This is a genomic window from Hydrogenophaga pseudoflava NBRC 102511, assembly GCF_001592285.1.
In the GTDB taxonomy this organism is placed as follows: domain Bacteria; phylum Pseudomonadota; class Gammaproteobacteria; order Burkholderiales; family Burkholderiaceae_C; genus Hydrogenophaga; species Hydrogenophaga pseudoflava.
In genome coordinates, this window is record NZ_BCWQ01000013.1 from 1 (window position 1) to 171,339 (window position 171,339).

Here is a 171,339-nt window from a genome sequence, read left to right on the forward strand (position 1 = left end):
CATCGCGTGCGCTACGGAAGTAGGAGGCGTAAAAGTCATCTGCGTCTTCCCAGTCGTCTTCGAATGCTTCCAGATAGTGCCGATATACGGGCTCTGTGCGCCAGTCATTGCGCTCCACTGCAGAGCGACACCTACGCTCGTATTCTGCTTTGATCGTCTCCCAGCGCAGGGCGTGCATGCAAACTTCTACGAACTCGGTAGGAGCGTAGGCTGGCATCTCAAGAAAGGCTTGCTCAAACTCAGCTCGTAGTTCTGGGTGTGAACCAATTGTCTCCAGGGCTTCCGTGGCGAATGGCAAAACATCGGGCGCATCGAAGGAGACGCTGAGCTTTGCTTCGGCCGCTTTGGCAAGTTGAATGACGCGCTCGACGGGACTCATACGATGCCTAACTTAGATATATCCCGCAAAACGGCGGATAACATTGGACGCAGTCGTTAAACAAAGTCGCATGACACCTCCAAAAGTTCTTTGAAATCAATTCAGTACAGCACAAATCTGTATGCATGAACAGGTATAACAGAATCGGCAACTCCGGCACTCCACGGTCGCCATCGCGAGGCAGTCTAGCGGCGTATCGCCAACTTGTGCCACGGGACCTGCCGGCTACAGACGATGAAAGGGCCGCCAGCCTTTCGCCCTGTTGCGAATGACGCCTCCGGGTCGAAACCCACCTCCCACACCTCACCCCAATCCCTCCGCCAACGCCTCAAACACCACCCGGATCCGTCTCGAAGTCCGCAACTCCCGGTGCGTCACCAGCCAGACCGGGAAGCGGATCGGCGGCACATCGTCGAGCACGCGGACCACGCCCGGTGTGTCGCGGGCGATCTCTTCCATCATCGCGCCGATGCCCAGGCCTTTTTGCACCAGCGCCCAGTGCGCCACGGTGTGGTCGACGTAGCAGCTGAAGTTGCTTTCGTTCACCGGCAGGCCGTGCATGCGCAGGTAGCCCAGGTAACGGCCCTGGCGGTCGGAGCCCACGAAGGGCAGGTGGGCGGCGTCTTCGGCGCTGCGCGGGTGGCCGTGGGTCTTCACCCAGTCTTCCGACGCATAGAAATGCGCCGTGGCCTCGCGGATGAAGCGGGCGATCAGTTCGGGCTGCTCGGGCTTGACGTGGCGGATGGCGATGTCGGCCTCGCGGCGCAGCAGGTCGCTCAGCGCGTTGGACGGAATCAACTCGATGGCGATGCCCGGTTCCTGTTCGCGCAGTTGCTTCACCAGCGGCGGCAGCAGGTAGGCGGCGACCGCGTCGCTGGCCGTGACCGAGACCACGCCGCCCACCGCCTGCGAGCGGCCGGTGGCGGCCAGGCCCAGCGCCTCGGCGGCCGCGCCCATGGCGCGTGCGTGCTCCAGCAGGTCCATGCCGGTGGTGGTGAGCACCATGCTTTTGCCCACCCGCTCGAACAGGGTCACGCCCATGCGCTGCTCGATCGCGGCCACCTGGCGGCTGAGCGTGGGCTGGGTCAGGCCCAGCTTGCGCGCGGCGGCCGACAGCGAGCCGGTTTCGGCGGTTTCCAGAAAGGCCTTGAGCTGGTTCCAGTCGAGGTTGTTCATGCGTTTATGTATATGTCCGCTGCAATTTACCGCAGTTCCTCTGCGGCTTGTGCATGGATAGGATGCCACCCATGCCGCTGTCCACCACCCCCTCTCTCGACACCCCAAGCCCGCCGCAGAGCAGCGACGTGGTGTCCCGCAAGGCCCGTTTCTGGGACCGCATCGCGCGCAAGTACGCGGCCGACCCGATTGCCGACATGCCGGGTTACGAGGCCACGCTGCGGCGGGTGCAGGGCCTGCTGACGGCCGAGATGAACGTGCTGGAGATCGGCTGCGGCACCGGCAGCACCGCGCTGCGGCTGGCGCCGTTCACGCGGCGGCTGCTGGCCACCGACGTGTCGGCCGGCATGATCGGCATCGCCCGCGAGAAGCTGGCGGCCGAGCCGCTGCCGCAGCTGGCGTTCGCGCTGGCCGACGCCGACGCCCCCGCGGCCGGCCCCGGCGACTACCACGCGGTGCTGGCCTTCAACCTGCTGCACCTGGTGAGCGACCTCGACGGCGCGCTGGCCTCGGCGGTGCAGGCGCTGCGGCCGGGCGGCCTGCTGATTTCCAAGACCGCCTGTGTGGCCGAGATGAACCCGCTGATCCGCTGGCTGGCGATTCCGGTGATGCAGGCCATCGGCAAGGCGCCCCACGTGCTGCTGTTCGATGCAGACACGCTGCAGGCCGCTATGGTCCGCCAGGGCCTGGTGATCGAGGCGGTCGAGCGCCACGGCACCAAGGGCAAAGACATCCGCGTCTTCATCGTGGCCCGCAAGCCGGGCTGAGTTTTTTCCCCTTCACCAGCGACCCGGGTTTCAGCCCAGGCGGGGCGTCGTTCGCCCGGCCGGGGCGCGTTCGTCCTTTTTTTCAAGCGACTCAGGAGTTTCTTCATGCCACGCATCCGTCCGCTGTCCGGCTTCGCACGCCGTCCTGCCACCACCGTGGCGCTGCTTTTCGCCCTGGCCCTGTCGGCCTGCGGCGGCGGTGGGGGCGACGACACGCCGGACGGTGGCAGCGGCGGGGCCACGCCGTCGGCGTCGCTCGAAGCCCTGGCCGGCGACTGGGTGCAGAAGGGCTGCGCGAAGGCCGGCGGCCAGTCGTACAGGAAGATGCTGCGCGCCCGCGTCACCGGGGCCAACACGCTGGATTACTACGAAGGCGTGTTCACCTTCGGCGGCAACGACTGCGCCGGTGGCGGGCGCCTGACCGGCCCGTCCAAGCTGGGCACGCTGAGCTTTGACCGCTCCGAGGCGGGTGGCGGCCTGGCCGCGCACTGGGGCCTGTACCGCACCGTCATCGGCACGCGCCACGGCGCCATCTGGGCGCTGCGTTCGCCGCCGCTGCTGTGCCTGCTGGGCGACGAGATCCCGAGCATCCAGCCCACACTGTCGGCGGTGTCCGCCAGCCTGGCCGCCGTGCCTGCCGACAACTGTTTTGTCCGATGAACCTTGCCAACCCTCTGGAGCCTCTGATGGAACCTGTGACCCGCCGCGCCCTGCTGCCGCTGGCTGCGGCCTTGCTGTTCCTGGCCAGCACGTCCGCCGTGTCGGCAGAGCCCGACGCCGCCGAGCGCAAGTTCATCCGCCAGGGCATGGGCGAGGGCGAGGTGGTGCTGAAGATCGGCCCGCCCGACCACGAGGCCGTGCACCGCGCCGTGCGGGGCCAGCCCGAAGAGAAGTCCTGGACCTACTTCCCCCATCCCCGCGACCCGCAGACCCTGACCGTCATCCGCTTCCACGCGGGCCGGGTGGCCGAGGTGGAGCGCAAGATTTCGCGCTGAGGCGGCGCTCTCAGCGCGCCCGCACGCCCAGCACGCCGCACACCGCGATCAGCGCGATGCCCAGCACCGTCCACACATCGGGCGCGTAGCCGAACACCACCCAGCCGGCCAGCGTGGCGAAGGCGATCTGCGTGTACATGTAGGGCGTGATGCGCGAGGCCGGCGCCTTCTGGTAGCCCTTGATCATGAAGTAGTGGCCCAGCGAGCCGAACACGCCGATCAGGCCCACCAGCAGCCAGAGCATCGGGTCCTGCATCGGCGCCCAGGTCCAGGGCAGGGCCACCGTGCCGAACACCAGGCCGGTGAGCCCGGTGTAGAAATGCATGGTGCCGGGGTCTTCGGTCTTCACCATCTTGCTGGTGACGATCTGGTAGAGCGCATTGATGACCACCAGCAGCAGCGGCAGGAACATGCCGATGTTCAGGTCCGAGCCCTTGGGGCGCACGACGATGAGCGCGCCCGTCAGCCCACCGGCCACCAGCAGCCAGGTCAGTGCGCTGACATGTTCGCGCAGCAGCACCGCAGCCAGCAGGGTGATGACCAGGGGCACCAGCATGAGGATGGCGGTGAACTCGCCCACCGGCACGTGCTGCAGGCTGATGTAGGCCACGGTGCCCGAGGTGACCATGAGCGCGCCGCGCAGCAGCTGCCACCACGGCGCCCGGGTGACGAAGAGCGAGCGGCCCTGGCTCGGGTAGAGCATGGCGGCGGTCATGCCGGCCTGCACCACGAAGCGCAGCCAGACGGCCATCATCACCGGCACCACGCCGCCCACGTACTGGCTGGTGGTGTCGAGCAGGGCGAAGCAGGCGGTGGCGAGGACGGCCAGGGCAATGCCGCGGCCGGGGTGGGGGTAGTGGGGGTCTGGCAAGGAGGGGCTGCGGGTCAGTAGCTCAGGCGGGCCACGGTGCGCAGTTCTTCGGCGGTCGTGGTGGCGAAGCCGAAGTATTCCAGATAGGCCGGGATCATCTCGAACAGCATGTCGGAACCCACTTGCACCTTGCAGCCTCTGGCCGCGGCGGCGGTGAGGAAGGCGGTCATCTCGGTGCGCATCACCACCTCGCCGACGAAGGTGCTGGCATCCAGGCGCGAGACATCCAGCGGCAGCGGGTCGCCCTCGTTCATGCCCATGGGCGTGGCGTTGACGACCAGGTCGAAGCCGGCCGGGTCGTTGCTGCCGGTCTTGACGTCGATGGCGGGGTAGTTGTCCCGGATGCGCTGGCCCAGGGCCTCGGCCGAGGCGGTGTTCACGTCGTAGAGGCTGATGTGGGCGATGCCCGCGCCGGCCAGCGAGGCGGCGATGGCGCAGCCCACGCCGCCACTGCCCACCACCAGCACGCGCGCACCGGCGAGCTTGAGGCCCTTGCGCAGCACGCCGCGCACGAAACCGGCGCCGTCGAACTGGTCGCCCACCAGGCGGCCGTCGGGCAGGCGCTTGACGGCGTTGCAGGCGCCGGCCACCTTCACGGTGGGGGTGACCTCGTCCAGCAGGCCGACGGTGACCACCTTGTGCGGCATGGTGATGAGCGCGCCGCGGATGTTGGTGAGCGTGAACACGCTCTTGAGGAAGGCCGGGTAGTCCTCGGGCTTGCAGCCGAAGGGCACCACCACCGCGTTGATCCCGTGCTTCTCGAAGAACGGGTTGTAGATCATCGGCGACTTGAACGTGTGCGTCGGGTAGCCGATGTGGGCGATGAGTTCGGTGCGGCCGTTGATCATGGTTTCTTCGTGGCGGCCGAGTTCACGAACTTGCGCACCAGGCCGTCCATGGCGATCAGGTAGCCGTCCACGCCGAAGCCGATCACGATGCCGGCGGCGGCGGGCGAGACCCAGGAGTGGTGGCGGAATTCCTCGCGCGCATGCACGTTGGAGATGTGGCACTCGATCACCGGCATCGGCTCCACGCCCTTGATGGCGTCGTGCAGGGCGATCGAGGTGTGGGTGAGGGCGCCGGGGTTGATGACCACGCCCAGCACCTCGCCGGCCTTGTACAGCCGGCCGTACTCGTGGATCTTGTCCAGCAGCGCGCCTTCCCAGTTGCTCTGGAAGCACTCCACCTCGTAGCCGATCTGCGCGCCATGGGCCTTGCAGAAGGCCTCCACATCGGCCAGTGTGGTGTAGCCGTACTGGGCGGGCTCGCGCGTGCCCAGCAGGTTGAGGTTGGGGCCGTTGAGGATGAGGATTTTTTTCATGGCGTTCCTTGAGGGGGCGACGCGCCCGAAGGCGCGGCGCAGGGGGCTTACTTGCGTGCTTTTGCGAGTTCGGCCAGCAGTTCCGACACGGTGGCTTCGCCCACGGCGCCGGCGTGCTTGGTGATCACGGGCTTCATCTTCTCCACCAGCTTGACCTGTTCACCGGGGGCCAGTTCGGAGACCGTCATGCCGGCCTTCTTCAGGTTCTCCAGCGTGCTGGCCACCGAGGCGCGGGCCTGCTGGCGCTGGAATTTGGCGGACTCGGTCACGGCGTCGCCGATGATCTTCTTCTCGTCGGCCGACAGGGTGTCCCAGAACTTCTTGCTGATCACCACCGACTGCGGGTTGTACTGGTGGTTGGTCAGGGTCATGTACTTCTGCACCTCATACAGCTTGGCACCGTAGATGGTGGCGACCGGGTTCTCCTGGCCGTCCACGGCCTTCTGCTCCAGCGCGGCGTACACCTCGGGCCACGGCAGGGGCGTGGGGTTGGCGTCCAGGGCCTTGACCCAGTCCACGTTGATCGGGTTGGGGATCACGCGCAGCTTCAGGCCGGCGATGTCTTCCACCTTGGTGATGGCGCGCTTGCTGTTGGTGATGTTGCGGAAGCCCAGCTCGTAGTAGCCCAGACCGACCAGGCCCTTCTCTTCCAGCTTGGCGTGCATCTTCTGGCCGAAGGGGCCGTCCACCACGGCGTCGGCTTCCTTGCCGTTGGCGAACATGAAGGGCAGGTCGAAGGCCGCGAATTCCTTGACCTGGCTGGCGAAGATGCCCGAGTTCATCGAGGCCATCTCCAGGGTGCCGCCCTGCAGGGCCGAGACGTTGGCCTGGTCGCTGCCCAGCTGGCCGCCGGGGAACACGTTGACCTTGATCTTGCCGCCGGATTTGGCTGCCACGATCTCGGCGAACTTCTCCATGCCCTGGACGATGGGGTGGCCCGCGGCGTTCTGGTTGGCGAACTTGATCACCTTGTCCTGGGCGGCGGCGATGCCGACGGTGGCCAGGGCGGCGGTGGCGACGAGGGTCTTGATGAACAGGCGTTTCATGTGTTGTCTCCAGCGATCAGGGATGGGACGCAGACGAAAAAGCCCCTTGCCTTGGCGTGCCCGTTCCGGGCAAGGGTGTGGAAAACAGAAGCGGTCAGCCGTAGAACCAGCCCAGCGGCACCAGCACGATCTGGGGGAACAGCACCATCAGGAACATCAGCGCGAACTGGGCGATCATGAAAGGCCAGACGCCGCGGGTCACATCGTCCATGCTGATCTTGCCCACGCCGGCCACGGTGTTGAGCACCGTGCCCACGGGCGGGGTGATCAGGCCGATGGCGTTGTTCATCACGAACAGCACGCCGAAGTAGACCGGGTCGATGCCGGCGGCCTTGACGATGGGCATCAGCACCGGGGTGAGGATCAGGATGGTGGGCGTCATGTCCATGGCCGTGCCGACGATGATCACCAGAATCATGATCGCGAACATCAGCAGGGTGGGGCTGTCCAGCAGGGGCTGCAGCAGGTCCACCAGCTGGGCCGGCAGCTGGGCCACGGTGATCAGCCAGGCCGAGACCATGGCACCGGCCACCAGGAACATGATGACTGCGGTGGTCTTGGCGGCGGCCAGGAACAGGCCGTAGAGCTGGCTGATCCTGAGTTCACGGTAGACCAGCAGCGAGATCGCCAGCGCGTACACGGCGGCCACCACGGCGGCTTCGGTCGGCGTGAACACGCCGAACTTCAGGCCCACCACCACGATGACCGGCAGGCCCAGCGCCCAGAGCGCGTCGCGCAGGGACCTGAAGACCTCGGCGCGGGTCTTGCGGGCCGGCGGCTTGACGTTCTCCTTGCGCGCCACCCACCACCAGGTCAGGCACAGCGCCGCGCCCAGCAGCACCCCCGGCACGATGCCGGCCATGAACAGCTTGGAGATGGACACGTTGGCGGCCACGCCGAAGATCACGAAGCCGATCGAGGGCGGGATGACGGGCGCGATGATCGAGGCTGCGGACAGCAGGCCGGCCGAACGGGCCTTGTCGTGGCCGGCGGTGTGCATCATGGGCAGGAGCAGGGCGGCCAGCGCCGCGGCGTCGGCCACGGCCGAGCCCGAGAGCGAGGCCATGATGACCGCGGCCATGATGGCCACGTAGCCCAGGCCACCGCGCACATGGCCCACCAGCGCCATGGCGAAGGCCACGATGCGCTTGGACAGGCCCCCGGCGTTCATGATCTCGCCGGCCAGCATGAAGAAAGGCACGGCCAGCAGGGGAAAGCTGTTGGAGCCTTCGATCAGGTTCTGCGCCAGGATCTGCGCGTCGAACATGTTCAGGTGCCACATCAGCGCGGCGCCGCACAGCAGCAGCGAGAACGAGATCGGCACGCCGATCATCATGGCGGCGATGAGGGAGCTCAGGAAGATCGCAATGGTCATGGGAAGGTCTCCTGGCGCTGATCAGGGGTGCGGGTCGCCGTGCGGCATGTCGTCGGACTCGCGGATGCCGATCAGCTCGCTGTCCGCCATCTGGCCGGTGAGCAGGCGCACCAGGTTCAGCAGCAGGATGGGGGCGGCCAGCACGGCGAAGACCACGCCGCTGGCGTAGAAGTAGCCCATGGAGGTTTCCATGACGGCGCTGGTGGACTCCCAGTTGATCTTGGTCTGCTCCAGCGAGCCCTTGAAGACCAGCCAGCAGATGAACAGCATCAGCAGCAGCGACAGGCCCAGGCAGAACTTCTGCCCGGCCACCGGCAGGCGCGAGATCAGCGAGTCGGTGCCCAGGTGGCCGCGCTCGTTGATGGCGACCACGGCACCCAGGAAGGTCATCCACACGAACAGCCAGCGCGAAAGCTCTTCCGAGAGGGTGATGCCGGAGTTGAAGCCGTAGCGCATGACCACGTTGCCGAACACCATGACCACCATCGCCGCGAGCGACAGGACCATGAGCACGGCCAGCAGCCGGCAGTAGCCGTTGATGAGTTTCTGGACCAAGGGGTGTCTCCGAATCGTTGAGGTTCGTAATGTACGAACTGGTTAGTTTTTCAGATATCAGGAGTTTCCCTAAACCCCCGACCGCAGTGGCTTACTTTTTGACGAAGCGCGTGACCATCTCGACGATCGACGCGCGGCGGTGCGTGGCGATCGTGGGCGAGGTGAAGTCGCGCTTGAAGATCAGGCCGAAGGTGTGGCGGTTGGAGACGTTGAAGAACGACAGCGCGGAGATCGAGGCGTGGATGTCGACCGGGTCCAGTCCGGGGCGGAAGATGCCCTGCTCGACGCCGCGGGCGTAGAGCTTCTCGATGGCCGAGATGGCCTTGAGGTTGAGCGCCTGGATGCTCTTGCTCTGGGCCAGGAACTGGCCGCGGTTGATGTTTTCCGACATGACCATGCGGATGTAGGGCTCGTTGCCCGCGTGGTGGTCGAAGGTGAACTCGACCAGCCGGCGCAGCGCGGATTCGGGGTCGAGGTCGTCGAGATTGAGCTCGCTCTCGGTGGTGCGCACCCGCCGGTAGGCCTCTTCCAGGGCGGCCAGGTACAGGCCTTCCTTGCTCTGGAAGTAGTAATAGATCATGCGCTTGGAGGTGTGCGTCTCGTCGGCGATCTGATCGATGCGCGCGCCCGCCAGTCCCTTCTCGGCGAACTCGTTCATGGCCACCTCCAGGATGTTGGCCATGGTGCGTTCGGGGTCGTTGGTGCGGGTGGTGGCCTTGGCCTCGTGGGCCTTGCCGCGAACCACCTGCCTCCGGGAATGTACTGGTTCGTTCATTCCGGCAGTATAGGGTCAGGTGGCTCATCTGGTGACTTCGGTGTGTGTTCCGGTCAGACCAGCGGCACGGTCAGCAGGTCGATGACGGCGCGCGTGTCGGGGCGCACGCCACGCCACCAGGCGAAGGCCTCGGCGGCCTGCTCCACCAGCATGCCGACGCCGTCGGCCAGCTGCTTCGTGCCGGCCTGCTGTGCCAGGCGCAGGAAGGGCGTGAGACCTTTGCCATAGGCGAGGTCGTAGGCCAGCGCGCCCGGTGCGAACACCGTGGCCGGCACCGGCGGCAGCTCGCCGCGCAGGCTGGCCGAGGTGGCGTTGAACACCAGGTCGAATTCCAGGCCTTCGAGGTCGCTGTAGCCACAGGCCACCACCCGGCCGTGTGCGCTCGCCGCCTCTGCCAGCGCTTCGGCTGTGGACACGGTGCGGTTGGCGATCACCAGTCCGGCTGGCCCTTCGGCCAGAAAAGGCAGCAGGGCCCCACGGGCCGCACCGCCCGCGCCCAGCACCAGCACGCGTTTGCCTTTCAGCGGGTGGCCCAGGTTGTGCACGACGTCGCGCGCAAGGCCCACGCCATCGAAGTTCTCGGCGATCACCCGCTCGCCGTCGAACCTGAGCGCATTCACCGCGCCGGCCATCTGCGCGCGCGGCGAGTGTTCGGTGGCGCAGGCAAAGGCGTCGAGCTTGAATGGGGCGGTGACGTTCATGCCCCGTCCGCCGGTAGAACGGAAGGCGTCCATGTCGGCCGCGAACTGGCCGATGCGCCCTTCGATGGCGGTGTAGACCATGTCCTGCCCGGTGGCCTCGGCGAACAGGCCGTGGATCAGCGGCGACTTGGTGTGGCCGATGGGGTTGCCGATGACGGCGTAGGCGTCTGACATGGGGTCTCCTTATTTAGAGAAGAGCACGCCGTCTGTCTGCAGCGTGGCGATGTCGGCATCGCTGTAGCCCAGCGAGCGGGCCACCTCGGCGTTGTGCTGGCCCAGGTCGGGCGCCACGCGCTGCATGGGGGCGCTGGTGTCGCAGTCCGAGAAGCGGAACGGCAGGTTGGGCAGGCGCAGCGTGCCGTAGCGCGGGTGCTGCTGCTCCAGCACCATGCCGCGCGCCTGGATCTGCGGATCGGCCAGCACCTCGTCGATGCGCTGCACCTTGGCCGAAGGCACGTCGATGCCGTCGAGCAGGGCCAGCACCTCGGCCACGGTGCGCGCCGCCACCCAGGGTTTGACCACGGTCAGGATCTCCAGGCGGTGCGCGTTGCGTCCGCTGGCGTCGTGAAAGCGCGCATCGGCGCCGAAGCCGGCCGGCCCGCCGTGCTGTTCCACCAGCGCAGCGAAACGTTTCCAGGCATCGTCCACCTGCGCCGCGATCACGAGGTCGCCGTCCTGCGCGCGGAACACGCCATACAGCGTGGAGGTCGGCATGTCGTGCCCGGTCTGCTGCGGCAGCACCGTGCCGCCCGAGAGCGTGTAGCACTGCACCGCGTACTCGTGCATGGACACCAGCGTGTCGTAGAGCGCCATGTCGATGTGCTGGCCCTTGCCGCTGCTCACGCGGCCGAGCAGGGCGGCGTTGATGGCGGCCACCGCGTGGATGCCGGTGTACATGTCGCCCAGCGAGATGCGCAGCAGCGGCGGCGCCTCGCCCGGGGTGCCCACCATCTGCATGATGCCGCTCTTGGCCTCGGCGATCAGGCCGAAGCCGGCGCGGTGCGCATCGGGCCCGGTGTGGCCGTAGGCCGAGATCGAGCAATACACCAGCTTCGGGTTGCGGGCCGAGAGTTCGGCATAACCCAGGCCGAGCTTGTCCAGCGCGCCGGGGCGGTAGTTCTCTATGAACACGTCGGCGCTGTCGCACAGCTGCTGCATGAAGGCCTTGCCGCGCGGGTCCTTCATGTTCACGCTCACCCCCTGCTTGCCCATGTTGAGCTGCAGGAAGTAGCCGCTTTGCTGGTCGTCGATGATGTGGGCGTGCTGGCGGCCGGCGTCGCCGCTGCCGGGTCGTTCGACCTTGATCACCTCGGCACCCAGGGCCGCCAGGCAGCGGCCCACGTAGGGGCCCGCCAGGAAGTGGCTGTAGTCGATGACGCGGATGCCGGTGAGGGGCAGGGCTTGCATCAGAAGGCTCCCAGGCGGCGCGGAATCATCAGGCGGTGTTCGCCCTTCTGGACCACCTGGCCGTGCTGGTTGATGAGTTCGCTGGGCAGCACCACGATGCCCCAGCCCGGACGGCTCTTGCTGGCGCGCAGGCCGCTGACGCGGAACTTCACGTGCAGCACGTCGTTGACCTTGATCGGCAGCAGGAAGTCCCAGGTCCAGCCCAGCGACATGCCGGGCAGGAAGCGGTACTCGCTCTGCGTCTTCAGGCCGTCGGCGATGGACAGGCCGAACAGGCCGTGCGCGACGATGCAGCCGAAGTGGCTGGCGTTGGCGTAGGCCTCGTCCACGTGCACCGGCGTGTGGTCGCCGGTGAGGTCGGCATAGGCCAGGATGCGTTCCTTGGTGACGGTGTAGGTCGGGCTGATGCACTCGTCGCCTTCGCGGGCATCGTCCCAGTACTTTTCGGGTGTGGTGGGTGTGGTCATGGTTCAGCCCCGGGGTTGGACAGCCAGGGCCGCGGCCACGCTGCCGGGCGCGGCCTGGATCAGCTCGACCGCCAGGCCATCGGGCAGCTGCAGCCAGTTGCGCCCTTGCGGCAGGGCCTTCACACCCCAGGGTTCGGCGGCCTTCAGAGCCGCCTCCAGGTCGTCCACCATCACGCCCAGATGGGCCAGCCAGCCGGCGTCGTTGCTCGGTGGTGCTTCGAAATCGGGCGTGGCCATCAGCTGCAGGCCGCCCAGCGTCCAGTACTGGCGCGGGTCGTCGGTCGGGCCGTCGATCTCGCGCACGTCCATGCCCAGCACCTCGTAGAAGAAGCGGATGTGCCAGTGGATGTCCCGGACGCGCACGGCCACGTGTTCGACGTAGGCGCGGGTCGGCGGAGAGAAGGGGGTGCTCATGCCAATGTCCTTTCGATGCCCTTGATGCAGGCGACCAGGGTCTGGTTGACGGGGGTGGGCACGCCGCAGCGCTGGCCCCAGCGCACCACGGCGCCGTTGATGAAGTCGATCTCGGTGACCGAGCCTTTTTCCAGGCTCTGCAGCATCGAGGTCTTGAAGTCGGCCGGCAGTCCGGCGCTGGCTTTGCGCCAGGCCTCGCGCGGGTCGGTGAAGCTGAGCGTCACGCCGCTGGCGGCGGCCACGTCCATGGCTTCCTGCACCGCGGCCACGGCGGTGGCCTCGATCTCGGGGATCGCGTAGAGCGGGCCGTAGGGCAGGCGCGTGATGCCGCTGACCGCGCCGGTGGACACGTTGATCAGCAGCTTGTCCCACATGGTGCCGACGATGTTGTCGCTCACCGTGGTGGTCAGGCCGGCGGCGTTGAAGGTGGCCGCGATGCGCTGCGCGCGTTCGCTGACCGTGCCGTCGAGCTCGCCGATCAGGGTCTCCTTGCCAGCGGTGCCGCTGATGATGTGGCCCGGCGCCAGCATTACGCCGCCCACGTAGGTCTTGCCGGCCAGCACGTGCTCGCGACCCACGATGGCCGCCAGCACGTCTTCATGGCCCAGGCCGTTCTGCAGCGAGAGCACCGTGGTCTGTGGACCGACCAGAGCGGTGGCAGCCGACATGGCGGCCTCGGTGTGGAAGGACTTGACGAGCACGATCACCAGATCCACCGGGGCCAGTCCCGCGGCGCTGGTGGCGGCGGTGACGGTGCGGACCACCTGCTCGCCATCGGGCGTGCGCATGAGCAGACCGCGGGTGTTGATGGCGTCCACCTGGGCCGGATGGCGGTTGATCAGCACCACGCTGTTGCCGGCCTGTGCCAGCGTGCCGCCGATGGCACAACCCAGGGCGCCTGCGCCCAGAACCGCGATCTTCACTGTCCGTCTCCGTTGTGGAATGGGGCGGATTCTGGGTGTCTGCTTCTATGTCGTCTATCGAATGGATTCAATACACTTCATTGCATTCATCAATACGCAAGAGGCCTCATGAACCCGGACATTCCGCTGATCGACCTGCGGCTGCTGCGCCTGCTGGACACGCTGCACAGCACCCGCAGCGTGACCCGCACCGCCGAGTTGCTGGGCCAGAGCCAGCCCACCATCAGCATCGGGCTGGGCCGCCTGCGCGAGCAGCTGGGCGACCCGCTGTTTGTGCGCACGCCGCAGGGCATGCAGCCCACGCCGCGCACCGAGGCGCTGATCGGCACCGTGCGCGAGGTGCTCGACGGGCTGCGCCGCCTGTCCGAGGCGCAGGCGAGCTTCGACCCCGCGACGGCCCGGCGCGCTTTTCGCATCTTCATGACGGACGCGAGCCATATCACCCTGCTGCCGCGCCTGTTCAGCCATGTGCGTGCGCTTGCGCCGCAGGTGCAGCTGGAGGCGGCCGCCATCCACCCGGGCATCGCGCAGGCGCTGGAGTCGGGCGAGGCCGATCTGGCGCTGGGGCTCATCCCCCGGCTGGACGCGGGCTTCTTCCAGCAGGCGCTCTTCATCCAGGACTGGGTGTGCCTGGTCAACGCCCGGCACCCGCGCCTCCAGGGGCGCCTCACGCTGGCGCAGTACCGGCGCGAGGCCCATGTGGGCATCGTCTCCGGCACCGGTCAGCTGCTGCTGGAAAAAGCCATGGCCGAGCGGGGCGTGGAGCGGCAGGTCAGCCTGAAGCTGCCGGGTTTTCTGGGCCTGTCGGCCATCCTGTCCACCACCGACCTGCTGGCGACGCTGCCCCGCCACATCGGCGAAACCCTGGCCCGGTCGGCGGGGCTGCAGGTGCTGCCTTGTCCGGTGCCGATCCCCACCTTTGTGGTCAAGCAGCACTGGCACGCCCGCTTTCAGCACGACCCGGCCAACCGCTGGTTGCGCGGGGTGTGTGCCGAGCTGTTCATGGACACCACCCGGGTGATGTCGGCCCACGACACGGAGGTGCCACGGTGAGGCAGGCCCTTCGGTGCGCCGATCCCGTGGGGCCGCTCAGGGGGCCGGGTCGGTGACGCCGAAGATGCGGCGCAGCGGGTTGAACCCGGTCACCAGCGCCGAGGCCACCAGCACCAGCGCACCGCCGGCAAAGATGCCCGGCGACAGCGCCTCGCCCAAAAACAGGTGGCCCCACGCAACGCCGAACACCGGGATCATGAACACCGGGCTCATGGCCGCCACCGGCGTCACGTTGCGGATGATGCGCAGGTGCGCCCAGTAGGCCAGGCCCGAGGTGACGATGCCCAGCACCGCGGTGGCCGCCAGCGTGGCGCCGGTGAAGCGGGCCTCCGGCCACTGCCAGGCCGCGCCCGGCAGCACCAGCAGCAGGGCCATCACGTGGATGCCCGCCGCGATGGACAGCGGCTGCATGCGCGCGGTGGCGCGCTTCATCACCGGCGTGGCCAGGCCGTAGCAGGCGGCGGCGCAGACGCAGGCCAGGGCCGCGACCAGGGTGGTGCCGTCCAGCGGCACCGGGCCCAGCCGCACGATCAGGCCGACCCCGATGAAGCCGATCAGGCAGCCCAGCAGCTTGCGGGCGGTCAGCGTGTCTTCCTTGAACCAGGCCGAGGACAGCGTGCCGAACAGCACGGCCGTGGTGTTGAGCAGCGCGCTGTAGCCCGCCGGCAGGTACAGGCCGGCCCAGGCGTAGAGCATGAACGGCGCCGCGACGGACAGCAGCGCCATCACTGCCAGCATGCGCCACTCCTTCCAGGGCCAGGCGTGGCGCAGCACCGACATCAGCAGCACCAGGGTGAGGGCAGCCAGGCCGACCCGGCCGGCGGCCAGCACCCAGGGCCCCATGACCGGCGCGGCCATGCGGATGAACATGAAGGAGGCGCCCCAGAGGGCCGAGAGTGCGACGAGCTGCGCGAAGTGGCGTGTTTTCACCGCGCCGATTGTGGGGCTGAACACTTCGCCGGGCTGTCCTGTGACCGACAGGGTGAACAGGTGTGCGTCGCGCCCGCTCCGCTACAGTGGCGGCGCAGGCCAGTCCACCGACGGTCGTCCTTCGCAGGTCACACCATGCCGCTCGTCCTCTACGGTCACCCCTTCTCTTCGTACACACAGAAAGCGCTCGTCGCCCTGTACGAGAACGGCACAGCGTTTGAATTTCGCTGCATCGGGCCCGACACACCTGAGCACACGGTCGACTGGTTGCGGCGCTGGCCGATCGCCCGGTTCCCGCTGCTGCTGGACGGAGAACGCCAGATCGTCGAGACCAGCCTGATCATCGAATACCTGCAGCTGGTCCACCCCGGCCCCGTGCGCCTGCTGCCCGCCGACCCGATGGCCGCGCTGGACGTGCGCTTTCTCGACCGGTATTTCGATCTGTACGTGATGAGCGCGGTGCAGCTGGCGGTGGACACCGCGCTGCAGCGCTACCCGATGACGGTTGAAGAGGGGCGGGCCATCGCCAGCGAACGGCTGGAGCGGGCCTATGCCTGGCTCGAAGGGCACCTGGCCGGCAAGACCTGGGCCGCGGGGGATGCGTTCACGCTGGCCGACTGCGCCGCCGCACCGTCGCTGTTCTACGCCGACTGGGTGCACCCGATCGCCGAGGCGCACCCGTTGCTGCGCGCCTACCGCGCGCGCCTGCTGGCACGCCCGTCGTTCGCCCGCGCGGTGGACGAAGCGCGGCCTTACAGGTCGCTCTTTCCGCTGGGCGCGCCGGACAGGGACTGAGCCTCAGCCGCGGCGCGCATGGTGCTGGCGGATCAGGAAGGGGTTCCTGCCTCGCGCATGGCCTTCGCGGCCTCCACGTTCCCCAGGCCCTCCAGGCCCGCCGCGGCGCCGAGGCGGTCGCGCTCCTCTCGGTTCTGGCCGAGCTTGTACTTGCCCACCAGCCGGGTGACTTCTATCTCCAGGCCGACGATGGCCTTGAGCAGGCCGTCGATGTAGTCGGTGGGCGCGTCACCCATCTTCCAGGGCTTCTGCTGCTGCGAGCGCGCCTCGTGCTCTCGCGTCAGCCGCGCCACCAGCCCGCGCAGGAAGCGCTCGTCGTCGCGCACGCGCAGCACGCCGTGCGCGTGCACCACCGCGTAGTTCCAGGTCGGCACATGCCTGTGGTGCTCGGGCTTGCTCGGGTACCAGTTGGGCGAGATGTACCCGTCGGCGGCCCGGAAGACCACCAGCACCTCGGTGTCGGCCGCCTGCTGCCACACCGGGTTGGCGCGCGCCACGTGGGCACGCAGCAGCCCGTGTGGTCCGACGGCGGTGTCGAGTTCGAAGGGAATGTGGTTCGCGTCCAGCCCGTCGGGGCCGTGCGTGACCAGGGTGCCCAGCGGGTGCGCCTGCATGAGTGCGTGCAGGGCTTCCGGGCGTTGTTCTTCAAATGCGGTGGGCAGGTACATGGTGGTCAGTGGGGCGATGTGTTCAGTGCGTGCTGCACCAGTGCAGCCATTGTGCGTGCGGCCTCGGAGCCCGAGGCGGTGAGGCCCACGACGGTGCCTTCGCGGTCGGCGCGCGCTTCGTCCTGGCTGGCCTTGAGCTTGCCTTCCAGGCGCTGGATGGCGATCTCGATGCCCGCACCATCGGCGGTCCACCGCACGGCGCCATGGGCATGGACCACCACGTAGTTCCAGGTGGGCACCACGCGGCCGTGTTCCGCCTTGCCGGGGTACCAGCCGGGGGAGATGTAGGCCTGCGGTCCATGAAACACGACCAGCGAGGGGGCACCGGCCTGCACCGCGCGCCCCCCGGCGTCGTCCGGATCGATCCGGACGCTCAGTGTGCCGTGGTTGCCGCGCGTGCGGTCCAGCACGAAGGGCCGGTGGCTGGCGGTCAGGCCGTCCGCGCCCAGGCAGACCCAGGTGCCCAGCGGGTGCGCGTCGATGAGGTCGAGCTGCGCGGCGCGGTCGTCGAAGCGGTGGTGCGGGGGGACGTACATATATAGATAGAGGGCGGTGCCGGCCGGGCTCAGCTGCCCTGCAGCGCGTGCCGCAGCAGCAGCACCGACAGCGCCCACATGGTCAGGCCGATCAGGCCGTCCAGCACCTGCCAGGCGCGGGGTTTTGCAAACAGCGGCGCCAGCCAGCGCGCGCCGAAGCCCAGGCCGCAGAACCAGACCAGGCTGGCGAGGCTGGAGCCGGCGATGAACCAGCCGCGCAGGCCGGCCGGCTGCTGGGCGCCGATGCTGCCCATCAGCATCACCGTGTCCAGGTAGACATGCGGGTTGAGCAGGGTGAACGCCGCCACCTGGGCCATCGCGGCGCCACGACTCAGGCCCGGGCCGCCGTCGGTCGCCTGCAGCTGGCTGGCGTGCCGGGCCCGCTGCAGCGCCTGCCAGCCGTACCAGGCCAGAAAGAGGGCGCCCGCCAGCGCCATGGCCTGCGCAAACGCCGGGTGCCGTCCCAACGCCTGGGCCATGCCCAGCACACCGGCGCTGATCAGCACCGCGTCGGCCAGGGCGCAGAACAGCACCACCGGCACCACATGCTCGCGCCGCAGCCCCTGGCGCAGGACGAAGGCGTTCTGCGCGCCGATGGCGACGATGAGACTGAAGCAGAGCAGCAGGCCCTGCACGAACACGGGCAGCGCCTGGGCGAAAGACGTGGACAACATGGGCCGAGCTTGCCAGTGCTGGTGGATGAAGACAAACTGTCTTTCCTTCATCTGCTTTAGAGAAACTGAATCCATGCTCGATTACGCCGCCCTCAACGCCCTGGCCGCTGTGGTGCGCGAGGGCAGCTTCGATCGCGCGGCGCGCGCGCTGCACGTCACGCCCTCGGCGATCTCGCAGCGCATCCGCCTGCTGGAGGAGCGGGTGGGCTGCGCCCTGGTGGTGCGCGGCCAGCCCTGCCGGCCCACCGACACCGGCCGCCGCATGTGCCAGCACATGGACCGCGTGCGCCTGCTGGAGGCGGAGCTGACCGACGCGCTGCCCGCCATCGCGCCCGAGGGTGGGGCGCGGGTCCATCTGCCGGTGGCCGTCAACGCCGACAGCCTGGCCACCTGGTTCGCGCCCGCGCTGGCCGCCTTCGCCGCCGAGGCGCCGGTGCTGATGGAGCTGAGCGTGGACGACCAGGACCACACGGCCGAATGGCTGCGCACGGGCGCCGTGGTGGCCGCCGTCACCGGCACCGCGCGGCCGGCCACCGGCTGCAACAGCCAGCCGCTGGGCGTGATGCGCTACCTGGCCGCCGCCAGCCCGGCGTTCGTGGCACAGCACTTTGCGCAGGGGGTGGGCGCAGGCAGCCTGGCCCAGGCGCCCAGCCTGCTGTTCAACACCAAGGACGAACTGCAGGCCAGCTGGGTGCGGCGCCTGTGCCACCGCCATGTGGAACTGCCGCGCCACACGTTGCCCTCGTCGCACGCCTTCGTCACCGCCGCGCTGGCCGGTATGGGCTGGGGCATGTTCCCGCAGGGCATGGTTGCACCGCAGCTGGCCGAGGGCTCGCTGGTGGAACTGGTGCCAGGCACGCCGCTGGATGTGCCGCTGTACTGGCAGACGGCGCGGGCGGCATCCGGCCTGCTCGACGGGCTGACCCGGCGGATGGTGGCCGCCGCGCGGGAGGCCCTGCGGCCCGGGTGAGCCGGCGTCCTTTGTTAGGATGCTGCGCCCCCTGTTGTTCCCTGACCCTGTTACATGTCCCACCTGCCACACGCAGACAACTACCGCTCCGACATCGATGGCCTGCGTGCCATCGCCGTTTCTGCCGTCGTGATCCACCACGCGTTTCCCGAGCTGTTCCCGGGCGGCTTCGTCGGTGTGGACATCTTCTTCGTGATCTCGGGCTACCTCATCAGCTCGATCATCCTGGACAACCTGGCCCGCAACCGCTTCAGCTTCGCGGACTTCTACGCGCGGCGCGTCAAGCGCATCTTCCCGGCCCTGTTCCTGGTGCTGGCGTCCACGCTGGCCTACGGCTGGTTCGTGCTCTCGCCGCTGGAATACAAGGCGGTGGGCAAGCACGCGCTGGCGGGCAGCTTCTTCGTGTCCAACTTTGCGTTCTGGCAGGAGGCCGGCTACTTCGACGCCTCGGCGGTCGAAAAGCCGCTGCTGCACCTGTGGTCGCTGGCCATCGAGGAGCAGTTCTACATGTTCTGGCCGCTGGTGCTGGTGGTGCTGCACCGCGTGGGCCAACCCAAGCGGATCTGGATCGCAGCCCTGCTGCTGGCCTCGCTGGCGTTCAACCTCTGGCTGGTGCGCCTCGACGATCCGAACCCGGCCTTCTACAACCCGCTGGGGCGCTTCTGGGAAATGATGATGGGCGCCTTCCTGGCCGCCAGCCGCCCCGCACCGGGCACCAAGGTGCAGCATGCCGGGGCCCGGGTGCAATGGCTCTCCACCGCCGGTGTGGTGCTGATGGCCGCCGTCATGGTCAAGCTCGACCCCGAACGCCGCTTCCCCGGCGGCTGGGCCTTTGCCGCCACCCTGGCCACCTGCCTGATGATCGCCGCCGGCCCGCGCGGCTGGTTCAACCGCTACGTGCTGTCGAGCAAGCCCATGGTCTGGATCGGTCTGATCAGCTACCCGCTCTACCTCTGGCACTGGCCGCTGCTGGCTTACCCGCACATCGAAAACGGCGGCGTGCCTCCGGCGCTGCACCAGGTCGGCTGGGTGCTGCTGGCTGTGCTGCTGGCCTGGCTGACCTACCGGCTGGTGGAAACGCCGATCCGCTTCGGCCACTGGCGCCAGTGGCGCTTCACCACCGTGGCGCTGAGTGCCGGGGTGGCGATGACGGGCCTGACCGGCTTCACCATCTACAAGCAGGACGGCCAGCCCGAGCGGCTGCAGCGCCTGGCGGCCAACCAGCCGGGGCAGGACGGCACGCCCGAACAGATCCAGGCCCTGCTCAAGACGCTCTCGTCCAAGGGCGGCCGGCCCGCCATCATCGAAGGCTGGCGCGACGGCGACTGCATGCTCGACTACAAGCTGCCGGCGAGCCACTACAAACCCTTCTGCGTCGAGCAGAAGCGCCCGCTGGTCTTCCTCTGGGGCGACTCGCACGCCGGCTCGCTCTACCCGGGCTTCAAGGCCCTGCAGGACAGCGGCAGGTACAGCTTCGGCCTGGGCGAGCGCACCGCGGCCATCTGCCCGCCCATCCTGGGCATCGACCCGCGCCCGCTGTGCAAGAGCCTGAACGACGACACCATCCGCGTCATCCGCGAGACCAAGCCGGACATCGTGGTGCTCTATGCGTGGTGGCACGAGGGCAAGGTCAAGGGGCGCTACAAGGACACCTCGGGCCTGGAGCCCACCGTGGCCGAACTCAAGAAGGCCGGCGTCAAGCGCATCGTGCTGCTCGGCGCCGTGCCCTACTGGCGCGAAGACCTGCCCAAGCTGCTGCTGAAGGTGTGGCGCGAGCAGCAGCGCATCCCGCTGCGCCTGGGCGACGAGTACCTGGACCCGCACGTCAAGGCCGCCACGGCCGAGATGCGCCAGCGCGCCAAGGCCATGGGCATCGAGTTCATCTCCGGCATGGACTACTTCTGCAACCGCCAGGGCTGCCTCACGCGCATGGAGCCCGGCTCCGCCGAACCCCTGAGCTACGACTACGGGCACCTGACGCTGCCCGCGGTGAAGTACTACGTCGAGCAGATCGCGCCGCTGATCCTCAAGCCCTGAGCGCGCTCAGAACTGCCTGAACAGGGCCGCCGCCACAATCCCGGCCGCAATCGCCGGCAGCGGCTTCTTGAGCACCAGCATCACCACCGCGGTGGTGGCCAGTGCCGCGCGGGCGCCCAGGTCGCCCTGCGCGGCCAGCGGCGCCAGCACGGCCACCAGCACCGAACCCGACATGGCCGCGATGAACCGGCGCACGCGCGGGCCGATGGGCACCAGGGACATGACGAACACACCGCCCCAGCGGGTGGCCAGGGTCACCAGCGCCATCACGGCGACGATCAGCAGCGGGCCCCAGCCCGTGGATTCAACGCTCATCACTCTCTTCCTTCCACAGCAGACCCAGCAGGCCGCCGGCCAGCGTGCCCGTCACCACATGGCTGTTCTCCGGCAGCCAGCGCCAGGCCGCGAGCGAGGCACCGGCCGCCATCACCCAGATCAGCAGCATGCGCAGGTTCTTCTCGCCACCCACCACCATGGCGAGCAGGAAGCAGCCCATCACCATGTCCAGGCCCCAGCGCCGCGCGTCGGCGATCAGGCTGCCCACCTGCGTGCCCAGCACGGTGCCGACGATCCAGAACACCCACAGCGCCAGGCCACCGCCCAGCAGCAGCCCCAGGCCCGGCTGTCCGCGCCCCAGGGCCTGCATGGCGAGCGCCCAGTTGGAATCCGACGCCAGCGCCATCACGCCATAGCGCCGCGCGGGCGGCAGCTGACGCAGCCAGGGGTAGAGCGTGGCGCCCATCAGCAGGTGGCGCGCATTGATGGCGAACACGGTCAGCGCCAGGGGCAGCAACGGAACTTGTGGTCCCCACAGGTCCAGCACCGCGAACTGCGCCGCGCCGGCGAACACGGCCGAACTCATCAGCACCGCCCATGGGGTGTCCAGTCCTTGCTGCAGGGACGCGAGGCCGAAGGCCGCGCCAAACACCAGCACGAACAGGGCGATCGGCAGCATCTCGCGAAAGCCTGCCCACACCAGCCGGCGGGTGAGGGCACTTTGTGAGCGGAGGTCATCGGTTGTGGTCATGGGGCGAGACTGTGCCGGGTTTCATGAATCCCGAAAAGCGCAAAATTCACATCGTTTCCATTCGATAACCGCATGCAAGGACGCCGCCCATGACCCCGCAGGATCTGCAGATCGACTGGCTCAGATGCTTTGTGGCGGTGGTCGACGCCGGCTCGCTGTCGGCCGCGGCCGGCGAGGTGCACCGCTCGCAGTCGGCCGTGAGCATGCAGCTCAAGAAGCTGGAGGACGCGGCGGGCCGGCGCCTGCTGGAGCGCGGGCCGCGCAAGCTGCAGCTCACACCCGACGGCCAGACCCTGCTGGGCTACGCCCGGCGCATGCTCGACCTGCAGGCCGAGGCGCAGGCCGCGCTGCACGGCGACGAGCTGACCGGCCGCGTGCGCCTGGGCGTGCCCGACGACTACGCCGCGAAATACCTCACGCCGGTGCTCAAGCGCTTCGCGCCCAAGCACAGCGGGGTCGAGATCGAGCTGCACTGCGAGCAGTCGCCATCGCTGATCCCGCGCGTGGCGCGTGGCGAGCTGGACCTGGCGCTGGTCTCGCGCGACCACGCGCGGCGCGGCACCCTGCTGTTCCACGAGCCCATGGTCTGGGTCGGCTCGGCGCAGTTCGAGCTGTGGCGGCGCGACCCGCTGCCGATCGCGGTGTACGAGGAAGCCAGTCTGGCAAGGCGCGGTGCCATCCAGTCGCTGGCGCAGCAGGGGCGGCGCTACAAGGTGGTCTACAACAGCTCCAGCCTGGCGGGCCAGATCGCGGCGGTGGACAGCGGCCTGGCCGTGGCCGTGCTCACGCAGTGCAGCGCGCCGCCGCACCTCCAGGTGCTGGGCGCCGAGCAGGGCCTGGGCCCGCTGATCCCGATGGAGGTGGGCGTCTACCGCAGCCGCGAGTCGCGCGGCAACAAGGCGGTGGACAGCCTGCACGACCTGCTGGTGAAGACGCTGCGGCTGGCCGGGGCGCATTGAACGCCTGTGCCCGGTTTTGACGCATGTCAGGCGCCTTTGGCCAGGTTGCGCGAACATAGGGGGATGGCTGTCACCACTTCCGGGAAAAACTCCGTCTTCACCGCCCGAGCCCTGACCAAGACCTATGGCGAGGGCGACACGGCGGTGCACGCGCTGCGCGGCGTCGATCTGGACATCGTGCGCGGCGAGTTCGTGGTGCTGCTCGGTGCCTCGGGCAGCGGCAAGTCCACGCTGCTCAACATCCTGGGCGGGCTGGACACGGCCACCAGCGGCTCGGCCAGCTGGACGCACGAGGGCCAGGTGCACGAGCTCATCGGCGCGGGCGATGCCGAGCTGACGCGCTACCGGCGCGAGCATGTGGGCTTCGTGTTCCAGTTCTACAACCTCATCCCCAGCCTGACGGCCGAGGAGAACGTGGCCCTGGTGACCGACCTGGCCGAGGACCCGATGGACCCGGCCGAGGCGCTGGCCCTGGTGGGGCTGGCCGAGCGGCGCCACCACTTCGTCTCGCAGCTCTCCGGCGGCGAGCAGCAGCGGGTGGCCATTGCGCGGGCCATCGCCAAGCGCCCGGCCGTGCTGCTGTGCGACGAGCCCACCGGCGCGCTGGACTGCGCCACCGGCGTCATGGTGCTGCAGGCCATCGAGCGCGTGAACCGCGAGCTGGGCACGACCACGGTGGTCATCACCCACAACGCGCCGATCGCCGACATGGCCGACCGCGTGCTGCGCCTGGCCGACGGCCGCATCGTCGAAACCCATGTGAACCCGCACAAGGTGGCCGCGTCCACGCTGCGGTGGTGAGCGCTCCGAGATGAGCACGCTGCACACCAAACTCTGGCGCGACCTCAGGCGCCTGCGTGCGCAGGTGCTCACCATCGCGGTGGTGGTGGCCATCGGCGTGGCGGGCTTCGTCGGCATGTTCGCGGTGCACGACTCGCTCAAGACCTCGCGCGATGCCTTCTACGCGGACAACCGCCTGGCCGACCTGTTCGCCGGCATCAAGCGCGCGCCGGTGTCGCTGGGCGAACGCATCCGCGCCATCCCCGGCGTGGCCGAGGTCAAGCTCGCCGTGGTGTTCGACGCCCAGGTGGACCTGCCCGAAGTGGTGCAGCCGGTCACCGGCCGCTTCATCGGGCTGGACCTGTCGGCCGCGCAGGCCGGGCGCCAGGGGCTGAATGCGCTCAGCCTCAAGCAGGGGCGCTGGCCCGAGCGCGGGGCCCAGCTCGAAGCCCTGGTCAGCGACCGCTTCGCCGCCGCCCGCAGCCTCAAGCCCGGCGACGTGGTGCACGCCATCCTCAACGGCCGGCGCGAGCGCATCCACCTGGTGGGCACGGCCGCCACGCCCGAATACGTGTTCGCCTCGCAGGGCGGGGCGCCCGACGACACGGGATTTGGCATCTGGTGGATCGACGGCGCCCGCATGACCGAGCTGTTCGACATGCAGGGCGCGTTCAACCAGGCCTCGCTGCGGCTCGAAGCCGGCGTGCCCGAACGCGCCGTGCTCACGCCGCTGGACCGCCTGCTCGAACCCTACGGCAGCATCGGCGCCGTGGGGCGCGACCGGCAGCTCTCCACCAAGATCGTCAGCGACGAACTGGCGCAGCTCAAGGTCATGGGCACGGTGCTGCCGGCCATCTTCCTGGCCGTGGCCATGTTCATCCTCAACGTGGTGCTCAGCCGCCAGGTGGCCACGCAGCGCAGCCAGATCGCCGCGCTCAAGGCCCTGGGCTACGCCGACGGCGCTATCGCGTGGCACTACATCCAGCTCGCGCTGGTCATCGCCGGGCTGGGCGTCGTGGTGGGCCTGGGCCTGAGCCAGCTGATCGGCCGAGGCATGCTCAGCCTGTACGACGAGGTGTTCCGCTTCAACCGCTTGGCCTACGCCACCGACACCACACTGGTCCTGCTCTCGGCCGCCATCGCCGGGCTGGCCGCCGCCGCCGGCACCTGGACCGCCATCCACGCCGTGGTGCGGCTGCGGCCGGCGCAGGCCATGCTGCCGCCCGCGCCGCCGGCCTACACCGCCACGCTGGTCGAGCGCCTGGGCCTGGGGCGCTTCCTGTCCACCAGCGCGCGCATGGTGGTGCGCAACCTCGAACGCCGGCCGCTGCGCGCCGCCTTCACCGTCACCGGCATCGCGCTGGCCGTCGCGCTGCAGATCTCGGGCGCGTTCTGGCTGGACGCCATCGCCCACATCGTGGACGTGCAGTTCCGTCAGGTGCAGCAGGGCGACGTGCTGGTCAACTTCCACCGGCCGGTGCCCGTGACCGTGGTGCGCGACCTGCAGCGCCTGCCCGGCGTGCTCGACGCCGAGGTCTACCGCACCGAGCCGGTGAAGGTGACGCTGCGCGGGCGCAGCCACGACACCGCGGTGATGGCCCTGCGCGGCAACGCCAGGCTGATGCGCCTGGTGGACGAAGACCGCGGCGCGCTGGCCCTGCCGGCGCACGGCGTGGTGCTCTCGGGCCTGCTGGCGCGCGAGCTCGGCGCCCAGGTGGGCGACCGCATCACGCTGCAGTTCCGCCTGTGGAGCCGGCGCAGCGTGGAGGTGGAGGTGGTTGACATCGCGCGCACCATGTTCGGCCAGCTGCTCTACATGAACCTGGACACCCTCAACCGCCTGGCCGGCGATGGCGACGGCGTGGCCGACGCGGCGCTGCAGGTGGACCCGGCCGCCATGCCCGCCTTCTGGGCCGCGGTGAAGGCGGCGCCCGGCATCAACTCGGTGTTCGACAAGGCCAGCTCCATGGCCGAGTTCAACCACCGCACCGAACGCAACATGGGCGTGTTCAGCGGCATCCTCACGCTGTTTGCGGTGGCCATGGCGGTGGGCATCATCTACAACGCCGCGCGCATCTCGCTCTCGGAACGCGCGTGGGAACTGGCCAGCCTGCGCGTGCTGGGCATGACGCGGGCCGAAGTGTCGGTGCTGCTGCTGGCCGAGCTGGCGGCCGAGCTGCTGGTGGCGCTGCCGCTGGGGGCGCTGGCCGGCTGGGGCCTGGCCACGCTGATGATGCAGCTCATGGCCAGCGACGCGATTGATTTTCCGGTGGTCATCGAACCGTCCACCTACGCCTCGGCCGCCCTCATCGTGCTGGCCGCCGGTGTGGCCAGCGCGCTGCTGGTGCGCCGCCACATCGACCGCCTGGATCTGGTTTCTGTCTTGAAGGTACGCGAATGAACAAGTCGAACAACGGTGCGGCCAAAAAACGCCGCTGGCTCATCGGCGGACTGGCCGTGGTCGCCCTGGCCGCCATCCTCTGGGCCTCCTACCGCCCACGCCCGCTGGACGTGGAAACCGCCACCGTGGCCGAAGGCCGCTTCGAGCAGGTGATCGAGGAAGACGGCCAGCTGCGCCTGCAGCAGCGCTACCTGGTCGCTGCGCCCACCGCCTCGCAGCTGCAGCGGCCCACGCTCAAGGTGGGCGACGCGGTGAAAGCGGGCGACGTGGTGGCCGTGCTCGCGCCCAATGCGCCCGGCATGATCGACGCGCGCACCCGCAGCGTGCTGCAGCAGCGCGTGGGCAGCGCCGACGCCGCCGTGGCCGCCGCCCGTGCCAACGTGCAGCGCGCCCAGGCCGCACTGGCCCAGGCCACGCTCGAAGCTGAACGCTCTGCGCAGCTCGCCAAGGACAACTTCATCGCCCCGTCCGCCCGCGACCAGAGCCGCCTGGCGCGTGAGGCCGCGGCCCAGGCCCTGAAAGCCGCGCAGGCCGAACAGGCCGCCGCCGGCCACGCCGCCAGCGAAGCCCGTGCCGCGCTGGGCCGCGCCGAACCGTCCGGTGCCGCGCAAGGCAGCACTCCCGGTCTCTGGTCCCTCAAGAGCCCGGTCGACGGCCGCGTGCTCAAGCTGCACAAGGACAGCAGCGAACCGGTTCAGGCCGGCGCGCCGCTGCTGGAGATCGGCGACACCGGCGCCATGGAAGCCGTGATCGACGTGCTCTCCGGCGACGCGCCGCGCGTCGCCGCGGGCGCCGCCGTGCAACTGTCCACCGGCCGCAACCAGCCGCCGTTGGCCGGGCAGGTGGCGCGCGTGGACCCGGTCGCGTTCACCAAGACCTCGGCCCTGGGCATCGAGGAACAGCGCGTCAACGTGACCGTCGCGCTCAAGGCGCCGCCCCAAGAACTGCAGAAACTCGGCGACGGCTTCCGCGTCGACGCGCGCATCACCGTGTCCGCGCAAGACGGCGCGCTGCTCGTGCCCTCGGCCGCGCTGGTGCGCCAGGGGGAGGGCTGGCAGGTGTTCGTGGTGGAGGGTGGCAAGGCCCGCGCGAGGACCGTGACGTTCAGCGACCGCAACGCCGACAGCGCCTGGGTGAAGGACGGACTGAAGGCGGGGGAGAGGGTGATTCTTTATCCGGGGAGCGGGATGAGGGATGGGCAGCCGGTGAGGGGAAGATAGAAGTTGTTGAAACGTTTTCGAACTTAACGAAATTGACAAAGCTATCTAATTAACTGAAAATTGTCCGGTCACAGAAGCTTGAGACCTAACCATGTCCAGCCATTCCCTGCCAATCGATATCTCGCCTCACCTTGATGATCTCTACATCAGAGTAGCGCGGGCGCTTCGCAGCATCGAGCCAAGTGCCAAGGGGCAAGATCTTTTCGAAGATCTCTATCGAGCTCTCCTCCGTGCAAGTGATAGTGGCACTAGACGCGATTGCAGGCAGTGGATCTGTGAGGGCTTGCTCCCTTTTTTTGATCCAGCACCATGGAAGACGCAGTTGAACTCGCTGTCAGCTCTCGTCACGTCAATACGTATCGCGCTCCTCACGCAGTTGCTTGCTGGGCGACGAGTCGCTGGATTTAAAGCAGTAGCGCAGGCGATGCCTTTGCAGGGGTTTTTTGAGACCAGGGTCAACAAGCGCAACGCGCCATAACAGCGGGCATCAGTGAACGCACATGAACACTTTGACTTTTCCTCTCTCTGTTGCCCTTGAAGCCCCAACCCGCCGTACCGTATCCGCCGACCCCTACGCCAGCGGAGCGCAGACCGATGCGCTGCTGCGCTCGGGTGCGGCCTACCGGCGCGAGCGAATGCAGGCGGCCGACATGATCACCACCGAAGAAGCCGCTGAACTGGCGGGCACCTCACGCGTGACCATCAACGCGTGGATCAAGTCCGGTCGGTGCCTCGGTGTGTCGCATCTGCGGCGTGGCTTCAAGCTGCCGCGCTGGCAGTTCGAGCCGTTTGTGTTCCCGTACCTCCAACCCATGTCGAAGGCGTTGGGCACCACCGACGGCTGGCCACTGCTGGCCTTCCTGGAAAGCCCTCACCCTGCACTGGATGGCCAGACGCCCCGCGTGGCGCTGGAGCAGGGCGTGGATGCGAAACGGGTACTGGGTCTGGCAACAGCAGAGGGACATTGATGCCCCCTGCCGCCCATGAACCTCAAAGAACTCAAACCTCCTCTGATTGAACTGCCTGCCGGGCAGACGTTTTTCCGGGTCCAGGTGCTGCGTGCTCGGCCCGGTGCAGTCAAAACGAACGGGCTCTTGTTGCCACCAGCCGGCGTGTTGTCCGGAAGGTTCTGTTTGACTGATCAGGTCACTGCCTACTTGGCAGACAGCGCAGATACCGCACTGTTCGAAGCGCAGTTCCGCCGCGACACGAAGAGCCGAAGCTTGGGCGAGTTGCGCAAGCGAGCACTGCTTCAATTCACTACCGTGCGACCTCTTAGGCTGGTGGACCTGCGCCCGCTGGCGGAGCCCTACCCACTACTGTTGAGCTTGCGCATCGAACAGACTCAGGCGCTGGCGCGAGACTGCTTCAAGGCTGGCCATCAGGGATTGATCTACGCCTCGGCGCAGCACATGCAGCACGCGTGCGTCTGCTTGTTTCCGGACGGGATCGCGGCATTGAAGCGACAACAGCAGTGGCCCTTGGTGAAGCCAGGTACGCGGCAATTGCTGCATGCCGTGGTAGACGCGGCGCGTCGCTCGGGCGTGCCGCTGCTGGAAGAAGGCGCGAGTTGACGGCGGCGGTCTGGGTCACCCCCGCCAAGCCTTCTCAATCCCCGCGATATCAATCTTCGTCATCCCCATCATCGCGTCGAACGCCCGCTGGGCCGCGGCGCGGTCCGGGTCGTTGACGGCGGCCGTCAGCACGCGCGGGGTGATCTGCCACGACAGCCCCCACTTGTCCTTGCACCAGCCGCAGGCGCTTTCCTGGCCGCCGTTGCCGACGATGGCGTTCCACAGGCGGTCGGTCTCGGCCTGGTCGTCGGTGGCCACCTGGAACGAGAAGGCTTCGGTCTGCGGGAAGGCCGGGCCGCCGTTGAGCCCGAGGCAGGGGATGCCCATGACGGTGAATTCGACGGTCAGCACATCGCCCTGCTGGCCGGAGGGGTAGTCGCCGGGCGCGCGCATGACCGCGCCCACCGAGCTGTCGGGGAAGGTGGCGGCGTAGAAGCGCGCGGCTTCTTCGGCATGGCCGTTGAACCAGAGGCAGATGGTGTTCTTGGCGGGCATGGGCGTCTCCTGAAAACGGGGTGACCACGATAGCCGCAATGCGCGGCAGGCGTCGAGGGGCAGGCGGCCGGTGCCCCGGGCGTTTCTTTCGTGTCTTTCTGTAAGTCGTCTTGTGGCCGCTGAGGTGCCAGGAGTACGCTGCCCCTCCCCACGCGGTCGGTACGGGCCGGGGTGCCAGTTGTTCGACGGCGGCGGGATCCGAAGCATCAACAACACACACAGGAGACAGACATGGAGAAGACCGGTTTGAAGGGTCGGCGTCTGACCCGGGGGCGATGGGGCGCGGCGTTCGCGGCGACTTTGCTCGTGGCGGCCTGCGGCGGAGGCAGCGACTCGTCCGGCGACAGCGGGGGCGACCTCGCCACCGCGCGGATGCTGACGACAGAGGTGGCTGCAGCGGGAGGGGCGGCGGCCGCTGGATCGTCATCTCCCAGTTGCCTCAACCGGGTCAACAACACGTTCAACAAACTGCTGGAGTGCGTGACCCTGGCCGGTGTCCGGCGCCATCAGCAGGCCCTGCAGACCATCGCCGACGAGAACAACGGCATCCGCACCTCGGGCACGCCGGGTTACGACGCGTCGGTGGACTACGCGGCCCAGGTGCTGCGCGACGCGGGCTACCTTGTCACCGTCACCGACTTCCAGTTCCAGACCTTCATCACGCTCTCGCCCACGGTGCTGGAGCAGGTGTCGCCCGGCCCGGCCGGTCCGCTGGACAACACCATCATGGAGTACTCGGGCAGCGGTGACGTGACCGCCTCCGTGACGGCGCTGATGCCGCCGCCGGGCGACGGCACGCCGGGCTGCGAGGCGGCGGACTTCGCCGGTTTTCCCGCGGGCAACATCGCCCTCATCAGCCGGGGTGGCTGCCCCTTCGCCCTCAAAGCCACCAATGCCCTCGCGGCCGGCGCGAGCGGCGTGGTCATCTACAACAACACCACCGGCGACCTCAACGGCACGCTGGGCGAGGCCTTCACGGAGGACATCGGCGTGACCGGTATCACCCAGGCCCTGGGGCAGCAGCTGGCGGCGACGCCGGGGCTGGTGCTGCGCCTGAAGACCGACACCTTCCGCGGCGAGGCGACCACCAGCAACGTGATCGCGGAGTCGCGCTCGGGCGACCCGAACAACGTGGTGATGGTGGGCGCGCACCTGGACTCGGTGAACGAAGGCCCGGGCATCAACGACAACGGTTCGGGTGTGGCGGCCATCCTGGAGACCGCGGTGCAGATGGCCAAGGTCAAGCCGCGCAACAAGCTGCGCTTCGCCCTGTGGGGTGCGGAAGAGTCGGGGCTGGTGGGCTCCACGAACTATGTGGAAGGGCTGTCCCAGGCCGAGAAGGACCGCATCGCGCTGTACCTGAACTTCGACATGATCGGCTCGCCCAACCACGTCTTCTTCGTCTACGACGGCGACGATTCGGACGGCACGGGCGAAGGCCCCGGCCCGGGCGGGTCGGACCAGATCGAGAAGGCGTTCGAGTCGTTCTACATGCAGCGCGGCGTGCCGTTCAAGGGCACGGACTTTGACGGTCGTTCCGACTACCGGGCCTTCATCCAGAACCTGATCCCGGCCGGCGGCCTGTTCACCGGCGCCGAAGGCATCAAGACGGCGGAGGAAGCGGCGCTGTGGGGCGGCACGGCGGGCACGGCCTACGACCCGTGCTACCACCAGGCCTGCGACACCTTCGCCAACAACAGCGACACGGCGCTGGACATCAACGCCGACGCGGTGGCCTACACCACGCTGCTGTTCTCGATGAACACCTCGAGCGTGAACGACCAGCGCGGCAAGGGCAACTTCCGCATGCCGGCCCTCAAGCCGCTGCACCCGGAGCGCACGGGGAACTGAAGGCGCTTGACCGATTTACCCCCATGCCGGCCCCCGGGCGGGCGTGGGGGATCAGGCGGGGTCGAGCAGCCAGCGCAGGTCCTCTTCCAGCCGTTGCCACTCCACACCCGACGCCATGTGGCCGTAGGGGCTGTCCAGCTCGCGGTAGCGCAGCGGGCCGGGGACGGCACCGAGCAGGGTGCGGACCGCGGGATCGGGCGGGAAGATCGCGTCGGTGGTGCAGACCATGAACAGCAGGCGCGCGCGGATCTCGCCCACCCGCTCACGCACGTCGAAGCGCTCGGCCGCGGCGGCCAGGGTGACCATGCTGTTGGGGTCGAAACGCTCGGCCCACTGGCGGCAGGCCTTGTCCATGGCGGCCTGGCGTTGTGCGGGGTCGGGCATGCGGGCTTCGAACAGGGTCTCCAGTCCGTAGCTGCGCAGGGTCTGGCGGCGCAGCTCGGTCAGCATGTCCGTCATGCGCGCATCGCCGTAGTGCCAGCCGCCGTTCCAGGCCGGGTGGTCGGCAAAGCGCTGGCGCGTGGCCTCGGCGCTCAGGCCTTTGGGGTGGGTGAGGCCGGACACCAGCGATCCCACGGCGTCGACCATGTCCGGGAACGACAGCGCCCATTGCAGGGCCTGCCAGCCGCCGTAGGAGGGGCCCACGACTGCACGCAGGTGGCGCACGCCCAGCTGCTGCAGCAGGCGGTGCTGCACGGCCACGATGTCTTCCAGCGTGATGGCGGGAAAGTCCGGCCCCCAGGGCCGTCCGGTGGCCGGGTTGGTGGTGTTCGGGCCGGTGGTGCCGAACGAGGAACCCAGCATGTTGCTGCAGACGATGAAGAAGCGGTCGGTGTCCAGCGGCCGGCCGGGGCCGAGCAGCGGCGCCCACGAGCTCTCGGCCACATGGTGGCCGGGCACGAGCATCGAGGGGCCGCTGGTGTAGCCGTGGGTCACCAGCACGGCGTTGCGGCCGTCGGGTGCGAGCTGGCCGAAGGTGGCGTAGGCCACGTCCAGCGCGGGCAGCTCGGTGCCGCTGGACAGCCGGTGGGCGCCCAGTGAAAGGGTGTTCAGCATGTCAGTCGACCTTGATGCCGGCGGTCTTGATGACCTGGGTCCAGGTCTCGGTTTCGCGCTGGACGAATGGGGTGAATCTGTCCTTGCCGGCGGCGACCACGGTGGCGCCGGTGGCTTCGATGCGGGCTTTGAGCGGCCCGTTCAGCGCCTTGATGGCGGCGGCCTCGATGGCCGCGACCACCGGTGCGGGAATGCCCTGCGGACCCGAGATGCCGGCCCAGGCGGTGGCCTCGAAGCCGGGGTAGCCCGATTCCGCCACCGTGGGCACCAGGGGCAGCAGCGGGTTGCGCTGCGCGCTGCTGATGGCAAGCGGCACGACCTTGCCGGCCGCGCTGGGCGCGATGACCGCGTCCTGGTTGAGGAACATCAGCTGCACCTGGCCGGCCATGAGGTCGGTGAGGGCAGGTGCGCCACCGCGGTAGGGGATGTGCAGCATGGAGATGCCGGCGCGCTGTTTGAACATTTCCATGGCCAGGTGGCCCGAGGTGCCGTTGCCCGAGCTGGCGTAGCTCAGGCGGCCGGGGTGGGCCTTGGCGTGCTTCACCAGATCGGCCAGGGTCTTGAAGCCGGTGGAGGGGTGCACGATCAGCGCGTTCGCGCCGGCCAGTGCGAATGCGATGTGCACGAAGTCGCGGTTGATGTCGAACGGCAGCTTGGCCACCAGGCCCGGGCTGGTGGCGTTGCCGATCCAGGACAGCATCAGCGTGTGGCCGTCGGGTGCCGCGCGGGCCGTGGCCTCGGCGGCGATCACGCCGGCGCTGCCGGGCTTGTTCACCACCACCATGGGCTGGCCCAGCAGCTTGCCCATCTCGTCGGCGATCATGCGCGCCGCGTTGTCGGACGGCCCGCCGGCCGGCGCCGCGACGATGAACTGGATGGGGCGGTTGGGGAAGGTCGCCTGCGCGCGGACCGCGGTCGGCGCGAGCGCCTGCAGGCCGCCGAGACCGCCCAGGACCAGGGCCTGGCGACGGCTCAGCCGGTGGGTTGAATGCATGTCTGTCTCCTGTGGTTGTGACTGCATGGTCCGCGCAAAAGCCATCGGCAACAAGACAGAAATCAGGGCAAGACATTAGACTCTTCAATACCATGTCCGTCGCCTCCACCGTGCTGCTCAACCGCCTCCTGGCCCGGGGCAAGTTCCGCCATGCGCAGGTGCTGCTGCACCTGGCCGAGCTGGGCAGCGTGCAACGCGCGGCCGACGCCATGGGCATGACGCAATCGTCGGTGACGCAGTCGCTGGCCTACCTCGAACAGCTGCTGGAGTCGCAGCTGTTCCACCGCCACGCGCGCGGCGTGCGACCCACCGAGGTGTGCCAGGACCTGCTGCCGGTGGTGCGGCAGATCGTCTCGGGCCTGGGCGCGGGCGCCGAGGCGGTGGCCGCGCGCCAGCAGCAGGGGCAGGGCATGGTGCGGCTGGCGGCGTCCGGCGCCGCGATCAATGGCCTGCTGCTGCCGGCCCTGGCCGCGTTCGGCGAGCGGCACCCGCGCATCAGCGTGCAGCTGCGCGAGCTGGAGCGCGACGAACTGCTGCTGCTGGTCACGTCCGGGCAGGCCGATCTGGCGGTGTGCCGCCGGCCCACCGTGGTGCCCAGCGGCTGGCGCTTCGACCGCCTGGTGGACGACCACCTGGTGGTGGTGTGCGGGCCGGCGCATCCGCTGGCGGGCAAGCGGGTGCGGTCCTGGTCGCCGCTGTTCAAGGTCACCTGGCTGCTGCCGCCGGTGGACAGCATCGCGCGGGCGAGCTTCGACGAGGTGGTGCGGGGCGCGGGCGCGGCGCCCGCCACCCACCCGGTGGTGACGCGATCACTGTCGGCGCTGGTCTGGCTGCTGCGGCAGCGGCCGCTGCTGGCCCTGCTGCCCTACCGCTCGGTGCGCGCCTGGCTGGACGACGGGTTGTTGGCCACGGTGCCGCTGGACACCGGGGCGGTGCTGGAGCCCATCGGCGTGCTGCGGCCGGAGCAGGGCGCGCGCGCCGCGCAGGACCGGCTGGCGGAATTCCTGCTGGCCCAGTCCGGGGATGGGGTGGCGGTCAGGGCCTGATCACTGCACGATTTCGTCCGCCGGCCCGCGGTGGGCGTCGGGTTTGGCCGTGGCGGCGCTGCCGGCGGCGGCGCTCATCACCAGCCCGATGGCCAGCCACTGCAGGCCGCTCAGGTGCTCGTCGAGCACCAGCACGCCCATCAGTGCGGCCACGGCCGGCTCCATGCTGGCCATGACGCCGAAGGCGGCCGGCGTGAGACGCTTGAGCGCCACCATCTCCAGCGAGATCGGGATGGCGCTGGAGATGGCCGCCACGCCCAGGCCGAACAGCAGGATGCCGGGCTGGAGCAGCGCGCTGCCGGCGTGCCAGACGCCGAAGGGCACGACGGTGATGGCGGCCATGGTCAGGCCCAGCGCTACCGAATGGCCGGCGTGCAGATGGCCGACCTTTTTGCCGAACAGGATGTAGGCGGCCCAGAACACGGCGGCGCCCAGGCCGAACATCACGCCCACGGGGTCGAGGCTGGCCACGTCGTGGCCCAGCGGCAGCAGCAGGCCCAGGCCCACGATGGCGAAGGCGATCCAGAGGTAGTCGATGGCCCGGCGTGAGGTGAAGAAGGCCACGGCCAGCGGGCCGCTGAACTCGATGGCCACCGCCACGCCAAACGGAATCGTCTGGATCGACTGGTAGAACATCAGGTTCATGCAGCCCAGTGCCATGCCGTATCGCACCAGGCTTTTCGCGTCGGCGCGCGTGGTGGTCCAGCGCCAGGGGCGCCAGATCAGCAGCAGGATCAAAGCGGAGAAGCCCACGCGCAGCGCGGTGGTGCCCAGCGCGCCAACCTGCGGGAACAGTTGTTTGCCAAACGAGGTGCCGATGCCCAGTGCCACGACCGAGCCGAGCACGGCCAGCAGGGGCACGACCTGTGCCCAACGGTTCGAACTCACGTTGCGATCAGACCAGGGGAATGGTGAAGCGCTCGATCACCGGCTTCGTGTCCGGCCGCACACCGCGCCACCACTCGAAGGCCTCGGCCGCCTGCTCGACCAGCATGCCGACGCCGTCGGCCAGCTGGGTCACGCCGGCCGCCTGCGCCTGCTTCAGGAAGGGGGTGAGGCCCTTGCCGTAGACCAGGTCGTAGGCGAGGGCGCCGGGCGCGAACACGCCCGCGGGCAGCGGCAGTTCGTCCTTGGAGAGACCGGTGGAGGTGGCATTGAGGACGACGTCGAAGGTCTCGCCCGCGAGTTCGTCGTAGCCGCCGGTTTGCAGGGCCGTGTGGGCTGCGAAGTCCGCCTTGAGGCCGTGGGCCCTGGCGGCGGTGCGGTTGGCGATCGCGATCACGGCGGGCTTCTGCGCCGCGATCGGCAGGATGGCGCCGCGCGTGGCACCGCCCGCGCCGCAGATCAGCACCCGCTTCCCCGCCAGCGACACACCCAGGTTGCGCTGGATGTCGTTGACCAGGCCGAGGCCGTCGAAGTTCTGCGCCCAGATGCGGCCGCCCTCGAACTTGAGCGCGTTGACGGCGCCGGCCAGGCGGGCCGACTCCATCGGGTCGGTGGCGATCTCGAAGGCCTGCAACTTGAAGGGGATGGTGACGTTCATGCCCCGGCCACCCGCGGCGATGAAGGCCTCGACCGTGGCCTTGAAGCCGTCGAGCGGGCCTTCGATGGCGGTGTATTCGATGTCCTGGCCGGTGGCCTGCGCGAAGGCGCCGTGGATCAGGGGGGACTTGCTGTGGCCAATGGGGTTGCCGATGACGGCGTAGCGGTCGGTCATGGTGCGGGGCGCGGGAGGAAACAGGGGCTTTGGAAAGGCAGCCTGCGATTGTCGCGCATGGGGGCTACCATGCCCCGATGACCAAGACCCTCAAGATCGATTTCGTCTCCGATGTGTCCTGCCCCTGGTGTGCGATCGGCCTGGCCGGCCTGGAGCGTGCGCTGGAGCGGGTGCAGCCGGACATCGCGGCCGAGCTGCACTTCCAGCCCTTCGAACTCAACCCGCAGATGGGCCCCGAAGGCGAGGACGTGGGCGAGCACCTGACCAGGAAGTACGGCAGCACGCCCGAGCAGCAGGCGCAGATCCGCGAGACCATCCGCCAGCGTGGCGCGGAAGCCGGTTTCAGCTTCAACAAGGACGGTCGCGGCCGCATCTGGAACACCTTCGACGCGCACCGCCTGCTGACCTGGGCCGAGGCGGAAGGTGAACCGGGCCAGCAGCTGGCCCTCAAGCGCGCGCTGATGGAGGCGCACCACGGCCGCGCCGAAAGCCCGGCCGACCCGGCGGTGCTGCTGGCGGCGGTGCAGCAGGCCGGGCTGGACGTGGACCGCGCGCAGCGGGTGCTGACCAGCGACGAGTTCGCCGACGAGGTGCGCGAGCGCGAGCAGTTCTACACCGGCCACGGCATCCACTCGGTGCCGGCGGTGATCGTCAACGACCGGCACCTGATCTCGGGCGGGCAACCGGCCGAGGCCTACGAACAGGCACTGCGGCAGATCGCCCAGGAGGCCTGATCAGCCGGTCTGCGCCGAGCGGTGGGTCCGGGCCTGCTCGGTGATGGCCGACCGGACCTCGGGCGCAAGCCGGTCCAGGTTCTTCATCTGCATGGCCATGCGCGGGTTCTGCCGCAGCATCGGCTCGTGCCGCATCAGGAAGTCCCAGTACAGCGTGGTGAAGGGGCAGGCCTTGGGCCCGGTGCTTTGCGCGGGGTCGTAGCGGCAGCCGCTGCAGTGGTTGCTCATGCGCTGGATGTACCTGCCCGTGGCCACATAGGGCTTGCTGCCCAGCAGGCCGCCGTCGCCGTACTGGCTCATGCCCAGGGTGTTGGGCAGCTCCACCCACTCCACCGCGTCCACATGGACGCTCAGGTACCACGCATGGACGGCCTGCGGCCGCACGCCCAGCAGCAGCGCGTAGAGCCCCGTGACCATGAGGCGCTGGATGTGGTGGGCGTAGCCGTGCGCCAGGGTCTGCGTGATCGCTTCGCGCAGGCAGGCCATCTCGGTCTCGCCGGTCCAGTACCAGGCGGGCAGCGGCGCCTGCGCCTCCAGCGCGTTGCGTTCCAGGTAGCCGGGCATCTGCGTCCAGTAGATGCCGCGCACGTACTCGCGCCAGCCCAGTATCTGGCGGACGAAGCCTTCCACCGCGGCCAGCGGTGCGTGGCCGTTGCGGTACGCCGCTTCGGCCGCGGCCACAACCTCGCGCGGGTTCAGCAGTTTGAGGTTGAGCGCGGCGCTCAGCTGCGAATGCCAGAGCCAGACCTCGCCGACCCACATCGCGTCTTCAAACTGTCCGAACAGCGGCAGGCGCTGCTCTATGAAGTTGTCCAGCGCGCGCAGGGCGTCGGCGCGGGTGACGGGCCAGGCAAAGCTGTCCAGTGATCCCGGGTGGTCGGCGAAGCGCAGGTTGACCAGTTCGATCACCTCGCGCGTGATCGCATCGGGCTCAACAAAGAACGGCGCCGGCACATTCTGCGGGCCGGTCTTGCCGAAGCTCTCCCGGTTGTCGGCGTCGAAGTTCCACTGGCCGCCCGCCGGCTGTTTGCCGTCCATCAGCACGCCGTGTTTCTGCCGCAGCGCGCGGTACCAGTATTCGAGGCGCAGCTGCTGGCGGCCCTTGGCGTGCGCGGCGAACTCGCGCACGGTGGAAAAGAAGTGCGTGTCGTCGCGGAGCTGAAGCGGCAGGCCGGCCTGCAAAGCCACGCCGCGCAGCGCCTGCAGCACGCGCCAGTCGCCGGGGGCGGTGAGGATCAATGCTTGCGGCTGCAGGTCGGTGATGGCCCGTTGCAGTTCACCCGCCAGCGTGCCGCTGTTGTCCGCATCCTGAAGCTGGGTGTAGCGCAGCGGCAGGCCGCGCTCGCGCAGCCCGGCCGCGAAGTGCCGCATGGCGCTCAGGAAGATCGCGGTGCGCGGTTTGGCCGACCAGACGTGGGTGGACTCTTGCACCACCTCGGCCATCCACACCAGGTCTTGCGCGGGGTCGAAACCGTCGAAGGCGGTGCTGCCGTGCTCCAGCTGGTCGCCCAGCACGATGACCAGGTGGCGAATGGGCGCAGCGGGCATCTCAGGCATTCGGCGGCGCAGTGTTCTTGCGCGCCCGGCAGGCGTCGGAACAGTACTTCACCGCGTCCCAGTTCTTCGCCCAGGCCTTGCGCCAGCTCATGGGCCGGCCGCAGACCACGCAGGGTTTGCTGGGCAGGTGGGCCTTGTTGCCTTTGAAGTCGTTTCGCACCCGGCGGTTCTACCGCAGCCAACCTACTCCGCGCCGTGCGCGGGCTTTTGTGCCTTCAGGGCTGGGCGTCCAGAAACCGGCGAACCTCACGCATCGCCGCCTCAGGCTGGTCGTTGAACAGGGCGTGACCGGCATCGGGCAGGTTCACCAGCCGGGCGTTCCGGAAATGCCGCATGTGGCGCCGCTGCTGCGCCTCGCCCATGCGCGGGCTGCAGCCGCCGGTCATGAACAGCACCGGTCCGGCGAAGGCCTCGGCGCCCCGGTGGAAGCTCAGGCGGGCGGCGAAGGCGGGGTCGTCGCCCATGCGGCCGATCATGGCGTCGTAGACCGCACTGCCCGCGCGCCAGCCTTCCAGCGCCGGGACGCGGCCGTCGCAGGTGGCGCCGGCCTGGAACAGGGTCATCATCTGCCCGATCAGCCAGTCGCGCCGGGCATGCGGGTCGCCGCCGCTGTCGACCCGCCATTGCGAGAGCCAGGCCCGGGCCATGCCACCCACCACCGCCCAGCCGGGCCAGCCGCCGCCCATGGCGGCCTCCATCGTGTCCTTGTCCAGGAAACCCGGCTCGGCCAGCACCAAACGGCGCACCTTGTCGGGGTGGCGACCGGTGTAGGCCGAGGCCAGCATCGCGCCCCAGGAATGGCCCAGCAGGTCGATGGGACGGCCGGGGCTGACCTGGCGCACGATGGCATCGAGGTCGTCCAGGTAGCCCTCGACGCTGATGCTTTCGGACGGCACGCGCGGCGACAGGCCGCTGCCGCGCTGGTCGTAGAACACCACGCGACGCACGTCGGACAACGCCTGCAGGCCCAGCAGGTAGCGGTAGTCGCCGCCCGGTCCGCCGTGCAGCACGATGAGCACCGGCTTGCCGGTGTCGCCAAACGACTCGGCGTGGAAGCGGTAACCGTTGGCGGTGAGCGAGGGCAGGGCCGGGTCCTGGTCGGTGGTGGCCGGCACGGTGGGCGCGGCGGCGCGGGCGGCCAGGGCCAGGAGCACCAGGCTGACAAACGTGGCGAGGGATCGGAGCATGGTGGTGGGCGGTTGGACGGGATGCCAGAATCGTCGCCCACACCACCTGCCGGCGCGACAACAAATGTTATCGAGCACCACCGACGCTGACCGCCGCGCCGTCCTCGGGATCGCGGCCGGGTTTGCACCCGTCTCCGACGCGGACTTCGCACCGCTGCTGCAGGCGCTGGAGGGCCGCGACCTGGCGGCCGGCGAGGCGCTGCTGCACGCCGGGCAGGCCGATGCGCGCGAGTTCTTCGTGCTCTCGGGCCTGGTGCGGCTGAGCGTGGGCGACGCCCAGGGCCGCGAGGTGACGCTGGGCTTCTGCGCCGGGCCGTGCGTGCTGCCGCCTTCCATCACGCGCACCCGCGACGGCCACTCGCGCATCGACGCGACCGCGCTGGAGCCGTCGCGCGTGGCGGGCTTCGACGCGGCGCTGCTGACGGCCACGATGCTGCGCCACCCGGCGGTGCAGCGCTGGGGCGATGCGGTGCTGCGTGGCGAACTGCTGCGCAAGGCCGACCGCGAATGGCAGCTGGCCGCGCTGCCAGCGGCCGAACGGCTGGCCCTGTTGCGCGAGGCGATGCCGGGGCTGGAGCAACGCGTGGCGCACCGCCTGATCGCCAGCTACCTGGGTGTGACGCCGGTGACGCTCAGCCGCCTGCGGCGGCAGCTCGGGACCTGAGGCGGGGCACAGGCTCAGGCCAGTGCCCGCGCGATCTTCCCTCGCTTGACGGTGGGCCTGGGCACCGGGCAGGGCAGGTGCTCGAACCAGCGGCGCACGTCGTCCTCCACGCACAGGCCGTGCATGTAGTTGTAGATGGCCTTGCGCAGGCCCTGGCCCAGCACGTCGTGGTCCACGCCGGGCGGCATGGGCGTGGGGTCGGTGAAGCCGATGTCGTTCTTGGCGAAGCGCACCTCGGGCAGTGGGATCAGTTCGACGCCGTAGGCCGCCGGGTCCATGCCGACGGGGGAGTGCACCGTGCAGGAAAAGCGGTGGAAGAAGCCGCTCTGGATGCAGCCGTTCTCGAACAGCTGGCGCACGTATTCGAGCGCGTCCACCGTGTCCTGCAGCGTCTGCGTCGGGAAGCCGTACATCAGGTAGGCGTGCACCAGGATGCCGGCGTCGGTGAAGCCCTTGGTCACGCGCGCCACCTGCTCCACGCTCACGCCCTTCTTCATCAGGGCCAGCAGCCGATCGCTCGCCACCTCCAGACCGCCGCTCATGGCGATGCAGCCGCTTTGCGCCAGCAGCTCGCTCAGCTCGGGCGTGAAGGTTTTTTCAAAGCGGATGTTGCCCCACCAGCTGATCTGCAGGTCGCGCCGGATCAGCTCCTCGGCCAGGGCCTTGAGCGCCTTGGGCGGCGCCGCCTCGTCGACGAAATGAAAGCCCGTCTGGCCGGTCTCGTGGACGATCTTCTCGATGCGGTCGGCCAGGGTGGCCGCAGTCGCTGTTTCGTAGCGGCCGATGTAGTCCAGGCTCACGTCGCAGAAGCTGCACTTCTTCCAGTAGCAGCCGTGCGCCACGGTCAGCTTGTTCCAGCGCCCGTCGCTCCAGAGCCGGTGCATGGGGTTGAGCATGTCCAGCAGGCTGAGGTAGCGGTCGATGGGCAGGCCGTCCCAGGTGGGGGTGCCCACGTCCTCGAACGGCACGTCGGGCTCGGCCAGGTTCACATACTTCACCTCGCCGTTCTCGCGCAGGAAGGTGCGCTGCAGCCGCTGCTTGCCACGCTCGCCGCGCAGGTGCTCGATCAGCGACAGCACGGGCCGCTCGCCCGCGTCCAGCGTCACGTAGTCGACGAAGTCGAACACGCGCGGGTCTTTCAGCTCGCGCAGTTCGGTGTTGACGAAGCCGCCGCCCAGGCCGATGCGGATGTGCGGGTTCTGCGCCTTGATGGTCTGCGCGATGCGCAGTGCCGCGTACATGGCGCCGGGGAAGGGCACCGAGAGCAGCACCAGCGTGGGCTGGTGGCGGTGAGTGGCCGCCAGGGTCAGGTCGTGCAGCAACTCGTCCACCAGGGTGTGCGGCGCCGCCAGCGCGTTGGCCAGCGGGTCGAAGCTGGGCTGGCTGCTGGCCAGTGATTCGGCGTAGCGCACGAACTCGAAGCGCTCGTCGGCCGCGTCGCGGATCACGTCCGACAGGTCGTTGAGGTAGAGCGTGCACAGGTGGCGCGCCTTGTCCTGCACGCCCAGGGCGCCAAACGCCCAGCCCAGCGGGTCGCCGCTGTCCTCATGAACATAGTTGTCCAGTGCGGAAAAGCGCGGCCCCTCGGGCAGCAGGCCGCGCGCGGCGATGCGGTAGGCCAGGGTCGAATCACGGCACTGCAGGTAGGCGATCACCGGGCCGATGGTGGCGCGGTAGGCTTCGAACTGATCGACGAAGCTGTGCACGGCTGCGCTGCGGTGGGCTTCGGCCAGAGACAGGGCCCGGCCGCGCAGCGCCTCCAGCCCTGCGGGCGTGAACAGTTTGAGCACCAGCGCCAGCGCCAGGTCTTCCTGCACCGCATCGATGCCGCGCGAGCGCAGGAAGCCCGTGAGGTAGGCGGTGGAGGGATAGGGCGTGTTGAGCTGGGTCATCGGAGGGATGACGCTCAGCACGCGGAACGAAGCGCTCATGAGCTGGAGATGGTGGTCAGCGCGGTTCAGTGGCGCCCTTCATCGGGCCTTCCTTGGCCGAGGCCAGGTCGATGCCGACCTTGCCCTTGGCGTCTGCCCGCAGGGGACCTGGGCAGGCCATTCGCACCGCGTTGGCGTCACGGCAGGCGTAGCTGCGCACCACCAGTTGCAGGTCCGAACAGGCGGCTGTGTAGCCGTTCATGCTCAGGTCCTTCTTTCGGCCCGCGGCGAAGGGCTCAATGATGCTGCCCAGTGCGGCTGCAGGTTCGAGCACCTTTCCTGCGCGTGTGCGCCACTCGAGCTGCACGAGCAGCGCACCCACGTTCTTGCCGGTGTCGTTCGAGATGGACCACTGCGGCATACAGAACCCAGGGTTCTTGCCGCCTTCCATTGCACTGATGACGATCGCACCAGTCTGACCCGCGGCCAGTGTGGGTGCGAGCAGGACTGTACCGAGTGCAGCGGTACCCAGGGATGCGGTCAGAAACGAGCGAACGGACATGGCGTGTGGCACCTTTCATGGGTTGGGTGAAGGGAAGGAGCGTTCGCGCACGCTCCGCGGGGACCCATTGTCGTGGAATGTGCCGTGCCAAGACGTGTTCAACACTCCACGATGTTGACCGCGAGGCCCCCTCGCGCGGTTTCCTTGTATTTGGTCTTCATGTCCGCCCCTGTCTCGCGCATGGTCTTGATGACCTTGTCCAGGCTGACGTGGTGCGTGCCGTCGCCGCGCAGCGCCATGCGCGCGGCGTTGATGGCCTTGACCGAGGCGATGGCGTTGCGTTCGATGCAGGGGATCTGCACCAGGCCACCCACCGGGTCGCAGGTCAGGCCCAGGTGGTGTTCCATGCCGATCTCGGCCGCGTTCTCCACCTGCTCGGGCGTGCCGCCGAGCACGGCGCACAGCGCACCGGCGGCCATGGAGCAGGCGACACCGACCTCGCCCTGGCAACCGACCTCGGCGCCGCTGATGCTGGCGTTCTCCTTGTAGAGGATGCCGATGGCCGCAGCCGTCAGCAGGAAGTCCACCACGCCCTCGTCGTCTGCTCCCGGTACGAAGCGCCGGTAGTAGTGCAGCACGGCGGGCACGATGCCGGCCGCGCCGTTGGTGGGCGCGGTGACCACACGGCCACCGGCGGCGTTTTCTTCGTTGACCGCGAGCGCATAGAGGTTGACCCAGTCGAGCACGGCCAGCGGGTCGGTCAGTGCTTTCTCGGGGTGGCCGGTCAGGTCGCGAAACAGCGCGGGCGCGCGGCGGCGCACCTTGAAGCCGCCGGGCAGCACGCCGTCGGTGGCGCAGCCGCGCTGCACGCAGGCCTGCATCACGTCCCAGATGCGCAGCAGGCCGGCGCGGACCTCGTCGTCGCTGCGCCAGTGGCGCTCGTTGGCGCGCATCACGCCGGCGATGGACAGGCCGTGCTCGCGGCAGCGCTGCAGCAGCTCGTCGCCGGTGCGGAAAGGGATCGGCAGTTGCGTGACGTCGGGTGCGATCACCTTCTGCCGCTGGCCGTCGGCCATGACCTCCTCGCTCACCACGAAGCCGCCGCCCACCGAATAGAACGTGCGCTCGGACAGCACCGCGCCCGCCGCGTCCCAGGCGCACAGGCGCATGCCGTTGGCGTGCAGCGGCAGGGCCTGGCGGTGCAGGGTCAGGTCCTCGCGGTCGTTCCAACTGATGGTGTGTGTGCCCATCATCGGGATGCAGCCCTGCTCGCGGATGGCGCGCACGGTGGGCTCGACCGATTCGATGGGCACCGACTCCGGCTCGTGCCCGCACAGCCCGAGCAGCACCGCCTTGTCGCTGCCGTGGCCGCGGCCGGTGGCCCCCAGCGAGCCGTACAGCCCCACCTGCACCCGCGCCACCGCGGGCAGCAGGCCAGCGGTCTCCAACCCGTGCGCGAACAGGCGCGCGGCGCGCATGGGGCCGACGGTGTGCGAGCTGCTGGGCCCGATGCCGATCTTGAACAGGTCGAACGCGGAGACGGCCATGGCGGTTCCTTGGTGGTCAGACGGCGGGTGCGGGCATCACCACGCGGGTGTGGCGCCGCTGTTCCTGCCACTGTGCCACGTGGCCGGCCAGCTGGTGTGCGGTGATGGCCGAGAGCGTCCAGCCCAGGTGGCCGTGGCCGGTGTTGTAGAACACGTTGGGCCGGCGGCCGGGGCCGACGCGGGGCAGCATGTCCGGCATCATGGGCCGCAGGCCGGCCCAGGGCTCGACGCGGCGCGTGCTCACGCCCGGGAAGCACTGGTTGACCCAGTCCACCAGCGGCTTGATGCGGTCGGCGCGGATGTCGCGGTTGAAACCGTTGAACTCGGCCGTGCCGGCGACGCGGAAGCGGTCCACGCCCAGGCGGCTGGTGACCAGCTTGGTCTCATCGTCCAGCAGGCTCACGTTGGGTGCCGCGGCCTGGCTCTGTTCGTCGTTCAGCATCACGGTGATGGAGTAGCCCTTGACCGGGTAGACGTTGAGGCGATCGCCCAGTTGGGCGCCGATGGCGCGGCTGTGCACGCCGGCGCAGACCACCACCGCATCCGCGCTCACCACCTCGCCGTCCGCCAGCGTGACGTGGGCGGTCTGGCCCGTGCTCTGCACGCGGGCCACCGCGCGGCCCGTCAGCAGGCGAACGCCACGGCGTTCGCAGGCCAGGCTCATGCCGTGGGTGTACTTGTGGATGTCGCCGGTGCTGTCGCTCTCGGTGTAGTAGCCGCCGTAGTAGTCGCCGGCCAGGGTGGGCTCGATGGCGCGCATCTCGTCGAGGGTGACGGCGCGGCGCGGCAGGCCGCCTTCGGCCAGCAGCTTGCTCACTTCGCCCGCGTGGTCGAAGCCGGCCTTGTCGCGGTAGATGTGCAGGATGCCCTGCTGCTTCAGGTCGAAGTCGATGCCCTCGGCCTGCGCCCAGCCGAACAGGTGCTCGCGCGCGGCAATTGCCAGCCGGGCGGTGGCAATCGTGTTCTCGCGGTACTTCGGAATGGCGGCCGCGAACTCGGCGAACCAGGACAGCTTGTGCCAGCTCGGCTTGGGGTTGACCAGCAGCGGCGCATCGGCCTTGAGCATCCACTTGATGCCCTTGAGCAGGGTGGACGGGTGGGTCCAGGTTTCGGCGTTGGAGGCCGACAGCTGCCCGCCGTTGGCGTGGCTGGTTTCCATGCCCGCGTAGCGGTGCTGTTCGATCAGGGTGACGTCGTGACCTTCGCGGGACAGGGCGTAGGCGCTGGTGACGCCGGTGATGCCGCCGCCGATGACGATGAGCTGTGCCATGGGGTTTCTCTCGATAGCCGTCAAACAGGGATGGGCACGACCCGCACACCGTGTGCGGGCCATGACCCCCTCTGTTTGTGACCTGAGAGATTCACCCGCCATTCCGGTGGGCTTGCTCCTGCGGTGGGCCGGGGGACGAATCCCGGCCGCTCTTCAGAGTGTTGCGCTGAGCGCGCGCTGAACACTGATCGGTCCTTTTGCCTGAGAGTTTCCGGGGCGGTTGCTCCTTCGGCGCCGGTTCCCCTGTGGGGCCGGTCTCTCCCGATCAGCGGAAGAAGGCGCTTATTGTGCCTGCAGGCCGATGGATTTGACGATGGCCCTGAACTGTTGGGTGCCATCGGCATACGCCTTGTCGGCCTCGGCCAGGGTCTGCGGCTTGGGCAGCAGCTGGCTGTTGGCTTCCAGCGCGGCGTGCACGGCCGGGTCGCCCAGCGTGCCGGTGATGGCCTTGTGCAGTGCGGCCACCACAGGTTCGGGCGTGTCCCGCTTGACGAAGTAGCCGGTCCAGATCCTGAACGTGAAGTCCTTGAGCTGCTTGCTCTCGCTGATCGCCGGGTACTGCTTCACGCTCTCCAGCCGCTCGCCATTCAGCATGGCCAGCACCTTCACGCGGCCCTGCTTCTGCATCTCGTCGTACTTCTTGCCGTAGGGCGCAAGGAAGAAGTCCACCTGGCCGGCCATCAGGTCCTGCTCGGCCGGCGCGGCGCCCTTGTAGGGCACGTGGACCATAGGGATGCCGGTGACCTTGGACAGGTGCTCGCCCAGCAGGTGGTAGAACGAACCGGGGCCGACGCTGGCGAAGGTCAGCGGCTTGCCGTCCTTGGCGGCCTTGCGGGCGTGCTCCACGAACTCGTCCACGCTGTTCACCGGCAGGTCTTTCTTGGCGAGGAAGGCGATCTGGGCGGTGGCGATCATCTGCACCAGGCGGAAGTCTTCGCTCTTGAACTTGATCGACGAAATCGCCAGCGGCGCCAGGATCAGCTCGTTGGGCGAGCCCTGGAAGATGGTGTAGCCGTCGCTCGGTCCGTTGAGCACCTTGGCCGCGGCGATGGAGCCGCTGGCCCCGCCGAGGTTTTCCACGATCACCGGCTGGCCCAGCTGCTTGCCCAGGGTGTTGTTGACCGAGCGCGCGATCACGTCCGACAGGCCGCCGGCGGGGTAGGGCACCATCAGCGTGACCGGCTTGGACGGGAAGGTCTGGGCGGCGGCGGTGCCGGCCAAGCCGAGGGTGGCCAGCGCGGCGGCGGCCAGAGCCAAGTGGATGCGGATGCGGGCGTTCATGGTGTTGTCTCCTGTTGTGGTTCTCAAGGGGTGGGGGAAAGCAGCTCCTGTACCAGCGCGATCCAGTAGGCCGCGCCGGGGGCGATGTTCAGGTCGTTGAAGTCGTAAGCCGGGTTGTGCACCATGCACGCGCCGGGCTCGCCATCGGCGCCGTTGCCGATGAAGAGGTAGCTGCCCGGCACGCGTTCGAGCATGAAAGCGAAGTCCTCGCTGCCGCTGACCATCGGGCCCTGCGGGTTGATCTGTTCCGCGGGGAAGTGCTTGCGCGCCACTGCCAGCGCGCGGGCGGTCTGCTCTGCGTCGTTGACCAGTACCGCATAGCCGGGCCGCCAGGCGATCTCGGCACGCACGCCGAAGCTCTGCGCCTGCAGCTGCACCAGTTCGCGGATGCGCTGCTCCACACTGCGCCGCACCTGCGGGTCCAGCGTGCGCACGCTGATCTCCAGCCGCGCCTCGGCCGGGATCACATTGTTGGCCTCGCCCGCATGGATCGCGCCCACGGTGACCACGGCCGGCTGCAGCGGGTCGACGTGGCGCGAGACCACGGTCTGCAGCGCCATCACCAGCGAGGCCGCGGCCACCACCACGTCGGTCGCCTTGTGCGGCATGGCGCCGTGGCCGCCGTGGCCGTGCAGGGTGACGGTCGCGTAGTCGGACGAGGCCATGGCCGGGCCGCTGCGGAACACCAGCTGGCCCTGCGGGATGCCCGGCATGTTGTGCATGGCGAAGATGGCGTCGCAGGGGAAGCGCTGGAACAGGCCGTCCTCCATCATCTTCAGCGCGCCGCCGCCGCCTTCTTCGGCCGGCTGGAAGATCAGGTTCAGCGTGCCGTCGAAGCGGCCGTGCTGCGCCAGGTGGTGCGCGGCGGCCAGCAGCATGGCGGTGTGGCCGTCGTGGCCGCAGGCGTGCATCACGCCGTGCTCGCAGCTGGCCCAGGCCGCGCCGGTGGCCTCGGCGATCGGCAGGGCGTCCATGTCGGCGCGCAGGCCGAGGGTTCGGTTCGATGTTCCGCGCTTCAGTTGCCCGACCACGCCGGTGCCGCCCAGGCCAGTGGTGACCTCGTAGCCCCAGGCGCCCAGCTGGGCCGCCACCAGCGCGGCGGTGCGGCGCTCGCTGAAGGCCAGCTCGGGGTGGCGGTGGATGTCGCGGCGGACGGCGATGAACTGTTCGACGGCGGCGTCACTGAGGCGATCCATGCAAAGCACTCCTGAAACATGAACTTTGTTGCATGTTAGGAAGCGCCTGAATTAAAGTCCAATGCATTGATGTGCAACGATCCATGACTTTTGATGGAGATTGGGGATGACCCTTGTGCAGCTGAAGCACTTTGTGGTGCTGGCGGAGGCAGGATCGTTCGTGCAGGCGTCCAAGGTGCTCTACCTGACGCAGCCCGCGCTGACGCGCAGCATCCAGGGGCTGGAGGACGAGCTGGGCGGCCGCCTGTTCGACCGGCTGGGCCGGCGCATCGCGCTCACCCCGTTCGGCCAGGAGGCGCTGCAGCGCGCGCGCCGGCTGGTGGCCGACGCCGAAGCGCTCAGGCAGACCGGCAAGGGCCTGCATGCGGGTCTGATCGGCACATTGCGCATTGGCCTGAGTTCGGGGCCGGGTGCGCTGCTGTCGGTGCCGCTGATGCTGCACATGGGTGAGCACCACCCCAGGCTGCAGCTGCAGATCTCGCGCGGCAACACCAGCGTGCTGGTCGACGCGCTGCGCGAGCAGCAGCTGGACGCCGCCGTGCTGGACGTGCGCTCGGTGCGGCCTGCGGCCGACCTGGCCGTCGCGCAGGTGTTCGAACTGGCGGCGGGCTTCCTGGTGCGGCCGGACCACCCGCTGGTGCAGCTCGGGCGGCCGGCCACCATCGGGGACGTGCTGGCCTATCCCATCGCCTCCACGCCGCTGAGCGACGAGGTGGCGCGCATCCTGATCGGGCGCTACGGCCCGCAGGCCAACCCGGACGACATGGTGACCCTGCGCAGCGACGAAACGCTGACCATCGTCGAGGTGGCGCGCCAGAGCCAGGCCATCGTGCTGACCGCCCACGCCGCCGCCCGGGGCCTGGTGCCGCTGCGCCTGTCGCCCGCGCTGGACGCCACCGCGCGCTTCGGCCTGGTCACGCTCAGTCAGCGGCAGGAGGCGCCCGCGCTGCGCATCCTGCGCGAGTGGCTGGGCCGCTGGGTGGTCCAGAATGGGGCCGCATGAAACTCACGGCTTTGCTGATCGCGATCGAGGTGGGCGGCACGGTGGCCTTCGCCATGTCCGGGCTGATCGAGGCCATGCGCAAGCGCATGGACGTGGTGGGTGTGTTCTCGGTCGCCTTCGTGGCCGCCTTCGGCGGCGGCACGGTGCGCGACCTGCTGCTGGACCGCCGGCCGCTGTTCTGGGTCGAGCACGAGGCCTACCTCTGGCTGGTGTTCGCCATGGTCATCACTGCGCCCTGGTGGCTCAAGGCCGTGCTCAAGGACGCGGGCGTGCGGCTGATGGAGTGGGCCGACGCCTTCGGCCTCGGGCTGTTCGCGATCTCGGGCACCAGCATCGCCGTGGCGGCGGGCATGTCGCCGGGCGTGAGCGTGCTGATGGGCACCACCACCGCCATCGTGGGTGGCGTGGCGCGCGACGTGCTGTGCAACGAGGTGCCCAAGGTGTACCAGGACCACCGGCCCTATGCGCTGTGTGCGGTGGCGGGCAGCCTGGCCTACATCGGGCTGGTTGTTGTGCTGGGCCTGGGTTCCGAGCTGGCGAGCCTGGCGGGCATCGCCGTGGCCACCGGCAGCCGCCTGCTGGCCGTCGCCTTCGACTGGCAGCTGCCCGGCTGGCGCCTGCCGCAGAAATGACAACGCCGGTGAGGGCGAACCCCACCGGCGTTGACATTGATGGAGCCCGACGTTCAGGCCAGTTCGCTGACGGGCACGCAGCTGCAGAACAGGTTGCGGTCGCCGTAGACGTTGTCCACCCGGCCCACCGACGGCCAATACTTGGTGTTGAGCGCGGCGCCCTGGGCGGCCACCGCCACTTCGCGGGAGTAGGGGTGTGGCCACTCGCCCTTGAGCACGCTGGCCGCGGTGTGCGGCGCGTTCTTCAGCGGGTTGTCGTCCTGCGGCCACTCGCCCTTTTCCACGCGGCGGATTTCCTCGCGGATCGCGATCATCGCGTCGATGAAGCGGTCCAGTTCCTCGCGCGTCTCGCTCTCGGTGGGCTCGACCATCAGCGTGTTGGCCACCGGGAAGCTCAGCGTGGGCGCGTGGAAGCCGTAGTCCATCAGCCGCTTGGCCACGTCCTCTGCCATCACGCCGCAGGTCTCCTTGAAGCCGCGCAGGTCCAGGATGCACTCGTGCGCCACATGGCCGTTGGCCGACGCGTAGAGCGTGGGGTAGTGGTCGGCCAGGCGCTTGCTGATGTAGTTCGCGCTCAGGATGGCGGCCTCGGTCGCGTGCTTCAGACCATCGGCGCCCATCATGCGGATGTACATCCAGCTGATCGGAAGCACGGCCGCGTTGCCCAGCGGTGCTGCGCTGACCGCGCCCACGGCGTGGGCCGATGCAGGCGCGCCACAGACACCGCCCGGTTCCGCGCCACGGCCGTGACCCGGCAGGAAGGGCACGAGGTCTTGCACCACGCAGACCGGACCGACGCCCGGGCCGCCACCGCCGTGCGGGATGCAGAAGGTCTTGTGCAGGTTCAGGTGGCTCACGTCGCCGCCGAACTCGCCCGGCGCCGCCACGCCGACCAGCGCGTTCATATTGGCGCCGTCCACGTACACGCGGCCACCGTGCTGGTGCACCAGGGCGCAGAGTTCCTTGACCGTGGTCTCGAACACGCCGTGGGTCGAGGGGTAGGTGATCATCACCGCCGCTAGATTCGCGCTGTGCTGTTCGCACTTGGCCTTCAGGTCGGCCATGTCCACGTTGCCGTTCTCGTCGCACTTGGTCACCACCACCTGCAGGCCCACCATCTGGGCGCTGGCCGGGTTGGTGCCGTGGGCCGACGAGGGGATCAGGCAGATGTTGCGGTGGCTTTCGCCGCGCGAGGCGTGGAAGGCCTGGATGGCCAGCAGGCCGGCGTATTCGCCCTGCGAACCGGCGTTGGGTTGTAGGCTGATGCCGGCGTAGCCCGTGGCCTGGCAGAGCCAGGCGCGCAGCTGCTCGTCCAGCTCCTGGTAGCCCTGCAGCTGGTCGGCGGGGGCGAAGGGGTGCACGCCTGCGAATTCCGGCCAGGTGATGGGGATCATCTCGCTGGTGGCGTTGAGCTTCATGGTGCAGGAGCCCAGCGGGATCATGCTGCGGTCCAGCGCCAGGTCCTTGTCGGACAGCGCGCGGATGTAGCGCAGCATGCCGGTTTCGCTGTGGTGGCTGTCGAACACCGGGTGCGTCAGGTAGGCGCTGGTGCGGCGCAGCTCGGCCGGAATCAGCGGCTCCACGCCCTTCTCGAAGGCGTCGAAAGAGGGCAAGGCCTGGCCGTCGGCGGCGAAGGTCGACCACAGCAGGGCGATGTCGTCGCGCGTGGTGGTTTCGTCCAGCGACATGCTGACGTACTGGCCCCAGGACAGGCGCAGGTTGGCGCCTTTGGACAGGGCCTTGGCGACGATGGCTTTCGCCTGTGCAGCGTCGGCGGCCTTGACGGTCAGCGTGTCGAAGGCCGATTCGCTGGTCAGCGTGTGGCCCAGCTGCTGCAGGCCGGCGGCCAGCACGGCGGTGTAGGCGGCCACGCGCTGGGCGATGCGCTTGAGCCCCTGCGGACCGTGGTAGACCGCGTACATGCTGGCGACGACGGCCGGCAGCACCTGCGCCGTGCAGATGTTGGAGGTGGCCTTCTCGCGGCGGATGTGCTGCTCGCGCGTCTGCAGCGCCAGGCGGTAGGCCGGGTTGCCGTGGGTGTCCACGCTCACGCCGACCAGGCGGCCGGGCAGCGAGCGCTTGTACTCGTCGCGGCAGGCCATGTAGGCGGCGTGCGGGCCACCGGCGCCCATGGGCATGCCGAAGCGCTGCGTGGTGCCCACCACGATGTCGGCGTCGAACTCGCCCGGGGGCACCAGCAGGGTCAGGGCCAGCAGGTCGGCCGCGACGATGAAGGCGGCCTGCTTGCCGTGCACGGTCTGCACGTCGGCGCGCAGGTCGTCGATGCGGCCGCTGGTCGACGGGTACTGCGCCAGCACGGCGAAGTAGTCGTCGCCCTTGAGTGCTTCGGCCCACTCGGGCGCCGAGTTCGCCAGCTTCACCGTCAGGCCCAGCGGCCTGGCGCGGGTCTGGATCACCTCGATGGTCTGCGGATGCGCATCGCCCGCCACCACGATGGTGTGGCCCTTGGCCTTGACCGAGCGCTTGGCCAGGGTCATGGCTTCGGCGGCGGCGGTGGCCTCGTCCAGCATGGACGCGTTGGCGATCGCCATGCCGGTCAGGTCGGTCACCATGGTCTGGAAGTTGACCAGGGCCTCCATGCGGCCTTGCGAAATCTCGGCCTGGTAGGGCGTGTAGGCGGTGTACCAGGCGGGGTTTTCGAGCACGTTGCGCAGGATGACACCCGGCGTGTGCGTGCCGTAGTAGCCCTGGCCGATGAAGCTCTTGAAGACCTTGTTCTTGGCCGCGATGGCCTTGAGTTCGGCCAGCGCTGCGGCCTCGGTGGCGGCGGGCGGCAGGTCCATGCCGGTGCTGCGCGCAATGCTGCGCGGCACGATGGAGTCGATCAGCGCGCGGCGCGAGGCCTCGCCGATGACCGACAGCATGTGGGCTTCATCGGCTTCGCTGATGCCGATGTGGCGGGCGATGAACTCGCTGGCGTTTTCGAGTTCACCCAGGGGTTTGACGGACGGCATCAGCATGGCGGCAGGCTCCGGGCAGCAGGGAATCAGGCGTTGGCCGAGAAGGCGGTGTAGGCGGTCTCGTCCAGCAGGGCGTCCAGCTGCGACGCGTCCGAGAGCTTGACCTTGAAGAACCAGCCGGCGCCCAGCGGGTCGCTGTTGGCCAGGGACGGGTCGGCGCGCAGGGCCTCGTTCACCTCGGTGACTTCGCCGCTGACGGGCATGTAGACGTCGGCGGCGGCCTTGACGGACTCGACCACGCCGGCCACGTCCTTCTGGGCAAAGGTCTTGCCCACTTCGGGCAGGTCCACGAACACCACGTCGCCCAGCGCGTCCTGCGCGTGGTGGGTGATGCCGACGGTGGCGATGCCGCCGTCAACGGTGATCCATTCGTGGTCTTCGGTGTACTTGGTGGTCATGGTGGGCTCCGGTGAAAAGATGAAACAGGTGGAAGGGATCAGCCGCGGTAGTAGCGGTTGGGCACGAAAGGCATGGGCGCGACCTCCATCGGCACGGCCTTGCCGCGCACGATGGCGTTCACGCGTGTTCCGACGGCGGCGCATTCAGGGCTGACATAGCCCATGGCGACCGGCTTGTCGGCGCTGGGGCCCAGCAGACCGCTGGTGACCTCGCCGATCTTCGCGCCGTCCAGGCTCTGCAGCTCGACGTGTTCGCGCACCGGCACGCGCTCCAGCGCGACCAGGCCCACGCGCTTGCGCGTCAGGGGCTGGGTGCCGTCCAGCTGGGCCAGCACCACGTCGGCGCCGGGGAATCCGCCGGCGCGCTCGCCACCTGTGCGGCGCACCTTCTGCATGGCCCAGTTCAGCGCGGCCTCGACCGGCGTGGTCGTGGTGTCGATGTCGTTGCCGTAGAGGCACAGGCCGGCTTCCAGGCGCAGCGAATTGCGCGCGCCCAGGCCGATGGGTTTGACTTCGGGCTGCGCGAGCAGGGCGCGGGCGAAGGCGTCGGCGCTGGCGGCGGGCACCGAGATCTCGAAGCCGTCTTCGCCGGTGTAGCCGCTGCGGGTCACATAGAGGTCGGCACCGTTCCAGGTGAACCCGTGGCCGGTCATGAACACCAGGTTCTCCACGCCGGGCAGCAGGCGCTGCAGCGCGCTGACCGCCACCGGCCCCTGCAGGGCCAGCAGGGCGCGGTCGAACTGCGGGGTGACGGTGCAGCGGCTGCCGATGCGGGCCTGGATGTGGGCCAGATCGCCGTGCTTGCAGGCGCCATTGACGATCACGTAGAGGTGGTCGCCGCGGTTGACGAACATCAGGTCGTCGATGATGCCGCCCTGGTCGTTGAGCAGCAGACCGTAGCGCTGCTTGTTCAGGCCCAGGCCGATCACGTCGACCGGCATCAGGCTCTCGAATGCGGCCGCCGCATCGGGGCCGGACAGCAGCAGCTGGCCCATGTGGGACACGTCGAACAGGCCGGCCGAGCGGCGCGTGTGGTGGTGTTCGGCCATCAGGCCTTCGGGGTACTGCACCGGCATGGAATAGCCGGCGAAGGGCACCATGCGCGCACCGAGTTCGAGGTGCAGGGCGTTCAGCGGGGTCTGGAGCAGGGCGGTGGATTCGGCAGGAGCGGACACGGGCGGACCTCGGTGGTGGGGGCAGATGCCATGGCACGGGGCCACGGCGACGACACGGTGCATCCGTGAGCTGCCCCCTCTGTCCGCTTTACCTGAGAGATTCGCGCGGGCGATGCCGCACTTGCTCCTTCGGTGGATGGCCGCCAGGGCCACCTCTCTCCAGTGGGGGACACCGGCCTTGCGGCTGGTGGTCATCAGTCCTTTTGCCTGAGCGTTCAGGGCCGTTGCAACGACCGCCTGCGCCTTCGGCGGCTCCACGGGGGAGCGCTCTCCTGATCGCGTGAGTTTACCGGAATCGACCGCCCGGGCGGTCATCGTCCGGGCTCAGATGCTGTTTTCCAGCAGGCCGGCCGGCAGCAGTTTGGCCAGCCGCTCGCTGATGCCGTCCGCGCGTTCGCTGCCCGCCAGGGTCTCCACGTCGGCGATCAGGGCACGGCCCACGGCCAGCATGGCCTCGGGGTCGCGCGCCTCGCGCAGGGCGTCCCGGTAGCGGTTGGCCAGTGCCTTGTCGCGTGGCGCGAACAGTCGCTCGCTCAGGTCGAACAGGAACATGCGCGCGGAGGCCAGCGAGCGGGTGCCAGCGAACTGCTCGCCGTGCGACGCGGGTGTCTGGGGCTGCGGTGGCGACTCCGGCGCGGGCGACAGGCCGGCGCCGGACGCCTGCCGCACCAGATAGCCCTGGGCCAGCAGCAGGTCGATCAGGCGGCGGCCATCGCCCTGGAACAGCCCGGCCATCTTTGATTCGCTCTGCTGGCCATCGGCCACCAGGAGCAGGGCGCGCTCCCGCTGTCCCAGGCTGCGGTGGCCCGGGCGCAGTTCAAGGCGACCTTTTTCGGTCTTGATCAGCATGGTTCACTCCAACGACAAGCGGGCACTGTGCCGCTGTTTCATGTCGTTGTCGTGAAACGCCTGCAGGATGAGGGGGGTCAGCCGACCATCCGCTCGGGGCCGGGGGGATGCTGCCGGCGCCGCCAGCGCAGCCACAGCGTGCGCACCACCAGCACCAGCGCCAGCAGCATCATCGGATGGGCCGGTGACGAGTAGCGCGGGATGTTGTGGCTGAGGAAGGCGTAGAACACCAGCAGGCCCACGGGCAGCACGGTCACCGCGACCCACTGCGCGTGCCGCCGGAACAGGCCGTAGCAGAACACGCCGAACAGGGCCACGCCAGCGAACAGGTTGAGCAGCTCGCCGATGGCGTCCTGCGTCGCGATGGACACCAGCGGCACCTCGACCTTCTTGAAGCTCCAGAACCCGTGCCACAGGAAGGGCACCGTCATCGCCACATGGCGCCAGGGCCGCGCCTTGAGCATGGCCATGGCCTCGCCCTTCATCTCGTCGCCCACGGCCTGGTCGGGGTAGGGGTGGCCCGCTTCGCGCTTGCGGAACACCCGCTGGTTGTATTGCGCGGCCAGGTTGTAGTGGAAGCTGATGGCCTTCTCGGGGTGGCCTTCGTAGGCGGCGCGCCGGTCGGATTCCCAGAAGGTGGAGAGGTGGCGGTTGATGCGCTGCCAGCGGCCGCCGCGTTCGAAGTCGCCGGGGCCTGCCGCCAGGCGGGTGCCGGCCACGGCGCGCCGGTACAGCGTGGGGCTCTGGTCGTAGACCAGGCCGAGCACTTCCTCGTTGCTCATGTTGTTCATGTGGGCGCGACCCCAGAGGATCAGGCCACCGCGCTCGGTGATGCGGAAGTTGTCGAAGTGCACATAGTTGCGCACCAGCCAGGGCGAGAGCGTGAGCAGGAACGCGGAACCCATCACCAGGCCCCACACGATGACCTGCGAGACGGCGAACCGGTCGGGGCGACGGGCGATCAGCAGGGCCGCCATCAGCAGGGGCACGGCCACGACGCCGATGTAGGCGAACGAGGCCTTGCCCAGCGCCAGCAGGCCCATCAGCATGCCCGAGCCGAAGAACCAGCCCAGCGACTGCTGCTGCACCGCCCGCAGCAGTCCGTAGGTGCCCCAGATCATGAGCGTGGCGGTGGACAGCTCGGTGTACAGGGTGTCGATGTAGGTGCCGCCGTGGAAGAAGATCTGGAAGCTCAGGCCGGTGGCGACGGCGCCCGTCAGGTTGCTGCCGCCCAGTCGCCGCGCCAGCGCCCAGATGCCCAGCAGCCCGGTGAACACCCACAGCAGGTTGCTCAGCTTGACGGTGCGGGTGAGGTCGCCGGAGCGGAAGTCGGCCATGGGCCGGTCCACGGCTTCCGGCACGGCCAGCTTCAGGTGCAGCGCCACCAGCAGCGGGTCCAGCGGCTCGCGGAAGTTGGTGGGCCGGGGGTGGGGGCTGCTGTTGTTGTCCAGCGAGAAGGTGCCGTGCTTGAACAGGTTCACCGCCATCAGCATGTTCTGGATGCCGTCGCCGACGATCGGGTCGCTGGAGATGCGGTCCGAGGCCTTCCAGGTCAGGCCCAGGCAGACCACCAGCGGGAGCAGCCAGCCGCGGGCCACGGTTTGCCACAGGCCCTGGTGCCACCGCGGGCGCTCGCGGCGCATCCAGCCCAGGGCCAGTTCTGCGGCCAGCCACACCAGGCCGGCGACCAGGGCCGTACCCAGCGCCACCGGCCAGATCTGGCGCGTGGGCGGGCTGATCACCTGCCTGGGCAGCCGGTACACGAAGTGGGGGTCGGCGCCGGTGACCTGGAAGCGGATCATCTCGGGCTCCACCGCCAACACGGAAAGGTCGCTCATGCCCTGGATGGCCTCGCGCAGGGCCGGACCCTGCAGGGTGAGCAGGCCCCAGCGGCTTCTGAGTTCCAGCGCGCCGAAGTCCACCCGGCCGGGCATGGTGGTCGGGTCCATGCGGACCTGGGTCACCTTGCGCAGCGTGTTCACATTGATCGTGTGCCGCTGCCATTCGCCCGCCCGGGTCGAGCGGGTGTAGTTCAGCCGCTCGCTGAAGTTGCCCTGGTCGTCGGCCAGGTACAGCTGGTAAGGGCCGGGGCGCTCGACCCGCAGGTCAAAAACAATCTGCAGATCGCGGCTGAGCCGGGCCTGCAGGAAGACCAGGAGGATGGCAAGAAAGGCGACGGCCAGCGACCGGAGGGCCACTTTGCGCGGGGATTGACCTGTTGGCTCGCTGGTGAGCGCCTGATGCATGCAAGACCACCCGTTTTGTTTGTTGTGTCCCCTGGCGGTGCCTGCCGGCCCGGTCCGGGATCTGCTCTGGCGCCCTTCGGAGCGTGGGGTCTGCCGAGGAGATACAAAACTTAAGGATGATAAGTTGGGTCACTTAAGCGACGTTTACGAACCCTGGGGCCTGGGCACCCCGGAAGGGGGAGATGTTGCGCTGCAGAAACAGGCGATGCGCCGGGCGCAGTGCACGCGCCCGGCGGTCACACAAACTGGCTGCTGGGCTCGTCCCAGGTCACCCGGCGCCGTGCGCGGTGGGCCGAGGCTTCGATGCGGCGGGCGTTGGGTTCGTCGGTCTGTGCAATCCAGGCCAGCGCCTGCTCGCGCGTGCGGCCGAACCGCATGTGGCGCGCGGCAAGCCGCTCCAGCCGCAGATCCGCAGGTACGTCGAGGTACCAGGCCTCGTCGAGCAGGTCTGCGACGGGTGCCCAGGCCGGGTCGTCGTCCAGCAGCAGGTAGTTGCCTTCGGTGATGACCAGTGGCGTGGCGGCGAACACGGGCAGGGCGCCGGCCACGGGTTCTTCGATCTCGCGCCGGAAGTCGGGCGCGTAGACCGTCTCGTCGGCGCCCTGCTGGCGCAGGCGGCGCAGCAGGGCGGCGTAACCGGCGGCGTCGAAGGTGTCCGGCGCGCCCTTGCGGTGCGCACGGCCCAGCCGTTCCAGTTCGACCTGTGCGAGGTGGTAGCCGTCCATGGGCACGGCCTGGGCGCGCTCGCCCAGCGCCTGCGCCATCAGCGCCGCCAGGGTGGACTTGCCTGCGCCGGGCGGGCCGACGACGCCGAGCAGCCGGCGCGGGCCGGCGGCCAGGGCATGAAGTTGCTCGATCAGGTCGGGGTGCAGTCGGGGGGCGGTCATGGCGCGCCAATGTAGCGCAGCCCGGCTCAGGTCTGCGGGATGGTCTGAGGGGCGGTCTGCGGAGAGGTCAGCACCCGGGTCCGCGCCTGATGCAGGTGTTCGCGCAGCGTGTACCAGCGGTCGGCATAGCGGTCGGGCAGTTCCATCTTGTCGACTTGCTGCTCCAGCAACACGAGGCGGCGCGCCGCAGCGCGCAGCCGGGCCGGGTCGGGGTGCCTGGAGAGGTCTTCCTCCAGGAACTTGAGTTCGCCGTAGAAATGCAGGATGGCGGCATCGACGCGCCAGTCGATGTAGCGGGGTGCCCGCAGCAGCAGCATGGTGCCCGCCAGGCCCACGGGCAGCAGCGCGTAGAGCACCAGCTCGGCCCATTGCGCGATGCCGTAGGGCAGGATGGTTTCCATCCAGGGGCGCCCACCGCGCAGCGCCTTTCGGGCCACCGGGGACACCGGGTAGTTGCTGCCGATGGCGGTGGGGTAGATTCCCTGGCCTTCCAGGAAACCGGACATCACGTGCAGCTCGCCGGCCACGTCCACCAGCGCGCGCTGCAGCGCGGGGTGCAGGTCCTCGCGCACCATCAGATGGGTCTGCGTGACCATGGTGGGTAGGTCGGCCGCCGGCAGGTTGGCGCGCAGTTCGATCGAGCCCTGGGGCATGACCAGGGCGCGCAGCCGGGGCTCGCGCGAGGCCAGCTGCCCGGCACGTTCCACGCCCAGCAGGCGCACGCCGTCCAGCCGCGCCAGGGTGGCCGCGGTCTGCGAGTCGCCGGTCGCCACGTGCACCACGGCGTCCACCCGACCGGTGGTGATGGCGTCGATCGCGCTGTCGCCGACGTCGTCCGTGAACGCCACCTCGTCCTGGGCCAGCCCGGCGTGGCGCAGCAGCAGGTCGGCCGCGATGCGGTTGGACGAGCCTTCGACCGAGGCCGCCACGCGCCCGCCCCGCAGCTGGTCCAGGTGGTCGATGCCCTCGCGCGCAAACACCCACACGATTTCGTGACCCACCACGGCCAGAGCCTGTACCGCGGCGCCCTTGGGCGCGTACAGGCCCTGGGCGAAGGTGACATCGATGCGGCCCCCGCCCGCAGCCATGCGGTCCAGCGCTTCCTGGGGCCGGTCGTGGGCGACGATGTCGGCCTGGATGCCGAGGTTCTCCAGCCGAGCTGCGTAGTTGCGGGCCAACTCGAGGTAGCTGCTCTGACCGGGACCGGTGCCGATGACCACGCGCTGGGGCGGCAGCGGTTTCCAGACCCACAGGATGGTCACGACCGCCGCGCACAGCAGGAGCAGCAGTGGCAGGTAGATCAGGAACCAGCGGCGCTGGTAGAGCAGCAGGATCTTCATCGGCCGCGGTACTCCCGGATCCGGTGCCGCACGAAGTTCACGTGCTGGCGCAGGGTGTAGCAGCGCTGCGCCAGTTCCGGCGGCAACCCTTCGCCGACGATGGCGGTTTCCATGCCATTGAGCCGCCCGTGGATGCGGCTGAGGTCCATGCCGCCCAGGTTGACGGCGTTGTTGGCGAGATCGTTCTCGATGAACCGCAGCTCGCCGTACCAGCGGGTGACCCGGTTCTCCAGCCGCCAGCGCACCCAGGCCGGCACCAGCCGCGCGAGCACCACGGCCAGCAGCAGCATGGGCACGCCGATCACCAGCAGGCGCTGCAGCACCTGCGCCCACCAGAAGGGCAGCAGTGCCTCCAGGCCACCCAGGCCCTGGGACAGCACCCGGCGCGCTTCGGGTGCCGAGGGGAAGTCGCTGAAGCGCAGGGCCGGGAACTCACCCGCGCGATGGAACGCATCCGCGCCGCCGTGCACCTCCATCGCCACTGCGGCCGCGAGCCGCTTGAGGGCGGGATCGAGGTCCTGGCGCACCAGCAGGTGCGTCGGTGTGGTCAGCACCGGGGTGTCGGCCGGTGGCTGTCCGGGGCCGAGCGTGTCTTCGGGCAGCAGCCGGTTTTCCAGGTAGTTGTTGCGCTCCGAGATGGCCGCTGTGCGGCGAAGCGACGCCAGGTGAACACCCCGCGCGGACAGCAGGGCGCCGATGCCGGGCGCACTCGGTGCCGCCACCATGAACACCGCATCCACCTCGTGCCGCAGCAAGGCATCGCGCGCGGCCACACCGCTGTGAGCCGTCATCGCCACCTGGCCCAGGTCGACTTGCATCTGTTTCAGCAGGCGCTGAAGCATGGCCCGGTGTCCGCTGCCATCGGGGCCGGCGGCCACCCGTTTGCCCACCAGGTCAAGCAGGGAGGTCATCGGCTGTTCGCGACTGAACAGCCACAGCACCTCGATGTCCACACTGCCCAGGGTCTGGACATCGGCCGCGCTGCGGGCCGCGCCAGCGGCCGACGACCAGCCAAATCCGCCTTGCACCAGGGCCAGGTCGGTCTGGGGGGGCTGCGCCTGCAGGCGCTGCAGGTTGGTGGCAGAACCCTCGGACGAGTGGATTTCCAGCGAAATGCCGTGGCGGGAAAAGGCCTCGGCGTAGCGCATGGCATGGCGCTGGTAGGCACCGTCCGCCTGGCCGCTGCTGATCGTCAGCTGGGTGGGCGGCATCGGGTACAGCCATCGCCAGGCCGCCGCAGCCATGACCACCACGGCCAGCACGATCGGCAGGCGGATCAGCAGCCAGCGGTGGCGGTAGAGGTGGGCGTAGGTCATGGTGGACAAAAGCCAAGGCGAGGATACGGGTTTTGTATCCTTTTGCAACCAAGCGCAGGCACAAAAAAGCCGCCCGGGAGGGCGGCTGGTGTCAGGAAGCCACAGGGCTCACATGCCGGCGTAGTTCGGACCGCCCCCGCCTTCGGGCGTGACCCAGACGATGTTCTGTGTGGGGTCCTTGATGTCGCAGGTTTTGCAGTGCACGCAGTTCTGCGCGTTGATGACCAGCTGGTCCTGCCCGTCCTTTTCGACGAACTCGTACACGCCGGCCGGGCAGTAGCGGCTCTCGGGGCCGGCGTACTTCGCCAGGTTGATCTTCACCGGCACGCTGGCGTCCTTGAGCGTCAGGTGCGCCGGCTGCTGCTCCTCGTGGTTGGTGTTGCTGACGAACACGCTGGAGAGGCGGTCGAAGGTGATCACGCCATCGGGCTTCGGATACGCGATCTTGGGCATCTCGGCCGCCGGGCGCAGCTTGGTGTGGTCCTTGACGGTGTTGTGCAGCGTCCAGGGCGGCGCGCTCACGCCCACCTTGGGGAGGAACCAGTGCTCGACCCCGGTCATGAGCTTGCCCATGAGCGGGCTCTTCTTGAACCAGTTCTTGAAGTTGCGGTAGGTCCAGAGCTCGTCGTGCAGCCAGCTGGCCTTGAAGCCGGTCTCGAACGCGGTCAGCTCGTCCGACTGGCGGCCGGCGGCCACGGCCTCGAACGCGGCCTCGGCGCACAGCATGCCGCTCTTGATGGCCGCGTGGCTGCCCTTGATGCGGGCGGCATTCAGGAAGCCGGCGTCGCAGCCGACCAGCGCACCGCCCGGGAACACGGTCTTGGGCAGGGCCTGCGGCGTGCCGTTGTTCAGCGCACGCGCGCCGTAGCCCAGGCGCTTGCCGCCTTCGATGTGCGCCTTGATGCTGGGGTGGGTCTTCCAGCGCTGCATCTCCTCGAACGGAGAGAGCCAGGGGTTCTGGTAGTCCAGGCCGATCACATAGCCGAGCGTGACCTTGTTGCCTTCGAGGTGATAGAGGAAACCGCCGCCGAAGGCGTCGTCGTTCAGCGGCCAGCCAGCGGTGTGCACCACCAGGCCGGGCTTGGCCTTGTCGGCCGGCACTTCCCACAGTTCCTTGATGCCGATGGCAAACGTTTGAGCGTCCTTGCCTTCGTCCAGTTTGTATTTGGCGATCAGCTGCTTGCCCAGGTGGCCACGCGCGCCTTCGGCGAACACGGTGTACTTCGCGTGCAGCTCCATGCCGATCTGGAAGCTGTCCATGGGCTCGCCGTCCTTGCCCACACCGAGGTTGCCGGTGGCCACGCCCTTGACCGAACCGTCGTCGTTGTAGAGCACCTCGGCGGCCGCGAAGCCGGGGAAGATTTCCACGCCCAGGGCCTCGGCCTGCTCACCCAGCCACTTGGTGACCGCGCCCAGGCTGATCACGTAGCAGCCCTCGTTGTGGAAGTTGCGGGGCATCAGCCAGTCGGGCGTGCGCTGCGCGCCGGTTTCGGACAGCACCAGCAGGTCGTCGCCGGTGACGGGCTGGTTCAGCGGCGCGCCCAGTTCCTTCCAGTTCGGGAACAGTTCGGTGATGGCCCTGGGGTCCATCACGGCGCCCGAGAGGATGTGGGCGCCGGGCTCCGAGCCTTTCTCGAGCACGCAGACGTTGACCTCGCTGCCTTTTTCGGTGGCCAGCTGCTTGAGGCGGATGGCGGTGGCCAGGCCAGCGGGCCCTCCGCCGACGATCACCACGTCGTATTCCATGGCTTCGCGCGGGCCGAACTGGGCAAGGATTTCTTCAGAGGTCATGGGGGGTCTCGCGGATAATGGTTTTGTACTTTTGCCGCCACCTGGCGCGGCGTCTGTCGTCGGGCGGACAGCATTCTATTGCTGCGGCGCCAGAAAATCGAACGATCGTGCTAATTTGCACCTGCCCGGAGATTATCCCGTGACCTACCAGATCGACCTTTCGGGCCGCGTGGCCCTCATCACCGGCGCTTCCGGCGGCCTGGGCGAGCAGTTCGCCAAGACCCTCGCCAAGGCCGGTGCCGCCGTCGTGCTGGCCAGCCGCCGCACCGACCGCCTCATGGCGCTGCGCGCGCACATCGAGGCCGAGGGAGGCGATGCGCACGTGGTGGCGCTGGACGTGACCGACACCGCCTCGATCAGGGCGGCTGTGGCCCACGCCGAGACCGAGGTCGGCCCGATCGACATCCTGGTGAACAACTCGGGCGTGAGCACCACGCAGCGCCTGCAGGATGTGGCCGAAGAGGACTACGACTACGTCTTCAACACCAACACCAAGGGCGCCTTCTTCGTCGCCCAGGAAGTGGCCAAACGCATGCTGGCGCGCGCCAAGGGCGCGGCGCCCGGCACCTTCGTCGGTGGCCGCATCATCAACATCGCGTCGATGGCGGGGCTCAAGGTGCTGCCGCAGATCGGCGTGTACTGCATGAGCAAGGCCGCCGTGGTGCAGATGACCAAGGCCATGGCCGTGGAGTGGGGCAAGTTCGGCATCAACGTGAACGCCATCTGCCCGGGTTACATCGACACCGAGATCAACCACCACCACTGGCAGACCGAACAGGGCCAGAAGCTGATCGGCATGCTGCCGCGCAAGCGCGTGGGTCAGCCGGCCGATCTGGATGCGGTGCTGGTCATGCTGGCGTCTAACGAGAGCCACTTTGTGAACGGTGCAGTGATTGCGGCAGATGACGGCTTCGGTGTCTGATCGTGCGCCGGCGGGCCTGCCGCCCGGCATGGCGGCGGGCATCGCCGCCGGGCTGGGAGCAGGGGCGTTCTGGGGCACGACCTTTGTGGCGCCGCTGGTGGCGCCCGGGTTTTCTTCTGTGGACTACACGGCGGGACGCTTCATCGCCTGCGGCCTGTTCTCGCTGGCCTGGATGTTGTGGCAGACGCTGCGCATGCCATCAGGACAGCGCGCCGGGCAGTGGCCCGATGCGGCCCAGGCCGGCGCAGCGCTGTGGCTCAGCGTGCTGGGCTACACCGGCTACTACCTGCTGCTGGTCTACGGCATTGCCGACGCCGGCGCGGCGCTGCCGGCACTGATCATCGGCACGCTGCCGGTCTGGATGATGCTGCTGGGCAAACCCGCGCACCTGCGCTGGGCGGCGCTGCTGCCAGGGCTGCTGCTCACGGCGGCCGGCATGGTGCTGATGATGGACGCCACCTCGGAAGAAGTGAACGCCTCCGGCGCTGGCAACTTCTGGCGCGGCGTGCTGCTGGCCGCAGGCGCCATGCTCAGCTGGCTGGCCTTCGGCATGCTCAATGCCCGCTGGATCCGCCGCCACCCCGGGGTGAAGTCCACCGCCTGGGCCAACTGGCTGGGTCTGGCCGCCGGGCTCGGCGGGCTGTTGCTGTGGCTGGGCTGGGGCACCGGCTGGGCCGAAGTGACCGGCCGGCCTGGCTTCGGCCGGTTCGTGTTCGTGTGCGCCTTCACCGGCATCGGTTCGGCCTGGATCGCTTCGGTGATGTGGAACGTCGCCAGCCGCCGGCTGAGCACCAGCCTGGCCGGCCAGCTGGTGGTGAGCGAGACCGTGTTTGCGCTGATCTACGCCTTCGCCTGGAGCGGCGACTGGCCGGCCACCGCGCAGCTGCTGGCCTGCGTGCTGTTCGTGGCCGGCATCCTGGCCTCCATCCGCGCCCACCGCTGAACATGACAAGGACAACCCATGAAACTCGAACTGCCTGCCGAGAAACGCCTGGTGCATGAAATCGTGGTGCCTATCCGCTGGGGCGACATGGACGCCATGGGGCACGTCAACAACACGATCTATTTCCGCTACATGGAGATTGCGCGGCTGGACTGGTTCTTTGGCCTGGGCCTGCCGGCCGACCCGCAGGGCGAGGGGCCGGTGATCGTCAACGCCTTCTGCAACTTCATCCGGCAGTTCGAGTTCCCGGGCGACGTGCTGGTGCGCACCTATGTCGGCACGATGGGCAGAACCTCGTTCGACACTTTCCACGAGATGCTGCGCACCGACGACCCGGCCACGGTCTGCGCCAATGGCGGTGCGACGGTGGTGTGGGTGGACTTCCCCAGGCAGAAGTCGGTGCCCATGTCCGACCAAGCCCGCGCCCTGATCGAAGGCGCCGGCCACCCGCCGCTGCTGGGGCGCTGAAGACGGCGGTCCGGCGCCGGGCCGCCCCAAGCCGGATCAGCCCCCGTGGGGGGCAGCGACCCGCGCAGCGGCGGAGCGTGGGGGCACTATTTCTGCTTTGGCGTGCGCCCCATCAGATAGAACTCGGGGTTGGGCATCATGCCGCTGAAGCTGGCCATGCGGTTGGACAGGCCGAAGAAGGCGGTGATGGCGGCGATGTCCCAGGCGTCCTCATCACTGAAACCGTGGGCGGCCAGAGCCTTGAAATCAGCGTCGTCGATCTCGTGCGAGGCCAGGCAGACCTTCATCGCGAAGTCGAGCATGGCGCGCTGGCGCGGCGGAATGTCGGCCTTGCGATGGTTCACCGCCACCTGGTCGGCCACCAGGGGCCTTTTCTCGTAGATGCGTAGGATGGCGCCGTGCGCCACCACGCAGTACAGACAATGGTTGGCGGCGCTGGTGGCAGTGACGATCATCTCCCGGTCGCCCTTGGTGAGCCCGGAGCTGCGTCCCACCGACTCGGGCACCATCAGTGCGTCGTGGTAGGCGAAGAAGGCGCGCCACTCGGCCGGACGGCGGGCCAGGGCCAGGAACACGTTGGGCACGAAGCCTGCTTTCTCCTGCACCTCCAGTATCTTGGCTTTGAGGTCGTCGGGCAGGCTGTTCAGGTCGGGCAGGGGGTAGCGGTCGCTCATGTTTGTCTCCGGTCAGGTTCTGGGCAAAAGGCCAGCTTATCCTCGCGCCTTGAACCGACTCTGACACCTGGGGAACAAATCATGCAAGACGAGCAGTACCACCGAGGCCTCCAGACCCGCCGCGAGGTGATGGGCGACGACTTCGTCGACCGCGCGCTGGCGGGCGCCACGCCCTTCACCCAGCCGATCCAGGACCACATCTCGCGCGCCGCCTGGGGCGATGTCTGGCAGCGGCCCGGCCTAGACCGCAAGACCCGCAGCCTGATCACCGTGGCCATGCTGACCGCACTGGGCAAGCAGCACGAGCTCAAGGGCCATGTGCGCGGCGCGCTGAACAACGGGGCCACGCCGGCAGAGATCCAGGAGGTCCTGCTGCACGCCGCCGTCTACTGCGGCATTCCCACGGCGGTGGAGGCCTTCCGCACAGCGGCCGAGGTGGTCCCGGTGGACGGTCTGTGATGCCTGGGCGGCTCAAAAAATCAAACAAATGTCAATTCTTTAAACGTCGTTCAATCAAAAGGAGTTTGTCATGACCTCAAGTCGCCGTTCATGGATGCTGCGCACGTTCGCTGCAATTGCCACTTCATCGGCCCTGCTGTCGCCGTTCACGGCACACGCACAGGCGCCAACCACCCGAATCCTGGTCGGTTTTCCGGCGGGTGGTGGCACCGACGCCATCGCCCGCATCCTGGCCGAGCGCCTGCAGGCCGAGCTGGGCAGCAGCGTGGTGGTGGACAACAAGGCCGGCGCGGGCGGCCAGCTGGCGGCGCAGGCGCTCAAGGCGGCCGCGCCCGATGGCCACACCCTGTTCCTGAGCCACGACCACAGCGTGTCCATCCTGCCGCTGACGATGAAGAATCCGGGCTTCGACCCGGCCAAGGACTTCGTGCCGGTGGCCGGTTTCGCCACCTTCGTGAACGCGGTGGCGCTGTCGGGCGGCACGCCGGCGCGCGACTTCAAGGCCTGGATCGACGGCGTGAAGGCGGCCGGTGGCAAGGCGACCATGGGCATCCCGGCGCCCGCGTCCACGCCGCAGTTCGCGGTGCAGGTGATTGGCAAGCAGTTCGGGCTGGACCTGGTGGCGGCACCCTACCGTGGCAGCGCGCCCATGATGGCCGACATGCTGGGCAACACCATCCCGGCCGGCGTGGGCTCGGTGCCCGACTTCATCGAGAACCACAAGGCCGGCAAGCTGCGCGTGGCCGCCGTCATGGGCACCCAGCGCCAGGCCGCGCTGCCCGAGGTGCCGACCTTCACCGAGCTGGGCATCAAAGGCTTCGAGGAAGTGCCGTACTACGGTCTGTTCGCGCCCGTTGGCACGCCCAAGGCCGAACTTGACAAGCTGGCTGCCGCGCTGCAGAAGGTGATCGCGCAGGCCGACGTGAAGGACCGGCTGACCGCCATGGGCCTGACCGTGGGCTACATGAGCGGTGCCGAGCTCGGCAAGCGCGAGACGGCCTACCGCGAGGTGTGGGCGAGGATCATCAAGGACTCGGGCTACCAGCCCCAGTGAACTGTTGCGGGCTTCAGCTTCCCGCGATCAGTCGATGGACAAGATCGGGCGTGCTGTGCGCCTGGTACTTGCGCATCAGCCGCGCGCGGTGGATTTCCACCGTGCGGTGGCTGATGCCCAGCTGCTTGCCGATCTCCTTGCTGGTCAGGCCGTCCATCAGGCAGGCGGCCACCTCGCGCTCGCGCGGGGTCAGCGCAGCGCCCACCGGCCGGCGCGCGCTCAGGTCTTCAAAGGTCCAGATGCCCGCGGCGTGCGGGTCGGCCGGGTCCAGCGCGCGGCCGGTCACGTGGCACCAGAAGGTTTCTCCCTTGAAGCGGCCGTCCACCCGCTGCATGATGCGTTCGTCTGCGTAGGTGCCGCCACGGCCCAGGATGGGAACGATGCGCGCGCCGGTGCGCTCGTACTCGTCGGCGCTGGGGTAGAGGATGAGGAAGCTCTGCCCCACGAGCTGTTCGCGCGTGGCGCCGAACATCTCGCACAGGGCCCGGTTGCAGTCCACCATGGTGCGCTGGCGGGAGAGCGCCAGGCCCACCGGGGCCAGGTCGAAGGCGAGGCGGTAGTCGATCTGGTCCATGGGTGTGTGCGGGTTGGTCCTTAGGTCAAACTACGTATGTTGATACGTAGTATCGTTCCGCCACCCGATTTTTTCGATCCCTGTTTGTTCAACCACTGGAGTCTTTTCACGTGAACAAGATCTACCCCAGCGCGGCCGAAGCCCTCAAGGGCGTGGTGGCCGATGGCCAGCTGATAGCAGTCGGCGGCTTCGGCCTCTGCGGCATTCCCGAGGCCCTCATCGACGCCCTGCGCGATTCGGGCGTGAAGAACCTGACGGCGATCTCCAACAACGCCGGCGTGGACGACTTCGGTCTGGGCAAGCTGCTGCAAACGCGCCAGATCAAGAAGATGATCTCGTCCTACGTGGGCGAGAACAAGGAGTTCGAGCGCCAGTACCTGGCCGGCGAACTCGAACTGGAATTCACGCCCCAGGGCACGCTGGCCGAGAAGCTGCGCGCCGGCGGTGCCGGCATCCCGGCTTTCTTCACCAAGACCGGCGTCGGCACCATCGTGGCCGAGGGCAAGGAGCTGCGCGAGTTCAACGGCGAGACCTACGTGATGGAACACGCGCTGTTCCCCGAGGTGGCGCTGGTCAAGGCCGACGTGGCCGACCGCTCGGGCAACCTGCGCTTCAACCTGACGGCGCGCAACTTCAACCCGGCCGCGGCCATGGCCGGCAAGGTCTGCATCGTCGAGGTCGAGCGCATCGTCGCCACCGGCGAGATCGCTCCGGACGACGTGCACCTGCCCGGCATCTACGTGCACCGCATCGTGCACAACCCGACGCCCGAGAAGCGCATCGAGAAGCGCACCACCCGCGACCGCAAGTAAGGAGCACGAACATGGCTTGGACCCAAGACCAGATGGCCGCACGTGCGGCCCAGGAACTGCAGGACGGTTTCTATGTGAACCTCGGCATCGGCATCCCGACGCTGGTGGCCAACCACGTGCCCGACCACGTCGAGGTGTGGCTGCAGAGCGAGAACGGCATGCTGGGCATCGGCCCCTTCCCCTATGAGGACGAGGTGGACGCCGACCTGATCAACGCCGGCAAGCAGACGGTGACCACCATCAAGGGTTCGTCGATCTTCGGCAGCCACGAGAGCTTCGCCATGATCCGCGGCGGCAAGATCAACCTGTCCATCCTGGGCGCCATGCAGGTCACCGCCACGGGTGACCTGGCCAACTGGATGATCCCCGGCAAGATGGTCAAGGGCATGGGCGGCGCCATGGACCTGGTGGCCGGCGTGCCGCGCGTGATCGTGCTGATGGAGCACGTGGCCAGGAAGAAGGACGGCAGCACCGACCTGAAGATCCTGCCCGAGTGCTCGCTGCCGCTGACCGGCAAGGGCGTGGTCGACCGCATCATCACCGACCTGGGCGTGATGGACGTGACGCCCGAGGGTCTGAAGCTGGTGGAGCTGGCCGACGGCGTGACGCGCGAGGAGATCCAGAGCAAGACCGGCGTGCCGCTGATCTGATCCCCTGCTCGGCCCACAAAGCCAAAGGCCCCGCTGCTTGCGCAGCGGGGCCTTCGTCATTCTGGAGCGGGTGAAGGGAATCGAACCCTCGTATGAAGCTTGGGAAGCTGCCGTTCTACCATTGAACTACACCCGCAATGGGTGGCGATTGTAGCGGGGCCAGCCCGGGCCTCGATGGCCGACCGGGCATTTTGCCCGCCGCCGCCCGGGCGGCGTGCCCTGTGTGCCTCCGACCGCCCACAATCCCTGCGTTCCTTCCTAGCATCGCGCCACTCCCAAGCCCGGGAGCCCATGACACGAAGGAGCCCACCATGCGCAGGTTTGTGACCACCGCCCTGTTTCTCACCGCTTTCGCGGCACCTTCGGCCTGGGCCGCCGACGGCACCTCCGGTGAACAACTGCTGCCCATGCCGCCGGAGCGGGTCTGGCGGGCAGTGCAGCAGGCGCTGGCCGACCGCGGCGCGGACCACGCCGAGGTGCTGGTGCTGGACGGCGCGCGCTACGAAGCCCGCCTGCGGCCGGAAGCCTTGGCCGGTGCCGACCTCCGGCTGGATGTGGACTGGGACACCCGCACCGGCGGCACGCGCCTGCGCTGGTCCGCCACGGCGCCCGAGGCGCAGGCCCACGCCGCCGCGTGGGTGCAGCGGCTCGCAGAGCGTGCGGGCCGGCTGCGCGCGAGCAACCAGCTCTGTCGCGGCCCCCACCCGACGGCCGAGGAGATCGAGGCGGCGCAGATCGAGATCCCTGCCAGCTGCGAGTACAGCACCGGGCACTTCTCGACCGCGCTGTTCGAACTGGAGAAGTGCGGCGACTTCGACACCGCGCTGCAGATCATGGCCGACTGCGTGAAGCGGCGGCATGCGGGCGGGCTGATCCGCCTCTCGCAGTACTTCGACCTCGGCTACGGCGTGCCCAAGCGCCCCGAGCGGGTGGTGGAGTTCCTGCGCCTGGCCATGGACAGCGACAACGAGGGCTATGCCCGGCTGGCCCGGCTGCACTACGCGACGGCCTTGCACTTCGGCCTGGGCGTGGCGCCCGACCGCGCGGCCGCGCGCCGCCTGTTCGAAGACCTGGCCCGCGAAGGGCAGGCCGATGCGCAGGAGTTCCTGCGCCTGGGGCACCACGGCGCCTGGCTGCGACCCGACGGCCAGCGCTTCCGGGACACGCCCGCGGCCTCGTCGGCCGCCGCGGTGTCGCGCGACGACTCGGGCAACGACATGAGCTACGGCGCGTTCGTGAACAGCGACAAGCGCATCAAGTGCCTCTATGGCTACGCGGCCGACAAGACCGGCGACCACGCAGCAGCCGTGCGCATCTTCGAGGACTGCATCAGCCGCTGGAACGACCCGTACTCGATCATCTGGCTGTCCCACCTGCTGGAGAACGGTCACGGGGTGCCCAGGGACCTGCCGCGCGCGGTGCAGCTGCTGCGCCGGGGTGCCGAGCACCCGGACACCTCCGGCTACGCGACGCTGGCGCGTTACCACTACGGCATGGCGCTGGCGCAGGGCCAGGGCGTGCCGGCCGACCCGGAGCAGGCGCGCCACTGGCTGCGGCGAGCAGCACAGGAAGGGCTGGGCGAGGCGCGCGAGGCCCTCGCCCGGCTTGATGCCGGCCCCGACAATCGGGCCCATGCCCGCTGAACCCGCTTTCGTTGTTCCCGCCGTTCCCGGCTACCGCCTGCAGCGCCGCCTGGGCGCCTGGCTGCTGGCGGGGGCGGTGCTGCTGCTGCTGGCCTCGGGGGGCTGGAGCCTGTGGCGTGTGGCCTCGGCGGTCGACCCGCAGCTGCAGCGCCTGGCGCGGACCATAGAGCGCCTGCGGCTCAACGAGCTGGGGGCCGAGCCCGGCGTGTTCCAGGCCACGCTCTCGGGTGAGGAACTGCAGAACCTGGTCGGGCTGGGGGAGCTGGTGCCGTTCTGTCTGACCGTGCGCAACATCCACGGTCTGGCGGTGGACCAGCGCTGTCTGGGTGCGGCCGGGGCACATCCCGGTGGGGTCGAGCCGCTGCTGCGGGCCACGGCAGGCGGGGAGGCCGCCGTGCTGCTGCCCCTGGTCCGTTACCCCGGCACCCGCGTCGGCGAGCTGGCCCTGGCGCCCCACTGGCCGGCCCAGTCGGCCCTGCTGTGGCAGCACTGGTGGCAGACCCTGGTGAGTGCGGCGGGTGTGCTGGCGGTGGCGGCGCTGGCCTACCTGGCGGCGCGGCGCGCGCTCAAACCCACCGGCGCCATGATGGCCACGCTGCAGCGGCTGGAGGCGGGCGACCTGTCGGCCCGCATGCCGCCCGCAGGCCCCCGCGAGCTGCAGCGCATCGGCGCCCAGTTCAACCGCATGGCCGACCGGCTGCAGGACACGGTGGGCGCGCAGCGGCAGCTGGCCGACCGGCTGCTGTCTGTGCGCGAGGAGGAGCGGCGCCACCTCGCGCGCGAGCTGCACGACGAGCTGGGCCAGTCGCTGACCTCGATGCGGGCCGAGGTCGCAATCGTGGACGAGGTGGCGCGCGAGTCGGTGCCTGCGCTGCTGCCCAGCGCCGATGCGCTCACGCGCACCTGCGAGGGCATGGTGACCGCGGTGCGCCACATCGTGCAGCAGCTGCGGCCGCCGGGGCTGGAGACCTTCGGGCTCAAGGCCAGCCTGGAGCAGCTGGTGGACAGCTGGCGTCGACGCGACACCGGGCGCTGCGGGTACAGCCTGCAGATCGACGGCGATGTCGATCGCTGGGACGACACGCTCTCGGTCAGCGTGTTCCGGCTGGTGCAGGAAGGCCTGACCAATGCCGTGCGCCACGGCCAGGCCACGCGCATCGCGGTGGTGTTGAGCGAACGCGCCGACGGCCTGCACCTGCAGGTGCAGGACAATGGCCCGCTGGCTCAGCCGCCTTCGCTGCCGGACAGCGGCGGCCAGGGTCTGCTGGGCATGCGCGAACGGGTGCAGGCGCTCGGCGGCACGCTGTCGCTGGAAGTGGCCGATCCGCACGGCCTGCGCTTGCGCATCCACCTGCCGGTTCATGAGGGACACCATGCTGCGCCTGCTGATCATTGACGACCACGCCATCGTGCGCGAGGGCTACCGCCGCCTGCTGGAGCGGCGCCAGGACCTGCGCATCGTGGCCGAGGCCGGCACGGCCGACGAGGGATACGAGCAGTTCAAGACCCACGAGCCCGAGGTGACCCTGCTGGACCTGAGCCTGGGATCGGGCAGTGGCCTGCGGCTGCTGTCCCAGATGCTGCGCCACAGCCCGGAGGCGGCGGTGCTGGTGTTCTCCATGCATGCCGAGCCGCTGTACGCGGTGCAGGCGCTCAAGGCCGGCGCGCGGGGCTACGTGACCAAAGGCAGTGCGCCGCAGGTGCTGGTGGATGCGGTCTACCAGGTGGCGCGCGGCCAGCGCGCGCTCAGCCCCGACATCGCGGGTGAGGTGGCGGGCATGCTGCTGGACGGCGAGGGCGAACACGCCGGACTGACGCCTCGCGAGTTCGACATCCTGCGGCTGCTGATGCAGGGGCTGGACGTGGATGCCATCGGCCTGGCGCTGCACATCAGTCCCAAGACCGTGCGCAACGGCCACTACCAGCTCAAGGCCAAGCTGGGCGCGCGCAGCGACATCGAGCTCACGCGCAAGGCGCTGCAGTTCAAGCTGTTGGGCAGCAGCGACCCGGCCAGCGCCTGACCCGGGACGCTGTCCCGGACGGGGTCGGGCAAAACGCCCGCCGTGTCCGAAGCGGCCATGGTGCTTCCTAGCATGGGTTCCAGCCCGCCGCCATCCGCTCCGGCGGGCAGCCACCCCTTCAGGAGACCACCGTGACCCTCTCGACAACCGTTCCCGCCGCGCTCCTCGACCACGGTCCACACGACCATTGCTGTGCCCACGACCATGTGGGTGGACACGCCACCCCGGCCATGCCCAGCGCCAGCCGGCGCCAGTGGGTCAAGGGGCTGGCCGCGGCGCCGCTGCTGGCGGGCCCCTGCGCCGTGGCCCATGCCGACAGCCCGAAGCCGGCGCCGGGGGCCATCCGCCCGGCGGCCGAGCTGGCGCAGGACTTCCGGCACCTGGCGCGGGGTGTCGACGCGGTGGTCCGCATCGAACCCTTCACCCTCATGCCGTCGAACCTGCCCTGGAGCCAGTCGCTCGGCGAGCTGCAGGCCGGGCAGCAGGTCACGTTCTTCCTCAACGGGCTGTGGTGGTTCAGCAAGGAACACGGCCGCTGGCTGGAGCCGGGTTTCGTGTTTTTCGCCCGCGTCGCGGGCAGCGGCGGCGCCAGCGCCATCCAGAACACCATGCAGAACACCGGCACGCTGAAGGCCGACCGCACCGGCCGCCTGCAGATCGCTCGTTCGGCGGGCGAGTTCGCCAACCCGCAGGGCGATCTCGCGGTGCCGCTGGCGCAGTACCTGGCGGGGGAGGGCCGCGTCGAAGGCGTGGCCATCGTCTGGAAGGGCAGCGCCGAAGACGGGCTGCTGGCCCTGTCGGCCCAGGGCGATGTGCAGGGCCTGGTGCGCGCCGAGCTGCAGCGCCAGCGCCAGGCGCGGCTCATGCCGGCGGGCTGGCAGCACTTCTTCGCCTTCGGCGACGGCGGCATCTTCACCGAGGGGCCCGACCAGCGCATCGACTGTGAGACGCACAAGAACGTCGGCATCCTGCAGTACCCGCTGGCCGACCAGCCGCTGCGTCCGGGGCTCACGCTGGACTGGCAGTGGGTGGTGGACCGCCTGCCCTCGCACCTGCCCGAGGACCAGATCCTGACCCACGACTACCTGTCCATCGCGGTGGAGTTCGACGACGGCCAGGACATTACGTATATGTGGAGTTCCAGCCTGCCGGTGGGCCAGGTGTTCCGCTGTCCGCTGCCGGGCTGGGACGCGGTGGAGACCCATGTGGTGCAGCGCAGCGGGCTGGCCGACCTGGGCAAGGCCTTCGACGAGCGCCGAGATCTGTTCGAGGACTACCGCCGCATCGTCGGCGGCCAGGCCAAGCGGGCGGTGCGGGTCTGGCTGATCGCCAACTCGCTGTTCCTGCGCCAGGTCGGGCGCTGCGCCTACCGGCGCATTGCCATCGGCCAGACCGGCCAGCAGCAACGCATCCTGTAGGCGGGGGTCAGCTCACTTGAGCACGTCGCCGATGCAGACGTACTTGATCTCGACGTAGTCGTCCATGCCGTAGTGCGAGCCCTCGCGGCCCAGGCCGGACTGCTTGACACCGCCGAAGGGCACGTGCTCGGTCGCCAGGATGCCGACGTTCACGCCCACCATGCCGTACTCCAGCGCTTCGCTCACGCGGGTGATGCGGCCGATGTCGCGGCTGTAGAAGTAGCTGGCCAGGCCGAACTCGGTGTTGTTCGCGGCGTCGATGGCTTCCTGCTCGGTCTTGAACTTGAACACCGGCGCGAAGGGGCCGAAGGTCTCTTCGCGGGCGCACAGCATGTCGGCCGTGGCATCGGCCACCACCGTGGGTTCGAAGAACTGGCCGTCCAGGCGCTTGCCACCCACCAGCACACGGCCGCCCTTGGCCTGTGCGTCGGCGACGTGGCGTTCCACCTTCTGCAGCGCGGCTTCCTCGATCAGCGGGCCCTGGTTCACGCCATCTTCAAAGCCATTGCCGACCTTGGCGGTTTTCACCTTGGCGGCGAACTTCTCGACGAACTGCTCGTACACACCTTCCTGCACGTACAGGCGGTTGGAGCAGACGCAGGTCTGGCCGGCGTTGCGGTACTTGCTGGCGAAGGCGCCTTCGACGGCGGAGTCGATATCGGCGTCGTCGAACACGATGAAGGGCGCGTTGCCGCCCAGTTCCAGCGACATCTTCTTGACCGTGGGCGCGCTCTGCGCCATCAGGATGCGGCCGACTTCGGTGGAGCCGGTGAAGCTGATGTGGCGCACCACGTCGGAGGCGCACAGCACCTTGCCCACGGCGATCGAGTTCTGGTCGTCGGCGGTGAGGATGTTCAGCACGCCGGCCGGGATGCCGGCGCGGATGGCCAGCTCGGCGGCGGCCAGCGCGGTCAGCGGCGTCAGCTCGGCGGGCTTGATGACCACCGGGCAGCCGGCGGCCAGCGCAGGCGCGACCTTGCGGGTGATCATGGCCAGCGGGAAGTTCCAGGGCGTGATGGCGGCGCAGACGCCGATGGGCTGCTTGAGCACCATCAGGCGGCGGTTGTTGTCGAACTGCGGCAGGGTCTCGCCGTTGACGCGCTTGGCCTCTTCGGCAAACCACTCGACAAAGCTGGCACCGTAGGCGACTTCGCCCTTGGCTTCGGGCAGCGGCTTGCCCTGTTCTGCGGTCATCAGGCGGCCCAGGTCGTCCTGGTTGGCCATCAGCAGGTCGTACCACTTGCGCAGGATGATGCTGCGCTCCTTGGCGGTCTTGTTCTTCCAGCCGGCCCAGGCGGCGTTGGCGGCGGCGATGGCACGCTCGGCATCAGCCGGGCCGAGGTTGGCGACGTCGGCCAGCTTCAGACCCGTGGCCGGGTCGAGCACGTCGAAGCGGCTGGCGCCCTGGACCCATTCGCCGTTGATCAGGCCGTCGGTCTTGAGCAGGGTCGGGTCCTTGAGCAGGGCCAGGGGGGAGGTTTTCATGTCCATGCGGGTCTCCTTGAATGCAATGGGTGGAATGCTCTATTTCAGCGCGTCGGCGAACCGCTTTTCAAGCTGCGCGCCATTGCCCACCCAGAAGGTCGGGTTGAAGCCCAGCGAGCGGCGCAGGTTTCCGGGCGCCGATGGCAGGTCGCTGGGCGCCATCGACAGGTCGATGAGGTGGGCGTCGTCGATGACCCGTTTGCGGCCGTTGTCGTACTGCAGGATGGCGTTGTAGTGGGTCGGGCCGTAGGCGATTTCGCGCGAGAACGCGAGCTGGGCGGCGTCCGTGGTGGCGAAGTTCACGAAGGCGCGCGCCTGTTCGGCACGCGGCGAACCCTTGACGATGGCCCAGTAGTCGATGTCGTAGATGGCGTCGGTCCACACCGTCGACAGGGTGGCGCCATCGGCCACGGCCGCCGAAATGCGGCCGTTGTAGGCGGTGCTCATCACCACCTCGTCGGCGGCCAGCATCTTGGGTGGCTGCGAGCCGGATTCCCACCAGACGAGGTGGGGCTTGAGCTGCTGAAGCTTGGCCAGGGCGCGCTGCAGCCCCGGCTCGGTGGCCAGCAGGCTGTACACGTCGCGGCGGTGAACGCCGTCGGCCATCAGCGCGAATTCGAGGTTGTAGCGCGCGCCCTTGCGCATGGCGCGCTTGCCCGGGAATTTCTTCACGTCCCAGAAATCGGCCCAGTTGCGTGGCGCGGTCTTGAGCGTGGCGCTGTTGTAGGCCATCACCGTGGACCACACGAAGGCGCCGACACCGCACTCCTGCACGCTGCCGGCCAGCAACATGGAGGTGTGCGGCACCTTGCTCTTGTCGAAGGGTTCGAACAGGCCTTCCTTGCAGCCGGTGGTCAGCTCGGAGGATTCGACTTCGACCACGTCCCATTCGACCTTGCGGGTCTGGACCATCTTGCGCACCGGGCCGAGGTCGCCGTCGTACTCGACGCCCTTGGCCGGCACCTTGCTGGCCTGGGTGAAGGGCTTGAGGAAGGCCATTTCCTGCGCCTTGCCGTTGGCGCCGCCGAAGTTGGCAACCACGAGGGGCTGGGACTGGGCCGAGACCAGCGCGGGGACCGTGAGGGCCAGAAGAAGGAGGGGTCTGTAAAGGGCCATGGACGTAGCGTCAGCGCATTTCGATTTCCACGAACACGACCTCGTGTCCGGTGGGGTTGATGACGTTGTGCTCCACACCGACCTGGCGCGTGTACGACTGGCCCGGCACCAGCGGCGAGGTGCGGTTGCCCTCCGGGGTCTCCAGCAGCAGCTCCCCGCCGGTCATCGGGACGACGACATAGTCGTGCGCATGGCGGTGCCAGCCGGTTTCGGCGCCGGGCGGGAAGCGCCATTCGGTGACGATCACGCGGTCGTTGTCGATCTGAACGGTGGGGATGGCCTGGGGACGGCTCATGGACTTTCCTCGGTTTCAGCGGTAGTGAACGCCGGGCAGGACGCACAGCATTTCAAAGAGCAGGTTGGCACCCAGCAGCGCGGTGTTGCCGCTGGTGTCGTAGGCGGGCGAGACCTCGACCAGGTCGCAGCCCACCAGGTTCAGGCCGCGGCAGCCGCGCACGATCTCCAGCGCCTGCGGCACGTTCAGGCCGCCGATTTCGGGTGTGCCGGTGCCGCCCGCGTAGGCGGGGTCGATGCCGTCGATGTCGAAGCTGAGGTAGGTCGGGGTGTCGGGGCCGATCTTGGCGCGAATGTCGGCCATCAGCGGGGCGAGCGACTGCCACCAGACCTCGTGCGCCGGCACGATGGTGAAGCCCTGCTGGCGCGGCCAGTCGAAGTCCTCGGCCGAATAGCCGCTGCCGCGCAGGCCGATCTGCCAGACCTTGTCGCCGATCAGCAGGCCTTCCTCGACGGCGCGGCGGAACGGGGTGCCGTGCGCGATGCGCTCGCCGAACATGTCGGGGTTGACGTCGGCGTGCGCGTCCACGTGGATCAGGGCCACCGGACCGTGCCTGGCCTTCATGGCACGCAGGATCGGCAGGGCGATGGTGTGGTCGCCGCCCAGCGTGAGCGGGATGCAGCCGGCGTCGATGATCGGGCGGTAGTGGCCTTCGATGATGTCGACCGACTTGAGCAGGTTGTAGGTGTTGATGGGCACGTCGCCCAGGTCGGCCACCTGCAGCGCGTCGAACGGCGCGGCCCCTGTCGCCATGTTGTAGGGGCGGATCAGGCAGGACTCGGCGCGGATCTGGCGCGGGCCGAAACGGGCGCCCGGGCGGTGGCTGGTGCCGATGTCCAGCGGGACGCCGATGAAGCCGGCGTTCAGGCCGACGGCGGAGGTCGCGACGGGCAGCCGCATCATGCTGGCGAGGCCGCCGAAGCGCGGCATCTCATTGCCACCGAGGGGCTGGTTGAAGGTGGTGGGTTCGCTCATGTCTTCAGGTGCGGGGCTTGCTCAGCTGAAAGTCCAGGTGGGCCTTCACGCTCGGCCACTCGTGCGCCACGATGCTGTAGACGCAGGTGTCGCGCAGCGCGCCTTGTGCTTCCGGATGTCTGTTGATCTGGTGGCTGCGCAGCACACCGTCGAGCTTGGCACCCAGGCGCTCGATGCCGCGGCGGCTGGCGTGGTTGAACCAGTGGGTGCGGAACTCCACCGCGATGCAGCCCAGCGTCTCGAAGGCGTGGGTCAGCAGCAGGCGCTTGGCCTCGGTGTTGAGCGGCGTGCGCTGCACCGCCTGGCGGTACCAGGTGGAGCCGATCTCGACGCGGCGGTTGGCGGCGTCGATGTTCATGTAGGTGGTCATGCCCACCGCTTGGCCCTCCGGGTTGAGCACCGCGAAGGGCAGCATGCTGCCGGCCTTCTGCAGGCCCAGGCGGCGCTGGATCTCGGCCGCCATGCCCTCGGGCGTGGGGATGGCGGTGTACCAGAGCTTCCAGAGTTCGCCGTCGCGCACCGCCTCGACCAGGTCGTCGTGGTGCTCGGGTCGCAGCGGAACGAGGCGAACGTGGCGGCCGGCGAGGGTGGTGTCGGTGGTGAAGGGCATCCGTTATTTCCTGCGGCCGCGCAGCCACTCCAGCGTCAGCATCAAGGCGGTCGTGAACAGGATCAGCAGCGTGGCGACGGCGGCGATGGTGGGCGAGATGTTCTCGCGGATGCCGGTGAACATCTGGCGCGGCAGCGTGACCTGCTCGGGTCCGGCGAGGAACAGGGTCACCACGACTTCGTCGAACGAGGTGGCGAACGCGAACAGCGCGCCCGAGATCACGCCCGGCGCAATCACCGGCAGCGTGACGCGGAAGAAGGTCTCCAGCGGGCTGGCGCCCAGGCTCAGGCTTGCCTTGACCAGGTTGTGGTTGAAGCTCTGAAGCGTCGCCAGCACGGTGGTCACCACGAAGGGGGCGCCCAGCGCGGCGTGCACGATCACCAGGCCGAGGTAGGAGTCGTTGAGGCCCCAGCGCGCGAAGTAGAGGTAGGCGCTGACGCCGACCACCACGATGGGCACGACCATGGGCGAGATCAGCAGGCCGGTGATGAAACCCTTGCCCAGGAACCTGGTGTTGGCCAGGCCCATGGCCGCCAGCGTGCCCAGCGTGGTCGCCAGCAGCGTGGCCAGCGGCGCGACGATGAAGCTGTTCTTGGTGGCGCGGATCCAGTCGTCCGAGTGGAACATCTCCTGGTACCAGCGCAGCGACCAGCCTTCGATGGGGTAGGCGAGGAAGGACGAATCGCTGAAGGACAGCGGGATGATCACGATCACCGGCATCAGCAGGAAGGCCAGCACGGCCAGTCCACCGGCGCGCAGGGCGAGCCAGCCGAGCTTGTCGAACAGGGTGTAGTAGGCGGGGAAGTCGGGCAGTTTGAACATCTTGGACTCCCGCTCAGCCGAGGCTCAGCTCGGCCTTCGAGACCTTGCGGTAGATCGAATACAGGATCAGCGTGGTGGTCAGCAGCACGCCGCCGAGCGCGCAGGCCATGCCCCAGTTGACTTCGACGTTGGTGTACTGCGCGACGTAGTAGCTCAGCATCTGGTCGCCCGCGCCGCCCAGCAGGGCCGGGGTCACGTAGTAGCCGATGCTGGTGATGAAGACCAGCAGGCCGCCGGCGGCGACGCCCGGGTAGGTCTGCGGCAGGTAGACGCGCACGAAGGCGGCAAACGGCGCGCTGCCCAGCGAGATGGCGGCGCGCAGGTAGTTGGGCGGCACCGACTTCATGACGCTGTAGAGCGGCAGGATGGCAAACGGCAGCAGGATGTGCACCATCGCGATGATCACACCCACGCGGTTGAACAGCAGCGGGATCGGCGCGTCGGTCAGGCCGATCCACATGAAGAAGCGGTTGACCAGGCCGTTGTTCTGCAGCAGCACGATCCAGGCCGCGATGCGCACCAGCACCGAGGTCCAGAACGGCAGCAGCACCAGGATCAGCAGGATGTTGGCCTTGCGCTCGGGCAGGGTGGAGAGCCAGTAGGCCAGCGGGTAGGCCAGCAGCAGGCAGAAGAAGGTGACGACCGCGCTCATCTGGAAGGTGCGGCCCAGGATGTCTGAGAAGGCGGCCTCGTCGTCGGACACGCGCACGATGTCGCCCAGCGGCGTGCGCTTGAGGTCGACCGCGGCCAGCAGGTAGTCGGGCGTCCAGCGCGAGCTGTTCTGGGCGATGGCCTGCCAGTAGGGCAGCTCTTCCCAGCGCGCGTCCTGCTCGATCAGTTTGGCTTTGGCCTGTTCGGAGGCGAGGTCCTTGAAGCCCGAGTCTTCGGATTGCACGGCACGGTAGGTGCCCATGACCAGCGAACGTGCACCAGGGACTTCGCTGTTGAGGCGCCGCGCCAGCACGCCGGCCTGCGCGGTGTCCTCGATCGCCGACAGGTCGGCGATCACCGCCGCGAAGGCGGCGGCGTCGGGCGGGCTGTGTCGATCCCAGCCGGCCAGCGCCTGCCCCGTGCGGGGCAGGGCGTCGGCGACCTCGGGGTTCTCCACCGCCCGCACCAGCAGCGATGCCAGCGGAACCAGGAAAAAAACGACCAGAAACGCCAGCAGCGGCAGCGTGAGCGCCACCGCGCGCTGTTTGCGGCGCCGCTCGGCGCGGCGCAGCTGCGTGGCCAGGTCCAGGGTTCCGCCGGCCATCATCATTGCGCTGCCCAGGCCGAGAAGCGCTTCTCCAGGGCTTCACCCTGGTCGGCCCAGAAGCCCACGTTGAACTGCAGCGCGTCCTTGGCATTGGCCGCAGACGTGGGCAGCTGGCTCAGCACCTTGGCGTCGAGTTTGCCCAGGGCCTTGGTGTTGGTCGGGCCGTAGCTGATGTTCTTGGCGTACTCGGCCTGTGTGTCGGCCGAGCTGGCCAGCGCGATGAACTTCAGTGCGGCGTCCTTGTTGGGCGTGCCCTTGGGCATGACCCAGTAGTCCAGGTCGTAGATGCCGCCGGTCCAGGTGATCTTGAGGTTCTTGCCTTCGCGCTGGGCGGCGTCGATGCGGCCGTTGTAGGCGGTGGTCATGGCCACGTCACCGGCGACCAGGAACTGGGGCGGCTGCGCGCCAGCTTCCCACCACTGGATGTTCGGCTTGAGCTCGGTCATCTTCTTGAAGGCGCGGTCGGCACCGTCCTTGGTGGCCAGCACCTTGTAGACGTCGGCGGGCTTGACGCCGTCGGCCATCAGGGCGAATTCGAGGTTGTAGCGGGCGCCCTTGCGCATGCCGCGCTTGCCCGGGAATTTCTTGGTGTCCCAGAAATCTGCCCAGGTGACGGGAGCGTCCTTGAGCTTGTCGCCGTTGTAGGCCATCACGGTGGACCACACGAAGGTGCCCACGCCGCACTCGTGCACGGCGGCTTTCTGGAAGTCGGCCTTGTTGCCGATCTTGGCCCAGTCCAGCTTCTCGAACAGGCCTTCATCGCAGCCGCGGCTCAGGTCCGGGCTCTCGACTTCCACCACGTCCCAGGTGACCTTCTTGGCTTCGACCATGGCCTTGATCTTGGCCTGTTCGCCGTTGTATTCGACCATGGTGACCTTGGTGCCGGTCTTCTCGAACGGATCGATGTAGGCCTTCTTCTGCGCGGCGCCGTTGGCACCGCCAAAGTTGACGACCGTCAGGCTCTGGGCCATGGCGGGCAGGGCCACGAGGGCGGCCACGGCAATCAGTACAGGTTTGAGTTTCATCTGGAGGGTCTCCATGGGTTGAGGAACGGGGGAAAGGGCTCAGCGGTACACGCGCAGATGGGTGGGCGGCAGGTGCAGGTGCACCGTCTGCCCGGCCTGCATGTGGCCCAGGTGCTGCAGCGGCACCTTGACGCTCATCTCGGGCTGCTCGGGCACCTGGCAGCGCAGGCGCAGGTGGTCGCCGAAATAGATCACGTCGGAGATCGTCGCGGCCACGCGGTTGCCGGCGCTGTGGCCGGCGTCCACCACGGCGATGCGTTCGGGCCGCACGCTGCACTGCACCGTGTCGCCGACCTGGGCGTGGTTGACGTTGACACCGTGCAGGTGCGTGCCATCGGCCAGCTGCACCTCGCAGGTGTCACCGTTGTTGTGGATCACGCGCGCGTCGAGCACGGAGTTGTCGCCCACGAAGCCGGCGACGAAGCGGTTGGCGGGCGTTTCGTAGAGGCGGTCGACCTGGTCGATCTGCTGGATCACGCCCTCGTTGAACACGGCCACGCGGTCGGACATGGTCAGCGCTTCGCTCTGGTCGTGCGTGACATAGACGAAGGTCACGCCCAGGCTGCGGTGCAGGGCCTTCAGTTCGATCTGCATGTGCTCACGCAGCTGCTTGTCCAGCGCGCCCAGCGGCTCGTCCATCAGCACCAGCTGCGGGTCGAACACCAGGGCGCGCGCCAGGGCCACGCGCTGTTGCTGGCCGCCCGACATCTGCGACGGATAGCGCTGGCCCATGTGGCCCATCTGCACCATGTCCAGCGCGCGCTTGACCTTGGTGTCGATCTCGTTCTTGTCGAGCTTGCGCACCGTCAGCGGGTAGGCGATGTTGTCGGCCACTGTCATGTGCGGGAACAGTGCGTAGTTCTGGAACACCATGCCGAAGTTGCGCTTGTGCGGCGGGGTGCGCGTGATGGGCACGCCGTTGAGTGCGATCTCGCCCGAGGTCGGCGACTCGAAGCCGGCGAGCATCATCAGCGTGGTGGTCTTGCCCGAGCCCGACGGGCCCAGCAGTGAGAGGAATTCCCCCTTCTGGATCTCGAGGTTGAGGTCGCGCACCACCAGGGTGTTGCCGTCGTAGGTTTTCTGCACACCGGTGAAGGTGACGAGTGCGGAGCTGGTGGTCATGAACGCTTGGGTTGTGTGTGGGAGCGGGCCCGGTGGGCGGATCATCAGGAGGTATGCAACCACCGTGCCTGATGCGCGTCCAGTGCGGGCGGCGGCAGGTCGGCGACCGGGCGCTGGCCATCGAACAGCATGGGGTTGGCGACCATGGGCGGGGTCGACGCGTCGCGTGGTTGTAGCGCCATTCCGCGCGCCGCCACATGCGGATGTTCCATGACTTGAGCAATGTCAAGAATCGGTGCGCAGGGCACGCCCGCCTGGTCGAGCAGGGCGACCCATTCGGCCGTGTCTTTCGTCATCGTCCAGCCGGTGATCAGCGGCACCAGCGTGGCGCGGTGTTCGACGCGCGCCGGATTGGTCGAGAAGCGCGCGTCGCGCGAGACCGCGGGCTGCCCGGCGGCGTCGCAGAACTTGGCGAACTGGCCGTCGTTGCCCACCGCCAGCACCATGTGGCCGTCGCGCGTGGGGAACACCTGGTAGGGCACGATGTTCGGGTGCGCGTTGCCCATGCGCGTCGGGGTTTTGTTCCCGATGAGCTGGTTGCTGGCCTGGTTGGCCAGCATGGCCACCTGCACGTCGAACAGTGCGGCGTCGATCACCCGGCCCTTGCCCGTGCGTGCGCGCTCGTGCAGTGCGGCGAGGATGGCGGTGGTGGCGTAGACGCCCGTCATCAGGTCCGTCACGGCGACGCCGACCTTCTGCGGCTCTTCGCCCTTGTTGCCGGTGATGCTCATCAGGCCGCCTTCGGCTTGTATGGCGAAGTCATAGCCGGCGCGGTGAGCGAGTGGTCCGGTCTGGCCGTAGCCGGTGATGGAGCAATAGATCAGTCGCGGGTTGATGGCCTGCAGACTCACCGCGTCGAGGCCGTAGCGCGCCAGCTGGCCGACCTTGTAGTTTTCAATCAGCACATCCGCCTCGCGCGCCAGCTCGCGCACGGTCTGGATGCCTTCGGGCGAAGCGATGTCGATCGCCACCGAGCGCTTGCCGCGGTTGGCGCAGACGAAGTACGCGGCCACGCGCGCCTCGCCTTCGCCCCACCACGGCGGGCCCCAGGTGCGGGTGTCGTCACCGGCGCCCGGGCGCTCGACCTTGAGCACCTCGGCGCCGTAGTCGGCCAGCATCTGGCCGGTCCAGGGGCCGGCCAGCACGCGCGACAGATCGAGCACACGCACACCCTCGAGCGGCCGGGGCGGCTGGGCGCTCATGCGATCGGGCGCCGTCATGCCAGCGCAGCAGCGAGGGACGCGGCCATGATGTCCAGACCCTCGTCGAGCAGGGCGTCGCTGGCCACCAGCGGCACCAGCACGCGGATCACGTTGGCGTACACGCCGCAGCTCAGCAGGATCAGGCCACGCTTCTGCGCCTCGGCCACCATGCGCTTGGTCAGTTCGGCGTCGGGCTGGTGCGGGTCGCCGTTCTTGCACAGCTCGATGGCCACCATGGCGCCCAGACCGCGCACCTCGGCGATGCAGTTGTGCTGCGCCTGCAGGGCCTTGAGGCGGCTGGTCAGGCGCTCACCCACGGCGCGGCTGCGCGCCAGCAGGTTTTCCTTTTCGAAGGTCTCGATCACCGCCAGCGCGGACGCGCAGGCCAGCGGGTTGCCGGCGTAGGTGCCGCCCAGGCCGCCCACGGCGGCGGCGTCCATGACCTCGGCCTTGCCGATCACGGCCGACAGCGGCATGCCACCGGCCAGCGACTTGGCCATGGTGATCACGTCGGGCGCCACGCCCCACTGCTCGCAGGCCAGCCAGGTGCCGGTGCGGCCGGCGCCGGTCTGCACTTCGTCGGCGATCAGCAGGATGCCGTGCTGGTCGCACAGGGCGCGCAGGCGCTGGGCGAAGGCGGGCGACGCGGCGTAGAAGCCACCTTCACCCTGCACCGGCTCCAGGATGATGGCGGCCACGCGAGAGGCCTCCACGTCGTACTTGAACAGCGCTTCCACCGACGCGATGGCGTCGTCTTCGCTCACACCGTGCAGCGGGTTGGGGAACTTGGCGTGGAAGACTTCAGCCGGGAAGGGGCCGAAACCCGCCTTGTAGGGCGCGACCTTGCCGGTGAGGGCCATGCCCATCAGGGTGCGGCCGTGGAAGCCGCCGCCGAAGGCGATGACGGCCGAGCGCTTGGTGTAGGCGCGGGCCACCTTGACCGCGTTTTCCACCGCTTCGGCGCCGGTGGTCAGGAAGAAGCTCTTCTTGGCGAAGTTGCCCGGCGCCATGGCGTTGAGCTTCTCAGCCAGTTCCACATACGACTCATAGGCCAGCACCTGGAAGCAGGTGTGCGTGAAGCGCTCGAGCTGCTCGGCCACGGCCTTGACCAGCGCCGGGTGGCGGTGGCCGGTGTTCAGCACCGCGATGCCGCCCGCGAAGTCGATGTAGCGACGGCCTTCGACGTCCCAGACCTCGGCGCCTTCGGCGCGGTCGGCGAAGATTTCGAAGCCCTGGCCCAGCCCGTTGGGCAGAGCGGCGCGGCGGCGGGCCATCAGGGCGGCGTTGGTGAAGTGGGGTTCGCGTTGCATGCTGGGGCTCCGTTCGTGAACAAGTTTCAGACTGGGGCGCACTGTAGGCGCCAAAGCCGGCGGCTAACATATACAGACACTGGCTGTACAGCGATGCACTGTATAGCTCTGTTGTCCTGTACAGACAAACCCCAATTCCCCTCGTCCATGTTTTCCCTTAACCCGAAAGGCGCGACCCCGCTGGTGGTTCAGATCGTCGAGGGTTTCCGCGCCGCCATCCAGGGCGGGGGTCTGCGCCCCGGCTCCAAGGCCCCTTCCATCCGCCAGTTTGCGCACGCGCACGGTGTCAGCACCTATACAGTTGTCGACGCCTACGACCGGCTGGTGGCCCTGGGCTACTTCGTCTCGCGCCCGCATTCGGGCTTTTTCGTGCGCCAGCGCGAAGCCCTGGCCCGGCTGAGCGCCGGCAACGCACCGGCCGAAGCGGCCAACTACAACTTCGATTCGATGTGGTACCTGCGCCGCGTGTTCGAGGCGCGGGCTCTGAAGATGAAGCCCGGCTGCGGCTGGCTGCCCGGCGACTGGCTGTTCGAGGAAGGCATGCGGCGCAGCCTGCGCACGCTGGCGGCCGAGAACGTGGACCTGGGCGGCTATGGCGAACCCAAGGGCTTCATGCCGCTGCGCCAGCTGGTGCGCGACCTGCTGGCCGAGCAGGAGATCGCCGTCAGCGCCGACCAGGTGCTGCTGACCCAGGGCTCCAGCCAGGCCATGGACCTGGTCGCACGCCGCCTGGTGCGTCCGGGCGACGCGGTGCTGGTGGACGACCCCGGCTACCCGAACATGCTGTTTTCGCTGCGCTTCCTGGGCGCGCGCCTGATCGGCGTGCCGCGCACGCCCGACGGCTACGACCTGGCGGCGCTGGAAGCGCTGGTCAAGGAGCACCAGCCCAAGGTGTTCTTCACCCAGCCGCGGCTGCAGAGCCCCACCGGCTCGGTCGCCAACCTGGCCCACCTGCACCGCGTGGTGCTGCTGGCCGAGCAGCACCAGTTCACCGTGGTCGAGAACGACATCTACGCCGACCTGGACCCCGAGCCGCGCCCCTCGCTGGCCAGCCTGGACCAGCTGCAGCGCGTGGTCTACATCAGCAGCTTTTCCAAGACCATCTCACCCAACATCCGGGTGGGCTTCATGGCGGCGCCGCCCGATCTGCTGGAGGACTTCGCCCAGCTCAAGATGATTTCGGGCCTGACCTCGTCCGAGTTCAGCGAGCGCCTGGCCTACGGCGCCCTGGTGGACGGCCGCTGGCGCAAGCACCTGCGCGGCCTGCGCGAGCGGCTGGCGCAGGCGCACCAGCGGGTGGGCCAGGCGCTGGAGAGTCTGGGCTTCGATCTGTTCTGCGAACCCAAGGCCGGCATGTTTCTCTGGGCGCGCCACCCCGACATCCAGAACGCCACCGAGCTGGCCTACCAGGCGGCCGAACAGGACATCCTGCTCGGCCCCGGCCACCTGTTCGACCCGGAGCTGCAGCCCAGCCCCTGGTTCCGTTTCAACGTCGCCTTCACCGACGATCCGCGCGTGCTGAGCTTCCTCAGCGACCACCGCCACGCCGGGTGACCCCGCAGTTTGCGAAAATGGCGGGCTTCGCGCCCGCAAAATACCGGGTTTCGCGTCTGCGTCAGCCGGCGCCACCCACCGATAACCCCCAAAGACAGGCCACCATGACCGCCCCCGCCGTTGCTTCCGTCGCCGACATCCGCAAGACCTTCCTGGACTTCTTCGCCTCCAAGGGCCACACCGTGGTGGCGTCCAGCCCGCTGGTGCCGGGCAACGACCCGACGCTGATGTTCACCAATTCGGGCATGGTCCAGTTCAAGGACGTGTTCCTGGGCACCGACAAGCGCAACTACGTGCGCGCCGCGTCCGTCCAGGCCTGCCTGCGCGCCGGCGGCAAGCACAACGACCTGGAGAACGTGGGCTACACCGCCCGCCACCACACCTTCTTCGAGATGCTGGGCAACTGGTCCTTCGGCGACTACTTCAAGCGCGAATCGTTGAAGTGGGCCTGGGAACTGCTGACCGAGGTTTACAAGCTGCCGCCCGAGCGCCTGCTGGCGACGGTGTACGCCGAGGACGATGAGGCCTACGACATCTGGACCAAGGAAATCGGTCTGCCGCCCGAGCGCGTGATCCGCATCGGCGACAACAAGGGCGGCCGCTACAAGAGCGACAACTTCTGGATGATGGCCGACACCGGCCCCTGCGGCCCCTGCTCGGAGATCTTCTACGACCACGGTCCCGAGATCCCCGGCGGCCCCCCGGGCAGCCCGGACGAAGACGGCGACCGCTTCATCGAGATCTGGAACAACGTGTTCATGCAGTTCGACATGAAGGAAGACGGCTCGGTCACGCCGCTGCCCGCCCCCTGCGTGGACACCGGCATGGGCCTGGAGCGCCTCGCCGCCATCCTGCAGCACGTGCACAGCAACTACGAGATCGACATCTTCGACGTGCTGATCAAGGCCGCTGCCCGCGAAACCGGCACGACCGATCTGGACAATCCGTCCCTGAAGGTGATCGCCGACCACATCCGCGCCACGGCGTTCCTGATCAGCGACGGTGTGATTCCCAGCAACGAAGGCCGGGGTTACGTGCAGCGCCGCATCATCCGCCGCGCCATCCGCCATGGCTACAAGCTGGGCCAGAAGACGCCGTTCTTCCACAAGCTGGTGCCCGATCTGGTGAAGATGATGGGCGAGGCCTACCCCAACATGGCCTCCCAGGCCCAGCGCATCACCGAGGTGCTCAAGGCCGAGGAAGAGCGCTTCTATGAAACGCTGGCCAACGGCATGGAAATCCTGGACGCCGCCCTGGCCGATGGCGCCAAGGTGCTGCCGGGCGATGTGGCCTTCAAGCTGCACGACACCTATGGTTTCCCACTCGACCTGTCGGGCGACGTCTGCCGCGAGCGCGGCCTGACGGTGGACGAGGCTGGTTTCCACGCCGCCATGGAAGCGCAGAAGGCCAAGGGCCGCGCCGCCGGCAAGTTCAAGATGGACAAGGCGCTGGAATACACCGGCGCCGGCAACACCTTCGTTGGCTACGAGCAGCTCGAAGCCCCCGCCAAGGTGGTGGCGCTGTACCTGGACGGCACGCCGGTGGCCGAACTCAAGAGCGGCCAGCAGGGCGTCGTGGTGCTGGACACCACGCCCTTCTACGCCGAGAGCGGTGGCCAGGTGGGTGACGAAGGCCTCATCACCAGCGGTTCCGCCAGCTTCGCGGTGGGCGACACGCAGAAGATCAAGGCAGACGTGTTCGGCCACCATGGGGCGGTGGAGCAGGGCACGCTGGCCGTGGGCGACAGCGTCACCGCCTCGGTCAACCTCGACCAGCGCGCCGCGACCATGCGCAACCACAGCGTCACCCACCTGATGCACAAGGCCCTGCGCGAGGTGCTGGGCGCCCACGTGCAGCAGAAGGGCTCGCTGGTCGATGCCGAGAAGACGCGCTTCGACTTCACCCACAACGCGCCGGTCACCGACGAGCAGATCCGCGAGATCGAGCGCCGCGTGAACATGGAGATCGTCGCCAACGCGCCGACCCAGGCGCGGGTGATGGACATCGAATCGGCCAAGTCCACCGGCGCCATGATGCTGTTCGGCGAGAAGTACGGCGACACCGTGCGCGTGCTGGACATCGGCAGCAGCCGCGAACTCTGCGGTGGTACGCACGTCAAGGCCACGGGTGACATCGGTTTCTTTAAGGTCATGAGTCAGAGCGGTGTGGCAGCTGGTGTTCGCCGGATAGAAGCCACCACGGGTCTCAACGCCTTGAAGTACGTTCAAGCAATCGAGACAGACTTGTCCGAAGTGAGTTTTGAACTTGGTTTTGAAAGTGCAAACGGCTCGCAGCTCCTTGAAAAAATTGCGAAACTCAACTTGGAGTTGAGCGCTGCACGAAAGGAAGCTATTGCCCTTAAAGGCAAGCTGGCCTCGGCCCAGGGCGACGAGCTGGTGAACCAGGCGGTGGACGTCAAGGGCATCAAGGTCCTGGCGGCCACGCTGGCCGGCGCCGACGCCAAGGCCCTGCGCGAGACCATGGACAAGCTCAAGGACAAGCTCAAGACCGCCGCCATCGTGCTGGCCGCCGTGGACGGCGGCAAGGTGCAGCTGGCCGCAGGTGTGACGGCCGACAGCGTGGGCAAGGTCAAGGCAGGTGAACTGGTCAACTTTGTCGCCCAGCAGGTGGGCGGCAAGGGCGGCGGCAAGCCCGACATGGCCATGGCCGGTGGCACCGATGCATCGGGTCTGCCAAAGGCGCTGGCGTCGGTGCAGGCCTGGGTTTCTGAAAAACTGTAAATCTCAGCCCGGGCTGGGCCATTTGAGGTCCAGCCCGCTTTCAAAGCTCCGTTGCTCGCCCGTCACCGGGTCCGTGAAGGCGATGGCACGCGCCAGCAGGCGCAGCGGGTCGGCATAGTCTTCGGCCTCCCCAGGCCCGCGCCGCACGCGCGGGTAGAACTGGTCGCCCGCCAGCGGCAGGCCCAGCGCGGCCATGTGCACGCGCAGCTGGTGGCGCTTGCCAGTGACAGGCTCCAGGCGGTAGCGGCCCCAGGCGCCGCGACGCTCCAGCAGGGCGATGGCGGTTTCGCTGTTGGGTTCGCCGTCCACTTCGGTCATGCGGTAGAACGCTTCGGGGTCTTCGGCCATGCGGCTTCGGTGCACCCGGGGCAGCGCCAGCGCCGGGTTCAGCGGCGCCATCGCTTCGTAGACCTTGTCCACCGAGCGCTCGCGGAACAGCGCCTGGTAGGCACCGCGGTCCTGCGGGCGCAGGCTGAACACCACCAGTCCGGCGGTCTCGCGGTCGATGCGGTGGATGGGACTGAGCGTGTCGATGCCGGTGGCCTGCTTGAGCCGCACCAGCAGACTCTGGCGCACGAAGCGGCCGGTGGGGGTGACCGGCAGGAAGTGCGGCTTGTCGACCACCAGCAGGTGCGCGTCCTGGAAACGCACCGTGGCCTCGAACGGGATCTCGGGCTCGTCGTCCAGCGCACGCCAGTAGTAGAGCCGGCCGCCGCCCCGGTAGGCATTGTCCGCGCGCACCGGCTGGCCGTGTTCGTCCAGCACCTGGCCGTCGGACAGGCGCTGTTGCCAGGCGCCGCGGTCCACCGCCGGCAGGCGCTCGGCCAGAAAGTCGAGCAGGGTCGGCCAGCGACTGTCGCCCGCAGGCCGCAGCGGCAGCGCCACGCAACTGGGCGAAACGCCGTCGCGGGTCGGGATCAGGGGGTTTTTCGGCGGACGGGCCATGGTGGAAGCGGGTATTCTCTGCGCCTTCTCACCCAGACCCCGCCGCGATGATTGCTGTGCTGCCCCTGTGTTCCGAACGTTCCGCCCGCCGCTGGCGCGTGCTGGGCGCGCTGCTGCTGTCGGTGCCCCTGCTGGGTGGCTGCGCGGTGATCGCGGTGGCCGATGTCGCGGCCTCGGCGGTGGTGGGCGTGGCCGGCCTCGCGGTCGATGCCGCCGTGGGCACTGCCCGCATCGGCGGCAAGATCATCGGCGCCGGGGCCGACGCGGTGCTCGACGACGACGAAGACGAAGCAACGGACGACTGAGCCTTGCGGCGGGCTCAGACCCGCCGGAACACCAGGTCCCAGACGCCGTGGCCGAGCTTGAGGCCGCGGTTCTCGAACTTGGTCAGCGGGCGGTAGTCGGGCTTGGGCGCGTAGCCGTCACCGGCGGCCGGCGCGGTGTTTTGCAGCAACGGTTCGGCGCTCAGCACCGCCAGCATCTGCTCGGCGTAGGGCTGCCAGTCGGTGGCCAGGTGCAGGTAACCCCCGGGCCTGAGGTGGCGCGCGAGCCGGTTCACAAACGGCCACTGGATCAGACGGCGCTTGTGGTGGCGGCTCTTGTGCCAGGGGTCGGGGAAGAAGATGTGCACGCCGTCCAGGCTCTGCTCGGGCAGCATGTGGTCCAGCACCTCGACCGCGTCGTGGCGGAAGATGCGGATGTTCTCGATGCCCTGTTCGCCACAAAGCTTGAGCAGGGCGCCCACGCCCGGCTCGTGCACCTCGCAGCACAGGAAGTTGTCGCCCGGCCGCACCTGGGCGATCTGCGCCGTGGCGCCGCCCATGCCGAAGCCGATTTCCATGATCAGCGGTGCCTGCCGGCCAAAGGCCGCGACCGGGTCCAGCAGGGTGGACGCGTCGTAGTTCAGCAGGAAACGCGGACCGAACTGCTCGTAGGCACGCTGCTGGCCGGGGCCTACGCGGCCCGTGCGCAGCACGTAGCTCTTGACCACGCGCATGAAGGGCTTGGACGGGGTGCCCGGCTGGGCGGCATCTGGGGTGTGGGGCGTGGAATCGTCGGACATGTGAGGCTGCCGCAGGCCATGGATCGCCCGGGGTGCGTGATTGTAGGTGCGGTGCTGTACTGAAAAAGAATGTGCCTTGCCGGGCTGCGCGATGGGCGGTCCCATCGGGCGTATGAAAGTTGCTTCACAAGGTGTGAGCCATGGTTAGCATTCGCGGCATCTTCGTTGGGAATTCATGACACACCACACCTCTTCCATCCGCCGCGGCCTGACCCGCCGAGCCTTTGCCGGTGGCATCGCCGGAGCCGCCGCCCTGGCGGTGCCCGCGCTGCGGGCGCAGTCGTCCAACCGCATCGTGCTGGGCCAGTCGGCCGCCTTCACCGGCGCGGCCGCCCAGTTGGGCATCCAGTTCCACGCAGGCGCCAAGCTGTTCTTTGACCAGTACAACGCCCAAGGCTCGGGCCGGGCCCGGGTCGAGATCGAGCAGATGGACGACGGTTACGAGCCGGACCGCTGCGCGGAGAACACCCAGAAGCTGCTGGACAAGGACGTGTTCGCGCTGTTCGGCTATATCGGCACGCCCACCAGCGTGGCGGCGCTGCCGCTGGCGACCAAGGCCGACATGCCGTTCATCGCCCCGTTCACCGGCGCCATGTCGCTGCGCCAGCCGTTCAACCGCATGGCCTTTCACCTGCGGGCCTCGTACAACGACGAGACCGAGCTGATCGTCAAGAACCTGGTCAACCTCGGGCTGACCCGGGTCGCGGTGTTCCACCAGAACGATGCCTATGGCAAGGCCGGTCTGGACGGCACCGTGCTGGCGTTGGCCAGCCGCGGCCTCAAGCCGGTGGCGACCGGCACGGTCGAGCGCAACAGCGTGGACGTGGCGGCGGCGGTGGCCACCATCAACGCCGCCAACCCGCAGGCCGTGGTGCAGATCAGCGCCTACAAATCCTGCGCCGCGTACATCCGCGCGGCACGCAAGGCCGGCTTCGGCGGCAGCTTCTACAACGTGTCTTTCGTGGGCACGCAGGCGCTGGCCGATGAGCTGGGCAAGGACGGGGCCGGCGTGGTGGTGTCGCAGGTGGTGCCCAACCCGTTCAGCACCGCCAAACCCATCACCCGCGAGTTCAGGGACGCCATCGCCCAGGGCGGCAACAAGGTGCAGGCCAACTTCTCCAGCCTGGAAGGCTATCTCGCCGCCAGGCTGGTGGCCGAAGGCCTGCGGCGCGCGGGCGGCCGTTCGGGCCGCGACGGTCTGATCAGCGGGCTGGAGGCAATTGGCGACACCTCGTTCGAGGGCTATGCGATCTCCCTCGGCCCGAAAGACCACGTCGCGTCGTCGTTTGTCGAGCTCTCGATGCTGACCGGCGACGGCAAGGTCCGGACCTGATCCCGCGTCAGCCGGTGATCGGTTCGCGCCAGGGCCAGGCGCGGGTCCAGCGGGCCAGCGCCTCGTGCAGTGGGCCGGCCGCACCCGGCAGGCCCAGCACCGCGGCCGCGGTCTGAAGCGCCGCCAGCGGATCGCGCAGGTCCAGGGCCTTGGCCCCGTTCTGCTTGCTCAGCTTTTCTCCGCTGGCGTCCCGCACCAGGGGTGTGTGCAGGTACGAGGGCGTGGGCAGGCCCAGGGCACGCTGCAGCAGGATCTGGCGCGGCGTGTTGTCGGCCAGATCCTCGCCGCGCACCACATGGGTGATGCCCTGTGCGGCGTCGTCGACCACGACCGCCAGCTGGTAGGCCCAGAGGCCATCGGCGCGGCGCAGCACGAAGTCGCCCACCTCGGCGGCCACATCCTGCTGCTGAGCCCCGAGGCGCCGGTCCTGCCAGTGCATCTCACCGGGGTCGACCTGCAGCCGCCAGGCGCGAGCCGCCTTGCCCTGCAGGCCGCCGCGCTCGGGCCGGCAGGTGCCGGGGTAGACGGCGGCGTGGTGGCGTTCGCGGTGTCGGCCGGCGGCGTGCAGGGCGGCTTCGATGTCCTTGCGCGAGCAGGCGCAGGGGTAGGCATCGCCTTGTGCGATCAACCGGTCCAGCGCCGCCTGGTAGTGGGCGCCGCGCGTGGATTGCCAGCACACGGGCTCGTCGGACACCAGGCCGCAGGCGGCCAGCTGTTCAAGGATGAGCCGGTCGGCCCCGGGCACGCAGCGAGGCGTGTCCACGTCTTCGATGCGCACCAGCCACGCCCCGCCGTGTGCCCGCGCATCCAGCCAGCTGGCCAGCGCCGCGACCAGGGAACCCGCGTGCAGCGGGCCGGTAGGAGAGGGGGCGAAACGTCCGCGGTAGCCGGATGCCACGGTTGTGTCAGATCACCGCAAGCGCCAGTTCGAGCCCGGACACGAAGGCGTCCTCGACCCGGTGGCCCAGACACCAGTCGCCACACAGGCCGATGCCCAGCGCCGGATCGAACAGGTGCGACCGGCCCAGCGGGGTCTGGGTCTGCGCGTAGCGCCAGCGGTGCACGACGGCGTGGGGTGGCGTGGCGCGGATGCCCGTGATCTCGGCGAAGCCCTTGAGCAGCTTGGCCTTGACGCGCTCGGCATCGTCTTCCAGGTGTTTGGTGGACCAGGCCGGGCTGGCCTGCACGGTCCAGCGCTCGATGCGCTCGCGCCCGGGCTTGCTGTTCTCGCGGGCGAGCCAGCTGATGCGGTGGTGGGTGCTGCGCGCGGCGTTCCACTGCGGGCCCAGGTGTGCCAGGCCCGGCTGCATCGCGTTGGGATAGGCCACCATCAGCGTCCAGCAGGGCGCCACCTGCACCTCGGTGAGCGCCTGGCGCAGGTCGGGGGCCAGGCCGGAGGACTGCAGCAGGTCGTGCGCCTGCATGTGCGGCACGGCCAGCAGCACGCGGTCGAAGCCGCCGATCACCATCTGGCCACCATCGGCGTCTTCGGCCCGCAGCTGCCACTGCTCGGGGTGCAGCGCGTCGCGCTCGATGTGGTGGACACGGGTGCCGGTGAAGGTGCGGGCCGGCAGGTGACCGTGCAGTTCGGGCTGGGCCAGGGGCTGGGCCCAGTGGTTCACCAGGCCGCTCATGCCCGGCACGGCGACGAAGTGGGGTTCGGTGGGCGGCGGGGCGCTGGCCAGCACATGGCCGAAGGCGTCGAGCACGCGCACCGTGCTCACGCTCCAGGGGCGCACCTGGGCCTGGGCGGTCAGCAGCACGCGGGCAAAGCGGCTGTCCCGCACCGTGAAGTACTGGGCGCCGTGGTCGAAGCCGCCGAACTCGGTGCTGCGGGTCGCCATGCGGCCGCCAAAGCCGCGGCTCTTTTCGAACACCGAGACGCGGTGGCCTGCCTGCAGCAGTGTTCGCGCGCACGCCACGCCGGCCATGCCTGCGCCGATCACTGCAAAGTGCAGCGGCTCGGTCACCTTGGGAGCCCGGGCAGAGGTCGTGCGTTTGCTGGGAGCCTTCTTGTTGTTCATGGTGTGGCGCAGTGGGTTGGGATGAGAGCACTGTAGCAGTGCAGATGCGGTTGCAGGCTTGCGGCGCCTCAACCCACGTGATGGTTTTCCAGCAGGGCGCTGCGGGTGGTCGGGTGCTGCAGGCGTTCCAGCCACCAGCGCATGGCCTGGCCGGCCTCGCCGCTGTGCGGCCGGCGCCAGGCATAGCCGACGCGGAAGACGTGGTTGGGGCGCTGGACCGCCTTGACCACCAGGTGGCCAGCCGAGATGTAGGGCTGGGCCAGTGGCAAGGGCAGGAAGCCACAGCCCAGGCCGCGCAGCTGGGCTTCGAGCTTGTGCTGCATGGTCGGCACGGTGAGCACGTCTTGCCCGGGCAGGATGTTGAACGACTGCCCGTTGCCGCGCTGGGTGCTGTCGGCCACCGCCACCGCCCGGTGCGGGCGGATTTCGTCGTCCCCGATGCTGTGCTCGATGTCCGCCAGCGGGTGGTGCGGCGCCACCGCGAACACGAAGCGCAGCTGGCCCATCGGCGCGGTCTGGATGTCCGGTAGCGAGGCGTCGGCCGACACCCCGAGCGCCAGGTCGGCCAGGCCACCCCGCAGCGCCTCCAGCGTGCCCGAGAGGGTTTCGGCCCGGATCTTCAGCCGGGTCGGGGCGCCCGTGGCGTAGAACGCCTCGCACAGTTCAAACAGCGTGCTGCGAGCCATGACCGCGTCGGTGGCGATGGTCAGCTGCGGCTCCCAGCCGGTGGCGACCCGCTTGACGCGCTGGGCCACCGCATCGAGTTCGTCCAGCAGGTACTGGCCCGAACGCAGCAGTTCGGCCCCGGCGGGGGTGAGCTGGGCGCGGCGCGCGCTGCGGTCGAACAGCAGCACGTCCAGCGCGTCCTCGACCTGCCGCACGCGGTAGGTCAGGGCGCTGGGCACCATGCCCAGCTCACGGGCCGCGGCGGCCATGCTGCCCAGTCGCGCGACCGCTTCGAGCAGGCCCAGGTTTTCCGGAGACAGGGCAGACCGGGGGGCGGTGGAGGCCATGGAATCACCATCGGGAAAGTGGTTGTGGAGACATTTTCATTCAACTGGATTGAATGGTGCCAACAATTTCCTGCGACCTCCCAGGTGGGCGCCGTGCCCACAATGACTCCCATGCCGGCACTCTGTCGGCGCCAGCAGGAGACCCACATGATGAAAATCCGCCGCTCCCAGGACCGTGGTTATGCCGACCACGGCTGGCTCAAGAGCCACCACTCCTTTTCGTTCGCGGGCTACCACGACCCGGCCTGGATGGGCTGGGGCAACCTGCGCGTGATCAACGAAGACCGGATCGCCCCGGGCACCGGTTTCGGCACGCATGGTCACCGCGACATGGAAATCATCAGCTACGTGCTGCAGGGCAACCTGGCGCACAAGGACAGCATGGGCAATGTCAAGGGCATCCCGCCGGGGGAGGTGCAGCGCATGAGCGCCGGCACCGGCGTGATGCACAGCGAGTTCAATCATGCGCCGAACAGCGTGACGCACTTCCTGCAGATCTGGATCGAGCCGTCCCGGCGCGGCATCGAGCCCGGCTACGAGCAGAAGGCCTTCGACGCGGCGGAGAAGACCGGCCGGCTGCGCCTGGTGGCGTCGCCCGATGGTGCGCAGGGCTCGGTCACCATCCACGCCGACGCCTCGCTGCACGCCGGGCTGTTCGACGGTGAGCAGCGCGCCGAGCTGGCCATCGACCCGGCGCGCAAGGCCTATGTGCACCTCGTCCGTGGCGCGCTCGATGTCAACGGCCAGCGCCTGCAGGGTGGCGACGCCGCGCTGCTGGCCCAGGAGGAGCGCATCGTGCTCGAACACGGCGACAGCGCCGAGGTGCTGGTGTTCGATCTGTCCCAGTGAGCAGGGCCTGGCCCTCTGTCTCTTTTCACCATCCCGCGCTCCGGCGCATTCACTCAGGAGTCACAAATGGCAAAAGTTGTCGTGGTCTATCACTCGGGTTACGGTCACACCCAGCGCATGGCGCAGTCGGTGGCCCAGGGCGCTGACGCGGAGCTGCTGGCGATCGACGCCGATGGCAACCTGCCCGAAGGTGGCTGGGAAACGCTGGATGCGGCCGACGCGATCATCTTCGGCTCGCCGACCTACATGGGCTCGGTGAGCTGGCAGTTCAAGAAGTTCGCCGACGCTTCCAGCAAGCCCTGGTTTGCCCAGAAATGGAAAGACAAGGTGGCCGCAGGCTTCACCAACAGCGCTGGCATGAACGGCGACAAGTTGCAGACGCTGAACACCCTGTTCACCCTGGCCATGCAGCACGGGATGATCTGGGTCAGCCAGGGCCTGATGCCCAGCAACACCAAGGGCGCGCAGCGCAACGACGTGAACTACCTGGTGAGCTACAGCGGCGCCATCGCCCAGTCGCCATCCGATGCCGGCGCCGCCGACATGCTGCCGGGCGATCTGGAGACGGCCCGCCTGTTCGGTGAGCGGGTGGCGTCTGTGGCTGCGAAATTCAAGGGCTGACCACGGGTCGGCACCTGTGTCCGTGGCCGGGATGGGCCTTACCATCCCGGCCATGAAAATCTTCTCGATCCTCCCCTGGGCAGACTGGCTGGCGCTGGTCTGCTTTTTTGCCTTGTGGGTGGGCTACGCCTGGTTCGCCAAGGTGCTCGGGCAGCGCCGGTCCTCGCTGCTGATCACCACCAACCGCTACCGGGGCTACTGGATGAAGCAGGCGGCGATGCGCGACCCGCGCATGCTCGATGGTCTGATTACGCAGACCCTTTCCAACACGCCGGCGTTCTTTTCTTCCACGTCCATTCTGGTCATCGGTGGTCTGTTCGCCCTGCTGGGCACCACCGACAAGGCGACCGAGCTGATGAGCGAGATCCCGTTCGCCCAGGCGACGCCGCTGATCGTCTTCGAGTTCAAGATCCTCGTGCTCGTGAGCATCTTCGTCTACGCCTTCTTCCGCTTTTCCTGGTGCATGCGGCAGTACACGTTTGTGGCGCTGGTGATCGGATCCATGCCGCCGCCGTCCGATTTCCAGTCCGGCAAGTTCGATGCCCAGGAGTACGCCCACCGGGCGGCGGCCATGGTGGGCGCCGCCGCCGAAACCTTCAACGACGGCCTGCGCGCCTACTACTTCTCGTTCGCGGCGCTGGCGTGGTTCATCTCGCCGCTGGCGATGGTGCTGGGCACCATGGCCGTGGTGGCCATTCTCTACAGCCGCGAGTTTCACTCCGAAGTGCTCAAAGTCTTGCGGGACTGAGGGGGCGCGGGGTCGTGTCCCGGATGTGGGCCAGGGACGCGGCCGAAAACAGCAACCCCAGCGCGGCGCCGCCCAGCACGTCCAGCGCTACGTGCTGCAGGGTGGCCATGGTCGACCAGGCGATGGCCACGCAATGCAGCGCGGACAGCCACAGCACCCAGACCGGCGTCCGGAGCTGGCGCAGGAGGCGGTGCAGCCAGCAGGCGCTGAAGACCGCCGAGGCCACGTGCAGCGACGGGCAGGCGTTGCCCGCGGCGTCCACGCCCTTGATCAGGGCCAGGCCCGGGTAGAGCGCCCAGTCGACGTCGAACACCGGCGTCTGCGTGGGCCAAGCCCAGAAAATGGCCAGTCCGGTCAGGCACAGCGCGCCGACCCACACGCCGAACCAGATCAGGGCCCGGAGGTTGCCGATCAGGGCGGGTGCGAGCGACACATAGACCCAGAGCGACAGGTAGACCGGAAACGCTGAGGGGGTGAACTGCACCCAGTGGTCCAGCCAGATTTCGGGCATGACCGTGGGATCGGCCTGCGGGTTCTCCAGCAGCGCGAAATAGGCGCGGAAGAACAGGAACATGAAGGCGCTGGTGCCGATGGCCTTGAGCCAGGTCTGGAAACAGATGCGTTGCCATACCCGCGACCACCAGCCCTCGGCGGCCGGCGCCAGGGTCTCCATCGAGGGGATCATGTCAGGGCGAGGGGACCGGGTCCCCGAAGGTGCGGGCTGTACAATCGAAAGCTTCCAAAAATGAGATGTTCGGCGGTCTGCGCCGGGCTTCGTGCTGGCCCTGCGGTCCATCTGGGTTCCGCGTCCGGCGCCGGTGTCAGGCCACTGGCCAGCCATGAAATGTATGTCATGCAATCGACCGAACTGATCCGTCAATTCCTTCACGAGCGACTGGGCGCCGATCCGCAACTGGTCGTCCATGAGGCGCGCCTGGCGGACATCGGCGTGGACTCGCTGATGCTGGCAGAACTGATGTTCGAGGCGGAAGACCGCCTGGGCATCTCGATCGATTCCAATGTGCCGCCCCCCAAGACGGTCGGCGACATGGTGACCCTGATCGATTCGCTGCAGGCTGCCAAGACCGGCCGACCATGACCCGCCGCCGAGTCGCCATCACGGGCCTTGGCATGGTCAGCCCGTACGGAGACGGCGTCGATGCCTTCTTCGCACACCTGCTGGCAGGCCGCTCGGCTGTGCGCCTGCTGCAGACCGAGGACAAGCCCCGTCCCCTGAACATGCCTTTTGTCACCTGCAGCGGTTTCGATGCGGGTGCGGCCCTGGGCAAGCCCCTGGCCGGCATGATGGAGCGGTTTGCTCACCTCGGTGTGGCCTCCGCGTTCGACGCTTGGCGGGATGCCGGTCTGGAGCGCCTGGCCGCCGATCCGGCCGAGCGTGAGAACTGGGCTTGCATCTGGGGCACCGCCCTCGGCGGCATCCTGGCCTTCGAGAAGGGTTACCGCGACCTGTGGCAGAACGGACGCGAGCGCCTGTCGCCCCTGTCGGTGGTCATGGGCATGAACAACGCCGTCAACGCCCACCTGTCGATCCAGCTCGGGCTCGGTGGCATCAGCATGAGCCACACGGTGGCCTGTGCGTCCTCAACGGTGGCCATCGGCGAGGCCTTTCGCCGCGTGCGCGACGGCGATGCCACGGTGGCCATCACCGGTGGTTCCGATGCCACGCAGGCCTACGGTGTGGCCAAGGCCTGGGAAGCCATGCGCCTGGTGGCGCCGGGCAACGAGGACACCGCCTTCATGGCCTGCCGGCCCTTTTCCTCCGACCGCGCCGGACTGGTGCTGGGCGAGGGGGGCGCCGCCATGGTGCTGGAAGACTGGGACCATGCGGTGGCCCGGGGCGCCCGCATCCACGCCGAGATCGTCGGTTACGGGTCCAGCTGCGACCGCAGCCACCTGGTGCGCCCCGAGGCCGATGGCCAGGCGCGGGCCCTGCGCGCAGCGCTGGCCGACAGCGGGCTCGGGGTGGACGAGATTGGCTACGTCAACGCCCACGGCACCGCGACGGTCGAGGGCGATCCGGTTGAAATCACGGCCCTGCGCCAGGTGTTCGGCGACCGGGCCCCGCGCCTGGCGGTCAGCGCCACAAAGTCCATGCATGGCCACCTGCTCGGTGCCGCCGGCGCGATCGAGGCCCTGGCAACCGTGCTGGCCCTGCGCGAAGGAGCCATTCCCCCGACGGCCCACCTCCAGGGGCGGCTGGATCCCGCCTGCGAAGGGGTGGACCACGTGTTCGAAGGGCGCGAAGGCGTGCCGCTAAGGGCCGCGCTGTCCAACTCCTTTGCCTTCGGCGGGAGCAACGCCGTGCTGGCGTTCCGCGCCGCGCCCGCCCCCTGATTCACCGAGACCGACCATGTCCCAAGCCCCACAGACTCCCCTGAACGACCTCATGGCCGAGGTCGCCGCCCTGATCGTCGAGGCGCTCAACCTCGACGTGACGCCCGAAGACATCCAGCCCGACGATCCGCTCTATGGCGAAGGTCTGGGGCTGGACTCGATCGACATGCTGGAGATCTCGCTGGTCATTTCCAAGCAGTACGGCTTCCAGCTCAAGTCGGACAACGAGAACAACGTCAAGATCTTCGCCTCGCTGCGCTCCCTCTCGGAACACATCGCGAGCCAGCGCACCAAGTGAAGCCGATCACCGGTCACGGGCTGGACGATGTCCTGGCCTGGCGTCCTTCCGGGCCGGTCCGGGTGCGCGAGTTCCTCGCCGATGCCCAGGCCGTGGCGGCGCTGCTGCCGGCCGGCGCCGGTGTGCTCAACCTCTGCGAAGACCGCTACCACTTCGCGGTGCTGTTCGCGGCCTGCCTGCTGACGGGCAAGGTCAGCCTGCAGCCATCGTCCCATTCGGCCGAGACGCTGCAGCGCCTGGCGCAGGAACATCCCGGCTGTTTCGCCGTGGTCGACGGGCCGTTCGACGTGGCCGGGCTGCCGAGCCTGCCGTTCCCGGATCTCGCTGCCTTGACCCGCGTGTCGGTGGACCGTGTCCCCGAGATCGACGCGGACCGTGTGGTCGCGATCCTGTTCACCTCCGGGTCCACCGGCCTGCCGCAGCCGCACGCCAAGACCTGGGGCCGTCTGGTGCAGAACGGCTGCGCCGAAGCGGTGGCGCTCGGGCTGGACCGACGGCCGCATGTGCTGGTTGGTACGGTGCCGGTGCAGCACAGCTATGGTTTCGAGTCGACCTTCCTGCTGGCGCTGCACGGCGGGTGCAGCTTCTGGAGTGGCAAACCTTTCTACCCGCAGGACGTGGTCGACGCGCTGGTCGCCGTGCCGCAGCCGCGCATGCTGGTGACCACGCCCTACCACCTGGGTACCTTGCTAGGGTCCGGTCTGGACTGGCCGGCCCTGGACATCTGCCTGTCGGCGACCGCGCCGCTGGGCACCGAACTGGCGACCCGTGTCGAATCGCACAGCGGCGCGCCGGTGCACGAGATCTACGGATCGACCGAGTCGGGCCAGCTGGCCACCCGCCGCACCACCGCTGGCGCCGTGTGGCAGCTGCTGCCAGGGGTGAGGCTGGTGCAGCACGCCGACACCACCAGCGCCTGCGAGGGGCATGTGGAAGGCGTCGTGCCGCTGTCGGACATCATCGAGCTGCAGGACGGTGGGCGCTTCCTGCTGCACGGACGCCACGCCGACCTGGTCAACATCGCGGGCAAGCGCAGCTCGCTGGCCTACCTCAACCACCAGCTGTGCGCCATCGAGGGGGTGCAGGAGGGGGCTTTCTTCCTGCCCGACGAGGCCGACCAGTCGGCCGATGGCATCATCCGTCTCACCGCTTTTGTCGTCGCGCCCGGTGTGTCGTCGCGGACCTTGCAGTCGGCACTGCGCCAGCGCATCGATCGCGTGTTCCTGCCGCGGCCCCTGGTGTTCGTCGACGCCCTGCCGCGCAACAGCACCGGCAAGCTCATGCGTTCGACGCTGCAGACGCTGCACCGCCGGCATGTGGGGCGAGGGGGCGATCGTGACCCTGTTTGAGCAGGCCTGGCGCGTGCCCGCCGACCACCCGGCCTTTGCCGGTCACTTTCCCGGCCATCCCATCGTGCCGGGGGTGGTGCTGCTCGACCGCGCGGTGCAGATGGCCCAGCGGCTGCGGGGTGGTCCGCTGGCGGGTTGGCAGGTCACGCAGGTGAAGTTCCTCAGCCCGTGTGGCCCGGACGATGAGCTGGTTTTTGCACTGCGCGACGGCGCGCGGGGCGGACTGGCGTTTTCGGTGCACTGTGGCGACCGCGAGGTGGCGTCCGGCGGTTTGTTGCCACCCGCGCCATGAGCCTTCCCGACCCCACGGACAGCGCCCAGCCTGAGTGGATGCGGCGCCAGGAGCGCAGCAATCTGGCGATCCTGCGCCTGATGGTCTGGATTTCGCTGACCTTCGGCCGGGGCATCGGCCGCGTCGTTCTGCACGCCATCGCGGCGTACTTCGTGCTGTTCGCGCCGGCCGCGCGCCGGGCCAGCCGGGCCTATCTGCGCCGGGTGCTGGGCCGCTGGGCGCTCTGGCGCGACGGCTTCCGGCATGTGTTCAGTTTCGCCAGCACCATCCACGACCGCATTTACCTGCTCAACGACCGCTTCGACGTGTTCGACATCCAGGTCCATGGTGGCGAGGCGCTGATCGAATCGGTGCGCAGCCAGCCCGGGGCCTTGCTGGTCGGCGCCCACCTGGGCAGTTTCGAGGTGCTGCGCGCCATGGGGCGTGGCAAGGAGGGGCTCAAGGTCGCGATGATGATGTACGAGCAGAACGCCCGCAAGATCAACGCCACGCTGGCCGCGATCAACCCCAAGGCGATGCAAGATATCATTTCCCTGGGGCAGATGGAGTCGATGCTGGAGGCGCGCGACAAGCTCGACCAGGGTTATCTGGTGGGCATGCTGGCCGACCGTTCGCTGGGCGATGACGCCACGCACGAGGTCGAGTTCCTGGGTTCTCCCGCTGCCTTCCCGCTGGGGCCCTGGCGCATGGCGGCGATGCTCCGCAGGCCGGTGTTCCTGATGGCCGGCCTCTATCTGGGCGCCAACCGCTACGAGCTGCACTTCGTCGAACTGGCCGACTTTTCCAAGGTCGAACGCAGTGGCCGCGACGCCGCGATCCGCGAGGCGGTGCAGCGCTACGCCGACAGCCTGGCCGATCTGTGCCACAAGGCCCCCTACAACTGGTTCAATTTCTTCGATTTCTGGCAGAAAAAATGATGCGACGTTTTGTGCTGGCCCTGCTGGGTCTTGGCCTCTGGACCAGTGCCCAGGCCGCTTTCGACATCGACCAGCTGATGACCGATCTGGCCACGCAGAAGGGTGGGCGCGCGCGTTTCGTCGAGACACGCCATGTGGCGCTGCTGGACAAGCCGGTGCGGGCCAGCGGCGAGATGTTGTTCAGCCCGCCGGACCGGCTGGAAAAACGCACCCTGCTGCCCAAACCCGAAACCATGGTGCTGGACAAGGACACCCTGAGCCTGGAGCGCGACAAGCGCAAGTTCACCATCCACCTGGCCAACCGCCCGGAGGCGCAGGCTTTCGTCGAGAGCATCCGCAGCACCCTCTCGGGCAACCGCAAGGCGCTGGAGCAGGACTACGCGCTCGCGCTGGAAGGTGAAAGCCAGCGCTGGGTGCTGACCCTGGTGCCCAGGGACGACACCATCCTGGCGCTGCTCAAGCGCATCACGGTCAGCGGCAGCAGGAACCAGGTGCGGCACATCGAGTACCTCCAGGCTGACGGCGACCGTTCGGAAATCAGCATCGACCCGATCGAGGCCCAGTGAAGTCCGCGGCGGTCCGAGTCTTCCTGGTCTGGCTGGCGCTGATGCTGGCCGGTCTGGCCGTGGTCTGGAACAGCCGGTTCACGGCCGACATGTCGTTCTTCCTGCCGTCCAATCCCAGCGCCGAGCAGCGCGCCCTGGTGGAGCAGTTGCAGGACGGGTCCGTCTCGCGCCTGCTGATGGTGGCGGTCGAGGGCGGCGACGAGAAGCAGCGGGCGGCGGTGTCGCGGGCGTTGCGCCAGGCGCTGGCGGCCGACCCGGACTTTCTCTCGGTCCAGAACGGTGAGGCCGGTGGCCTGGAGGGCGAGCGCGACCGCCTGCTGGCGCACCGCTACGCGCTCAGCCCGTCCGTCTCGCCCGAGCGCTTCACCGAGGACGGCCTGCGCGAGGTAGTGACCGACACCATCGACCTGCTGTCCTCGCCCGCGGGCATGCTGCTCAAGCCCTACCTGGCGCGCGATCCGACCGGCGAGGTGCTGTCCATCCTGGGCCAGCTCAACCCCGGCGCCCAGCCCCAGATGCGGGCCGGCGTCTGGGCCTCACGCGATGGCGAGCGCGCCATGCTGCTGCTGCAGACGCGGGTGCTCGGTTCGGACACCGATGGCCAGGCGCTGGCCATCGCCAAGGTGCACGCCGCCTTCGAGCAGGCGCGCGCGTCGACCGGCCACTCCGCGCTGACGATGGTCCTGTCCGGACCGGGCCAGTTCGCGGTGCAGGCACGCGAGACCATCAAGAGCGAGGCCAAGCGCCTGTCGCTGATGAGTTCGATCGCCATCTGGCTGGTGCTGTTCTGGGTCTACCGTTCGTTCAAGCTGCTGGCCCTGGGCCTGATCCCGGTGCTCAGCGGCACGCTGGCCGGCATCGCCATGGTCAGCCTGGTGCACGGCACGGTGTTCGGGGTCACGGTGGGCTTCGGTTCGGCGCTGATCGGCGAGGCGGTGGACTACGCCATCTACTACTTTGTTCAGGCCGGCCACCAGGGCGTGGACCAGTGGCGCCGGGTGTTCTGGCCGACGATCCGGCTGGGCGTGATGACCACCGCCATTGGCTTCGGCGCGCTGCTGTTTTCGGGCTTCCCGGGGCTGGCCCAGCTGGGTCTGTACGCGCTCTCGGGCGTCGTCACGGCGGCGCTGGTCACGCGCTTCGTGCTGCCTTCGCTGACCGGGCCCGGCCTGCGCGTGCCGGCACACGAGGTCTGGGTGCGGCGCTGGATGGCGCTGCTCGGCCGGGCGCACCACCTGCGCTGGGCGATGGTGGGGCTGGCGGTGGTCGTGGCGGCCTACCTATGGGTCCAGCGCGATTCGCTCTGGAGCGCCAACCTGTCCGCGCTGTCCTCGGTCACCGCGGACGAGGCAAACGCCGACGCGCGCATGCGCTCCGACCTCGCGGCGCCCGACGCACGCTACCTGGTGACGGTCAGCGCCGACAGCCAGGAAGCGGCCCTGCAGGCGGCCGAGAAGGCCGGGCAGCGGTTGGACGCGCTGGTGGAGCAGGGCGTCATCGGCGGCTACGACTCGCCCGCCCGCTTCCTGCCCAGCGCGCAGCTGCAGCAGCAGCGCCTGGCCAGTCTGCCGCCGGCCGAGGTGCTGCGCGAGCGCCTGCAGCGGGCGCTGGTGGATGCCCCGCTGTCCGCGGCGCGGCTCGAACCCTTCATCGCCGACACCGAGGCGGCGCGCGCCGCCGGGCCGATGACCCGTGCCGACCTCGACGGCAGCGCCCTGGCGCTGGCGGTGGACTCCCTGCTGATCCACGGCAAGGACGGGCACTGGACCGTGATGCTGCCGCTGCGCCCGGCGCCGGGCGTCCCCGATGCCGCCATCCCGGCCCAGCCGGTGGAGCAGGCGCTGGCGGGCAGCGGGGCCCTGTTCGTCGACCTCAAGACCGAGTTCGAGGGTCTGTACGCCACCTATGTCGACGAGGCGGTCGAGCTGTCCCTGCTGGGGGTGCTGGCCATCGCGCTGCTGCTTGCGGTCTCGCTGCGCTCGGTGCTGCGGCTGGCCCGGGTGCTGTTCACGCTGGCGCTCGCCGTGGGCCTGGTGATGGTGATGCTGAACCTCGCGGGTGTCAGGCTGCACCTGCTGCACCTGGTGGGCCTGCTCCTGATCTTTGCGGTCGGCTCCAACTACGCCCTGTTCCTCGACCACCCCGGAGACGGCGAACCGCTGGACCCGGCCACCCTGCTGTCGATGGGGGTGGCGGTGCTGACCACGGTGATCGGCTTCGGCACGCTCGCCAGTTCGAGCGTGCCGGTGCTGCAGGCGGTGGGCATCACCGTCGGTCCGGGGGCGCTGCTGGCGCTGGTGCTGTCGGCCGTGCTGGTGTACCCGAAGCCGGCTCACCCGCCGAGCGGGGTCGCGGCGTGAACCCGACCGAGCGCCTGCTCCAGGGGGCAGACACCCTGCTGCTGATGCTGCCCGGGGCGCTGATGACGCCGCAGCACATGGTGCAGGCCGGCCTGTTCGACGAGCTGGCGAAGCGCCGGCTGGCGCTGGACCTGGTGGCGCCCGACCTGCACGCGGAGGGGGCCGACAACCGGATCGCGCTGCGGCGGCTTGAGGACGAGTGGCTGGCCCCTGCGCGCAAGCACTACCGGCGCGTGTGGCTGGGTGGCATCTCCCGTGGCGGGCAACTGGCGCTGTCCTGTTGGGCGGGGCAGGTGGGCGCGGTGAACGGTCTGTGCCTGCTCGCGCCCTATGCGGGCGGGCGCCTCACCACCAACGCCATCGTGCGCGCCGGTGGCCTGGCGAGCTGGATCGCGACCGACGACCAGATGAGCGACCCGGACGTGCGCCTGTGGCACTGGCTGCAGTCCCCCCCGCCGGCTGTGCCGATGTTCATGGGCTATGGCGACCGGGACCGGTTCGCCGACGGCATGTCGCTGCTCGCGCAGCACCTGCCGCTGCCGCGCTGCGAAGTGCTGCCGGGCGACCACGACTGGTCCGCCTGGCTGCCACTGTGGCGGCGCTTCCTGGACGCCGGCCATTTCGACGCCCAGGCATGAGCAGACCCTGGTCGCCGTCCCCCTTTCTCAAGGCCTCGGCCGTGCTGCACGCCGGTGCGGCGGTGGGGGCGGCGGTCGACCCGTCCACCTGGCCCCTGGCGCTGGGCGCGGTGGTGGCCAACCACGCGGTGATCACCACCGCCGGACTGCTGCCGCGGACCACCCTGCTCGGGCCCAACCTCACCCGCCTGCCGGCCGCCGCCCAGGCGCGCGGCGAGGTCGCGCTGACCATCGACGACGGGCCCGATCCGAAGGTGACGCCGCAGGTGCTGGACCTGCTGGATGCCGCGGAGGCCAGAGCCACCTTTTTCTGCATCGGCTGGCGCGCCCGTCTGCACCCGGCGCTGTGCCGCGAGATCGTGGCGCGCGGCCACAGGGTGGAGAACCACGGCGATTCGCACTCCAACGCGTTCTCGCTGTTCGGCCCGGGCCGCATGCGCGCCGACATCGCCGCCGCCCAGGCCACGCTGGCCGACATCACCGGCCAGGCGCCGCTGTTCTTCCGGCCCACCGCCGGCCTGCGCAACCCGTTTCTGGACCCGGTGCTCGCGGCGCTGGACTTGCGGCTGGCGGCCTGGACGCGGCGCCCCTACGACACGCGCGACGGCCGGCCGGAGCAGGTGCTGGCGCGGCTGACCCGCGGCCTGGGTGCCGGCGACATCCTCCTGATGCACGACGGCCACGCCGCGCTCACGCCCGATGGTCTGCCCGTCATCCTCTCGACCCTGCCGGTACTCCTGCAGACCCTGAGGGCACAGCGGCTGCGGCCGGTGACCCTGCAACAATCCCTGCAATGAGCCAGACCTTCTTTCCTCTGCTGCTGGATGAGGCCACCAAGGGCTTCCGTTCCGGAGGGCCGTTCGCCCACCACTACGCCCGCGGCAAGCTGGGCACCGACCCGATCTTTCGCGAAATGCTGCGGCGCGGGCTGCTGCCGGCCGGTGGCCGCCTGCTGGACCTCGGCTGCGGCCAGGGCAGCCTCTTCGCGTGGCTGCTGGCTGCCCGCCGGCTCCACGAACAGGGGCAGTGGCAGGCCGACTGGCCGGCGCCGCCCCGGTTCCGCAGCATGCGGGGCGTCGAGCTGATGCAGAACGACGTCGACCGCGCGGCCCATACCTTCGGCCGCGACCACCCGGTGGTGCGGGTGGAGCAGGGCGACATGAACGCGGTCGACTTCGGCCAGGTCGACGCGGTCACGATTCTCGATGCGCTGCACTACTTCGACCATGCCCAGCAGACCAAGGTGCTCCAGCGCATCCACGCCGCACTGCCCGAAGGCGGCCTGTTCCTGACCCGCATCGGCGACGCCAGCGCCGGCCTGCCGTTCCATATCTCCAACTGGGTCGACCACGTGGTCACCTTTGCCCGCGGCCACCGGCTGCCGCAGCTGTACTGCCGCTCGTTGGCCGACTGGACCGCGCTGCTGACGGACCTCGGCTTCGACGTGGAATCGGCCCCGATGAGCGAGGGCAAGCCCTTCGCCAATGTCATGCTGGTCTGCCGCAAGCACGGCTGACGGCGGTTTTCCTACACTGCGCCCCATGACCCCGCTCGCGCTTTCCGCCTACACCCTCACCACCTGCCTCGGCCGCGGGATCGACGCCACCCGCGAGGCCCTGCGCGCCGAACGCTCGGCGCTGGCGCCGTGCGCCTTCGAAACGGTGCAACTCGACACCTGGATCGGCGAGGTCGCCGGCGTCGACGACCAGCGCCTGCCCGAGGCGCTGGCCCGCTACGACTGCCGCAACAACCGCCTCACGCTCATGGGTCTGGAAACCGACGGTTTTGGCGACCGCGTGCGCGAGGCCACCGCCCGATACGGCGCGGACCGCGTCGGCGTGTTCCTGGGCACCAGCACGGCCGGCATCCTGCAGACCGAGCTGGCCTACCGCCACCGCGATCCCGCCACCGGCGCGCTGCCCGACGACTTCCACTACCGCACCACGCACAACGCGTTCTCGCTGGCCGAGTTCACGCGCGACCACTTCGGTCTCACCGGCATGGCGATGGCGATCTCCACCGCCTGCTCGTCCAGCGCCAAGGTGTTTGCCGCCGCCGCGCGCCAGCTGGCGCTGGGCACCATCGATGCGGCCATCGTCGGCGGTGTCGACACGCTGTGCCTGACCACGCTCTACGGTTTCGCCTCGCTGCAGCTCACGTCGAAGAACCCCTGCCGGCCCTACGACGCGTCGCGCGACGGCATCTCCATCGGCGAGGGCGCGGCCTTCGCGCTGCTGGAGCGCAACACCGCACCGGTTTCGGGCACGGTGATGCTGCTGGGCGTGGGTGAATCGAGCGACGCGTACCACATGTCCTCGCCGCACCCCGAGGGCCTGGGTGCGCGCATGGCCATGGAGGCCGCGCTGCGCTCGGCCGGCCTCACACCCGGCGACATCGATTACATCAACCTGCACGGCACCGCCACGCCCGCCAACGACGCGGCCGAGGGCAAGGCGGTGTCCGCGCTGTTCGGCGACACCGTGCCGGGCAACTCCACCAAGGGCTACATGGGCCACACGCTGGGCGCGGCCGGTGCCATCGAAGCCCTGATCTGTGCCATGGCGCTCACCGATGGCCGCCTGCCCGGCAGCCCGGGCACCGGCGCGCTTGATCCCTCGATCCCGATCCGCTACCAGCTGCACGGCGAGGACCGGGCCTTGCGCCACGCGCTGAGCAACTCGTTCGGTTTTGGTGGCAGCAACTGCAGCCTGGTTCTGGGAGTCGCGGCATGAGCACACCCTTGACCGCCTATGTCACCGGCATCGGCCTGATCGCCCCCGGGCTTCCCGATTGGTCCACCGCCGCCGCCGTGCTGCGCGGCGAACAGCCCCACATGCCCGCGCCCACCGTGCTGCCGGTGCCCGAGCTGCTGCCGGCGGCCGAGCGGCGCCGCGCCAGCCGCGTCATCAAGCTCTCGCTGGGTGTGGGCCTGGAGGCGGTGAAGCAGGCCGGGGCCGACGCATCCACGCTCGCGACGGTGTTTGCCGCTTCCGGTGCCGACGGCCACAACTGCCATGCGCTGTGTGAGCAGCTGGCGGGCGAAGACCGCCAGATCTCGCCGACGCGCTTCCACAACTCGGTGCACAACGCGGCCGCCGGCTACTGGGGCATCGCCACCCGCGCCATGGCACCGTGCCAGGTGATCGGTGCCTACGACGCCAGCTTTGGCGCCGGCCTGCTGGACGCGCTGGCACAGGTGGCGGTCGACGGGCAGCCGGTGCTGCTGATCGCCTACGACAGCGAGTACCCCGAGCCGCTCCACGCCAAGCGCGACACGCCCGACTGCGGCGCGGTGGCGCTGCTGCTCTCGCCGCAGGCCGACGGCGCGCTGGGGCAGCTCACTGTGGCGCCGACCACCGAGGCCGCCGAACCCATGCCCGACGCCTCGCTGGAGGCGTTGCGCACATCGATCCCTGCCATGCGCGCGCTGCCGCTGCTGCGCCGCGTGGCGGCCGGGCAGGGCGGCGAGGCGGTGCTCGACTACCTCGCGCCCATGCAGCTGCAGGTGGGCTGGCAGCCATGCTGAGCGCGTCGCTGGACCACGCCTGGATCGAGGCCCATGTGCCGCACAAGGGCACGATGTGCCTGCTGGAGCGCGTGGTCGAATGGAGCGATCAGCGCATCGTCTGCGAGGCCATCAGCCACACCGACCCGGCCAACCCGCTGCGCGACGCAGCCCGCCTGGGCGCCGCCACCGGCGTCGAATACGCGGCGCAGGCGATGGCGGTGCACGGCGCGCTGCTGGCACCGAGCGACGCGGCGCCGACCCAGGGCTACCTCACCAGCGTGCGCGGCCTGAGCCTGCACACCGACCGGCTCGACGACGCGGGCGGCCCGCTCACCGTCACGGCCGAGCGCCTCTCGGGCGACGCGCGCCTGATCCTCTACCAGTTCACCCTCCACTGCGGCGAGCGCTGCCTGCTCGAAGGCCGCGCGTCCGTGGTACTTGACGCCCAGTCCCTATGAACACAGATAGCAAACGCCGCCGCGCCCTCGTCACCGGCGGCAGCGGCGGCATCGGCGCCGCCATCTGCGAACGCCTCGCAGCCGACGGCCACCACGTCATCGTGCACGCCAACCGCGGCCTTGAAAAGGCCCAGGCCCTGGTGGAAAAGATCCACGCGGCCGGTGGCAGCGCCGAGGCCGTGGCCTTCGATATCACCGACCGTGCCGCCACCGCCGCGGCGCTGGAGGCGCTGGTCGAGGCCGCGCCGATCCAGATCCTGGTCAACAACGCCGGTATCCACGACGATGCGGTCTTTCCTGGCATGACCGGCGAGCAGTGGGACCGCGTGCTGGACGTCTCGCTCAACGGCTTCTTCAACGTCACCCAGCCGCTGACCATGCCGATGATGCGCACCCGCTGGGGCCGCATCGTCAGCGTGTCCTCGGTGGCGGCCGTGGCGGGCAACCGCGGGCAGGTCAACTACGCCGCCGCCAAGGGCGCGCTGCACGCGGCGAGCAAGTCGCTCGCGCTGGAACTGGCCAGCCGCGGCGTGACGGTCAACGTGGTCGCGCCTGGCCTGATCGCCACCGGCATGATCGAGGGCACGTTCGACGCCGACGCCGTCAAGCGCATGGTCCCCATGCAGCGCGTCGGCCAGCCGGCCGAGGTGGCGCACCTGGTGGCCTTCCTGGCCTCCGACCAGGCGGGATACATCTCGGGACAGGTGATCTCGATCAATGGCGCGATGATCTGAAGAAACCAAGGAGTGTCCGAGCCATGGCCATAAAGAAGTGTTTGCTGACCCTGCCCGTCAACACCTGTGCGCTGGCCTTGGCGGCGTTGCTGACGGCCACTGCGGCGCACGCGCAGGATGCGGACACGGTGCAGAGCGCCGCCCAGGCCTGCATGCGGGCCTGGGGCAGCCAGCACCCGTTCACCGACACACCGCCGCTGCGCACCGTGTCGGGCGCGGTGCGGGTGCTGGGTCGCGGGTCTTCGGTGGCGGACCGCGAGGTCACCGACTACCCCGTGCTCGTGGTGGTGCAGCCGGGCGTGAACGTGCTGGGAGAGAGCGAGATGGAACTGCTCAACCCCAACGGCTGGTACTGCCTGCGCGCGGCGGTCAACGTGGGCGGCGGGCTGCGCATCAAGCTGCACTGCGACGCCCACATCTCCTCGGCCACCTCCGGCACCTCGGTGTTCGGCGACAACGCCGGACGCGGCGTGTCGGTGATGGGGGCGATCAGCGTCGAGCGCGTGGGCTGCGCGCGCAGCTGACCGGGGTGGCTTGAGAGCGCTCGGGCTACCGCGGCTCAGGGCGTTTGATGAACTGGGAGGCACCCGGGCGGACCGGCATGGGCTGCGGGGCACGCGGCACTTCCCGGGCGGCCACCTCGATCAGGGGCTGCCCCGGAGGGCGGACGCCGGGTGGCGGCACGGCGTATACCGGCGTGGCCTCCGGGTGATCGGGGGGCAAGGTCGTCGTTGCCTGATGGGTGGCTGACGACGGGTTGGCGGCGCAGGTGTCCTGAGCGGTCGATACGACGTGGCTTGAGGTGCTGTTCTTCGCCATCCCTCTTTGCGCTGCGGTCGAGTTGTTTGGCAGAGCCTGGCTGTGCGGCAAGCCACTCTGGAATCGTGTGTCGTTGGCCATGCCGAGCACCGAGCGCTGTCCGATGGCGGGGGAGCCATCGCCAAAACGTTGTGCTGTTGCCGCCTGTTGAGCGCCGATGTGTTGCATGGCCTGGTAGTTGAGGGTCTGATTGCCAGCCGTGAGCGAAGGCGCCGCCGACGTCGCATGGGCCGAAGGGCCGTACTGGCCTTGTTCCAATCGCTGCTCGTGGTTGGTGTGTTGCAAGGCTGTGCTTGATGGGCTTGCATTGGATGCGGGTGCCCCGGCACCGCCCCCTGGTTTTGCCATGGCATTCATGCCTTGTGCCGCGAGATGCATGGCGGCGCCGAAATAAGTCATGACGATGACGGGCGCCGCGGCGATCAGGGCAGTGAAGAAGGCCCCCATCATCGCCAGACGGGTCAGGCCGCCGCCCACGTCGATGGACGCATCCGCGCCGCTGACGTTTTCCGTGAGCACCGACACCAGGATCGCTCGCAACGTTCCCGGGTCCATCTGGTTCACCAGCATCGACAGGAAGACCCGGAAGCCGTATTGCGACATCGCCTGCAGCGCAATCACGGCGACGATGCTCAGCGCCGCCATCGCAAAGAAGATCGACAGCAGGTACTTCACCCTCTGCCAGAACAGCGCGTTGGTTTTCTCGAACAGGATGAAGAACAGAAACACCGGCGACAGCATGATGCCGAACACAATCGCCACCCGCGCCATCAGCAGCAGTGACGCCGCGGCGACTGCTGGGCCGCCCTGACCCAGCCAGCCCGCGGTGAGCGTGTTGCTGCCGCCCAGGGTGGCGGCGTTGCCCAGGCCCTTGCCCGTTACGTCCTGCACGACAAGATCAATCAGCGCCGTCGCAGCGATGTTGAAGTCGATCAGATCGTCGATAGGTGTGCTTGTGCCGGTCAGGAAGGAGGCGATGGCCTCCTGGAAGCCCGTCACCTGCTCGGTGATCCAAGGGGTGTTGGCCAGCGTCAGAGAGATCAAGGACAAGATCAGCACGATCTTGGCCGCCTGGAAACCGAGTTCCAGGATGGGCGTGCGCATCGTGCCGTTGATGATCTTGAACCCCTGCACCATGACCCACATCGTGACGAAGATCGACGACATCACGCCAATCACCTTGGCCAGCTCGCGGGCAGCCCCATGCTGGTAGATGCCCTGCAACTGGTCCTCGATCACGTACTCGCGCAAGCGGCAATAGAAAGACGCGTCGTTCAACGCGTCCTGGTAATGCGTGGGCAAGCCGGAGAACACCTCCGCCTGCTCCACGAAGCTGCTGATGAAGTTGGCTGCGTCCAGCGCCGTGCAATCTGCCATGCTTCCTCCCCCGGGCGTTGTCGCCCCTGTTTATTGATTCTCAAATGGGCTGTTCATGTTGATGACCCGGAAGGTGGGCGCCCTGGCGGCGGGCCGCTCGGCCCCAGCCTCGTCGTTGACCGGCGGCTTGCTTACCGTGGACTCCCTGGCCTCGTTCATCTGCACCGCATAGAGCTCATCGCGCTGTTTGTAGGCCTGCATCAGACCCTGCATGCGCGCCGCCTCGCCGAGCATCAGGGCCTGACGGGCCTGGATTTCGGTCTGGAAGCGCTGGAGTTTTCCAGCCTCGCTCTCGACACCGCGGGAATCGTCCAGCAGCTTCTTGATGGCGTCCAGATGCTTGTTCATCTTGTCCAGATGAATGTCGTACTGCATCAGGGAATTGATTGCCAGTTTGCGCCGGCCGATGCAGGCATCAAAGTACTTGGCATTGACCTTGCGTTCGCCGCAGCTGGCCAGGGTTTTGATGTATTTCTCCTTTTCTTCGGCGGCGATTTCGAGTTCTTGGAAGGCTCTGCTGGTGGCTGCGAGGTCCTTTTGTATTTCTCCATCTTGAATGTTGTTTAATCCTCTGACTCGATTTATGCTTTCAAGTTGACGAATTGCCTCGGCGTCGTGTACTGCCCACTGAGCAAACGCGGCTGGGTAAGCAGAAATCAATAAGAGTGTTAGAGCCAGTTGGTGTGAAAATCTGGTGGTCTTCATTAGTATCCCCTGGTAATGCTTTCCCCATTAATAATGCTCCAGGTTGCATCATTAATAAGAAAGTTGTCTGAGGTTGTTGAGCTGTCAGGTGCAAAGCTCACATATAGCTTTTCGGAGCCGTCCTCGTATTGGTAATGCGCGGTTGAGCTTCTTACTGGTGTTCTTGCAGTCAACTCATAAACCTGCTTCTTCGTCATCCCCGGCTGCAACCGGTCAAAAGCTTCACGCAGCGTCGGTGGCTCATCGCTGCCCCCGCCCCCGCCGCCACAAGCCGCCAGCCCAGCGCCCATCGTTGCGGCCAATGCCCATTGCCCCCATCTCCGGCGGGTGATCGGGTTTTGACGGGTGGTATTTGATGTGTTCACGGGCTTCCTCCTTGGGGTGGTTGACAAGACAATCATCCGCGAGCGATGGCGGCCTCAGGCCTGGCTTGCGGGGATGGGGTTGGGGATACGAATGCCGCATCCCGCATGGCCGTGTTCATGGCGACCGCTTCGCGCCAGTGCTCGGCCGGGGATTGCGAAAGCGCTTGCGCCACGCTGAACTCGCGCAGCGGTGGGTATTCCTGGCGCAGCGCAATGGTGTTGCCGTCGCGACCGAAGATGAACTGACCCACCGGACCCTGGTTTTCGTAGCGGGAGGCCTCTTTGGCTGCTGCAGCCGCCAGCGTGTGAATCTGTCGTTGATTCATCCCGAGTTGGCCGAGCCGGGGGGCGAGCTGTTCCATGAAGCGTTCGGCATGCTCGCTCTGACGGGTGCTGGGCTGCGGGCGACCGGCCCCTGCGGGCTTCTTGGCGACCGAGTCGAGCCGTTTGTCCAGCGACTCCCGCAGCTGCTGTCCGGCATCGGCGGGCAGGCGCTTTTCATAAAGCAGTTCGCCGGGCCAGTCGCGGCGGCTGAGATAGATGTCCACCCGATCGCTGGTCTTGCCGGGCAGGTCGCGCTCGACGATGACTGCGCTCAGCGGCACTCCTTTGTCTGAGACATAGTCCTTGCGCCAGACCGCTCCCTCTGCGCCATTGAAGCGCCGCCAGCCGTCGGCGCGCTCGCGTTCGCCATGGGCGACCGGGTCGAGCTCCCGCGGGGCATGCAGACCCTCGCGCGGGTCGTGTGTAACGGGGTAGTCGGCCCGGCCGGCCGCTCCCTCGAGCACCCGGCTCCCTACTGGAAACGCCGATCGCGCCAGCGAATGTCGGCCTGCATTGGCGACCTTGTCTGAGTACGGCAGATCACGCTCGTGGTAGACCGTGGCGCTGCCGTCGTGGCGCTTGTCTCTCGGCATCTCCTGGATCGGTACGCCCGATTTCTGGAACCAGTCGTTGGACGCTTCAAGCACCCGAGCGCCGATGCCTCGGTCGTAGCCGCCGCCGATGTTGCAGTGGTTGCCGGTCACCGGGACCACGGTGACATCGGGGTGGGTGCTGTGGTGCACGCCTTTGAAGAGGGTGCGGTACTCGTTCTGCGCCTGCACCACGGTGATATTTTCCGAGGTGGGCGAGAAAGAGCTGTTGCCGTCGTAGCCGGTGGTCACCGGGTCGTAGATCATGGCCCCGGCCAGACCCAGCTGACCGGGGGGTATGAGGGTCTTGCCAGTTTGTGGATCGGTCAGGCCGCGCTCGTAGAGCAACTGGCTGAAGATGGCCGCCGTGCCACCGCCCCGGCTGAAGCCGGTGGCCATGACCTTCAGGGATTCTGTGGGGTTGGCTTCGGGGTGGGCGCGGAGCCAGTCGGTGGCTTCGTCTTCGAAGTCCTTGTATGCCCTTGATGCTGTGGCCCGCATTTCTGCCGATGGCATGAGCGCGTCGGCAAGACCTTCGGCACCCGGATCGGTGCCGACGCCCCGGTAGTACTGGGTCTTGAAGTTGTCCGCTTCTAGCGGTTTCATCTGCGACCAGAGTTCGGCCACATTAGTGGGCAGTGGATTGCCCGAGAGCTTGAGGTCGTCCTTGTCGTTGTTGGTGCCGTCGAAATGGGCCACGAAAACAAACTGCTGGCCGGTGCGGGCGCCCACCTGTGGCGCAGGTGAGCGGGCTACGGCCTCGACCTGGGAGTCCAGGCGAACGCGTTCCGCTTCGTTGAGCCGCTTGACCACCTCGCTCATGGTTTGGCCTTCTCTGCGGCCTCACGCGCTGCGCGGGCGCTAGGGCGTCCTCCGCGTACCTTTGGCGGGGCGTTGTCCGGGTAGAGGGTCTTGACGTCCAGATGCTTCGTCGAATCAGGGCCGTTGGGAGCTTTGCCCGGTGGCAAGTAATTGAGCTTTGTTCCCCATTCGGTATGGGGTATCAAATAAACGTACAACTGGTTTTCGTCGATTAGGAAATAGACCGTTGTGTCATGCATCTCCTTTGGGGATGGCAGACGCTTTCTCAGATCGACCTTGTCCTCATACACCTGGCCCGTCGCCTTGTCCCTCCACTTGACGTAGAGGAAATCGCCGATAGGCATGTTGCCTGCCGTACCACAGTTTTCCCCGCGCCGGGCTTTGCCCGACTCGACTTCTTGCCGGGTGTGAGCACCCATACCATCGCCATAGAGGCAATCGAGGATTTCGACCTGTGGCATGTCGACCGCCTGGTAGTAATCCACGCCGTGAAACGCAAACCGCTTCTCTTCGCTACAAGCGGAGAATGTGCTCATGATTGAAATCCCGATCAGAAGATGAAGTAGCCGGCGCATGGTGTGCAGAAGCCCGGGGGCTTTTGGATTCGTGTGGGGTGGTGAGGACGAGGCGAAGCCTCGCACGGACGGTCCGCAGGCGGCGTCCTTGCACGGTCGGGGCAAATGCCCGAAGCAGCTTGGTGGTGTTTGGATGGTCGGCTCCCTGGCGCCCGTGGTGGTCCACAGGTCGCCTGTGCGTCGGATCGGGTCCGACAGCGGGAGATGCTAGCGTCAAACCGCTTGGGCTCGGCCTCAAGCGTGCACTATTTGGTTACATTTTGAACCGCACATGCGGTGCCACCACCGGCACCGTCAGCATGGTGCTGGCCACGGCCATCAGCAGCAGGGCGGTGAAGGTCTCGCTGGTGATGACCTGCTTGTCCAGCAGGATGTTGGCGAAGATGATCATGATCAGCGCCTTGGTCTGCAGCAGCCAGCCGATGACGCTGGCCTCGCCCGGGCCCCAGCCCAGTACGCGGCCGGCGATGCGCACGCCGATCAGCTTGCCCGCCACCGACACGAACAGCAGCAGCGCCGCCGCGGCGAACACCTCGGCACCGCCGACGGCCCAGTTGGTGCGCAGGCCGGTGGAGAGGAAGAACACCGGCATCATCACCAGCAGCACGTGGTGGCGCAGCTGGTCGAGCCTGTCCTGATCGAACCAGTGCGCGTCCATGATGGCGCCGGCCAGGAAGGCGCCCACCATGTAGTGCAGGCCGGCCCAGTCGGCGCCGAAACCGCAGGCCGCGAGCCAGATCAGCGCCACGTACCAGCGGTCGCGCTCCTGCAGCCAGGCCATCAGGCGCCGGAAGCCCCAGCCCAGCAGCACAAAGGCGATCAGGAAGACCACCTGCTTGCCGATGCGGCTCCAGTCCATCAGGATCAGCGCCAGCACGCCCCAGATGGCGATGTCGTCCAGGCTGGCGTAGCGCAGGATGCGCTGGCCCAGCGGGTGGCGCAGGATCTCCAGCTTCTCCATCAGCAGGATCAGGATCGGCAGCGCGGTGACCGCGCAGGCCATGCCGATGCCCAGAACGAACTGCCAGTGCTGCGCCAGCGGTCCCATCCACCCGGGAAACTGCAGCAGCACCAGCGCGGCGCCGCAGCCCAGCAGCAGCGGCGAGCCCAGCGCCAGTCCGGCGGTGATGCCGCTCTCGCGCCGGTGCTTCCAGGCCTGGGCCAGGTCCAGCTCGACGCCCGCGATCATCACGAACAGCATCACCGCCCACCAGGCGATGCCGTTGAGCGACTGCACCACCGCTGGCGTGAACACGAACTGGTAGTACTCGGGTGACCACTTGCCCAGCACCCCGGGCCCGAGCAGGATGCCCATGATGATCTGCACCACCACCAGCGGCGCGAAGTAGTCGGTGTTGAAGACTCTCCAGACCAGCCAGGGCAGGCTGAAGATGATCAGCATCGCGATCAGGAAGATCTCGGTGGTGTTCATGCCGGGCGCACCCCGGTGTACTCGCGGAAGATGCCCAGCGACACCGAGCAGCCCACATCGGCAAAGCCGGCGTGCCGCAGCGCATCCATGATGGTCTCGGGGTCCAGCGCCGCCTCAATGGTGTCGCCGTAGTAGGCCCAGAGCTTCTGCACGTCGGCGTGCCGGCCGGTGAGCCGCGCCATCAGCGGCACCAGCACCGAGATGTGGAAGCGCAGCAGGCCCCGCAGCAGGCGGCCGCGCGGGCGGCTGATTTCCATGATGCAGACCTTGCCGCCCGGCTTGAGCACGCGCAGGTACTCGGACAGGACCTTGTCCAGGTCGTCGACATGGCGCAGGGCATAGCCCATGGACACGAAGTCGGCCTGCGCGTCGGGCAGGGGAATGGCCTCGCCGAAAGCCTCGATGGTCTCCACCGACACCTTCTTGCGCAGCTCGACCAGCATGCCGGGCGAGGGGTCGACCGCGATCACCCGGCCCGTCGGGCCGACCAGCTCGACCCCGGCCACCGTGACCAGTCCGGTGCCGGCCGCCACGTCCACCAGCGTCATGCCGGCGGACAGGCCGTTGCGCTTGAGCACGTCGCGCCGGTACCAGGCGCCGCTGCCCAGGGCGGTCAGGCTCTCGGCGCTGTCGTAGCCGCCGGCCGCCTGGTTGAACATGGTCTGGGTGAGCGCGCGGCGCTCGCCCTCGCTCTTGAAATAGGGGCGCAGGCGCGGGTCGTCCTTGAGCGCGCCTTTGCCCTGGCTGGGGTGGTTCATGTCAGTGTTCCGATCCAAAAAGACGTCGCCAGACCAGCAGGGGCAGCCGCAGCACGAAGCCGATGAAGAGGCGGGTGTGCATCCAGGTCAGCAGGGTGTTGTCGCGCAGGTATTTGAAGTGGGAGACGCCGCCTTCCTCCGCGCTGAGGTAGCGCACCGGGGCGTCGATGTTGAGCGGCCGCACGCCGGCCCAGCACAGCCGCACCACGGCCTCGGGGTCGAAATCGAAGCGGCGCATGAAGCGGTTGCCGCGCATGATCTTCGCCAGCGGCGCGATGGGGTAGACGCGGAAGCCGTAGAGCGAATCGCCCACGCCCATCCACAGCGTTTCCAGGTTGGCCCAGCCGTTGGAGACCTTGCGGCCGTTGACGCGCAGGGCCGGGGCCTCGGGGCCGAACACCGGCTTGCCCAGCACCATGGTGCCCGGGTCGCGCTGCGAGGCGGCCATGAAGGTGGGGATCAGGTCGGCCGGGTGCTGGCCGTCGGAGTCCATGGTCAGCGCGTGGGTGAAGCCCTCGCGCGCGGCCTGTTCGATGCCGGCGAGCACGGCCGAACCCTTGCCCTGGTTCTGCGGCAGCACGATGACACGCAGACCAGGGTCGCGGGCCGCTTCGGCCTGCAGCAGCCGGTCGGTGCCGTCGGTGCTGCCGTCGACGACGACCCACACGGGTGTCCATTGCGCGCGGGCCTGGCGCACGGTGTCGATGACGCCCGGGCCGGGGTTGTAGCTGGGGATCAGCACCAGGTGGGTGCTCGAAGCAGAAGCGGTCATGCGGTTGGGGCGGTGGGCACGCGGACCTCGCGGCGGAAATAGGCCTCCAGCTCGGTGGTGAAGGCGGTGTGATCGGTGGGGGCGTCGAAGCGGCGGCCCAGTCGGGCCTTCACGGTCAGCGGCAGCACCGGCGGGCGCAGCAGCGGCCAGGCCTTGCCCAGGTAGGCGGTGGAAAAGTCCAGCAGCACGGTCTGCACCGGGACACCGGCGCGGCGGGCGATCATGCCCGTGGTGGGCTGCAGCGGGTCGACCGGGAAGTGCACGGTGCGGCTGCCTTCGGGGAACAGCACCAGGTGGGTGCCCTGCTGCAGCGCCTCGCAGCTGCCCGTGATGATCCGCAGAATACCGTCGTTGCGCACGTAGCGGGCCAATCGGGCCGCCGAGCCGAACAGCGGGTTGTCCATCAGGCTGGCCTTCATCACGCAGATCGCGTCGGGCAGCTGCGAGACCAGGATCACTGCGTCCAGCAGGGATGGGTGGTTGGCTGCGATGATCAGGCCGCGTTCGTTGCGCAGGCCCTCGATCTCCGACAGGTCGAAGCGGCAGGCACACAGCCGCTCCAGCAGGCCCAGGTAGAAGCGGAATCCCGCCGCGATCACGCGCCGGCCCAGCCGCTGGCCCACGGGCCGCGGCAGCAGCGGGTGCAGCAGCATGGCAAAGGGAAGCCAGGTCAGGCAGAGCAGCGCCAGTGCACCCAGGCCGACGTGCATAGCCAGGTGCTCGTACAGGGTCCACAGCGGACCACGTGGCCGCAGCGTGTCATTCATCGACCGGTACGCGCTCGCTCGATTCGCCCAGCACCCAGGACACCGCCACGCCGCCGGCCACGTAGTGCCGCGTGCGCACCAGCGGGCTGGCCTCGAAGGCCGCGCCGCGCAGGCTGTCGTAGCGCAGGAAGGCGCCCACCCACTGGTTGCCGAAGCGCTTGGAGATGCCCACCAGGTACTGCATGCCGGCGAACCCGGCGCCGGCCCGGTAGGCCGCTCGGTCGGCGGTGGCGTAGGCGGCGTCGACGCCATAGAAATACTGGTGCTGCTTGCGGTCGCCGAACAGCGGGCCGGCCTGCAGGCCCACGTTCCAGCCCGGCAGGCCCGACAGGTCCGTGAGGTCCAGGTTGAGCTTGGGGTGCAGCACCCAGCCCAGGCTCTTCGGGTTGCGCTCCAGCGTGTAGGCCGCGCGCAGTGGCAGCAGCAGCTTGAGCTGGCGCGCCTTGCCCTCGGTCTGCCACAGGGTCAGGTTCAGCTGCGGGCCGACCTCGAAGTTGGCGCGCAGGTCGGGCATGCCGGCGCGCGCCCGGATGTCCTCGCTCGATGCGGGGGGCGAGAGCGCGGCCGAGACAGTCAGCTCGGCGCGGTCGGAATCGAACAGCTCGGCGCGCACGCCGTCGCGGTCGGCCTTGAGGAACTCGCCGCGGTAGACGAAGTAGGGGGTGGGCAGCACGAAGGCCTGGCGCTGGTCCGAGCCGCGGTAGGCCGGAAAGCTCACCGCCGCCACACCGGCGCCGGCTTCCCACAGCGGCTTGTCTTCCGCGCCCTGGGCCGGGGCGGTGGCACCCAGGCCCAGGAGCAGGCCAGCCATACCCGGTGCGGACGCGAGGCGGAGCAGGGTCTTCATGCGTTGTACATGGCGGGGTCGTCCACCTTGCGGATGTTGAAGCGGCGCCGCTGCCAGGCCCTGAACGCGCGTCGGGGCTGGGTGATGTTGGCGATGTAGTACATCGCCTTGAATATGAGGATCGAGCGCCAGATCGGGGTCTTGCCGAACACGTCGCCCGCCAGCACCGACAGGATGGCTTCCTTGACGCGGAACACGTTCTTGGGACCCATCAGGAAGTCGCGCATGATCGGGTTGGTGACGCGGTAGATGAACCAGGAGAACTCCTTGGGCCCGTGGCGCATCACGCGGTCGAAGCGCTTGAGCGCGGCTGCGGCCCGCTGCGGCTGGCGCAGGCAGGTGTCGATGGTGTCGGCCCCCACCACCGCGCTGTGCATGGCGAGCCAGACACCCGAGGAGAACACCGGGTCGATGAAGGCATAGGCGTCGCCGAGCATGAGGTAGCTCTGGCCGTGGTTGCGTTCGGAGACGTAAGAGAAGTTGCCGGTGGCTTCCACCGGGCTCACCTGCGTGGCCATGGACAGGCGCTCGGCCAGCGGCGGGCAGGTGGCGATGTTGTCCATCATGAACTCCTGCAGGCTGCGCGAGCCCTTGGACTTCATGTGGTACGGCCAGGTGACCATGCCGATGCTGGTGGTGCCGTTGGTCAGCGGGATGAACCAGAACCAGCCGTGCGCGAACCAGAAGATGCGGATGTTGCCTTCTTCCTCTCCTTCACCGCGGTCGGCGCCGTGGAAGTGGGCGTAGAGGGCCGAGCTGTTGTGGCGCGGGTTGCGGTGCTTGATGCGGAAGCGGTTGGCCAGGAAGGTGTCGCGCCCGGAGGCGTCGACCACAAAGCGCGCGTGCCAGCGCACCGCCTGGTCATCCGCGTCCATGGCGCTGACATGGGCGCCGCCGCCGTCCAGGAATTCAACCCCGGTGACCTTGACGCCCTCCAGCGCCAAAGCGCCCTTGTTGCGCGCATGGCGGAACAGGATGTGGTCGAAGTCGGCGCGCCGCACCTGGTAGGCGGCGGGCATGGACTTGTCCCAGGCGTCGGCGAAATAGAAGGTCTGGGCGCGGCCGTGCTCCATGGAGACGAACTCCGCACCCGGCTTGTGCATGCCGATGGCCTTGATCTCGTCGGCAATGCCCATCTGTTCGAACAGCGGCAGGTTGGCGGGCAGCAGCGATTCACCGATGTGAAAGCGCGGGTGGTGGGCCTTTTCGAGCAGCACCACCTGGTGGCCTTTTTCGGCGAGCAGGCTGGCCACCGTGGAGCCGGCCGGGCCGCCGCCGATGACCAGCACATCGCAGGAAGGGGCGCTGACGCTGCTCGGGACCGGTGTGTTCATGGCGTGGGATTCGGAATGCAATGCGGAAGCCGCCGGGCGGGTGCCGGCGGAAGCCCCGCATCATAGTCCGTCGCCCTCAGCCGACCGGCTCGGGCAGCCGGCCCGGCAGCAGGGCGCGGGCCGGGTCATTGGCGGCCGGGTCGGGCGCCACCAGCCGGCCCAGCGCGCCGGTGTCGAGCCCCGGATGGTCGGCCAGGGCGCGACCGAGGATCTGCCCGGCCAGCGTGTGCAACTGGGCGTTGGACGCACGGATGCGGGCCACGAAGCCGGCGGCGTCCAGTGTGTCGTTGAGGCTGCGGTTGAGTTCGGCGAACCAGGGCAGGGTGGCCTGGTCCAGCATCACCGCGGGGTTGCGCTTCTCGCTGACCACCGACCAGGCGCGCAGGAAGTCCTGCACCGCTCGGTTGAGCGCCTGGCACTGGGCCAGCTCGGTGCGCAGTGCGGCCAGCGACGACAGGTCGGCCAGCCGGTCGTGGAAGACGAACTGCGCCAGCACGCCCCAGTAGTAGGTGTAGTCCCAGATCACCTTGACCGGCAGCACCTCGGGGTCGCCGAAGATCGGGTACTGGTCCTGGTAGAGCGCCAGCGTGCTCTCGTAGAACGAGTGCAGCAGCTGGTCGAACACCTGCACCCGCGCGCCCAGGCGCTCGCCGCGCCGGTCCATGCTGACCAGCTCGGTGATGTATGTGTTGCTGATGGCGATGAAGTCGCTGCCTGGTGAATAGAAGGGGTCGAGGAACAGCCCGGCCTCGCCGGTCAGCGCCCAGCGGTCGGCCGAATAGACCTGCTTGCAGCCGTAGGAGAAGCGCTTGAAGAAGGCGAAGTCCTGCAGCAGGTGGCGCTTGCCGTCCAGCTCGTCGAACAGCAGCGGCTGGTAGGTCTGGAACCAGTCCATGGCCTTCTCGAAGGTGTCCATGGTGTCCAGCGGGTGGATCGCCGGGTCGGCCACGATGCCGACCGAGTGCGAGCCCGAAGACAGCGGGATCAGCCAGACCCAGTAGCCCGCACCGACCAGGTGGTTGGTCGAGAGCCAGCGCGCCGGCGGGTCGCAGCGCCCGCGCCACTCGGCGTTGTCGGTCCAGCGGTCGATCTCGATGCGGTCCTTGATCCGGAACCAGATCGCGTGGGCGGCGTGGTTGTTCGGCTCCGCCAGACCGAGCTTGCGCTTGATCAGGCCGGCGCGGCCGCAGGCGTCGACCACCCAGCGGCTGTCCACCTCGTGTGGCGATGTGCCCAGCGAGTAGCCCACCCGGTGCAGGGCGGCCGGGTCGGCGGACGACTCGGCCAGGTGGATCTGCCGCACCATGGAGCCCTCGATCACCTCGATGCCGCGGCGGCGGGCCTCTTCGACCAGGAAGTTCTCGAAGATGCCGCGGTCGATCTGGTAGCTGGGCACGGAGAGGTGGCGGCTGGCGCCGATCTCGGTCACCTGGTCCAGGTCGCGCCGGCCTTCGGAGAAGAAGAAGCGGAAACCGAACTTGCGCAGGTGGCGCTCGCGCAGGTGATCGCCCAGCCCCAGGACCTTGTCGAAGTAGTGCGCACCGACCTCGACCGTCGATTCACCCACCTTGTGGGCGGCTTCGGGCGCCGGGCCTGCGCGGCGCTCCAGCACCAGGATGTCCAGGTCGGGCTCTCTCTGTCGCAGCTGCAGGGCCAGCGTCAGGCCGGCCAGTCCACCACCGAGGATGACGACGTCGCGGGGAGGGTGTTGCGGATTCATGGCGGCAGTATCGCCGCATTGCTTCGTTGTGGCGGCCTGCGGAACGGGGAAACCGAGGGGTTCAGGGGGCGATGCGCAGGTCCAGCGACTGGTGGGCCGACAGCGGCCAGACGAGCCGCGCCGGTTGCGCGGCGGCCAGGGCCTCGAACAGGGGCAGGGCGGGCGCCATGGCGTTGCGGCCCAGCGCCTGCGCGGCGGGGCTGCGGGCGGCCGGCGGCTCGGTGGCGCCGGGGCGCAGTTGCCAGTCCAGCCGCGCGGTGCGGGCCGGCCCGGCCTGCGGCGCCAGCACCAGCGCCACGGCCAGTGCGCCCTGGCTGCGGGTGGTGTTGGTCAGGGCGCCGACGGCGGCGGTGTCGTAGGCCACGTACAGCACCGGCCGCTGCTCGGCCTGGCACTGCACCAGCGCTTCCAGCAGGCCGTGGGCGAAGCTGTGCGCGGCGCCGCTGACCGCGGTGTTGCTCTGGCTGTTGCGGGTGAGCATGCTCCAGAACCCGGCGGGCGCGTTGTGGATCGAGTGCAGGAACCGGGTGGGCGACACCAGGGTGGGTGTGTGCACCAGGGTGCGGCACAGCTCGTCGATCACGGGCAGGTCGCCGTGGGCCGAGGCAAACACCGCCAGCAGTTGCGCGGGGTCGTGGCCACAGGCGGCCACCGCTTCGTGGGCGGCGGCCAGCGCCAGCGCCACGGTCTGCGGTGCCCGGCGCCGCTCGGCCGGTGGCAGCTGGCTGGGCGGTGGAATCGGCAGCGGCGGGTCCGCCGGAGCGGCCTCGCCCCGCAGCGCGGAACGTGCAGCCGTCCAGCCCGGCAGGGTGGGTGACCAGAGCGCGAGGCCGTCGATGTGGGCGCTGAACCGGCTCATGAATCCGCTCCGTCGGCGCGACCGAACACCAGCACGCAGTTGCTGCCGCCGAAGGCAAATGCGTGGCTGGCCACTGCGCGCACCCGCTGTTCCCGCGGCGCCAGCAGCAGGCGGCTCCGAATGCCCGCCTCGGGGTCGCGGGTGTTTACCGTGCCGGGCAGCAGGCCGTGCTCCAGCGCCAGCAGGCTGAAGACCGCGCCCAGGGCGCCGGCCGCGCCCAGGGTGTGGCCGGTCATGCCCTTGGTGGAGCTGACCGGTGTGCCAGGGGAAAAGCGCCGCCCGATCAGCCGCGCCTCGACCTCGTCGTTCTTGGGCGTGGCGGTGCCGTGCAGGTGCACGAAGCCGATGTCGCCGGTGCCCAGCCCCGCGCGGGCCAGCGCCTGGTCCAGCGCGGCCTCGGCACCCGCGCCGTCGGGGTCGGGGGCGGACAGATGGTGGGCGTCGCTGGACTCGCCGTGGCCCAGCAGCTGCAGGCCACCGGCGCCGCGTTCGAGCAGGGCAAAGGCCGCGGCTTCGCCGATGCTGATGCCCCGGCGCGCCTCGTCGAAGGGCCGGCAGGGTTCGGGCGAGACCAGCTGCAGCGCATGGAAGCCGAACAGCACGCTGCCGCACAGGCTGTCGACCCCGCCCACGACCGCCGCGTCGGCCAGCCCCAGGCGGATCAGGCGCTCCGCGGCGGCAAAGACCTTGGCACTCGACGAGCAGGCGGTGGACACCGTGAGCGCCGGACCCTGCAGGCCCAGCGCCTCCTGCGCAAAACCGGTGAGCGAATGCAAGGTGTGCAACGCCGGGTTGTCGGGCTGGGGCGGGAACACGCCGGTCGCGTCGAGCGCCTGGTAGGCGTCCTCGGTGGCGCCGATGCTGGCGGTGGACGAGCCGAGCACCAGGGCCACGCGGCCGGCCCCGTGGCGCCGCACCGCAGCGCGGACCGCGTCGGCAAAACCGTCCGCCTGCAGGCCCCGCCAGGCCAGCCGGTTGTTGCGGCAGTCCCAGTGCGCCCAGCGCGCCGGCAGGGGCTGCTCCAGCCCGTCGACGCGGCCGACGCAGGTGGCCAGGGGTTCGGCCATCGGGGCGGCGCCGAAGTCGTGCGGTCCGAGCGGGCGCAGGCCGCTGCGGCCTTGCGCAATGGCGTCCCGCATCGCCGCCTGACCGTCGCCCAGGGCCGACACGGCGGTGAAGGCTTGGACGCGAAGCGGAGGAATGGGCACGGTGATCGGTGGGTGGGTGGGGTGGTGGCGGGCATTGTAGGTAGCGAAGCGGGGGCTGCGGACAGGCCACCCCCCGGTAAAATCGTCTCTCTGTCCTGTAAGGCGCCTGCTGGCGCGCACCCCCCACCCCATGCCCCCTTCGTCGACCGAACTGCCCCCGCCGGCGGCCTCTTCCATTTGGCCCTGGATCAAAGGCTTGGCAGCGGCCCTGGTGGCGGTGGCCTGGGCCGTGGCCTCGCACATGGCGGCCGGGCAGAGCGAACCCTCCGGCTGGGGCGCGGCCCTGGCGCTGGCGCCGGTGGTCACGGCCCTGGTGCTGGGCCTGTGGAGCCTGCCGGCGCGCTGGCTGGGCCTGACGGGCCTGGCCCTGATGGCGGTGCTGCTGGTCGGCGCCTGGCCCTGGCTCACCGCCCGCGTGCCGCTGCTGTTCTTTCTGGACCAGACCGGCGTCTATATATTGATGGCGGTGGTGTTCGGCCGCACCCTGCGGGGGCCGGGCGAGTCGCTGGTGACCCAGATGGCGCGGCTGGTCCACGGCGGGGTGCTGTCGGCCCGGCAACTGGTCTACACCCGGGGAGTCACCATCGCCTGGAGCGTGTTTTTCCTGGTCATGGCCCTGGTGTCGGTGGCGCTGTTCCTGTGGGCACCCACGCCGGTCTGGTCGACCTTCGCCTACCTGCTGGGCGGCCCGCTGATCGGCCTGATGTTCCTGGGCGAATTCCTCTGGCGCCGCCACGCGCTGGCCGGCGAGGACAAGGCCACCATCGCCGACGCCATCCGCGCCTGGAAGGCGCACAACGCCGACAAGGCGCCCTGATTTTTTCCGCCCGCCACCCGCGGGCCGTTTGCACCGATGTTCATCCACCTGCGCCTGCACACCGAGTTTTCCGTCGTCGACGGCACCAACCGCATCGACGACGCTGTGGCCGCGGCGCAGGCCGACGGCCAGCCCGCGCTGGCGATCACCGACCTCAACAACCTGTTCGGTGCGGTCAAGTTCTACAAGGCCGCCCGCGGGGCCGGCGTCAAGCCGGTGCTGGGGGCCGAGGTGTCGCTGGCCGGCTTCACCGACGAAACGCCGGGTGCCATGCCCGGTGCCCACCAGCCGCCGGCGCCGCGCGTGATCCTGCTGGTGCAGGACAAGCAGGGCTACCTCAACCTCAGCGAGCTGCTCGCCCGCGCCTGGACGCGCAGCGACGGCCGGGCCGGCGCGGTGGTGCAGCGCGAATGGCTGGAGGAACTCAACGCCGGCCTTCTGATGCTCTCCGGCGCGCAGGCCGGCCCGGTCGGGCAGGCCCTGGTGCAGGGCGATGCCCAGCGCGCGGCCGGCCTGGCGCTGCAGCTGGCCAGCCTGTTCCCGCACCGGTTCTACATCGAGCTGCAGCGCGCGGGCCGTGCCGACGACGAGCGCCATGTGATCGCCGCGGTGCAGCTCGCCGCGCGCCTGCACCTGCCGGTGGTGGCGACGCACCCGGTGCAGTTCCTGGCCGAGGACGACTACGAGGCGCACGAGGCGCGCGTCTGCATCGCCGAGGGCGAGATCCTGGCCAACAACCGGCGCGTGCGCCGCTTCACCCGCGAGCAGTACTTCAAGTCGTCGGCGCAGATGGAAGCGCTGTTCGCCGACATCCCCTCGGCCATCGCCAACACGCTGGAGATTGCCAAGCGCTGCAACCTGACCCTGGTGCTGGGCAAGCCGCAGCTGCCGAACTTCCCGATCCCGCCGGTGGACGGTCGCATCATGTCGGTGGAGGAGTACTTCCGCCACGTGTCCTACGAGGGACTGGAAGGGCGTCTGAAGCACCTGTTCCCCGACGAGGCCAAGCGCGAGGAGCAGCGCCCGCGCTACGTCGAGCGGCTGGAGTTCGAGCTCAACACCATCCTGAAGATGGGGTTTCCGGGCTACTTCCTGATCGTGTCGGACTTCATCAAGTGGGCCAAGGAAAACGGCTGCCCGGTGGGGCCGGGCCGGGGTTCCGGGGCCGGCTCGCTGGTGGCCTACGCGCTGCTCATCACCGACCTCGACCCGCTGCAGTACAACCTGCTGTTCGAGCGCTTCCTGAACCCGGAGCGGGTCTCCATGCCCGACTTCGACATCGACTTCTGCCAGTCCAACCGCGACCGGGTGATCGACTACGTGAAGGACCGCTACGGCAAGGACGCGGTGAGCCAGATCGCCACCTTCGGCACCATGGCCGCGCGCGCGGCCATCCGCGACGTGGGCCGGGTGCTCGACTTCTCCTACGGCTTCTGCGACGGCATCTCCAAGCTCATCCCCAACAAGCCGGGCATGAGCGTGACGCTGCAGTACCCGCCGGTGCCCAAGAAGGAGGGCGACAAGAACAACTACGCCATCGAGATGGAGCCCATCCTGGCGGAGCGCATCGAGAAGGAAGAGGACGTCAGGACCCTGATCGAGCTGGCGCAGAAGCTCGAGGGCATGACCCGCAACATCGGCATGCACGCCGGTGGCGTGCTGATCGCGCCGGGCAAGCTGACCGATTTCTGCCCGCTCTACCAGCAGCCGGGCAGCGAGTCGGCGGTGAGCCAGTACGACAAGGACGACGTCGAAGCCATCGGTCTGGTGAAGTTCGACTTCCTGGGCCTGGCCACGCTGACCATCCTGGAGATCGCGCGCGAGTTCATCATGAAGCGCCACAAGGGCCAGGAGAACTTCCGCTTCGAGGACGTGCCGCTGGACGACAAGGCGGTGTACGCGCTGTTCTCAAAGGGCCAGACCGAGGCCGTGTTCCAGTTTGAAAGCCGCGGCATGCAGGGCATGCTGCGCGACGCCAAGCCCAGCCGGCTGGAAGACCTGATCGCCCTGAACGCGCTGTACCGCCCGGGCCCGATGGACCTGATTCCCAGCTTCGTGGCGCGCAAGCACGGGCGCGAAGCGGTGGACTATCCGCACCCGGCGGTGGCCGAGATGCTCAGCGAGACCTACGGGATCATGGTCTACCAGGAGCAGGTGATGCAGACCGCCCAGATCCTGGGCGGCTACTCGCTCGGCGGCGCCGACCTGCTGCGCCGCGCCATGGGCAAGAAAAAGGCCGAGGAAATGGCCGAGCACCGCGAGAAGTTCCGCGCCGGTGCCCTGGCCACCCACGGCATTCCGCAGGACAAGGCCGACGAGGTCTTCGACCTGATGGAGAAGTTCGCCGGCTACGGCTTCAACAAGTCGCACGCCGCCGCCTACTCGCTGCTGGCGTACCACACGGCCTGGCTCAAGGTGCACTACACCGCCGAGTTCTTCTGCGCCAACATGACGGTGGAAATGGACGACACCGACAAGCTCAAGGTGTTGTGGGAGGACGCGCGCAAGATGGGCATGGGCTTCGAGCCGCCCGATGTGAACCGCGGCGGCTACCGTTTCGAACCGGTCACCGACAAGCTCATCCGCTACGGCCTGGGGGCCGTCAAGGGCACGGGCCAGCAGGCCATCGAAGCCATCGTCGCGGCGCGCGAAGGGCGCGGCGAAGGCCCGAACGGCGACGAGAAAGGCCCGTTCACCAGCCTGTTCAACTTCTGCCTGCGGGTGGACCGCCAGCGCATCAACAAGCGCACGGTGGAAGCGCTGATCAAGGCCGGCGCCTTCGACGCGCTCAACCTCAACCGGGCCGAGCTGCTGGCCTCGCTGGACGTGGCCTTCGAATACGCGGCCGCGACGCAGGCCAACGCCCACCAGGGTGGCCTGTTCGACATGCTGGGTGGCGACGACCATGGCTCCAGCACGCAGGAGCCGGCCTACGAGACCACCACGCCCTGGGGCGTCAAGGAGCGCCTGACGCACGAGAAGACCGCCATCGGCTTCTACTTCTCAGGCCATTTGTTCGACGAGGTCGAGCGCGAGGTGCGGCGCTTTGCCCGCACGCCGCTGGCCGACGTGAAGGAAAGCCGCGACCCGGTGATCCTGGCCGGCATCGTCTCGGACTTCCGCGTCATCAACGGACAGCGCGGCAAGCTCGCCTTCTTCAAGCTCGACGACAAGAGCGGCGTGCTGGAGGTCAGTGCCGACGAACACCTGATCAACCAGTACCGCCACATTCTCAAGGACGACGAGCTGCTGGTCGTGCAGGCGACCGTGCAGCCCGACCGTTTCTCGGGCGGGCTGCGGCTGAAGATCCAGCAGATCTGGGATCTGGCAGCCGCCCGCTGCCGTTTCGGCAAGTACCTGCGCGTGGCGGTCAACGGCCACGCACCGGCCATTGCCCAGCTGGTGCGGGACTTCCCGCCCCGGCGCGAAGAAACCGAGCAGGGCGAGCTGGTCCGTGGGCTGGGGGTGCGGCTGATGATCGAGCGCGCCGGCGCGCGCTGCGAGCTGCAGCTGGACGACCGGGCGCTGTTTTTCCCGACCGATGCGGCGCTGGCCAGCTGGATGGCACAGGCCCACGAGCGGCGCGCCGAGATCGTGTTCGACTGACCGCAGAACGGCCCTCTGCGGCAAAAACCCCCCAGGGTTGTCAATCCTGTCACGCTGGGACGGGTCTCGGTGTTCAAGTCGGCACTGGCTGCGCCGATGAGTTCGACAACCATGAAACTGCAATACAAAGCCTGGGCGCTGGTGTTTGCCATCGTCGGGCTCGCCGCCGGCTCAGCCATGCTGGGCGCCCGTTACATCGTCGGAGAGTCGTTCGCACAGCTCGAAACCGACCGTGCCCAGCGCGAAGGCGAGCGGGCGCGGCGGGTGCTCGACCAGCAGGTGCAGGCCCTCAGCGCCACCAACCGCGACTACGCCCAGTGGGTGGACGCGGTCGACTTCCTGCAGGGGCGCAAACCCGAGTTCATGGACGACAACTTCGACGTCGGCAACCTGGGGTATCTGCGCATCTCCGAAGTGGCGGTGTTCGATGCCAAGGGCGGGCTGGTCACCAGCGTCACCGTGGACGATCAGGGGCGCAAGGTGGCGGTGCCGGCCACTCGCATCGAGCCGCTCAGACCTCTGGCGCAGGAGGTGCTGGCCTCCGCCGATCCTCTGCACTCGTTCCAGACCCTTCGCGTCGCCGACGGCCAGCTGGACATGGTGGCCGTGGCCTCGGTGCAACGGCCCGGCGTCACCCGGGAGCCCGCTGTCGGGGCCATCGTCATGGTCCGCCGTTTCGACCAGGCCGAGCTGGCGCGTTTCTCCGAAGTGCTGATGACGCCAGCGACCCTGTCGTTCGACACACCCGATCACCGCGGACAGGACCTGCACCTTGAGCCGGTCGACGATCAGCATGCCGACCTGCACGCGGTGCTGAAGGACCACCAGGGCCGGCCGGTCGCGGAACTGGTGCTGGGGCTGGACCGCTCCCTTGAAGAACAGGGCCGGGTGCTGACCTGGAAGGGCATGGGGCTGTCGGGGCTCGCCGGCTTGCTCGCCAGCGTGGTGCTGGTGCTGCTGCTGGATCGTCTGGTGCTGCGCCGCCTGCAGAAGCTGCACCACGATGTGAACCGCATCACGGTCGACGGTCCCACCGCGGGCCACGAGGTCCAGGTGGGCGGTGACGACGAACTCACCCAGTTGGCCGAGGGCGTGAATGCCCTGCTGGGCCGCGTCCGCTCCGATGCCCAGGCGCAGCGCGAGGCGCATGTGCAGCAGGAGGCCTTGCAGGTGCAGCTCATGCAGTCGCAGAAGACCGAGGCATTGGGGCGGCTGACCGGCGGCATCGCACACGATTTCAACAACTCGCTGGCGGCCATCACGGGCTGGATCCGCCTGGCCAGCGAAGACCTGGACAGCGCGCACCCGAGCCACGAGGCCCTGCAGCAGGCACTCAAGTCGACGCGATACGCCGACGGGTTGATGCGCCAGCTGCTGGCCTTCGGCCGGCAGTCTGCACCCCGGCTGCGGCGGCTGCACTGGGCGGCGCTGATCGAGGAGACGAAGGTCATGGTCTCTGCCGGCCTGACCCGCGACTGCGAGCTGGTGGTGCATTACGAGGTCGACGACGACGAGGTCGATGCCGACCCCACACAGCTGCAGCAGGTGCTGGTGAACCTGCTGATCAACGCGGCCGATGCCATGAAAGGGCAGGGGCGCATCGATCTCACGCTGGGCTCGGCCGAGCTGCCATCGAAGCGTGGCCACGAACTGCCCGCCGGTGCCACCGGTCTCCCCGACGGGCGCTATCTGGTGCTGCGGGTGCGCGACCATGGGCCGGGCATACCGCCCGAGCACGTGGACCGGGTGTTCGACCCCTTCTTCACCACCAAGGCCAAGGGCAGGGGCACCGGACTGGGTCTCTCGGTGGCGCAGGGCATCATGGCCCGGCACCATGGATCGCTGGGCCTGGTCAACAGCCCGGAGGGTGCGTGCTTTGTGCTGTGTCTGCCCGCCAGCCGGCGCGACGAAGCGGTGGCCTCCGTCACCACCCCGGGCGGGCCAGGCAAGGGGCGACAGCTGCTGTTTGTGGACGACGACCAGTCGGTGCGCCACGCCTGGGCCGCGCTGCTGGAGCGCAAGGGCTGGCAGGTCACCCGCTCACGCGACGGCGAAGAGGCCTGGAGCCAGTTCTCGCAGACGGGCAAGCACTTCGATGTGGTGCTGACCGACCAGTCCATGCCCCGTCTGGACGGGGTGGGTCTGGCCCAGCGGATCCGGGCCACCAGCGCGCCGCCGCCCGTGGTGCTGATGAGTGGTCATGTCGACGAGGTCGATGCCGGCCTGCTCAAGACGCTGTTTGCTTCGGTGCTGCACAAGCCGGTGGACCCCACCGAACTGGACCGGGTGCTGCAGGGGCTGTCGTTGCCGGAAGAGGCCTCGGCGACCCCGCCATGAACGCGGGTCAGTCTGTCGGGCGGACCACGATGATGATGGGCGAGGGAACCCGGCCATCGACATCGCGTGGCAGAGAACCGGTCCGGTCGATGGCCTTCAGGGCGGCCTCGTCCCAGGCCGGGTTGCCGCTGCTGTCGACCACGCGCCGCGAGGTGATGGTGCCGTCGGACAGCGCGCGCACCTCGATTTCGGTGCGCAGGGAGCGCGGGAAGTCTTCCGTGTAGCGGATGTTGGGACTGACCTTGGCCCGGACCCGGCCTGCGTAGCCCGACGACGGTCCGCTCGATTGTTGGGCCGAGCCGCGGGCTTCGGGACCGCCGCTGGCGCCCGCCTGGCCCATCATGCGGGCGATCTGGTCGCGACGCATCCTGTCGGCCAGCTCGTTCTGGCGGCGCTCGGCCTCCCTGCGCTCCTGGTCCTGCTTTTTCTTCTTTTCGGCGAGTTCCTTCTTCTTGAGGTCGTCGGCCTTCTTCTTCTCGGCCAGTTCCTTTTCTTTCTTCTCGCGCTCGGCCTTCTCCTTGGCTGCTTTTTCCTTCTTGGCCTCTTCCAGCTCGCGCCGCTTCTCTTCTTCCAGCTTCTTCTGCTTGGCCTTCTCGGTCGCGATGTCCGGCTGCTTCACCGCCGGCTGGGGCGGTGGTGGCTCGGGCTTGGGTTCCGGCTTCGGTTCGGGTTTGGGCTCCGGCCGGGGCTCCGGTTCGGGTGGCGGCGGCGGGGGAGGCTCCACCGCACGGGGCGCGGCCTCGCGCGGCAGGGCCGACCAGATCTCGGCTTCGAACGCCACTGGCGGTTCGTCCTGTTTCCAGTGCACTCCCCAGGTCAGGGCCGCCATCAGCAGCACGTGCGCGCCCAGGGCCAGCGCCAGCGGCGTTCCCCAGCGGCCGGAGCGCGGCGGCTTGAAGTCGATGGCGTCGGTGATGATCTGCATGTCCGGGCGTTCAGCGGCTGGCCTGGACCGCCAGGCCCACGCGGTCGACGCCCGCGCGCTTGAGCGTGTCCATGGTCTTCACCACGGTGTCGTACTTGATGTCCTTGTCGGCGCTGATGACCACCGGCACGGCGTCGGCCGGGGTGCCCGCTTCGGCTGCGGTGCCCTGCAGCTTGCGGACCTCGCCGGCCAGCTGCGGCAGCTTGATGCCCTGGCCGCCCTTGCTCGCCGTGCCCAGGCGCACCTGGATGGTTTCGTCCTTGCTGATCACGACCTGAACGAAGCTCTTGGGCTGCGCATCGGCCTGGCCCACGCTGGGCAGGCTGATCTGGCTGGGAGAGATGAGCGGCGCGGTCACCATGAAGATGATCAGCAGCACCAGCATCACGTCGATGAACGGGACCATGTTGATCTCGTTCTTGGTGCGGCGGGTGCGGCCCCGCGATGAGACAGCGGCCATGTTCAGTGTCCCGACGGCGTGGCCTGGCTGGGCTGCTGGCCCAGGTTGCGGTGCAGGATGTTGGAGAACTCTTCCATGAAGGTCTCCATGCGGTTGGCGACGCGGTCGATGTCGGTCGCAAAGCGGTTGTAGGCCACCACCGCCGGAATCGCGGCGAACAGGCCGATGGCGGTCGCCACCAGGGCCTCGGCGATGCCGGGCGCCACCGTGGCCAGCGTCACCTGGGCCAGCGCGGCCAGGCCGGTGAAGGCGTGCATGATGCCCCAGACCGTGCCGAACAGGCCCACATACGGGGCCACCGAGCCGACGGTGCCCAGGAAGGAGAGGTTGGTTTCCAGCACGTCGAGTTCCCGCTGGAAGCTCGCCCGCATGGCGCGGCGCGCACCGTCGAGCAGGGCGCCAGCGTCGGTGATGCGGCGCTCGCGCAGCTTGTGGTATTCGCGCATGCCACTGGCGAAGATGCGCTCCATCGGGCCGCCGTGGCGCGCGCTCTGGGCAGCGGCCGAGTAGAGGTCGTTCAGGTTGGTGCCCGACCAGAACTCCTTCTCGAAGGACTCGTTGTGGCGGTTGACTCGCTTGAGGGTGAACACCTTGCGGAAGATGGCCGCCCAGCTGATCACGGACATGAGGACCAGCAGCACCACCACGGCCTGCACGACCCAGCTCGCGTTGAGCATCAACTGGACGATGGAAAGATCTTGGGACATGTCGATGGAAGACTTGGAGTCGGGTCAGAGGGTCATTGGTTCCCGGGTGCGAGTGCCTGCAGCACGGCCGCCGGGATGCGCTGGGGTCGAAGCTGCACCGCATCGACCCAGCCGATGCGGATGCTGCCTTCGCAAAGCAGGATCGGTGCCGAGCCGTCGGCGGGCTGCAGCGAGGCGGTCTGCTCGATTGTGAGCGAGGCCCGGCCCGGTTCCGTCACGCGGGCGGTAACAGTGAGCAAATCGTCGAGCCGCGCCGGGCGGTGGTAGCGCAGCTGCGTGCCCGTCACCACGAACATGCCGCCCACCTGCTCGCGCAGCTTCTGCTGCTCCACACCCAGGTGGCGCAGCCACTCGGTGCGCGCGCGCTCGAAGAACTTGAGGTAGTTGGCGTAGAAGACGATGCCGCCGGCATCGGTGTCTTCCCAGTAGATGCGCACCGGCCATCTGAAGGTCGTGTCCACAGGGCTCACAGCGCGGCCTCCAGCCGGTGCACCGCTTCCTGCAACTGGGGCAGGGCATTGGCGGTGGAGAAGCGCAGGTAGCGGCCGGGGTCGGCCAGACCGAAGTCGCGCCCGGGTGTGGTGGCCAGCTGGCAGCGGCGCATCAGCTCGAAGGCCAGCGCCCAGCTGCCACCTTCCTCAGGCCGTCCGTCCGGTGCCTTCAGGCCCCAGCGGTTGCACAGCGTGGAGACATCGGCCCAGGCGTAGAACGCGCCGTCGGGCATCACCGGGACCGGCAGGCCCAGGCGGTCGAGCGCGGGGATGAAGAAGTCGCGCCGCGCCTTGAACTCGGCGCGACGGCGTTCGTACTCGGCCAGGCTCTCGCGTTCGAAGCAGGCCAGCGCCGCATGCTGGGCGACCGTGCTGGCGCAGATGAAGAGGTTCTGGGCCAGCCGCTCCACCGCCGGCACCAGCGCGGGCGGCAGCACCAGCCAGCCCAGGCGCCAGCCGGTCATGTTGAAGTACTTGGAGAAGCTGTTGACGCTGATCACCTCGTCGCCCAGACCGTCGGGCAGTCCCAGCGCGCTGTGGCCGTAGGCCTCGTCGTAGGACAGGCCCAGGTAGATCTCGTCGATCAGGGTGACGCCGCCCTTTTCGCGCACGAAGCGGGCGATGCGCTCCAGCTCGGCGCGGGCGATGGAGGTGCCGGTTGGGTTGGACGGCGAGGCCAGCAGCACGCCGCGCGTGGCCTCACCCCAGGCCGAGGCCACGTGGTCGGCGCTGAGCTGGAAGCGGTCTTCGGGGCCGGACGGGATCAGCACCGGCGTGCCCTCGGCCGCCTGCACGAACTGGCGGTTGCAGGGATAGCACGGGTCGGGCATCAGCACCTCGTCGCCGGCCTCGATCAGCGCCAGGCAGGCCAGTTGCAGTGCGGCGGACGCGCCGGCCGTCACCACGATGCGGGCCGGGTCGATGTCCAGACCAAAGCGGCTGGCGTACCAGCCGCTGATGGCCTCGCGCAGAGCGGGCAGGCCGGTGGCCGGCGTGTACTGGCTGCGGCCATCGCGGATCGCGCGTTCGGCCGCGGCCTGCACCGGGGGCGGCGCGGTGAAATCCGGCTCGCCGATGTTCAGGTAGATCATCGGCCGGTCACCCGGGCGGGCCAGCCGCGCCATGTCGGCCGCGGCCTTGGCCAGTTCCATCACATAGAAAGGTTCGACGCGCCGGGCACGGCTGGACAGGCGCAAAGGGTCCGGGCGCAACGTCATTCCGCCTTGGAAGACTTGCGCGAGCCGGCTGGCGCCGCGGCGGCTTCGAGCGGGCGCAACCGGGCGCCAAGCTGGTGGAGCACTCCGTTGACGTACTTGTGGCCATCGGTGCCACCGAAGGACTTGGCCAGTTCGACGCACTCGTTGATCACGACGCGCAGCGGCACGTCCAGGCAGTGCTGGAGCTCGTATGCACCGATCCACAGCACCCCGTGCTCGATCGGCGAGATCTCGGCCATCGGCCGATCCAGCAGGGGCGTCACCAGGGCGTCCAGCGCCTCGGCCTGTTCGACACAGCCGTGCAGCAGCGCGTCGTAGTGGGCGCTGTCGGACTTGTGGAAACCCGAGAGGTCGCGGGTGAAGCTGTCGATGTCGCTGGCGGTGTTGCGGCCGACGAGGTGCTGGTAGAGCGCCTGCAGCGCGAACTCCCGCGCCCGGGTGCGCGCCGACTTGTCGGCCGCCTTGCGCGGTTTGATGGGGCTCTGGTCGTTCATAGAGTTCAACCGATCTGCTCCAGCACATGGGCCATCTCGACGGCCACGCGCGCCGCATCGCGGCCCTTTTCGGTCTGGCGGGCCACGGCCTGTTCCAGGTTCTCGGTGGTGAGGATGGCGTTGGCGATGGGGGTGTGGGTGTCCAGCGAGACCCGGCTGACGCCAGCGCCCGACTCATTGGCGACCAGTTCGAAGTGGTAGGTCTCGCCGCGGATGATGCAGCCCAGCGCGATCAGGGCGTCGTACTCGTCCTGCTCGGCCATGGCCTGCAGGGCGATGGACACCTCCAGGGCGCCGGGCACCGTCACGCGGGTGATGTGCTTTTCCTGCACGCCCAGCGCGAGCAGCTCGGCGTGGCACGCCTCGAACAGCGCGTTGGTGATGCCTTCGTTGAAGCGGGCCTGGACGATGCCGATGGAGAGCTTCTTGCCGTCGAGCAGGCTGGTGCTGCCTTTGTCTGCGCCAAACATGGGGGTCTTTCTTGGGTGGGGGTCAGTTCTGGGAGGGCGCTGCGCCGAGCATGCGCTCGACATAACGTGCCACGGTGTCGATTTCCAGGTTCACTGCGCTGCCAGCGCGCAAGTCGCCCAGGGTGGTGTTCTGGACGGTGTGCGGAATCAGGTTGATGCTGAACTCGCAGCCATCCGGGCGGTCTTCGATGCGGTTCACGGTCAGGCTCACGCCATTGATCGTGATCGAGCCTTTGTAGGCGAGGTATTTGGCCAGGGCCGGCGGCGCGAGCACGCGCAGCTCCCAGCTCTCGCCCACGCGCTCGAAATGGGTGACCTGCCCGACGCCATCGACGTGGCCCGACACGATGTGGCCGCCCAGCCGGTCGTTCGCCCGCAAAGCCTTTTCGAGATTGACCCGGTGACCGGCTTCGGCCAGCCCGGTGGTCTTGGAGAGCGATTCCGCCGAGACGTCGATGGTGAAGCGGGAGGCGGCGGCGTCGAGGGTCGTGACGGTCATGCAGGCGCCGTTGTGGGCGATGCTGTCGCCCAGGGCGACGTCGTCGAGGTAGCCCGGTGGCGCCTCGATCGTCAGGCGCCTGCCGTGGTCCAAAGAGCTGCCCAGGGGGTGAAGGTCGGCGATGCGACCCACACCGGTGATGATGCCGGTAAACATCCGCGTATTTTCGCAGGGTTTGGCCCGGCGCCGCGCGTGTCGCCAAAAGGCCGGGTGTTTGCAGGCCTCAGGCGTGCAGGAAATGGTCCCGGCCCTGCACCCGAGCCAGGATGCGCAGGTCGTCACCCACCGGCTCCACCCCCGTGAACCGCAGGGGCAGGCGCTGGTCCAGCGACTGCAGGGGGCCCCAGTTGGCCAGCCCCGACCCGCCGGCGCCCAGCAGCTGGGGGGCCAGGTACAGCAGGAACTCGTCGACCAGACCTTCGCGGATGAAGGAGCCATTGAGCTTGTGGCCGGCTTCCAGGTGCAGCTCGTTCACCTCCCGGGTGGCCAGGTCGCGCAACATGGCCGCCAGATCGACCTTGCCGCCGGGCCCGGGCAGGGTGATGACGGTGGCGCCCCCCTGTTCCAGGGCGGCCTGCCGGCTGGCATCGGGGACGGCGCAGTAGATGAAGATCTTGCGCGTGTGGCCCTGCGCCGGGGCCTGGAACAGGCGGGCGGCGGGCGGGGTTTCGAGCTTGCTGTCGACAACCACCAGATGGGGCTGCCGGGGCGCCGGCAGCTGCCGCACATCCAGCATGGGGTCGTCCTCCAGCACGGTGCCGATGCCCGTCAGCACCGCGCAGGCGCGCGCGCGCCAGGCGTGGCCGTCTGCACGGGCCGCTTCTCCGGTGATCCACTGGCTGACACCATTGCCCAGGGCGGTCACGCCATCCAGCGACATCGCGGCCTTCATGCGCACCCAGGGGGTGCCCCGGATCATGCGGCTGAAGAAGCCGATGTTCAGTTCGCGCGTGGCGAGGGCGACCGGGTGGTCTGCCGGCAGAAGTTCTACCTCGATGCCCGCGGCGCGAAGACACTCCAAGCCCCTTCCGGCCACTTTCGGGTTCGGATCGCCTGTGGCGACCACCACCTTGGTCACGCCGGCTGCGATCAGCGCATCGCAGCAAGGCGGAGTGCGGCCATGGTGGGAGCAGGGCTCCAGGGTGACGTGTGCCGTCGCGCCCCGGGTGGAATCGCCGCGTTGCGCGGCATCTCGCAGTGCCACTACCTCGGCGTGTGGGCTCCCCGCTTGCTGGGTGTGGCCACGCCCGATCTCTCGGCCATCGGCCGAGAGGATCACGCACCCAACGCGGGGGTTGGGGTTGGACAGCGTCAGGGACTGCTGAGCCAGTCGGAGGGCCTCTGAAAGCGACCCTTGGTCCAGCGGCATGTGATCAGGAGCCCTTGAAGCAATCGGCAACGGTGGTGCCAGATGCGTTGTTGCTCAAGGTTTTGACACCGGTGTTGGTGATGGTGAGGTCACCGCAACGGTCATTGGTCATGCTGCCCGTGCGCTCGGCACGCAAGGTGAACGAGGACGCCGACGCGTCCGTGGTGGTGTCCACGGCATCGCCGTCTTCGATCAACTGGATGTTGTAGGCCGCCGGTCCAGACCCGGGGCGCGGCGAGGTGGCCAGCCCGTCGGGCAAGGATGCGCCCTCAAACGTGTCCTGGGCACTGAAAAACCGCCGCATGTACTGCTCGGCCTCCATCAGCGCCCGCTGGGCATCGGCCCTTCTGGATTTGGCCACCTGCTCCTGGTACGACGGGTAGCCGATCGCGGCCAGGATGCCGATGATGGCCACGACGATCATCACCTCGATCAAGGTGAAGCCGCTTTGTGGTCTGTGGCAGGCGGTGTGGGTGCGTGTGTTGTTCATGCTGGGAACACTCAGATCAGTTGCTAGGCGGTGCGCTGAGCTGGAACTGCGTGCGGCTCCAGCCGGTAGCTGGGCAGTAGACCCCACCGAGCAGAGGCGTTTCGCCGGTGCCGACGACGACGCCTCGCTGAGTACGGCACACGGGGCGGCCAGGGCCACTTCCGTTCAGCATCGATTCGCCTGCAGCCTCGTGCGCCGCCTTTTCCAAGCGTTCATTCACCGTTTCGGCGACCTGCGGATCGCTGCTGCTGCCGACGTCGGAGGCCGGGTCGTCGGGCAGGGCTGTGCCATCGGCCCGGGTCCGGAAACGAGTCACCGAAATGCCTCTGGTGAATCCCCCTTGGGGCGCATAGGCCACGGCGTAGCCAGCGTCGACCCGTGAATCGCTGTTCGAATCCCAGGCATCCAGCCGGCCGTCGCCATCGATGTCGAACGAACGACTGAGTTCGGGCGAGGCACTCTGGGCGTTCACGATGTACACATAGTTGGCAGGAAGGTCGGCGATCGTGCACATTTCGCCTTCAGGTGGCGGACGCAGCACCGTGGACGTGATGATCACGCTTCGCCCGAAGTTCTGCACGTCGGCGATGGAGCGTTCCCCACCCCGCAGCGCGTTGTCCTCCTGGTGGACGTTGTTCATGTGGATGAACCATCCGCGCTGGGTTTCCCAGTCGATGGCATCGCCGCTGATCGCGTAGTAGAAGAAACTACCATTGGAGGCTCGCGACGCCGGAATGACGGTGCGTTCCTCCAGCTGCGTGTCACTGACCGGCGTGAAGGACTCTCCGGCGAGCATGGTGCCGTCGATGGTCTGTCGGTCCCAGATGCCGTAGATGGTCTGCTGACCCAGGTCTTCCAGGTGCTCGTCCTGCAACATGATGCCGGTGGCGAACACCACGATGAAGCCTCCTGCCTCATGGGCCTGCCAGGCCGGGTGCCCGTAGATCGGGCGGTTGCCCGGCACGGTGAACAGGGGACGACCGTGTTCCACGTGCCAGGTGGAGGGGTCCCCGGACAGGTTGAATTTCCACAGCTGGCCGTTCGCATCGCCAGCGTAGGCGGCCACGACCCGCGTGTTGGTGCCATAGCTGCGCAGCAGCGTCACGCCGCTGAGGCCGTCTCCGGCCGAGTAGCCGCTGGGCAGCGGAATGGTCCGGATGACCTCGCCAGTCACGGCGTCCAGCACGACAAGGCCGTTCTTCTCGCCGTTGGGCTCGCCGTTGTAGTGGCCGTTGTTGACCGCCACGATCCACCGGCCACGCCGGGCGTTGGTCGCGTCAGACAGGTCTTCTGTCTGACCGCTGCGGGCCGCATTGGACATGTAGCCGACCGTGACATCGCTGCCATCCGCGTTGTCGATCAGGTCCGGTCCGGTCTCCCACAGGAAGTCTTCCCTGTCGGGGATGCGGTTCGGCGTCACGCCGGGTTTGATGGGCGAGTTGACCGCGTAGACCAGCTTCTCGCCGCGACCGCCGGTGCCGACGGCCAGATGGCGCCACGCCCGCCATTCGTTGGCTTCGGTGAGTCCATCCGCGTTGGCTTTGCGGCGGTCGAAGATGTCGTTCTCGGTGATCGGGCCATCCAGCACGTACTCGAATGTGTACGGTTCGGCCGCGAAGTTGAGCATGCGCCGCAGGCTGCGGCGCGGCATGATGGCGGCCAGTTCGGTGCCCGCGTTTGCAGAGAAAGCGTGCATGGTGCCCGCGTTGGTGGCCACGAACAGCGACTTGGGGTAACCGCGTTTGCGGTTCGTGTAGTCCACATAGCTGCCGCGCCCGTCGACGCCGCCACTGCCGTCCTGATCGTAGGCATAGTCCCGGGCATCGCCCATGAACACGGCGGGCGGGTTGACCATGGCGGCGATCTTCGACTCGCGTTGCCTGAAGAGCATCCCGTAGCTGTCCAGTGCCGAGTTGTCGCCGCGCAGGTAGTTGATGAAGCTGGCATCGCTGCGGATACGCCCCGCGTCAGGGCCGGTGGCCAGGGCACTCTGAATGTCGCTTTGCAGTCCACTGAACGTGCCCAGGAAGTCGACGGGCTGGTTCCGGTCGTGCATGGTGAACACACGGCGGGCAGCGGGGCTGGGCATCTGCTGATTGGCCGACCATTCGGTCACGCCCGTCTCTCTGCCATCGGCAGCCAGTTCGCGTGCCAGGATGTCGCCGGAGTTGTCCATGGTGCGGTAGGACACCGTGTACTTGAGGCGGCCGGCCAGCGTGCTGTTGTCGCCACCACCGGTGTTGACGGACACACCGGCGTCCTTGCCAGACGCGCTCAGGATTTCAGCCAGGATGGTGTTGAAGATGGACTTGACGTCGTCGGCCGTCTTGGCACTGAACGAACGGGCGCCCCCCGTATAGCCGGCGTGGATGAAGTCGTCCACCCGGGTCTGCGTGTCGCTGCTCAGCAGATCACCGACCGGAAACGATGGAAAAACAGTAGTACCCCCGGGGCCATTGAGCGTGTAATTCGTGCGGTACTGGTCGATCTGGCTGAAGCTCAGTCCGGTGCCAGTGACATCTCTGGAGGGCTGAATCAGGTAGCCCACGGTGTAGGTCGCCATGTTCTGCCAGAACGTGGGTTGGCCGTTGCGGTCCTGGATGTTGTTGTCCAGCCCGGTACGCATGTCCGTGTGCCAGTAATAGCGGGCGGTGAGGTCGGCCAGGCCGCCAGTGCCCGTGCTAGGGAAGGGCACGTACTTCATGCGGCCGGCCACCGTGTTGATGCCGCTGGAGAAGTAGCGGAACGATTCCGTGGAGCCATCAGCCCTGGTCCGGGAGAACGAGGGGCCGTTGGTGTTGTCGTAGTCAGGACCGGCAGAAGTGGGTCCCCACGGGGAGCCAGACGTCCAGCCACCATCTGAGAACAGCAGGTTGAAGGAACGGCGGCAGCTCATCTCAGGGCTGCTCGAGTCGGTCGGGTCGGTGCGCCATGGGTTCTCTGTCACGCCAGCCTGCATGCTGTAGTAAGCCGCGGCCCGTTCAACGGCGTAGTGCAGTGGCGTCCCCCCCTGTGACACCATGGTGTTGAGCCAGCTGAAAAGCTCGGTGTTGGCGGTCGACCCCCGGTTGAGCATCCGCACCCCTCGCGAGAGCGTCACCGGAGCGCCGGAACCGGGCGGGAGCGTCAGCGGGCCGTCGTACCGCTGGTTGATCGGCATGTACCCGATTCGCAACTCATTGTCGAATTTGGACGGAATGTTGAGTGCGCCGGTGGCATCGGTGTCCGCGAGTGCGAGACCGATGGCCGTGCTGGTGGCCAGTTGCCGCGTGCTGTACCAGCGGTACCAGTTCAGAATGTTGGCGACCTCCTGGGCGTTGGTGCAGACGCTGGCCGTGCAGTCCGTGCGGGTGTTGGGGGTCGGGATGGTGTAGGTGGCGGTGTCCCCGAGCCTCACATCGACCCTTGTCCGGGCTGCGCACCCTGTTTCCTGCCCCTGCGCATTGGTGACCACGTTGGTGCAGTAGGCGTAGCTGAAGGTGGTCGTCGGGCCGGCAGTCGGTGCTGCTGTGTAGGCGATGTGCTGCGGAATTCGCAGCGAGTACGAGAGGTTGTAGCGGGATGTGAATCCAGAAGGGGCCAGCCTGTTGACGTGGCCTTGCGAGTTGCGGGTGGCGGCACTGCCCGAGGGAGGCGATGCGGCGTTGTCCGCATACATCGAGTGGTAAATGCGATAGTCGTTGGGAGACGTATCGCGCTGGTAGACCGTATAGCGGAAGTCCGCGGAGTTCTGGTTCGATACCCAGACCACGTTGTAGGTCAACCCTCTCTCCGAGGCCGGAACCGTTGCTGGGAGCAGCGGATCGCGTGGGCTCACGATTGCGCCGCTGCCGTCTACACGTGGCAGGTAGCGCACGCGCGGGTTGTAGTAGATCGGGTTGGCGTCGGCCGAGCGCTGTGCGGACCAGTTCATGTACATGCGGGCGGGAACCGCTGCCACAGACACATTTGTGAGTGCCTGGGTCCGCCACCGAGACCCATCCCAGTAACGTCGGTAGCAGGTGTTGGTGCCGCCGCTGTAGACCGCATCTCCGCCGATACCTGCGTTGAAGGTGGTGGCGTTGGTGGAGTTCACGTTCGAGTACGGACTCGGGCACACCCGAACCTGCACATCCTCGATATCGTCCGTGATGTTGTAGCTCTCGTGGTAGGTGAACGCCATGGACCCCGAGTTGTCCAGTGCCACCATCAGGTTAGGCTTGGCGCCCGACTGGTTGGTCAGCAGCGGCCGGTTCGCTGGCTGGGCCCAGACTTGCATGGCAGGCAGCAGCACCGCCCCGAGGGCGGCCGACCAGAGCAGGCGGCGTGCGCGCCGATTTGTGACAGGGGAGTTCATGGACACCTCACTGGAATGCTGTTGGTATAGGGTGTTGTGCGGCATCACTGGGCGCCGCCTTTGTCGCTGAGCGTCGGAACAAGGGGTGTCAGGATGGACTGCAGCCAGACCTCGGATCCGGCGGTCAGCAGTCCGCTGTCATCGTCAACCTGTGCGTCGTTGGACAAGCCGCGCGCCGTGATCAGGAAGCGGTCGTTGACCATGGCCTGGATGATGCAGGTGGGGTAGTTGGCTTCTTTGAGCTGGGCCCCGGACTGGACGTCGTCACCGAATTCGGGCGTGACGGTGATCAGGTTGGCGGCACCTTCGGCCCAGTTGGCGCGGGTGTTCCAGATGCCGTCACTGATGGCTTCCTCGGTGTCTGCAGAGATCACAGTACCGGCTTCGATCCGGCCCACGACCGCCGCAAACGCCGCGTTGTCTTCCACACTGGCACGCGCGATGCGCTCGCATTGGCGCAAGGCGTCTTCCGCGGATGTGCGCGCCACCTGGTTGGTGCGCATGTTGTTGGAGAACTGCTCGAAGGTGGCCGAGTTGCGGGCCGCGAGCAGGCCCGCAAACGAGATGATCACCAGCATGATCAGCGCAATCGGAAGCACGACCCCGCGTTCCGAGCCGTTCTTGGGTATGGGTGTATGACAGCGCATGGTGAGGTTCTCGGGCGTCAGTTGTCGTACATGTACTGCCACGGGTTGCCACCCTCCTCGAAGTCGCGAGGCAGGCCGGGCCGCATGTTTCGAAGCTGGATGGTGGTCACGTATGCGCGGCGGACGAAACGGTCGGTGGCGGTTCGAGAATCGCCTTTGCAGTCGACGTAGGTGCCGAGACCAGCCGTCAACGTGGTGCCATCGGCGTTGGCGGTGCCGACGGGGTTGTCTCCGGTCGGAACAGGTCGTGCACTGCGTGCGAGCAGGCAGATGCGCACCGCCGCGACCCGGGACCAGTTGTTGATGTCTGCAGGGGTGCCCGCGGGAATCGCCAGGTCCTCCAGGGCAGGAAACCGCGGGCTTGCATCCGTTGCGTCCGTTTCTTCGTTTGCGTTGGCATATCCCGCCACCTGGTGAGGCAGGGGGTCTCCCACGGTGGGGAATGCCGTGACGGCGTACTGCACCTGCATGTCTTCGATGTTCGGGATCAGGGCGGTGGCGTTGCCAAATCCTGCACCGGTACGGCCCTGGCAGTACAGCGTGGGGGTGTTTTCATTGGCCGCGTCATTGGCAATGTAGTAGCGGTTGTCGGCCAGGTTCATGCTGGTCACACCGGCCCGCGCGCCTTCTGTGCCTGTCGCGTCCCAAGGCTCGATGGCCTCGTGCGCGCAGTTTCCTGGTCGAGCAACTCCACCAGCATCTTGCGCTGTCTGGCTGTTAAGCAGCGTGGCCTCGTACCTCACGGCCAGGGCATCCGGGCCGTCGCCATCCGCATTGCACGCCAAGTCGGCAAAGGCAGCATCGTAGTCAGTGAATCCACCATCGCAGCCCCGCACCGCTTGCCCGGGGAAGCGCCGGTCTCCCGACGCTTCCACGTTGGAAAACCCGGTCAGGCGAATCTGCTGCTGCAGCAACTCCAGCGCCAGCGCCGCGTCCTCGTTCATCTGGGACTCGAGCGTGCTGCCGCGGGAAGTGGTTGCGGTGTTCACATAGATGATGCCCACAGCGCCCATGAGAAAGAGACCGATGGTCAGCGCAATCATCAGCTCGACCAGGCTCAGGCCTCGCTGGCTGCGTCTAGACGGGTGAAGGTGATTTTTTGAGTTCATGTTCACAGCCCCACCTTGAAGTACATGCAGCTGTATTCCGCTTTGTCGGCTGTGCTGAGGTTGTCCGGGCAGTTGCCCTTTCCAGCGTCGAAGAGGGAGAAGTCGCCCCGGTCATCGTCTTCGTCCCCCTCCGCCGTGGCGGCTTCCTTCCACAACAGCCACACATCCAGATCGCGCGCGTTTGCATCCCGCCGGCTCATCACCACCGCATCGCCTTGCGGCAGGCGGCTGCGGACCGTACGCAAGAACTGGTCAACGTCTGCAGCAGCGAGGGCATCGGCAACGCTTTCTGCATTGGCGGAAACGGCAGGGTCCAGGTCGAGGTTGGTGTCGTCGACTTCGACCGGTGTGCTTTCAAAGTTGTCACTCAGTTCAATGTCATAGCCCTGGCGGTCATATCCGTGCACATTGACGCGGGCACGGTCGGCCAGGTCATTGACCAATGCGATGCCAGTGAGCCGCATTTGCGATGCCTTGTTGTAACTGAAGGTGGCGCCAGAAAGCCCTGCGATGCCCAGCAGCCCCACCGACACCAGCAGGATGGCCACCAGCACCTCGATCATGCTGGCACCCCGGTGGTGGCGGGGTGCAACGGACTTGGTCACGGAGATGTTCATGAAGGCCTTGCTTGTCATGGGAGCTCGGTCGCAACAGACACGCGCCCCACGCGGGAGACGGTGACCTTGTCCACCTTGGTATTGGCGTTCGCACCGGAAGGTGTGACCGTCAGGGTGGTGGTGGCTGAGCCCATCAACCCGTTTGGAAGGAATTGCATCCATTCCACCCCTCCCGAACTGGTGATCGATGCCACACCAGACTGGGCTGACACGACCTTGAGAATGCGCTCATCGGTGTTGACCACCTGGTTGCCCGCGTTGGCCAGCGTGCCCGCCCCGTCATCGACGAACACGATCCAGCCGGTGTTCCACTCGGTGCCGTCAGCGCAGGACTCTCCGTCGGTACTCGGGCAGACCACGATCTGACGGGAGGACTTGATGGATTCGGATCGCGCCAGCTGCAGGGTGGAAGACAACTCGCGGGTGGCGCTGTCGCGCCGCCACTGGCGCAGCACCTCACTGAAGCTGGGTGCCGCCAGGGTGGTGAGGATGGCCAGCAGCGCGATGGTCACGACCAACTCCACCAGCGTGAATCCGTGCTGTCTGGCAGAAGGCGTCAGGGGTGAGGGCAGGTGGTTCAATTTGCAGCTCCGTACTGCAATGTATCGCCCGCTTTCGAGGGTCTTCTGCGCGCCCTGACGCGCGGTCGTGTTTGGCGTGCTCAGCGGCAAAAAGCATTCATTTCTCACGCAGTTGTCGCTTTGGGTCGCCACACACACCACCGACAGATCGCTGCCGCCCTGACGCCGTCTACTCTGTGTCCAGCGAATTTGGCTTCATTCGACCGGCAGACTTGTGCTGAGCCTGACTCTTCCAATTCGATTGACGGTGATTCTCTGACTGGTACCCATCGTGGGGACAATCTCCAGTGTTCCCATTCCAGATGCCATCATTCCCGTTGGCATGAATACGAAGCGCTGGAGCAATGCATTTCCCCGGATGCTTCGAATTCCATGGGAGCCCTGCGAAACAGCGACCAATTTGTCGGAAGGGCCGAATTGACCATTGCCATCGATGTCCTGAAAAACAATCCACCCCGATTTCCATTCTCTGTTGGAGCTTGGAGAGCAGCGAAGGCCATCGACGCTGCTGCACATCACCACGCGCTGGGACCAGCGGATGGCTTCTGATCTGGCGAGCACAAGGTGGTCTGCAATAGCTCGGGTGGCGTGTTCTCTCTGCCATTCAGAGAGCAGGCGGCTCATGGGAGGAATCGCGAGCTGAATGAGAATGGCCAGCAGCGCAGTCGCCACGACCAGTTCCATCAAGGTGTATCCACGGAATTGCAAAGGATGCTGGTGGGATGGCAATCGCATGATGAGTTCGGATGTGTAATGCATTCGAACTCATTATTCCCGCGCGTTGGCGTCAAATCATGCCTCCGAGGAGGTAAATGACGACGACGTGTCCCTCCAATGGAGGAGGCACTGTTTTCGGCAGTTGGGCCGCGTGCTATCGGCGGACTTCGTCCACGAGCGCGCGGAACTCGTCGATGTCTTCAAAACTGCGGTAAACGCTGGCAAAGCGGATGTAGGCAACCTTGTCGAGCTTCTTGAGCTCGCGCATGACCATTTCGCCCAGCTTGGTCGATGCGACTTCACGGCTGCCCAGGTTGAGCAGCTTTTCTTCAATGCGCTCGATGGCGGCGTCCACCTGTTCGGTGCTCACCGGTCGCTTGCGCAGGGCGAGGGTGAATGAGGCGCGCAGTTTGGCCGGCACGTAGTCCACGCGCCGACCATCCTTCTTCACCACCGCCGGGAAGCTGACCTCTGGCCGCTCATAGGTGGTGAAGCGCTTTTCGCAGTGGCCGCACTGCCTGCGGCGGCGGATGAAGTCCGCGTCTTCGGAAACCCGGGTCTCAACGACCTGGGTTTCCAGATGGCCGCAAAAGGGGCATTTCACCTGTAGACGGGGAAACGGGCCGTCAGGGCATTGACCTTGGCGCGCACCGCTTCGATGTTCGCCGGGTCGCGCGGGTTGTCCAGCACGTCGGCAATCAGGTTGGCGGTGATGCGGGCTTCCTCGTCCTTGAAGCCGCGGGTGGTCATGGCTGGGGTGCCGATGCGCACACCACTGGTCACCATCGGCTTTTCCGGGTCGTTCGGAATTGCGTTCTTGTTGATGGTCATGTGGGCGCTGCCCAGCACAGCCTCGGCTTCCTTGCCGGTGATGCCCTTGGCGCGCAGGTCCACCAGCATGACGTGGCTTTCGGTGCGGCCGCTGACGATGCGCAGACCGCGCTGGGTCAGTGTTTCGGCCACGATCTGGGCGTTCTTCACCACCTGCTGTTGATAGGCCTTGAACTCGGGCTGCAGCGCTTCCTTGAAGGCAACGGCTTTGGCGGCGATGACGTGCATCAGCGGGCCGCCCTGCAGACCGGGGAAGATGGCGCTGTTGATGGCCTTCTCGTGTTCGGCCTTCATCAGGATGATGCCGCCGCGCGGGCCACGCAGGCTCTTGTGGGTGGTAGAGGTCACCACGTCGGCGAATGGCACCGGGTTGGGATACACGCCCGCGGCGATCAGGCCGGCGTAGTGGGCCATGTCGACCATGAAGATGGCGCCTATTTCCTTGGCGATCTTGGCAAAGCGCTCGAAGTCGATGCGCAGGCTGTATGCGGACGCCCCGGCGACGATGAGCTTGGGCTTGTGCTCGCGGGCCTTGGCTTCCATGACGTCGTAGTCGATCGCTTCGTTCTTGTCGAGGCCGTAGCTGACCACGTTAAACCACTTGCCCGACATGTTCAGCGGCATGCCGTGGGTGAGGTGGCCTCCTTCGGCCAGGCTCATGCCCATGATGGTGTCCCCGGGCTTGAGGAAGGCCAGGAAGACGGCCTCGTTGGCCGAGGCGCCGCAGTGCGGCTGCACGTTGGCGGCATCGGCACCGAAGATCTGCTTGACGCGGTCGATGGCCAGCTGTTCGGCCACGTCGACGTACTCGCAGCCGCCGTAGTAGCGCTTGCCGGGGTAGCCCTCGGCGTACTTGTTGGTCAACTGGGTGCCCTGGGCGGCCATCACGGCCGGCGAGGCGTAGTTCTCGCTGGCGATCAGCTCGATGTGGTGTTCCTGGCGGGCGTTTTCCGCTTGAATGGCCTTGAACAGCTCGGGGTCGGTTTGCTCGATGAGGATGTTGCGGTCGTACATGGTTTGGCAGTCTCGGGACGGTCTCGGATGAGATGGGACCCCGCGCACTCTCTGAAAAGCGGCAGGGACTGCCCAGGCGAACGGCTGAACACCCGTAGAGCGGGCGGTGCGCTTCCCAGTGGTTGTCCCGCTCGCGGGGAGCGGGGGGCCACGTCAGCACGGACGGCAGGTGGCTGCCGCGCGCCTATCGCCAGTTGCGCACCTGTGTAGTTTATCCGAGTGGCGAGGTGCCCGCAGGCCTCGGAGCTTGGCGGTCTGTGGTCAGGAACTGGTGAGAGCGGCGTCGGCTGCCGGTTCAACCGGCTGGCCGGCAGGGATGGCTTCGGGCTGGGGATCGAGCAGCCCGGTCTGGGTTGGCTCGATCGGCTCCGGCGCGGCGGGCGCAGGCGCGGCGGTGAAGATCGGGAAGGAAGTCGGCATCGGTTTGCCCAGCGCCACGCTCTGGATCCGAAGGTGCTCGGCCATGACTTTGTTGATGTAGCCGCTGCCGTCGGTGGTCACCGCCCCCACGTAGAGCCGCAGTCCACCTTCGACAGAGCCGGCCTGCTTGATGCAATCCTGGAGCACCTTGACGCCGACCCGCAGATTGGAAAGGGGGTCGAAGGCGGCCATGGCGCCCCCGTAGTCGTCGTACTTGTCGGTGTGGACGCGGGTGAGCACCTGCATCAGGCCCTGAGCGCCCACAGGGCTCTGCGCGTAGGGATTGAAGCGCGACTCGATGGCCATGACTGCCAGGATCAGTGTCGGATCAAGGCGCACCTTGGCCCCGACCGCAAAGGCTTCGGCCACCAATGCGCCCAGCGGCTCCGGCGCCACACGGTATTTGCGGCTGAGCCACTGGGTCACGGCAGCCTGCTGTTTGGGCAGAAGGGGGGGCGGAGCGACCGCAAGGCGGTCGTCATTGCTGTTTTCCGGCATGGGGGCGGCGTCATCTGCTGCCACCACGGCCGAATCCTGGCGCTCCTGCAACCAGCTCAGCAGCAACTGCTCCATATTCGAGCGCAGTTCGCTTTGCACGGCGAGTGCAATGACCAGCACCGCAAAGCCAGCACCCAGCGCGACCATGCCGTTGCGAGTGAGGGCGACGAAGCCCCTGTACGCATCGGCGAGCGCGATGAACACGGAAGATTGGACAGCGGAGGCGCTGCTCTTTTGCTGCGCCTCTGAAATGGAAAGCGTTGTCATGTTGTCGCTCCTTGCAGGGCTGCGCCGACCACAAGGTCTGATGCAGCGGTGAGGGGGGCGCCATCAATGGCGGTTTCGCGGGCACCTGTGGTGTTTGAGGGGTGCCGACGTCGTGAGGGTTTACCCGGAACGGAAAACGGGGCGAATGGTATGTGCCCGTTAATGTTCGGTCAATGTTTTAAACGTCGTTTAAAACAATATTTGGTTATTAAGATATTGAGGATTTTGCCCTTGTTTGCAGATTCCTAGCGGCGGGTCCAGCACACATGCAGGTTGCCGTCCATCCGCCTTTTCGATGCCGTTCGTCGGGTAAGCCAGTCGTTGCACCTGGTTGCAGCACGGGGTGCTACCGCCAGTCGGACAGACTGAAGTGCACGGGTAACTGAGCGTCTCTGCGCTTGAAATCGAGACGCTTCCGGCGTAATCTTCAACCGTCGGTTGTGATGACCGGCATTCAGCCGATCAGGCAGTTCAGCTGCCAGTCGGCTCCCAATGGAAGCAATCTCTTGCTTCCAGGCGTCAGGGACATTCAACTCCCTGTCTGCCAGCCCCGACGGCAAGTGCAGTTTGCCCGCCGTCAACCCCGGCAGGCTCTCCTGCCGGGGTTTCTTTTTTGGGCCAGCGCATCAGGTCGTTGGCGGGTCATCCCGGGCGACAATAGCGGATGTGGTCCATCGCCCGTCGGCGTGGGCGTCTCTCACTGCTGTACCTATCAATATGTCGCTGTTCTCCCTGCGCAAGAGCGCGCCCCAGTCTCCCACGCCCGATCCCGCCGCGACACCGGCCGGCGGTGGCGGGGCCGCCTCGACCCCGTCGTCCCACCCTCTGGATGCATTGACGGGAGGTGCGTTTTCCGCACCTACGAGTGGAGAACGCGCGGCCCGCGTGCGTGCTTGGTTGCAGACCGAGCCAGGCTGGGAGGCCATGAACGAGGTGTTCAAGGAACTGTCCCAGCGGGACCGCGGGGCCGCCAAGCCTCTGAAGGAAAAGCTCGACGAACTCAAGCGCCAGAAGGCCCAGGAGCACATTGGCGTGGAATGGGCCCAGAAAGCCCAAGCGCTGATTGCGCAGTCGCGGCTGAACCTGGCCGACGCCATGGCTTGGCAGCGCGATGCCGCGCGGGCAGGGGCGCCGCTGTCGCGCGAACCACTCGCAGGGCTCAAGGCGGCGCTGGCCGAGCGGGTCAAGGCCATTGAAGACCTGCAGCACCGGGTGCAGGTCGAGCGCGAGTCCGCTGTGTTGATGGCCCAGCGCATCGAAATCCTCTCGACCAAGTCATGGAAAGAGGCCCAGGCGGGCATTGATGGGCTGCGGGCGGATGTCCAGCAGTGGCAGGCGCAGGCCAGTGGGCTGGCCGACGACCCCCAGTGGCCCAGCGTGGAGGTGCGGTTTCCGCCCATGCTGGAGGCATCGCGACAGCAGTTGCAACTGGTCTGGGACGCCTTTGAAGCCGCACTGGCCCAGGCCGCGGCCGCCGATGCGGACCCGCACGCGCCATTGCCGGCAGTTCCGGTGTGGGCCGATGAGTTGAGGCAGGCGCGTGGCATCGAGACGCCTGCTGAGGCCGTCAAGACCGACACGCAGGCGGCCGAGCGCCGCGCCCGGGCGCAGGCGGAGCTGCAGAAGGCTTTGGAATCGCTTGAGCGTGAGCTGGCGCAAGGACATGGCAAGGCCACGCCCAAGGCTGCGGCCGATGTCCGTGCGCTGCTCCGTTCGTCGGGGCGGCTGGTCGGGGCTGAGCTCGAAGGCAAGGCGAACGCGATTCTGGCCCAGGCCGGTGAACTGGAAGACTGGCAGCGCTGGCGCGCCGACCAGTTGCGTGAGGAGCTGGTTCGCAAAGCCGAAGCTCTGATGGCAGCGCCAGAAGGGCAGCGTCTGGGTGGCCGCAAGATGCAGGAAACCCTGCGCAGCCTTCGGGACCAATGGAAGACGACGGACCAAGGTGGGCCAGCCAACCACGCCCTCTGGAAGCGCTTCGATGAGGCCTGCACCCTGGCGCACAAGGAGGTTGAGGTCTGGCTGACTCAGGTGCGCCAGCAGGCGGAGGCCCACAGGGCCCAGCGGCTGGCGATCATCGACGAGGTCAAAGCCTGGACCTCGGCCCACGCTGGTCAGAGCGACTGGAAAAATCAGATCCGCGACCTGCACGCGTTTTCCGAGCGCTGGCGCGAGGCCGGACACCTGAGTGAAAAGGCATTTGCCGAGCTGCAGCCCCTCTGGAAGGCCGCCATGCAGGCCGCTCACGTCGAACTGGAGGCCGCCCAGGCACAGAGCGTGGCGCGTCGCCGCGCCATGATCGACGAGGCGGTGGCACTGGGTGAGGCGCCTCAGCTGCGCATCGATGCGGTGAAGGCCTTGCAGCAGCGCTGGCAGGCCGAGGCACACGCGGTGCCGCTGGAGCGAAAGCAGGAACAGAAGCTCTGGGAGGCGTTCCGCCAGCCGATCGACGCTGCGTTCCAGCGCAAGAGCTCCGAGCGGGAACGCGCCGTGGCCACGCTGAACGCACACGACCAGCGCGTGCTGGATGCTGCTCGTGCGCTCGATGCCGCCAGCGCCTGCGGCGATGCCCAGCAGATCCGTGCAGCGCAGGCGGCGCTTGAGCAGGCGATGCGGGGTGAAACCCCTGCTCGGGAAGAGGCGGCCAACGCTCCCGCCTTGGATGGCGCGACGCCACAAGCTGAGACCGCTCCTGAGGCCGCCGATTCGCCCGAGGCAGTGCCGAAGCCAGCATCCGCGCCGGCCCGCAAGCTGGTGGCCATGCGTGGTGACGACCGGCCGGGCATGAAAAAGGCAGAGCCCGCCGGGCGCGACGAGCGCCGTGGACCCGCTGGACGGGATGGTCGCGGGGCTCGGGACGCCGGAAGAGGCTCGCGCGATGGCTGGGGGGATGCCCGCCCGCCCCGCGAACCGCGGGGTGCACCGGCTCCCAGGCTGGGCGATGCGGCGTTCCGCGCACAGCGCCAGGCGCTTGAGCATGCCGAAGCGGCGCTGCGCAAGCTGGCGGCGCAGGCGCATGGTGAGGTGCTCACGCAGTTGCTGACTGCCTGGGAGAGGCGCGATCCGTCGGCAGTGCCGGCAGCCCAGGCCTTGGGCGGCCGTGGGGTGACGGCAGCGCGCGGCTCCTGGGTGCAGTCGCTGGGAGCGGCGCCGTCCGCGGCCGTACCCGCCGAGGCCTTGTTGCGCCTGGAGATGGCGGCCGAAGTGCCCACGCCCGCCGAACAGGTGGAGGCGCGCCGGCTTCTGCAGCTGCAGCTGCTGACCCGGCGCCACGAGGCCGCTCCGGCGGACACCTGGCCACAGGATGTGGGGCGTGTGCTGGCCGCACCGTTCGACGCAGGTTCCGCGCGGCGCCTGCAGCAGGCGCTGAAGGTGCTGCTGCGGCGCTGATCCGTCCGGCCCGCCCGGGTGCTCAGGCGTCCGGGCGGAAGAAGCCGTCGTAAAGCGTGAGGAGCGCGGGAAACTCCTGGCCGAACCGGAGTCTGCTGACGAAGTAGGCCTCGCAGGTCACGGCAAAAAACTCCGCAGGGTTCGTTGCAGCGTAGTCGTCCAGCCAGGGCCGTTCGGCGCCGAATCGCTCTGCCATGGACACGCTTTCCCGGAAGTGGTCGTAGGCCTGCGTCATGGTGCTCCGCCAGTGTTCTCGAGCCTGGGCATCGCTGCGAGTGCTCCAGAGCCCCGCAACCAGGGCGGGCGCGCCGTCCGGGTTGCCCCCTGCATGCATGCCCCGCATGTCGATCTTGTGCACGAACTCGTGAATCACAACGTTGCTGCCGGTGCCGGCGGCATCGGGAGCCTGGCTAACCTCCTCCCAGCTCAGCATGACCGGCCCCCGGTCCATGGCTTCGCCAGCCAGCACTTCCTCGTAGTGGTGAACCACCCCGCTGGCGTCGGCGACGCGTCGGCGTGCCAGCGCGGCCCCCGGCTGCACCACGATGCCGACGAAGTCGTCGTACCAGGCCAGCGCGTCCAGCGGATTCGACGCGGCTTGGCCTGAGGGAGGACGGATGTGCAGCAGGGGCAGGCAGGCCTGGGCGGCAATCGCCAGCGCCATGGGGTCGGTCACGACCAGCCCGTGGGCGCCATGAAATTCCTTTTCCATCAGGAAGTGGCCGCTGAGCTGGCGCAGGCGGAAGCGATCCGGCCCGGAGAGCTCCGCCAGAAAGGGGTGGGACCCAAGAATGGCCGACCACGGCCCGTCGGGCAGTTGGGGCTCCGAACGCCAGCGGCGCGGAAGCCAGCGCTGCAGTGTCTGCATCACGGGCGCAGATGCGAAAAGCCGCTGTGGCTGAGGCGCAGGATGTCCAGCCGGGCTGGGGTGGCTGCGGCGTCCCAGTCGCTGAGCACCACGCGTTGCAGACCCTCTCCCAGGTCGTGCGTCGCAGGGCGGTGGGTGTGTCCGTGGATCAGTGTGGCGGCACCAGCGGCTCGGAGCCAGCGGCGCGCCTCTTCCGCGTCGACATCCGCCCACAGCGCAGGGTCGTGCGCCAGGCTCTTCTTGCGGGCTTCGCTGCGTTCGCGCAGGTCGCGCGCCACGGCTTCCCGCTGGGCGAGCGGTTGGGCCAGGAAGCTGCGCTGCCATTCTGCAGAGCGGACCATGGCCCGGAAGGCCAGGTAGTCGGTGTCGTCCAGGCACAGCGCGTCGCCGTGGCTGAGCAGCCAGCGCGCCCCCATGAATTCGAGCACTGTGGGATCATCCAGGCCCTGCATGCCGCAGGCGCTCAGGGCAGAGGGGCCAACGAGGAAATCCCGGTTGCCGCACATGAAGAACACCGGCGTGTCGATGCTGTGCTGGTGCAGCTGCCGGGCGCACAGGGCGCCGAAGGAGTCCGGGTTCTCCAGCGCATCGTCTCCGACCCACACTTCAAACAGGTCGCCGAGAATGAACAGTGCATCGGCCCGTTCCTCTGGCGGGCGTTCCAGGTAGCGCCACCAGGCGCCCAAGGTCTGTGGCTCCCCGGGGTGCAGATGGAGGTCTGAAATGAAATCGACCGCCTGCCAGTGCGCGGGGGCGCGCAGCTCGGCAAAGCGGTCGACAGGCAGGTTCGTCATCGGTCAGGGATGCACCCTGAGCCTCAGAGCGCGACGGCCTTCTCGATCACCACGTCCTGCTTGGGCACGTCGTCGTGGAAGCCGCGGCGACCGGTGGGGGAGGCTTCGATCTTCTTTACCACATCGGACCCCGACACCACCTTGCCGAACACCGCATAGCCCCAGCCCTGGGCGCTCGGAGCGGTGTGGTTCAGGAAAGCGTTGTTGGCGACGTTGATGAAGAACTGGGCGCTGGCCGAATGCGGGTCGCTGGTGCGCGCCATGGCCACGGTGTAGATCTCGTTGCGCAGGCCATTGTTGGCTTCGTTCTGGATCGGGGCGTCGGTGGCTTTCTGGTTCATGCCGGGCTCGAAGCCGCCGCCCTGCACCATGAAGCCGGGGATCACGCGATGGAACACGGTGTTGTTGTAGTGGCCCTTGTTGACATAGGCCAGGAAGTTGGCGGTCGTCAGTGGGGCTTTTTCGGCGTCGAGTTCGAGCGTGATGACGCCGAGGCCCGTGATGTGCAGTTCGACCTGGGGGTTGGCCATGTTCAGTTCTCCAGAGTGGCTTTGAGGATGGTGACGGGCGTCTTGGGGACATCCGTCGGGAAGGGGCCGCCGGCACCGGTGGGCGTGGCCTTGATCTTGTTGACCACGTCCATGCCGGCGATCACCTTGCCGAACACGGTGTAGCCAAACAGTTGTCCGGCCGCCAGCAGATTGGCGCGAGGCACATTTTCATAGACACGGCCGCCGTATTCGAAGCGCGGCACAGGATCCCCTGGCGGGATGGGGGTCGGGTCCAGGAAGGCGTTGTCCTTGACGTTGATGAAAAACTGGGCGGTTGCGGAGTGCGGGTCGTTGGTGCGCGCCATGGCGACCGTGCCCACCACGTTGCGCGGGCCACCTCGCTCCAGCGCCGCCTGGCCCTCGTGCACCACCGGTGCGCGGGTGGGCTTCTCGCGGTAGCGGGCGTCGTATCCGCCACCCTGGACCATGAAGTTGTTGATCACGCGGTGGAACACCGTGCCGTCGTAGTGTTTGTCACGGACGTATTGAAGGAAGTTTTCGACCGTCTTGGGTGCCTTGTCGGGGTACAGCTCCAGCACGATGTCACCGGCCGAGGTGCTCAGGCGAACCTTGGGGTTCGACGCGCCGGCGGCCCTGGCATCCGATATGGACAGGGCGCCGAAGGTGCATGCCGCCAGGGTGGCGAGTACAAGGGTGCGCACCGAGGTCCGGCGGTTCAGGGTGGTGTGATCAAGCTCGGACGGCATCAGGGAGTCCCTTCATGAAAAATCTTCCACTGGTCGCTTTCACGAGCCCAGTACTGGCGCCGGGTCACCCCTCGGCTCTGACCTTGTGGCACCTCTCCGAAGGTGACCACCATCGTGTCCTGCTGGTCCTGCCAGCGGAGCACGGAAACATCCTTGATGTCGACTGCTCTCACGCCTTTGGCGGAGTCTGGACCAGCCTCCGGTCGGCCGCCGCCGGACCCGCTCCCGGCGAGCAACTTGCTGGAGTAGAACGCGCTCAGGCGTTCGCTCTGGCCCGCGCTCTTGGCTTCTTTCCAGGAGGCCAGTGCGCTTTCGAACGCAAGCCGTTCGGCGTCGAGTTCCTCCGGTTGCACCCATTGGAGTTCGGGGGCGATCACCACCGGCGTGGTGCGGATCTGCACGGTGGCCAGCAGTCGTTCGAGATCCGGGTTGGACAGCACCACGCAGCCGTCCGACGCTTGTGGCGCCCGGACAAACTGCTCGCGCGGTGTTCCATGCAGCCAGATGCCGCTGCCGGTCTTGCCGCGCTGCAGGTCCAGCGGGTTCGGGTAGTTGATGGGCAGCGCACCGACGCCATAGAGGTCGGGCAGGCTGTCCGGGTGCAGATTGCTGGTGATGTAGTAGACGCCCAGAGGTGTGCGCTTGTCGCCTTCGACTTCTTTCTCGATGCCCGACAAGCCGACCGAGATGTAGAAGTCGCCCAGCAGCCTGAGCCTGGGAGGGGCCGCCAGCAAGCCGTTCGTACCGCCGGACGGCGTCTGGTTCTCGAACAGGTACAGGCGTGACCGGGACGCGTCGACGGCGATCGCATGCCTGCTCTGGGAGGAGAGGCTCAGGAACTGGGAAGGAATGGCTCCTTCGGGTGGTCTTTCGGTCAACGCACGTAGGCGTCGGCGCGACTCGTCCCGAAGAACGGCGAGCTGTTGCGCCGCCGCAATAGCGGTGGTGTCGGGCACGTCACCCAGCTGGCGGACCGGCCGGACCTGCAGGCTCAGCAGGTCTCCGTGCACGAGGTGCGCGAGGTGGAAGTTGGGGTGATCGCGGACCAGGCGATCGGCTTGTGACAGCGCCGCGCGGTGCTGGCCCTGGCTGATGAGACGGTAGATGTCGATCAGCCTGGCCTCGGCCCGACCCAACAAAGGGGCGACGCGGGCCATGGCGTCGTCCGACAGCGGTTGTGGTCGCAGGCCGGAGGGCCTGGTCACCGACTTGATGGCATCGGGCGCGTCGTGCATCCGGGCCATGGCGGCATCAATGATCGACGGGCCAGTCCCCGCGGTATCCGTTGAGGCCGATCCTGCAGGCGAGTCGTCCCGGAAGAGCAGGGGATCCACAGGTCCCTGGTGCAAGAACGCAAGGAGAGAGCCTGACAGGGCTGCAAATGCCAAGGCTCCGATCAGCCATCGGGGCAGGCCGGAGACGGTGCGCAGGGAGGCGGCTGGTACGCTGGCGTGACCCCGTTGGAAAAACCGCCGACCGGCCATCAGGATCCCGTGGATTCGCGCACGATCAGCCAGCGATTCCCGCTCCTGACCAAGTCCAGTGTCTTGCGGCTTGTCACACTCAGTGAATCGGAAGAGTAAGCCTGACGGAACTTGGCAGAGGCCCGGTCACCGTTGACCGAAACGGAGAGTTCGCTGATGTCCACGTCGATGCGGTTGCGCGGCATGATGCGGGCCTTGCGGTCGGCTTCCCATTCGCTGCGGCTCTGGCCGCCAGGAGGGGTGAAGTTACCGGCGTAGGCACCCAGGTAGCCCGACATGTTCTTGCTGGACCAGGCCTTGGCCCAGGCCGCTACGGCTGATTCCACGTCGCTTTCGGCGTTGCCGGTGGCAGCTGGCGCCTGGGCTGCGGGTGCTGCGGCGGGCGCCGACGCTGCGGGCTTGGCTGCGGCAACAGGGGGCGTCGATACTGCGGGAGCTGCTGCAGGCTTGGCGCCCTTGGCATCGGCCGCGAACAGGTTGCGGATCAGGCTCAACTTGGGCGCGACTCCGGCATTGCCGGCATCCAGCTGCAAGGCTTTGCTGTAGGCCTGGCTGGCAAGCTTGGCGTAGACGTCGCCCAGGTTCTCGTGCGCTGTGGCGTAACTGGGGTTGGTGCGGATCGCCATTTCGAGCGCCGCTCGTGCCTTGTCAAATTGGCTCTGCCCTGCGTAGAGCACGGCGAGGTTGTTGTAGGGCTCGGGCAGCTCGGGGAATTCTTCGGTCAGTTTCTGGAAGGTGGCCACGGCATCGGCCTGTTTGCCACTTTCGGTCTGGATGACGCCCTTGAGAAAGCGCATCTGGGGGTCCCGGGGCTTGCCTGCGAGGTACTGGTCGGCCTTGTTCATGGCCTCAGAGAACTGTCCGGCACGCAACAGGCGATTGACCTCTGCGTAGTCGTCGGACTGGGCCTGTGTCAGCGGCGCGGCGAGGGCGGCTGACACTGCGACGCACATGGCCATCAGGCGCAGCGAAGCGAAGGGTCGCCGGGTGCCGAAACTGCGGGACTTGACGGGCTGGGCAGAGGGAAATTGCATGGGGTTGATCATGTGACCTCAGATGGCGACAACAGCAAACCGAAGGCCGGCCTGCGCCGGTCGGCGAATACTATAGCGCTCCTGTGTGTGGGCATCGAAAATGCCGGTGGCGCACTGGGCTGGATATACTGGCGCATTGTATCTGAGGGCCCCCGCCAGGCCCCGCAGTCCGGTGGTCGCGCGACACCGGTGTAATGTCCGCTGTTCTCGCGCTTCTTTTCCCTGAACCCTGTCGACGTCCGGGTCGAGATGCTCCCTGCATGCAGGTGCGCTCCAGCCGGGTCATTCGGCTGGCCTTCCATGTCCTTGCGAATCTTCAACACCCTCTCGCGCGGCGTCGAGCCGTTTCTGCCGCTCGATCCCGGGCATGTGCGCATGTATGTCTGTGGCATGACCGTCTACGACCTCTGCCACCTCGGTCATGCCCGGTCGATGCTGGCGTTCGATGTGGTGCAGCGCTGGCTCAAGGCCAGCGGGTATCGCGTCACCTATGTGCGCAATGTGACGGACATCGACGACAAGATCATCGCCCGTGCGGTCAGGAACGGTGAAACCATCACCCAGCTGACCAACCGCATGATCGAGGCGCTGCACCAGGACGCGGATGCGCTGGGCATCGAGCGGCCCACTCACGAGCCGCGCGCCACCGACTACGTGCCGCAAATGCTGGGCATCGTGCGCCAACTGGAAGACAAAGGGCTGGCCTATCGCAGTCCCAATGGCGATGTGAACTACGCGGTGCGCAAGTTCCCTGGCTACGGCAAGCTCTCCGGCAAGTCGCTGGACGATCTGCGCGCTGGCGAGCGTGTCGCAGTAGACGACGGCAAGCAGGACCCGCTGGACTTCGTGCTCTGGAAATCGGCCAAGGCCGAGGAGCCTGCCGAGGCGAAGTGGGACAGTCCCTACGGCAGCGGTCGACCGGGCTGGCACATTGAGTGCTCTGCCATGAGCTGCGAGATGCTGGGTGAGAGCTTCGACATCCACGGCGGTGGCGCTGATCTGCAGTTTCCACACCACGAGAACGAGATCGCCCAGAGCGAGGGTGCGACTGGCCAGCCGCTGGCGCGCTTCTGGATGCACAACGGCTTCGTGCGGGTGGACAACGAAAAGATGTCCAAGAGCCTGGGCAATTTCTTCACCATCCGCGAGGTGCTGGAGAAGTACGACGCCGAGACGGTGCGCTTCTTCGTGCTGCGCGCCCACTACCGAAGCGCCCTGAACTACAGCGATGCCCATCTGGACGATGCACGCTCGGCCCTCAAGCGCCTCTACACCGCGCTGGCCGCGGTCAGGGCCGAGGTGCCCGAGAGCATTGACTGGAACCAGCCGTCTGCCGCCCGGTTCAAGGTCGCCATGGACGAGGATTTCGGTACGCCCGAGGCCGTCGCCGTGTTGTTCGATCTGGCCAGTGAAGTGAACCGCACCCGCGATGCCTCGCTGGCCGGTGTGTTGCAGGCGCTCGGGGGCGTGCTGGGTCTGTTGCAGCAGGATCCGCAAAGCTATCTGCAAGCGGGTGGCGCCGGTGATGGCCTGGACGAAGCCGCCATTGCTGATCAGATTGCGGCCCGGGCCGCCGCCAAAGCCGCCAAGAACTTCTCCGAGGCGGACCGTATCCGCCAGGCGCTGTTGGCCCAGGGCATCGTGCTCAAGGACAGTCCTGCCGGCACCACCTGGGAGCGTGCCTGATGGTGACCTCGCAGTTGCCCGATGTCGGGCCCGATGCGCCGCTGTATTGGCAGGAGGCATGTCGGCATCTGATGAAGCGCGATCGGGTGATGAAAAAGCTGATCCCGCAGCACGCGGGTGCCAGCCTTCAGTCTCGGGGCGATGCGTTTGTCACGCTGGCCCGCAGCATCGTGGGGCAGCAGATATCGGTCAAGGCGGCGCAATCCGTGTGGGACCGATTCGAAAAGCTGCCGCGCAAGATGACGCCGGCCTATGTGCTCAAGCTCAAAGTGGACGACATGCGGGCAGCCGGTCTGTCAGCACGCAAGGTCGAGTACCTGGTGGACCTGGCGCTTCACTTTGCCAACGATCAGGTGCACGTCGACAAGTGGGCCGAGATGGACGACGAGGCGATCATCGCCGAGTTGGTGGCCATCCGCGGCATTGGCCGCTGGACCGCCGAGATGTTCCTGATTTTTCACCTGATGCGTCCGAACGTGCTGCCGCTGGACGACATCGGCCTGCAAAACGGCATCAGCCGCGCCTACTTTTCCGGTGAACCGGTCAGCCGCAGCGAGATCCGCGAAGTGGCTGCCTCCTGGGCGCCTTACTGCAGCGTCGCCACTTGGTATATTTGGCGCTCGCTGGACCCACTGCCGGTCAGCTACTGAGCCCTTCGGGGCTTTCCTGTTTCCGGACGTCGTTCGCACAAAGACCAAAGGAGTCATACCTTGGCCAAAAGAAATTTTCTCGACTTCGAGCAGCCCATTGCCGAACTCGAAAGCAAGATCGAAGAGCTCCGCTATGTGCAGACCGAATCCGCGGTCGACATTTCTGCCGAGATCGAACAGCTGTCGGGCAAGAGTCTGCAGCTCACCAAGGACATCTACAGCACCCTGACGCCGTGGCAGATCACGAAGATTGCGCGCCATCAGGACCGGCCGTACACGCTGGACTACGTGAACGAGATCTTCACGCACTTCCAGGAACTGCACGGCGATCGGCATTTCTCGGACGATCTGTCCATCGTCGGCGGTCTGGCCCGTTTCAACGGTCAGCCCTGCATGGTGATCGGCCACCAGAAGGGGCGGGATACCAAGGAGCGTGGTCTGCGCAACTTCGGCATGACCAAGCCCGAGGGCTATCGCAAGGCGCTGCGCCTGATGAAGCTGGCCGAGAAATTCAAGCTGCCGGTGTTCACCTTCGTCGACACGCCCGGTGCCTATCCCGGCATCGACGCCGAGGAGCGCGGCCAGTCCGAGGCCATTGGCCGCAACATCTTCGAGATGGCGCAGCTGGAGGTGCCGATCATCTCCACCATCATCGGTGAAGGTGGTTCGGGCGGTGCACTGGCCATCTCGGTGGCCGACCAGGTGCTGATGCTGCAGTACTCGGTGTACTCGGTGATCAGTCCCGAGGGCTGTGCGTCGATTCTCTGGAAGACCAGCGACCGTGCCAGCGACGCGGCCGAGGCGCTGGGCATCACGGCGCATCGCCTCAAGGCGCTGGGTCTGGTCGACAAGATCGTCAACGAGCCGGTTGGCGGTGCGCACCGCGACCCTGGTCAGATGGCCGCGTTCCTCAAGCGCGCCCTCAACGACGCCTGGCGTCAGGTCGCCGATCTCAAGGTCAAGGAGCTGCTGGAGCGACGCCACGCGCGCCTGGACAGCTACGGCCGCTTCACCGACACCAAGGCCGACAGCGCCAAGCGCTGAGGCGCAGCGTGGCCGCGTCGCCCAACCCGTGCGGGCCGGCGCTGCTGCGCTGGTACTCACAAAGGGCGCCAGACACCTCCCCCAGGCTGGCCGTCGCGTACAGCGCCGGTGCCGATTCCACGGCGCTGCTGCTGGCGGCCCACGCGCTCTGGCCGGGGTGCGTGGTGGCCCTTCATGTGCACCATGGCTTGCAGGCCGCGGCAGATGCCTTCGAAACCACAGCAAGGATCACCTGCGACCGGCTGGGTGTGCCATTGCATCTGGCGCATGTCCGTGCCACGCCTGCGCGAGGCCAGAGCCCGGAGGACGCAGCGCGCCTCCATCGGTACCGCGCACTGGCGGATCTGGCCAGGTCTGCGGGTGCGGACCTTGTGCTGCTGGCCCATCACGCCGATGACCAGGCCGAGACCCTGATGCTGGCGCTCAGCCGCGGCGGCGGCCTGCCGGGGCTGGCAGCCATGCCCGATCACTTCGAGCGCCACGGAATGCGCTTCGCCCGCCCCTTGCTGGAGCTTCCTGTCAGCACCCTGCGGGCCTGGGTCGAAAGCAATGGGGAGCCTTTTGTCGACGACCCGAGCAACGCCGACTTGCGCTACACGCGCAACCGCATTCGCAAGACCTTGCTGCCCGCCTGGGACGCCTGCTTCCCGGGGTTCCGCCCCATGCTTGCCCGCAGTGCGCGCCATGCCGCGCAGGCCCAGCAGTTGCTGGGCGACCTCGCGCGCATCGACCTGGCTACGGTGGGAGAGCCCCCGTCCATCGCCGGTTTGCAAGCGCTCAGCCGCGAGCGTCAAGCCAATGCCTTGCGCCATTGGTTGCACAGGCACTGGGGTGTGGTGCCCGCTGCGGCTCAGATGGAGCAGGTGCTGGACCAGTTGGCGGCCTGTCGGACGCGGGGGCATCGCATCGAGCTCAAGGTGGCCGACGGGACCCTGCGTCGGGACGGTGGGCATCTGACGTTCGGCCGGACGGCCAGGGCCGCGCCGATATAATTCCAAGGCTTTGCCGGATGCATCCGGCGGCCCGGCCGGTTCCGGCGACCGGCCCAGCGCGACCAACGGCCGCGTGGTCATTCCAACGATCCTCTTCCCGATCCAACCCGATGGCTTTGATTGTTCACAAGTACGGCGGCACCTCCATGGGGTCCACCGAGCGCATCCGCAACGTGGCCCGGCGTGTCGCCAAGTGGCACAAGGCTGGTCACCAGATGGTGGTGGTACCCAGCGCCATGAGCGGCGAGACCAACCGCCTGTTGGCACTGGCCAAGGAACTGCAACCCGCCCAGCTGGGCAAGGCCTACGGCCGCGAGCTGGACATGCTGGCCGCCACCGGCGAGCAGGCCTCGTCGGCCCTGCTGGCCATCGCGCTGCAGGCCGAGGGCATCGACGCCGTGAGCTATGCCGGCTGGCAGGTGGCCATCAAGACCAACGACGCCTACACCAAAGCCCGCATCGAATCCATTGACGACGCCCGCGTGCGTGCTGATCTGGCCGCTGGCAAGGTGGTGATCGTCACTGGTTTCCAGGGCGTGGACCCCGATGGCAACATCACCACGCTGGGCCGTGGTGGCAGCGACACCTCGGCCGTGGCCGTGGCCGCGGCGATGAAGGCCGCCGAGTGCCTGATCTACACCGACGTGGACGGCGTGTACACGACCGACCCGCGCGTGGTGCCCGAAGCCAAGCGCCTGGAGCGCGTGAGCTTCGAGGAAATGCTGGAGATGGCCAGCATGGGCTCCAAGGTGCTGCAGATCCGCTCGGTGGAATTTGCCGGCAAGTACAAGGTGCCGCTGCGCGTGCTGTCCAGCTTCACCCCTTGGGACATCGACCTGAATGAAGAAGCCAGCTCTGGCACCCTGATCACTTTTGAGGAAGACGAAGATATGGAACGAGCCGTTGTTTCCGGCATTGCCTTCAACCGCGACGAAGCGAAGGTTTCTGTGCTGGGCGTGCCCGACAAGCCAGGCATCGCCTACCAGATCCTGGGCGCCGTGGCGGCTGCCAACGTCGAAGTGGACGTGATCATCCAGAACCTGAGCAAGGACGGCAAGACCGACTTCAGCTTCACGGTGCACCGCAACGATTTCCAGAAGACGCTGGACCTGCTCAAGGGCCAGGTTCTGCCAGCCCTGGGAGCGGCCGACGTGGTGGGCGACAATCGCATCTGCAAGGTGTCCATCGTCGGCATCGGCATGCGCAGCCACGTGGGCGTGGCCAGCCGCATGTTCAAGTGCCTGAGCGACGAGGGCATCAACATCCAGATGATCTCGACTTCCGAGATCAAGACCTCGGTGGTGATCGACGAGAAGTACATGGAACTGGCTGTGCGCGCGCTGCACCGCGAGTTCGATCTGGATCAGACGGCCGACACGATTTCGAAGTGATGCCGCCAAGGCCTGGGTCCCCGGAAACGGAAAAGACTTGAGGCATAATACGCGGCTCAGGAGTGATGACCGAGTGGCCGAAGGTGCTCCCCTGCTAAGGGAGTATGGGGTGTAGAGCCTCATCGAGGGTTCGAATCCCTCTCACTCCGCCAGTAAGACAAGGCTCCCACGAAAGTGGGAGCCTTTTGTCTTTCTGGGCCCAGTGTTTTCGCGGGGTTGCAGACGGTGGCTGTTTCTCTGTGGTTTCTCTCGCTGCTGCTTTTCTGGCCTTTGCCGCGGGCCATTCTCTAACGCCGCTTTTTGGCAGTGAGGCTTTTGACAAAGCTGCAGGTCAATTCAATCAGCGCAGGCCGGTGGTCGGCATGCTTCCATTTGATCTTCTGAGTCCTCGGTAGGTAAGGGGCGCTAGACCTTGTTGCGGTGGGGTGGTCAGGTACGCTGCGGTTGTAGTCTTTCATCACCGCCTTGCCACCGAACGCTTGAAGGTAGATCTCCGACATCGACAGGATGGCAAACGATGACTGTCCGGGATTCAGCTGCACCGATCGCCCCCCAGTTTCTCATCGAGTGGAGCGCTCAACTTACCCGTGTGAGCTCATGCCTCAACAAGCGACTCCAAAGTGACGTCCGCAGTTCCATTTGCGGACCACCGCTCTACGCCGCGCTGTAGGGCCGTGAACTCGACGGCCTCGCGGAATCGAGTAAACAACTTCTCACGCCATGCCCCGGTCATGGCGAACGACTCTCCCGCGAGGGCATGCGCTTGGCGATCAAATGCTTCGGGCAGTCTATTCCGTAGGACGTCCCAAGAGGCCACTATCTGTGGTTTGCTTTCCTCTAGCAGCTCAGAGGTCGGAAGCTTGTCCGACTTGGACAGGTTAACCCGGGGATCTGCCGGAACCAGGTTCCACAAGTCGTTGTTGCCCCAGAGAGCGAACGGAATGGCATGATCCACCGAAAACGTTCTCTTGAGGTGCCGATTTGACCAAGTACACGTCGACACGCCCGCCTCTAGGTAAGCGGTACGAGCAAGCTGGACAGATCGGGTAGCCTCTGGTTTGGCCAGTAGGAGCGGCAGGACAACGCCCGCATTCATGTCCTGTCGGTGAGCAATCTGCTGGGTGAGTGCCGCCCACCGCACAATGACAGCGTCGGCGATCCAGTGTCCTAGTAGGCTGAACTCGCGCCAGAGATTGGTGGGCATGAGGACCAGCTTGGATCTCTTGTCGTATCCAAACACAGGACCTGCTCCAAGGCCACTGCCTGAGTAAGTCACCGGACCGGAGCGAATAGTCTCCGCAATGGATCGGAGCGCCCCCTGAAGTCGGGAGCGAGATATGGCGTCCAGCTGATCAGATGATCGGGCCAGATGCCAGGCTGTCAACCCCGAGTACGCACCTTGCTGTGCAAAAGGCTCCATCAGCATCGAGAGTGCGCTGCGAAACTTGATTGGCTTGCCGCCTGCGGCCTCCGCCCTGGACTGCGGGATCTTGTCTGGATGGGCCAGCAATGGCCAGTAGTAGAGTAGCCAGCGCTCAGCGATACGGTGGATAGGGACACCGACCGTGCCGGCTCTCGACCAAACAGCGGAACGCGCTTCCTGGGTGGCCATCTCGGCCAACGCACGGATGAGGGCCAGTTTGTAGGTGGCTTCTTTGCGGTCCCGATTGAGGATGCTTTCGATTTGATCGATAGGTCTTTGCTGCGAACCTGAGCGGCGCTCCAGCAGCAGCGTTGTCCAGCTGGTACCGGATCGTCCTAGTGCGTCGTCATTCTCCCAACGAGAGATCGGCCCGAAGCCGAGCCGCTCGAGCAGAAGGGAAATCTCGTCGGCTGAGTAGGGCGAGAACAGCCTCCCATTGGCATCCCGGTCACCAGACAGCAAGTCCCCTCGAGACGCCGGAATAGAGAGTAGAAGTCGGCCTCCCGGCTTGAGCAGCCGGCGCAATGCCAATGCTGCATCGAGCAGATCCGTGTCGGGCACATGCATCAGAACGGCACTGCACAAGATGCCGTCGAACTCGCCGCCGAAGGCATCCCCGGTACCGGGTAAACCGCCTTCGTCGATGCGTCCGGCCAGTTCCGGATGAACCGCCATCGCAGCATGGCGCAACGCCTCCACGGGTTCAATGGCATAGGCGTCGTAGCCACAGCCCAGCAGACGCGCAGCATCCCGCCCGGACCCGCAACCCACGTCGAGTACTCGCGCGCCAGGTGTGAATGCAAAGGCAAAGTACGGTTCGACCGGACTGACCACGGACTCGTACCGCCGTGCAATCTCGGTCGCGTTTTCGGTGTAATAGGCCAAGGTCTTCGGGTCCATGCACGTCATGGTAGCTGGGACGTTCATTGGCGGGCTGGTGTGGCCTATACCACTTGGAACACGCAATCCAGCCCATGCGAGCGGCTGCCATACCCAGGTAACGGTCATTCGGGTGGAATAGCAGTCCTGGATTGCACACAGCATTGCAGAGACCCTCAGGTTTCCAACTTCGGCTTTGCAGCGGAAGCGGTCTTAGGCGAGGGGCCTCACCGGTGACTTGTCTTTGCTATTGCGGTCGCTCGGTGTGGACAACGTGGTGGGCTACGTTGGTCACCGTCACGGGAGTATGTGGCGTTCGAACGGCAGATGCACCTTTAAAAGCCGTCGAGTACAGCCGACTGCTTCGTGCCGAGGTAGAGAGCAATTCATCTCGTTGGCCTCGGAACGGATACAGCCCTTAGGCTCAACTTAGCTGGTGACAATGGCTCAGCGATGTACCTATGACATCGCTGTGATCATCAATATGTCGCACTTTACTGCAGCAGCTTGACCAGATTGGCCGCAGCTGCCGCACCGTATTGCTTAGCGATGTCCCATGTCTGCGCAACCAGCGGATGGTCACGGTGGGCGCCCAAGCCCGACAGGGGGTTGAGCCGCGTGCCCTTGGCCCAGGCTACAACAGACGGGTGACCCGCGCGAGCTCTCTCATGCGCCAGCAGCGCTAGGTAGGCTGTAAGGTAGTCGCGGGGTGCGTCCCAGTAGTGAATCGGCGGGCACAAGCGGTTCTTCGCGTCAGTGTCGGCAATGGTGGCTTCGACCACCCCCAGCAGCGCGAAGGGGTAGCAGGCAAAACCCCAGAACAGCGGCTGGAGGGTCACCCGATCGGGCTCGAAGATCGGTCGCAGCGGCGGCCGCGCGAGGCCCACGGCGGCGCAATTAACGTGTAGCGTACCCGGGCTTGTGGGAATCGATCTGTCGTCGAACATGATGCGGTCGCGCTCGATACGGCGTACGTGCCCGTGCCGCACCACGTTGCCGATCTGGCGCAGCAGGGCAAGCTCGGTTTCGCTGATCATGGCACCGCGGCACATCTCGGGAGCCACTGTAGGGTCTACCCGAAGGAAGAAGCCTTCGGCCTCGAGTCGCGCAAACACGTCATCTACCGACGTTGCGTGCGCCATAGCCTTCAATTGCAAGCCAACACCAGCAAAGAAGGCGGGCAGGCCTTCGGCCGGCTGGTGGAAGCGCCGGTTCAGCCACCACGCTTCGCGCGGCCGGATCCACTGGATATTGCTGGCGGGTACGCCTTGCGTCAGCAGCCAGACAGAGGTGTCCAAGGCCGTTTTACCGCTACCAATTATCACGACCCGCTCGGGCGGTTCGGTCACACGGGCAACATCGCCTGCGGCCACGCAGCGCACGCCCTCGGCCACCTCGAACGGCGGCGGGCTGGTGGCAGGGATGCGCCCTTCAAGGTAGCCGGTGTCAACCCACTTGCGCCGCACACGCACCTCCTGCACCACGCCTGTCAGTCGCGATGTGACGAAGTGACGCCCGTCAGCCCCGATGGCGTGGTCGCTACAAGGCAAGTGCCGCACGCGTCCGGTCGGCATGAAGTGCCGGTCCAATACCTGCGTGTAGTACGCGCTAAGTTCGTCGGCGCCCGCCTGCTCGTGAAACCCGGCGTTGACTCCGCTGCACTCCACCGTGCCACCGCCAAGCGGCACCGACGATACCCCATAGAACGCCGAGGGTTGGTGCAGGCGCACGAAGGGGTAGGCGTCGATCCAGTGCCCACCGGGCGCATGGCGACGGTCTACTAAGGTGACGGTGGCGTCAGAGTGGCTGAGTAACGTATCGGTGAAGGCCATACCGGCCGCGCCAGTACCAACTACCAGGTAATCCGTCTCGAGAATTCCGAGCATGATCTCTCCTATGCCGCCCGCACTAACCCCGAGGCGCATCCCAGCTCCTCACGTACGCATTAGATACAGGTCCGCGTGCCTTGCCAAGCTGCCGGGCGAGGCGCATCGGCTCCGCGAATTCTTCTTGACGGTGACTCTTCGCTGGCCGGGAAACGTCAGTGCTGACGGCCGCTTTCATCTGAAGTTTTAGAGCGAGCGGATGTCGCTATTCGGCCTTGGCAGCCCCTGGAAAGAAGAATCTCGACCGACAGCTCCCAGCCTTATCCTGCCTCACGGATGTGATGTAGTTCCAAGCCGAAATCGCTTGCCGCTAGAGTGATTTCAACCTCTCCCTCGAAAAGAGGTCCGGCCTCAAAAAGCCTGATGTCACGCCCACAGCGCAGTTGCTCAAGGTCGCACGACGTGGTTCAACCTTGAGATCGATTTCAGACAGGCCACGCGCGTCGGGTAGAGCACCCATCGACGCCTCCATTCTTGATCAGTGATTTGGGTGACCGTCACTGACCCATCAGCGTTCATCGACATGAAGGCCTGTATGTTGGGGCCAGCGAGTTCTCTGACCCATTCGGCGGGTGTCGTTGTTGTGTTGCAGTCGCTCTCATTGAGGTTGGAGACGGACCATTGAAGTGGTTCGGGCTCGTACTTGGGTTTCGGCTTGCTGCTGTTGATTCGTGCGCTGGTTCCCATGATGAAAACAATGAATGCCAGGACGATGGCGGCGTAGATCTTGTCTGAATTCATGGTGCGTTGAGGTCGTTGGGTGG

The 171,339-nt window shown here is 67.8% G+C and carries 166 protein-coding genes, 2 tRNA genes and 5 riboswitches; of the genes, 63 read left to right on the plus strand and 105 right to left on the minus strand.

Features of this window, described 5'->3' with window-relative positions:
* Together HPS01S_RS15755 and HPS01S_RS15760 are read right to left on the minus strand one after the other, a co-directional pair.
* The coding region (locus HPS01S_RS15755) for a hypothetical protein (RefSeq protein ID WP_157576364.1) at nucleotides 1–379 on the minus strand (379 nt) is incomplete at its 3' end.
* Nucleotides 380–682: 303 nt separating this feature from the next.
* Nucleotides 683–1,555, minus strand: a complete 873-nt coding sequence (locus tag HPS01S_RS15760; RefSeq protein WP_066158177.1) for a LysR family transcriptional regulator — start codon at nucleotides 1,553–1,555, stop codon at nucleotides 683–685.
* Between the two features lie 71 nt (nucleotides 1,556–1,626).
* Between HPS01S_RS15760 and HPS01S_RS15765 the strand changes: the two genes are divergently transcribed.
* From HPS01S_RS15765 to HPS01S_RS15775, 3 genes are all read left to right on the plus strand, one after another.
* Nucleotides 1,627–2,322 (plus strand): class I SAM-dependent DNA methyltransferase, encoded by a 696-nt coding sequence (locus HPS01S_RS15765; RefSeq protein WP_066158180.1) that lies wholly within the window; start codon nucleotides 1,627–1,629, stop codon nucleotides 2,320–2,322.
* 105 nt (nucleotides 2,323–2,427) lie between these two features.
* Nucleotides 2,428–2,982, plus strand: a complete 555-nt coding sequence (locus tag HPS01S_RS15770; RefSeq protein ID WP_066158183.1) for a hypothetical protein — start codon at nucleotides 2,428–2,430, stop codon at nucleotides 2,980–2,982.
* Between the two features lie 26 nt (nucleotides 2,983–3,008).
* The gene (locus tag HPS01S_RS15775) at nucleotides 3,009–3,317 is read left to right on the plus strand and encodes a hypothetical protein (RefSeq protein WP_066158185.1); all 309 of its coding nucleotides are present in this window, start codon (nucleotides 3,009–3,011) and stop codon (nucleotides 3,315–3,317) included.
* A gap of 10 nt (nucleotides 3,318–3,327) precedes the next feature.
* Here the strand turns inward: HPS01S_RS15775 and HPS01S_RS15780 are convergent, their stop codons facing one another.
* The 12 genes from HPS01S_RS15780 to HPS01S_RS15835 form a co-directional block, all read right to left on the minus strand.
* Entirely contained in the window at nucleotides 3,328–4,188 is an 861-nt protein-coding gene (locus HPS01S_RS15780) for a DMT family transporter (RefSeq protein WP_066158187.1), read from the minus strand.
* A 14-nt stretch (nucleotides 4,189–4,202) separates the two neighbouring features.
* Nucleotides 4,203–5,036 carry a shikimate dehydrogenase family protein gene (locus HPS01S_RS15785; RefSeq protein ID WP_066158189.1) on the minus strand — a complete coding sequence of 278 codons (834 nt, stop codon included), beginning with the start codon at nucleotides 5,034–5,036 and terminating at the stop codon, nucleotides 4,203–4,205.
* Entirely contained in the window at nucleotides 5,033–5,509 is a 477-nt protein-coding gene (gene aroQ / locus HPS01S_RS15790) for a type II 3-dehydroquinate dehydratase (protein WP_066158192.1), read from the minus strand. The genes HPS01S_RS15785 and aroQ overlap by 4 nt, the downstream gene beginning before the upstream one ends.
* A gap of 47 nt (nucleotides 5,510–5,556) precedes the next feature.
* Complete coding sequence (locus tag HPS01S_RS15795; protein ID WP_066158194.1) at nucleotides 5,557–6,555, minus strand: TRAP transporter substrate-binding protein; 999 nt, start codon at nucleotides 6,553–6,555, stop codon at nucleotides 5,557–5,559.
* Nucleotides 6,556–6,649: 94 nt separating this feature from the next.
* Nucleotides 6,650–7,930, minus strand: coding sequence for a TRAP transporter large permease subunit (locus HPS01S_RS15800; RefSeq protein ID WP_066158196.1), 1,281 nt, complete (start codon nucleotides 7,928–7,930; stop codon nucleotides 6,650–6,652).
* Between the two features lie 21 nt (nucleotides 7,931–7,951).
* Nucleotides 7,952–8,485: a TRAP transporter small permease gene (locus HPS01S_RS15805; protein ID WP_174545257.1), complete on the minus strand. Its 534-nt coding sequence runs from the start codon at nucleotides 8,483–8,485 to the stop codon at nucleotides 7,952–7,954.
* Nucleotides 8,486–8,576: 91 nt separating this feature from the next.
* Nucleotides 8,577–9,260 (minus strand): TetR/AcrR family transcriptional regulator, encoded by a 684-nt coding sequence (locus tag HPS01S_RS15810; RefSeq protein ID WP_066158198.1) that lies wholly within the window; start codon nucleotides 9,258–9,260, stop codon nucleotides 8,577–8,579.
* Nucleotides 9,261–9,313: 53 nt separating this feature from the next.
* Complete coding sequence (aroE, locus tag HPS01S_RS15815; protein WP_066158200.1) at nucleotides 9,314–10,135, minus strand: shikimate dehydrogenase; 822 nt, start codon at nucleotides 10,133–10,135, stop codon at nucleotides 9,314–9,316.
* 9 nt (nucleotides 10,136–10,144) lie between these two features.
* A complete protein-coding gene (locus HPS01S_RS15820; protein WP_174545258.1) occupies nucleotides 10,145–11,368 on the minus strand; it encodes a CaiB/BaiF CoA transferase family protein in 1,224 nt (407 codons plus the stop codon).
* On the minus strand, nucleotides 11,368–11,835 hold the full coding sequence (locus HPS01S_RS15825) for a MaoC family dehydratase (protein ID WP_066158452.1): 468 nt from the start codon (nucleotides 11,833–11,835) through the stop codon (nucleotides 11,368–11,370). Before HPS01S_RS15825 ends, HPS01S_RS15820 begins: the two co-directional genes overlap by 1 nt.
* 3 nt (nucleotides 11,836–11,838) lie before the next feature.
* Nucleotides 11,839–12,249, minus strand: a complete 411-nt coding sequence (locus HPS01S_RS15830) for a VOC family protein (RefSeq protein WP_066158203.1) — start codon at nucleotides 12,247–12,249, stop codon at nucleotides 11,839–11,841.
* Nucleotides 12,246–13,172, minus strand: a complete 927-nt coding sequence (locus tag HPS01S_RS15835; RefSeq protein ID WP_066158205.1) for a ketopantoate reductase family protein — start codon at nucleotides 13,170–13,172, stop codon at nucleotides 12,246–12,248. Before HPS01S_RS15835 ends, HPS01S_RS15830 begins: the two co-directional genes overlap by 4 nt.
* 108 nt (nucleotides 13,173–13,280) lie before the next feature.
* On the opposite strand from HPS01S_RS15835, the gene HPS01S_RS15840 reads away from it, so the two are divergent.
* Nucleotides 13,281–14,225 carry a LysR family transcriptional regulator gene (locus tag HPS01S_RS15840; protein WP_066158207.1) on the plus strand — a complete coding sequence of 315 codons (945 nt, stop codon included), beginning with the start codon at nucleotides 13,281–13,283 and terminating at the stop codon, nucleotides 14,223–14,225.
* Nucleotides 14,226–14,261: 36 nt separating this feature from the next.
* On the opposite strand, the gene HPS01S_RS15845 is transcribed toward HPS01S_RS15840, so the two are convergent.
* Nucleotides 14,262–15,155 (minus strand): DMT family transporter, encoded by an 894-nt coding sequence (locus HPS01S_RS15845; protein ID WP_066158457.1) that lies wholly within the window; start codon nucleotides 15,153–15,155, stop codon nucleotides 14,262–14,264.
* Between the two features lie 135 nt (nucleotides 15,156–15,290).
* On the opposite strand from HPS01S_RS15845, the gene HPS01S_RS15850 reads away from it, so the two are divergent.
* On the plus strand, nucleotides 15,291–15,950 hold the full coding sequence (locus tag HPS01S_RS15850) for a glutathione S-transferase family protein (RefSeq protein WP_066158209.1): 660 nt from the start codon (nucleotides 15,291–15,293) through the stop codon (nucleotides 15,948–15,950).
* Between the two features lie 32 nt (nucleotides 15,951–15,982).
* On the opposite strand, the gene HPS01S_RS15855 is transcribed toward HPS01S_RS15850, so the two are convergent.
* From HPS01S_RS15855 to HPS01S_RS15865, 3 genes are read right to left on the minus strand one after another with little or no spacing between them, the layout of a single operon-like run.
* A complete protein-coding gene (locus tag HPS01S_RS15855; protein WP_066158211.1) occupies nucleotides 15,983–16,618 on the minus strand; it encodes an FMN-binding negative transcriptional regulator in 636 nt (211 codons plus the stop codon).
* A 5-nt stretch (nucleotides 16,619–16,623) separates the two neighbouring features.
* On the minus strand, nucleotides 16,624–17,154 hold the full coding sequence (locus HPS01S_RS15860; protein ID WP_066158213.1) for an FMN-binding negative transcriptional regulator: 531 nt from the start codon (nucleotides 17,152–17,154) through the stop codon (nucleotides 16,624–16,626).
* Nucleotides 17,155–17,183: 29 nt separating this feature from the next.
* Entirely contained in the window at nucleotides 17,184–17,828 is a 645-nt protein-coding gene (locus tag HPS01S_RS15865; RefSeq protein ID WP_174545259.1) for a LysE/ArgO family amino acid transporter, read from the minus strand.
* Between the two features lie 73 nt (nucleotides 17,829–17,901).
* On the opposite strand from HPS01S_RS15865, the gene HPS01S_RS15870 reads away from it, so the two are divergent.
* Nucleotides 17,902–18,798 (plus strand): LysR family transcriptional regulator ArgP, encoded by an 897-nt coding sequence (locus HPS01S_RS15870; protein WP_066158215.1) that lies wholly within the window; start codon nucleotides 17,902–17,904, stop codon nucleotides 18,796–18,798.
* A 54-nt stretch (nucleotides 18,799–18,852) separates the two neighbouring features.
* Nucleotides 18,853–20,835 (plus strand): acyltransferase family protein, encoded by a 1,983-nt coding sequence (locus tag HPS01S_RS15875; protein ID WP_066158217.1) that lies wholly within the window; start codon nucleotides 18,853–18,855, stop codon nucleotides 20,833–20,835.
* 6 nt (nucleotides 20,836–20,841) lie between these two features.
* On the opposite strand, the gene HPS01S_RS15880 is transcribed toward HPS01S_RS15875, so the two are convergent.
* Nucleotides 20,842–21,150, minus strand: coding sequence for an AzlD family protein (locus tag HPS01S_RS15880; RefSeq protein WP_066158218.1), 309 nt, complete (start codon nucleotides 21,148–21,150; stop codon nucleotides 20,842–20,844).
* The gene (locus HPS01S_RS15885) at nucleotides 21,140–21,862 is read right to left on the minus strand and encodes an AzlC family ABC transporter permease (protein WP_066158220.1); all 723 of its coding nucleotides are present in this window, start codon (nucleotides 21,860–21,862) and stop codon (nucleotides 21,140–21,142) included. The genes HPS01S_RS15880 and HPS01S_RS15885 overlap by 11 nt, the downstream gene beginning before the upstream one ends.
* A gap of 89 nt (nucleotides 21,863–21,951) precedes the next feature.
* Here HPS01S_RS15885 and HPS01S_RS15890 point away from each other — a divergent pair, with 89 nt between their 5' ends.
* The 6 genes from HPS01S_RS15890 to HPS01S_RS15915 all read left to right on the plus strand — a co-directional run bounded on the left by HPS01S_RS15890 (nucleotide 21,952) and on the right by HPS01S_RS15915 (nucleotide 28,796).
* Nucleotides 21,952–22,821, plus strand: coding sequence for a LysR family transcriptional regulator (locus HPS01S_RS15890; RefSeq protein WP_066158222.1), 870 nt, complete (start codon nucleotides 21,952–21,954; stop codon nucleotides 22,819–22,821).
* 63 nt (nucleotides 22,822–22,884) lie between these two features.
* A complete protein-coding gene (locus tag HPS01S_RS15895; RefSeq protein WP_066158223.1) occupies nucleotides 22,885–23,622 on the plus strand; it encodes an ABC transporter ATP-binding protein in 738 nt (245 codons plus the stop codon).
* 10 nt (nucleotides 23,623–23,632) lie between these two features.
* Nucleotides 23,633–26,002, plus strand: a complete 2,370-nt coding sequence (locus HPS01S_RS15900; RefSeq protein WP_066158224.1) for an ABC transporter permease — start codon at nucleotides 23,633–23,635, stop codon at nucleotides 26,000–26,002.
* Nucleotides 25,999–27,222, plus strand: a complete 1,224-nt coding sequence (locus HPS01S_RS15905; RefSeq protein WP_066158226.1) for an efflux RND transporter periplasmic adaptor subunit — start codon at nucleotides 25,999–26,001, stop codon at nucleotides 27,220–27,222. Before HPS01S_RS15900 ends, HPS01S_RS15905 begins: the two co-directional genes overlap by 4 nt.
* Before the next feature lie 500 nt (nucleotides 27,223–27,722).
* Nucleotides 27,723–28,190: a helix-turn-helix domain-containing protein gene (locus tag HPS01S_RS15910; protein WP_066158228.1), complete on the plus strand. Its 468-nt coding sequence runs from the start codon at nucleotides 27,723–27,725 to the stop codon at nucleotides 28,188–28,190.
* A 15-nt stretch (nucleotides 28,191–28,205) separates the two neighbouring features.
* A complete protein-coding gene (locus HPS01S_RS15915; protein ID WP_066158230.1) occupies nucleotides 28,206–28,796 on the plus strand; it encodes an RES family NAD+ phosphorylase in 591 nt (196 codons plus the stop codon).
* Between the two features lie 15 nt (nucleotides 28,797–28,811).
* Here HPS01S_RS15915 and HPS01S_RS15920 read toward each other — a convergent pair whose 3' ends face one another.
* Nucleotides 28,812–29,291, minus strand: a complete 480-nt coding sequence (locus tag HPS01S_RS15920; RefSeq protein WP_066158232.1) for a VOC family protein — start codon at nucleotides 29,289–29,291, stop codon at nucleotides 28,812–28,814.
* Nucleotides 29,292–29,522: 231 nt separating this feature from the next.
* Between HPS01S_RS15920 and HPS01S_RS15925 the strand changes: the two genes are divergently transcribed.
* Nucleotides 29,523–31,142 carry a M28 family metallopeptidase gene (locus tag HPS01S_RS15925; RefSeq protein ID WP_218016601.1) on the plus strand — a complete coding sequence of 540 codons (1,620 nt, stop codon included), beginning with the start codon at nucleotides 29,523–29,525 and terminating at the stop codon, nucleotides 31,140–31,142.
* A 51-nt stretch (nucleotides 31,143–31,193) separates the two neighbouring features.
* Here HPS01S_RS15925 and HPS01S_RS15930 read toward each other — a convergent pair whose 3' ends face one another.
* Nucleotides 31,194–32,198 carry an alpha/beta fold hydrolase gene (locus HPS01S_RS15930; RefSeq protein ID WP_066158234.1) on the minus strand — a complete coding sequence of 335 codons (1,005 nt, stop codon included), beginning with the start codon at nucleotides 32,196–32,198 and terminating at the stop codon, nucleotides 31,194–31,196.
* Nucleotide 32,199: 1 nt separating this feature from the next.
* Nucleotides 32,200–33,192, minus strand: coding sequence for a Bug family tripartite tricarboxylate transporter substrate binding protein (locus tag HPS01S_RS15935; protein WP_066158236.1), 993 nt, complete (start codon nucleotides 33,190–33,192; stop codon nucleotides 32,200–32,202).
* Nucleotides 33,193–33,284: 92 nt separating this feature from the next.
* On the opposite strand from HPS01S_RS15935, the gene HPS01S_RS15940 reads away from it, so the two are divergent.
* Nucleotides 33,285–34,238 carry a LysR family transcriptional regulator gene (locus HPS01S_RS15940; RefSeq protein ID WP_066158237.1) on the plus strand — a complete coding sequence of 318 codons (954 nt, stop codon included), beginning with the start codon at nucleotides 33,285–33,287 and terminating at the stop codon, nucleotides 34,236–34,238.
* Here the strand turns inward: HPS01S_RS15940 and HPS01S_RS15945 are convergent, their stop codons facing one another.
* Complete coding sequence (locus HPS01S_RS15945) at nucleotides 34,239–35,126, minus strand: EamA family transporter (RefSeq protein ID WP_066158239.1); 888 nt, start codon at nucleotides 35,124–35,126, stop codon at nucleotides 34,239–34,241.
* A 7-nt stretch (nucleotides 35,127–35,133) separates the two neighbouring features.
* Nucleotides 35,134–35,955 (minus strand): shikimate dehydrogenase, encoded by an 822-nt coding sequence (aroE, locus tag HPS01S_RS15950; protein ID WP_066158241.1) that lies wholly within the window; start codon nucleotides 35,953–35,955, stop codon nucleotides 35,134–35,136.
* A 77-nt stretch (nucleotides 35,956–36,032) separates the two neighbouring features.
* On the opposite strand from aroE (HPS01S_RS15950), the gene HPS01S_RS15955 reads away from it, so the two are divergent.
* The gene (locus HPS01S_RS15955; RefSeq protein WP_066158243.1) at nucleotides 36,033–36,689 is read left to right on the plus strand and encodes a DsbA family oxidoreductase; all 657 of its coding nucleotides are present in this window, start codon (nucleotides 36,033–36,035) and stop codon (nucleotides 36,687–36,689) included.
* Here the strand turns inward: HPS01S_RS15955 and HPS01S_RS15960 are convergent, their stop codons facing one another.
* From HPS01S_RS15960 to HPS01S_RS15965, 3 genes are read right to left on the minus strand one after another with little or no spacing between them, the layout of a single operon-like run.
* The gene (locus HPS01S_RS15960; RefSeq protein ID WP_084397435.1) at nucleotides 36,690–38,237 is read right to left on the minus strand and encodes a cryptochrome/photolyase family protein; all 1,548 of its coding nucleotides are present in this window, start codon (nucleotides 38,235–38,237) and stop codon (nucleotides 36,690–36,692) included.
* 1 nt (nucleotide 38,238) lies between these two features.
* Nucleotides 38,239–38,406 (minus strand): DUF2256 domain-containing protein, encoded by a 168-nt coding sequence (locus tag HPS01S_RS21615; RefSeq protein WP_084397437.1) that lies wholly within the window; start codon nucleotides 38,404–38,406, stop codon nucleotides 38,239–38,241.
* A gap of 55 nt (nucleotides 38,407–38,461) precedes the next feature.
* The gene (locus HPS01S_RS15965) at nucleotides 38,462–39,433 is read right to left on the minus strand and encodes an alpha/beta fold hydrolase (RefSeq protein WP_066158246.1); all 972 of its coding nucleotides are present in this window, start codon (nucleotides 39,431–39,433) and stop codon (nucleotides 38,462–38,464) included.
* A 64-nt stretch (nucleotides 39,434–39,497) separates the two neighbouring features.
* On the opposite strand from HPS01S_RS15965, the gene HPS01S_RS21975 reads away from it, so the two are divergent.
* The gene (locus HPS01S_RS21975; protein ID WP_066158248.1) at nucleotides 39,498–40,097 is read left to right on the plus strand and encodes a Crp/Fnr family transcriptional regulator; all 600 of its coding nucleotides are present in this window, start codon (nucleotides 39,498–39,500) and stop codon (nucleotides 40,095–40,097) included.
* Between the two features lie 14 nt (nucleotides 40,098–40,111).
* Here HPS01S_RS21975 and HPS01S_RS15975 read toward each other — a convergent pair whose 3' ends face one another.
* From HPS01S_RS15975 to HPS01S_RS16000, 6 genes are all read right to left on the minus strand, one after another.
* The gene (locus HPS01S_RS15975; RefSeq protein WP_066158250.1) at nucleotides 40,112–42,028 is read right to left on the minus strand and encodes a B12-binding domain-containing radical SAM protein; all 1,917 of its coding nucleotides are present in this window, start codon (nucleotides 42,026–42,028) and stop codon (nucleotides 40,112–40,114) included.
* A gap of 16 nt (nucleotides 42,029–42,044) precedes the next feature.
* Nucleotides 42,045–42,530: a hypothetical protein gene (locus HPS01S_RS15980; RefSeq protein ID WP_157576370.1), complete on the minus strand. Its 486-nt coding sequence runs from the start codon at nucleotides 42,528–42,530 to the stop codon at nucleotides 42,045–42,047.
* Between the two features lie 98 nt (nucleotides 42,531–42,628).
* Nucleotides 42,629–44,017 carry an L-serine ammonia-lyase gene (locus HPS01S_RS15985; protein WP_066158255.1) on the minus strand — a complete coding sequence of 463 codons (1,389 nt, stop codon included), beginning with the start codon at nucleotides 44,015–44,017 and terminating at the stop codon, nucleotides 42,629–42,631.
* Nucleotides 44,018–44,033: 16 nt separating this feature from the next.
* Nucleotides 44,034–45,287, minus strand: coding sequence for a D-amino acid dehydrogenase (locus HPS01S_RS15990; protein WP_066158257.1), 1,254 nt, complete (start codon nucleotides 45,285–45,287; stop codon nucleotides 44,034–44,036).
* A 61-nt stretch (nucleotides 45,288–45,348) separates the two neighbouring features.
* Nucleotides 45,349–45,454, minus strand: a riboswitch (glycine riboswitch).
* A gap of 12 nt (nucleotides 45,455–45,466) precedes the next feature.
* Nucleotides 45,467–45,561: riboswitch (glycine riboswitch) on the minus strand.
* 8 nt (nucleotides 45,562–45,569) lie between these two features.
* The gene (locus tag HPS01S_RS15995) at nucleotides 45,570–46,568 is read right to left on the minus strand and encodes a tripartite tricarboxylate transporter substrate binding protein (RefSeq protein ID WP_066158259.1); all 999 of its coding nucleotides are present in this window, start codon (nucleotides 46,566–46,568) and stop codon (nucleotides 45,570–45,572) included.
* Nucleotides 46,569–46,591: 23 nt separating this feature from the next.
* The gene (locus tag HPS01S_RS16000) at nucleotides 46,592–47,764 is read right to left on the minus strand and encodes a M20 aminoacylase family protein (protein ID WP_066158261.1); all 1,173 of its coding nucleotides are present in this window, start codon (nucleotides 47,762–47,764) and stop codon (nucleotides 46,592–46,594) included.
* 106 nt (nucleotides 47,765–47,870) lie between these two features.
* Here HPS01S_RS16000 and HPS01S_RS16005 point away from each other — a divergent pair, with 106 nt between their 5' ends.
* Together HPS01S_RS16005 and HPS01S_RS16010 are read left to right on the plus strand one after the other, a co-directional pair.
* A complete protein-coding gene (locus tag HPS01S_RS16005) occupies nucleotides 47,871–48,767 on the plus strand; it encodes a LysR family transcriptional regulator (RefSeq protein WP_066158263.1) in 897 nt (298 codons plus the stop codon).
* The gene (locus HPS01S_RS16010; RefSeq protein ID WP_066158265.1) at nucleotides 48,764–49,399 is read left to right on the plus strand and encodes a trimeric intracellular cation channel family protein; all 636 of its coding nucleotides are present in this window, start codon (nucleotides 48,764–48,766) and stop codon (nucleotides 49,397–49,399) included. The genes HPS01S_RS16005 and HPS01S_RS16010 overlap by 4 nt, the downstream gene beginning before the upstream one ends.
* Before the next feature lie 53 nt (nucleotides 49,400–49,452).
* Here the strand turns inward: HPS01S_RS16010 and gcvP are convergent, their stop codons facing one another.
* The 9 genes from gcvP to HPS01S_RS16055 form a co-directional block, all read right to left on the minus strand.
* Nucleotides 49,453–52,380 (minus strand): aminomethyl-transferring glycine dehydrogenase, encoded by a 2,928-nt coding sequence (gcvP, locus tag HPS01S_RS16015; RefSeq protein ID WP_066158266.1) that lies wholly within the window; start codon nucleotides 52,378–52,380, stop codon nucleotides 49,453–49,455.
* Nucleotides 52,381–52,406: 26 nt separating this feature from the next.
* Nucleotides 52,407–52,778, minus strand: a complete 372-nt coding sequence (gene gcvH, locus HPS01S_RS16020; RefSeq protein WP_066158268.1) for a glycine cleavage system protein GcvH — start codon at nucleotides 52,776–52,778, stop codon at nucleotides 52,407–52,409.
* A 38-nt stretch (nucleotides 52,779–52,816) separates the two neighbouring features.
* Entirely contained in the window at nucleotides 52,817–53,953 is a 1,137-nt protein-coding gene (gene gcvT / locus HPS01S_RS16025) for a glycine cleavage system aminomethyltransferase GcvT (RefSeq protein ID WP_066158461.1), read from the minus strand.
* A gap of 69 nt (nucleotides 53,954–54,022) precedes the next feature.
* Nucleotides 54,023–54,126, minus strand: a riboswitch (glycine riboswitch).
* 12 nt (nucleotides 54,127–54,138) lie between these two features.
* A riboswitch (glycine riboswitch) is annotated at nucleotides 54,139–54,238 on the minus strand.
* 39 nt (nucleotides 54,239–54,277) lie between these two features.
* Nucleotides 54,278–54,802, minus strand: a complete 525-nt coding sequence (locus tag HPS01S_RS16030; protein ID WP_066158270.1) for a hypothetical protein — start codon at nucleotides 54,800–54,802, stop codon at nucleotides 54,278–54,280.
* 77 nt (nucleotides 54,803–54,879) lie between these two features.
* On the minus strand, nucleotides 54,880–57,048 hold the full coding sequence (locus tag HPS01S_RS16035) for an ArnT family glycosyltransferase (RefSeq protein WP_066158272.1): 2,169 nt from the start codon (nucleotides 57,046–57,048) through the stop codon (nucleotides 54,880–54,882).
* A gap of 236 nt (nucleotides 57,049–57,284) precedes the next feature.
* Complete coding sequence (locus HPS01S_RS16040) at nucleotides 57,285–57,935, minus strand: nucleoside/nucleotide kinase family protein (RefSeq protein WP_066158274.1); 651 nt, start codon at nucleotides 57,933–57,935, stop codon at nucleotides 57,285–57,287.
* Nucleotides 57,936–57,961: 26 nt separating this feature from the next.
* Nucleotides 57,962–59,275, minus strand: a complete 1,314-nt coding sequence (locus HPS01S_RS16045; protein WP_066158276.1) for an ABC transporter substrate-binding protein — start codon at nucleotides 59,273–59,275, stop codon at nucleotides 57,962–57,964.
* A complete protein-coding gene (locus HPS01S_RS16050) occupies nucleotides 59,272–60,591 on the minus strand; it encodes a TAXI family TRAP transporter solute-binding subunit (protein ID WP_157576372.1) in 1,320 nt (439 codons plus the stop codon). Before HPS01S_RS16050 ends, HPS01S_RS16045 begins: the two co-directional genes overlap by 4 nt.
* Nucleotides 60,592–60,699: 108 nt before the next feature.
* Nucleotides 60,700–62,382, minus strand: a complete 1,683-nt coding sequence (locus HPS01S_RS16055) for an electron transfer flavoprotein-ubiquinone oxidoreductase (protein WP_066158280.1) — start codon at nucleotides 62,380–62,382, stop codon at nucleotides 60,700–60,702.
* A gap of 139 nt (nucleotides 62,383–62,521) precedes the next feature.
* On the opposite strand from HPS01S_RS16055, the gene HPS01S_RS16060 reads away from it, so the two are divergent.
* The 3 genes from HPS01S_RS16060 to HPS01S_RS16070 are packed head-to-tail and all read left to right on the plus strand — an operon-like array spanning nucleotide 62,522 to nucleotide 64,715.
* Nucleotides 62,522–63,304 carry an SDR family oxidoreductase gene (locus tag HPS01S_RS16060; protein ID WP_066158281.1) on the plus strand — a complete coding sequence of 261 codons (783 nt, stop codon included), beginning with the start codon at nucleotides 62,522–62,524 and terminating at the stop codon, nucleotides 63,302–63,304.
* Nucleotides 63,285–64,247, plus strand: a complete 963-nt coding sequence (locus HPS01S_RS16065) for a DMT family transporter (RefSeq protein ID WP_255284228.1) — start codon at nucleotides 63,285–63,287, stop codon at nucleotides 64,245–64,247. The genes HPS01S_RS16060 and HPS01S_RS16065 overlap by 20 nt, the downstream gene beginning before the upstream one ends.
* An 18-nt stretch (nucleotides 64,248–64,265) precedes the next feature.
* Nucleotides 64,266–64,715, plus strand: coding sequence for an acyl-CoA thioesterase (locus HPS01S_RS16070; protein ID WP_066158284.1), 450 nt, complete (start codon nucleotides 64,266–64,268; stop codon nucleotides 64,713–64,715).
* An 86-nt stretch (nucleotides 64,716–64,801) separates the two neighbouring features.
* Here HPS01S_RS16070 and HPS01S_RS16075 read toward each other — a convergent pair whose 3' ends face one another.
* Nucleotides 64,802–65,389, minus strand: coding sequence for a peroxidase-related enzyme (locus tag HPS01S_RS16075; protein WP_066158286.1), 588 nt, complete (start codon nucleotides 65,387–65,389; stop codon nucleotides 64,802–64,804).
* 81 nt (nucleotides 65,390–65,470) lie between these two features.
* On the opposite strand from HPS01S_RS16075, the gene pcaC reads away from it, so the two are divergent.
* Both pcaC and HPS01S_RS16085 read left to right on the plus strand, forming a co-directional pair.
* The gene (gene pcaC, locus HPS01S_RS16080; protein ID WP_066158287.1) at nucleotides 65,471–65,848 is read left to right on the plus strand and encodes a 4-carboxymuconolactone decarboxylase; all 378 of its coding nucleotides are present in this window, start codon (nucleotides 65,471–65,473) and stop codon (nucleotides 65,846–65,848) included.
* Between the two features lie 70 nt (nucleotides 65,849–65,918).
* On the plus strand, nucleotides 65,919–66,902 hold the full coding sequence (locus tag HPS01S_RS16085) for a Bug family tripartite tricarboxylate transporter substrate binding protein (protein ID WP_066158288.1): 984 nt from the start codon (nucleotides 65,919–65,921) through the stop codon (nucleotides 66,900–66,902).
* 13 nt (nucleotides 66,903–66,915) lie between these two features.
* On the opposite strand, the gene HPS01S_RS16090 is transcribed toward HPS01S_RS16085, so the two are convergent.
* On the minus strand, nucleotides 66,916–67,476 hold the full coding sequence (locus HPS01S_RS16090) for a LuxR C-terminal-related transcriptional regulator (protein WP_066158290.1): 561 nt from the start codon (nucleotides 67,474–67,476) through the stop codon (nucleotides 66,916–66,918).
* 110 nt (nucleotides 67,477–67,586) lie between these two features.
* On the opposite strand from HPS01S_RS16090, the gene HPS01S_RS16095 reads away from it, so the two are divergent.
* Nucleotides 67,587–68,288 (plus strand): CoA transferase subunit A, encoded by a 702-nt coding sequence (locus HPS01S_RS16095; protein WP_066158291.1) that lies wholly within the window; start codon nucleotides 67,587–67,589, stop codon nucleotides 68,286–68,288.
* An 11-nt stretch (nucleotides 68,289–68,299) separates the two neighbouring features.
* Nucleotides 68,300–68,938: a CoA transferase subunit B gene (locus tag HPS01S_RS16100; RefSeq protein ID WP_066158294.1), complete on the plus strand. Its 639-nt coding sequence runs from the start codon at nucleotides 68,300–68,302 to the stop codon at nucleotides 68,936–68,938.
* Nucleotides 68,939–69,000: 62 nt separating this feature from the next.
* Here HPS01S_RS16100 and HPS01S_RS16105 read toward each other — a convergent pair.
* Nucleotides 69,001–69,074: transfer RNA gene (locus tag HPS01S_RS16105), tRNA-Gly, on the minus strand.
* 175 nt (nucleotides 69,075–69,249) lie between these two features.
* Between HPS01S_RS16105 and HPS01S_RS22250 the strand changes: the two genes are divergently transcribed.
* From HPS01S_RS22250 to HPS01S_RS16125, 4 genes are all read left to right on the plus strand, one after another.
* On the plus strand, nucleotides 69,250–70,581 hold the full coding sequence (locus HPS01S_RS22250) for a tetratricopeptide repeat protein (RefSeq protein WP_255284229.1): 1,332 nt from the start codon (nucleotides 69,250–69,252) through the stop codon (nucleotides 70,579–70,581).
* The gene (locus HPS01S_RS16115; protein ID WP_066158296.1) at nucleotides 70,571–71,977 is read left to right on the plus strand and encodes a sensor histidine kinase; all 1,407 of its coding nucleotides are present in this window, start codon (nucleotides 70,571–70,573) and stop codon (nucleotides 71,975–71,977) included. Before HPS01S_RS22250 ends, HPS01S_RS16115 begins: the two co-directional genes overlap by 11 nt.
* On the plus strand, nucleotides 71,955–72,602 hold the full coding sequence (locus HPS01S_RS16120; RefSeq protein WP_066158298.1) for a response regulator: 648 nt from the start codon (nucleotides 71,955–71,957) through the stop codon (nucleotides 72,600–72,602). Before HPS01S_RS16115 ends, HPS01S_RS16120 begins: the two co-directional genes overlap by 23 nt.
* A gap of 131 nt (nucleotides 72,603–72,733) precedes the next feature.
* Nucleotides 72,734–74,020, plus strand: coding sequence for a DUF3047 domain-containing protein (locus HPS01S_RS16125; protein WP_218016602.1), 1,287 nt, complete (start codon nucleotides 72,734–72,736; stop codon nucleotides 74,018–74,020).
* Nucleotides 74,021–74,032: 12 nt separating this feature from the next.
* Here HPS01S_RS16125 and HPS01S_RS16130 read toward each other — a convergent pair whose 3' ends face one another.
* Genes HPS01S_RS16130 through gabT form a run of 11 tightly spaced genes read right to left on the minus strand, consistent with a single transcriptional unit; the run spans nucleotide 74,033 to nucleotide 85,240 of the window.
* Nucleotides 74,033–75,511, minus strand: a complete 1,479-nt coding sequence (locus HPS01S_RS16130) for an NAD-dependent succinate-semialdehyde dehydrogenase (RefSeq protein WP_066158302.1) — start codon at nucleotides 75,509–75,511, stop codon at nucleotides 74,033–74,035.
* Nucleotides 75,512–75,544: 33 nt separating this feature from the next.
* Nucleotides 75,545–76,621 (minus strand): ABC transporter substrate-binding protein, encoded by a 1,077-nt coding sequence (locus HPS01S_RS16135; protein ID WP_066158304.1) that lies wholly within the window; start codon nucleotides 76,619–76,621, stop codon nucleotides 75,545–75,547.
* Nucleotides 76,622–76,631: 10 nt separating this feature from the next.
* Nucleotides 76,632–76,916, minus strand: coding sequence for a cupin domain-containing protein (locus HPS01S_RS16140; protein WP_066158306.1), 285 nt, complete (start codon nucleotides 76,914–76,916; stop codon nucleotides 76,632–76,634).
* 15 nt (nucleotides 76,917–76,931) lie between these two features.
* Nucleotides 76,932–77,891: an agmatinase gene (gene speB / locus HPS01S_RS16145; RefSeq protein ID WP_066158308.1), complete on the minus strand. Its 960-nt coding sequence runs from the start codon at nucleotides 77,889–77,891 to the stop codon at nucleotides 76,932–76,934.
* Nucleotides 77,892–77,895: 4 nt separating this feature from the next.
* Nucleotides 77,896–78,501 carry a GNAT family N-acetyltransferase gene (locus tag HPS01S_RS16150; protein ID WP_066158310.1) on the minus strand — a complete coding sequence of 202 codons (606 nt, stop codon included), beginning with the start codon at nucleotides 78,499–78,501 and terminating at the stop codon, nucleotides 77,896–77,898.
* Nucleotides 78,502–78,504: 3 nt separating this feature from the next.
* Nucleotides 78,505–79,323 (minus strand): ABC transporter permease, encoded by an 819-nt coding sequence (locus HPS01S_RS16155; RefSeq protein WP_066158312.1) that lies wholly within the window; start codon nucleotides 79,321–79,323, stop codon nucleotides 78,505–78,507.
* Between the two features lie 13 nt (nucleotides 79,324–79,336).
* Nucleotides 79,337–80,581 (minus strand): ABC transporter permease, encoded by a 1,245-nt coding sequence (locus HPS01S_RS16160; protein ID WP_066158465.1) that lies wholly within the window; start codon nucleotides 80,579–80,581, stop codon nucleotides 79,337–79,339.
* On the minus strand, nucleotides 80,581–81,606 hold the full coding sequence (locus tag HPS01S_RS16165) for an ABC transporter substrate-binding protein (RefSeq protein ID WP_066158314.1): 1,026 nt from the start codon (nucleotides 81,604–81,606) through the stop codon (nucleotides 80,581–80,583). Before HPS01S_RS16165 ends, HPS01S_RS16160 begins: the two co-directional genes overlap by 1 nt.
* 39 nt (nucleotides 81,607–81,645) lie before the next feature.
* Nucleotides 81,646–82,728 (minus strand): ABC transporter ATP-binding protein, encoded by a 1,083-nt coding sequence (locus HPS01S_RS16170; RefSeq protein ID WP_066158316.1) that lies wholly within the window; start codon nucleotides 82,726–82,728, stop codon nucleotides 81,646–81,648.
* A gap of 44 nt (nucleotides 82,729–82,772) precedes the next feature.
* Nucleotides 82,773–83,948 carry a CaiB/BaiF CoA transferase family protein gene (locus HPS01S_RS16175; protein ID WP_157576375.1) on the minus strand — a complete coding sequence of 392 codons (1,176 nt, stop codon included), beginning with the start codon at nucleotides 83,946–83,948 and terminating at the stop codon, nucleotides 82,773–82,775.
* Nucleotides 83,945–85,240 (minus strand): 4-aminobutyrate--2-oxoglutarate transaminase, encoded by a 1,296-nt coding sequence (gabT, locus tag HPS01S_RS16180; protein WP_066158318.1) that lies wholly within the window; start codon nucleotides 85,238–85,240, stop codon nucleotides 83,945–83,947. The genes HPS01S_RS16175 and gabT overlap by 4 nt, the downstream gene beginning before the upstream one ends.
* 147 nt (nucleotides 85,241–85,387) lie before the next feature.
* Between gabT and HPS01S_RS16185 the strand changes: the two genes are divergently transcribed.
* Entirely contained in the window at nucleotides 85,388–86,794 is a 1,407-nt protein-coding gene (locus tag HPS01S_RS16185; protein ID WP_066158321.1) for an aminotransferase-like domain-containing protein, read from the plus strand.
* A 104-nt stretch (nucleotides 86,795–86,898) separates the two neighbouring features.
* Nucleotides 86,899–89,535, plus strand: coding sequence for an alanine--tRNA ligase (gene alaS, locus HPS01S_RS16190; protein ID WP_066158323.1), 2,637 nt, complete (start codon nucleotides 86,899–86,901; stop codon nucleotides 89,533–89,535).
* A gap of 3 nt (nucleotides 89,536–89,538) precedes the next feature.
* Here alaS and HPS01S_RS16195 read toward each other — a convergent pair whose 3' ends face one another.
* The gene (locus HPS01S_RS16195; RefSeq protein ID WP_066158325.1) at nucleotides 89,539–90,480 is read right to left on the minus strand and encodes a pseudouridine synthase; all 942 of its coding nucleotides are present in this window, start codon (nucleotides 90,478–90,480) and stop codon (nucleotides 89,539–89,541) included.
* A 47-nt stretch (nucleotides 90,481–90,527) separates the two neighbouring features.
* On the opposite strand from HPS01S_RS16195, the gene HPS01S_RS16200 reads away from it, so the two are divergent.
* Nucleotides 90,528–90,785 carry a hypothetical protein gene (locus HPS01S_RS16200; protein WP_066158327.1) on the plus strand — a complete coding sequence of 86 codons (258 nt, stop codon included), beginning with the start codon at nucleotides 90,528–90,530 and terminating at the stop codon, nucleotides 90,783–90,785.
* 14 nt (nucleotides 90,786–90,799) lie between these two features.
* On the opposite strand, the gene trmB is transcribed toward HPS01S_RS16200, so the two are convergent.
* Complete coding sequence (trmB, locus tag HPS01S_RS16205) at nucleotides 90,800–91,543, minus strand: tRNA (guanosine(46)-N7)-methyltransferase TrmB (RefSeq protein ID WP_066158329.1); 744 nt, start codon at nucleotides 91,541–91,543, stop codon at nucleotides 90,800–90,802.
* Nucleotides 91,544–91,718: 175 nt separating this feature from the next.
* Here trmB and HPS01S_RS16210 point away from each other — a divergent pair, with 175 nt between their 5' ends.
* Nucleotides 91,719–92,876 carry an ABC transporter substrate-binding protein gene (locus tag HPS01S_RS16210; RefSeq protein ID WP_066158331.1) on the plus strand — a complete coding sequence of 386 codons (1,158 nt, stop codon included), beginning with the start codon at nucleotides 91,719–91,721 and terminating at the stop codon, nucleotides 92,874–92,876.
* 7 nt (nucleotides 92,877–92,883) lie between these two features.
* Here the strand turns inward: HPS01S_RS16210 and gluQRS are convergent, their stop codons facing one another.
* The 3 genes from gluQRS to HPS01S_RS16225 all read right to left on the minus strand — a co-directional run bounded on the left by gluQRS (nucleotide 92,884) and on the right by HPS01S_RS16225 (nucleotide 95,913).
* Nucleotides 92,884–93,774, minus strand: a complete 891-nt coding sequence (gene gluQRS / locus HPS01S_RS16215; protein WP_066158333.1) for a tRNA glutamyl-Q(34) synthetase GluQRS — start codon at nucleotides 93,772–93,774, stop codon at nucleotides 92,884–92,886.
* Between the two features lie 7 nt (nucleotides 93,775–93,781).
* Nucleotides 93,782–94,900: an NAD(P)/FAD-dependent oxidoreductase gene (locus HPS01S_RS16220; RefSeq protein WP_143434379.1), complete on the minus strand. Its 1,119-nt coding sequence runs from the start codon at nucleotides 94,898–94,900 to the stop codon at nucleotides 93,782–93,784.
* Between the two features lie 68 nt (nucleotides 94,901–94,968).
* On the minus strand, nucleotides 94,969–95,913 hold the full coding sequence (locus HPS01S_RS16225) for a LysR family transcriptional regulator (RefSeq protein ID WP_066158335.1): 945 nt from the start codon (nucleotides 95,911–95,913) through the stop codon (nucleotides 94,969–94,971).
* 147 nt (nucleotides 95,914–96,060) lie between these two features.
* Here HPS01S_RS16225 and HPS01S_RS16230 point away from each other — a divergent pair, with 147 nt between their 5' ends.
* The 3 genes from HPS01S_RS16230 (at nucleotide 96,061) to HPS01S_RS16240 (ending at nucleotide 98,131) form a co-directional block, all read left to right on the plus strand.
* A complete protein-coding gene (locus HPS01S_RS16230) occupies nucleotides 96,061–96,762 on the plus strand; it encodes a pirin family protein (RefSeq protein ID WP_066158337.1) in 702 nt (233 codons plus the stop codon).
* 66 nt (nucleotides 96,763–96,828) lie between these two features.
* Nucleotides 96,829–97,383 (plus strand): flavodoxin family protein, encoded by a 555-nt coding sequence (locus HPS01S_RS16235; RefSeq protein ID WP_066158339.1) that lies wholly within the window; start codon nucleotides 96,829–96,831, stop codon nucleotides 97,381–97,383.
* Between the two features lie 52 nt (nucleotides 97,384–97,435).
* On the plus strand, nucleotides 97,436–98,131 hold the full coding sequence (locus HPS01S_RS16240) for a DUF599 domain-containing protein (RefSeq protein WP_066158472.1): 696 nt from the start codon (nucleotides 97,436–97,438) through the stop codon (nucleotides 98,129–98,131).
* On the opposite strand, the gene HPS01S_RS16245 is transcribed toward HPS01S_RS16240, so the two are convergent.
* Entirely contained in the window at nucleotides 98,112–98,816 is a 705-nt protein-coding gene (locus tag HPS01S_RS16245) for a phosphatase PAP2 family protein (protein ID WP_241559724.1), read from the minus strand. The two genes, HPS01S_RS16240 and HPS01S_RS16245, sit on opposite strands and share 20 nt — an antisense overlap.
* Nucleotides 98,817–98,984: 168 nt before the next feature.
* Here HPS01S_RS16245 and HPS01S_RS16250 point away from each other — a divergent pair, with 168 nt between their 5' ends.
* From HPS01S_RS16250 to HPS01S_RS16325, 16 genes are read left to right on the plus strand one after another with little or no spacing between them, the layout of a single operon-like run.
* The gene (locus tag HPS01S_RS16250) at nucleotides 98,985–99,230 is read left to right on the plus strand and encodes a phosphopantetheine-binding protein (RefSeq protein WP_066158342.1); all 246 of its coding nucleotides are present in this window, start codon (nucleotides 98,985–98,987) and stop codon (nucleotides 99,228–99,230) included.
* The gene (locus HPS01S_RS16255) at nucleotides 99,227–100,486 is read left to right on the plus strand and encodes a beta-ketoacyl-[acyl-carrier-protein] synthase family protein (protein ID WP_066158344.1); all 1,260 of its coding nucleotides are present in this window, start codon (nucleotides 99,227–99,229) and stop codon (nucleotides 100,484–100,486) included. The genes HPS01S_RS16250 and HPS01S_RS16255 overlap by 4 nt, the downstream gene beginning before the upstream one ends.
* 16 nt (nucleotides 100,487–100,502) lie before the next feature.
* Nucleotides 100,503–100,784 carry a phosphopantetheine-binding protein gene (locus HPS01S_RS16260; protein WP_066158346.1) on the plus strand — a complete coding sequence of 94 codons (282 nt, stop codon included), beginning with the start codon at nucleotides 100,503–100,505 and terminating at the stop codon, nucleotides 100,782–100,784.
* The gene (locus HPS01S_RS16265; RefSeq protein ID WP_066158348.1) at nucleotides 100,781–102,133 is read left to right on the plus strand and encodes an AMP-binding protein; all 1,353 of its coding nucleotides are present in this window, start codon (nucleotides 100,781–100,783) and stop codon (nucleotides 102,131–102,133) included. Before HPS01S_RS16260 ends, HPS01S_RS16265 begins: the two co-directional genes overlap by 4 nt.
* The gene (locus HPS01S_RS22255) at nucleotides 102,120–102,425 is read left to right on the plus strand and encodes an ApeI family dehydratase (protein WP_255284231.1); all 306 of its coding nucleotides are present in this window, start codon (nucleotides 102,120–102,122) and stop codon (nucleotides 102,423–102,425) included. The genes HPS01S_RS16265 and HPS01S_RS22255 overlap by 14 nt, the downstream gene beginning before the upstream one ends.
* Nucleotides 102,422–103,342, plus strand: coding sequence for a lysophospholipid acyltransferase family protein (locus tag HPS01S_RS16275; RefSeq protein ID WP_218016603.1), 921 nt, complete (start codon nucleotides 102,422–102,424; stop codon nucleotides 103,340–103,342). The genes HPS01S_RS22255 and HPS01S_RS16275 overlap by 4 nt, the downstream gene beginning before the upstream one ends.
* Nucleotides 103,339–103,908 carry an outer membrane lipoprotein carrier protein LolA gene (locus HPS01S_RS16280; RefSeq protein WP_066158351.1) on the plus strand — a complete coding sequence of 190 codons (570 nt, stop codon included), beginning with the start codon at nucleotides 103,339–103,341 and terminating at the stop codon, nucleotides 103,906–103,908. The genes HPS01S_RS16275 and HPS01S_RS16280 overlap by 4 nt, the downstream gene beginning before the upstream one ends.
* A complete protein-coding gene (locus tag HPS01S_RS16285) occupies nucleotides 103,905–106,268 on the plus strand; it encodes an MMPL family transporter (RefSeq protein WP_255284232.1) in 2,364 nt (787 codons plus the stop codon). The genes HPS01S_RS16280 and HPS01S_RS16285 overlap by 4 nt, the downstream gene beginning before the upstream one ends.
* On the plus strand, nucleotides 106,265–106,906 hold the full coding sequence (locus tag HPS01S_RS16290; protein WP_218016604.1) for a hypothetical protein: 642 nt from the start codon (nucleotides 106,265–106,267) through the stop codon (nucleotides 106,904–106,906). Before HPS01S_RS16285 ends, HPS01S_RS16290 begins: the two co-directional genes overlap by 4 nt.
* Nucleotides 106,903–107,703 (plus strand): polysaccharide deacetylase family protein, encoded by an 801-nt coding sequence (locus tag HPS01S_RS16295; RefSeq protein WP_066158353.1) that lies wholly within the window; start codon nucleotides 106,903–106,905, stop codon nucleotides 107,701–107,703. Before HPS01S_RS16290 ends, HPS01S_RS16295 begins: the two co-directional genes overlap by 4 nt.
* Nucleotides 107,700–108,422, plus strand: a complete 723-nt coding sequence (locus tag HPS01S_RS16300) for an SAM-dependent methyltransferase (protein WP_066158355.1) — start codon at nucleotides 107,700–107,702, stop codon at nucleotides 108,420–108,422. The genes HPS01S_RS16295 and HPS01S_RS16300 overlap by 4 nt, the downstream gene beginning before the upstream one ends.
* Before the next feature lie 25 nt (nucleotides 108,423–108,447).
* Nucleotides 108,448–109,638, plus strand: a complete 1,191-nt coding sequence (locus tag HPS01S_RS16305; protein ID WP_066158357.1) for a beta-ketoacyl-[acyl-carrier-protein] synthase family protein — start codon at nucleotides 108,448–108,450, stop codon at nucleotides 109,636–109,638.
* On the plus strand, nucleotides 109,635–110,432 hold the full coding sequence (locus HPS01S_RS16310; protein WP_066158359.1) for a beta-ketoacyl synthase chain length factor: 798 nt from the start codon (nucleotides 109,635–109,637) through the stop codon (nucleotides 110,430–110,432). The genes HPS01S_RS16305 and HPS01S_RS16310 overlap by 4 nt, the downstream gene beginning before the upstream one ends.
* The gene (locus HPS01S_RS16315) at nucleotides 110,426–110,872 is read left to right on the plus strand and encodes a hotdog family protein (protein ID WP_066158361.1); all 447 of its coding nucleotides are present in this window, start codon (nucleotides 110,426–110,428) and stop codon (nucleotides 110,870–110,872) included. Before HPS01S_RS16310 ends, HPS01S_RS16315 begins: the two co-directional genes overlap by 7 nt.
* Nucleotides 110,869–111,606 (plus strand): 3-oxoacyl-ACP reductase FabG, encoded by a 738-nt coding sequence (gene fabG, locus HPS01S_RS16320; RefSeq protein ID WP_066158363.1) that lies wholly within the window; start codon nucleotides 110,869–110,871, stop codon nucleotides 111,604–111,606. Before HPS01S_RS16315 ends, fabG begins: the two co-directional genes overlap by 4 nt.
* 23 nt (nucleotides 111,607–111,629) lie before the next feature.
* Nucleotides 111,630–112,130 (plus strand): hypothetical protein, encoded by a 501-nt coding sequence (locus HPS01S_RS16325; RefSeq protein WP_066158365.1) that lies wholly within the window; start codon nucleotides 111,630–111,632, stop codon nucleotides 112,128–112,130.
* Between the two features lie 25 nt (nucleotides 112,131–112,155).
* Here the strand turns inward: HPS01S_RS16325 and HPS01S_RS16330 are convergent, their stop codons facing one another.
* The 14 genes from HPS01S_RS16330 to HPS01S_RS16390 form a co-directional block, all read right to left on the minus strand.
* Nucleotides 112,156–113,802 (minus strand): TrbL/VirB6 family protein, encoded by a 1,647-nt coding sequence (locus HPS01S_RS16330; RefSeq protein WP_066158367.1) that lies wholly within the window; start codon nucleotides 113,800–113,802, stop codon nucleotides 112,156–112,158.
* A 30-nt stretch (nucleotides 113,803–113,832) separates the two neighbouring features.
* Nucleotides 113,833–114,507 carry a hypothetical protein gene (locus HPS01S_RS21850; RefSeq protein WP_157576381.1) on the minus strand — a complete coding sequence of 225 codons (675 nt, stop codon included), beginning with the start codon at nucleotides 114,505–114,507 and terminating at the stop codon, nucleotides 113,833–113,835.
* The gene (locus tag HPS01S_RS21855) at nucleotides 114,507–114,872 is read right to left on the minus strand and encodes a hypothetical protein (RefSeq protein ID WP_157576384.1); all 366 of its coding nucleotides are present in this window, start codon (nucleotides 114,870–114,872) and stop codon (nucleotides 114,507–114,509) included. The genes HPS01S_RS21850 and HPS01S_RS21855 overlap by 1 nt, the downstream gene beginning before the upstream one ends.
* 32 nt (nucleotides 114,873–114,904) lie before the next feature.
* Nucleotides 114,905–116,608: a dienelactone hydrolase family protein gene (locus tag HPS01S_RS16340; RefSeq protein ID WP_066158371.1), complete on the minus strand. Its 1,704-nt coding sequence runs from the start codon at nucleotides 116,606–116,608 to the stop codon at nucleotides 114,905–114,907.
* Nucleotides 116,605–117,144 (minus strand): hypothetical protein, encoded by a 540-nt coding sequence (locus HPS01S_RS16345; protein ID WP_157576387.1) that lies wholly within the window; start codon nucleotides 117,142–117,144, stop codon nucleotides 116,605–116,607. Before HPS01S_RS16345 ends, HPS01S_RS16340 begins: the two co-directional genes overlap by 4 nt.
* 292 nt (nucleotides 117,145–117,436) lie before the next feature.
* On the minus strand, nucleotides 117,437–118,615 hold the full coding sequence (locus HPS01S_RS16350) for a cation:proton antiporter (protein WP_066158375.1): 1,179 nt from the start codon (nucleotides 118,613–118,615) through the stop codon (nucleotides 117,437–117,439).
* Complete coding sequence (locus HPS01S_RS16355) at nucleotides 118,612–119,373, minus strand: class I SAM-dependent methyltransferase (RefSeq protein ID WP_066158377.1); 762 nt, start codon at nucleotides 119,371–119,373, stop codon at nucleotides 118,612–118,614. The genes HPS01S_RS16350 and HPS01S_RS16355 overlap by 4 nt, the downstream gene beginning before the upstream one ends.
* 1 nt (nucleotide 119,374) lies before the next feature.
* Nucleotides 119,375–120,145 (minus strand): glycosyltransferase family 2 protein, encoded by a 771-nt coding sequence (locus HPS01S_RS16360; protein WP_066158378.1) that lies wholly within the window; start codon nucleotides 120,143–120,145, stop codon nucleotides 119,375–119,377.
* A complete protein-coding gene (locus HPS01S_RS16365) occupies nucleotides 120,142–120,912 on the minus strand; it encodes a lysophospholipid acyltransferase family protein (RefSeq protein ID WP_066158380.1) in 771 nt (256 codons plus the stop codon). Before HPS01S_RS16365 ends, HPS01S_RS16360 begins: the two co-directional genes overlap by 4 nt.
* Nucleotides 120,905–121,759 carry a MipA/OmpV family protein gene (locus tag HPS01S_RS16370; RefSeq protein ID WP_066158382.1) on the minus strand — a complete coding sequence of 285 codons (855 nt, stop codon included), beginning with the start codon at nucleotides 121,757–121,759 and terminating at the stop codon, nucleotides 120,905–120,907. The genes HPS01S_RS16365 and HPS01S_RS16370 overlap by 8 nt, the downstream gene beginning before the upstream one ends.
* Nucleotides 121,756–123,093, minus strand: coding sequence for an NAD(P)/FAD-dependent oxidoreductase (locus tag HPS01S_RS16375; protein WP_066158384.1), 1,338 nt, complete (start codon nucleotides 123,091–123,093; stop codon nucleotides 121,756–121,758). Before HPS01S_RS16375 ends, HPS01S_RS16370 begins: the two co-directional genes overlap by 4 nt.
* Nucleotides 123,094–123,169: 76 nt before the next feature.
* Nucleotides 123,170–124,813 (minus strand): NAD(P)/FAD-dependent oxidoreductase, encoded by a 1,644-nt coding sequence (locus tag HPS01S_RS16380; protein WP_066158385.1) that lies wholly within the window; start codon nucleotides 124,811–124,813, stop codon nucleotides 123,170–123,172.
* A gap of 61 nt (nucleotides 124,814–124,874) precedes the next feature.
* Nucleotides 124,875–125,672, minus strand: coding sequence for a beta-ketoacyl synthase chain length factor (locus HPS01S_RS16385; protein ID WP_066158387.1), 798 nt, complete (start codon nucleotides 125,670–125,672; stop codon nucleotides 124,875–124,877).
* Nucleotides 125,669–126,874: a beta-ketoacyl-ACP synthase gene (locus HPS01S_RS16390; protein WP_066158479.1), complete on the minus strand. Its 1,206-nt coding sequence runs from the start codon at nucleotides 126,872–126,874 to the stop codon at nucleotides 125,669–125,671. The genes HPS01S_RS16385 and HPS01S_RS16390 overlap by 4 nt, the downstream gene beginning before the upstream one ends.
* 136 nt (nucleotides 126,875–127,010) lie before the next feature.
* On the opposite strand from HPS01S_RS16390, the gene HPS01S_RS16395 reads away from it, so the two are divergent.
* From HPS01S_RS16395 to HPS01S_RS16405, 3 genes are all read left to right on the plus strand, one after another.
* Nucleotides 127,011–127,697, plus strand: coding sequence for a COG4648 family protein (locus tag HPS01S_RS16395; protein WP_066158388.1), 687 nt, complete (start codon nucleotides 127,011–127,013; stop codon nucleotides 127,695–127,697).
* A 36-nt stretch (nucleotides 127,698–127,733) separates the two neighbouring features.
* Nucleotides 127,734–131,303, plus strand: coding sequence for a DNA polymerase III subunit alpha (gene dnaE / locus HPS01S_RS16400; RefSeq protein ID WP_066158389.1), 3,570 nt, complete (start codon nucleotides 127,734–127,736; stop codon nucleotides 131,301–131,303).
* Nucleotides 131,304–131,414: 111 nt separating this feature from the next.
* Complete coding sequence (locus HPS01S_RS16405; protein WP_066158391.1) at nucleotides 131,415–133,640, plus strand: ATP-binding protein; 2,226 nt, start codon at nucleotides 131,415–131,417, stop codon at nucleotides 133,638–133,640.
* Between the two features lie 7 nt (nucleotides 133,641–133,647).
* Here the strand turns inward: HPS01S_RS16405 and tolA are convergent, their stop codons facing one another.
* From tolA to HPS01S_RS16495, 19 genes are all read right to left on the minus strand, one after another.
* The gene (tolA, locus tag HPS01S_RS16410) at nucleotides 133,648–134,565 is read right to left on the minus strand and encodes a cell envelope integrity protein TolA (RefSeq protein WP_066158393.1); all 918 of its coding nucleotides are present in this window, start codon (nucleotides 134,563–134,565) and stop codon (nucleotides 133,648–133,650) included.
* A 10-nt stretch (nucleotides 134,566–134,575) separates the two neighbouring features.
* A complete protein-coding gene (locus tag HPS01S_RS16415) occupies nucleotides 134,576–135,025 on the minus strand; it encodes a biopolymer transporter ExbD (RefSeq protein WP_066158396.1) in 450 nt (149 codons plus the stop codon).
* 2 nt (nucleotides 135,026–135,027) lie between these two features.
* Entirely contained in the window at nucleotides 135,028–135,732 is a 705-nt protein-coding gene (gene tolQ / locus HPS01S_RS16420) for a protein TolQ (RefSeq protein WP_066158399.1), read from the minus strand.
* Nucleotides 135,733–135,764: 32 nt separating this feature from the next.
* Complete coding sequence (gene ybgC, locus HPS01S_RS16425) at nucleotides 135,765–136,202, minus strand: tol-pal system-associated acyl-CoA thioesterase (RefSeq protein ID WP_066261355.1); 438 nt, start codon at nucleotides 136,200–136,202, stop codon at nucleotides 135,765–135,767.
* On the minus strand, nucleotides 136,199–137,419 hold the full coding sequence (locus HPS01S_RS16430) for a pyridoxal phosphate-dependent aminotransferase (protein WP_066158482.1): 1,221 nt from the start codon (nucleotides 137,417–137,419) through the stop codon (nucleotides 136,199–136,201). Before HPS01S_RS16430 ends, ybgC begins: the two co-directional genes overlap by 4 nt.
* Before the next feature lie 17 nt (nucleotides 137,420–137,436).
* Nucleotides 137,437–137,934: a transcription antitermination factor NusB gene (gene nusB, locus HPS01S_RS16435; protein WP_066158401.1), complete on the minus strand. Its 498-nt coding sequence runs from the start codon at nucleotides 137,932–137,934 to the stop codon at nucleotides 137,437–137,439.
* Nucleotides 137,935–137,939: 5 nt separating this feature from the next.
* A complete protein-coding gene (gene ribH, locus HPS01S_RS16440; protein WP_066158403.1) occupies nucleotides 137,940–138,404 on the minus strand; it encodes a 6,7-dimethyl-8-ribityllumazine synthase in 465 nt (154 codons plus the stop codon).
* A 22-nt stretch (nucleotides 138,405–138,426) separates the two neighbouring features.
* Nucleotides 138,427–139,059, minus strand: a complete 633-nt coding sequence (locus tag HPS01S_RS16445; RefSeq protein ID WP_066158405.1) for a riboflavin synthase — start codon at nucleotides 139,057–139,059, stop codon at nucleotides 138,427–138,429.
* Nucleotides 139,060–139,126: 67 nt separating this feature from the next.
* On the minus strand, nucleotides 139,127–140,272 hold the full coding sequence (gene ribD, locus HPS01S_RS16450; protein ID WP_066158407.1) for a bifunctional diaminohydroxyphosphoribosylaminopyrimidine deaminase/5-amino-6-(5-phosphoribosylamino)uracil reductase RibD: 1,146 nt from the start codon (nucleotides 140,270–140,272) through the stop codon (nucleotides 139,127–139,129).
* A 4-nt stretch (nucleotides 140,273–140,276) separates the two neighbouring features.
* The gene (locus HPS01S_RS16455) at nucleotides 140,277–140,762 is read right to left on the minus strand and encodes a type IV pilin protein (protein WP_066158409.1); all 486 of its coding nucleotides are present in this window, start codon (nucleotides 140,760–140,762) and stop codon (nucleotides 140,277–140,279) included.
* Between the two features lie 16 nt (nucleotides 140,763–140,778).
* Nucleotides 140,779–145,098 (minus strand): pilus assembly protein, encoded by a 4,320-nt coding sequence (locus tag HPS01S_RS16460; protein ID WP_157576390.1) that lies wholly within the window; start codon nucleotides 145,096–145,098, stop codon nucleotides 140,779–140,781.
* Nucleotides 145,099–145,142: 44 nt separating this feature from the next.
* A complete protein-coding gene (locus tag HPS01S_RS16465; protein WP_157576394.1) occupies nucleotides 145,143–145,745 on the minus strand; it encodes a pilus assembly PilX family protein in 603 nt (200 codons plus the stop codon).
* Nucleotides 145,746–145,762: 17 nt separating this feature from the next.
* A complete protein-coding gene (locus HPS01S_RS16470) occupies nucleotides 145,763–146,854 on the minus strand; it encodes a PilW family protein (RefSeq protein ID WP_079367216.1) in 1,092 nt (363 codons plus the stop codon).
* Nucleotides 146,855–146,856: 2 nt separating this feature from the next.
* Complete coding sequence (gene pilV / locus HPS01S_RS16475) at nucleotides 146,857–147,471, minus strand: type IV pilus modification protein PilV (RefSeq protein ID WP_165961725.1); 615 nt, start codon at nucleotides 147,469–147,471, stop codon at nucleotides 146,857–146,859.
* A gap of 14 nt (nucleotides 147,472–147,485) precedes the next feature.
* Complete coding sequence (locus tag HPS01S_RS16480; RefSeq protein ID WP_066158419.1) at nucleotides 147,486–148,052, minus strand: GspH/FimT family pseudopilin; 567 nt, start codon at nucleotides 148,050–148,052, stop codon at nucleotides 147,486–147,488.
* Nucleotides 148,053–148,247: 195 nt separating this feature from the next.
* Complete coding sequence (locus HPS01S_RS21620) at nucleotides 148,248–148,811, minus strand: GspH/FimT family pseudopilin (protein WP_084397445.1); 564 nt, start codon at nucleotides 148,809–148,811, stop codon at nucleotides 148,248–148,250.
* A gap of 112 nt (nucleotides 148,812–148,923) precedes the next feature.
* Nucleotides 148,924–149,373, minus strand: coding sequence for a transcriptional regulator NrdR (gene nrdR / locus HPS01S_RS16485; RefSeq protein ID WP_066158421.1), 450 nt, complete (start codon nucleotides 149,371–149,373; stop codon nucleotides 148,924–148,926).
* Nucleotides 149,370–150,614: a serine hydroxymethyltransferase gene (glyA, locus tag HPS01S_RS16490; RefSeq protein WP_066158424.1), complete on the minus strand. Its 1,245-nt coding sequence runs from the start codon at nucleotides 150,612–150,614 to the stop codon at nucleotides 149,370–149,372. Before glyA ends, nrdR begins: the two co-directional genes overlap by 4 nt.
* A gap of 63 nt (nucleotides 150,615–150,677) precedes the next feature.
* Nucleotides 150,678–150,822, minus strand: a riboswitch (ZMP/ZTP riboswitch).
* A gap of 53 nt (nucleotides 150,823–150,875) precedes the next feature.
* Nucleotides 150,876–151,799: a lytic transglycosylase domain-containing protein gene (locus HPS01S_RS16495; protein ID WP_084397447.1), complete on the minus strand. Its 924-nt coding sequence runs from the start codon at nucleotides 151,797–151,799 to the stop codon at nucleotides 150,876–150,878.
* Nucleotides 151,800–152,516: 717 nt separating this feature from the next.
* Here HPS01S_RS16495 and HPS01S_RS16500 point away from each other — a divergent pair.
* Nucleotides 152,517–155,186: a DUF349 domain-containing protein gene (locus tag HPS01S_RS16500; protein ID WP_066158426.1), complete on the plus strand. Its 2,670-nt coding sequence runs from the start codon at nucleotides 152,517–152,519 to the stop codon at nucleotides 155,184–155,186.
* A gap of 22 nt (nucleotides 155,187–155,208) precedes the next feature.
* On the opposite strand, the gene HPS01S_RS16505 is transcribed toward HPS01S_RS16500, so the two are convergent.
* From HPS01S_RS16505 to HPS01S_RS16530, 6 genes are all read right to left on the minus strand, one after another.
* Nucleotides 155,209–156,054: a M90 family metallopeptidase gene (locus HPS01S_RS16505; RefSeq protein WP_066158428.1), complete on the minus strand. Its 846-nt coding sequence runs from the start codon at nucleotides 156,052–156,054 to the stop codon at nucleotides 155,209–155,211.
* A complete protein-coding gene (locus tag HPS01S_RS16510) occupies nucleotides 156,054–156,848 on the minus strand; it encodes a UDP-2,3-diacylglucosamine diphosphatase (RefSeq protein ID WP_066158431.1) in 795 nt (264 codons plus the stop codon). Before HPS01S_RS16510 ends, HPS01S_RS16505 begins: the two co-directional genes overlap by 1 nt.
* Nucleotides 156,849–156,871: 23 nt before the next feature.
* Nucleotides 156,872–157,378, minus strand: a complete 507-nt coding sequence (locus tag HPS01S_RS16515) for a peptidylprolyl isomerase (RefSeq protein WP_066158433.1) — start codon at nucleotides 157,376–157,378, stop codon at nucleotides 156,872–156,874.
* Nucleotides 157,379–157,380: 2 nt separating this feature from the next.
* The gene (locus tag HPS01S_RS16520; protein WP_084397449.1) at nucleotides 157,381–158,106 is read right to left on the minus strand and encodes a peptidylprolyl isomerase; all 726 of its coding nucleotides are present in this window, start codon (nucleotides 158,104–158,106) and stop codon (nucleotides 157,381–157,383) included.
* Nucleotides 158,106–159,350, minus strand: a complete 1,245-nt coding sequence (locus HPS01S_RS16525) for a L,D-transpeptidase family protein (RefSeq protein WP_066158436.1) — start codon at nucleotides 159,348–159,350, stop codon at nucleotides 158,106–158,108. The genes HPS01S_RS16520 and HPS01S_RS16525 overlap by 1 nt, the downstream gene beginning before the upstream one ends.
* A gap of 239 nt (nucleotides 159,351–159,589) precedes the next feature.
* Nucleotides 159,590–160,549: a nuclear transport factor 2 family protein gene (locus tag HPS01S_RS16530; RefSeq protein WP_174545262.1), complete on the minus strand. Its 960-nt coding sequence runs from the start codon at nucleotides 160,547–160,549 to the stop codon at nucleotides 159,590–159,592.
* A gap of 375 nt (nucleotides 160,550–160,924) precedes the next feature.
* On the opposite strand from HPS01S_RS16530, the gene cysS reads away from it, so the two are divergent.
* The 6 genes from cysS (at nucleotide 160,925) to HPS01S_RS16560 (ending at nucleotide 166,539) form a co-directional block, all read left to right on the plus strand.
* Nucleotides 160,925–162,310, plus strand: coding sequence for a cysteine--tRNA ligase (cysS, locus tag HPS01S_RS16535; protein WP_066158438.1), 1,386 nt, complete (start codon nucleotides 160,925–160,927; stop codon nucleotides 162,308–162,310).
* Nucleotides 162,310–162,960, plus strand: a complete 651-nt coding sequence (locus HPS01S_RS16540; protein ID WP_066158440.1) for a DNA-3-methyladenine glycosylase family protein — start codon at nucleotides 162,310–162,312, stop codon at nucleotides 162,958–162,960. The genes cysS and HPS01S_RS16540 overlap by 1 nt, the downstream gene beginning before the upstream one ends.
* Before the next feature lie 60 nt (nucleotides 162,961–163,020).
* Nucleotides 163,021–164,004: an acetyl-CoA carboxylase carboxyltransferase subunit alpha gene (locus HPS01S_RS16545; RefSeq protein ID WP_066158442.1), complete on the plus strand. Its 984-nt coding sequence runs from the start codon at nucleotides 163,021–163,023 to the stop codon at nucleotides 164,002–164,004.
* Nucleotides 164,005–164,012: 8 nt separating this feature from the next.
* On the plus strand, nucleotides 164,013–164,996 hold the full coding sequence (gene tilS / locus HPS01S_RS16550) for a tRNA lysidine(34) synthetase TilS (RefSeq protein ID WP_371836601.1): 984 nt from the start codon (nucleotides 164,013–164,015) through the stop codon (nucleotides 164,994–164,996).
* A 110-nt stretch (nucleotides 164,997–165,106) separates the two neighbouring features.
* On the plus strand, nucleotides 165,107–166,387 hold the full coding sequence (locus tag HPS01S_RS16555; protein WP_066158444.1) for an aspartate kinase: 1,281 nt from the start codon (nucleotides 165,107–165,109) through the stop codon (nucleotides 166,385–166,387).
* Nucleotides 166,388–166,446: 59 nt separating this feature from the next.
* A tRNA-Ser gene (locus tag HPS01S_RS16560) sits at nucleotides 166,447–166,539 on the plus strand.
* A gap of 443 nt (nucleotides 166,540–166,982) precedes the next feature.
* Here the strand turns inward: HPS01S_RS16560 and HPS01S_RS16565 are convergent.
* The 3 genes from HPS01S_RS16565 to HPS01S_RS21860 all read right to left on the minus strand — a co-directional run.
* A complete protein-coding gene (locus HPS01S_RS16565; RefSeq protein WP_066158491.1) occupies nucleotides 166,983–168,710 on the minus strand; it encodes a DUF8808 domain-containing protein in 1,728 nt (575 codons plus the stop codon).
* A gap of 473 nt (nucleotides 168,711–169,183) precedes the next feature.
* Nucleotides 169,184–170,575, minus strand: a complete 1,392-nt coding sequence (locus HPS01S_RS16570; RefSeq protein ID WP_169803949.1) for an NAD(P)-binding protein — start codon at nucleotides 170,573–170,575, stop codon at nucleotides 169,184–169,186.
* 387 nt (nucleotides 170,576–170,962) lie between these two features.
* A partial coding sequence (locus tag HPS01S_RS21860; RefSeq protein WP_218016605.1) for a hypothetical protein occupies nucleotides 170,963–171,339 on the minus strand: 377 nt, incomplete at its 5' end.

Excerpts from the sequence above, each read along its gene's own strand:
- HPS01S_RS15760 (WP_066158177.1), bottom strand. The coding sequence starts at position 1,555 with ATGAACAACCTCGACTGGAACCAGCTCAAGGCCTTTCTGGAAACCGCC.
- HPS01S_RS15765 (WP_066158180.1), top strand. The coding sequence starts at position 1,627 with ATGCCGCTGTCCACCACCCCCTCTCTCGACACCCCAAGCCCGCCGCAG.
- HPS01S_RS15770 (WP_066158183.1), top strand. The coding sequence starts at position 2,428 with ATGCCACGCATCCGTCCGCTGTCCGGCTTCGCACGCCGTCCTGCCACC.
- HPS01S_RS15775 (WP_066158185.1), top strand. The coding sequence starts at position 3,009 with ATGGAACCTGTGACCCGCCGCGCCCTGCTGCCGCTGGCTGCGGCCTTG.
- HPS01S_RS15785 (WP_066158189.1), bottom strand. The coding sequence starts at position 5,036 with ATGATCAACGGCCGCACCGAACTCATCGCCCACATCGGCTACCCGACG.
- aroQ (WP_066158192.1), bottom strand. The coding sequence starts at position 5,509 with ATGAAAAAAATCCTCATCCTCAACGGCCCCAACCTCAACCTGCTGGGC.
- HPS01S_RS15795 (WP_066158194.1), bottom strand. The coding sequence starts at position 6,555 with ATGAAACGCCTGTTCATCAAGACCCTCGTCGCCACCGCCGCCCTGGCC.
- HPS01S_RS15800 (WP_066158196.1), bottom strand. The coding sequence starts at position 7,930 with ATGACCATTGCGATCTTCCTGAGCTCCCTCATCGCCGCCATGATGATC.
- HPS01S_RS15810 (WP_066158198.1), bottom strand. The coding sequence starts at position 9,260 with ATGAACGAACCAGTACATTCCCGGAGGCAGGTGGTTCGCGGCAAGGCC.
- aroE (WP_066158200.1), bottom strand. The coding sequence starts at position 10,135 with ATGTCAGACGCCTACGCCGTCATCGGCAACCCCATCGGCCACACCAAG.
- HPS01S_RS15820 (WP_174545258.1), bottom strand. The coding sequence starts at position 11,368 with ATGCAAGCCCTGCCCCTCACCGGCATCCGCGTCATCGACTACAGCCAC.
- HPS01S_RS15825 (WP_066158452.1), bottom strand. The coding sequence starts at position 11,835 with ATGACCACACCCACCACACCCGAAAAGTACTGGGACGATGCCCGCGAA.
- HPS01S_RS15830 (WP_066158203.1), bottom strand. The coding sequence starts at position 12,249 with ATGAGCACCCCCTTCTCTCCGCCGACCCGCGCCTACGTCGAACACGTG.
- HPS01S_RS15840 (WP_066158207.1), top strand. The coding sequence starts at position 13,281 with ATGAACCCGGACATTCCGCTGATCGACCTGCGGCTGCTGCGCCTGCTG.
- HPS01S_RS15850 (WP_066158209.1), top strand. The coding sequence starts at position 15,291 with ATGCCGCTCGTCCTCTACGGTCACCCCTTCTCTTCGTACACACAGAAA.
- HPS01S_RS15855 (WP_066158211.1), bottom strand. The coding sequence starts at position 16,618 with ATGTACCTGCCCACCGCATTTGAAGAACAACGCCCGGAAGCCCTGCAC.
- HPS01S_RS15860 (WP_066158213.1), bottom strand. The coding sequence starts at position 17,154 with ATGTACGTCCCCCCGCACCACCGCTTCGACGACCGCGCCGCGCAGCTC.
- HPS01S_RS15865 (WP_174545259.1), bottom strand. The coding sequence starts at position 17,828 with ATGTTGTCCACGTCTTTCGCCCAGGCGCTGCCCGTGTTCGTGCAGGGC.
- HPS01S_RS15870 (WP_066158215.1), top strand. The coding sequence starts at position 17,902 with ATGCTCGATTACGCCGCCCTCAACGCCCTGGCCGCTGTGGTGCGCGAG.
- HPS01S_RS15875 (WP_066158217.1), top strand. The coding sequence starts at position 18,853 with ATGTCCCACCTGCCACACGCAGACAACTACCGCTCCGACATCGATGGC.
- HPS01S_RS15880 (WP_066158218.1), bottom strand. The coding sequence starts at position 21,150 with ATGAGCGTTGAATCCACGGGCTGGGGCCCGCTGCTGATCGTCGCCGTG.
- HPS01S_RS15885 (WP_066158220.1), bottom strand. The coding sequence starts at position 21,862 with ATGACCACAACCGATGACCTCCGCTCACAAAGTGCCCTCACCCGCCGG.
- HPS01S_RS15890 (WP_066158222.1), top strand. The coding sequence starts at position 21,952 with ATGACCCCGCAGGATCTGCAGATCGACTGGCTCAGATGCTTTGTGGCG.
- HPS01S_RS15895 (WP_066158223.1), top strand. The coding sequence starts at position 22,885 with ATGGCTGTCACCACTTCCGGGAAAAACTCCGTCTTCACCGCCCGAGCC.
- HPS01S_RS15900 (WP_066158224.1), top strand. The coding sequence starts at position 23,633 with ATGAGCACGCTGCACACCAAACTCTGGCGCGACCTCAGGCGCCTGCGT.
- HPS01S_RS15905 (WP_066158226.1), top strand. The coding sequence starts at position 25,999 with ATGAACAAGTCGAACAACGGTGCGGCCAAAAAACGCCGCTGGCTCATC.
- HPS01S_RS15910 (WP_066158228.1), top strand. The coding sequence starts at position 27,723 with ATGAACACTTTGACTTTTCCTCTCTCTGTTGCCCTTGAAGCCCCAACC.
- HPS01S_RS15915 (WP_066158230.1), top strand. The coding sequence starts at position 28,206 with ATGAACCTCAAAGAACTCAAACCTCCTCTGATTGAACTGCCTGCCGGG.
- HPS01S_RS15920 (WP_066158232.1), bottom strand. The coding sequence starts at position 29,291 with ATGCCCGCCAAGAACACCATCTGCCTCTGGTTCAACGGCCATGCCGAA.
- HPS01S_RS15925 (WP_218016601.1), top strand. The coding sequence starts at position 29,523 with ATGGAGAAGACCGGTTTGAAGGGTCGGCGTCTGACCCGGGGGCGATGG.
- HPS01S_RS15930 (WP_066158234.1), bottom strand. The coding sequence starts at position 32,198 with ATGCTGAACACCCTTTCACTGGGCGCCCACCGGCTGTCCAGCGGCACC.
- HPS01S_RS15935 (WP_066158236.1), bottom strand. The coding sequence starts at position 33,192 with ATGCATTCAACCCACCGGCTGAGCCGTCGCCAGGCCCTGGTCCTGGGC.
- HPS01S_RS15940 (WP_066158237.1), top strand. The coding sequence starts at position 33,285 with ATGTCCGTCGCCTCCACCGTGCTGCTCAACCGCCTCCTGGCCCGGGGC.
- aroE (WP_066158241.1), bottom strand. The coding sequence starts at position 35,955 with ATGACCGACCGCTACGCCGTCATCGGCAACCCCATTGGCCACAGCAAG.
- HPS01S_RS15955 (WP_066158243.1), top strand. The coding sequence starts at position 36,033 with ATGACCAAGACCCTCAAGATCGATTTCGTCTCCGATGTGTCCTGCCCC.
- HPS01S_RS15960 (WP_084397435.1), bottom strand. The coding sequence starts at position 38,237 with ATGCCCGCTGCGCCCATTCGCCACCTGGTCATCGTGCTGGGCGACCAG.
- HPS01S_RS15965 (WP_066158246.1), bottom strand. The coding sequence starts at position 39,433 with ATGCTCCGATCCCTCGCCACGTTTGTCAGCCTGGTGCTCCTGGCCCTG.
- HPS01S_RS21975 (WP_066158248.1), top strand. The coding sequence starts at position 39,498 with ATGTTATCGAGCACCACCGACGCTGACCGCCGCGCCGTCCTCGGGATC.
- HPS01S_RS15975 (WP_066158250.1), bottom strand. The coding sequence starts at position 42,028 with ATGAGCGCTTCGTTCCGCGTGCTGAGCGTCATCCCTCCGATGACCCAG.
- HPS01S_RS15980 (WP_157576370.1), bottom strand. The coding sequence starts at position 42,530 with ATGTCCGTTCGCTCGTTTCTGACCGCATCCCTGGGTACCGCTGCACTC.
- HPS01S_RS15985 (WP_066158255.1), bottom strand. The coding sequence starts at position 44,017 with ATGGCCGTCTCCGCGTTCGACCTGTTCAAGATCGGCATCGGGCCCAGC.
- HPS01S_RS15990 (WP_066158257.1), bottom strand. The coding sequence starts at position 45,287 with ATGGCACAGCTCATCGTCATCGGCGGCGGCATCACCGGCGTCACCAGC.
- HPS01S_RS15995 (WP_066158259.1), bottom strand. The coding sequence starts at position 46,568 with ATGAACGCCCGCATCCGCATCCACTTGGCTCTGGCCGCCGCCGCGCTG.
- HPS01S_RS16000 (WP_066158261.1), bottom strand. The coding sequence starts at position 47,764 with ATGGATCGCCTCAGTGACGCCGCCGTCGAACAGTTCATCGCCGTCCGC.
- HPS01S_RS16005 (WP_066158263.1), top strand. The coding sequence starts at position 47,871 with ATGACCCTTGTGCAGCTGAAGCACTTTGTGGTGCTGGCGGAGGCAGGA.
- HPS01S_RS16010 (WP_066158265.1), top strand. The coding sequence starts at position 48,764 with ATGAAACTCACGGCTTTGCTGATCGCGATCGAGGTGGGCGGCACGGTG.
- gcvP (WP_066158266.1), bottom strand. The coding sequence starts at position 52,380 with ATGCTGATGCCGTCCGTCAAACCCCTGGGTGAACTCGAAAACGCCAGC.
- gcvH (WP_066158268.1), bottom strand. The coding sequence starts at position 52,778 with ATGACCACCAAGTACACCGAAGACCACGAATGGATCACCGTTGACGGC.
- HPS01S_RS16030 (WP_066158270.1), bottom strand. The coding sequence starts at position 54,802 with ATGCTGATCAAGACCGAAAAAGGTCGCCTTGAACTGCGCCCGGGCCAC.
- HPS01S_RS16035 (WP_066158272.1), bottom strand. The coding sequence starts at position 57,048 with ATGCATCAGGCGCTCACCAGCGAGCCAACAGGTCAATCCCCGCGCAAA.
- HPS01S_RS16040 (WP_066158274.1), bottom strand. The coding sequence starts at position 57,935 with ATGACCGCCCCCCGACTGCACCCCGACCTGATCGAGCAACTTCATGCC.
- HPS01S_RS16045 (WP_066158276.1), bottom strand. The coding sequence starts at position 59,275 with ATGAAGATCCTGCTGCTCTACCAGCGCCGCTGGTTCCTGATCTACCTG.
- HPS01S_RS16050 (WP_157576372.1), bottom strand. The coding sequence starts at position 60,591 with ATGACCTACGCCCACCTCTACCGCCACCGCTGGCTGCTGATCCGCCTG.
- HPS01S_RS16055 (WP_066158280.1), bottom strand. The coding sequence starts at position 62,382 with ATGACCTCTGAAGAAATCCTTGCCCAGTTCGGCCCGCGCGAAGCCATG.
- HPS01S_RS16065 (WP_255284228.1), top strand. The coding sequence starts at position 63,285 with ATGACGGCTTCGGTGTCTGATCGTGCGCCGGCGGGCCTGCCGCCCGGC.
- HPS01S_RS16070 (WP_066158284.1), top strand. The coding sequence starts at position 64,266 with ATGAAACTCGAACTGCCTGCCGAGAAACGCCTGGTGCATGAAATCGTG.
- HPS01S_RS16075 (WP_066158286.1), bottom strand. The coding sequence starts at position 65,389 with ATGAGCGACCGCTACCCCCTGCCCGACCTGAACAGCCTGCCCGACGAC.
- pcaC (WP_066158287.1), top strand. The coding sequence starts at position 65,471 with ATGCAAGACGAGCAGTACCACCGAGGCCTCCAGACCCGCCGCGAGGTG.
- HPS01S_RS16085 (WP_066158288.1), top strand. The coding sequence starts at position 65,919 with ATGACCTCAAGTCGCCGTTCATGGATGCTGCGCACGTTCGCTGCAATT.
- HPS01S_RS16090 (WP_066158290.1), bottom strand. The coding sequence starts at position 67,476 with ATGGACCAGATCGACTACCGCCTCGCCTTCGACCTGGCCCCGGTGGGC.
- HPS01S_RS16100 (WP_066158294.1), top strand. The coding sequence starts at position 68,300 with ATGGCTTGGACCCAAGACCAGATGGCCGCACGTGCGGCCCAGGAACTG.
- HPS01S_RS22250 (WP_255284229.1), top strand. The coding sequence starts at position 69,250 with ATGCGCAGGTTTGTGACCACCGCCCTGTTTCTCACCGCTTTCGCGGCA.
- HPS01S_RS16115 (WP_066158296.1), top strand. The coding sequence starts at position 70,571 with ATGCCCGCTGAACCCGCTTTCGTTGTTCCCGCCGTTCCCGGCTACCGC.
- HPS01S_RS16120 (WP_066158298.1), top strand. The coding sequence starts at position 71,955 with ATGCTGCGCCTGCTGATCATTGACGACCACGCCATCGTGCGCGAGGGC.
- HPS01S_RS16130 (WP_066158302.1), bottom strand. The coding sequence starts at position 75,511 with ATGGACATGAAAACCTCCCCCCTGGCCCTGCTCAAGGACCCGACCCTG.
- HPS01S_RS16135 (WP_066158304.1), bottom strand. The coding sequence starts at position 76,621 with ATGGCCCTTTACAGACCCCTCCTTCTTCTGGCCCTCACGGTCCCCGCG.
- HPS01S_RS16140 (WP_066158306.1), bottom strand. The coding sequence starts at position 76,916 with ATGAGCCGTCCCCAGGCCATCCCCACCGTTCAGATCGACAACGACCGC.
- speB (WP_066158308.1), bottom strand. The coding sequence starts at position 77,891 with ATGAGCGAACCCACCACCTTCAACCAGCCCCTCGGTGGCAATGAGATG.
- HPS01S_RS16150 (WP_066158310.1), bottom strand. The coding sequence starts at position 78,501 with ATGCCCTTCACCACCGACACCACCCTCGCCGGCCGCCACGTTCGCCTC.
- HPS01S_RS16155 (WP_066158312.1), bottom strand. The coding sequence starts at position 79,323 with ATGTTCAAACTGCCCGACTTCCCCGCCTACTACACCCTGTTCGACAAG.
- HPS01S_RS16160 (WP_066158465.1), bottom strand. The coding sequence starts at position 80,581 with ATGATGGCCGGCGGAACCCTGGACCTGGCCACGCAGCTGCGCCGCGCC.
- HPS01S_RS16165 (WP_066158314.1), bottom strand. The coding sequence starts at position 81,606 with ATGAAACTCAAACCTGTACTGATTGCCGTGGCCGCCCTCGTGGCCCTG.
- HPS01S_RS16170 (WP_066158316.1), bottom strand. The coding sequence starts at position 82,728 with ATGACCACCAGCTCCGCACTCGTCACCTTCACCGGTGTGCAGAAAACC.
- HPS01S_RS16175 (WP_157576375.1), bottom strand. The coding sequence starts at position 83,948 with ATGACGGCGCCCGATCGCATGAGCGCCCAGCCGCCCCGGCCGCTCGAG.
- gabT (WP_066158318.1), bottom strand. The coding sequence starts at position 85,240 with ATGCAACGCGAACCCCACTTCACCAACGCCGCCCTGATGGCCCGCCGC.
- HPS01S_RS16185 (WP_066158321.1), top strand. The coding sequence starts at position 85,388 with ATGTTTTCCCTTAACCCGAAAGGCGCGACCCCGCTGGTGGTTCAGATC.
- alaS (WP_066158323.1), top strand. The coding sequence starts at position 86,899 with ATGACCGCCCCCGCCGTTGCTTCCGTCGCCGACATCCGCAAGACCTTC.
- HPS01S_RS16195 (WP_066158325.1), bottom strand. The coding sequence starts at position 90,480 with ATGGCCCGTCCGCCGAAAAACCCCCTGATCCCGACCCGCGACGGCGTT.
- HPS01S_RS16200 (WP_066158327.1), top strand. The coding sequence starts at position 90,528 with ATGATTGCTGTGCTGCCCCTGTGTTCCGAACGTTCCGCCCGCCGCTGG.
- trmB (WP_066158329.1), bottom strand. The coding sequence starts at position 91,543 with ATGTCCGACGATTCCACGCCCCACACCCCAGATGCCGCCCAGCCGGGC.
- HPS01S_RS16210 (WP_066158331.1), top strand. The coding sequence starts at position 91,719 with ATGACACACCACACCTCTTCCATCCGCCGCGGCCTGACCCGCCGAGCC.
- HPS01S_RS16220 (WP_143434379.1), bottom strand. The coding sequence starts at position 94,900 with ATGAACAACAAGAAGGCTCCCAGCAAACGCACGACCTCTGCCCGGGCT.
- HPS01S_RS16225 (WP_066158335.1), bottom strand. The coding sequence starts at position 95,913 with ATGGCCTCCACCGCCCCCCGGTCTGCCCTGTCTCCGGAAAACCTGGGC.
- HPS01S_RS16230 (WP_066158337.1), top strand. The coding sequence starts at position 96,061 with ATGATGAAAATCCGCCGCTCCCAGGACCGTGGTTATGCCGACCACGGC.
- HPS01S_RS16235 (WP_066158339.1), top strand. The coding sequence starts at position 96,829 with ATGGCAAAAGTTGTCGTGGTCTATCACTCGGGTTACGGTCACACCCAG.
- HPS01S_RS16240 (WP_066158472.1), top strand. The coding sequence starts at position 97,436 with ATGAAAATCTTCTCGATCCTCCCCTGGGCAGACTGGCTGGCGCTGGTC.
- HPS01S_RS16245 (WP_241559724.1), bottom strand. The coding sequence starts at position 98,816 with ATGATCCCCTCGATGGAGACCCTGGCGCCGGCCGCCGAGGGCTGGTGG.
- HPS01S_RS16250 (WP_066158342.1), top strand. The coding sequence starts at position 98,985 with ATGCAATCGACCGAACTGATCCGTCAATTCCTTCACGAGCGACTGGGC.
- HPS01S_RS16255 (WP_066158344.1), top strand. The coding sequence starts at position 99,227 with ATGACCCGCCGCCGAGTCGCCATCACGGGCCTTGGCATGGTCAGCCCG.
- HPS01S_RS16260 (WP_066158346.1), top strand. The coding sequence starts at position 100,503 with ATGTCCCAAGCCCCACAGACTCCCCTGAACGACCTCATGGCCGAGGTC.
- HPS01S_RS16275 (WP_218016603.1), top strand. The coding sequence starts at position 102,422 with ATGAGCCTTCCCGACCCCACGGACAGCGCCCAGCCTGAGTGGATGCGG.
- HPS01S_RS16280 (WP_066158351.1), top strand. The coding sequence starts at position 103,339 with ATGATGCGACGTTTTGTGCTGGCCCTGCTGGGTCTTGGCCTCTGGACC.
- HPS01S_RS16295 (WP_066158353.1), top strand. The coding sequence starts at position 106,903 with ATGAGCAGACCCTGGTCGCCGTCCCCCTTTCTCAAGGCCTCGGCCGTG.
- HPS01S_RS16300 (WP_066158355.1), top strand. The coding sequence starts at position 107,700 with ATGAGCCAGACCTTCTTTCCTCTGCTGCTGGATGAGGCCACCAAGGGC.
- HPS01S_RS16305 (WP_066158357.1), top strand. The coding sequence starts at position 108,448 with ATGACCCCGCTCGCGCTTTCCGCCTACACCCTCACCACCTGCCTCGGC.
- HPS01S_RS16310 (WP_066158359.1), top strand. The coding sequence starts at position 109,635 with ATGAGCACACCCTTGACCGCCTATGTCACCGGCATCGGCCTGATCGCC.
- HPS01S_RS16315 (WP_066158361.1), top strand. The coding sequence starts at position 110,426 with ATGCTGAGCGCGTCGCTGGACCACGCCTGGATCGAGGCCCATGTGCCG.
- fabG (WP_066158363.1), top strand. The coding sequence starts at position 110,869 with ATGAACACAGATAGCAAACGCCGCCGCGCCCTCGTCACCGGCGGCAGC.
- HPS01S_RS16325 (WP_066158365.1), top strand. The coding sequence starts at position 111,630 with ATGGCCATAAAGAAGTGTTTGCTGACCCTGCCCGTCAACACCTGTGCG.
- HPS01S_RS16330 (WP_066158367.1), bottom strand. The coding sequence starts at position 113,802 with ATGGCAGATTGCACGGCGCTGGACGCAGCCAACTTCATCAGCAGCTTC.
- HPS01S_RS21850 (WP_157576381.1), bottom strand. The coding sequence starts at position 114,507 with ATGAAGACCACCAGATTTTCACACCAACTGGCTCTAACACTCTTATTG.
- HPS01S_RS16340 (WP_066158371.1), bottom strand. The coding sequence starts at position 116,608 with ATGAGCGAGGTGGTCAAGCGGCTCAACGAAGCGGAACGCGTTCGCCTG.
- HPS01S_RS16345 (WP_157576387.1), bottom strand. The coding sequence starts at position 117,144 with ATGAGCACATTCTCCGCTTGTAGCGAAGAGAAGCGGTTTGCGTTTCAC.
- HPS01S_RS16350 (WP_066158375.1), bottom strand. The coding sequence starts at position 118,615 with ATGAACACCACCGAGATCTTCCTGATCGCGATGCTGATCATCTTCAGC.
- HPS01S_RS16355 (WP_066158377.1), bottom strand. The coding sequence starts at position 119,373 with ATGAACCACCCCAGCCAGGGCAAAGGCGCGCTCAAGGACGACCCGCGC.
- HPS01S_RS16360 (WP_066158378.1), bottom strand. The coding sequence starts at position 120,145 with ATGACCGCTTCTGCTTCGAGCACCCACCTGGTGCTGATCCCCAGCTAC.
- HPS01S_RS16365 (WP_066158380.1), bottom strand. The coding sequence starts at position 120,912 with ATGAATGACACGCTGCGGCCACGTGGTCCGCTGTGGACCCTGTACGAG.
- HPS01S_RS16370 (WP_066158382.1), bottom strand. The coding sequence starts at position 121,759 with ATGAAGACCCTGCTCCGCCTCGCGTCCGCACCGGGTATGGCTGGCCTG.
- HPS01S_RS16375 (WP_066158384.1), bottom strand. The coding sequence starts at position 123,093 with ATGAACACACCGGTCCCGAGCAGCGTCAGCGCCCCTTCCTGCGATGTG.
- HPS01S_RS16380 (WP_066158385.1), bottom strand. The coding sequence starts at position 124,813 with ATGAATCCGCAACACCCTCCCCGCGACGTCGTCATCCTCGGTGGTGGA.
- HPS01S_RS16385 (WP_066158387.1), bottom strand. The coding sequence starts at position 125,672 with ATGAGCCGGTTCAGCGCCCACATCGACGGCCTCGCGCTCTGGTCACCC.
- HPS01S_RS16395 (WP_066158388.1), top strand. The coding sequence starts at position 127,011 with ATGCCCCCTTCGTCGACCGAACTGCCCCCGCCGGCGGCCTCTTCCATT.
- dnaE (WP_066158389.1), top strand. The coding sequence starts at position 127,734 with ATGTTCATCCACCTGCGCCTGCACACCGAGTTTTCCGTCGTCGACGGC.
- HPS01S_RS16405 (WP_066158391.1), top strand. The coding sequence starts at position 131,415 with ATGAAACTGCAATACAAAGCCTGGGCGCTGGTGTTTGCCATCGTCGGG.
- tolA (WP_066158393.1), bottom strand. The coding sequence starts at position 134,565 with ATGCAGATCATCACCGACGCCATCGACTTCAAGCCGCCGCGCTCCGGC.
- HPS01S_RS16415 (WP_066158396.1), bottom strand. The coding sequence starts at position 135,025 with ATGGCCGCTGTCTCATCGCGGGGCCGCACCCGCCGCACCAAGAACGAG.
- tolQ (WP_066158399.1), bottom strand. The coding sequence starts at position 135,732 with ATGTCCCAAGATCTTTCCATCGTCCAGTTGATGCTCAACGCGAGCTGG.
- nusB (WP_066158401.1), bottom strand. The coding sequence starts at position 137,934 with ATGAACGACCAGAGCCCCATCAAACCGCGCAAGGCGGCCGACAAGTCG.
- ribH (WP_066158403.1), bottom strand. The coding sequence starts at position 138,404 with ATGTTTGGCGCAGACAAAGGCAGCACCAGCCTGCTCGACGGCAAGAAG.
- HPS01S_RS16445 (WP_066158405.1), bottom strand. The coding sequence starts at position 139,059 with ATGTTTACCGGCATCATCACCGGTGTGGGTCGCATCGCCGACCTTCAC.
- ribD (WP_066158407.1), bottom strand. The coding sequence starts at position 140,272 with ATGCCGCTGGACCAAGGGTCGCTTTCAGAGGCCCTCCGACTGGCTCAG.
- HPS01S_RS16455 (WP_066158409.1), bottom strand. The coding sequence starts at position 140,762 with ATGAACAACACACGCACCCACACCGCCTGCCACAGACCACAAAGCGGC.
- HPS01S_RS16460 (WP_157576390.1), bottom strand. The coding sequence starts at position 145,098 with ATGAACTCCCCTGTCACAAATCGGCGCGCACGCCGCCTGCTCTGGTCG.
- HPS01S_RS16465 (WP_157576394.1), bottom strand. The coding sequence starts at position 145,745 with ATGCGCTGTCATACACCCATACCCAAGAACGGCTCGGAACGCGGGGTC.
- HPS01S_RS16470 (WP_079367216.1), bottom strand. The coding sequence starts at position 146,854 with ATGAACTCAAAAAATCACCTTCACCCGTCTAGACGCAGCCAGCGAGGC.
- pilV (WP_165961725.1), bottom strand. The coding sequence starts at position 147,471 with ATGAACATCTCCGTGACCAAGTCCGTTGCACCCCGCCACCACCGGGGT.
- HPS01S_RS21620 (WP_084397445.1), bottom strand. The coding sequence starts at position 148,811 with ATGCATTACACATCCGAACTCATCATGCGATTGCCATCCCACCAGCAT.
- glyA (WP_066158424.1), bottom strand. The coding sequence starts at position 150,614 with ATGTACGACCGCAACATCCTCATCGAGCAAACCGACCCCGAGCTGTTC.
- HPS01S_RS16495 (WP_084397447.1), bottom strand. The coding sequence starts at position 151,799 with ATGACAACGCTTTCCATTTCAGAGGCGCAGCAAAAGAGCAGCGCCTCC.
- HPS01S_RS16500 (WP_066158426.1), top strand. The coding sequence starts at position 152,517 with ATGTCGCTGTTCTCCCTGCGCAAGAGCGCGCCCCAGTCTCCCACGCCC.
- HPS01S_RS16505 (WP_066158428.1), bottom strand. The coding sequence starts at position 156,054 with ATGCAGACACTGCAGCGCTGGCTTCCGCGCCGCTGGCGTTCGGAGCCC.
- HPS01S_RS16510 (WP_066158431.1), bottom strand. The coding sequence starts at position 156,848 with ATGACGAACCTGCCTGTCGACCGCTTTGCCGAGCTGCGCGCCCCCGCG.
- HPS01S_RS16515 (WP_066158433.1), bottom strand. The coding sequence starts at position 157,378 with ATGGCCAACCCCCAGGTCGAACTGCACATCACGGGCCTCGGCGTCATC.
- HPS01S_RS16520 (WP_084397449.1), bottom strand. The coding sequence starts at position 158,106 with ATGCCGTCCGAGCTTGATCACACCACCCTGAACCGCCGGACCTCGGTG.
- HPS01S_RS16525 (WP_066158436.1), bottom strand. The coding sequence starts at position 159,350 with ATGGCCCGGATGCACGACGCGCCCGATGCCATCAAGTCGGTGACCAGG.
- HPS01S_RS16530 (WP_174545262.1), bottom strand. The coding sequence starts at position 160,549 with ATGGCCATGTGCGTCGCAGTGTCAGCCGCCCTCGCCGCGCCGCTGACA.
- cysS (WP_066158438.1), top strand. The coding sequence starts at position 160,925 with ATGTCCTTGCGAATCTTCAACACCCTCTCGCGCGGCGTCGAGCCGTTT.
- HPS01S_RS16540 (WP_066158440.1), top strand. The coding sequence starts at position 162,310 with ATGGTGACCTCGCAGTTGCCCGATGTCGGGCCCGATGCGCCGCTGTAT.
- HPS01S_RS16555 (WP_066158444.1), top strand. The coding sequence starts at position 165,107 with ATGGCTTTGATTGTTCACAAGTACGGCGGCACCTCCATGGGGTCCACC.
- HPS01S_RS16565 (WP_066158491.1), bottom strand. The coding sequence starts at position 168,710 with ATGGACCCGAAGACCTTGGCCTATTACACCGAAAACGCGACCGAGATT.
- HPS01S_RS16570 (WP_169803949.1), bottom strand. The coding sequence starts at position 170,575 with ATGCTCGGAATTCTCGAGACGGATTACCTGGTAGTTGGTACTGGCGCG.